This is a genomic window from Streptomyces canus, assembly GCF_030815415.1.
GTDB classification, from domain to species: Bacteria; Actinomycetota; Actinomycetes; order Streptomycetales; family Streptomycetaceae; genus Streptomyces; species Streptomyces canus_F.
The window spans coordinates 5177620-5405737 of sequence record NZ_JAUSWW010000001.1; the positions used below are offsets into that span (position 1 = coordinate 5177620).

General features: G+C 69.7%; 198 protein-coding genes, 15 tRNA genes, 1 other RNA gene, 12 pseudogenes and 1 riboswitch (2 of these 227 running past the window's edge). Of the genes and pseudogenes, 111 read left to right on the forward strand and 115 right to left on the reverse strand.

Going from position 1 to position 228118, the window contains the following annotated elements; translation table 11 throughout:
- The 7 genes and pseudogenes from trxA to QF037_RS24015 form a co-directional block, all read right to left on the reverse strand.
- Positions 1-191 carry the 5' portion of a thioredoxin gene (trxA, locus tag QF037_RS23985; RefSeq protein ID WP_081218330.1) on the reverse strand. It extends 142 nt beyond the left edge of the window, so only the first 191 of its 333 coding nucleotides appear in the window; it begins with the start codon at positions 189-191; its stop codon lies beyond the left edge, outside the window.
- Between the two features lie 45 nt (positions 192-236).
- The gene (trxB, locus tag QF037_RS23990; RefSeq protein WP_307028499.1) at positions 237-1205 is read right to left on the reverse strand and encodes a thioredoxin-disulfide reductase; all 969 of its coding nucleotides are present in this window, start codon (positions 1203-1205) and stop codon (positions 237-239) included.
- A 189-nt stretch (positions 1206-1394) separates the two neighbouring features.
- Positions 1395-2261 carry an anti-sigma factor family protein gene (locus QF037_RS23995; protein WP_307028500.1) on the reverse strand — a complete coding sequence of 289 codons (867 nt, stop codon included), beginning with the start codon at positions 2259-2261 and terminating at the stop codon, positions 1395-1397.
- The gene (sigM, locus tag QF037_RS24000) at positions 2258-2983 is read right to left on the reverse strand and encodes an RNA polymerase sigma factor SigM (RefSeq protein ID WP_307028502.1); all 726 of its coding nucleotides are present in this window, start codon (positions 2981-2983) and stop codon (positions 2258-2260) included. The genes QF037_RS23995 and sigM overlap by 4 nt, the downstream gene beginning before the upstream one ends.
- A gap of 29 nt (positions 2984-3012) precedes the next feature.
- Positions 3013-4732: pseudogene (locus tag QF037_RS24005) on the reverse strand (serine/threonine protein kinase).
- A 138-nt stretch (positions 4733-4870) separates the two neighbouring features.
- A complete protein-coding gene (gene murJ / locus QF037_RS24010; RefSeq protein ID WP_307028503.1) occupies positions 4871-7123 on the reverse strand; it encodes a murein biosynthesis integral membrane protein MurJ in 2253 nt (750 codons plus the stop codon).
- 47 nt (positions 7124-7170) lie between these two features.
- A complete protein-coding gene (locus QF037_RS24015; RefSeq protein WP_307028505.1) occupies positions 7171-9534 on the reverse strand; it encodes a DUF6049 family protein in 2364 nt (787 codons plus the stop codon).
- Positions 9535-9780: 246 nt separating this feature from the next.
- Here QF037_RS24015 and QF037_RS24020 point away from each other — a divergent pair, with 246 nt between their 5' ends.
- Positions 9781-11223 (forward strand): CCA tRNA nucleotidyltransferase, encoded by a 1443-nt coding sequence (locus QF037_RS24020; RefSeq protein ID WP_307028507.1) that lies wholly within the window; start codon positions 9781-9783, stop codon positions 11221-11223.
- 104 nt (positions 11224-11327) lie between these two features.
- Here the strand turns inward: QF037_RS24020 and QF037_RS24025 are convergent, their stop codons facing one another.
- The 4 genes from QF037_RS24025 to QF037_RS24040 all read right to left on the reverse strand — a co-directional run bounded on the left by QF037_RS24025 (position 11328) and on the right by QF037_RS24040 (position 15113).
- Positions 11328-11807, reverse strand: a complete 480-nt coding sequence (locus QF037_RS24025; RefSeq protein ID WP_307028509.1) for a proline-rich domain-containing protein — start codon at positions 11805-11807, stop codon at positions 11328-11330.
- Between the two features lie 123 nt (positions 11808-11930).
- A complete protein-coding gene (locus QF037_RS24030) occupies positions 11931-13193 on the reverse strand; it encodes an MFS transporter (RefSeq protein ID WP_307028511.1) in 1263 nt (420 codons plus the stop codon).
- A gap of 100 nt (positions 13194-13293) precedes the next feature.
- Positions 13294-14376, reverse strand: coding sequence for an inositol-3-phosphate synthase (locus QF037_RS24035; RefSeq protein ID WP_307028513.1), 1083 nt, complete (start codon positions 14374-14376; stop codon positions 13294-13296).
- A gap of 44 nt (positions 14377-14420) precedes the next feature.
- Positions 14421-15113 (reverse strand): PadR family transcriptional regulator, encoded by a 693-nt coding sequence (locus tag QF037_RS24040; RefSeq protein ID WP_307028515.1) that lies wholly within the window; start codon positions 15111-15113, stop codon positions 14421-14423.
- Between the two features lie 362 nt (positions 15114-15475).
- On the opposite strand from QF037_RS24040, the gene QF037_RS24045 reads away from it, so the two are divergent.
- The gene (locus tag QF037_RS24045; protein ID WP_373463808.1) at positions 15476-18103 is read left to right on the forward strand and encodes a transglycosylase domain-containing protein; all 2628 of its coding nucleotides are present in this window, start codon (positions 15476-15478) and stop codon (positions 18101-18103) included.
- 108 nt (positions 18104-18211) lie between these two features.
- A complete protein-coding gene (locus tag QF037_RS24050) occupies positions 18212-19714 on the forward strand; it encodes a glycosyltransferase family 87 protein (protein ID WP_307028517.1) in 1503 nt (500 codons plus the stop codon).
- A gap of 102 nt (positions 19715-19816) precedes the next feature.
- On the opposite strand, the gene QF037_RS24055 is transcribed toward QF037_RS24050, so the two are convergent.
- The 3 genes from QF037_RS24055 to QF037_RS24065 all read right to left on the reverse strand — a co-directional run bounded on the left by QF037_RS24055 (position 19817) and on the right by QF037_RS24065 (position 22556).
- Positions 19817-20848, reverse strand: coding sequence for an alanine racemase (locus QF037_RS24055; RefSeq protein WP_307028519.1), 1032 nt, complete (start codon positions 20846-20848; stop codon positions 19817-19819).
- 92 nt (positions 20849-20940) lie between these two features.
- The gene (femX, locus tag QF037_RS24060; RefSeq protein WP_307028521.1) at positions 20941-22062 is read right to left on the reverse strand and encodes a peptidoglycan bridge formation glycyltransferase FemX; all 1122 of its coding nucleotides are present in this window, start codon (positions 22060-22062) and stop codon (positions 20941-20943) included.
- A 179-nt stretch (positions 22063-22241) separates the two neighbouring features.
- On the reverse strand, positions 22242-22556 hold the full coding sequence (locus QF037_RS24065; RefSeq protein ID WP_307028523.1) for a hypothetical protein: 315 nt from the start codon (positions 22554-22556) through the stop codon (positions 22242-22244).
- Positions 22557-22820: 264 nt separating this feature from the next.
- On the opposite strand from QF037_RS24065, the gene rpsF reads away from it, so the two are divergent.
- From rpsF to rplI, 4 genes are all read left to right on the forward strand, one after another.
- Entirely contained in the window at positions 22821-23111 is a 291-nt protein-coding gene (gene rpsF / locus QF037_RS24070; RefSeq protein ID WP_307028525.1) for a 30S ribosomal protein S6, read from the forward strand.
- A 79-nt stretch (positions 23112-23190) separates the two neighbouring features.
- A complete protein-coding gene (locus tag QF037_RS24075; RefSeq protein WP_307028527.1) occupies positions 23191-23793 on the forward strand; it encodes a single-stranded DNA-binding protein in 603 nt (200 codons plus the stop codon).
- Positions 23794-23850: 57 nt separating this feature from the next.
- A complete protein-coding gene (rpsR, locus tag QF037_RS24080; RefSeq protein ID WP_003949403.1) occupies positions 23851-24087 on the forward strand; it encodes a 30S ribosomal protein S18 in 237 nt (78 codons plus the stop codon).
- An 18-nt stretch (positions 24088-24105) separates the two neighbouring features.
- Positions 24106-24552: a 50S ribosomal protein L9 gene (gene rplI, locus QF037_RS24085; protein WP_307028529.1), complete on the forward strand. Its 447-nt coding sequence runs from the start codon at positions 24106-24108 to the stop codon at positions 24550-24552.
- A 150-nt stretch (positions 24553-24702) separates the two neighbouring features.
- On the opposite strand, the gene QF037_RS24090 is transcribed toward rplI, so the two are convergent.
- A complete protein-coding gene (locus tag QF037_RS24090; RefSeq protein WP_373463809.1) occupies positions 24703-26049 on the reverse strand; it encodes an MATE family efflux transporter in 1347 nt (448 codons plus the stop codon).
- A gap of 451 nt (positions 26050-26500) precedes the next feature.
- Between QF037_RS24090 and dnaB the strand changes: the two genes are divergently transcribed.
- The gene (dnaB, locus tag QF037_RS24095; RefSeq protein ID WP_307028533.1) at positions 26501-27973 is read left to right on the forward strand and encodes a replicative DNA helicase; all 1473 of its coding nucleotides are present in this window, start codon (positions 26501-26503) and stop codon (positions 27971-27973) included.
- 61 nt (positions 27974-28034) lie between these two features.
- A complete protein-coding gene (locus tag QF037_RS24100; protein ID WP_307028535.1) occupies positions 28035-29420 on the forward strand; it encodes a serine hydrolase domain-containing protein in 1386 nt (461 codons plus the stop codon).
- A gap of 61 nt (positions 29421-29481) precedes the next feature.
- Here the strand turns inward: QF037_RS24100 and QF037_RS24105 are convergent, their stop codons facing one another.
- Together QF037_RS24105 and QF037_RS24110 are read right to left on the reverse strand one after the other, a co-directional pair.
- Positions 29482-29934 (reverse strand): GNAT family N-acetyltransferase, encoded by a 453-nt coding sequence (locus QF037_RS24105; protein ID WP_307028536.1) that lies wholly within the window; start codon positions 29932-29934, stop codon positions 29482-29484.
- Between the two features lie 10 nt (positions 29935-29944).
- Positions 29945-30403, reverse strand: a complete 459-nt coding sequence (locus tag QF037_RS24110; RefSeq protein WP_307028537.1) for a MarR family winged helix-turn-helix transcriptional regulator — start codon at positions 30401-30403, stop codon at positions 29945-29947.
- Positions 30404-30544: 141 nt separating this feature from the next.
- Between QF037_RS24110 and QF037_RS24115 the strand changes: the two genes are divergently transcribed.
- The gene (locus QF037_RS24115) at positions 30545-31753 is read left to right on the forward strand and encodes an MFS transporter (protein ID WP_307028539.1); all 1209 of its coding nucleotides are present in this window, start codon (positions 30545-30547) and stop codon (positions 31751-31753) included.
- A 125-nt stretch (positions 31754-31878) separates the two neighbouring features.
- On the opposite strand, the gene QF037_RS24120 is transcribed toward QF037_RS24115, so the two are convergent.
- Positions 31879-32745, reverse strand: a complete 867-nt coding sequence (locus tag QF037_RS24120; RefSeq protein WP_307028542.1) for a GNAT family N-acetyltransferase — start codon at positions 32743-32745, stop codon at positions 31879-31881.
- A gap of 262 nt (positions 32746-33007) precedes the next feature.
- Between QF037_RS24120 and QF037_RS24125 the strand changes: the two genes are divergently transcribed.
- Both QF037_RS24125 and QF037_RS24130 read left to right on the forward strand, forming a co-directional pair.
- Entirely contained in the window at positions 33008-33640 is a 633-nt protein-coding gene (locus QF037_RS24125; protein WP_307028544.1) for an HAD family hydrolase, read from the forward strand.
- Between the two features lie 402 nt (positions 33641-34042).
- Positions 34043-35569, forward strand: coding sequence for a globin domain-containing protein (locus QF037_RS24130; protein WP_373463810.1), 1527 nt, complete (start codon positions 34043-34045; stop codon positions 35567-35569).
- Positions 35570-35571: 2 nt separating this feature from the next.
- Here the strand turns inward: QF037_RS24130 and QF037_RS24135 are convergent, their stop codons facing one another.
- From QF037_RS24135 to QF037_RS24155, 5 genes are all read right to left on the reverse strand, one after another.
- Positions 35572-36054 (reverse strand): NUDIX domain-containing protein, encoded by a 483-nt coding sequence (locus QF037_RS24135; protein WP_307028548.1) that lies wholly within the window; start codon positions 36052-36054, stop codon positions 35572-35574.
- Positions 36055-36142: 88 nt separating this feature from the next.
- Positions 36143-37048: a LysR family transcriptional regulator gene (locus tag QF037_RS24140; RefSeq protein ID WP_307028550.1), complete on the reverse strand. Its 906-nt coding sequence runs from the start codon at positions 37046-37048 to the stop codon at positions 36143-36145.
- 227 nt (positions 37049-37275) lie between these two features.
- Positions 37276-38415, reverse strand: coding sequence for a cystathionine gamma-lyase (locus tag QF037_RS24145; RefSeq protein ID WP_307028552.1), 1140 nt, complete (start codon positions 38413-38415; stop codon positions 37276-37278).
- On the reverse strand, positions 38412-38903 hold the full coding sequence (locus QF037_RS24150; RefSeq protein WP_307028554.1) for a low molecular weight protein-tyrosine-phosphatase: 492 nt from the start codon (positions 38901-38903) through the stop codon (positions 38412-38414). The genes QF037_RS24145 and QF037_RS24150 overlap by 4 nt, the downstream gene beginning before the upstream one ends.
- 7 nt (positions 38904-38910) lie before the next feature.
- Positions 38911-39288, reverse strand: coding sequence for a phage holin family protein (locus QF037_RS24155; protein ID WP_307028556.1), 378 nt, complete (start codon positions 39286-39288; stop codon positions 38911-38913).
- Between the two features lie 60 nt (positions 39289-39348).
- Between QF037_RS24155 and QF037_RS24160 the strand changes: the two genes are divergently transcribed.
- The 4 genes from QF037_RS24160 (at position 39349) to QF037_RS24175 (ending at position 41760) form a co-directional block, all read left to right on the forward strand.
- Positions 39349-39666 carry a cupin domain-containing protein gene (locus tag QF037_RS24160; RefSeq protein ID WP_307028557.1) on the forward strand — a complete coding sequence of 106 codons (318 nt, stop codon included), beginning with the start codon at positions 39349-39351 and terminating at the stop codon, positions 39664-39666.
- Positions 39667-39846: 180 nt separating this feature from the next.
- Positions 39847-40059: a DUF5326 family protein gene (locus tag QF037_RS24165; protein ID WP_046256474.1), complete on the forward strand. Its 213-nt coding sequence runs from the start codon at positions 39847-39849 to the stop codon at positions 40057-40059.
- 429 nt (positions 40060-40488) lie between these two features.
- Entirely contained in the window at positions 40489-41223 is a 735-nt protein-coding gene (locus QF037_RS24170) for an IclR family transcriptional regulator (protein ID WP_307037345.1), read from the forward strand.
- Positions 41224-41322: 99 nt separating this feature from the next.
- Entirely contained in the window at positions 41323-41760 is a 438-nt protein-coding gene (locus QF037_RS24175; RefSeq protein ID WP_307028559.1) for an SsgA family sporulation/cell division regulator, read from the forward strand.
- 147 nt (positions 41761-41907) lie between these two features.
- On the opposite strand, the gene QF037_RS24180 is transcribed toward QF037_RS24175, so the two are convergent.
- Positions 41908-43569, reverse strand: a complete 1662-nt coding sequence (locus QF037_RS24180; RefSeq protein ID WP_307028561.1) for a YibE/F family protein — start codon at positions 43567-43569, stop codon at positions 41908-41910.
- Between the two features lie 253 nt (positions 43570-43822).
- Here QF037_RS24180 and thiC point away from each other — a divergent pair, with 253 nt between their 5' ends.
- The 3 genes and pseudogenes from thiC to QF037_RS24195 form a co-directional block, all read left to right on the forward strand.
- The gene (gene thiC / locus QF037_RS24185) at positions 43823-45646 is read left to right on the forward strand and encodes a phosphomethylpyrimidine synthase ThiC (RefSeq protein WP_307028562.1); all 1824 of its coding nucleotides are present in this window, start codon (positions 43823-43825) and stop codon (positions 45644-45646) included.
- Positions 45647-45742: 96 nt separating this feature from the next.
- The gene (locus QF037_RS24190; protein WP_307028563.1) at positions 45743-47116 is read left to right on the forward strand and encodes a VWA domain-containing protein; all 1374 of its coding nucleotides are present in this window, start codon (positions 45743-45745) and stop codon (positions 47114-47116) included.
- Positions 47117-47148: 32 nt separating this feature from the next.
- Positions 47149-47286, forward strand: a pseudogene (locus tag QF037_RS24195) (thiamine biosynthesis protein ThiC); the annotation flags it as partial.
- 119 nt (positions 47287-47405) lie between these two features.
- Here QF037_RS24195 and QF037_RS24200 read toward each other — a convergent pair.
- From QF037_RS24200 to QF037_RS24210, 3 genes are all read right to left on the reverse strand, one after another.
- The gene (locus QF037_RS24200) at positions 47406-48266 is read right to left on the reverse strand and encodes a hypothetical protein (protein ID WP_307028565.1); all 861 of its coding nucleotides are present in this window, start codon (positions 48264-48266) and stop codon (positions 47406-47408) included.
- Between the two features lie 194 nt (positions 48267-48460).
- Entirely contained in the window at positions 48461-49531 is a 1071-nt protein-coding gene (locus QF037_RS24205; protein WP_307028567.1) for a metallophosphoesterase, read from the reverse strand.
- A gap of 201 nt (positions 49532-49732) precedes the next feature.
- The gene (locus QF037_RS24210) at positions 49733-50845 is read right to left on the reverse strand and encodes a LacI family DNA-binding transcriptional regulator (protein ID WP_266824842.1); all 1113 of its coding nucleotides are present in this window, start codon (positions 50843-50845) and stop codon (positions 49733-49735) included.
- A 400-nt stretch (positions 50846-51245) separates the two neighbouring features.
- On the opposite strand from QF037_RS24210, the gene hisC reads away from it, so the two are divergent.
- The 6 genes and pseudogenes from hisC (at position 51246) to QF037_RS24240 (ending at position 60887) form a co-directional block, all read left to right on the forward strand.
- On the forward strand, positions 51246-52325 hold the full coding sequence (gene hisC / locus QF037_RS24215) for a histidinol-phosphate transaminase (protein WP_307028569.1): 1080 nt from the start codon (positions 51246-51248) through the stop codon (positions 52323-52325).
- A gap of 234 nt (positions 52326-52559) precedes the next feature.
- Entirely contained in the window at positions 52560-54074 is a 1515-nt protein-coding gene (locus QF037_RS24220) for a cytochrome ubiquinol oxidase subunit I (protein WP_307028570.1), read from the forward strand.
- A gap of 18 nt (positions 54075-54092) precedes the next feature.
- Entirely contained in the window at positions 54093-55100 is a 1008-nt protein-coding gene (gene cydB / locus QF037_RS24225; protein ID WP_307028572.1) for a cytochrome d ubiquinol oxidase subunit II, read from the forward strand.
- Between the two features lie 84 nt (positions 55101-55184).
- On the forward strand, positions 55185-58694 hold the full coding sequence (gene cydD, locus QF037_RS24230; RefSeq protein WP_307028574.1) for a thiol reductant ABC exporter subunit CydD: 3510 nt from the start codon (positions 55185-55187) through the stop codon (positions 58692-58694).
- 133 nt (positions 58695-58827) lie between these two features.
- Positions 58828-59462: pseudogene (locus QF037_RS24235) on the forward strand (GAF domain-containing protein); the annotation flags it as partial.
- Positions 59463-59831: 369 nt separating this feature from the next.
- Positions 59832-60887: a murein hydrolase activator EnvC family protein gene (locus QF037_RS24240; protein ID WP_307028576.1), complete on the forward strand. Its 1056-nt coding sequence runs from the start codon at positions 59832-59834 to the stop codon at positions 60885-60887.
- Here the strand turns inward: QF037_RS24240 and QF037_RS24245 are convergent.
- The 7 genes from QF037_RS24245 to QF037_RS24275 form a co-directional block, all read right to left on the reverse strand.
- On the reverse strand, positions 60884-61750 hold the full coding sequence (locus tag QF037_RS24245; RefSeq protein WP_307028578.1) for a Cof-type HAD-IIB family hydrolase: 867 nt from the start codon (positions 61748-61750) through the stop codon (positions 60884-60886). The two genes, QF037_RS24240 and QF037_RS24245, sit on opposite strands and share 4 nt — an antisense overlap.
- A 79-nt stretch (positions 61751-61829) precedes the next feature.
- The gene (locus QF037_RS24250; RefSeq protein WP_307028580.1) at positions 61830-62747 is read right to left on the reverse strand and encodes an LLM class flavin-dependent oxidoreductase; all 918 of its coding nucleotides are present in this window, start codon (positions 62745-62747) and stop codon (positions 61830-61832) included.
- 62 nt (positions 62748-62809) lie between these two features.
- Positions 62810-63277: a hypothetical protein gene (locus QF037_RS24255; RefSeq protein ID WP_373463811.1), complete on the reverse strand. Its 468-nt coding sequence runs from the start codon at positions 63275-63277 to the stop codon at positions 62810-62812.
- Positions 63278-63290: 13 nt separating this feature from the next.
- On the reverse strand, positions 63291-63839 hold the full coding sequence (locus QF037_RS24260) for an RNA 2'-phosphotransferase (RefSeq protein ID WP_307028585.1): 549 nt from the start codon (positions 63837-63839) through the stop codon (positions 63291-63293).
- A 122-nt stretch (positions 63840-63961) separates the two neighbouring features.
- Positions 63962-64900, reverse strand: a complete 939-nt coding sequence (locus QF037_RS24265; RefSeq protein ID WP_307028587.1) for a MerR family transcriptional regulator — start codon at positions 64898-64900, stop codon at positions 63962-63964.
- Positions 64901-64987: 87 nt separating this feature from the next.
- The gene (locus QF037_RS24270; RefSeq protein WP_307028589.1) at positions 64988-66745 is read right to left on the reverse strand and encodes an SDR family oxidoreductase; all 1758 of its coding nucleotides are present in this window, start codon (positions 66743-66745) and stop codon (positions 64988-64990) included.
- Positions 66746-66750: 5 nt separating this feature from the next.
- Positions 66751-67593, reverse strand: a complete 843-nt coding sequence (locus tag QF037_RS24275; protein ID WP_307028591.1) for a M24 family metallopeptidase — start codon at positions 67591-67593, stop codon at positions 66751-66753.
- A 239-nt stretch (positions 67594-67832) separates the two neighbouring features.
- Here QF037_RS24275 and QF037_RS24280 point away from each other — a divergent pair, with 239 nt between their 5' ends.
- The 6 genes from QF037_RS24280 to QF037_RS24305 all read left to right on the forward strand — a co-directional run bounded on the left by QF037_RS24280 (position 67833) and on the right by QF037_RS24305 (position 72015).
- Entirely contained in the window at positions 67833-68807 is a 975-nt protein-coding gene (locus tag QF037_RS24280; protein ID WP_046256587.1) for an ABC transporter ATP-binding protein, read from the forward strand.
- Entirely contained in the window at positions 68797-69714 is a 918-nt protein-coding gene (locus QF037_RS24285; protein WP_307028593.1) for an ABC transporter permease, read from the forward strand. The genes QF037_RS24280 and QF037_RS24285 overlap by 11 nt, the downstream gene beginning before the upstream one ends.
- Positions 69711-70622 (forward strand): ABC transporter ATP-binding protein, encoded by a 912-nt coding sequence (locus tag QF037_RS24290; protein WP_307028595.1) that lies wholly within the window; start codon positions 69711-69713, stop codon positions 70620-70622. The genes QF037_RS24285 and QF037_RS24290 overlap by 4 nt, the downstream gene beginning before the upstream one ends.
- 10 nt (positions 70623-70632) lie before the next feature.
- Positions 70633-71352 carry an ABC transporter permease gene (locus QF037_RS24295; protein ID WP_307028597.1) on the forward strand — a complete coding sequence of 240 codons (720 nt, stop codon included), beginning with the start codon at positions 70633-70635 and terminating at the stop codon, positions 71350-71352.
- A gap of 80 nt (positions 71353-71432) precedes the next feature.
- Positions 71433-71666, forward strand: coding sequence for an SGM_3592 family protein (locus tag QF037_RS24300; RefSeq protein ID WP_046256450.1), 234 nt, complete (start codon positions 71433-71435; stop codon positions 71664-71666).
- 264 nt (positions 71667-71930) lie between these two features.
- Positions 71931-72015 (forward strand) — tRNA-Ser (locus QF037_RS24305).
- Positions 72016-72132: 117 nt separating this feature from the next.
- On the opposite strand, the gene QF037_RS24310 is transcribed toward QF037_RS24305, so the two are convergent.
- The 9 genes from QF037_RS24310 to QF037_RS24350 form a co-directional block, all read right to left on the reverse strand.
- On the reverse strand, positions 72133-72942 hold the full coding sequence (locus QF037_RS24310; RefSeq protein ID WP_307028599.1) for an HAD family hydrolase: 810 nt from the start codon (positions 72940-72942) through the stop codon (positions 72133-72135).
- Positions 72939-74216 carry a serine--tRNA ligase gene (gene serS, locus QF037_RS24315; RefSeq protein WP_046256448.1) on the reverse strand — a complete coding sequence of 426 codons (1278 nt, stop codon included), beginning with the start codon at positions 74214-74216 and terminating at the stop codon, positions 72939-72941. The genes QF037_RS24310 and serS overlap by 4 nt, the downstream gene beginning before the upstream one ends.
- Positions 74217-74779: 563 nt before the next feature.
- The gene (pheA, locus tag QF037_RS24320) at positions 74780-75712 is read right to left on the reverse strand and encodes a prephenate dehydratase (RefSeq protein ID WP_307028601.1); all 933 of its coding nucleotides are present in this window, start codon (positions 75710-75712) and stop codon (positions 74780-74782) included.
- 133 nt (positions 75713-75845) lie between these two features.
- Complete coding sequence (efeB, locus tag QF037_RS24325; RefSeq protein WP_307028603.1) at positions 75846-77144, reverse strand: iron uptake transporter deferrochelatase/peroxidase subunit; 1299 nt, start codon at positions 77142-77144, stop codon at positions 75846-75848.
- A gap of 6 nt (positions 77145-77150) precedes the next feature.
- A complete protein-coding gene (locus tag QF037_RS24330; RefSeq protein WP_307028605.1) occupies positions 77151-79046 on the reverse strand; it encodes a copper resistance CopC/CopD family protein in 1896 nt (631 codons plus the stop codon).
- Between the two features lie 13 nt (positions 79047-79059).
- On the reverse strand, positions 79060-79518 hold the full coding sequence (locus QF037_RS24335) for a copper chaperone PCu(A)C (RefSeq protein WP_307028607.1): 459 nt from the start codon (positions 79516-79518) through the stop codon (positions 79060-79062).
- Positions 79515-80168 (reverse strand): SCO family protein, encoded by a 654-nt coding sequence (locus QF037_RS24340; protein ID WP_307028610.1) that lies wholly within the window; start codon positions 80166-80168, stop codon positions 79515-79517. Before QF037_RS24340 ends, QF037_RS24335 begins: the two co-directional genes overlap by 4 nt.
- Positions 80169-80260: 92 nt before the next feature.
- On the reverse strand, positions 80261-80995 hold the full coding sequence (locus QF037_RS24345; RefSeq protein WP_307028612.1) for a YcnI family copper-binding membrane protein: 735 nt from the start codon (positions 80993-80995) through the stop codon (positions 80261-80263).
- Positions 80996-81139: 144 nt separating this feature from the next.
- Positions 81140-81934 carry a hypothetical protein gene (locus QF037_RS24350; RefSeq protein WP_307028614.1) on the reverse strand — a complete coding sequence of 265 codons (795 nt, stop codon included), beginning with the start codon at positions 81932-81934 and terminating at the stop codon, positions 81140-81142.
- A 237-nt stretch (positions 81935-82171) separates the two neighbouring features.
- Between QF037_RS24350 and QF037_RS24355 the strand changes: the two genes are divergently transcribed.
- The 3 genes and pseudogenes from QF037_RS24355 to QF037_RS24365 all read left to right on the forward strand — a co-directional run bounded on the left by QF037_RS24355 (position 82172) and on the right by QF037_RS24365 (position 84537).
- Positions 82172-82621 carry an ATP-binding protein gene (locus tag QF037_RS24355; protein ID WP_307028616.1) on the forward strand — a complete coding sequence of 150 codons (450 nt, stop codon included), beginning with the start codon at positions 82172-82174 and terminating at the stop codon, positions 82619-82621.
- Between the two features lie 123 nt (positions 82622-82744).
- Positions 82745-83683: an intradiol ring-cleavage dioxygenase gene (locus QF037_RS24360; protein ID WP_307028618.1), complete on the forward strand. Its 939-nt coding sequence runs from the start codon at positions 82745-82747 to the stop codon at positions 83681-83683.
- 9 nt (positions 83684-83692) lie between these two features.
- Positions 83693-84537, forward strand: a pseudogene (locus QF037_RS24365) (triphosphoribosyl-dephospho-CoA synthase).
- Here QF037_RS24365 and QF037_RS24370 read toward each other — a convergent pair.
- The 4 genes from QF037_RS24370 to QF037_RS24385 form a co-directional block, all read right to left on the reverse strand.
- Complete coding sequence (locus tag QF037_RS24370; RefSeq protein ID WP_307028620.1) at positions 84509-85735, reverse strand: MFS transporter; 1227 nt, start codon at positions 85733-85735, stop codon at positions 84509-84511. The pseudogene QF037_RS24365 and the gene QF037_RS24370 sit on opposite strands and share 29 nt — an antisense overlap.
- Before the next feature lie 55 nt (positions 85736-85790).
- Positions 85791-87140 carry a MocR-like pyridoxine biosynthesis transcription factor PdxR gene (pdxR, locus tag QF037_RS24375; RefSeq protein WP_307028622.1) on the reverse strand — a complete coding sequence of 450 codons (1350 nt, stop codon included), beginning with the start codon at positions 87138-87140 and terminating at the stop codon, positions 85791-85793.
- Positions 87141-87245: 105 nt separating this feature from the next.
- The gene (locus QF037_RS24380; protein ID WP_373463812.1) at positions 87246-88703 is read right to left on the reverse strand and encodes an aminopeptidase P family protein; all 1458 of its coding nucleotides are present in this window, start codon (positions 88701-88703) and stop codon (positions 87246-87248) included.
- Between the two features lie 100 nt (positions 88704-88803).
- Complete coding sequence (locus QF037_RS24385; RefSeq protein WP_307028625.1) at positions 88804-90324, reverse strand: PP2C family protein-serine/threonine phosphatase; 1521 nt, start codon at positions 90322-90324, stop codon at positions 88804-88806.
- Between the two features lie 492 nt (positions 90325-90816).
- Between QF037_RS24385 and QF037_RS24390 the strand changes: the two genes are divergently transcribed.
- Entirely contained in the window at positions 90817-91482 is a 666-nt protein-coding gene (locus tag QF037_RS24390) for a bifunctional DNA primase/polymerase (RefSeq protein ID WP_307028627.1), read from the forward strand.
- Between the two features lie 56 nt (positions 91483-91538).
- Positions 91539-92120 carry a hypothetical protein gene (locus QF037_RS24395; RefSeq protein WP_307028629.1) on the forward strand — a complete coding sequence of 194 codons (582 nt, stop codon included), beginning with the start codon at positions 91539-91541 and terminating at the stop codon, positions 92118-92120.
- A gap of 255 nt (positions 92121-92375) precedes the next feature.
- Here the strand turns inward: QF037_RS24395 and QF037_RS24400 are convergent, their stop codons facing one another.
- From QF037_RS24400 to QF037_RS24410, 3 genes are all read right to left on the reverse strand, one after another.
- On the reverse strand, positions 92376-93341 hold the full coding sequence (locus tag QF037_RS24400) for a DUF5926 family protein (protein ID WP_307028631.1): 966 nt from the start codon (positions 93339-93341) through the stop codon (positions 92376-92378).
- 207 nt (positions 93342-93548) lie between these two features.
- Positions 93549-94187, reverse strand: coding sequence for an ATP-binding protein (locus QF037_RS24405; RefSeq protein WP_307028632.1), 639 nt, complete (start codon positions 94185-94187; stop codon positions 93549-93551).
- A 153-nt stretch (positions 94188-94340) separates the two neighbouring features.
- The gene (locus tag QF037_RS24410; RefSeq protein ID WP_307028635.1) at positions 94341-95150 is read right to left on the reverse strand and encodes a glycerophosphodiester phosphodiesterase; all 810 of its coding nucleotides are present in this window, start codon (positions 95148-95150) and stop codon (positions 94341-94343) included.
- A 249-nt stretch (positions 95151-95399) separates the two neighbouring features.
- Here QF037_RS24410 and QF037_RS24415 point away from each other — a divergent pair, with 249 nt between their 5' ends.
- Positions 95400-96884 (forward strand): S1C family serine protease, encoded by a 1485-nt coding sequence (locus QF037_RS24415; RefSeq protein ID WP_307028636.1) that lies wholly within the window; start codon positions 95400-95402, stop codon positions 96882-96884.
- A gap of 63 nt (positions 96885-96947) precedes the next feature.
- A tRNA-Ser gene (locus tag QF037_RS24420) sits at positions 96948-97032 on the forward strand.
- A gap of 144 nt (positions 97033-97176) precedes the next feature.
- On the opposite strand, the gene QF037_RS24425 is transcribed toward QF037_RS24420, so the two are convergent.
- Together QF037_RS24425 and QF037_RS24430 are read right to left on the reverse strand one after the other, a co-directional pair.
- On the reverse strand, positions 97177-97635 hold the full coding sequence (locus QF037_RS24425; protein WP_307028637.1) for a hypothetical protein: 459 nt from the start codon (positions 97633-97635) through the stop codon (positions 97177-97179).
- 44 nt (positions 97636-97679) lie between these two features.
- Positions 97680-98546: a bifunctional DNA primase/polymerase gene (locus tag QF037_RS24430; protein WP_307028639.1), complete on the reverse strand. Its 867-nt coding sequence runs from the start codon at positions 98544-98546 to the stop codon at positions 97680-97682.
- A gap of 347 nt (positions 98547-98893) precedes the next feature.
- On the opposite strand from QF037_RS24430, the gene QF037_RS24435 reads away from it, so the two are divergent.
- The 7 genes and pseudogenes from QF037_RS24435 to QF037_RS24465 all read left to right on the forward strand — a co-directional run bounded on the left by QF037_RS24435 (position 98894) and on the right by QF037_RS24465 (position 105211).
- Positions 98894-99208: a hypothetical protein gene (locus QF037_RS24435; protein ID WP_307028640.1), complete on the forward strand. Its 315-nt coding sequence runs from the start codon at positions 98894-98896 to the stop codon at positions 99206-99208.
- A gap of 389 nt (positions 99209-99597) precedes the next feature.
- A complete protein-coding gene (locus tag QF037_RS24440; protein WP_307037347.1) occupies positions 99598-100548 on the forward strand; it encodes a bifunctional MaoC family dehydratase N-terminal/OB-fold nucleic acid binding domain-containing protein in 951 nt (316 codons plus the stop codon).
- Positions 100535-100978 carry a MaoC/PaaZ C-terminal domain-containing protein gene (locus QF037_RS24445; RefSeq protein WP_307028642.1) on the forward strand — a complete coding sequence of 148 codons (444 nt, stop codon included), beginning with the start codon at positions 100535-100537 and terminating at the stop codon, positions 100976-100978. Before QF037_RS24440 ends, QF037_RS24445 begins: the two co-directional genes overlap by 14 nt.
- On the forward strand, positions 100975-102141 hold the full coding sequence (locus tag QF037_RS24450) for a lipid-transfer protein (RefSeq protein ID WP_307028644.1): 1167 nt from the start codon (positions 100975-100977) through the stop codon (positions 102139-102141). Before QF037_RS24445 ends, QF037_RS24450 begins: the two co-directional genes overlap by 4 nt.
- A 185-nt stretch (positions 102142-102326) precedes the next feature.
- The gene (locus tag QF037_RS24455) at positions 102327-102893 is read left to right on the forward strand and encodes a SigE family RNA polymerase sigma factor (RefSeq protein ID WP_307028646.1); all 567 of its coding nucleotides are present in this window, start codon (positions 102327-102329) and stop codon (positions 102891-102893) included.
- Positions 102894-103099: 206 nt separating this feature from the next.
- Positions 103100-103411, forward strand: a pseudogene (locus QF037_RS24460) (Lrp/AsnC family transcriptional regulator); the annotation flags it as partial.
- Positions 103412-103534: 123 nt separating this feature from the next.
- Entirely contained in the window at positions 103535-105211 is a 1677-nt protein-coding gene (locus tag QF037_RS24465) for a long-chain fatty acid--CoA ligase (protein ID WP_307028648.1), read from the forward strand.
- 110 nt (positions 105212-105321) lie between these two features.
- Here QF037_RS24465 and QF037_RS24470 read toward each other — a convergent pair whose 3' ends face one another.
- A complete protein-coding gene (locus QF037_RS24470; RefSeq protein WP_307028650.1) occupies positions 105322-109611 on the reverse strand; it encodes a PAS domain-containing protein in 4290 nt (1429 codons plus the stop codon).
- A gap of 268 nt (positions 109612-109879) precedes the next feature.
- The gene (locus tag QF037_RS24475) at positions 109880-110341 is read right to left on the reverse strand and encodes an SSI family serine proteinase inhibitor (protein ID WP_307028652.1); all 462 of its coding nucleotides are present in this window, start codon (positions 110339-110341) and stop codon (positions 109880-109882) included.
- A gap of 171 nt (positions 110342-110512) precedes the next feature.
- On the opposite strand from QF037_RS24475, the gene QF037_RS24480 reads away from it, so the two are divergent.
- Together QF037_RS24480 and QF037_RS24485 are read left to right on the forward strand one after the other, a co-directional pair.
- A tRNA-Ser gene (locus QF037_RS24480) sits at positions 110513-110603 on the forward strand.
- A gap of 188 nt (positions 110604-110791) precedes the next feature.
- Positions 110792-110864, forward strand: a tRNA-Arg gene (locus QF037_RS24485).
- Positions 110865-110946: 82 nt separating this feature from the next.
- Here QF037_RS24485 and QF037_RS24490 read toward each other — a convergent pair.
- The 12 genes and pseudogenes from QF037_RS24490 to QF037_RS24545 all read right to left on the reverse strand — a co-directional run bounded on the left by QF037_RS24490 (position 110947) and on the right by QF037_RS24545 (position 117699).
- A complete protein-coding gene (locus tag QF037_RS24490) occupies positions 110947-112179 on the reverse strand; it encodes a site-specific integrase (protein WP_373463813.1) in 1233 nt (410 codons plus the stop codon).
- Positions 112176-112385 (reverse strand): helix-turn-helix domain-containing protein, encoded by a 210-nt coding sequence (locus QF037_RS24495; RefSeq protein ID WP_307028655.1) that lies wholly within the window; start codon positions 112383-112385, stop codon positions 112176-112178. Before QF037_RS24495 ends, QF037_RS24490 begins: the two co-directional genes overlap by 4 nt.
- Entirely contained in the window at positions 112382-113773 is a 1392-nt protein-coding gene (gene repSA / locus QF037_RS24500) for a replication initiator protein RepSA (RefSeq protein ID WP_307028657.1), read from the reverse strand. The genes QF037_RS24495 and repSA overlap by 4 nt, the downstream gene beginning before the upstream one ends.
- The gene (locus QF037_RS24505; RefSeq protein ID WP_307028659.1) at positions 113770-113970 is read right to left on the reverse strand and encodes a hypothetical protein; all 201 of its coding nucleotides are present in this window, start codon (positions 113968-113970) and stop codon (positions 113770-113772) included. Before QF037_RS24505 ends, repSA begins: the two co-directional genes overlap by 4 nt.
- A gap of 88 nt (positions 113971-114058) precedes the next feature.
- The gene (locus QF037_RS24510; protein WP_307028660.1) at positions 114059-114376 is read right to left on the reverse strand and encodes a SpdD-like protein; all 318 of its coding nucleotides are present in this window, start codon (positions 114374-114376) and stop codon (positions 114059-114061) included.
- Between the two features lie 17 nt (positions 114377-114393).
- On the reverse strand, positions 114394-114549 hold the full coding sequence (locus QF037_RS24515) for a hypothetical protein (RefSeq protein ID WP_307028662.1): 156 nt from the start codon (positions 114547-114549) through the stop codon (positions 114394-114396).
- 14 nt (positions 114550-114563) lie between these two features.
- Positions 114564-114758 carry a mobile element transfer protein gene (locus QF037_RS24520; protein ID WP_307028664.1) on the reverse strand — a complete coding sequence of 65 codons (195 nt, stop codon included), beginning with the start codon at positions 114756-114758 and terminating at the stop codon, positions 114564-114566.
- Between the two features lie 19 nt (positions 114759-114777).
- On the reverse strand, positions 114778-115437 hold the full coding sequence (locus QF037_RS24525; RefSeq protein ID WP_307028666.1) for a DUF2637 domain-containing protein: 660 nt from the start codon (positions 115435-115437) through the stop codon (positions 114778-114780).
- A 73-nt stretch (positions 115438-115510) separates the two neighbouring features.
- Positions 115511-115702, reverse strand: a complete 192-nt coding sequence (locus tag QF037_RS24530) for a hypothetical protein (protein ID WP_307028668.1) — start codon at positions 115700-115702, stop codon at positions 115511-115513.
- 5 nt (positions 115703-115707) lie between these two features.
- A complete protein-coding gene (locus QF037_RS24535) occupies positions 115708-115911 on the reverse strand; it encodes a hypothetical protein (RefSeq protein ID WP_307028670.1) in 204 nt (67 codons plus the stop codon).
- An 86-nt stretch (positions 115912-115997) separates the two neighbouring features.
- Positions 115998-117339: pseudogene (locus tag QF037_RS24540) on the reverse strand (FtsK/SpoIIIE domain-containing protein).
- A gap of 3 nt (positions 117340-117342) precedes the next feature.
- Positions 117343-117699 (reverse strand): SCO3933 family regulatory protein, encoded by a 357-nt coding sequence (locus tag QF037_RS24545; protein WP_307028673.1) that lies wholly within the window; start codon positions 117697-117699, stop codon positions 117343-117345.
- A gap of 134 nt (positions 117700-117833) precedes the next feature.
- On the opposite strand from QF037_RS24545, the gene QF037_RS24550 reads away from it, so the two are divergent.
- Together QF037_RS24550 and QF037_RS24555 are read left to right on the forward strand one after the other, a co-directional pair.
- Positions 117834-118607 (forward strand): GntR family transcriptional regulator, encoded by a 774-nt coding sequence (locus QF037_RS24550; RefSeq protein WP_307028675.1) that lies wholly within the window; start codon positions 117834-117836, stop codon positions 118605-118607.
- A gap of 12 nt (positions 118608-118619) precedes the next feature.
- On the forward strand, positions 118620-119132 hold the full coding sequence (locus QF037_RS24555) for a GNAT family N-acetyltransferase (protein ID WP_307028677.1): 513 nt from the start codon (positions 118620-118622) through the stop codon (positions 119130-119132).
- A gap of 1651 nt (positions 119133-120783) precedes the next feature.
- On the opposite strand, the gene QF037_RS24560 is transcribed toward QF037_RS24555, so the two are convergent.
- Positions 120784-120990 carry a hypothetical protein gene (locus QF037_RS24560; RefSeq protein WP_307028679.1) on the reverse strand — a complete coding sequence of 69 codons (207 nt, stop codon included), beginning with the start codon at positions 120988-120990 and terminating at the stop codon, positions 120784-120786.
- A 337-nt stretch (positions 120991-121327) separates the two neighbouring features.
- Between QF037_RS24560 and QF037_RS24565 the strand changes: the two genes are divergently transcribed.
- Positions 121328-122614 (forward strand): hypothetical protein, encoded by a 1287-nt coding sequence (locus tag QF037_RS24565; RefSeq protein WP_307028681.1) that lies wholly within the window; start codon positions 121328-121330, stop codon positions 122612-122614.
- Positions 122615-122662: 48 nt separating this feature from the next.
- Here the strand turns inward: QF037_RS24565 and QF037_RS24570 are convergent, their stop codons facing one another.
- Together QF037_RS24570 and QF037_RS24575 are read right to left on the reverse strand one after the other, a co-directional pair.
- Entirely contained in the window at positions 122663-123157 is a 495-nt protein-coding gene (locus QF037_RS24570; protein ID WP_307028683.1) for a hypothetical protein, read from the reverse strand.
- 191 nt (positions 123158-123348) lie between these two features.
- Positions 123349-123831 carry a MarR family transcriptional regulator gene (locus tag QF037_RS24575; protein ID WP_307028685.1) on the reverse strand — a complete coding sequence of 161 codons (483 nt, stop codon included), beginning with the start codon at positions 123829-123831 and terminating at the stop codon, positions 123349-123351.
- Positions 123832-123919: 88 nt separating this feature from the next.
- On the opposite strand from QF037_RS24575, the gene QF037_RS24580 reads away from it, so the two are divergent.
- From QF037_RS24580 to QF037_RS24620, 9 genes are all read left to right on the forward strand, one after another.
- Positions 123920-124318 carry an HGxxPAAW family protein gene (locus tag QF037_RS24580; RefSeq protein WP_307028687.1) on the forward strand — a complete coding sequence of 133 codons (399 nt, stop codon included), beginning with the start codon at positions 123920-123922 and terminating at the stop codon, positions 124316-124318.
- 57 nt (positions 124319-124375) lie between these two features.
- The gene (locus tag QF037_RS24585) at positions 124376-125248 is read left to right on the forward strand and encodes a DUF2797 domain-containing protein (protein WP_307028689.1); all 873 of its coding nucleotides are present in this window, start codon (positions 124376-124378) and stop codon (positions 125246-125248) included.
- Positions 125249-125393: 145 nt separating this feature from the next.
- Positions 125394-125753 (forward strand): antibiotic biosynthesis monooxygenase family protein, encoded by a 360-nt coding sequence (locus tag QF037_RS24590; protein ID WP_307028691.1) that lies wholly within the window; start codon positions 125394-125396, stop codon positions 125751-125753.
- 124 nt (positions 125754-125877) lie between these two features.
- Positions 125878-126618: a response regulator transcription factor gene (locus tag QF037_RS24595; RefSeq protein ID WP_019054929.1), complete on the forward strand. Its 741-nt coding sequence runs from the start codon at positions 125878-125880 to the stop codon at positions 126616-126618.
- Entirely contained in the window at positions 126615-128216 is a 1602-nt protein-coding gene (locus QF037_RS24600) for a sensor histidine kinase (RefSeq protein ID WP_307028693.1), read from the forward strand. Before QF037_RS24595 ends, QF037_RS24600 begins: the two co-directional genes overlap by 4 nt.
- Positions 128217-128230: 14 nt before the next feature.
- Positions 128231-129709: a bifunctional glycosyltransferase family 2/GtrA family protein gene (locus QF037_RS24605; RefSeq protein WP_307028695.1), complete on the forward strand. Its 1479-nt coding sequence runs from the start codon at positions 128231-128233 to the stop codon at positions 129707-129709.
- Positions 129706-131886 carry an ArnT family glycosyltransferase gene (locus tag QF037_RS24610; RefSeq protein ID WP_307028697.1) on the forward strand — a complete coding sequence of 727 codons (2181 nt, stop codon included), beginning with the start codon at positions 129706-129708 and terminating at the stop codon, positions 131884-131886. The genes QF037_RS24605 and QF037_RS24610 overlap by 4 nt, the downstream gene beginning before the upstream one ends.
- A 96-nt stretch (positions 131887-131982) precedes the next feature.
- Entirely contained in the window at positions 131983-133464 is a 1482-nt protein-coding gene (locus tag QF037_RS24615; protein ID WP_307028699.1) for an MFS transporter, read from the forward strand.
- A gap of 59 nt (positions 133465-133523) precedes the next feature.
- On the forward strand, positions 133524-134288 hold the full coding sequence (locus tag QF037_RS24620) for a TetR/AcrR family transcriptional regulator (protein ID WP_307028701.1): 765 nt from the start codon (positions 133524-133526) through the stop codon (positions 134286-134288).
- An 82-nt stretch (positions 134289-134370) separates the two neighbouring features.
- Here QF037_RS24620 and QF037_RS24625 read toward each other — a convergent pair whose 3' ends face one another.
- From QF037_RS24625 to QF037_RS24640, 4 genes are all read right to left on the reverse strand, one after another.
- On the reverse strand, positions 134371-134844 hold the full coding sequence (locus QF037_RS24625; protein ID WP_307028703.1) for a PPOX class F420-dependent oxidoreductase: 474 nt from the start codon (positions 134842-134844) through the stop codon (positions 134371-134373).
- Between the two features lie 9 nt (positions 134845-134853).
- Positions 134854-135675, reverse strand: coding sequence for a YceI family protein (locus QF037_RS24630; protein ID WP_307028705.1), 822 nt, complete (start codon positions 135673-135675; stop codon positions 134854-134856).
- A gap of 171 nt (positions 135676-135846) precedes the next feature.
- Positions 135847-138348, reverse strand: a complete 2502-nt coding sequence (locus QF037_RS24635) for an MFS transporter (protein WP_307028707.1) — start codon at positions 138346-138348, stop codon at positions 135847-135849.
- A gap of 13 nt (positions 138349-138361) precedes the next feature.
- Positions 138362-138844 (reverse strand): MarR family winged helix-turn-helix transcriptional regulator, encoded by a 483-nt coding sequence (locus QF037_RS24640; protein WP_266890326.1) that lies wholly within the window; start codon positions 138842-138844, stop codon positions 138362-138364.
- 275 nt (positions 138845-139119) lie between these two features.
- Between QF037_RS24640 and QF037_RS24645 the strand changes: the two genes are divergently transcribed.
- Positions 139120-139314, forward strand: coding sequence for a hypothetical protein (locus QF037_RS24645; protein WP_266825009.1), 195 nt, complete (start codon positions 139120-139122; stop codon positions 139312-139314).
- 9 nt (positions 139315-139323) lie between these two features.
- On the opposite strand, the gene QF037_RS24650 is transcribed toward QF037_RS24645, so the two are convergent.
- From QF037_RS24650 to QF037_RS24690, 9 genes and pseudogenes are all read right to left on the reverse strand, one after another.
- Positions 139324-140061, reverse strand: a complete 738-nt coding sequence (locus QF037_RS24650; protein ID WP_307028710.1) for a hypothetical protein — start codon at positions 140059-140061, stop codon at positions 139324-139326.
- Positions 140062-140129: 68 nt separating this feature from the next.
- Positions 140130-141017 (reverse strand): RNA polymerase sigma factor SigF, encoded by an 888-nt coding sequence (locus QF037_RS24655; protein WP_046260673.1) that lies wholly within the window; start codon positions 141015-141017, stop codon positions 140130-140132.
- 302 nt (positions 141018-141319) lie between these two features.
- The gene (locus tag QF037_RS24660; RefSeq protein ID WP_267015472.1) at positions 141320-142168 is read right to left on the reverse strand and encodes an RNA polymerase sigma factor SigF; all 849 of its coding nucleotides are present in this window, start codon (positions 142166-142168) and stop codon (positions 141320-141322) included.
- A 175-nt stretch (positions 142169-142343) separates the two neighbouring features.
- Positions 142344-142637: a Dabb family protein gene (locus QF037_RS24665; protein ID WP_046260675.1), complete on the reverse strand. Its 294-nt coding sequence runs from the start codon at positions 142635-142637 to the stop codon at positions 142344-142346.
- Between the two features lie 26 nt (positions 142638-142663).
- A complete protein-coding gene (locus QF037_RS24670) occupies positions 142664-142840 on the reverse strand; it encodes a hypothetical protein (protein WP_307028713.1) in 177 nt (58 codons plus the stop codon).
- 175 nt (positions 142841-143015) lie between these two features.
- Positions 143016-143100, reverse strand: a tRNA-Ser gene (locus QF037_RS24675).
- A 44-nt stretch (positions 143101-143144) separates the two neighbouring features.
- Positions 143145-143571, reverse strand: a pseudogene (gene tadA / locus QF037_RS24680) (tRNA adenosine(34) deaminase TadA).
- Positions 143572-143627: 56 nt separating this feature from the next.
- Positions 143628-144161, reverse strand: a complete 534-nt coding sequence (locus tag QF037_RS24685; protein WP_307037349.1) for a tRNA adenosine deaminase-associated protein — start codon at positions 144159-144161, stop codon at positions 143628-143630.
- Positions 144162-144405: 244 nt separating this feature from the next.
- Positions 144406-144576 carry a hypothetical protein gene (locus tag QF037_RS24690; RefSeq protein WP_307028715.1) on the reverse strand — a complete coding sequence of 57 codons (171 nt, stop codon included), beginning with the start codon at positions 144574-144576 and terminating at the stop codon, positions 144406-144408.
- A gap of 141 nt (positions 144577-144717) precedes the next feature.
- Here QF037_RS24690 and upp point away from each other — a divergent pair, with 141 nt between their 5' ends.
- A complete protein-coding gene (upp, locus tag QF037_RS24695) occupies positions 144718-145353 on the forward strand; it encodes a uracil phosphoribosyltransferase (RefSeq protein ID WP_307028717.1) in 636 nt (211 codons plus the stop codon).
- Positions 145354-145470: 117 nt separating this feature from the next.
- Here upp and QF037_RS24700 read toward each other — a convergent pair whose 3' ends face one another.
- Positions 145471-146118 (reverse strand): LytR C-terminal domain-containing protein, encoded by a 648-nt coding sequence (locus QF037_RS24700; RefSeq protein WP_307028719.1) that lies wholly within the window; start codon positions 146116-146118, stop codon positions 145471-145473.
- Positions 146119-146217: 99 nt separating this feature from the next.
- Positions 146218-146514 (reverse strand): type II toxin-antitoxin system VapB family antitoxin, encoded by a 297-nt coding sequence (locus QF037_RS24705; RefSeq protein WP_003999914.1) that lies wholly within the window; start codon positions 146512-146514, stop codon positions 146218-146220.
- A 104-nt stretch (positions 146515-146618) separates the two neighbouring features.
- On the opposite strand from QF037_RS24705, the pseudogene QF037_RS24710 reads away from it, so the two are divergent.
- The 4 genes and pseudogenes from QF037_RS24710 to QF037_RS24725 form a co-directional block, all read left to right on the forward strand.
- Positions 146619-147662, forward strand: a pseudogene (locus QF037_RS24710) (helicase HerA-like domain-containing protein); the annotation flags it as partial.
- A gap of 39 nt (positions 147663-147701) precedes the next feature.
- Entirely contained in the window at positions 147702-148277 is a 576-nt protein-coding gene (locus tag QF037_RS24715; RefSeq protein WP_307028721.1) for an IS607 family transposase, read from the forward strand.
- Complete coding sequence (locus tag QF037_RS24720; protein ID WP_307028723.1) at positions 148270-149898, forward strand: transposase; 1629 nt, start codon at positions 148270-148272, stop codon at positions 149896-149898. Before QF037_RS24715 ends, QF037_RS24720 begins: the two co-directional genes overlap by 8 nt.
- A 5-nt stretch (positions 149899-149903) precedes the next feature.
- Positions 149904-150506, forward strand: a pseudogene (locus QF037_RS24725) (helicase HerA-like domain-containing protein); the annotation flags it as partial.
- Positions 150507-150704: 198 nt separating this feature from the next.
- Here the strand turns inward: QF037_RS24725 and QF037_RS24730 are convergent.
- The 4 genes from QF037_RS24730 to QF037_RS24745 all read right to left on the reverse strand — a co-directional run bounded on the left by QF037_RS24730 (position 150705) and on the right by QF037_RS24745 (position 153115).
- Positions 150705-151010, reverse strand: coding sequence for a hypothetical protein (locus QF037_RS24730; RefSeq protein WP_307028725.1), 306 nt, complete (start codon positions 151008-151010; stop codon positions 150705-150707).
- A gap of 69 nt (positions 151011-151079) precedes the next feature.
- The gene (locus tag QF037_RS24735; RefSeq protein WP_307028727.1) at positions 151080-151736 is read right to left on the reverse strand and encodes an HdeD family acid-resistance protein; all 657 of its coding nucleotides are present in this window, start codon (positions 151734-151736) and stop codon (positions 151080-151082) included.
- Between the two features lie 55 nt (positions 151737-151791).
- A complete protein-coding gene (locus tag QF037_RS24740; RefSeq protein WP_307028729.1) occupies positions 151792-152385 on the reverse strand; it encodes an HhH-GPD-type base excision DNA repair protein in 594 nt (197 codons plus the stop codon).
- Between the two features lie 25 nt (positions 152386-152410).
- Positions 152411-153115 (reverse strand): siderophore-interacting protein, encoded by a 705-nt coding sequence (locus QF037_RS24745; RefSeq protein WP_307028731.1) that lies wholly within the window; start codon positions 153113-153115, stop codon positions 152411-152413.
- Positions 153116-153193: 78 nt separating this feature from the next.
- Here QF037_RS24745 and QF037_RS24750 point away from each other — a divergent pair, with 78 nt between their 5' ends.
- From QF037_RS24750 to QF037_RS24805, 12 genes are all read left to right on the forward strand, one after another.
- Positions 153194-155257, forward strand: a complete 2064-nt coding sequence (locus tag QF037_RS24750) for a penicillin acylase family protein (protein ID WP_307028733.1) — start codon at positions 153194-153196, stop codon at positions 155255-155257.
- Entirely contained in the window at positions 155250-155843 is a 594-nt protein-coding gene (locus QF037_RS24755) for a GNAT family N-acetyltransferase (RefSeq protein ID WP_307028735.1), read from the forward strand. The genes QF037_RS24750 and QF037_RS24755 overlap by 8 nt, the downstream gene beginning before the upstream one ends.
- Entirely contained in the window at positions 155840-156307 is a 468-nt protein-coding gene (locus tag QF037_RS24760; protein ID WP_307028736.1) for a cupin domain-containing protein, read from the forward strand. Before QF037_RS24755 ends, QF037_RS24760 begins: the two co-directional genes overlap by 4 nt.
- The gene (locus QF037_RS24765) at positions 156304-157059 is read left to right on the forward strand and encodes an SDR family NAD(P)-dependent oxidoreductase (RefSeq protein WP_307028738.1); all 756 of its coding nucleotides are present in this window, start codon (positions 156304-156306) and stop codon (positions 157057-157059) included. The genes QF037_RS24760 and QF037_RS24765 overlap by 4 nt, the downstream gene beginning before the upstream one ends.
- 101 nt (positions 157060-157160) lie before the next feature.
- Positions 157161-158879 (forward strand): copper resistance CopC/CopD family protein, encoded by a 1719-nt coding sequence (locus tag QF037_RS24770; protein WP_307037351.1) that lies wholly within the window; start codon positions 157161-157163, stop codon positions 158877-158879.
- A gap of 291 nt (positions 158880-159170) precedes the next feature.
- Entirely contained in the window at positions 159171-160469 is a 1299-nt protein-coding gene (locus tag QF037_RS24775; protein ID WP_307028739.1) for an ABC transporter substrate-binding protein, read from the forward strand.
- Positions 160470-160477: 8 nt separating this feature from the next.
- Positions 160478-161452, forward strand: a complete 975-nt coding sequence (locus QF037_RS24780) for a carbohydrate ABC transporter permease (RefSeq protein WP_307028741.1) — start codon at positions 160478-160480, stop codon at positions 161450-161452.
- Entirely contained in the window at positions 161449-162363 is a 915-nt protein-coding gene (locus QF037_RS24785) for a carbohydrate ABC transporter permease (RefSeq protein WP_307028742.1), read from the forward strand. The genes QF037_RS24780 and QF037_RS24785 overlap by 4 nt, the downstream gene beginning before the upstream one ends.
- Before the next feature lie 28 nt (positions 162364-162391).
- The gene (locus QF037_RS24790) at positions 162392-163705 is read left to right on the forward strand and encodes a glycoside hydrolase family 36 protein (RefSeq protein WP_307028744.1); all 1314 of its coding nucleotides are present in this window, start codon (positions 162392-162394) and stop codon (positions 163703-163705) included.
- Positions 163702-165690, forward strand: a complete 1989-nt coding sequence (locus QF037_RS24795) for a beta-galactosidase (RefSeq protein ID WP_307028746.1) — start codon at positions 163702-163704, stop codon at positions 165688-165690. Before QF037_RS24790 ends, QF037_RS24795 begins: the two co-directional genes overlap by 4 nt.
- Before the next feature lie 263 nt (positions 165691-165953).
- Complete coding sequence (locus QF037_RS24800) at positions 165954-167651, forward strand: stealth family protein (protein ID WP_307028747.1); 1698 nt, start codon at positions 165954-165956, stop codon at positions 167649-167651.
- A gap of 30 nt (positions 167652-167681) precedes the next feature.
- Positions 167682-169463 (forward strand): stealth family protein, encoded by a 1782-nt coding sequence (locus QF037_RS24805; protein ID WP_307028750.1) that lies wholly within the window; start codon positions 167682-167684, stop codon positions 169461-169463.
- A gap of 265 nt (positions 169464-169728) precedes the next feature.
- On the opposite strand, the gene QF037_RS24810 is transcribed toward QF037_RS24805, so the two are convergent.
- Together QF037_RS24810 and QF037_RS24815 are read right to left on the reverse strand one after the other, a co-directional pair.
- A complete protein-coding gene (locus QF037_RS24810) occupies positions 169729-170154 on the reverse strand; it encodes a hypothetical protein (protein WP_307028752.1) in 426 nt (141 codons plus the stop codon).
- A complete protein-coding gene (locus QF037_RS24815) occupies positions 170151-170429 on the reverse strand; it encodes a CopG family transcriptional regulator (RefSeq protein WP_307028754.1) in 279 nt (92 codons plus the stop codon). Before QF037_RS24815 ends, QF037_RS24810 begins: the two co-directional genes overlap by 4 nt.
- 234 nt (positions 170430-170663) lie before the next feature.
- Between QF037_RS24815 and QF037_RS24820 the strand changes: the two genes are divergently transcribed.
- The 3 genes and pseudogenes from QF037_RS24820 to QF037_RS24830 form a co-directional block, all read left to right on the forward strand.
- Positions 170664-171383 (forward strand): hypothetical protein, encoded by a 720-nt coding sequence (locus QF037_RS24820; RefSeq protein ID WP_307028756.1) that lies wholly within the window; start codon positions 170664-170666, stop codon positions 171381-171383.
- A complete protein-coding gene (locus QF037_RS24825) occupies positions 171380-171640 on the forward strand; it encodes a DNA-binding protein (protein WP_307028757.1) in 261 nt (86 codons plus the stop codon). The genes QF037_RS24820 and QF037_RS24825 overlap by 4 nt, the downstream gene beginning before the upstream one ends.
- A 979-nt stretch (positions 171641-172619) precedes the next feature.
- Positions 172620-172955, forward strand: a pseudogene (locus QF037_RS24830) (tyrosine-type recombinase/integrase); the annotation flags it as partial.
- 62 nt (positions 172956-173017) lie between these two features.
- Here QF037_RS24830 and QF037_RS24835 read toward each other — a convergent pair.
- A tRNA-Ser gene (locus QF037_RS24835) sits at positions 173018-173105 on the reverse strand.
- 72 nt (positions 173106-173177) lie between these two features.
- Here QF037_RS24835 and ffs point away from each other — a divergent pair.
- From ffs to QF037_RS24865, 6 genes are all read left to right on the forward strand, one after another.
- An RNA gene (ffs, locus tag QF037_RS24840) (signal recognition particle sRNA small type) lies at positions 173178-173276 on the forward strand.
- A gap of 63 nt (positions 173277-173339) precedes the next feature.
- Complete coding sequence (locus QF037_RS24845; protein ID WP_307028759.1) at positions 173340-175754, forward strand: DNA polymerase III subunit gamma and tau; 2415 nt, start codon at positions 173340-173342, stop codon at positions 175752-175754.
- 148 nt (positions 175755-175902) lie between these two features.
- Positions 175903-177156 (forward strand): phosphoribosylamine--glycine ligase, encoded by a 1254-nt coding sequence (purD, locus tag QF037_RS24850; RefSeq protein ID WP_307028761.1) that lies wholly within the window; start codon positions 175903-175905, stop codon positions 177154-177156.
- A 395-nt stretch (positions 177157-177551) separates the two neighbouring features.
- Positions 177552-179414 (forward strand): hypothetical protein, encoded by a 1863-nt coding sequence (locus QF037_RS24855; RefSeq protein WP_307028763.1) that lies wholly within the window; start codon positions 177552-177554, stop codon positions 179412-179414.
- Between the two features lie 215 nt (positions 179415-179629).
- A complete protein-coding gene (locus QF037_RS24860) occupies positions 179630-181135 on the forward strand; it encodes a N,N-dimethylformamidase beta subunit family domain-containing protein (RefSeq protein WP_307028766.1) in 1506 nt (501 codons plus the stop codon).
- 138 nt (positions 181136-181273) lie between these two features.
- Positions 181274-182173, forward strand: a complete 900-nt coding sequence (locus QF037_RS24865) for a phosphoribosylaminoimidazolesuccinocarboxamide synthase (RefSeq protein WP_307028768.1) — start codon at positions 181274-181276, stop codon at positions 182171-182173.
- A gap of 35 nt (positions 182174-182208) precedes the next feature.
- Here QF037_RS24865 and QF037_RS24870 read toward each other — a convergent pair.
- The 8 genes from QF037_RS24870 to QF037_RS24905 all read right to left on the reverse strand — a co-directional run bounded on the left by QF037_RS24870 (position 182209) and on the right by QF037_RS24905 (position 186655).
- A tRNA-Gly gene (locus QF037_RS24870) sits at positions 182209-182284 on the reverse strand.
- A gap of 22 nt (positions 182285-182306) precedes the next feature.
- Positions 182307-182915: a response regulator transcription factor gene (locus QF037_RS24875; protein WP_307028770.1), complete on the reverse strand. Its 609-nt coding sequence runs from the start codon at positions 182913-182915 to the stop codon at positions 182307-182309.
- A complete protein-coding gene (locus tag QF037_RS24880; RefSeq protein ID WP_307028772.1) occupies positions 182912-184123 on the reverse strand; it encodes a sensor histidine kinase in 1212 nt (403 codons plus the stop codon). Before QF037_RS24880 ends, QF037_RS24875 begins: the two co-directional genes overlap by 4 nt.
- 17 nt (positions 184124-184140) lie before the next feature.
- Positions 184141-184917: an ABC transporter permease gene (locus QF037_RS24885; protein ID WP_307028774.1), complete on the reverse strand. Its 777-nt coding sequence runs from the start codon at positions 184915-184917 to the stop codon at positions 184141-184143.
- Positions 184914-185849 (reverse strand): ABC transporter ATP-binding protein, encoded by a 936-nt coding sequence (locus QF037_RS24890; RefSeq protein ID WP_307028776.1) that lies wholly within the window; start codon positions 185847-185849, stop codon positions 184914-184916. Before QF037_RS24890 ends, QF037_RS24885 begins: the two co-directional genes overlap by 4 nt.
- A gap of 130 nt (positions 185850-185979) precedes the next feature.
- Positions 185980-186052: transfer RNA gene (locus tag QF037_RS24895), tRNA-Gly, on the reverse strand.
- Positions 186053-186131: 79 nt separating this feature from the next.
- A tRNA-Gly gene (locus tag QF037_RS24900) sits at positions 186132-186203 on the reverse strand.
- Positions 186204-186337: 134 nt separating this feature from the next.
- Entirely contained in the window at positions 186338-186655 is a 318-nt protein-coding gene (locus QF037_RS24905; protein ID WP_307037353.1) for a histone-like nucleoid-structuring protein Lsr2, read from the reverse strand.
- Positions 186656-186947: 292 nt separating this feature from the next.
- Between QF037_RS24905 and purS the strand changes: the two genes are divergently transcribed.
- The 9 genes from purS to purM all read left to right on the forward strand — a co-directional run bounded on the left by purS (position 186948) and on the right by purM (position 195953).
- On the forward strand, positions 186948-187211 hold the full coding sequence (gene purS, locus QF037_RS24910) for a phosphoribosylformylglycinamidine synthase subunit PurS (RefSeq protein ID WP_015659417.1): 264 nt from the start codon (positions 186948-186950) through the stop codon (positions 187209-187211).
- Entirely contained in the window at positions 187208-187912 is a 705-nt protein-coding gene (purQ, locus tag QF037_RS24915; protein WP_307028779.1) for a phosphoribosylformylglycinamidine synthase subunit PurQ, read from the forward strand. Before purS ends, purQ begins: the two co-directional genes overlap by 4 nt.
- The gene (gene purL, locus QF037_RS24920; protein WP_307028781.1) at positions 187909-190167 is read left to right on the forward strand and encodes a phosphoribosylformylglycinamidine synthase subunit PurL; all 2259 of its coding nucleotides are present in this window, start codon (positions 187909-187911) and stop codon (positions 190165-190167) included. Before purQ ends, purL begins: the two co-directional genes overlap by 4 nt.
- Before the next feature lie 134 nt (positions 190168-190301).
- Positions 190302-190811 carry an ArsR/SmtB family transcription factor gene (locus tag QF037_RS24925; RefSeq protein ID WP_307028783.1) on the forward strand — a complete coding sequence of 170 codons (510 nt, stop codon included), beginning with the start codon at positions 190302-190304 and terminating at the stop codon, positions 190809-190811.
- 82 nt (positions 190812-190893) lie between these two features.
- A complete protein-coding gene (locus QF037_RS24930) occupies positions 190894-191718 on the forward strand; it encodes a M23 family metallopeptidase (RefSeq protein WP_307028785.1) in 825 nt (274 codons plus the stop codon).
- Positions 191719-191838: 120 nt separating this feature from the next.
- Positions 191839-192636 (forward strand): maleylpyruvate isomerase family mycothiol-dependent enzyme, encoded by a 798-nt coding sequence (locus QF037_RS24935; protein ID WP_307028787.1) that lies wholly within the window; start codon positions 191839-191841, stop codon positions 192634-192636.
- 49 nt (positions 192637-192685) lie between these two features.
- Positions 192686-193138, forward strand: a complete 453-nt coding sequence (locus QF037_RS24940; protein ID WP_307028789.1) for an META domain-containing protein — start codon at positions 192686-192688, stop codon at positions 193136-193138.
- Between the two features lie 160 nt (positions 193139-193298).
- Positions 193299-194828: an amidophosphoribosyltransferase gene (gene purF / locus QF037_RS24945; RefSeq protein WP_307028791.1), complete on the forward strand. Its 1530-nt coding sequence runs from the start codon at positions 193299-193301 to the stop codon at positions 194826-194828.
- 57 nt (positions 194829-194885) lie between these two features.
- Complete coding sequence (gene purM, locus QF037_RS24950; RefSeq protein ID WP_307028794.1) at positions 194886-195953, forward strand: phosphoribosylformylglycinamidine cyclo-ligase; 1068 nt, start codon at positions 194886-194888, stop codon at positions 195951-195953.
- 99 nt (positions 195954-196052) lie between these two features.
- Here purM and QF037_RS24955 read toward each other — a convergent pair whose 3' ends face one another.
- Positions 196053-196307 (reverse strand): DUF3073 domain-containing protein, encoded by a 255-nt coding sequence (locus QF037_RS24955; RefSeq protein ID WP_266890415.1) that lies wholly within the window; start codon positions 196305-196307, stop codon positions 196053-196055.
- Between the two features lie 296 nt (positions 196308-196603).
- On the reverse strand, positions 196604-197701 hold the full coding sequence (locus QF037_RS24960) for a Leu/Phe/Val dehydrogenase (RefSeq protein ID WP_307028797.1): 1098 nt from the start codon (positions 197699-197701) through the stop codon (positions 196604-196606).
- Between the two features lie 222 nt (positions 197702-197923).
- Between QF037_RS24960 and QF037_RS24965 the strand changes: the two genes are divergently transcribed.
- Both QF037_RS24965 and bldC read left to right on the forward strand, forming a co-directional pair.
- Positions 197924-198766, forward strand: coding sequence for a hypothetical protein (locus QF037_RS24965; protein WP_307028799.1), 843 nt, complete (start codon positions 197924-197926; stop codon positions 198764-198766).
- Between the two features lie 542 nt (positions 198767-199308).
- Positions 199309-199515: a developmental transcriptional regulator BldC gene (gene bldC, locus QF037_RS24970; protein WP_003949541.1), complete on the forward strand. Its 207-nt coding sequence runs from the start codon at positions 199309-199311 to the stop codon at positions 199513-199515.
- Between the two features lie 482 nt (positions 199516-199997).
- On the opposite strand, the gene QF037_RS24975 is transcribed toward bldC, so the two are convergent.
- From QF037_RS24975 to QF037_RS25015, 9 genes are all read right to left on the reverse strand, one after another.
- A complete protein-coding gene (locus QF037_RS24975; protein ID WP_266890421.1) occupies positions 199998-200195 on the reverse strand; it encodes a DUF6274 family protein in 198 nt (65 codons plus the stop codon).
- A gap of 200 nt (positions 200196-200395) precedes the next feature.
- Positions 200396-200470, reverse strand: a tRNA-Asp gene (locus QF037_RS24980).
- Positions 200471-200564: 94 nt separating this feature from the next.
- Positions 200565-204518 (reverse strand): ATP-dependent RNA helicase HrpA, encoded by a 3954-nt coding sequence (gene hrpA / locus QF037_RS24985; protein WP_307028801.1) that lies wholly within the window; start codon positions 204516-204518, stop codon positions 200565-200567.
- Positions 204461-206227 (reverse strand): hypothetical protein, encoded by a 1767-nt coding sequence (locus QF037_RS24990; protein ID WP_307028803.1) that lies wholly within the window; start codon positions 206225-206227, stop codon positions 204461-204463. The genes hrpA and QF037_RS24990 overlap by 58 nt, the downstream gene beginning before the upstream one ends.
- 69 nt (positions 206228-206296) lie before the next feature.
- Positions 206297-206370, reverse strand: a tRNA-Phe gene (locus tag QF037_RS24995).
- 24 nt (positions 206371-206394) lie between these two features.
- Positions 206395-206469 (reverse strand) — tRNA-Asp (locus QF037_RS25000).
- Between the two features lie 38 nt (positions 206470-206507).
- Positions 206508-206580 (reverse strand) — tRNA-Glu (locus QF037_RS25005).
- Between the two features lie 79 nt (positions 206581-206659).
- Entirely contained in the window at positions 206660-208267 is a 1608-nt protein-coding gene (locus tag QF037_RS25010; RefSeq protein ID WP_307028805.1) for a metallophosphoesterase family protein, read from the reverse strand.
- A gap of 73 nt (positions 208268-208340) precedes the next feature.
- Positions 208341-208691: a metallopeptidase family protein gene (locus tag QF037_RS25015; RefSeq protein WP_307028807.1), complete on the reverse strand. Its 351-nt coding sequence runs from the start codon at positions 208689-208691 to the stop codon at positions 208341-208343.
- A 127-nt stretch (positions 208692-208818) separates the two neighbouring features.
- Here QF037_RS25015 and QF037_RS25020 point away from each other — a divergent pair, with 127 nt between their 5' ends.
- The 6 genes from QF037_RS25020 (at position 208819) to QF037_RS25045 (ending at position 217229) form a co-directional block, all read left to right on the forward strand.
- The gene (locus QF037_RS25020) at positions 208819-209346 is read left to right on the forward strand and encodes a hypothetical protein (RefSeq protein WP_307028809.1); all 528 of its coding nucleotides are present in this window, start codon (positions 208819-208821) and stop codon (positions 209344-209346) included.
- 264 nt (positions 209347-209610) lie between these two features.
- Positions 209611-211776 carry a DEAD/DEAH box helicase gene (locus QF037_RS25025; RefSeq protein ID WP_307028811.1) on the forward strand — a complete coding sequence of 722 codons (2166 nt, stop codon included), beginning with the start codon at positions 209611-209613 and terminating at the stop codon, positions 211774-211776.
- A gap of 130 nt (positions 211777-211906) precedes the next feature.
- A complete protein-coding gene (locus tag QF037_RS25030) occupies positions 211907-213460 on the forward strand; it encodes an amino acid permease (RefSeq protein ID WP_307028813.1) in 1554 nt (517 codons plus the stop codon).
- 109 nt (positions 213461-213569) lie between these two features.
- Positions 213570-213645, forward strand: a tRNA-Lys gene (locus QF037_RS25035).
- Between the two features lie 483 nt (positions 213646-214128).
- Complete coding sequence (locus tag QF037_RS25040) at positions 214129-216366, forward strand: glycoside hydrolase domain-containing protein (protein ID WP_307037355.1); 2238 nt, start codon at positions 214129-214131, stop codon at positions 216364-216366.
- Between the two features lie 38 nt (positions 216367-216404).
- Positions 216405-217229: a hypothetical protein gene (locus QF037_RS25045; protein WP_373463814.1), complete on the forward strand. Its 825-nt coding sequence runs from the start codon at positions 216405-216407 to the stop codon at positions 217227-217229.
- Positions 217230-217469: 240 nt separating this feature from the next.
- On the opposite strand, the gene QF037_RS25050 is transcribed toward QF037_RS25045, so the two are convergent.
- Positions 217470-218096, reverse strand: a complete 627-nt coding sequence (locus QF037_RS25050) for a restriction endonuclease (protein ID WP_307028815.1) — start codon at positions 218094-218096, stop codon at positions 217470-217472.
- Positions 218097-218303: 207 nt separating this feature from the next.
- Here QF037_RS25050 and QF037_RS25055 point away from each other — a divergent pair, with 207 nt between their 5' ends.
- Both QF037_RS25055 and QF037_RS25060 read left to right on the forward strand, forming a co-directional pair.
- Positions 218304-219458, forward strand: coding sequence for a sensor histidine kinase (locus QF037_RS25055; protein WP_307028817.1), 1155 nt, complete (start codon positions 218304-218306; stop codon positions 219456-219458).
- Positions 219446-220099: a response regulator transcription factor gene (locus QF037_RS25060; RefSeq protein ID WP_307028818.1), complete on the forward strand. Its 654-nt coding sequence runs from the start codon at positions 219446-219448 to the stop codon at positions 220097-220099. Before QF037_RS25055 ends, QF037_RS25060 begins: the two co-directional genes overlap by 13 nt.
- A 208-nt stretch (positions 220100-220307) precedes the next feature.
- On the opposite strand, the pseudogene QF037_RS51475 reads toward QF037_RS25060, so the two are convergent.
- The 3 genes and pseudogenes from QF037_RS51475 to QF037_RS25075 all read right to left on the reverse strand — a co-directional run.
- Positions 220308-220670 (reverse strand): annotated as a pseudogene (locus QF037_RS51475) (MMPL family transporter); the annotation flags it as partial.
- On the reverse strand, positions 220667-221308 hold the full coding sequence (locus QF037_RS25070) for a GTP cyclohydrolase II (RefSeq protein ID WP_307028820.1): 642 nt from the start codon (positions 221306-221308) through the stop codon (positions 220667-220669). The pseudogene QF037_RS51475 and the gene QF037_RS25070, both read right to left, overlap by 4 nt.
- Positions 221309-221415: 107 nt before the next feature.
- On the reverse strand, positions 221416-221928 hold the full coding sequence (locus QF037_RS25075) for a MarR family winged helix-turn-helix transcriptional regulator (protein WP_307028822.1): 513 nt from the start codon (positions 221926-221928) through the stop codon (positions 221416-221418).
- Positions 221929-221997: 69 nt separating this feature from the next.
- Here QF037_RS25075 and QF037_RS25080 point away from each other — a divergent pair, with 69 nt between their 5' ends.
- From QF037_RS25080 to QF037_RS25105, 6 genes and pseudogenes are all read left to right on the forward strand, one after another.
- Positions 221998-223113: a dihydrofolate reductase family protein gene (locus QF037_RS25080; RefSeq protein ID WP_307028824.1), complete on the forward strand. Its 1116-nt coding sequence runs from the start codon at positions 221998-222000 to the stop codon at positions 223111-223113.
- A gap of 84 nt (positions 223114-223197) precedes the next feature.
- The gene (locus tag QF037_RS25085; protein WP_307028826.1) at positions 223198-224421 is read left to right on the forward strand and encodes an alginate lyase family protein; all 1224 of its coding nucleotides are present in this window, start codon (positions 223198-223200) and stop codon (positions 224419-224421) included.
- 75 nt (positions 224422-224496) lie between these two features.
- Positions 224497-224570, forward strand: a tRNA-Met gene (locus tag QF037_RS25090).
- 170 nt (positions 224571-224740) lie between these two features.
- A pseudogene (locus QF037_RS25095) lies at positions 224741-225304 on the forward strand (SpoIIE family protein phosphatase); the annotation flags it as partial.
- A gap of 241 nt (positions 225305-225545) precedes the next feature.
- Positions 225546-225703, forward strand: a riboswitch (cyclic di-AMP (ydaO/yuaA leader).
- 11 nt (positions 225704-225714) lie between these two features.
- Complete coding sequence (locus tag QF037_RS25100) at positions 225715-226776, forward strand: M23 family metallopeptidase (protein ID WP_307028828.1); 1062 nt, start codon at positions 225715-225717, stop codon at positions 226774-226776.
- A 157-nt stretch (positions 226777-226933) separates the two neighbouring features.
- Positions 226934-227878, forward strand: coding sequence for an aldo/keto reductase (locus tag QF037_RS25105; RefSeq protein ID WP_307028830.1), 945 nt, complete (start codon positions 226934-226936; stop codon positions 227876-227878).
- Between the two features lie 40 nt (positions 227879-227918).
- On the opposite strand, the gene QF037_RS25110 is transcribed toward QF037_RS25105, so the two are convergent.
- Positions 227919-228118, reverse strand: partial view of a PrsW family intramembrane metalloprotease gene (locus QF037_RS25110; RefSeq protein WP_307028831.1) — the final stretch only. The gene runs 1111 nt beyond the window's last position; the window shows 200 of its 1311 coding nt (coding positions 1112-1311); its start codon lies beyond the right edge, outside the window — the gene reads right to left on this strand; it ends in the stop codon at positions 227919-227921.

The following is a 228118-nucleotide window of genomic DNA, read 5'->3' on the forward strand; positions in this document are numbered from 1 at the left end:
TTCTCGTCGATGTTGAGCTTGACGATCTCGATCTTGTCGCCGTACTCGGCGGCGATCGCCTCGAGGGACGGAGCGATCTGGCGGCACGGACCGCACCAGGCGGCCCAGAAGTCCACCAGTACGGGCTTGTCGTTCTTGAGGACGTCCTGCTCGAAGGAGTCGTCGGTCACGTTCTTCAGGGTGCCGGCCACGGCGGGCTCCTTAACTGGTTGTGCGGGGTGGGGTGGGAGGGAGGGTCAGACAGCGGTCTTCTCGGGCTCCGCCTGCTCTTCGTCCGCGAGGGCGGCGAGGAAGCGCTCGGCGTCGAGGGCGGCGGAGCAGCCGGTGCCGGCCGCGGTGATCGCCTGGCGGTAGGTGTGGTCGACGACGTCGCCGGCGCCGAAGACACCCGTCAGGTTGGTGCGCGTTGAGGGGGCTTCCACCTTCAGGTAGCCCTCCTCGTCCAGCTCCAGCTGGCCCTTGAAGAGCTCGGTGCGCGGGTCGTGGCCGATTGCGATGAACAGGCCGGTCACCGGGAGGTCCGAGAGTTCGCCGGTCTTGAGGTTGCGCAGCTTCAGGCCGGCCAGCTTCGGGTCGCCCTGGATCTCGGCGACCTCGCTGTCCCACACGAACTTGATCTTCGGGTCGGCGAACGCGCGCTCCTGCATCGCCTTGGAGGCGCGCAGGGTGTCCCGTCGGTGGACGATCGTCACGGACTTGGCGAAGCGCGAGAGGAAGGTGGCCTCCTCCATCGCCGTGTCACCGCCGCCGATCACGGCGATGTCGTGGTCCTTGAAGAAGAAGCCGTCGCAGGTCGCACACCAAGAGACGCCACGGCCGGAGAGGGCGTCCTCGTTGGGCAGGCCGAGCTTGCGGTGCTGCGAGCCCGTGGTGACGATGACGGCCTTCGCCTTGTGGACCGTGCCGGCGGTGTCGGTGACGGTCTTGATCTCGCCGGTCAGGTCGACGTTGACGACGTCGTCCGGGATGAGTTCGGCGCCGAAGCGCTCGGCCTGGGCACGCATGTTGTCCATGAGCTCGGGGCCCATGATGCCGTCCTGGAAGCCCGGGAAGTTCTCCACTTCGGTGGTGTTCATCAGCGCACCACCTGCGGTGACGGCGCCCTCGAAGACCAGCGGCTTCAGCGACGCGCGCGCGGTGTAGAGCGCCGCCGTGTAGCCGGCAGGCCCGGAGCCGATGATGATCACGTTACGGACGTCGCTCACGACTGGGTTCCTCGTCTCTGGACTGCGTCAGTACGGCCGGTGGGAGCCCCTCTCAGAACTCTCACCCCACCCAACGGATCCTAAGGGGCGCGCATTCCCGGTGTGTCCGGGCACACGGAGAGGCGACACCGTACGGGATACCACGTCGGCCGGTGGTGAAGGGTCAGCCCGTGAATCGCGCGTGAAGTGTCAGTCTGCGGGCCGTGTGTAGGAGTGCGTCAGCAGAACCTTCGCCGAGGACGAGGAATCCGTTTCGCAGGCGGCGTCGACCACGTAGGCATCGACACGGCTGGTGTCCTTCGCGTGGGGCATCAGCACGAGGTACGCCGGGTCGCCGTCGTAGGTACCCTTCTTGGCGGCCAGCGCTTCGTCCGCGCGACCGATGCCCTGAAGGACGCACGCAGGCACCCGAGGGATGATCTTGTTCTTGAGGTTGTTCTCGGGGACGGTGTTCACACCGAGACTCTGGGGGGCACGAGAGCGTTCCTTGGAGTTCTGCGTCAGAAGCGCGGAGACCTCGGTCTCGACCTTCTTCCCGGAGAACACGTCGGCCTGCGTGGACGGGCCGGACGGCTTGCCGTCGTTGAAGGACGACAACAGCACCGAACCGAGCCCCAGAGCGGCGACCGTGAACACTGTGCCGAGAACGGCGATCCTGCGGCGCCCGTCACGGGAGCGGTCCTTGCGGCCCGGGCCCGTGGTGGAGCTGCGGGGGCGCCCGGCGGGCCGGTCCGTCGGCACCGATGTTTCACGTGAAACATGCGCCTCGGCGAGCGCGGGGACATCCACGGTGTCGGGGACTGTGGCGTTGAGCAGAGCCTCGGCGGCCAGGGCGGCGTCGATGCGGCTCGCGACATCGTCGGGCATACGCGGGGGGCCCGGCATCGTACCGAGCAGACCCCGGATCTCCTCCAAGGACGCGTGGACGTCGGCGCAGAGCTCGCATTCGTCCAGATGCCGTCGTACGTCCGTGGTCCGGGACGGGGGGAGAAGGCCTTCGGTGAGGTCGGAGATCTCCTCGACGTCCGGGTGCCCGGCCGTGTCTGTTGATGTCATGCTCGCCCACCTCCGCCCTTCACAGCAGCTGAATCGCCTGGACCTGTCTCACGGGGGCCTCTGGCACGAGGTTCCGCTGCGGGTGGGACGGATGTCCCCTGCACCTGGTTCCGTCCCCCGCCCGGTTCTCTGCCGGCACCGGTGTTTTCCGGCCGCAGATGGGTGAGGAGGGGGAGGAGTCTGGCTCTGCCGCGGGCGCAGCGGCTCTTCACCGTGCCGGTCGGGATGTCGAGCATGCGGGCGGCCTCGGCCACCGGGTATCCCTGCATGTCCACCAGGACGAGGGCTGCCCGCTGGTCGGGCGGAAGCGTGCCGAGAGCTTCCAGGAGCTGGCGGTGCAGATCATTGCGCTCCGCGGGCGCCGAGGCCGACTCGTGCGGCTCCAGCAGCTGCTCCAGACGTTCGGTGTCGTCGACCGGGGACGTCTTGCGGGAGGCCGCTTTGCGGGCGCGGTCGAGACAGGCGTTCACCGTGATGCGGTGCAGCCACGTCGTGACGGCCGACTGGCCGCGGAAGGTGTGGGCGGCCCGGTAGGCGGAGACCAGGGCGTCCTGGACGGCGTCAGCGGCCTCCTCGCGATCCCCGAGCGTCCGCAGGGCCACCGCCCACAGGCGATCACGGTGACGTCGTACGAGCTCGCCGAAGGCGTCGGGATCGCCGTCCACATGCCAGGCGAGGAGGTCCTGATCGCTTGCGTCGCCGTATGCGGTGCCATCTGCCATCGGACCCCCTCCCCTGGGTTGCGGTGCGCTCAGCCCTTGAACGTCACGTCGGTCACTGCCTGCTTGTAGCCGGCCCCGCTGAACCCGTCCGTCGGCGCGTACGGCACGGCCGTGATCCACAGCAGCACGTACTGCGTCTTGACGGTCTTCGACGCCTTCACTGTAAGAGAGTTGCCCTTGGTGGTTGCGGTTCCGATCTCCGTCATCCCGTCGACGCCCGTCGAGGGTGAGAGAGAGTCCGTGGCGTAGAGCTTCACGGTCGTGTTGTTGCCCGGGTACCGGAGCCCTATCGACGCGGTCGAGATCTCCTGCGACGAGCCGAGGTCATAGACGATGCCCACGCCCGGCTTGTAAGGGGCCAGTGTCGGACCGGCGTTGTAGCGCTTGGTCCGCCAGTACGTGGAACTGTCGCCGTCGTAGGTCAGCTTGACGTCACCGGGCGCCTGGGCGACGCCGCTCGCGACGTATTCCTGGGCTTCCTTGATGCCGAGCGTCTTGGTCGGCCTGGGCTTGTCGCTGCCCTTGTCGTTGTCGTCCGTCGTCTGTGTCTGGTTGGTGTCGTCGGACTTGTTGCCCTGGTCCATGAGGGCGTCCGCGAGCTGCCAGCTGCCCAGGCCCAGCGCGGCGATCAGAAGGGCGGACACGGCCCACTTGAGGGCTCTGCCGGTGCGGCTCTGCAGCGGGGGCGGAGGGGTCGCCATCACCTGCGTGGCGCCCGGGTGCGGCGCAGGGCGGCCGTAGGTGCCCTGCTGGTACGTCGTGCGCTGGTACTCGGGTGGCGCGGTGAACGCCGGCTCCGGCGGACGGATGCGGGGCATCTCGCCGATCGCCTTCACCAGTTCCTCGGGCGTGGCGCACGCGGACTCGTGGCGGGAGGCGGTCGCGCCGTCGTTGACGAGTGCGCGCATCGACAGCTCGGACAGGCCGCGGTGCACGCCGGCCCGTACCTGGTCCGGGGCGATCAGACCGACGTCCTTGGGCAGCCCGGACAGGCCGTAGGCGTCGCTCTCGTACGGCCAGCGCTGGGTGAGCCCCGCGTACAGCAGGGCACCGATCGCCTCCGTGTCGGTGCGCTGCGGGGTGTCGGAGGTGATCCCGCGCAGCGCGGCGTTCACGGCGAGGCCGCGGATGCGCCACTGGCCGCTCGAAGTACGCAGCACCGCGTTCGGGTTCAGGCGCAGATGCGCGAGGCCCTCGCGGTGGGCGGCCGCCATGGCAGCGGCGATCTGGCTGACCATCTGGTAGGCGTCGTGCGGCTCCAGCGGCCCGGGGGCCAGAAGCGTGGTCAGCTCGGTGGCATCGGGCAGCCACTCGTGGACGACATAGACGAGATCGTTCTCCTCGACGGCGTCCAGGACCTGAACGAAGCGAGGGTCACCGAGCAGCGCGGACGAACGGCGCCGCGGCCAGGACGGAACGAGCCCGTGAGTGGTCCGCGGGCAGGATGTGGACGCCGACCGCGCGACGGAGTTTCTCGTCGACCGCACGCCAACTGCTGAAGCCGTCCAGACGGGTGACGCACTCCTCGAGCCGGTAGCGTCTGGCGAGCTTGTGGCCGCTGTGCAGTTCGGGCGGTGAGGCTTTCCCGGGACTCTCGGTCCCGCCACTCCCCTGTGCCTCTTCGTTGTCCGTGTCCCGCTCCCGATTCTGGGCCTCCCCGTCGGCCGTGGACTGGTCCGCTTGTGCGGTCAGCGGCTCGTCGCCGCTGTTGTCTGCCACGTCGACGGCAGCCGTGCTGCGTTCCGCCACCGTCGTTCCTGCCTCCCCATTCGATGCGCGCCGACCGACTTCCGTGCGCGCCGTCCGACGCCGAACCCAATTGTGCCCACAGTCCGACGCTATGCACGACACACGGTGGCGGACGATGGTTGTGCGCGTACCCGTTTATCAGCGCCCCAGCCGTCCGCGCACCATGCCGACCAGGGAGTTCAGCTCCTCGATGCGCATCTTGCGAGCGGCCACGAAGAAGATCCCGAGCAGCACGACCCCGCCGACGACCAGGGCGGCGAACGATCCGACGACACCCTGGCCGAGCGTGTGGCCGATGCCGTAACAGACCGCGCCGCTGAGGACTGCCGCCGGTACCGAGGCGATGCACAGTCTGGCGTACGTCCGCATCACGCGGGCACCGTCCAGGTCCCCGCCGAGCCGCTTGCGCAGACGGCTCCAGGCGACGCCGACGCCGATCATGTAGGCGAGACCGTACGAGGCGGCCATACCGACGACCGCCCAGCGCGCCGGCAGTACGAAGTAACAGGCGGCGGACGCGACGGCGTTGACGGCCGCCACGATGACCGTGTTGTAGAAGGGCGTCCGGGTGTCCTCGTAGGCGTAGAAGGCGCGCAGGACGACGTACTGCACGGAGTACGGGATCAGGCCGAGGCCGAAGGCCATCAGCATGAAGCCCATGTTCGTGGCCTGGTCGGCGCCCGAGGAGCCGAAGATCAGAGTGCACATCGGGATGCCGAGAGCGACGAACCCGAAGGCGAGCGGCACGATGGCCACCGCTGTCGTGCGCAGGCCCTGGGAGATGTCGTCGCGCACGGCACCCGCGTCGTCCTCGGCGGCCGAGCGGGAGATGCGGGGCAGCAGGGCGGCCATCAGGGAGACGGTGATGATGGCCTGCGGCAGGCCCCAGATGAGCTGGGCGTTGGCGTAGGCGCTGAAGCCGGTGCCGGGGACGCCGGAGTCCGTGATGGCCGCGGTGGCCAGCTGGGTGACGACAAGGGCGCCGGCCTGGTTGGCGAGGACGAAGAAGATCGTCCACTTGGCGAGCATCGCGGCCTTGCCGAGGCCGTGACCCTTCCAGTCGAAGCGGAGACGCACCTTGAAGCCGGTCTCACGCAGGTAGGGGATCATCGCGAGGGCCTGCACGACGAGGCCGAGCAGGACGCCGACACCGAGCAGTCGGACGCCCTCGGGCGGGATGCTCTGGACCGTCATCCCGGAGCGCTCGGACGTGCCGTACACCCACAGGAACGCGCCGAGCGTCACGATGATGACGATGTTGTTCAGGACCGGCGTCCACATCATGGCGCCGAACCGGCCGCGGGCGTTGAGGATCTGGCCCATCACCACGTGGATGCCCATGAAGAAGATCGAGGGCAGGAAGTACCGGGTGAAGGTGACGGCGGTCTCATTGGCCGCGGGATTACTGGCCAGCGGGTTCGACAAAGCTCGCACCAGGAGCGGCGCGGCGAACATGACGAGCACGGTGAGCACGCCGAGGATCACCATGACGAGCGTCAGCAGCCGGTTGGCGTACGCCTCGCCGCCGTCCTCGTCGTCCTTCATGGAACGCACCAGCTGAGGGACGAACACGGAGTTGAGGCCGCCGCCGACGGTCAGGATGTAGATCATCGTCGGCAGCTGGTAGGCCACCTGGAAGGACTCACCCAGCAGGCCCAGACCGAGAGCGGAGACGATCATCGCGGAGCGCACGAACCCGGTGATCCGGGACACCATCGTGCCCGCCGCCATCACCGCGCTGGACTTCAGCAGGCCCGTGGCCTTGCCGCCCTTCTTCGCCGGAGCCGGTGCGGCCGGAGGCGGTACGGGGGCGGTGCCGAGGTTCATGGTCCTGTCCGCGGAGGGCGGCATGGGGGGCACGGCGCCCGGGACCGGTGCCGGGGAGGGGCCGGGGACCGACGGGGGCTGGTACGGCGATTGGCCGCCACCCTGCTGCTGGTCACGGAAGAGGTGGGCGAAGGCGTCCGGCTCGTGGCGCTCCTCGGCGGAGTGCGTGACGAGGTCGTCGACGCCGACGTACTGAGTCGTGCGGGGGTTGTCGCCGTACGGCAGGTACTGGGTGGGGCCCTCCGGCTCGGGGGCCGGCGTCTGGGCCCACACGTGCGGGTCCGGTGCGTACGGGGACTGCTGCGGCTGGGCGTACAGCGGCTGCTGCGGCTGGTACGTGCCGGGGGGTGGCGGAGGGTGCGCGGCGCGGTCGTAGAGCGCCTCGGCGACCGGGTCCTGGGCGGAGAGGTCCTGCGCCCGGTAGGGGTCCTGGTCGTAGGCGTCCTGGAGGTACATGTCCGCGGGGGGCTGCGGCGGCACCTGACCATGCTCGGGCGGCGGGCCGTCGGGGTAGCCCGAGCTGTCCGCGGCCTGGCCGCGGTCACCGTCGTACGGCGCGTTCATGGTTACCCCACCTCATCGTCCCGGGCCCACCGGCGGCCACGACATCCTCAACGGTCCACTCTCTCACCCGTGCCGGACGGGTCGGCGCTTTCCGCTGCGGTGTCCGGCGCAGGGTCACTCGGCTGCTCCGGGTCGTCTGCCCCGCGCAGGGTGCCGGACTCGTTCTCGGGACGGTCCTCGGAGTCCGCGGGGTTCTCCGTGGCGTCCACGGCCTCGCTGGTCTCGCCGGGGTCGTCCTCTGCGGCCTCCCGGGCGGCGGCGCGCTTGCGCTGGGTGTACATCCGGAACCCGGCGAGGACCAGCAGCAGGAAACCGCCGCCGATGACCAGCATCACCGTGGCCGTGAACTCGGTGACCTTCACGTCGAACTGGACGGGGTCACCGTAGGCCTGGCCGTCCTCCGTGAAGAGCTGGGCGGTCACCGTGGTTTTGCCGTTGGCCTGGGCGGAGGTGGTGAACTTCACCGACTGGCTGTGCCCGCCGGAGACCGCGACCTGCTTCTCCTGGTACTCGCCGTCGCCGATCTTGAGGCGGGTGGGGCTCGTCGTGCTGAGCCGCAACACCAGGTGCTCGACGCCCTGCACCAGGTTGTTCTGCACGGTCACGGGGATCGTGGCGCTGCGCCCGGAGAGCTTGGTCTCGGACTTGTCGATCAGCTTGACCTGGGAGACCAGGGAGTTGAGGTACAGCTCCACGGCGTTGCGGTAGCGGTTCGCCTCGGCGGCGCGACCGCGCCACGCCGTGGACATCTCGCGGTTCATGGCCCGGCCGAAGGGGGTCACCACCCGGGACGAGTCGGTGAGGATCACCTTGAACCTGGCGAGCTTGTCCTGCGTGGTCGCGATCTGCTCGAACGCCGCCTTCGGCAGCTCCCGCTTGCGCAGCGAGGACGGATAGGCGGACGCCGACGGGACCCTGGTGGTGGCACTCGTGTCCGGCTTGGCGGCGGCCGCCGACGTGAGGCCCTGGGCCTGCGACCAGTTCCCGTCCTGGAGGGCCGACACCGCCTCGGCCATCGCCCGTGCCTGGCTCGCCGTCGCCATGCGCTGCGGAGCGACGACGATGCTGCGCTGCTTGCCGGTCTGGGCGTTGAGCGCCAGGCTCGACGCGAGGAACTTCTGTACGGCGAGCGTCGTGGCGGAGGCCTTCGTCAGATCGCCCTGGAAGGCCGTGGACAGCCGCGCGTCCGCGACCACCGCTGTCGTGCCGCCGCCGATCGGACGGGCCGCCGAGGGCGTGTACGTCAGGCCCCCGGTCTCTTCCAGGCTGTCGCTGCGCGTGATCACCTTGTCGGCGCCGGCGGAGGTGGCGACCTTCACGATCGAGGGGTCGATGGCACCCTCGACCGGCCAGGCGAAGTCGGTGGTCGGCGTCACGTGGAGGATCGGTTCCACCGTGTTGGCGACCGCGTCGGTGGCCTCCTTGAGGTGGTTCAGCGAACCGGTGACGGTCGTGCCGTTGTGCGCGAGGGAGGCCAGGTCGGGGTCGGCGAAGGGGAGGGCGACAACCTCCCTGTCCGTCACCGCCTCCTGCAGCTCGGCAAGCCATGCCATGGCGACCCGCTGGTGCGTGCCCGCCACGGTGGTGCTGCCCGACTCGACGCGATAGGCGCGTGTCATCGCGTCGACGGAGGCCAGCAGGTCCGGGTCGATCACCCAGGTGACGTCCAGTTCCTTACCCAGCGACAGCAGCTGCTCCAGGCGGCCGCCCGGGGAGATCTCCTTGGCGAGGTCGTCGTTGAGGAAGACCGGCGTCTGCTGTTCGTTGGATCCCGTCTCCGCCGTCATGTGGACGGTGGAGACGAGCGGCCACAGGACGGTCGTCTTCGTCTTCGTGTCGGCGTCCTCGGGCTGCCAGGGCAGGAACGTCCGCTGGATGCCGAGCACCTGCTGCCACTGCTGCGCGGACGTCTCACCGGTCAGGGAGACGCCGAGCTGGTAGACGCCGGCCGAGCCGAGATCCAGCTCGTCGACCGGCACGGAGATGCTGAAGTCCTGGGCGACGCCCGGGGTGAGCTTGGTGAACTTCTTGATGTACTTGCCGCCGACGATCCTCCCGTCGAGCCCCGGCTGGAAGTCGGTGCGCTTGTCGACGGTGTCGATCTGCGAGCGGGTGCCGATCGTGGGGCCCACGCGGAGGTCCACCTGGGCGTCGGTGACCGCCTGTTTGCCGTTGTTGGTCACGGTGCCGGACACGGTGAGCGTGTCGCCGTCCGTGGGGGCGCTGGGGGTGAGCGTGTCGAGGGCGACGGCCACCGTGCTCGAGCCGGACGCGGCCGCCGCGGGTGCGGCCGCGGGCAACTGGAGGAGGCCGGCCAGCAGAGGCGCCCCGGCGAGCAGGGCTCCGGTGCGCCGCAGCCAGCGGCGGGCAGGTGAGGGACTCATCCCCTGGAAGTCTGCCGCCTCGGCCACGCGCTCGCCCGTCCCTCGTCGTCGTCAGTGGTCGTCGGAATGTGCGTCCACGCATGGTAACGATGCTCGCTGAGGGGAAGTGCCGCGGACTGCTCCACAAGATCGGAGGAAGAGTCCGGGGCGTCCCGTATGTGCGCGTATAGAGAGGAGCGATTCCGCCCGCCTGAGGGGTGAGCCTCACATACCTGGCTGTGCAGATTTAATGGAGGCGCTCGGCGTCGCCCGGGCCACGTACCCTCTTCTGTTGTGCCGAACGCCAACGAAGACACCCCCAGTGCCCTGAGCCAGGTGCAGCTCCGCGCGGTAAGTGAACTGCTGCGGGTCGCCCCTGTCGCCGATGACCTTGCCCGCCGTTTCCAGGAGGCCGGGTTCTCTCTCGCCCTGGTCGGCGGCTCGGTCCGGGACGCGCTGCTCGGCCGGCTCGGCAACGACCTGGACTTCACGACCGATGCCCGCCCCGAGGACGTACTGAAGATCGTGCGCCCATGGGCGGACTCCGTATGGGAGGTCGGGATCGCCTTCGGCACGGTCGGGGTGCAGAAGGACGGCTACCAGATCGAGGTCACCACGTACCGGTCGGAGGCGTACGACCGGACCTCGCGCAAGCCCGAGGTGTCGTACGGCGACTCCATCGAGGAGGACCTGGTCCGGCGTGACTTCACCGTGAACGCGATGGCGGTCGCGCTGCCGGAGAAGGAGTTCATCGATCCGCACGGCGGGCTCGACGACCTCGCCGCGCGTGTGCTGCGTACGCCCGGCACTCCCGAGGCGTCCTTCTCCGACGACCCGCTGCGGATGATGCGGGCCGCGCGCTTCGCCGCCCAGCTCGACTTCGAGGTGGCTGCCGATGTCGTCACCGCGATGAAGGAGATGTCGGCGCGCGTCGAGATCGTCTCGGCAGAGCGAGTACGGGACGAGCTGAACAAGCTGATCCTCTCCGCGCACCCCCGCAAGGGGCTGACCCTGCTGGTCGACACCGGGCTCGCTGACCACGTCCTGCCCGAGTTGCCGGCGCTGCGTCTGGAGAGCGACGAACACCACCGGCACAAGGATGTCTACGAGCACACGCTGATCGTTCTCGAGCAGGCGATCGCGCTCGAGGAGAACGGACCCGACCTGGTCCTGCGGCTGGCCGCCCTGCTGCACGACATCGGCAAGCCGCGTACGCGCCGCTTCGAGGAGGACGGCCGGGTCTCGTTCCACCACCACGAGGTGGTCGGCGCGAAGATGACCAAGAAGCGGATGACGGTTCTCAAGTACTCCAACGAGCTGGTGAAGGACGTCTCGCGGCTGGTCGAACTCCACCTGCGTTTCCATGGTTACGGCATGGGTGAGTGGACGGACTCCGCGGTCCGCCGCTACGTCCGTGACGCCGGTCCCCTCCTCGACCGCCTCCACAAGCTGACCCGGTCCGACTGCACCACGCGCAACAAGCGCAAGGCGGCCGCGCTGTCCCGTGCGTACGACGGCCTGGAGGAGCGCATCACCCAGCTCCAGGAGCAGGAGGAGCTCGACTCGATCCGCCCGGACCTGGACGGCAACCAGATCATGGAGATCCTCGGCGTGGGGCCCGGCCCGGCCGTGGGCCGCGCCTACAAGCACATGTTGGAACTGCGCCTGGAGAACGGGCCGATGGGTGAAGACGCTGCGGCCAAGGCGCTCAAGGAGTGGTGGGCCGAGCAGAGCTGAGACAGTGAGACGGGGTCATGTTTCACGTGAAACATGACCCCGGGATACGCCGAGGGGCGCTGTTTCACGTGAAACAGCGCCCCTCGGCGTTGCTGCGGGAGTTACTAGACTTCCTTCAGGCAGAGGACCACGTCGTGGCCGTCACCCGTCTGGTAGTAGGAGATCTCGGCCTCCTTGACGGCCTCGCACTTGTCGCTGTCGCTGGTGTCCTCGAACTTCTCGACGACCTTGAACTCGGCGTCGCTGGAGCCGCAGTCGACCGTCTTGAGGTCCGGGCTGACCTGAGTGCCTTCGTTGTGCATGCAGCTGCCCACCGACGTGGTCTCCGCGTCGGTCTGGCCGAAGAACCACTTGCCGCCGGCTATGAGGATCGCGACGACGATGAAGCCGGCGATGCGCAGCAGCTTCTTGTTGAAGCGCCGGGCCGGAGGGGTCGGCGGAACCGGCGCGTACGGGGCGCCGCCCTGCGGGGGAACGCCCGGCTGGCCCTGGGCGAAGGGGTTGCCGCCCTGGGGCGGGTACGGGGCCGGGAGCTGCTGGCCCTGGGCGTACGGGTTCTGGCCCTGGGGCGGCGGAGTAGTCACTTGGGGTTCCCCCTAGAACATGGGCGTGTGGCACGCATAAGGAGCGAGTAAGACGCACGTAAGTTACCGGGCCCCACTGACACTCCTGCAACCCAGGGGGACTCTGTGTCATTGATGTGACACTTACTGGAGTTCAAAGCGGGCCATAGCCACTGCAACTGCCCCGTAGATAACGGCCACCGTGACCACCAGCACCACAGAACGCCCGTCGGGCGGCAGCATCAGGGCCGCCACCGCGGCCGCGCCCACGAACGCGATGTTGAACAGCACGTCGTAGACGGAGAAGATCCGGCCCCGGAACCCGTCGTCGACCGAGGACTGCACGATGGTGTCCGTCGCGATCTTCGCGCCCTGCGTGGTCAGACCCAGGACGAACGCCGCGACGAGCATGGGCGCGACGGCGAAAGGGAGGCCGAGAGCCGGTTCCAGGATCGCGGCGGACGCTGCGCACACGGCGATCCAGCGCCCGGGACCGAGCCGCCCCGCCACCCAGGGCGTCAACACGGCCGCCACGAAGAAGCCCGCACCGGAGATGCCCAACGCCAACCCCAGCAGGGCGAGTCCGTCATCGGTGGTCGAGGAGAACTCGTACCGGCAGAGCATCAGCAGCATCACCAGCAGGGCGCCGTAACAGAACCGCATGAGCGTCATCGCGGCGAGCGCCCGGGCGGCGCGTCGGCGTGGTGGGGAGGCGAGGTGGCGTACGCCGGCCATCAGGTCGTTCGCGGTGCCGGAGAGGGCGGCTGAGAGGCCGGGCCGCACCAACTCCTGATCGGGGCCCAGAAGCTCCTGCGACATGCGCAGCGAGGCAAGCGCCGCGCACAGGTAGAGGGTGGCGCCCAGCAGCACGACCGCGGCGTCGGAGTCCGCGAACACCAGGCGTACGACGAAGGCCAGGCCGCCCCCGGCCGTCGCGGCGAGTGTGCCGGCGGTCGGGGAGAGGGAGTTGGCGAGGACGAGGCGCTCGGAGTCGACCACACGCGGCAGGGCGGCGGACAGGCCCGACAGGACGAAGCGGTTGACGGCGGTGACGCACAGCGCGGAGACGTAGAAGAGCCAGTCCGGCACATGGCTGACCATCAGGACGGCGGTCGCCGTGGCCATCAGGGCGCGCACCAGGTTGCCGTAGAGGAAGACCTGGCGGCGGCGCCAGCGGTCCAGCAGGACGCCGGCGAAGGGGCCCACGAGGGAGTAGGGGAGCAACAGGACGGCCATGGCGGAGGCGATGGCGGTGGCCGAGGTCTGTTTCTCCGGGGAGAAGACGACATAGGCGGCGAGTGCGACCTGGTAGACGCCGTCGGCGCCCTGGGAGAGCAGACGTACGGCGAGCAGGCGTCTGAAGCCTTGGAAACGCAGCAGGACGCGCAGGTCACGTACGACGGCCATGGCGCACAGCCTCACATAAGGACAGGGCCCCCGGGCGGTACAACCCGGGGACCCTCGACACAGCCCTGGCAGGAGCGATTTTCAATGAGCCTCGGCGCCTTTAGCGCTCGACTTCACCCTTGATGAACTTCTCGACGTTGGCGTAGGCCTCGTCGTCGAAGTACTGGACCGGCGGGGACTTCATGAAGTACGAGGACGCCGACAGGATCGGGCCACCGATGCCGCGGTCCTTGGCGATCTTCGCGGCGCGCAGGGCGTCGATGATGACACCCGCGGAGTTCGGGGAGTCCCAGACCTCGAGCTTGTACTCCAGGTTCAGCGGGACGTCGCCGAAGGCACGGCCCTCGAGGCGGACGTAGGCCCACTTGCGGTCGTCGAGCCAGGCCACGTAGTCCGAGGGACCGATGTGGACGTTCTTGGCGCCCATGTCGCGGTCGGGGATCTGCGAGGTGACGGCCTGCGTCTTCGAGATCTTCTTGGACTCGAGGCGGTCGCGCTCCAGCATGTTCTTGAAGTCCATGTTGCCGCCGACGTTGAGCTGCATGGTGCGCTCGAGACGGACACCGCGGTCCTCGAACAGCTTCGCCATCACACGGTGCGTGATGGTGGCGCCGACCTGCGACTTGATGTCGTCGCCGACGATCGGGACGCCCGCCTCGGTGAACTTGTCCGCCCACTCCTTGGTGCCGGCGATGAAGACCGGAAGGGCGTTGACGAAGGCGACCTTGGCGTCGATGGCGCACTGGGCGTAGAACTTCGCCGCGTCCTCGGAACCGACGGGCAGGTAGCAGACGAGAACGTCGACCTGCTTGTCCTTGAGGATCTGGACGACGTCGACCGGGGCCTCGGCGGACTCCTCGATGGTCTCGCGGTAGTACTTGCCGAGACCGTCGAGGGTGTGGCCGCGCTGAACCGTGACGCCCTTGTTCGGGACGTCGCAGATCTTGATGGTGTTGTTCTCGCTGGCACCGATGGCGTCCGAGAGGTCGAGGCCGACCTTCTTCGCGTCGACGTCGAAGGCGGCGACGAACTCGACGTCACCGACGTGGTAGTCGCCGAACTGGACGTGCATGAGGCCGGGGACCTTGGTCGCCGGGTCGGCGTCCTTGTAGTACTCGACTCCCTGGACCAGCGACGCGGCGCAGTTGCCCACGCCAACGATGGCTACGCGGACCGAACCCATTCCGGTTGCTCCCTGTGTGTATGAGTGAGGCCCTGACTGGGCGCTCACGTGGTGGTGTCGTCGGGCGTATCGGGCCGGGGGGTGTCCCCGGACCGTGGCAGGTTGCCCGGCGCTCCAGATGTGTTGTTCTGCTGAGAGGGCTGAGCGGACCCCCCGGAGGCGGACCCCTTGAGGTCCCGTCCGGCCCGCTCGCTCTCGATGAGCTCGTTCAGCCAGCGCACTTCGCGCTCCACGGACTCCATTCCGTGGCGCTGGAGCTCAAGCGTGTAGTCGTCGAGGCGCTCCCGGGTGCGCGCGAAGGAGACGCGCATCTTGTCCAGCCGGTCCTCCAACCGGCTGCGGCGGCCTTCCAGCACGCGTACGCGTACGTCGCGCGACGTCTGGCCGAAGAAGGCGAAACGCGCGGCGAAGTGCTCGTCCTCGTACGAGTCGGGGCCGGTCTGCGAGAGCAGGTCCTCGAAGTGCTCCTTACCTTCCGCCGTCAACCGATAGACGATCTTGGCGCGACGTCCCGCGAGTGATGCGGCGAGAGCGTCTTCAGGAGCGTGTCCCGGCTCTTCGATCAACCAGCCATTGGCGACCAGCGTCTTGAGACACGGGTAGAGCGTGCCGTAGCTGAACGCACGGAACACGCCCAGTGACGTATTGAGTCGTTTGCGCAGCTCATAGCCGTGCATCGGGGACTCGCGGAGCAGGCCGAGTACGGCGAACTCAAGGATCCCTGAGCGTCGGCTCATCCTCTCGCCTCCTCGTCTCTGACTCGCTTATGCCGCTCTGATGTATCGACTCGATACATCACGACGATAGAACGGCCATCCGCACGGGACAAGTGGGGGGATGGTGAACGGGATCACATCACTTATTCATCCGAGGCAAGTTGCCTGATTTGGGGTGAACTTCGGGGCTAGGCGGGTTTTGACGGTGCGTAGTCTGTGCGGCATGCACACCACCGGGAACCGAGTGACGCGTGGGGGCGTCGTCGTCCTCGGTGCAGTACGGGTGAATGCGAAAGCGACCACATCCGTACTTCGGGGGGACCGGAAACCAGCCGCCGTTTCCAGGCGCGCAAAGGTGCGCCTGCCCGAGGAGTAGTCGTTCGATGAGCGAGCACCGTCGCAAACCGCCGCAGCCGCAGGGAGGCGGACGTGCCGCGGCCCGACGCGGCCAGTCCGGCTCGTCCTCCGGCCGCCGTGCGACACCGCGTGGCGCCACCGAGTCGCCTTCCGACTCGTACGGGTCGGGTTCATACGGGTCGGGGGGCGAGGAGCGGCCGTTCGGCGGCCGCGCCGATGCCCGGCGCGCGGCCCAGAGAGGCGGGGGCAGCCGACGCAGAGCGGCCGAACCCGCCGGCCGTGGCGCCCGACGCGGTGGCCCCGGCGGCCCGAGCGGTCCTGGACGGGGCCGAGCCGCCGCCTCGAGCAAGAACCGGTTCATCGACTATCCGCGCGCCGGCAAGTACGGCTGGCAGCGCTGGATGCCGTCCTGGAAGCTCGTCTCCGGACTGTGCCTGGCGTTCTTCGGCGGTCTGGTGGCGATCGCGGGTATCGGGTACGCCATGGTCGGCATCCCCAGCGAGAACGCCGCGGCCAAGTCGGAGAACAACGTCTACTACTGGGAGGACGGCTCCCAGATGGTCGCGACGGGAGCCGGTGCGAACCGGCAGAACGTCACGATCGACAAGATTCCCAAGGCCATGCAGTGGGCCGTGATCTCGGCCGAGAACAAGAGCTTCTACTCCGACTCGGGCGTCGACCCCATGGGTATCGCCCGAGCACTGGCCAACATGGCGCGGGGCGGTGACACGCAGGGTGGTTCGACGATCACCCAGCAGTACGTGAAGAACACCTACCTGAGCCAGGAGCAGACGGTCTCCCGGAAGTTCAAGGAGATGTTCATCTCCATAAAGGTGGGCACGAAGCTCACCAAGGACGAGATCCTCCAGGGCTACCTGAACACCTCGTACTACGGCCGTGACGCGTACGGCATCCAGGCCGCTGCGCAGACCTACTACGGCGTGGACGCGGCAGACCTGTCGCCGAGCCAGTGCGCCTTCCTGGCCGCGCTGCTCAAGGGCCCGACGTACTACGACCCCGTGGACAACACCAGTTACGACCCTGCGGCGACCAAGGCCAAGAACACCGAGCGCTCCAAGTACCGCTGGGGCTGGATCCTCGAGCAGATGCACAACGACAAGCATCTGACGGACGCCGAGTACCAGACGGCCACCAAGAAGTACCCGATGCCCCAGGGGCTCAAGGCGACCAAGAACATGACCGGCCAGATCAGCTACCTGGTCGACACGGCCAAGAAGTACGTGTTGGCCCACTCGGACATCTCGAGGACCGAGTTCGACAAGGGCGGGTATCAGATCTACACGACCTTCGAGAAGGACAAGGTCAACGCCCTCGCCAAGGCCGTGAAGAAGATCGAGGACGCGAAGATCGACCCGGAGAAGCGTGAGCTGGACAAGCACGTTCAGTTCGGCGGGGCGTCGGTCAGGCCCAAGGACGGTGCGATCGTCGCGCTGTACGGCGGTGCGGGGTACGAGAACGACCACTTCAACAACAACGCGGACACCTCGGGTGTGCCGGTCGGTTCGACGTGGAAGCCGTTCGTGATGGCGGCGGCCATGGAGCACGGCACCTACAAGGATCCGGACGTCGGTGTCTCGCCGCTGAGCAAGTACAACGGCAACGACCATCTGAGGGTCACGAACAACGACGGCAGCTACGTCCTGAAGAAGGACAACTCGGTCTTCTACCAGGAGAACGAGAGCGACTATCCCTGGGGCTACATCAGCTTGCGCAAGGCGATGGAGCAATCCATCAACACGCCGTTCGTGCAGCTCGGCATGGACGTGGGGATGGACAAGGTACGGAGCGTGGCCTCGAAGTCCGGCATCCTCGATGGGAGCTTCGCCGACTACAAGGGCAATCCCTCCTTTGCCCTTGGTACTTCGACCCCGAGTGCCATCCGTATGGCGGACGCGTACGCCACCTTCGCCGCATCCGGCAAGCAGGCCGATCCGTACTCGGTGACTGAGGTCAAGAAGGACGGGCAGCCTCTGCCGGGCTTCGACAAGCCGAAGATCAAGCTGGCTATGCCCGAGAACGTGGCGAACAACGTCACGGACCTCCTCGAAAACGTCATCGAGAACGGTACGGGTCAGAACGCGAAGGCGCTGGGTCGTACGGCAGCCGGCAAGACCGGTACCACCGACAGCAACAAGTCGGCCTGGTTCGTCGGCTACACCCAGCAGCTGTCGACATCGATCGCGATGTTCCGAGAGGACCCCAAGAGCAGCAAGCTGCTCTCCATGAACGGCACGGCGGGTGAGGACTCCATCCACGGTGGTGACATCCCCACGTCGATCTGGACCGAGTACATGAAGGTCGCCCTCAAGAACGCCAACGACCCCGGCTTCCCGAACGCCGAGAAGATCGGCGAGGTCCAGGACGAGCAGGGCGCGCCCTCCCCGACCCCGACCGTCACCGCGACCCCGACCCCGACGCCGACCCCGACGCCGACTCCGACGCCGAGCCCGTCCCTCACCGCTCCCTCGCCCTCGGCGACGGAGAGCTGCTTCGGCTTCCAGTGCGAGGACACCGGAGGTACGAATACCGGCGGCACGGACGGCGGCACGAGCTCCACGCCGACGGCCACGGAGTCAACCGGGAACACCAGAGGCAACGGCAATGGAGGCATCTTCGGAGGATCGAGCGGTTAGCCGCCATATCGCCCGCCGAGGGTGTTTCACGTGAAACATGGGCCGCCGCACCCACCAGGTGCGGCGGTCCTCGGCGTATTCCTAGAGACGTACGGCAGGATGTGCCCCATGCCCAGCGCAGAATCGACGCAAGCGAGCGTGCACGAGCCGGACCCGGTGCGGCCGACCAAGGACGACGAGATCGCCGCGAGTGGCAGTGAGCTGATCGGCGGCCCGATCGGGCGGCGTGCGCTGCTAGGGACGTCCTGGTGGACTCCCGTGCGCATCATCGCGCTCGTGGCGATCGGGATGTTCGCCCTCGGCCTGGTCCAGAAGGCGCCCTGTTACAACGGCGGCTGGTTCTTCGGCGCCAGCTCGCAGTACACGCACGCGTGCTACTCGGACATCCCGCACCTCTACGCGGGGCGCGGCTTCGCCGACGGGCTCGTGCCGTACTTCGACAAGCTCAACGGCGACATGGAGTACCTCGAATACCCGGTGCTGACCGGTGTGTTCATGGAGGTCGCCTCCTGGCTCACGCCCGGCAGCGGCAGCATCCAGGACCAGGAGCAGTGGTACTGGATGGTCAACGCCGGGATGCTGATGGCGTGCGCCGCCGTCATCGCCGTGTGCGTGACCCGTACGCACGTCCGGCGGCCCTGGGACGGGCTGCTGGTCGCCCTGGCGCCCGCCTTCGCGCTGACCGCCACCATCAACTGGGACCTGCTGGCGGTCGCCCTGACGGCCGCGGCGATGCTGATGTGGTCGCGGGGCCGCTCTCTCGCCTTCGGCGTTCTGCTGGGTCTCGCCACGGCCGCCAAGCTCTACCCCGTCTTCCTCCTGGGTCCGTTGTTCGTGCTGTGCTGGCGCGCGGGCAAGTGGCGGGACTTCGGAAAGGCACTGGGAGGTGCCGCCGTCTCCTGGCTGGTCGTGAACCTTCCGGTGATGCTCCTCGCCTGGGACGGCTGGTCGAAGTTCTACGAGTTCAGCCAGGAACGGGGCGTCGACTTCGGGTCCTTCTGGCTGATCCTGGCCCAGAACTCGACCGACCCGCTGAGCACCGAAACGGTCAACACGCTCGCCACGCTGCTGGTGCTGCTGTCCTGCGTCGGCATCGCCGCGCTCACCCTGACCGCCCCACGCCGGCCGCGCTTCGCCCAGCTGGCCTTCCTGATCGTCGCGGCGTTCATCCTCACCAACAAGGTCTACTCGCCGCAGTACGTCCTGTGGCTGATCCCCCTCGCCGTACTGGCGCGGCCCAAGTGGCGGGACTTCCTGATCTGGCAGGCCTGCGAGGTGGCGTACTTCCTGGGGATCTGGATGTACCTCGCGTACACGACCAGCGCGGACGCCCACAAGGGCCTGCCCCAGGACGGCTATCACTGGGCCATCGGGCTGCACCTGCTCGGGACGCTGTACCTGTGTGCCGTGGTGGTGCGTGACATCTGGATGCCGGAGCGGGACGTGGTGCGCCGGGCCGGCGACGACGACCCCTCGGGAGGTGTGCTCGACGGTGCGGAGGACGTGTTCGTCCTGGGCCCCGCGGCTCATCCCCCGCGCCACGCCGCCCACTTCGGGGGGCCACAGGTGGAGTGGGGTGATCCGGCCTCTTCCCCAGACCGTTCGCTCTGAGCGAACAAGGCGTGGTCGACTCACGCGAAGGGCCGTACACGGGAGGCCCGTGTACGGCCTTTCGGCTGTCTGTGTACGGCTCTTCAGTCGTCCGTACGACGCTCAGCGGTCCACGATCCGGTCGAACTGCGTGGTGGTGTGCCGCAGATGGGCCACCAGTTCCTCGCCGACCTTCGGCTCCGGGGCGTCGGAGGGGACGAACAGGATCGACACCTGCATGTGCGGTGGCTCGGCGAACCAGCGCTGCTTGCCGCCCCAGACGAACGGAGAAAGGTTCCGGTTGACCGTGGCGAGGCCGGCGCGGGCCACGCCCTTGGCGCGCGGCATGACGCCGTGCAGCGCCTTGGGAGCCTCCAGGCCCACTCCGTGCGACGTACCGCCCGCCACGACGACCAGGAAGCCGTCCGAGGCCGCCTTCTGCTGGCGATAGCCGAACCGGTCGCCCTTGGCCACGTGAGTGACGTCCAGGACCGCCCCGCGGTACTCGGTGGCCTCGTGGTCCCCCAGCCACAGCCGCGTGCCGATGCGGGCACGGAAGCGGGTCTGCGGGAACTGCTGCTGGAGCCGGGCGAGATCCTCGGCCTTGAGGTGGCTGACGAACATCGTGTGCAGCGGCAGGCGCGCCGCACGCAACCGGTCCATCCAGCCGATGACCTCCTCGACGGCGTCCGAGCCGTCCGTGCGGTCCAGCGGCAGGTGGATGGCGAAGCCCTCGAGACGGACGTTCTCTATGGCGGAGTGCAGCTGCGGCAGGTCCTGCTCGCTGATGCCGTGACGCTTCATCGAGGACATCACCTCGATGACCACGCGGGCGCCCACGAGGCCGTAGACCCCGTCGATCGACGACACCGAACGGATGACCCGGTCCGGCAGCGGCACGGGCTCCTCGCCGCGCCGGTACGGCGTCAGCACCAGCAGGTCGCCGCCGAACCAGTCCTTGATGCGCGCGGCCTCGTACGTCGTGCCGACCGCGAGGACGTCCGAGCCCAGCCGCGTGGCCTCCTCCGCCAGCCGCTCGTGCCCGAAGCCGTAGCCGTTGCCCTTGCAGACCGGGACGAGACCCGGGAACTGGTCCTGCACGTGCTTGTGGTGCGCACGCCAGCGCGCGGTGTCGACGTAGAGCGTGAGCGCCATGGCCGGACCTGGAACCTTTCTCGTGGCTGCGGTGTATCAGAGGTATGGAAGCGAACGAACGTGTCGAAGCTATCGAAGCAAACAGCCGGGGTTCAGCGGCGCGACATGTAGATGTCGAGCGCCTTGTGGAGCAGCTTGTTCAGCGGGAAATCCCACTCGCCGAGGTACTCGGCGGCCTGGCCGCCCGTGCCGACCTTGAACTGGATCAGGCCGAAGAGGTGGTCGGTCTCGTCCAGCGAGTCGGAGATGCCGCGCAGGTCGTAGACGGTCGCGCCGAGCGCGTAGGCGTCGCGCAGCATCCGCCACTGCATCGCGTTCGAGGGCCGGACCTCACGGCCGATGTTGTCGGAGGCGCCGTAGGAGTACCAGACGTGTCCGCCGACGATCAGCATCGTCGCCGCCGACAGGTTCACGCCGTTGTGGCGGGCGAAGTACAGCCGCATGCGGTTGGGGTCCTCGTTGTTGAGGGCCGTCCACATGCGCTGGAAGTACGACAGCGGGCGGGGCCGGAAGTGGTCACGCACGGCCGTGATCTCGTAGAGCCGCTGCCATTCCTCGAGGTCCTGGTAACCGCCCTGGACGACCTCGACACCGGCCTTCTCGGCCTTCTTGATGTTGCGGCGCCACAGCTGGTTGAAGTTCTTGTGGACCTCTTCCAGGGACCGGTTTGCCAGCGGCACCTGGTACACGTAGCGGGGCTGGACGTCGCCGAAGCCGGCGCCCCCGTCCTCGCCCTGCTGCCAGCCCATGCGACGGAGCTTGTCGGCGACCTCGAAGGCGCGCGGCTCGATGAAGTCGGCCTCGATGTCGCGCAGCCGCTTCACGTCGGGGTTCTGGATGCCGGCCTTGATGGAGGTGGCCTCCCAGCGCCGGATGATCACCGGCGGGCCCATCTTCACCGAGAAGGCGCCCTGGTGCTTCAGGTGCGCGAGCATCGGTTCCAGCCAGTCGGTCAGATTCGGCGCGAACCAGTTGATGACCGGGCCCTCGGGCAGATAGGCGAGGTAGCGCTTGATCTTGGGGAGCTGCCGATAGAGGACCATGCCCGCACCGACCAACTCGCCGGTCTTGTCGTCGAACCACCCGAGGCTCTCGGAGCGCCACTCCGCCTTGACGTCTGCCCAGGCCGGAACCTGCATGTGGCTAGCCGACGGCAGGCTCTGGATGTATGCCAGATGCTGCTCGCGGCTGATCGTCCTCAGGGTCAGGCTCATTCGGGGCGCTCCTCGGGCTGGTGTGTCCCCATGGGTACAGGGGCTCCGGCTCTCGCGCCGAAGCCTACTGCGCCTGGCGAGCGCCCCGACTGGGCGTACGGAACCTGCGCCCCGGCCGGTGGGCCGCCGAGGCGTTCCGCGGTGCTTTGTGTGCTGTTGAGGGGGCGGTGCCCGAGGCGTCAGCTGAGGAGTCCGCCGAAGAGGCCGCCGTGCGCCATGCCGAGGAAGAAGCCGATCGCCGAGGCGCCGAGACCGAGGATCAGTCCGAAGCGTTCACGGGTCGTCTCCGAGATCCACTGGCCGTACGCGCCGACGAGGATCCCCACCAGTCCGGTCCAGGAGCTGATGAGGTGCAGGCTGTGGAACATCGCCGTGATGAACGACGTGAGCCCCAGGACCAGGGTCACCGCGAGCAGGGTGTCCTGGAGGGGGTGGGGTTTGCCGTCCGTGGCGAAGAGGCCTCCGACGGTGTTGGGTCGCAATGCTTGTGCCATAGGGCACCTCCTGCGAAAGGCGGCGCATCGTAGCGCCATACACACCCGATGTGTACAGATTGTCGTTCTTGGCGGCCGGATTTCAACCGGAAGCCAAGGTGCGGGTACTCTGTACCGTCTGCACTGGTGTCTGCCCATGTCACGACCGGGACTACCGCGAGGAAGCCCCGATTGTCAGTGGCTGCCGATACCTTTGCGTACGCATTACAACCCTCCTGCCACGGAACGACCGTGGCCGTTGAGTCCAAAGGAGGTGGGTTCCACATGCGTCACTACGAGGTGATGGTCATCCTCGACCCCGATCTGGAGGAGCGCGCTGTCGCCCCCCTGATCGAGAACTTCCTCTCCGTCGTCCGTGAGGGCAACGGAAAGGTCGAGAAGGTCGACACCTGGGGCCGTCGTCGGCTCTCGTACGAGATCAAGAAGAAGCCCGAGGGCATCTACTCGGTCATCGACCTGCAGGCCGAGCCTGCGGTCGTCAAGGAGCTCGACCGCCAGATGAACCTGAACGAGTCGGTCCTCCGGACCAAGGTCCTCCGCCCCGAGAACCACTGAGCCTCCCGCTCAGCTGATCTCGGGATTCGAGTAGCAGCAACCAAGCAGCCAGAGCAGCAAACCCGCCGAGAGGTTCCCCATGGCAGGCGAGACCGTCATCACGGTCGTCGGCAATCTTGTCGACGACCCCGAGCTGCGCTTCACCCCCTCCGGTGCGGCGGTCGCGAAGTTCCGTGTCGCGTCCACCCCCCGCACCTTCGACCGGCAGACCAACGAGTGGAAGGACGGCGAGAGCCTGTTCCTGACCTGCTCGGTCTGGCGTCAGGCGGCGGAGAACGTCGCGGAGTCGCTCCAGCGAGGCATGCGCGTCATCGTGCAGGGCCGGCTGAAGCAGCGGTCCTACGAGGACCGTGAGGGCGTCAAGCGCACGGTCTACGAGCTGGACGTCGAGGAAGTCGGCGCCAGCCTGCGCAGTGCCACGGCCAAGGTCACCAAGACTGCCGGCGGCGCCGGCCGCGGTGGTCAGGGTGGTTACAGCGGCGGTGGCGGCGGCCAGGCCGGCGGCAGCTGGGGTGGAAACTCCGGCGGCGGCCAGCAGGGCGGCGGCGCTCCCGCCGACGACCCCTGGGCGACCGGCGCTCCCGCCGGTGGCAACCAGGGCGGCGGCGGTGGCGGCGGCTGGGGTGGAAGCCCCAGCGGCGGCCAGCAGGGCGGCGGCTACTCGGACGAGCCCCCCTTCTAGGCCTTCGGGCCGAGGGTGGGTCGTACCCACACTTCTTGATCACACAGGAGAAACACCATGGCGAAGCCGCCTGTGCGCAAGCCTAAGAAAAAGGTCTGCGCTTTTTGCAAGGACAAGGTCACGTACGTGGACTACAAGGACACGAACATGCTGCGGAAGTTCATTTCCGACCGCGGCAAGATCCGTGCCCGCCGCGTGACCGGCAACTGCACGCAGCACCAGCGTGACGTCGCCACGGCCGTCAAGAACAGCCGTGAGATGGCGCTGCTGCCCTACACCTCCACCGCGCGATAAGGGAAGGGTGACCGACCAATGAAGATCATCCTTACCCACGAGGTCTCCGGCCTCGGTGCCGCGGGCGACGTCGTCGACGTCAAGGACGGCTACGCTCGCAACTACCTGATCCCGCGGAAGTTCGCTATCCGCTGGACCAAGGGTGGCGAGAAGGACGTCGAGCAGATCCGTCGTGCTCGCAAGATCCACGAGATCCAGACCATCGAGCAGGCCAACCAGGTCAAGGGCCGGCTCGAGGCCGTCAAGGTTCGTCTGGCCGTTCGCTCCGGCGACGCCGGTCGTCTCTTCGGTTCCGTCACCCCGGCCGACATCGCCTCGGCGATCAAGGCTTCCGGTGGCCCCGAGGTCGACAAGCGCCGCATCGAGCTCGGTTCGCCGATCAAGACGCTGGGCGCCCACGAGACGTCCGTGCGTCTGCACCCCGAGGTGGCCGCCAAGGTCAACATCGAGGTCGTCGCTGCGTGACGCTGCGCTTGGTTTGAGCAGCTGAGAAGGGCCGCACCTTCGGGTGCGGCCCTTCTTGTGTGCGCCCTGACCGAGGTGTGTTTCACGTGAAACAGAGGGTTTCACGTGAAACAGTCGGCGTGCCACGCGTGATTCAGCGTGGCCCTCTGTTCAGCGCGTGGCTCCGGTGACGATCCAGCGGCCCGAGCGGGACCGCAGCCAGAGGGTCAGCATGCGTACCGCCATCATCAGCGTCATCGCTCCCCAGACCGCGGTGAGGCCACCGCCGAGCGCGGGAATGAGTAGGGCCACAGGTGTGAAGATCGCCAGGGTCAGGACCATGGCCCAGGCGAGGTAGGGTCCGTCGCCCGCTCCCATCAGGACGCCGTCCAGAACGAAGACGATCCCGCAGATGGGCTGGGCGAGCGCCACCACGAGTAGAGCGGGTAGTGCCGCGTCCTTCACCACGGAGTCGCTCGTGAACAGCGGAAGGAATACGGGACGGGCCGCCGCGACGGCGAGGCCGAGTATCACGCCCACCGCGATGCCCCACTGCACCATGCGGCGGCATGCCTCGCGGGCACCCTGGACGTCGCCGGCGCCGAGGTAGCGGCCGATGATGGCCTGTCCTGCGATGGCGATGGCGTCCAGGGCGAAGGCGAGCAGGCTCCACAGCGACAGGATGATCTGGTGCGCCGCGATGTCGGCATCGCCGAGACGGGCGGCCACGGCCGTGGCGATCATCAGGATCGTGCGGAGCGAGAGGGTGCGGACGAGCAGGGGGACGCCGGCCTGCGCCGAAGCCCGGATACCTGCGGCGTCGGGGCGCAGCGAGGCGCCGTGGGCGCGGGCCCCGCGGACGACGACCACGAGGTACACGGCAGCCATACCGAACTGGGCGATGACGGTGCCCCAGGCGGAGCCGGCGATGCCGAGGTCGGCGCCGTAGACGAGCCCCACGTTGAGGGCGGCGTTGGCGACGAAGCCGCCGACGGCGACGTACAGCGGTGTCTTCGTGTCCTGGAGTCCGCGCAGAACGCCGGTCGAGGCGAGGACGACGAGCATGGCCGGGATGCCGAGGGACGAGATCCGCAGATAGGTGGTCGCGTACGGGGCGGCGGTGTCCGAGGCGCCGAAGAGTTCCACCAGGGCCGGTGCGGTGGGCAGGACGACGGCGACGACCACGGCGCCGAGCAGGAGTGCCAGCCAGATACCGTCCATGCCCTGCCGGATGGCGGCCGGCAGGTCGTCGGCTCCGACACGTCGGGCGACGGCTGCGGTCGTGGCGTAGGCGAGGAAGACGAAGATGCTGACGCCTGTCATGAGGAGGGCCGAGGCGACCCCGAGTCCCGCGAGTTGCGCCGTGCCGAGATGGCCCACGATCGCGCTGTCGGCCATGACGAAGAGCGGCTCGGCGACGAGCGCCCCGAAGGCCGGGACGGCCAGAGCGACGATCTCTCGGTCATGCTGTCGCCGTGTGGCGCGCGTGGTCGCCGGAGCATGTGTCATGAGCACCAATCTAATCGTCCACAGGTAAGAGATGCAATGTGTTAATGACCCTTACTTGCCTTGTCGTCGCGTGCGCTTTCGTGTGCCGTTCGATGTGATCTTGGCCCGACTGGGAAAGTTTTTCTTCTGCACAGCCGGTGGATGGGAAGAGTGCTGGTCAGGGCTGGTCCCGGATGAGAACCGCGAGCTTGTTCACAGGCCTGTCCACCGGGTCGTGCACAGGTTTTGGGGAGTTCTCCACAGCATCGGGGCCGTCGTCCACATGGCCTGTGGATAACCAGATTGGCTGACGGTGCCGTCGGGCCTACCGTGGTCCGGCGCCCACTCCGTCTGTCGGCCCGGAAACCATCACAAAACCGACGCGCCAGAACCGGAGTTGGGCCTCTTATTTGTCAGTGCCGTGCCGTAGAAAAAGAGAAGCACGGCGAGGTCCGCTCCGCGGACGGGAGGAGGTGGCTCGGTGAGCATTTCCGAGCCCTTGGACGATCCGTGGGCCGACAGCGGTCCCAGTGATCGCCTGCCTGCCTCGCGCCGCCGCGGCGAGGGTGGCCGAGGTCGCGACGAGCAGCACGACCGCGGCCGGGAGAGCGGTGAATGGGACGGCGGGAGTACGTCCTTCGAACGTGTCCCGCCGCAGGACCTCGACGCCGAGCAGTCCGTCCTCGGCGGCATGCTTCTGTCGAAGGACGCCATCGCCGACGTCGTCGAGGTCATCAAAGGACACGACTTCTACAAGCCGGCGCACGAGACGATCTTCCAGGCGATCCTCGATATCTACGCCAAGGGCGAGCCGGCCGACCCGATCACGATCGCGGCCGAGCTGACCAAGCGCGGTGAGATCAACAAGGTCGGCGGCGCATCGTATCTGCACACCCTTGTCCAGACGGTGCCGACGGCGGCCAACGCCGAGTACTACGCGGAGATCGTGCACGAGCGCGCGGTCCTGCGCCGTCTGGTCGAGGCCGGCACCCGCATCACCCAGATGGGATACGCGGCCGACGACGACGTCGACGAGATCGTCAACCGCGCCCAGGCCGAGATCTACGCGGTCACCGAGCAGCGCACCAGCGAGGACTATCTGCCGCTCGGCGACATCATGGAGGGCGCGCTCGACGAGATCGAGGCGATCGGCTCCCGCACGGGCGAGATGACCGGTGTGCCGACGGGATTCACGGACCTGGACTCGCTCACCAACGGTCTTCACCCGGGCCAGATGATCGTCATCGCGGCCCGCCCCGCCATGGGTAAGTCCACGCTGGCGCTGGACTTCGCGCGGGCGGCGTCGATCAAGAACAACCTGCCGAGCGTCATCTTCTCCCTGGAAATGGGGCGCAACGAGATCGCGATGCGTCTGCTGTCGGCCGAGGCGCGGGTGGCCCTGCACCACATGCGTTCCGGCACCATGACGGACGAGGACTGGACGAGGCTGGCCCGACGGATGCCCGAGGTCTCGGCCGCGCCGCTCTACATCGACGACTCCCCGAACCTGTCGATGATGGAGATCCGCGCGAAATGCCGTCGGCTGAAGCAGCGCAACGACATCAAGCTCGTGATCATCGACTATCTGCAGCTGATGCAGTCCGGCAAGCGCTCCGAGAGCCGTCAGCAGGAGGTCTCGGACATGTCTCGTAACCTCAAGCTCCTGGCCAAGGAGCTCGAGGTCCCGGTGATCGCGCTCTCACAGCTCAACCGTGGCCCCGAGCAGCGCACCGACAAGAAGCCACAGGTGTCCGACCTGCGTGAATCCGGCTCCATCGAGCAGGACGCCGACATGGTGATCCTGCTGCACCGCGAGGACGCCTACGAGAAGGAGTCGCCGCGCGCCGGCGAGGCGGACATCATCGTGGGCAAGCACCGTAACGGCCCGACGGCTACGATCACGGTCGCCTTCCAGGGCCACTACTCGCGCTTCGTGGACATGGCCCAGACCTGAGCCGCCTGTCTCCGGCCCAAAGCGTTCGACGCCGCGGTGTTCCGCGGGGTGGACTGGGCCCATGACGACATCTCAGAAAGAGCTGCTTCCCGGCACGCGCCGGGCGCTGCTGCACCGCATCGCCGTCGCCCAGGCCGAGGGACGTACGCCATCCCTGGTCGCGGCGGTCGTGCGGGACGGCCGGGCCGTCTGGCACGGCTCGCGGACGTCGGTGGACGGGCACGGGCCGGACGAGAACGTGCAGTACCGGATCGGCTCGATCACCAAGACCTTCACCGCCGTACTCGTGCTGCGGCTGCGCGACGAGGGACTGCTCGACCTCGGCGACCCGCTGGAGAAGCATCTGCCCGGCACCGGCGCGGGGGAGGCCACCCTTGCCGAACTCCTCGCTCACACGGCCGGGTTGGCGGCCGAGTCGCCGGGGCCGTGGTGGGAGCGCAGCCCGGGCTCGCTGCGGCCCGAACTGACCGACGTGCTCGGCGAGCAGCCCTTCCTGCACCCGGGCGGCCGTCGCTTCCACTACTCGAACCCCGGCTACACCCTGCTGGGCGCGCTGGTCGAGAAGCTGCGCGGCGCCGCATGGGAGGACGTCCTCCGGCGTGAAGTGCTTGAACCCCTGGGCCTCGACAGCACGAGTGCCCAGCCGCGGGCGCCGCACGCGGGTGGCTGGGCGGTGCATCCCTGGGCCGATGTGATGCTTCCGGAGCCCACCGAGGACCTCGGTCGGATGGCCCCGGCGGGCCAACTCTGGTCCACCACCGGCGACTTGGCGAAGTTCGCGGCCTTCCTGGCGAAAGGCGACGACCGGGTGCTGAGTGCGGAGACGGTGCGGGAGATGCGAACGCCCGCCGCTCCGGCCGAGGCCGCGGATGTCCTGGACGGTGCGACGTACGGTCTGGGGATGCAGGTGCAGAGCCGGGACGGCCGACTGCTCGTCGGGCACTCGGGGTCCCTGCCGGGATTCCTGGCCAACCTCACCATCAGCGTGGCGGACGACGTGGCCGCGGTGGTGCTGGCCAACTGCACCTCCGGGCCACTGCTGGGTTCCGTGGGCGCCGACCTCGTACGAATCGTCGCGGAGGCCGAGCCGCGGATTCCCGAGCCGTGGCGTCCTCTGCCCGAAGTCGACGCAGCTCTGCTGGAGTTGGCGGGGCCGTGGTACTGGGGGACGCATGCGTTCACCCTGCGGCTGACGACCGAGGGTGGTGTCTCGCTGGATCCGCTGAGCGGGATCGGCCGCCGCTCACGTTTTCGCAGGAACGGTGACGGCACGTGGACCGGCCTTGAGGGCTACTTCGCCGGAGAGCTTCTGAGGGCCATACGACGGCCTGACGGCGGTGTGAGCCATCTGGACCTCGGCTCGTTCGTGTTCACGCGTCAGCCGTACGACGAGGGCTCACCTGTGCCGGGTGGGGTGGATCCGGAGGGGTGGCGCGGTATCGGCTGAGCGGTGGGGGCTTGTTTCACGTGAAACAAGCCCCCACGGGCCGGGATGGTGGGCCTGAGTATCAGAGCGGCAGCTTGAAACCCACGTGTGAGGCCTCGAAGCCCAGCCTCTCGTAGAAGCGATGGGCGTCGGTGCGGGTGACGTCGGAGGTCAGCTGCACCAACTGGCATTCCTGGCGCCGTGATTCATCGACCGCCCACTCGATGAGCTGCGTACCCAGACCACTGCCACGCTCGTCGGCGTGGACGCGGACGCCTTCGATGATCGACCGGGTGGAGCCGCGTCGGGACAGCCCGGGAATGATCGTGAGCTGGAGCGTGCCCACGACGCGGTCCTCGCGGACGGCCACGACGAGGTGCTGGTTCGGGTCTGCGACGAGCCGATCCAGGGCGGTCAGGTAGGGGGCGAGGTCGTCCGGTGACTCGCGCTGCGCGCCCAGCGGGTCGTCCGCGAGCATGGCGACGATCGCGGGTACATCGGCGGCGACGGCAGGGCGTATTTCAAGATCTCCCATGCCGGCCAGCCTATGCGGGCACGCTCAGCGACTCCACGACCCGGACCAGGGGGGCCAGTTCGGGGTTCCTGGCCGCTTCGTCGAGGGCCTCGCGCAGGGCGGTGTCATTGGTCGGCCGAGCCTCGTCGAGGAGCTGGAGTCCTGCCTCGGTGACGTTGGTGTAGATGCCTCGGCGGTCGGTGGGGCACAGGTAGCGGGTGAGCAGGTGGCGGTCCTCGAGGCGGGTGACCAGCCGGGTGGTGGCGCTCTGGCTCAGGACGACGGCGTCGGCGACCTGCTTCATCTGGAGATGGCCGCCGTCTCCGTCGTGCTGTCGGCTGAGGACGTCGAGCAGGGAGTACTCGCGCACGCTGAGGTCGTGCTTCGCCTGGAGGGCCCGCTCGATATGGGCCTCGATCCTCCCGTGCAACAGGGAAAGGGCGCACCAGCCCTGTGCGAGGGCGGTGAGTGCGGGGTCCGTCGCTGTCATCGGCGCTTCCTTCGTCCCGGAACGGCTGAAGCCAGGATAGAGCAGGTCCGCAATAGTCGGCGCTTGCAAACATCAGGCGTATGCAAGTATTGTCTTCGACTGTAAAGCGCTCCTGCAATTACCTGGAAGGTGCAGTCCCTCATGCCTCTCGCGCTCCTGGCTCTCGCGATCGGGGCCTTCGGAATCGGAACCACCGAGTTTGTGATCATGGGCTTGCTGCCCGAGGTCGCGGGTGACTTCGGGGTTTCCATCCCTACGGCCGGCTTCCTGGTGACGGGCTATGCGCTCGGCGTCATGTTCGGTGCTCCGCTGATGACGGTGCTCGGCACCAAGGTCTCCCGCAAGCGCATGCTGATGCTGCTCATGGGGCTCTTCATCGTCGGCAACCTACTGTCCGCCCTGGCCCCCGCCTTCAGCGTCATGCTGATCGGCCGGGTGGTCGCCTCGCTCGCCCACGGTGCCTTCTTCGGCATCGGCTCGGTCGTGGCGGCCGAGCTGGTCGCCCCGGACAAGAAGGCCGGAGCCATCGCGATGATGTTCACCGGCCTCACCGTCGCCAACGTGGTGGGCGTCCCACTGGGCACCCTCGTCGGGCAGACCGTCGGCTGGCGCGTCACCTTCGCCCTCGTCGCCGCGCTCGGCGTCCTGGGCCTGCTGGGCATCGCCAAGCTCGTCCCCGACATGCCCAGGCCGGAGGGCGTGCACCTGCGCCACGAACTGGCCGCCTTCAAGAACGCCCAGGTCCTGCTCGCCATGGCGATGACGGTGCTCGGCTTCGGCGGTGTCTTCGCGGCCATCACCTACATCGCGCCGATGATGACCCACGTCGCCGGATTCGCCGACGGCTCCGTCACCTGGCTGCTCGTCCTCTTCGGCCTCGGCATGGTCGGCGGCAACCTCATCGGCGGCAAGTACGCGGACCGCGCCCTGATGCCCTTGCTGTACCTGTCTCTGGGCGCCCTGTCCGTCGTCCTCGCGCTCTTCACGCTCACCGCGCACAACAAGGTCCTCGCGGCCGTCACGATCGCGCTCATCGGCGCCCTGGGATTCGCCACGGTCCCACCGCTGCAGAAGCGCGTCCTCGACCAGGCGCACGGCGCCCCGACACTCGCCGCCGCGGTGAACATCGGTGCCTTCAACCTCGGCAACGCGCTCTCCGCCTGGCTCGGCGGCCTCGTCATCGGCGCCGGTCTCGGCTACACCGCTCCGAATTGGGTGGGCGCCGTCCTGGCCGCTGCCGCCCTGGGGCTCGCGCTGCTCTCGGCCGCCCTGGAGCGCCGAGCCGACACGCCCAGCGAGGTCGTGGCAGGGGCCGTACCGGCTGAGCGGCGGGCAGCCGTCCACCACTGATCCGGACAGGCGACACCGAGCCGCACCAGCCACCTCGAGCCGCGCAGAACGATGCCGGGTCCCGACCGGGACCCGGCATCACCCCTACGGCTGCTCTCAGCAAGCCGTCACCACGAGGTCGTCCCTCACCCTGCCGCCACCGTCACCGGTGCGAACCGCCGGCTCCAGTCACCGGGCAACTCCGAAATCCCGTAGGTCATGACCGAGTTGAAGGCAACGGACGCCAGCCCACGCTCCTTCACCCACGTCAGCAGTTCCTCGTGCCGCACGTCGATGTCGGTACGCAGCTTGAGGTCGGTGTCGGCGGCCAGCGAGGCGATGAGTGCTTTCGCCGTCTCCGTGTCCCGGGCGATGAGCGGTCCCACGACATGGTTGTCCATGTTGGGCCACGCGCCCGCGTACCCGATGATCCGGCCGTTCTCCTCGGCGACCCGCAACTGGTCGGCGAAGGCGGGCAGGCGCGTCACGATGTGCGTGCGATCGGCGCCGAAGACCTCCGCGTCGAGCCGGAGGATGGCCGTGAGGTCCTCTGCGGTCGCCGCACGTGTAGCGACGGCGGGCTCGTATCCGGAGGCCATGAAGTGGCCCCGCACCATCTCCACCCGGCCGGTGACCTTGAAGCCGAGTTCCTCGTAGAGCGGGCGGCCGTTGGGCGTCGCGTGCAGGGTCAGCGGGGTGGTGCTCATCGCCGCGATCACGTGACGCATCAGTCGGCGGCCGATGCCTCGGCGTGCATGCCGTTCGGCGACCAGGACCATGCCGATGGCCCCCAGATCGGGGCGGTCCTGCGGGCCGTACTCGGTGACGACGCAGGCGCTGACGAGGCCGCCGTTGGGGTCGTCGATGCCGTATCCCTTCCCGGAGGTGAGGAGGTAGCCCCACTTGTGCTCCTCGCGCGGCCACCCCCGGTCCTCGGACAAGTCGGCGCAGGCGGCGAGATCGCGCAGCGTCAGTCGGCGGATGGGCAGATCAGCGAGGGAAGGTGTCGACACGCAGGTCAGGCTGTCTGACGGGCGCCCTCGGCGTCCACCTGTTTCCGGTGTGATGTTCGAGGTTTTGGCCATGTCGTGGCCGACTGCACGGCACCTCGGCAGACGGTGCGCGTTTCACGTGAAACATGAGCGAATGCAGGCATCCGCCGACCCTGCGAAGCACCGGCGGCGTCCTCGCCTGGGCGTCGGCGGTGTCGTCGTCACAGCGCTTCAGGGATCCTCGCCGAGGTGCCCTCATCCGACCCGGCTAGCCTCGGGAACCATGTCCAGACTGCATCTCTTCGACCTCGACGGCACATTGCTGTACGGCACTTCCTCGCCCGTGGAGATCTCCCGGCAACTAGGCCTGGAAGCCGAGGCCGTGGCACTCGACCAGGCGATCTCGACGGGGCTGATAGAGCCGCCCGAGTACGCCGCGCGGGTGCGTGAACTGTGGGCGGAGCTCACCGAGGCCCATGTGGCGGCCGCTTTCGAGGGCGCTCCGTGGCTGGCCCGCATACGTGACGTCTGGGAGGAGATCCGGGAGAACGGCGACTATTGCGCCGTCATATCGCTCTCGCCGTCCTTCTTCGTCGAGCGGCTCACCACCTGGGGTGCCCACGCGGCGTACGGATCGCGCTTTCCCGCCGTGCCGTTCACCGAGCCGGTGGATCCGGCCGGAGTGCTCAGCGCCGCGGCCAAGGTCCTGATCGCCGACCGGCTGTGCGAGGAGTTCGGGGTGAGCCGGGCCGATTGCGTTGCCTATGGGGACTCGTCCTCGGACAAGGACCTCTTCGGCACGGTACCGGTCTCCGTCGCGGTCAATGCGGACAGCCATCTGTCCGGTCTCGCGACCCACGCCTACACGGGCAGAGATCTGTGGGATGCCTATGAATTGGTGCGCCACGCCCGGTAATTGAAGCAATTGATGGTTCGCTCCTCGCCTCATTCGTGGGGGAGGGAGGGGGGATTTGTGTGCGGAGCGCTGACCGGTAGGGTCGACTCCGGTTCTCGTCCGGCGTGAGGTGCAGACCCTGCATATCCCCTGCCCGGATCGTGAACAAGGCACGGCAGCCTAATGGGACGGAGAGATCGAAGACCCGCGTTTTCGGTTATGCGGCCGGGCGTCCCCACACAGTGGGAGGCTGCGGTGAGAGGACTGCGGCCAATGTCACACTCTCGCCTTACTTGTCCGTATGGAGCGCGGATACGGGTTGAATGTGGCCGCATTGGCCCAGGCCATGAACAGGGAAAGCAAGCCGTCTACGGGGGAAAGCAGGCACATTCCAACCGAGGAAGTGCGCAGACCGACCGAAAGATGTTCGAGGCGAGGCACACCATGGACGCTCCGACCACCGCGTCGGCCGACAACGGCACTTCCGGCGGCGGGGACGGCTGGTTCACGCCCCACAAGCAGCCGGAGCCGACACCGGGCAGCGAGCAGGAGACGGCCGAGGGCAGCCGCCTGGCGGCGCTGCGCCCGGTCGGCAGGACCCCACAGGGCGCCGACACGGCCCCACCGGCACAGGACGCCCCGCAGCCCGCCCCAGCCCCAACGCCTGCCCCAGCGCCACCGCCCGCTCCCGCCGCGCCACCTGTCTCGGCCGAGCAGGCGCACCCGGCAGAGACCTCTACCCCGCACGCGATACCGAACGAGGGGCCGACGGAACCCCCGCCCCCGGAGCAGCGTGTACCTCCGCAGCGCGCCAACCCGGCGCAGGCCCAACAGGCTTCCCCGGACGCGATCCTCATCCGCCGGACCATGGCGGAGGTCGCCCCCGTGGCCGACAAGGTCACCTCGTACTTCTACGCGCTCCTCTTCGTCCGCCACCCCGACCTGCGCTCGCTCTTCCCCGCCGCGATGGACACCCAGCGGGACCGGCTGCTCAAGGCGCTGCTCACCGCGGCGGAGCACATCGACAACACCCCCGTCCTCGTCGACTATCTGCAGAACCTCGGCCGCGGCCACCGCAAGTACGGCACCCGGGCCGAGCACTACCCGGCCGTCGGCGAGTGCCTCATCGGTGCGCTGAGCAAGTACGCCCAGAACATCTGGGATCCGGAGCTGGAGGCGGCCTGGGTCCGGACGTACACGACGATCTCGCAGGTGATGATCGACGCGGCGGCCACGGACGAACTGCGTGCCCCGGCCTGGTGGTACGCCGAGGTCGTGGCGCACGACCTCAGGACGCCGGACGTCGCGGTCGTCACCGTCCGCCCGGACCAGCCCTATCCGTTCCTCGCCGGCCAGTACACGAGCCTGGAGACGCCGTGGTGGCCGCGGATCTGGCGGCATTACTCCTTCGCCTCGGCGCCCCGCTCCGGCGGTCTGCTGTCGTTCCACGTGAAGGCCGTCCCGGCGGGCTGGGTCTCCAACGCCCTGGTGCACCGTGCCCGGCCAGGCGACATCCTCCGGCTCGGTCCGCCGACCGGTTCGATGACCGTGGACCACACCACCGACAGCGGACTGCTCTGTCTGGGCGGCGGTACCGGCATAGCGCCCATCAAGGCACTGATCGAGGACGTGGCCGAACACGGCGAGCGCCGGCCGGTCGAGGTGTTCTACGGCGCCCGCACCGACCACGACCTGTACGACATCGACACCATGCTCAGGCTCCAGCAGTCCCACCCGTGGCTCTCGGTCCGCGCGGTCATCGACCAACTGGCGCGTGTCCAGCTCCCCGACGCCATCCGCCAGTACGGCCCCTGGAACGAGTTCGACGCCTTCGTCTCGGGCCCGCCCGGGATGATCCGCAGGGGTGTGGACGCCCTGCGGGACATCGGCATTCCGTCGAACCGCATACGTCACGACTCCGTGGAGGAGCTCGTCGTCATCGGGGACTGATCTCAGCCCAGGTCGGGGGCGTGCATGGCACGGACGCCCTCGATGTTCCCGTCCAGGTAGTGCCGCAGGGACAGCGGGACGAGGTGGACGGAGGCGATCCCGATACGGGTGAACGGCACCCGCACGATCTCGTACTCACCGATGGGTTCGTCGATTTCCGGGCCGTGCCGCAGCGAGGTGTCCATGGACTCCAGACGGCAGACGAAGAAGTGCTGGACCTTCACCCCGGTCGCGGCGGCGTCCTCGCCGATGTGCTCGACGGTGTCGACGAAGCAGGGCACCACGTCGGTGATCTTGGCGCCGAGTTCCTCGTACACCTCGCGGTGCAGAGCGTCGACGACGGTCGCGTCGGTCGGCTCGACTCCACCACCGGGCGTGAGCCAGTAGGGATCCATGCCGGGTTTGGTGCGCTTGATCAGGATCAGGTCGTTGCCATGCAGGAGAACGGCACGTGCGGTGCGCTTGACCACGGGTCGGACGGTCATGGGTGAAATGTGGCCCGGTTGGTTCCACGTGAAACATCGCGAACGGTCATCGGCCGAACTCACCCGGTGACCCTAGGAAAAGCGCAGGTCAGCACCAGTCCGTAGCCGCTTGCAGCAGCCAGTCGTGAGCGCGCGCGATGTGCGGCATCGCCAGCGTGCCGGTACGGACCACCAGGAAGTACGTCCGCAGCGGCGGAACCGCCGGATGGTGCAGGGCGACGACGTCGCCGCGTTCCATGGCTGACGCGCACAGATAGCTGGGCAGCACCGCGAGTCCGGCACCCGCCGCCGCGCAGGCGAGCGCCGCGCGCAGATCGGGGACGATGACGGTGCCGGGGGCCGCCGGACGGGAGTCGAAGACGGAAGCCCAGTAGCGCGAGACGAACGGCAGCGACTCGTGCACCTCGATCACCGGGAGGTTCTCCAGGGCGGGCGCTCCCTTGCGGCGCAGGGTCCCGGTACTGATCCGCTTCGCCCAGCGGGGGGAGGCGACCAGGACGTGCACTTCGTCGCAGAGCGCAGTCGCCGTGAGCAGGGAGCCGCGTGGACGGGCCGTGGTGATGGCCAGATCGTGATGCCCGGCGGCCAGCCCTTCCAGGGTTTCCTCGGCGTTCCCGAAGGAGGCCCGCAGAGCGAAGCCCTGGCCGTCCTCGCCGGTCAGCTCGGTGAGCGCGGGCAGGGCCCGTTCAGCGACGAACTCGGGCGGCCCGGCGAGGTGGAGGGTTCGTAAAGAGGACTCGTCGTCGAGGCCGGTCTCGGTGATCTCCACCAGGGCGTCCAGATGCGGCGCGGCCTTGTGGGCGAGCTCGTCGCCGATGGTCGTCGGGGTCACCCCGCGGGCCTGTCGCAGGAACAGAGGGCGGCCCAACTGCCGCTCCAGCGTACGGATCTGCGAGGTCACGGCCGGTTGGGAGAGGCCGAGCAACGCGGCGGCGCGAGTGAAGGAGCCGGCCCGGTGCACGGTCACGAAGGTCCGCAACAAGGCCAGATCCATGCCGCGCCCTCCCGTTCAGTGCCTGCTCCTGGCCCCCCGGCCGCGCCCAACTATAAATATGTCGATAGGTCGCTGTCGCTACTGTGATTGGACACTGACGCAGAGTCAACTAGCCTTGCTTGCGCGGTTCTTCGCGCGCGGAACCGAGGACGGTCCGAGCCACGAGGGGGGAGGCTCGGACCGTCCGTTGTGCGTACCGGACCCCCACGGACGGGCAGAACATGGCGTCAGCGCGCCGACTCGTCCAGCGCGCGCAGCACATCCGCCACCAGATCCTCCGGGTCCTCGGCGCCGACCGAGAAGCGGACGAAGTCGTCCGGCACGGCATCCCCGCCCCAGCGCCCACGCCGCTCGGCCGTGGAACGCACTCCGCCGAAGCTCGTCGCGTCGTCCACGAGCCGCAGCGCGTCGAGGAAACGCTCCGCACGCTCGCGCGAAGGCAGCGTGAAGGAGACCACGCACCCGTAGCGCCGCATCTGCTGCGAGGCGACCTTGTGCGAGGGATCGTCGGGCAGTCCCGGATACCGCAGCCCCGTGACGTCCGGGCGCCCCTTCAGGGCCTCGGCGAGCACGAGCGCGGTCGCGTTCTGTCGGTCGACCCGCAGCTGGAGCGTGGCGATCGAGCGGTGCGCGAGCCAGGCCTCCATGGGGCCCGGGATCGCCCCGACGATCTTGCGCCAGCGTCGTACAGCGGTCATCGCCTCGCCGTCGCGCCCGGTGACGTATCCCAGGAGGACGTCTCCGTGCCCCGTGAGCTGCTTGGTGCCGCTGGCCACCGAGAAGTCGGCGCCGAGCTCCAGGGGGCGCTGTCCGAGCGGCGTCGCGAGGGTGTTGTCGACGGCGACGAGGGCACCACGCGCGTGTGCCGCCTCGACGAGCCGCCGGATGTCGCACACGTCGAGCCCGGGATTCGACGGCGTCTCGATCCACAGCAGCTTCGCGCCGTCCAGCACCTCCAGCTGGGCGTCGCCGCCGGTCGGCGCGGTCCGCACCTCGATGCCGTACGCCTCGAGCTGTGCGCGCACCAGGGGCAACACCTGGTAGCCGTCGTTCGGCAGGACGACCGTGTCCCCGGAGCGCAGCTGGGAGAAGAGCACCGAGGAGATGGCGGCCATGCCCGAGGCGAACACGAGCGTCTGGAGGCCGACCTGCCCGGGTGCCTCCAGCTCGCCGATGGCGCGCTCCAGGAGGGACCAGGTGGGGTTCTCGTCCCGGCCGTAGGTGTACGGACCGCCCACCTCGCCCGGCAGATGGAAGTGGGCGGCGAAGGCCGGGCCCGGCAGGGTGGGTTCGTTCCTGACCGGTTCGGGCAGTCCCGCCCGTACCGCGCGCGTGCCCTCGCCGTTGCCCTCGGTCGACTCGCTCATGCCACCCGTCCTTCCACGTCCTCGCGTACCGCGGTGAGCAGACCCTCGCTCGCCGCCTCCACCATCTCAAGGCACTCCTCGAAGCCGTCCATCCCCCCGTAATAAGGGTCCGGTACGTCGAGGTCGCCGCCCGCGGACGGGTCGTAGGAGCGCAGGAGCCGCACCTTCGCCGCGTCCTGCGGGGTGGGCGCGAGGCGGCGAAGGGCTTTGAGGTGGCCGTGGTCGAGGGCGATGACGAGGTCGAGGCGGGAGAACCACGACGGCTGGAACTGGCGGGCCGTGTGGTCGCCGTCGTAGCCGTGAGCCTCGAGGACCGACACGGTGCGCGGGTCGGCGCCGTCGCCCTCGTGCCAGCCGCCGGTACCGGCGCTGTCGACCTCGACCCGGCCGTCGAGCCCGTCCTCCGCCACGCGGGCACGGAAGACGGACTCGGCCATCGGCGAGCGGCAGATGTTGCCGGTGCAGACGAAGCAGACGCGGTACGTCACGAGGGGCTCAGTCCCCGTCGGGCAGGACGACGTTGAGCGCCCAGGACACGATCGAGATGATCAGGGCGCCGAGCACCGCGGTCCAGAAGCCGTCGACGTGGAAGCTCAGGTCGACCTTGTCGGCCAGCCACGAGGTCAGCATCAGCATCAGCGCGTTGACGACCAGGGTGAACAGACCGAGGGTCAGGATCAGCAGCGGGAGACTAAGGAGCTTGACGACCGGCTTGACCAGGAAGTTCACGATGCCGAAGATCAGCGCGACGAGGATCAGGGTGCCGATCTTCTTGCCCGTGCTGTCACCGGTCAGGGTGATCTTGTCCAGCAGCCAGACGGCGACCGCCAGGGCGCCCGCGTTGGCGATCGTCTTGACTACGAAATTCTTCATGTGTCTGATCGTGGCAGAAGAGATCGGCGATCAGCAGTGTGACGAGGGCGGACAAGGGCGATGAAGGCATTCCGGCTGGACGAACTGGAGGCGGAACGCGCCGCCAACGACGGCGCCTACCTGCAGTTTCTGCGTGAGCGGAGCATGTCGGTCGGGCTGTACGCGCTGGACGCGGGTGAACATGATCCACAGAAGCCGCACAATCAGGACGAGGTCTACTTCGTTGTGAGCGGCCGCGCCGCGATCACCGTGGGCATGGAGACCACCCAGGTCGCGCGCGGCAGCGTGGTCTACGTACCGGCCGGCGTCGCCCACAAGTTCCACCACATCAGCGAGGACCTGCGGGTCCTCGTGGTGTTCTCTCCGCCCGAGAGCTGACCCGGAACCCCGGGATTCCCTAGGGGATCAGTCAGGGGAGGACAAGGGGTGCGAGGCCCCCGCCGGCCCCCTCCCCGCCCTAGCATCGAGTGCAGGACATCAGAAGGATCCGGCATCACGAGCCCGGGTCTTCGACCGGACCCGGCACGAGCGACGGGCAGAGAGACAAGGACGAGAGCAATGGGAGATTTCTTCGCGGGACTGCCCTGGTGGGTGAAGTGGATCGCGGTGCCGGTCATCGCCCTGGTCGTGTTCGGCGGGCTGATAGCCAGCGTCGTCGGATTCGTCATCGGACTGCTCTTCAAGCTGCTGGTCTTCGTGGCCCTGGTCGGCGGACTGATCTACGTGGTGCGCAAGTTCACGTCGAGTTCCTCGTCGCGCGGCGACTGGTGACGCGTACGGCAACCCTCGAGCGGCACCGGTGATCGGCGGCCGGTAACAGGAATCGCCGGTTCCCTCGGGTGGGGGAAGTTTCGGTACAGGTCGAGTGCGAGCGGTGGCGGACGGTTAAAGTCCGGAATTCGACGCGGGGACGATCCCCCGCGAGCGGCGAACACCCCCTCCCGTGTCCCCCACACGGGCGGCCCCCTCGCGCTTCGGGAGTGACCCTTGGCCACGGTTGACACCGCACCCGCGGAACGCCTCGCAGCCCCCGCACCGGTCCGGGCGGCGGACCCTTCGCCGGAACCACGACTCCGGCCGCCGGAGCAGCCCGCAGCCACGAGCCGGTCGCGCCCGGGGACACTCCCGGCACCGGCATCGAACCCGGCACCGAGACCAGTCTCCGCCGACTCCCCTGAGTCACCGCATTCCACGACCCTCATCGGCTCCGTGCAGCGCGCGATGCGCCTGCTGGAATCCGTCGCCGAGCACGAACACGGCGCCCCCGCCAAACAACTGGCCCGCGAGACCGGCCTCGCCCTGCCCACGGCCTACCACCTGCTGCGCACCCTGGTCCACGAGGGTTATCTGCGCCGGGACCAGGGTCTGTTCTTCCTCGGCGAGGCGGCCGAACGGCTGAGCAGCAGCGGAGCACAGGAGAAACGTCGCAGCACGATCGCCGAGACACTGGCCCACTGGCGCGACGCCATCGGCGTACCCGTGTACTACGCGATCTACCGGGACGGCGAGATCGAGGTCATGTGCGTCTCCGAGACCCCGGGCAACCCGGCGGTCGAGGAATGGGCCGACTTCCGCGAGACGGCGCACGCGCACGCGATCGGCCAATGCCTGCTTTCCCAGCTCGGCGAGGACGCCCGCCGCGACCACCTGGACCGCTACCCCGTGCAGGCCATCACTCCGTACACCGTGCGGGACAACCACACGCTGCTGCGGCGTCTGGACCGGACACGGCGGATGGAACCGGTCTTCGAACGGCAGGAGTACGCACTGGGGACGGTCTGCGCGGCGATTCCGATCACTATGGGCACCACCGCCGCGACGGTGGCCATCTCGCTGCCCGCCCACCAGGCCGACCGACTGGCGGCCGCCACCCGTCAGCTGCAGAGCGAGGTCGGACGCCTCCTCGGGTCGCTGGCGATCTCTATCAGTATCTGAAAACTCACTCCTTGTGATCTCCCGTGTACTTTCAGCAAACTTCCACCACAGTCAAAGGGATCATTCCCGGCCAGTCGACGGCAGATGACGGGGTAGACGATGGGTGAGTCGGTACAGGCAGAGGTCATGATGAGCTTTCTCGTGTCCGAGGAGCTCGCCTTCCGCATCCCGGTGGAGCTGCGCTACGAGACCTACGATCCCTACGCCGTGCGGCTCACCTTCCATCTGCCCGGTGACGCGCCGGTGACCTGGGCTTTCGGGCGTGAGCTGCTGATCGACGGCGTGGGGCGGCCGTGCGGGGACGGGGATGTGCGCATCGCGCCCGCCGAGGCGGACACGCTGGGTGAGGTCCTGATCCGTCTTCAGGTCGGTGTCGACCAGGCGCTGTTCCGCTCCTCGGCGGCGCCGCTCATCGCCTTCCTCGACCGCACCGACAAGCTGGTGCCGCTGGGCCAGGAGGGGGCGCTCGCCGACTTCGACGCCCACCTCGAGGAGGCCCTGGACCGGATCCTGGCGGAGGAACAGAGCGCGGGCTGAAGCGTTACGGCCATGAGGGGGGCGTAACGCTTCAGCGCGGGCGTGGGGCTCGCGCAGGAACGCTTCTCCTCTGGGCGGGGCCCGGGGCATGCCACAGCGGCTGTACGCCGCCGTACAGCCCTTCTTACGGCGGCGCGGGCGCCGGCGTCAGCGCTTGCGTCGCCGCCCGCGCCCGCCTCGTGCCGCGGTCGGCTGGGTGCCCGCCGACATCGACTGGGCTCCCGCCGGAGCCGGCCGCCCGCCCACCGGCGCCGTCCCGGAGCCAGGGAGCGGAGGCCGGTCGGCCGCCACCACCAGGGCCGCGAGGGCGGTCGTCACCGGCACAGACGCGACCAGGCCGATCGATCCCACCAGCGTGCGCACGATCTCCTCGGCGACGAGCTCGCTGTTGGCGACGGTCCCCACGCTGCTCTGCGCGATGGAGAAGAGCAGCAGCAGCGGCAGGGCGGCGCCCGCGTAGGCGAGGACGAGCGTGTTGACGACGGACGCGATGTGGTCGCGGCCGATGCGGATGCCCGCGCGGTACAGATCGCGCCAGCCCATCGACGGATTGGCCTCGTGCAGCTCCCAGACCGCCGACGTCTGGGTGACCGTCACATCGTCGAGGACACCGAGCGAACCGATGATGACACCGGCGAGCAGCAGACCGCTCATGTCGATCGACGGGTACAGGCCGTGGATCAGGCCGGTGTTGTCGTCCGTGTTGCCGGTGAGCGCGGCCCAGTCGATGAACAGCGAGCCGAGCACGCCGATCAGCAGCAGCGAGATCAGCGTGCCGAGCACCGCGACGGATGTTCTCGCCGACAGTCCATGGCACAGATACAGGGCGATCAGCATGATGGCGCTCGCCCCGACCACGGCCACGACCAGCGGGTTCGAGCCTTGCAGGATCGCGGGCAGGATGAAGAAGTTCAGGATCATGAAGCTGATGGCCAACGCGACCAGCGCCATGACGCCCCGCAACCGCCCGACGACCACGACGGCGAGCGCGAAGATGCCGGCGAGCAGCGCCATGGGAAGCCTGCGGTTCACGTCGGTGACCGAGTACTGCAGGTCCTTGGGGGCGGAGGGCTCGTAGGCGACCACGACCTTCTCGCCCTGGTCCAACTGCCGTGACTGGTCCGGCTGCACGATCTCGGTGAACGTACGGCCCTTGTCGTCGCCGGTGTCGACGCGGATCGTCGCCTTCTTGCAGTCGCCGTCGGCCTGCTGCTGGGCGGAGGAGCCCTCGGCGGTGGAGGTGTCGCCGGTCGGGGTCTCGCCCGAGGCGTTGACCGACTTGCAGCTCACGCTCACGACCTTGGTGACCGTGGCCTGCTGGGTCTGACGGTCGAAGCCGACGCCGGTGCGCTCATGACCCGGCGCCCCCCCGGGCCACAGCACGACGAGCCCGACGATCACGGCGACGCCGAAGGGGATGAGGATCGCGGCGATGACCTTGCGCAGGTGCTTGGAGACGGGGGCCGCCGGGCCGTGACTGTGGCTGTGACCGTGCCCGCCGCCACCGCCACCGTCACCGCCGGTCCCCCCGCCACCGGAACCGGGGCCGTGCCCATGTCCGTGTCCGCCACCCGCGTCGTGCCCGTGGCCACCGGAACCGGCCCCCTGCTCGAACCGGCCGCCCGATCCGGGCTCCTGTCCGAACCAGTCACCTGTGCCGTTGCCCTGCTCGGGCCAGTCGCCGGAGCCCGGGCCGTACCCGTCGCCCTGCCCGTCCGCGGGCCCGGGTCTGTTGCCGGGCCCGTTTCCGGAACCGGGCCTGCGAGGAGGCTCGGGCGGTGGGAACGGGGACTGATGTGTCGTGGTCACCGACCGATCATCGCAAGAACGACAGGGGCCCTCTGTTCACCGCGCCCGAATTGACGCTAGCGTGGGGGCACCTTTGTACACGCGGGAGCTCGGAGCACCGGGCTGAGAGGGCGCTGACCTCCGTCCCAGCGATGTTTCACGTGGAACATCGTCACCAGCGAGTGACGTTCCACACGAAACGTCGGCAGACGGAAGCCGCTGCGTCGACCGCCGAACCTGTTACCGGGTAATGCCGGCGTAGGGAGTAGGTCTCATGACCATCAAGGACGCGCGCACGCCTGCCTTCAGCCAGGACGAACAGCCCCTTCAGGGCGAACAGTCCGCGGAGATCGGGAAGTCCATCGGCTGGCACAAGGCGTATGTCGAGGGCTCTCGCCCCGATCTGCGGGTGCCGGTCCGTCAGGTGCACCTCACCAACGGGCAGTCGGTCACGCTGTACGACACATCGGGTCCGTACACCGATCCCCTGGTCGACACCGACGTACGGCGGGGTCTGGCCCCGCTCCGGGAGAACTGGATCATCGCCCGCGGCGATACCGAGGAGTACGCGGGCCGTCCCGCCCGTCCCGAGGACGACGGCATCAAGCACACCTCGCCGCGGGGCGGCAACCTCCGCAACCTCGACGCGGTGTTCCCCGGGCGGCCCCGGCTGCCGCGCCGTAGCCGCGACGGTGAAGCGGTCACGCAGCTCGCGTACGCCCGGCGCGGTGAGATCACGCCGGAGATGGAGTACGTGGCCCTGCGGGAGAACGTGGCCCCCGAGGTCGTCCGGGAGGAGATCGCGGCCGGCCGCGCGGTCCTCCCGGCCAACGTCAACCACCCCGAGATCGAGCCGATGATCATCGGCAAGCGGTTCCTGGTGAAGGTCAACGCCAACATCGGCAACTCCGCGGTGACGTCCTCCATCGAGGAGGAGGTCGAGAAGATGACCTGGGCGACCCGCTGGGGCGCCGACACGGTCATGGATCTGTCCACCGGCCGCAACATCCACACCACCCGCGAGTGGGTGCTGCGCAACTCCCCCGTCCCCATCGGCACGGTGCCGCTCTACCAGGCACTGGAGAAGGTGGACGGCAAGGCCGAGGAACTGACCTGGGAGATCTACAAGGACACGGTCATCGAGCAGGCCGAGCAGGGCGTGGACTACATGACCGTCCACGCGGGCGTCCGCCTGCCGTACGTACCGCTGACGGCCAACCGGAAGACGGGCATCGTCTCGCGCGGCGGCTCGATCATGGCGGCCTGGTGCCTCGCGCACCACAAGGAGTCGTTCCTCTACGAGAACTTCGAGGAACTCTGCGAGATCCTCGCCGCCTACGACGTCACGTACTCGCTCGGCGACGGCCTCCGGCCGGGTTCGATCGCGGACGCCAACGACGAGGCGCAGTTCGCGGAGTTGAGGACGCTCGGGGAACTCAACACGATCGCGAAGCGATTCAATGTACAGACCATGATCGAGGGTCCTGGGCACGTCCCGATGCACAAGATCAAGGAGAACATCGACCTTCAGCAGGAGATCTGCGAGGAGGCACCGTTCTATACGCTCGGCCCGCTGACCACGGACGTCGCCCCGGCGTACGACCACATCACCTCAGGCATCGGTGCCGCGATGATCGCGTGGTGGGGCACGGCGATGCTCTGCTACGTCACGCCCAAGGAGCACTTGGGTCTGCCCAATCGTGACGACGTGAAGACAGGCGTCATCACCTACAAGATCGCGGCCCATGCGGCGGACCTCGCCAAGGGACACCCTGGCGCACAGGAGTGGGACGACGCGCTGTCGGACGCCCGCTTCGAGTTCCGGTGGGAGGACCAGTTCAACCTCGCCCTCGACCCTGACACGGCCCGCGAGTTCCACGACGAGACACTCCCGGCCGAGCCGGCCAAGACGGCCCACTTCTGCTCCATGTGCGGACCCAAGTTCTGCTCGATGAAGATTAGCCAAAGCATCACAAAGCAGTTCGGCGGTACGGCGGCTGCGGGGGCGACGGCTGAGGAGGTCGCCGAAGGCATGATGCAGAAGTCGAAGGAGTTCGCGGCCAGCGGGAACAGGGTGTACCTGCCACTCGCGGAGTGAGAACCGGGGTGCGATGCCTCGGCGCTTCGGGGCATCGCTTCCCCCGGGAGCTCGGCAAGTCTGCCCTCCTGCTCTTTCGGCGGGCAGACTGCCCCCATGACGAGAACATTGGGCAAGGGCGCCAACCTTCCTGTCGATTATCGTGCGGTGCGCGTCGAGTTCGTTTGGCACGAAAAGCCTGACGCGCCCGATGTCGACGGGTCGGCCTTGCTGCTCACTGGTGCCGGACGCGTTCGCGACGATGGTGACTTCGTCTTCTACAACCAGCCGCAACATGCGTCGAACGCTGTGACCCACCTGGGAAAGCAGAGTGCTGATGGCGTCCTCACCGACACAGTCGAGGTCAATCTGCGCTTGCTTGACCCCGCCGTCGAGCGAGTTGTGCTGTGCGCTTCGGCCGATGGTGGAACGTTCGGGCAGGTGCCTGGGCTGACCTTGAGGCTCCTGGACGCGGTGAGCGGGACTGAGATCGCACGGTTTCCCATGGAGGCCGAGACGGAGACCGCGTTCATCGGCGGTGAGCTGTACCTACGGGCGGGGCAGTGGAAGTTCCGCGCAGTCGGTCAGGGTTACGCTTCGGGGCTCGCTGGGCTGGCCACCGACTTCGGCATCACCGTTGAGGATGCGTCCTCGGATGCGTCCGTGCTCCCGGCGGCACCTGTTTCGCCATCGCCTGTCCCGGCCCCGGCATCTGCCGGCCCGCGCCTCAGCAAGGGCGAAGAACAACTGCCCGTCGATATGCGCAAGCGTCTGTCCCTGCGTAAGGAACAGGTGGCGGTGAGTCTGAGAAAGCATGGAGCAGTCGGAGTCACCGCGCGCGTCATCCTGGTCCTGGACGCCTCCGGATCGATGTCTTTCCTCTATTCCAAGGGCGTCGTCGCCGATGTTGTGGAGCGCATGGCAGCGGTGGCCGCGCAGTTGGACGATGACGGTGACATGCAAGCCTGGACGTTCGCTTCCAACGCGGCACGCCTCCCTGATCTGCGACTCGGGGACCTTCCCGAATGGCTGCGACTGCACGTCCGGGTGGGACAGATCAGCCTCTTCCGGCGTAGTAAGAAGCCTGGCAGAGGGTTGGAACCCGGTCAGGTCGACATGCGGATGGTGGGTATCCAGAACGAAGAACAGAAGGCGATCGCCCAAGTCCGTACGTATGTCCAGGAAACCCCTGCTGCTGTCCCCACCCTGGTGCTGTTCTTCTCCGACGGTGGCATCCACCGCAACGCCATGATCGAGCGAGAGTTGCGGGAAGCCGTTGAGGAACCGATCTTCTGGCAGTTCGTGGGGCTCGGACAGTCCGACTATGGAGTGTTGGAACGCTTCGACACCCTGCCGGGCCGTCGCGTCGACAACGTCGGATTCTTTGCTGTGGACGACATCAGCACAGTCCCCGACCAGGAGCTGTACGACCGGATCCTGTCCGAGTTCCCGACCTGGATTGCTGCCGCCGGCCAGGCCGGCATCATTTGATCTGATTCTTCCGGTCCCTCTCAGGGCTGAGGCTGTCCTCGATGAAGATCTCCCAGGACATCCGTCGCCGGCACGGCGGGAACCAGGAAGAGATCGAGGAGGGCATGGCCCAGAAGTCGAAGGAGTTCACGGCCGCCGGGAACCGGGTGTATCTGCCGCTCGCCGACTGAGCTGCGGCCGTCGGGGAGTGCGGGAGGCGCAGGTCGTCCGGTGTCCGTGCGGCGCCGGACGACCGGCTTGCGCGCCCCCGGAAGCGGGTTTCCCCGCGGGGAGGGGCGCAAGCCGGGGGCTACTCCGGCTGGTGTTCCGGGCCGCCGAAGTCCGGGCTGGTGTAGTCCGGGCTCGTGAAGCTGGGCCGGGGGCCGGTGGAGCCGTCGTCCGGGCTGCTGAAGCCCGGACGGCCGTAGCCGAGGTTCGGCATACGGCTGGTCGGAGCGGGCGGTGCGGGGCGGTGCAGGGCGGTCGCCGTGCCGGGGTCGGCCAGCGCGTCCCGCATGAAGGGCAGGACACCCCGCTCCAGCAGGGCCTCGCGCCAGGCTTCCCTGGCCCGGGCCACCTCCCCGCTCAGCTCGCCGTACGGCCCCGTGTCCAGCGAGGGCCGGTTGCGCAGGGCGGTGAGCAGGAGGCCGACCGCGGCGACCAGGATCGCGACCGCGGTCACCGCGCCGAACACCCAACCGGTGGTCAGCATCGTCTGGGCGAACGCCGGCTGGGGGTCCAGCATTTTCAGGATGTACCCCACCAGCAGGAAGATCGCCGCGGCGGTTCCGGCAAGAACAGGTGTCAGGACCGCGGCGACGGCGCCCGCGCCGGCGGTCTCGGCGACCTCTCCCATGGTGGCGGCGAGCCCCACCGCGCCCGAGCCCGGCTCCGCGGAGCCGGTTTCACGGACGGACGACGGGGTGGACGGCGCCGGCTGGCGCAGTTCCTCGCGGACCTTCACGTAGTGCTGGTATTCGGTCGCCGCGGCCGCCGTGATGATCGCCGTGGCGTTGAGCGCCATGGTGCGCAGCTGTTCGGGATTGAGCCGCTGTCCCACAGCGGCCAGTTCCGGGCGGTGTGGGGCGGAGCGCAGCACCTCATCGAGGATCCGCTCGTACTCCTGGCGGTCCTCGATCAGCAGGTGCTGCGGAACGCTGTTCATGTGCATCCCCCGATGCTCCGTAGGGCTTGGGGCTCGCATGACTGTGAGCCGTCGGGCAGAAACGGAGGGGAGCCTGCTACGGATAAGCCGATGGTAGAGCGGTGACGGCACACGGTGACAGGGGGTTTCCAGAAATTGGGCCCTGGCCTGCGTCGTTTCTTGCTCAGTCCGTCATGGGGGATCGGCTGCCCCGTGAACGTTCAGATATCCAGCGGCAGTTGCTGGACCAGCAGCTTTCCGGCCATGGTCACACCGCCGTCCATCGCGATGGCCAGCCCCTCGGCGTAGACGTGCGGTCCCTCGACCAGCGGACCCGACGAGTCCTCGCCGTCCTCCGAGCCCACCTCGCCCAGCAGGTAGGGGATCGGGCTGTGCCCGTGGACGATCCGCGTGCCGCCGTAGGTGTCGAGCAGGGACCGCACATGGTCGGCGCCGCCCTCGTCGCGGAAGGAGAAGCGCTTGGTGAACTTGCGGAACAGATCCCACACCTCGTCCGCGTCGTTGCGCGTGATCGTCTCGCGGACGGTGTCGTTGACCGCCTCGATCGAGTCGCCGTAGTCGAGGTAGGCGGTGGTGTCCGAGTGGACGAGCAGGTGCCCGTCGACCTCCTCCATGGCGTCGAGGCGGGCCATCCACTGGAGGTGGTGGTCCTGGAGACGGTCCATGTCGGTCTTCTGCCCGCCGTTGAGCAGCCAGGCCGCCTGGAAGGTGGCGGTGCCGGCACCGGAGTTGACGGGGGTGTCGCCGAACCGCTTGGCGCCGAGCAGCAGCAACTCGTGGTTGCCCATGAGGGCCTTGCAGTAGCCGCCGGCCGCGGCGGCCTCGGCGGACAGGCGCATCACGAGGTCGATGACGCCGATGCCGTCCGGGCCGCGGTCGGTGAAGTCGCCGAGGAACCACAGCCGGGCGGTGCCCGCGCACCAGTTGCCGGCCGCGTCGACGAGGCCCTTCTCCTGGAGCGCCGCCACCAGCTCGTCGAGATAGCCGTGGACGTCACCGACGACGAACAGTGCGCCCGGCCCGACGACGGCCTGCGGGACCGCCGCGGGGTCGACGGCCACCTGAAGCGTGTCACCTCGGTTGACGACCGGCAGGTTGCGCTCGGTGGGCGTGTACCCCTCCGGGTACTCCGCCTCGTGCGCCGGTACGACGTCACCGGGGTGCGCGCTGTGGCCGTACGGGCCGGTCTCGTGGACGTACGCGGGCACCCGGAAGTCGCGCAACGTCGCCGTCCGCTCCGCCTCGGGTCCCTGACCGGCCCCCTGAGTCATCAGACCCCTCCACCATCACGCCGCATCTGCACCGCTTCGGACTGCCTGGTCGCAGCGGCCCGCGGTGTCGTGGGCCCATCATAGGAATGCGGATCGCGCCATGTGATGACCCAGGGGTGGTGAATCGGAGCAAGACTCCTGTTCACCGTGGCTTTCGCCCCGATTGGGCAGGGCCTGTGCCGCCTGCTGACGGCCCTCGTCCTACTTTTCCTCGGGCGACCGGGGCGGACTGACGGTCGTCCGGGGAGGACGGCGCTGGGACGAAGTACGCACGATCAGCTCCGTCGGTATCACCTGCTCGACCGGTTGGTCCGATTCGACCCCCTCGATGGCGTCGATGAGGAGCTGGACCACGGCCGTGCCGATACGCCTCGGCTTCAGCGAGAGCGTGGTGATGGGCGGTTCGGTGCTGGCGTACACGGTGGACTCGCTGCAGCAGACCAGAAGCAGGTCGTCCGGTACCCGCAGCCCGTAGCGACGGGCGGCGGCGAGCAGATCGGTGCCGTTCGGGTCGAACAGCCCGTAGACCGCGTCGGGGCGGTCCGGACGGGCGAGCAGCCGGTCGGCGGCGACGGCGCCCGCGCACGGATCGTGCGCCGGGTAGGACTCGTACACCGGATCCTGGCCGACCCGCTCGCACCAGCGCAGATACGCCGTGGTGGACAGATGGGTGTAGGTGTCCGTCGACGTCCCCGTCAGCAGGCCGATCCGGCGGGCGCCGGCGTCGGCCAGGTGGTCGAGGATGCCGAGTACGGCGGCCTCGTGGTCGTTGTCGACCCACGCGGTGACCGGCAGCGAGCCGGCCGGGCGGCCGTCGGAGACGACCGGCAGCCCCTGCCGGACGAGTTCGCTGACCACCGGGTCCTGGTCGGACGGGTCGATGACGACCGTCCCGTCCAGGGCGACGTTCGACCACACGTCGTGGCGCGAGGTCGCGGGGAGGATGACGAGCGCGTAGCCCCGGGCGAGCGCCGCCGAGGTGGCGGCCCGGGCCATCTCGGCGAAGTACGCGAACTCCGTGAAGGTAAAAGGTTCATCCCCGTACGTCGTCACGGTCAGGCCGATGAGGCCCGACTTTCCGGTACGGAGGGTTCGGGCGGCCGCCGACGGGCGATAACCCAGCCGGTCGGCGACCTCGCGGACATGGCGGCGGGTGGCGTCCGGGAGCCGCCCTTTGCCGTTGAGGGCGTCAGAGACGGTCGTGATGGAGACTCCGGCGGCGGCGGCAACGTCTCTGATGCCCGCACGGCCCGGCCGGCTGCCTCGACGTGAGGTTTCCGCGCGGCTCACCTGGTGCTTCCCTGCTGCTGTCATGGCGAGCCGATAGTAGGGCTCAGGCGGTGGGGTAGGGCGGGCGCATATGCACGCGTTGACAGGCACGTTTCTGCATGGTCATACCCCGTCAATTTCCTTTGAATGAAAGGGAGTTGAACGATCCAATGGCACTACGTGACTTGTCGACGCGCATGGGCCTGCCAAGTCCCCGATGTTTCGAAGAGGTCTCAACTCACCTGCACGGGTGATGCGCGCCACGGCGCGAGCCACCGGCGCATAGATATATGTGAGAGCGCCCTGTGATTCGTCTGTCTTCGTACGGTGATGCCCCTGATGCCAGTGGGGCTGATGGGGTTTGCGTCCGCCTGTACGCAGCGGCGCCGAATCCTCATAAGGTAAGAAGCATTCGAAGCCGGTGGTGGTCACAAGGAGGACTGCGGTGAGCGAGACGAGCCCCAAGCTGCGCGCCGAGCTGGAGGGGATTCCCACCTACAAGCCGGGCAAGCCCGCAGCGGCCGGCGGCCCGGTCGCCTACAAGCTGTCCTCCAACGAGAACCCCTATCCGCCGCTGCCGGGCGTGATGGAGAGCGTCACGGCCGCGGCCTCGTCCTTCAACCGCTACCCGGACATGGCCTGCACAGGCCTGATGAACGAGCTGTCGGAGCGCTTCGGTGTCCCGCTCTCCCACCTGGCCACCGGAACCGGCTCGGTCGGTGTCGCCCAGCAGCTCATCCAGGCGACCTCGGGCCCGGGCGACGAGGTCATCTACGCCTGGCGGTCCTTCGAGGCGTACCCGATCATCGCGCAGATCAGCGGAGCGACCTCGGTGAAGGTCCCGCTGACGCCGGGCGATGTGCACGACCTGGACGCCATGGCCGACGCCATCACCGACCGGACGAGGCTGATCTTCGTCTGCAACCCCAACAACCCGACCGGCACCGTGGTGAAGCGGGCCGAGCTGGAGCGCTTCCTCGACCGGGTGCCGAGTGATGTGCTCGTGGTGCTGGACGAGGCGTACCGCGAGTTCATCCGGGACGCCGAGGTGCCGGACGGCGTCGAGCTGTACCGCGACCGGCCGAACGTCTGCGTCCTGCGGACCTTCTCCAAGGCGTACGGTCTCGCCGGTCTCCGGGTCGGCTTCGCGATCGCCCACGAGCCGGTGGCGGCGGCGCTGCGCAAGACCGCGGTGCCCTTCGGCGTCAGCCAGCTCGCGCAGGACGCGGCGATCGCCTCGCTGCGTGCCGAGGACGAACTGCTCGGCCGGGTGGGCTCGCTGGTGTGTGAGCGCAACCGGGTGGTCGAGGGCTTGCGGGGGCAGGGCTGGACGGTGCCGCAGACCCAGGCCAACTTCGTGTGGCTGCGGTTGGGGGAGCGCACGGCCGACTTCGCCGCGGCGTGCGAGCGCCAGGGTGTGGTGGTCCGGCCGTTCCCGGGCGAGGGTGTGCGGGTGACCGTCGGGGAGACCGAGGCGAACGACATCTTCCTGAAGGCGGCGGAAGGGTTCCGCAAGGAGCTCTGAAGCGCTCTAAAAGACCTGCCGCACGGCGGCCGCTTCAACGAGATGTTGAAGCGGCCGCCGTGTCCGTTCACGTGACGCAGGAGACACGACCCCCCTGCCTTTCGTCGAAAACCAGTACGGCATACTGGGCTTGTGAATGTGAACGCGTTCACAAGCGTGTCCCGGTTGCTCCAATGATGCGTGTGACATAAGGGGCAAACTGCCGTACCACGGTGACCTAAGGAGACTGACGACGTGGACCTGGCTTTGGCGCCGGAGACACTGGCGCGCTGGCAGTTCGGCATCACCACCGTCTACCACTTCCTCTTCGTTCCTCTGACGATCTCGCTGGCCGCCCTCACGGCCGGACTGCAGACCGCCTGGGTGCGCACGGAGAAGGAGAAGTACCTCAGGGCGACGAAGTTCTGGGGCAAGCTCTTCCTGATCAACATCGCGATGGGTGTGGTCACCGGCATCGTGCAGGAGTTCCAGTTCGGCATGAACTGGTCCGACTACTCGCGCTTCGTCGGTGACGTCTTCGGCGCCCCGCTCGCCTTCGAGGCCCTGATCGCCTTCTTCTTCGAATCGACCTTCATCGGTCTGTGGATCTTCGGCTGGGACAAGCTGCCCAAGAAGATCCACCTGGCCTGCATCTGGATGGTCTCGATCGGCACCATCCTGTCGGCGTACTTCATCCTCGCGGCCAACTCGTGGATGCAGCACCCGGTCGGCTACCGGATCAACGAGGCCAAGGGCAGGGCCGAGCTCACCGACTTCTGGCTGGTCCTGACCCAGAACACCGCGCTCGCCCAGGCCTTCCACACCCTCTCGGCGGCGTTCCTCACCGGCGGCGCCTTCATGGTCGGCATCTCCGCCTTCCATCTGCTGCGCAAGAAGCACATCAGCGACATGAAGACCTCGCTGCGGCTCGGCCTGGTCACTGTCGTCATCGGTGGCATGCTCACCGCGGTCAGCGGCGACACCCTCGGCAAGATCATGTACGAGCAGCAGCCGATGAAGATGGCCGCCGCCGAGGCGCTGTGGGACGGCGAGAAGCCGGCCCCCTTCTCGGTCTTCGCCGTCGGCGACGTCGACAAGGGCCACAACAGGGTCGCCATAGAGATCCCGGGTCTGCTGTCCTTCCTGGCCAAGGACGACTTCACCTCGTACGTCCCGGGCATCAACGACATCAACAAGGCCGAGCAGGAGAAGTACGGGCCCGGCGACTACCGGCCCAACATCCCCGTCGCCTACTGGGGCTTCCGCTGGATGATCGGCTTCGGCATGACGTCCTTCGCGATCGGCCTGCTCGGACTCTGGCTGACCCGCAAGGAGTTCCTGCTGCCGCAGGCCCTGAGGGTCGCCGACGACGAGGTGCCGCATCTCGTGCTGCTGCCCCGGGGCAAGAAGGCCCTCGGCCCGAAGCTGACCACGTGGTACTGGCGCATCGCCGTTCTCACCGCGGGCTTCCCGCTGATCGCCAACTCCTGGGGCTGGATCTTCACCGAGATGGGCCGTCAGCCGTGGGTCGTCTACGGCGTCCTGCGGACCCGCGACGCGGTCTCCCCTGGTGTCTCCCAGGGCGAGGTCCTCACCTCGATGATCGTCTTCACCTCGCTGTACGCCATCCTCGCCGTCGTCGAGGTCAAGCTGCTCGCGAAGTACATCAAGGCCGGCCCGCCCGAGCTCACCGAGGCCGACCTCAACCCGCCCACGAAGATCGGCGGCGACACCCGTGACGCCGACAAGCCGATGGCTTTCTCGTACTAGGCCGAGGGGGATCGAGTCATGGAACTTCACGACGTCTGGTTCGTGCTCATCGCCGTCCTGTGGACCGGCTACTTCTTCCTGGAGGGTTTTGACTTCGGGGTCGGCGTCCTCACCAAGCTGCTGGCCCGGAACCGGCCCGAGAAGCGGGTGCTGATCAACACCATCGGCCCCGTGTGGGACGGCAACGAGGTCTGGCTGCTCTCGGCGGGCGGCGCGACCTTCGCCGCCTTCCCCGAGTGGTACGCCACCCTCTTCTCCGGCTTCTACCTGCCCCTGCTGCTCATCCTGGTCTGTCTCATCGTCCGCGGTGTCGCCTTCGAGTACCGGGTCAAGCGACCCGAGGAGAACTGGCAGCGCAACTGGGAGACCGCGATCTTCTGGACCTCGCTGCTCCCGGCGTTCCTGTGGGGCGTCGCCTTCGGCAACATCGTGCACGGCGTGAAGATCGACAAGAACTTCGAGTACGTCGGCACCGTCTGGGACCTGCTCAACCCGTACGCGCTCCTCGGCGGGGTGGTGACGCTGACGCTGTTCACCTTCCACGGGGCGGTGTTCACCGCGCTCAAGACGGTCGGCGAGATTCGGGAGCGGGCGCGGAAGCTGGCGCTTCAGGTCGGGCTCGTGACCGCCGTGTCGGCGCTCGTCTTCCTGCTGTGGACGCAGGTCGAGAGCGGCGACGCCAAGAGCCTGGTCGCCATGGTCGTGGCGGTGGCCGCGCTGGTCGCCGCCCTGGTGGCCAACCAGGCCGGGCGCGAGGGCTGGTCGTTCGCATTCTCGGGCGTCACCATCGCGGCCGCCGTGGCGATGCTCTTCCTGACGCTCTTCCCGAACGTCATGCCGTCCTCGCTCAACGAGGACTGGAGCCTCACGGTCACCAACGCGTCGTCGAGCCCGTACACCCTGAAGATCATGACCTGGTGCGCGGTGATCGCCACGCCGGTCGTGATGGTCTACCAGGGCTGGACCTATTGGGTGTTCCGCAAGCGGATCGGTACGCAGCACATCGCGGCGGACGTCGCGCACTGAGTCCGAGCCAGGGGTGCCCGGGTCGGGGCATGTTTCACGTGAAACATGCCCCGCCATTCCCGCTGAGAAGAGGGTGTGTTTCACGTGAAACCGATCGATCCGCGTCTGCTGCGATACGCCCGCGCCACCCGTCTCTTCATGGTGGCGGTCGTGGGCCTGGGTGCCGTCGGGGCGGCGCTGATCATCGCCCAGGCGATGCTCATCGCCGAGGTGGTCGTCGGTGCCTTCCAGCACGGTCTGTCGGTCGGTGAACTCCGCACTCCCCTGCTCCTGTTGGTGGCGGTAGCGGGGGGACGGGCGCTGGTCTCCTGGCTCACGGAACTCGCCGCGCACCGGGCCAGTGCGGCGGTCAAGTCCGAGCTGCGAGGGCGGCTGCTGGAGCGGGCCGCAGGGCTCGGACCCGGGTGGCTGAGCGGGCAGCGGACAGGATCGCTGGTCGCGCTCGCCACACGAGGAGTCGATGCCCTCGACGACTACTTCTCGCGCTATCTGCCGCAGTTGGGCCTTGCGGTGGTCGTGCCGGTGGCGGTGCTGGCGCGGATCGTCACCGAGGACTGGGTCTCGGCGGCCATCATCGTCGGCACCCTCCCCCTCATCCCGGTCTTCATGGTGCTGATCGGCTGGGCCACACAGTCCCGGATGGACCGTCAGTGGCAGCTGCTGTCCCGGCTGTCCGGGCACTTCCTGGACGTCGTCGCCGGGCTGCCGACGCTGAAGGTGTTCGGACGGGCCAAGGCGCAGGCCGACTCGATCCGGCGTATCACCGGCGAATACCGGCAGGCGACCATGCGGACGCTGCGGATCGCCTTCATCTCCTCCTTCGCCCTGGAACTGCTCTCGACGTTGTCGGTGGCGCTGGTCGCCGTGACGATCGGCATGCGGCTTGTGCACGGCGAGATGGACCTGTACATCGGCCTGGTCATCCTGGTGCTGGCGCCCGAGGCGTACCTGCCGCTGCGGCAGGTGGGGGCGCAGTACCACGCGGCGGCGGAGGGGTTGGCCGCCGCCGAGGAGATCTTCGAGGTATTGGAGACGCCGGTACCGGCGTCGGGCACCCGCGCCGTGTCCGCCGGTGCGCTGTCCTTCGACAAGGTCACCGTCCGCTACCCCGGCCGGTCCGGAGATGTCGTCTCCGATGTGTCCTTCACCGTCGAGCCCGGGGAGACCGTCGCGCTCGTCGGACCGAGCGGCGCGGGCAAGTCGACGCTGCTGAACGTGCTGCTGGGGTTCGTTCCGCCCGCCGAAGGACGGGCACTGGTCGGGGGAGTCGATCTCACCCAGGCCGATCTGGAGGAGTGGCGGTCGCAGATCGCGTGGGTGCCGCAGCGGCCGCATCTGTTCGCCGGGACGATCGCCGAGAACGTACGGCTGGCACGCCCCGACGCGGACGACACCGCCGTACGGCAGGCGCTCGGGGACGCGGGCGCGCTGGAGTTCGTCGACACGCTGCCCCAGGGCGCCGACACCGTGCTCGGGGAGGACGGGGCAGGGCTGTCCGCCGGTCAGCGGCAACGGCTCGCATTGGCCCGGGCGTTCCTCGCGGACCGGCCCGTGCTGCTGCTCGACGAGCCGACGGCGGCGCTCGACGGGGCCACCGAGGCGGAGGTCGTGGCGGCGGTACGGCGGCTGGCCGTGGGGCGGACGGTGCTGCTCGTCGTTCATCGGCCGGCGCTTCTGGGTGTGGCGGATCGGGTGGTGCGGCTGGATGAGGCTGTCGCTCCCAGTCGTACTGAGGCCGTGGCGAAGACGCCCGCGGCTCGAGGGGGCGAAGAGCGGTCCTTCGACACCGATGGGGCGTCCTCCGAGGAGGCCGTGCCCGGCGATCCGGAAGCGGCCGTGCCCACCCGTGGTGTCCTCGTCCGTGTCCGTGCCATGGCCGCCCCCCGGCGCGGGAGCCTCGCGCTCGCCCTGCTTCTCGGGAGCCTGGCTCTCGGCAGTGCCGTCGGGCTCATGGCCACCTCCGGGTGGCTCATCTCGCGGGCCTCGCAGCAGCCGCCGGTGCTGTATCTGATGGTGGCCGTGACGGCGACGCGGGCCTTCGGGATCGGGCGGGCCGTCTTCCGGTACGCGGAGCGGCTCGTGTCGCACGACGCCGTGCTGCGGATGCTCGCCGACACCCGGGTCGCCGTGTACCGGCGCCTAGAGCGGCTGGCGCCCGCCGGACTGCGCCGGACCCGCCGTGGTGATCTGCTGTCGCGCCTCGTCGCCGATGTCGACGCCTTGCAGGACTACTGGCTGCGCTGGCTGTTGCCCGCCGGTGCGGCTCTCGCGGTGTCCGCCGTGTCCGTGGGCTTCACCGTCTGGCTGCTGCCCGAGGCCGGTGCCGTGCTCGCCGTCGGGCTGCTGGCGGCCGGTGTCGGGGTGCCGTCGGTGACCGGTGCGGTGGCCCGGCGGGCGGAGCGGCGGCTGGCCCCCGCACGCGGAGTGCTGGCGACGCGCGTGACCGATCTGCTGACCGGGACCGCCGAACTGGCCGTCGCCGGCGCCCTGTCCGCCCGTACCGCCGACGCGCGGCAGGCCGACGGGGTGCTCGCCCGGATCGCCTCGCGCGCCGCCACCGCCACCGCGCTCGGCGACGGGCTCACCGCGCTGGTCTCCGGCCTGACCGTCGCGGCCACCGCCCTCGTGGGCGCCCAGGGAGTCGCCGACGGACGGCTGAGCGGCGTCACCATGGCCGTCGTCGTCCTCACCCCGCTGGCCGCCTTCGAGGCCGTCCTCGGGCTGCCGCTCGCCGTGCGGTACCGTCAGCGGGTCCGCAAGAGCGCGGAGCGCGTGTACGAGGTGCTGGACGCCCCGGAGCCGGTGCGGGAGCCGGAGCGGCCGCGGGAGGCACCCGCGTCGCCGTTCCCGGTGGCCGTGCGGGGGCTGTCCGCCCGTTACGCCGGGCAGGAGCGGGATGCTCTCGCCGGGCTGGACCTGACTCTCACGGAAGGCCGCCGGATCGCCGTCGTAGGGCCGTCCGGGTCCGGCAAGACGACCCTCGCGCAGGTGCTGCTGCGGTTCCTGGACGCGGAGGCCGGCTCGTACACGCTGGGCGGTGTGGACGCGTACGCGCTGGACGGCGACGACGTACGGCGGTTCGTGGGGCTGTGTGCCCAGGACGCGCACCTCTTCGACAGTTCACTGCGCGAGAACCTGATGCTCGCCAAGAAGGACGCCTCCGAGGCCGATCTGCGTGACGCCCTGGGGCGGGCCCGGCTGCTCAAGTGGGCCGACGGTCTGCCCGACGGCCTGGACACGCTGGTCGGCGAGCACGGGGCGAGGCTGTCCGGGGGCCAGCGGCAGCGGCTGGCGCTGGCCCGCGCGCTGCTGGCCGACTTCCCCGTCCTCGTGCTCGACGAGCCCGCCGAACATCTCGACCTGCCCACCGCCGACGCGCTCACCGCCGACCTCCTGGCCGCCACCGAGGGGCGTACGACGTTGCTCATCACCCACCGGCTGGCTGGGCTGGAAGGAGTGGACGAGGTGATCGTGCTGGACGGGGGGCGCGTGGTGCAGCGGGGTTCGTATGCGGAGCTGGCCGCCGTGGCGGGGCCGTTGCGGGGGATGGTGGAGCGGGAGGCGGAGTCGGAGGTGCTGGCGCTCACCGCGTGAGCCGCTGCCCGGCACTCTCGACCTTCTGTATCAAAGGGGACTAATTACGCTCGGCTCAGCGTCGTCTTCCGGTCCCCCGCCCCCGACTCTCCCGGCCGAACTGGCCGCGCGGGTACCGCAGTTGCTGGAGGCGATGCGGTCCGTCGGCAGCGGCCTCGAGCTGCATTCCACGCTGGAACGGATCTGCGAGACCGCGGCCGTGCTGACGCAGGCCCGGTACGCGACATCGGCGTCGTCGACGAGGACGGCCGGGGGCTGGCCGACTTCGTCTTCCACGGCGTGGACGAGGCGGAGGCGGCCGCCAGGCGTATCGGACGGCCGCCGGACGGGCACCGGGGGCTGCTCGGCGCGCTCATCCGCGACCTGGAGCCGGTCCGACTCACGGACCTCACCCGGGATCCGCGCTCCTGCGGCTTCCCCGAGCACCACCCCTGGATGCGCGGCTTCCTCGGCCTCCCGATCCGGGTCCAGGGCGAGATCTTCGGGAACCTGTATCTGACGGAGAAGCGCGGCGACGGGCCTTTCCACGACGACGACCTCGACATGGTTCGGGTGCTCGCCACGGCGGCCGGCATCGCCATTGGCAACGCCCGGCTGTACGAGGCCGCCCAACAGCGTGAGCGGTGGATCGACGGGTCGGTCGCCGTCACCACCGCCCTGCTGTCGGGCGGGGACGTCGACGACGCCCTCCAGGTCGTCGCGGAGCAGACCCGACGGCTGTCGGGGGCGACAGCGGGGATCGTGCTGCTGCCCGCCGACGAGGGCGGCCAGACGCGACCGTGCCCTTGCCGGGCGGGCGGAACGGCGTATGCCTGACCGTCGCGGACGACGGCGTCGGCGTCCCCGAGGGCGGCCGGCGCAGCGGCCTGAAGAACCTCAAGAGGCGCGCTGAGTCGCTGGGCGGCGACAGCCGGCACGGGCCGGGCATCGGGTAGGACGGTGGCGGCACGACGGTGGTGTGGGAGGCACCGCTCGACTGAAGAGCGGCCCCCTGAGCCGCCTCCCTCGTGACGAGCCGTCAATCACGATTCCGCGGACGCCTGTTCGGTCGTACGACTGCGCCGAACGGGGTGGTGATTTCCCCCGGCTGTACGACCTGACATGCCACTGGCCCGCGCTCGGGCCACGATCGCTGACATGCGACTGCCCTGGCGCCATCCCCTGCTCGTCCCGGTCGTCCTGTGCGCGCTCGCCGTGCTCGCGGCCCGCCCCACCGACGCGGCGGAGAAGAGGCGCGACGGCGCTGACCCCGGGATCAGTGCCCAGGTGGCTCGGTTGTACGAGGACGCGGCCGTGGCGACGCAGCAGTACGAGAAGGGGCGGCAGGAGGCGGAGGCACAGCGCGCCCGGGCACAGCGGCTGGAAGCGCTGCTCGACCGGGAGCGGCGGGACATCGCCGTCCTGCACGAGGACCTGGGCCGGATCGCCCGCACCCAGTACCGCGACGGCGGCGGCCTTCCGCTCACCGCGCAGATCATCCTCGCCGGCAGTCCGGAGGAGCTGATGCGCGGTCAGCAGGTCTTCTCCCAGGCGAATCTGGCCGTGAACAACTCCATCGAGAAGAGCCGGCGTGCCGAGGAGCGCCTCGCGAAGGACGAGGCGAAGGCCGTGGCGGCGTGGCAGTCGCTGGAGAAGCGGAAGGCGGAACTCGCCGCTCTGAAGACGGACATCGAGCAGAAGCTAGAAGAAGCGCGCGGGCAGTTGCAGGGCCAGGCGGACACGTCGGTCGCCGCGGGCGCCTGCCGAGGTGCCGTCCGGCTGGACCAGCCTCCGACGCAGGTTGTGGGCGGCTGGGTGGCGCCGGTGGAGACTTACGCACTGTCCGCGGGCTTCGGCAGCGGCGGCTCGCGGTGGGCGAACCGGCACACCGGGCAGGACTTCGCGGTGCCGATCGGCACGCCCGTACGGTCTGTCGGCGCGGGCCGGGTGGTGAAGGTGTCCTGCGGGGGCCCGTTCGGCATCGAGATCGTGATCGAGCAGGCGGGCGGCTACTACACGCAGTACGCCCACCTCGCCGCCGTCACCGTCGACCAGGGGGACCAGGTGGTGCCTGGACAGTGGATCGGCCAGTCGGGGACCAGCGGCAACTCCACCGGACCCCACCTGCACTTCGAGGTCCGGGTCACGCCCGAGCTGGGCTCGGCGGTGGACCCGGTGCCGTGGCTGGCGGCACGCGGCGTCCCCCTCGGTTAGCGGCGCGCCAGCAGCTGCTCGATCACGACCGCCACCCCGTCCTCGTTGTTCGCCACCGTCCGTCCCGAGGCCGCGGCGATCACGTCGGGGTGGGCGTTGCCCATCGCGTACGACTGTCCTGCCCAGGTCAGCATCTCCACGTCGTTCGGCATGTCCCCGAACGCGACGACCTCCTCGTGGGAGATACCGCGTTCGGCGCAGCACAGGGCGAGCGTGCTGGCCTTGGAGACGCCGGGGCCGCTGATCTCCAGCAGGGCGCTGGGGCTGGAGCGGGTGACGTTGGCGCGCTCGCCGATGGCGAGACGGGCGAGGGTGAGGAAGGCGTCCGGGTCGATCGTGGGGTGGAAGGCGAGGATCTTGAGGACCGGTTCGTCGGCTCCGGGACCGTCCGGCGCGAGCAGCTTCTCGGCCGGCTGGAGTTCGTCGGGGATCTCCATGTGCAGTTTCGGATAGTCCGGCTCCTGATGGAAGCCGTACGTCTGCTCCACCGCGTACACCGTGCCCGGAGCCGCCTCCCGCAGCAGCCGTACGGCGTCCAGCGCGTTGTCCCGCGCCAGCTCCCGCACCTTGACGAACCGGTGGGCGCCGGGGCCGCCGTGCAGGTCGACCACCGCGGCGCCGTTGCCGCAGATCGCCAGGCCGTGCCCGTGGACGTGGTCGCTGACGACGTCCATCCAGCGGGCGGGGCGGCCGGTGACGAAGAAGACCTCGATGCCCGCCTCCTCGGCGGCGGCGAGGGCGGCGACCGTGCGCGGGGAGACGGACTTGTCGTCGCGCAGCAGGGTGCCGTCGAGGTCGGTGGCTATCAGGCGCGGCGGGACCGTGGAGGCCGGGGTCTCGGGCTGTCGAGTCGCTGAGGTCACCCGCTCATCCTCCCGCATATGCGCGCACGGTCGTGCGAGAGCCTGCACATGTGAGTAGTTACCGCCCCCACCGGTCCGATCACGCTCCGTCGCCCCGGTCCAGCTGTGCCGGGGCCTCCATGGCGATCTGCTCGAAGACCTTCTCGTCCGCGGCGAAGTCCGAGTCGGCGATCGGCCAGTGGACGACGATCTCCGTGAAGCCCAACTCCCGGTGTCGTCCCGCGAAGTCGACGAACGCGTCGAGCGACTGCAGCGGCCGGGCGCGGTCCGGGGTGAATCCGGTGAGCAGGATCTTGTCGAGCCCGGTCACATCACGGCCGATCTCCGCACAAGCGTCGGCGAGCTTCTCGACCTGTCCGCGAATGGCTTGAATCGACTGTTCAGGAGTGCCGTTCTCGTACAGCTTCGGGTCGCCGGTGGTCACCCACGCCTGCCCGTGACGGGCGGCGAGCCGCAGCCCGCGCGGACCGGTGGCCGCAACCGCGAAGGGCAGCCGGGGCCGCTGCACACAGCCCGGGATGTTCCGCGCCTCGTGCGCCGAGTAGAAGTCGCCTTCGTAGGACACCGAGTCCTCGGTCAGCAGCCGGTCCAGCAGCGGGACGAACTCCGCGAGCCGGTCGGCACGCTCGCGCGGCGTCCACGGCTCCTGGCCGAGGGCCGTGGCGTCGAAGCCGGTGCCGCCCGCGCCGATGCCGAGGGTGACCCGGCCGCCGGAGATGTCGTCGACGGAGATCAGTTCCTTGGCGAGGGTGACCGGGTGCCGGAAGTTCGGTGAGGTCACCAGGGTGCCCAGCCGCAGATGGTCGGTGACGGCCGCCGCGGCGGTGAGTGTCGGCACGGCACCGAACCACGGGCCGTCCCGGAAGCTGCGCCAGGACAGATGGTCGTAGGTGTACGCGGTGTGGAAGCCGAGCTGCTCCGCGCGCTGCCATGCCTCACGACTCCCCTCGTGCCAGCGGCGGTACGGGAGGATCACGGTGCTCAGACGCAGACTCATGATTCGAGCGTATGCGGACCCGCCCGTTTCACGTGAAACAGTGACTGACAGTCACCGCTCTGTCATCGCCCTCGGTCGCTGAGCCAGGGGCTGAGCCCGACCAGGATGAACTCCTTGTGCACGCGGTCGCCCGGCAGCGGGACCATCAGATAGTTGCCCGGCGGGAAGCGGCGCACCTTGACCCAGGCGTGGCCGTCGTAGAGGGCGCGCAGGAAGGCGGGCACGTCGTCGCGGGCGATGTCGGGGCATTCGACGCCGTCGACGGTGATGAGCGCGTCGTCGTCCGGGAAGAGCCGTACGTCCACCCGGGGCCGGCCACCGAGCTCGACATAGGCCTCGTGAGGCAGGGAGCCGTCCGGGTCGGTGGTGACGCCGACGCCCGCGGCGCTGCGGCGCGAAGTCTGGTCGGCGCCGATGTCGTGGGTCACCTCGATCTCGAGCGCGTACTCGGCGGCGAGGGCGCGCAGGGCGGTGACGGCGGCCTCGGTGGTGGGGAGGTGGGTTCCGCTGTGGTCCATACCACTGATCATGCCGGAGGTCCGGTCAGTGGGGCGCGGGAAATCTGAGGTACTCCGGCGGCACCGCCTTCGTCAGCCACACCCCGTTCGCGCTGACGTGGAAGACGTGGCCGTCGCGGTGCATCGCACCCGTGTCCACGGAGAGCACGACGGGCCGGCCGCGGCGGGCGCCGACCCGGGTCGCCGTCTCACGGTCGGGTGAGAGATGCACGTCGTGGCGATTCATGGGCCGGAGGCCCTCGGCGCGGATCGCGTCCAGGTAGCGGTCCACGGTGCCGTGGTAGAGGTACGGCGGTGGGGTCGCCGGGGGCAGTCCGAGGTCCACCTCGATGCTGTGGCCCTGGCTGGCGCGGATCCGGGCGCCTTCGATCGCGAAGCGCTTCTTGTCGTTGGCGGCGACCACATGGTCCAGTTCCTCGCGGGTGAACCGGAAGCCGTGCGCGGCGGCAGCGGCGATCAGTACGTCGATCTCGACCCATCCGGCCTCGTCGAGCACGAGGCCGATCCGCTCGGGTTGATGGCGCAGGTGTTTCGAGAGGTACTTCGACACCTTCACGGTGCGTCTTTCGTCCATCCGCTCAGCATGACGGGAGAGACGCGCATCACGCATTTTGTTTTGGCGCGGAGGTTTGATCCACAACCAAGTGTAGTTATCCACAGGCTACTTGGCGTTTCTGTGGACAACTCACCGTCATGTCAGCCCTGTTCGCCAAGATCAGCTGGGGGCCGTCTCTTTGACGTGAGCGCGTCCAACCCCCTTGCCCGCACCTCCCGTTCAGCCGCCAGCGCGATGAACTCCGCCACATCCTCCGCGCCAACCAGCCCCTCCACCGCCCGCATTGTCTCCTCGGGCAGAGACACGGAGCGTGACGAGATCCGCTCCGACGGCCCCTTGCCCGTGTCCAGGTGCTGCCGAAGATGCCGTACCGCCAACAGCCCCATCGCACGGGCGAGTTCCGCGTCCACGGTCTGCTGGGCAAGGGGTCGCAGCCGGCGTACGAGCGAGGCCGCCTCGGCCGCGTCGGCGTCGGTCGGACGGTGGGGTCCGTCGAGGTAGCGGGCGAAGACGTGCTCGGTGGTGAACTCCAGGAAACGGGCGGCGATGTGCTCGACCTGACCCCTCAACTCCCTTAGATGGCCGGAGATGGCCGACAGCGGCACCCCCGCCGCGTGCAACTCGACGGCCACAGCCAACTCTTGGGGACTCGGCACGAGGAAGCAGTCCTCGTCGCCGGGCACCGGCTCCAGCACACCGAGCTCCACAGCGTCGGCGATGGCCGCATCGTCGGGAGTGCCGCGGAACCGCTCCTCCAGCTCGGCGCGCGAGATCCGTACCGCCGCCTCGTCGCTCCACGGTCCGTCGACCTCGGCGACCAGCCCGAGCACGCCGCCGAGGCCGCGACCGGTGTCCCAGGCCTCCAGGAGCTCCTTGATGGAGGCCAGGGTGTAGCCGCGGTCGAGGAGATCGGCTATCTGGCGCAGGCGGACGAGGTGGGCGTCGGAGTAGAGGTTGGCGCGGCCGTGGCGCTCGGGGCGGGGGAGCAGACCGCGGTCCTGGTAGGCGCGGATGGTGCGGACGGTGGCGCCGCTGAGGTGGGCGAGGTCCTCGATCCGCAGCGCCGGTATGTCACTCACACGACCCCCCTCTGGACGCCGTTCATGCCGCCTGGCGGAGCAGCGGCCCGAAGGGCGACGCCACGCCGCAGACGCCGTCCAGGGGCCTCACAGCGGTGGCTCCAGCCGTGCGATCGCCCGCAGCGCGCGCGGTGCGATCCGGGACAGTAGACGCGCGCCGCGGGCCTCGGGTGTCACCGGTACCACCGCCTCGTTGCGCACGACCGCCCGCAGGATCGCGTCGGCGACCTTCTCCGGCGGGTAGTTCCGCAGTCCGTACAGCCGCGCGGTCCGCTTCTGGCGCCGCTTCTCCTCATCGGCGTCCACCCCGGCGAAGCGTGCGGTCGAGGTGATGTTGGTGTTGACGAAGCCGGGGCAGATCGCGCTCACCCCGATCCCCTGCCCGGCCAGCTCCGCGCGCAGGCACTCGCTGAGCATCAGCACCGCCGCCTTGGAGGTGCTGTAGGCGGGCAGCGCCTTGGAGGGCTGATAGGCGGCCGCCGACGCGGTGTTGACGATGTGGCCGCCCTGTCCGCGCTCGGCCATCTGCCTGCCGAACAGCCGGCAGCCGTGGATGACGCCCCACAGGTTGACGTCGAGGACCTTCTTCCAGTCCGCGGGGCTGGTGTCGAAAAAGGAGCCGCCCAGGCCGATCCCGGCGTTGTTCACCAGGACGTCCACCACGCCGTACTCGGCGGCGACCTTCGCCGCGAGCTTCTCCATGGCCTGCTCGTCGGAGACGTCGACGGTCTCCGCCCAGGCCTCGGGGGAGCCGATCAGCCGGGACATCTCGGCGGTACGGGTCGCGCTCTCGGCGTCCCGGTCCACGGCGATCACGCGTGCGCCGGATTCCGCGAACGCGTAGGCGGTGGCTCGCCCGATGCCACTGCCCGCCCCCGTGACCAGCACGAGCTGCCCCCCGAAGCGGTTGGCGTACTTGCCGGAGACTGTCACCGCTTCGGGGCGCCCGCCTTCCACGGAGGTCACGAACTCCGCGATCCAGGAGGCCAGTTGGTCGGGCCGCGAGCGTGGTATCCAATGCCGGGCCTGGAGGGTGCGCCGGGTCAACTGCGGGACCCACTGCTCCAGTTGGTCGTAGAGCCGCTCCGACAGGAACGCGTCGCCGAGCGGCGTGATGAGCTGCACGGGCGCGTGGGCGTACGCGTCCGGGCGTGGTCTGCGCAGGCGGGGACGGACGTTGTCCCGGTACAGCCACGCCCCGTGCGCCGCGTCCCTCGGCAGCGAGGAGGTCGGGTACCCGTCGCCGGGGACCCGCTCGACGCGCTCCAGGAGGCGCGGCCAGGCCTTGCCGAGCGGGCCGCGCCAGGCGAGTTCGGGCAGTACGGGCGTGTGCAGCGCGTACACGTACCAGGACTTGGCGCCCTGGCCGAGGAGCTGGCCGACGCGGCGCGGGGTGGGGCGCTTGATCCGGCCGTTGATCCAGTGCCCGAGGTGGTCCAGGGACGGTCCGGACATCGAGGTGAAGGAGGCGATCCGGCCCTCGGTGCGCCGGACCGTGGTGAACTCCCAGCCCTGTACCGAGCCCCAGTCGTGGCCCACCAGATGCACCGGCCGGTCCGGGCTGACCGCGTCCACGACGGCCAGGAAGTCGTCCGTCAGCTTCTCCAGGGTGAAACCGCCGCGCAGCGGCTGCGGCGCCGACGAGCGGCCGTGGCCCCGGACGTCGTAGAGGACGACGTGGAAGCGGTCCGACAGCCGTGCCGCGACCTGTGACCACACCTCCTTGCTGTCCGGATAGCCGTGCACCAGGACGACCGTCGGCCACGACGGGTCCCCCAGCTCGGCGACACACAGCTCGACACCGCCGGTCCGCACCCGGCGCTCGCGCGCACCTTCAAGAGCCACGCCGCTCACTCCCCCTCCGTCCAGCGCCGCACGTGCGGCAGATCGTCGTCCAGCCAGAAAGCGCTCTGTTCCGGGTCCTTGGAGTCGGTGACGACGAGGATCTCCTCGAACTTCGCGCCCGTGCCCCGGAAACCGAGGTGGGGTTCGACCGCCCACAGACCCGGCCGCGGCGGATGGTCGGAGAAGCGGTACGGCGACCACAGCGGCGACCAGCCCTCGCGATGTCCGTGCAGCGCGTCGGCCGCCAGGGCCTTGAGGGACTGGGTGCCGAAGCCGAAGACCTTCGGCGACCAGCGGCGCTCCCGCACCCGGTCCACCTTGTGCGCGATCACCCCGAAGGGATACGCGCGGTGCCGGTTGGCGTAGCCCTGGCGGACCATGAGGCGGTCCACGTCCTGGTAGATCTCGCGCAGCGACCGCCGCTCCCGCACCTCGTCGAGGATCAGCTCGCGATGCGCCCGGAGGTCGTCCATCAGCTTGTCCTGCACCGGGTTGACGCCCAGCGAGCCCGAGTAGCCGATGTCCGCCGTGAAGCCCTCGTGGATGGGTGCCATGTCCAGGATGAACGGCATGCCCGGCTCCAGCCTGCGGTTCGTGGGGAAGAACTGCAGCGGGACGCGGAAGTTCACGAACGCCGTGCGGTCCCCGAACCAGGCGAAGGGCAGATGGAACCAGTCCCGCACCCCGCGCTCGCCCAGCCACTCGCGCTGCATCCGCGCCGCTTCACGCTCGGTCACCCCCGGCTCGAGGCGGGCCGCGACGGCCTCAGCGCACTCGTACGCCAACCGCTGGACCTTTCTGAACCCTCGCAGCTCAGCGGCCCGTTCGTCTGTCACTGCCGTCGTCATGCCACTCCGCCCCACCCAGTCCACGTCGACTGCGCTACGTGTCCGTAACTTGACAGCACCGAATGTGACAGTTGTTAGAGGCAGCGTCAATAGCAGGGTCGCGGCCTGTGGAAAACGCCCCCGCGTAGCTCTCAGGCATGGCATCCCCTACGGGCCCGTACGTCTGGAGGCTGACCCGAAGACAGCTCTGCGGTGTGACGACCGGCGTGGTCCGCGTCACTACCGTCTATCCCGTGACTGTGATCGCGACCGAAAGCCTGAGCAAGCGGTTCCCCCGGGTGACCGCGCTTGACCGGCTCTCCGTCGACGTCGGGCCCGGTGTGACCGGACTCGTCGGAGCAAACGGAGCCGGCAAGTCCACACTGATCAAGATCCTGCTGGGTCTGTCCCCCGCCACGGAGGGCCGTGCCGAAGTGCTCGGGCTCGACGTCGCCACCAAGGGCGGCGCCATTCGTGAGCGCGTGGGGTACATGCCGGAGCACGACTGTCTGCCGCCCGACGTCTCGGCGACCGAGTTCGTCGTCCACATGGCGCGCATGTCGGGCCTGCCGCCCGCCGCCGCGCGCGAACGCACCGCCGACACGCTGCGCCACGTCGGGCTGTACGAGGAGCGGTACCGCCCCATCGGCGGCTACTCCACCGGCATGAAGCAGCGCGTGAAGCTGGCCCAGGCCCTGGTCCACGACCCGCAGCTGGTCTTCCTGGACGAGCCGACCAACGGCCTCGACCCGGTCGGCCGCGACGACATGCTGGGCCTGATCCGGCGTATCTACACCGACTTCGGCATCTCGGTCCTGGTCACCTCGCACCTGCTGGGCGAACTGGAACGCACCTGCGACCACGTCGTCGTCGTGGACGGCGGCAAACTGCTGCGCTCCAGCTCCACCACCGACTTCACCCAGACCACGACCACCCTGGCGATCGAGGTCACCGACACCGACGCGCACCCCGACGGAACCCGCGCGGTACGAGAAGCGCTCCACGCGCGCGGGGTGGAAGTCCTCGACGCGAACAGCGCCCTGCCGGGCGCCGGCCACATCCTGCTGCTGACCGCACAGGGCGAGGAGACGTACGACGTCGTCCGGGACGCGGTCGCCGACCTCGGCCTCGGCCTGGTCCGCATGGAGCAGCGCCGGCATCACATCTCCGAGGTCTTCACCGACGACCAGGACACCAGCGAGCAGCGGAAGGAGGCCGTCGGCCATGGCAGTTGAGCAGCCCCTGTCGACACCGGTCGCGACACCGGGTGACCAGACCCGCATCCACAACATCGGCTACCGCAGCTACGACGGCCCCCGCCTCGGCCGCACCTACGCCACCCGCTCCCTCTACTCGCAGTCCCTGCGCGGCTCCTACGGCCTCGGCCGGTCGGTGAAGTCCAAGGTGCTGCCGATGCTGCTCTTCGTGGTGATGTGCGTGCCCGCGGCCATCATGGTCGCCGTCGCGGTCGCCACCAAGGCCAACGACCTGCCCGTCGACTACACGCGCTACGCGATCGTCATGCAGGCCGTCATCAGCCTCTACATCGCCTCCCAGGCACCCCAGTCCGTCTCGCGGGACCTGCGCTTCAAGACCGTGCCGCTGTACTTCTCGCGGCCGATCGAGACCGCCGACTACGTCCGCGCGAAGTACGCGGCGCTGGCCTCGGCGATGTTCATCCTCACCGCCGCCCCACTGCTCGTGCTCTATGTGGGCGCGCTGCTGGCCAAGCTGGACTTCGCCGACCAGACCAAGGGATTCGCACAGGGACTGGTCTCGGTGGCACTGCTCTCGCTGCTGTTCGCCGGCATCGGCCTGGTCATCGCCTCGGTCACGCCCCGCCGCGGCTTCGGTATCGCGGCCGTGATCGCCGTCATGACCATCTCCTACGGAGCGGTCTCCACGCTCCAGGCCATCGCCGACACTCAGGGCAGCTCGGACGCCGTCCCGTGGATCGGCCTGTTCTCCCCGGTCACCCTCATCGACGGGCTGCAGACCGCGTTCCTCGGCGCGAGCTCGGCGTTCCCCGGCGCGGTAGGTCCTTCGAACGGCGAGGGCGTGGTCTACGTCCTGGCCGTCCTCGGCCTCATCGCCGCATGCTACGGCCTGCTGCTGCGCCGCTACCGAAAGGTCGGACTGTGACCACGCTCAACATCGACCACGTCTCGCGCTGGTTCGGCAACGTGGTCGCCGTCAACGACATCACCATGACGATCGGCCCCGGCGTCACCGGCCTCCTCGGCCCCAACGGCGCCGGAAAGTCCACCCTGATCAACATGATGGGCGGCTTCCTCGCCCCCTCCACCGGCACCGTCACCCTCGACGGCCAGCAGGTGTGGCGCAACGAGAACATCTACAAACACATCGGCATCGTCCCCGAGCGCGAGGCGATGTACGACTTCCTCACCGGCCGTGAATTCGTCGTCGCCAACGCCGAGTTGCACGGTCTGGGAGCCAAGGCCGCCCAGAAGGCGCTGGCCACGGTCGAGATGGAGTACGCGCAGGACCGCAAGATCCAGACGTACTCCAAGGGCATGCGCCAGCGTGTGAAGATGGCCAGTGCCCTCGTCCACGACCCGTCGCTGCTCCTCCTCGACGAGCCCTTCAACGGCATGGACCCCCGTCAGCGCATGCAGCTTATGGACCTGCTGCGACGGATGGGTGACGAGGGCCGCACGGTGCTGTTCTCCTCCCACATCCTCGAAGAGGTGGAGCAACTCGCCTGGCACATCGAGGTCGTGGTGGCCGGACGCCATGCGGCCAGCGGTGACTTCCGCAAGATCCGCCGCCTGATGACCGACCGGCCGCACCGCTATCTGGTGCGCTCCAGCGACGACCGCGCCCTCGCGGCCGCGCTGATCGCCGACCTGTCGACGTCCGGCATCGAAGTCGACCTGGCGGAGGGCGCGTTGCGTATCCAGGCCGTCGACTTCGGCCGTTTCACCGCGCTGCTGCCCAAGGTCGCCCGCGACCACGGCATCCGGCTGCTCACGGTCTCGCCGTCCGACGAGTCCCTCGAGTCCGTGTTCTCGTATCTGGTCGCGGCGTAGGAGGCCCAAGATGTATGACCCCACAGTCGCCCGACTCACCTACCGGGCCCTGCTCGGCCGGCGCCGGGCCCTCATCCTGGGCGCCCTGCCCGCTCTGCTGATCCTGATCTCCGTGATCGTGCGGGCTCTGGTGGGCGCCGACGACCAGACCACGGCCGACCTCCTGGGCGGCCTCGCGCTGGCCACGATGGTGCCGATCATCGGTGTCATCGCCGGCACGGGCGCGATCGGCCCGGAGATCGACGACGGCTCGGTGGTGTATCTGCTGTCCAAGCCGATCAAACGCCCGACGATCATCTTCACCAAGTTGATCGTCGCGGTCGCCGTGACCATGGTGTTCTCGGCGCTGCCGACCCTGATCGCGGGCTTCATCCTCAACGGCAACGGCCAGCAGATCGCCGTCGCCTACACGGTGGCCGCGCTGGTCTCCTCCATCGCCTACGCCGCGCTGTTCCTGCTGCTGGGCACGGTGTCCCGGCACGCGGTGGTCTTCGGTCTCGTCTACGCCCTTGTCTGGGAGGCCCTGTTCGGCTCCCTGGTCGCCGGGGCGCGCACGCTCAGCGTCCAGCAGTGGTCGCTGGCGGTGGCTCAGAAGGTCGCCGGCGGGGACCTGGTCACCTCGGACGTCGGGCTGACGACGGCCACGGTGCTGCTGGTCGCGGTGACCGTGCTCGCCACCTGGTACGCGGGACAGAAGCTGCGGACGCTGACGCTGGCGGGCGAGGAGTAGACGCCGCGCTTATTGACAGGGACTTCACCATTGCCCGGGCAGACTGGGCAGCAGGGGATGGACTGCGAGGAGGAACGGGGATGGCGGACGCGCACTACGACGGGCGGGCCCGATCCGGGGACGACACCTGGGACGGCCTTGTCCTGGACGAGGACTTCATACGCTCGGCGGAGTCCTCCGAGCCGTCCGCCCGGGCCCGCATGCTCGCCGCCCGCTGGCGCGGCGAGAAGCCCGAGCCGCAGCCGTGGCGTTCCGACGAGCCGCCCGCGGGCTGGTTCTTCAGCAAGGCGCGCCGCAAGTGGTGGCGGCGGTAGGCGAACACCCGGCCGTTTTAATCAGTGGCGTCCAACTCGGCACACAGGCACGATGGTTGTGTCCACGCCGGACAGTGACTCCGGCGCCACGTTCTGGGAGAGGAGGTGGGCGATGTCCATGCACGACAGTACGTCCAGCTCCCTTCAGGGCAGTCCGCGGCGGGTTCCGGTGTAGTTACGCCACCGTCGAACCCGCTCGCTCGGGAGCTGCCCGGGGCGGCCGCTTCGAGCACGCGATGTCGCTCTCGCGTGGGCCGCCCACCCGGAGGATTGGCCGAGTGGAAAGGCACCGGCTTGCTAAGCCGCGGTCGGGGGAAACCCCGCGCACGTTCGATCCGTGCATCCTCCGCAACACGTTGAAGCACACGGCACTGGACCCACCCAAAGGGGCGCGGGGCTGTGTCGATTTGCGGCTACCGCCGCGTGGGCGCGACCAGCCACGGACGGCCCGCAGTTCACCACAGCCTCAACCCAGCAGGCGCTCCAGGACCACCGCGATCCCGTCGTCCTCGTTGGACGCGGTCACCTCGTCGGCCACCGCCTTGAGCTCCTCATGCGCATTGCCCATGGCCACACCCCGAGCAGCCCACCCGAACATGGGAACGTCATTGGGCATATCGCCGAAGGCGATCGTGTCCGCGGCCTTCAGACCGAGCCGGCGGGCCGCCAGCGACAGTCCCGTCGCCTTCGACAGCCCCAACGGCAGCAGTTCGACGATCCCCGCGCCGGCCATCGCGACGGACACGAACCCGCCCGCCGCCCGCCGGGACGCCTCCGCCAGCTCGTCGTCCGACAGCTCCGGATGCTGGATGTAGATCTTGTTCAGTGGCGCGGACCACAGATCGGCCGCATCCGTGAACGGTGTCGCGGGCAGGTCCCCGGTGAGTGCGTACCCCTGCCCCACCAGCACCGCACCGTCGAGACCGTCCCGGCTCGCCGCCAGGTACAGCGGCCCGACCTCCGCCTCGATCTTGGCCAGCGCGACGCCTGCCAGCTGCCGGTCGAGCGTCACCGACGTCAGCAGCCGATGCTCCCCGGCGTGGTACACCTGCCCACCCTGCCCGCAGACCGCGAGCCCGTCATAGCCGAGGTCGTCGAGGATGTGCCGCGTCCACGGCACCGCGCGGCCGGTGACGACGATGTGCGCCGCACCGGCCTCGGTCGCCGCCGCGAGGGCGGCACGCGTGCGCTGCGAGACCGACTCGTCGGAGCGCAGGAGCGTTCCGTCGAGGTCGGTCGCGATCAGCTTGAAGGGAAACTCAGCGGCCGTACTCACTTGGCAACGGGCTCCAGCACCTCACGCCCGCCCAGGTACGGACGCAGCACCGGCGGCACGTACACGGAGCCGTCGGCCTGCTGGTGGTTCTCCAGGAGCGCCACGATCGTGCGCGGTACGGCGCACAGCGTGCCGTTGAGGGTCGCGAGCGGCTGTACCTTCTTGCCGTCGCGCTGGCGCACCGACAGTCGGCGGGCCTGGAAGCTGTCGCAGTTGGACGCCGAGGTCAGCTCGCGGTACTTGCCCTGGGTCGGGATCCACGCCTCGCAGTCGAACTTGCGGGACGCCGACGCACCGAGGTCGCCCGAGGCCACGTCGATGACCTGGAAGGGCAGCTCGAGGCCGGTCAGCCACTGCTTCTCCCAGTCCAGGAGCCGCTGGTGCTCGTTCTCGGCGTCCTCGGGGGCGACGTACGAGAACATCTCGACCTTGTCGAACTGGTGCACGCGGAAGATGCCCCGCGTGTCCTTGCCGTAGGTGCCGGCCTCGCGGCGGAAGCACGGCGAGAAGCCGGCGTAGCGCAGCGGCAGCTTGTCGGCGTCGAGGATCTCGTCCATGTGGTACGCGGCGAGCGGGACCTCGGAGGTGCCGACCAGGTAGTAGTCGTCCTTCTCCAGGTGGTACACGTTCTCCGCGGCCTGGCCGAGGAAGCCGGTGCCCTCCATGGCGCGCGGGCGGACCAGCGCGGGGGTGAGCATCGGGATGAAGCCGGCCTCGGTGGCCTGGGCGATCGCCGCGTTGACGAGCGCGAGCTCCAGGAGCGCGCCGACACCCGTCAGGTAGTAGAAGCGCGAGCCGGAGACCTTGGCGCCGCGCTCGACGTCGATGGCGCCCAGCGACTCGCCGAGCTCCAGGTGGTCCTTGGGCTCGAAGCCCTCGGCGCCGAAGTCCCGGATGGTGCCGTGCGTCTCGAGGACGACGAAGTCCTCCTCGCCGCCGACGGGGACGTCGGGGTGGACGAGGTTGCCGAGCTGGAGGGCGAGGCGCTTGGTCTCCTCGTCGGCCTCGTGCTGCTCGGCGTCGGCCGCCTTGACGTCGGCGGCCAGCTGGCCCGCCTTCTTCAGGAGCTCGGCCTTCTCGTCGCCGGAGGCCTTGGGGATGAGCTTGCCGAGGTTCTTCTGCTCGGAACGCAGCTCGTCGAAGCGGACGCCGGACGACCTGCGCCGCTCGTCGGCAGACAGGAGGGCGTCGACGAGTGCGACGTCCTCTCCACGGGCGCGCTGAGAGGCGCGCACTCGGTCGGGGTCCTCACGGAGCAGGCGAAGGTCAATCACGCGGCCAAGGCTACCGGTGCCTGGTGAGAGCCCACGACTCGCTATTCCGAACTACGCCTTACATACCGTTATGGGGTAATTGCGTATCGTGTCAATAAAAGGCGTCTCACTCCCTGGAACGAGGCAGGGGAGAGGTGGCTGGTTGACTCGATTCCCTTGCGGGGGAAGGGACTTGGAGGCTGCTCTGTCCACAGGAATCCACACCCCCGGAAAGTTATCCACAGGGTGTGCGAAAGATCTGTGGACTTCGGAAGTGATCATTCCGAACCGGCCTCGCCGGGCTGAGAATTCCCGATCCAAACCCTGTTCAGACCCACTTTCGGGTGGATATGGGTCGCTCCAAAGGATTGATCGATGGAAACGGGTGGACGAAGGGCGACCTGTGGAGCTGTGGACGAAGTTGCGGGCTGTAGGGCGATTTGTCGACTGAGTGGCGCTTCCGTGTCGACTTGTCCCCAGGTCGAGACGGCAGCCTGTGGATAACTCCTGTGGATAACGAAAATATGCAGGTAGGAGCGGCCGGAAACCCCGTGTACTCCTGCTGGACGCCTGCTGGACGCCTGCTAGAAACGCCCGTCCTGGCAGCGAGCAACCCAGTCCGCCGCCGCGACGAACTCCTCGTCCGACGTCCCGCGCAGCGGCAGCTGCATGTCGGCCGTGGTCATGTCCGCACGGGGGTACGAGCCGAGGTACCGCACATCGAGGCAGATCCGCTTGAGCCCCATCAGGGCCTCGGAGACCCGGCGGTCGGAGATGTGCCCCTCGGCGTCGATGCAGAAGCAGTAGTTGCCGATTCCGGCACCGGTGGGCCGGGACTGCAGCACCGTCAGGTTGATGCCACGGGTGGCGAACTCGCCCAGCAGATCGCGCAGACCACCGGGATGGTCGTCGCGCTGCCACAGCACCACGGACGTCTTGTCGGCACCGGTCGGCGCGGCGGGCCGGGCGGGCCTGCCGACCAGCACGAACCGTGTCTGGGCGTTCTCCGCGTCGTGGATGCCGGTCTCCAGCGCCTCCAGGCCGTACCGGGCAGCCGCGAACTCGCCCGCGAAGGCGGCGTCGTACTGGCCCTCCTGGACCAGGCGCGCGGCGTCCGCGTTGGAGGCGGCGGACTCCCAGAGGGCGTCCGGGAGGTTCTTCTTGAGCCAGTTGCGGACCTGCGGCTGGGCGGCCGGGTGCGCGGAGACCGTCTTGATCCCCGACAGCTCGGTGCCGGGCCTGACCAGCAGCGCGAAGGTGATCGACAGCAGCACCTCGCGGTAGATCATCAGCGGGGCGCCCGCGACCAGCTCGTCGAGGGTGGTGGTGATGCCGCCCTCGACGGAGTTCTCGATCGGCACGAATGCGGCCTCGGCCTCGCCCGCGCGCACCGCGTCCAGCGCGGACTGCACGGACACATACGGGATCAGCTCCCGCGTGGCCGTCTCCGGAAGCGTGCGCAGGGCGACTTCGGTGAAGGTGCCTTCAGGACCGAGATACGCATAGCTCGCTGGCATGACCTCACCCTAATGGCCCTTGCGCAGCCTGGCGCACACGTCTCACGACAGCCCCTCCGCTGAGTGAACCGGCGTGACCGGAAGCCGCCCCGGACGTTCGCGTGACCCTCCCCGGACCGCCCGGACCGCCCGCTCACCCCTCCAGCAGCCGCTGCCCCACGTACTCCCCCTCCGCCGCCCCGCCCGGCACCGCGAACAGCCCGCTCGACTCGTGCCGGATGTACTTCGACAGGGCATCCCCGCGATCGAGCTTGCGCTGCACGGTGACGAAGCCGCGCAGCGGGTCGGCCTGCCAGCAAACGAAGAGCAGCCCCGCGTCCGGCACGCCGTCCGTGCCGATGCCGTCGTGGTAGGAGAACGGGCGCCGCAGCATCGCCGCCCCGCCGTTCTGGTCGGGCCGGGTGATGCGCGCGTGGGCGTTGATCGGGACGACCAGATTGCCCTGGGCGTCCGTCTTCTCCAGGTCCATCTCGGTCGTCTCGGAGCCCCCGGACAGCGCCGCCCCGTTCGCCTTGCGGCGTCCGATGACGTTCTCCTGCTCGGTGACCGAGAGGTTCTCCCAGTCGTCGAGGAGCATGCGGATACGGCGTACGACGGCGTAGGAGCCGTTCGCCATCCAGGACGGGTCGTTCGAACCGGACGACGGCACGAAGATCCGCCGGTCGAAGTCGGGCTCGCTCGGCTTCGGATTGCGGGTGCCGTCGATCTGGCCCATGAGGTTCCGGGCGGTCATGGGGTGGGCGGTGGCACCCGGCGAGCGGTTGAACCCGTTCATCTGCCACCGGACGCGGGCCGCGCTCCCCGCGTCCTTCTGGATCGCGCGCAGGGCGTGGAAGGCGACCAGCGCGTCATTGGCGCCGATCTGCACCCACAGGTCGCCGTTGCTGCGTGCCTTGTCGAGCTGATCGGAGGAGAAGTCGGGCAACGGGTCCAGGGCGACCGGGCGCTGCTTCTCGAGGCCGGTCCTGGCGAAGAAGCTGTACCCGAACCCGAAGGTGATCGTCAGCGCCGACGGACCGGCGTCCCGCGCCACATCCGTGTCGTCCGCGGCCGTTCCTTCGCCCGCCATCAGCCGCCGGGCCGTCTGCGACCAGCGGCGCAGCAACGCGGCCGCGCCCTTGCGGCCGACGCCCGCCGCCAGGTCGAAGGCGACGAGGTGGCCGCAGGCCTGGAGGCCCTGGAGGATGCCGGGCTGATGTTTCCCGTGAAACATCGCCTCGTCGGCGCCGACCGAGGCGAGCGGCGTGGCCTCGGAGGGCCGGGCGGCATACCCGACGGTCCCGCCGGCCGCGCCGAGCACGAGCCCGGTGGCACCGGCGGTCCCGAGCAGCCGGCGCCGCGAAACGCCCTCCTTGATGACGGCGTTGTGCAAAGCGCCGTCATCAAGTGCCTTCTCGGGAGTACGGGCCTCCGGAATGGACTGGTCAGCCATGGTGGTTCAGCCGATCTGCGCGTTCTTCGAGACGGTGGTCTGGTCGATGTCGGAGGTCCGCACGGTCACCGCGATCTTCCAGTCGCCCGCCATGGGGAGCTGGATGCCGTTCGCCGACCAGTGCCCGGTGGTGATGTGGTCGGGGACGACGGGCAGCGGCCCGATGCCTTTGGACTCCAGGGTGAAGGAGACCTTCACCTCGGGTACGTCGAAGCCGCGCCCATTGGGCCGCTCCACGTAGACGTGCATCTCGTTGGCTCCCACGCGCGCGGGGTCGAGATCGATCCGCACGAGGCCCTTGCCGTCCTCGCCGCCCGTGTCGAACGGCATGTCGAGCGTCAGCGCACCCGAGGACGAGGTGGAGGAGGAAGAGGACGACGACGTGGCCGCCTTGGCGTCCTCCTCGGTGCGGCCGGGCTCGGTCTGGGTCAGCACGGTGGTGATGGCGAGCAGCACGACGGCGACGCTCGCCTCGGCGAGCACCGAGCGGCGCAGCCCGAACCGATCCGGGTCGGCGTCCCGCTGCCGCCGCTGCCGCGCCGCGTCGACGGCGGCCCGCTGCCGGGCGAGCTGGGCGTCCCGCTGGGAGTCGCCGCCCTTGGCATGGGCGGCGACGTGTTCCTTCTCCCGCTCCGGAGCCTCCTCCTGTTCCGGAACCTCCACCGAGGGCGCCACCGCGCTGTCCCCCAGCCGCGCGGTCCATCGCCGGGAGATCCACGCGATGCCCACCAGCAGCGTCACGAGCCCGATCTTGACGAGGAGCAGCTGTCCGTACGTCGTGTCGGTGAAGGCCGACCAGGAACCGAGCTGCCGCCACGACTGGTAGATGCCGGTGGCGACGAGGGTCACCACGCTGCTGAAGGCGAGGCGGGAGAAGCGGCGAACGGCGGAGCGCTCGATGGGGGTGTCCGCCCGGTACAGCGTCACCAGGAGCGCGGTCAGCCCGCCCAGCCAGGCCGCGACCGCCAGCAGATGCACCACGTCGACGGGCATCGCGATGCCGGTCTGGAGTCCGGTCGAGGCGTGCTCGGCCATCGCCCAGCTCGCCGCCAGCCCGGCGGCCACGACGGTGCCGCCGGTGGAGAGCCCGAAGGTGAGGTCCCGCTTCTCCTGGTCCTCGCGTTTGTCATACGCCCCGAAGAGCACGGCGATGAACAGTGCCGCCGCGGCGAGCAGCAGCAGCCGGGAGACCATCGACGCGCCGGTCTTGGTCTGCAGGACCTGTCCGAGCAGGCTCAGGTCGAACACGTCGCCGAGCTTGCCGCTGCTGGTGTACGAGCCGCGCAGGAGCAGCAGCAGGAGGGTGGCCGAGGTGAGGGCGAGCCACCCGGAGACGACGAGCCGTTGCAGGGGCCGTACGCCGGAACCGCGCTGCCAGCAGGCCAGCACGAAGGCGGCGCCGCCGACCATGACGATGAACCCGGCGTAGGAGACGTAGCGCCCGAAGCCGTAGAGCCAGCCGACGACTCCGCCGCCGGCGGTCGGGCCGGAGGCCGAGACGGTGGTCTTCGAGGGGGCGCCGACGGAGAAGGTGTAGGCCCCGGCGACGGGATGGCTGTCCTCGGAGACGACCTGGTAGGTGACGGTGTAGGTGCCGTCGGGCAGGCCGCTGTGCAGCTGGACGGCATAGGTCGTGCCGCTGACGTCGGACGGTTTGCCGGTGTCGACGCGCTTGCCCTTGGGGTCGAGGACCCGCAGGGAGTCGTCGGACATCGCGACCTTCTCGGAGAAGGTGAGCGAGACCTGGGTCGGGGCCTTGTCGACCACCACCCCCTGCTGGGGGTCGCTGCCGGTCAGCGCGGCGTGCGCGGAGGCCGGACCGGCACCGGCGAGAAGCAGTCCGGTGGCCGCGAGAAGCAGCAGCACCAGGATCGGGACGCGGGGGGCGATGGTCTGCGTCAAGGTGGTCCCTCCCTCAGTGCCCGGTCTTGGGGCGGTACGTCGCGGACTTCACCGGCATCTCGACGGTGACCGGGCCGGACTGCGCGAAGTGCAGCTCCACGGAGACCGTCTGGCCCTGCTTGGGCTTCCGCTTCAGGTTCTCGAACATCAGATGGTTGCCGCCGCTTTTGAACACGAGTTGACCGTGTGCGGGCACGTCGAGGCTCTTGACCTCCGTCATGGCGGAGTCGACGGTCTTGTGCACGGTGACCTGGCCGACATCGCTGGTGACCGAGGTCAGGTCGTCCTTCGCACCGCCCTGGTTGGTGATCGTGAGGAAACCCGCCGCCATGGAGTCGGAGACCGGCTGGGGCATGTAGGCGGCGCTGACGGACAGTTCGGCCTGTGCGTCGTCGGAGGAGCCGGAGTCGGAGCAGCCGGTCAGCACCAGGGTGCCGATCGCGGCGGCCGCGAGGAGCGGCAACCGGCTCACGGGTTCTCTCCCTTGATGAGCTGGGGGAGGTCCTTGGTGTAGTCGTCGACGGTGGCGTCCTCGCCGTAGAGGACGTACCCGCCGTCGGTCTTCGGCGAGAACGCGACGACCTGTGTGCCGTGCGTCGAGACGATCTTGCCGTTCTTGTCCTTGTGCGGCGGCTCGATGGAGATGCCGAGGGTGCGGGCGCCGGCCTGGATGGTGTCGAAGTCGCCGGTGAGGCCGACGACCTGGGAGTCGATGCCCTTGAGCCACTTGCCGAGCGCCTTCGGGGTGTCCCGGTCGGGGTCGGTGGTGACGAACACGATCCGCAGCTCGTCCTGCTGCGCCTTGGTCAGCTGCTTCTTGGCGACGGCGATGTTGTTCATCGTCAGCGGGCAGACGTCGGGGCAGTGGGTGTAGCCGAAGTAGATCAGCGTCGGCCGGCCCTTGGTCTGCTCGCGGAGGTCGTACTTCTCGCCCTGGGTGTCGGTGAGGACGAGGTCCGGCTTCTCGAACGGCTTGTCGAGGACGGTGGCGGCCTTGTCGGAACCCGCCTCCTCGGAGACCACCGAGACGGGCGAGTCGCTGTCGGCACTGCTGCCGCAGGCGGTCAGCGTCAGGGATGCGGCGGCGAGCAGCGCGGCCGCGGCGAACGTCTTCTTGCGCATATCAAAATGTCCCAGATGTGAAGGGTCCGGGGTGCACCGGGATCGTGCGGACAGGTCGCACGATCCCGGTGCACCGCGCGGAAGGGCGGATCTCAGGCGTCGGTGGTGCGCCGGCGGCCGGCGAGCACGCCGTACCCGACCCCGACCGCGCCGACGGCGATGCCGACCACGCCGAGCACGCGCGCGGTGGTGTCACTGCTGTCGGCGGGGGCGGCCGTCTCGGCGGCGGCGGCGTTCTCGGTCTCGTCGGAGGCCTCCTCGGCCGCCGAGGCGCCGTGGTGGCCCCCCTCGGAGGCCTCGGACAGCGTCAGCACGGGAGCCGGGTTCTCGGGCTCCTCCTGGCCGTCCTCCTGGACCTCGATCCAGCGGACGACCTCGTCGTTGGAGTACGTCTGGACGGCCTTGAAGACCAGTTCGTCGGCGTCCTCGGGCAGGGCGCCGACGGAGATCGGGAACTTCTGGAAGTAGCCGGCCTCGACGCCCTTGCCGGTGGCGGTCCAGGTGACCTTGGAGACGGCCTCGGAGATCTTCCGGCCGTGCAGCTCGATCGGCTTGTCGAGCTTGGTCTTGGTGACCTTGGAGGTCCAGCCGGCGATCGGCTCCGGCATCGCCGAGGCGAGCGGGTGGTCGGTCGGGAAGCTGACCTCGAGCTTGGTGGTCGAGGCCTTGTCGCGCTCGTTGGGGACCCTGAAGTCGACGACCGCGTAACCGCCCTTGGCGGCGGTCCCCTCAGGCTGCACGCTGACGTGCGCGAACGCGGGGGAGGACAGGACGACGACGGCAGAGGCGGCGAGGGCGCCGACGGCCGCCAGACGAGAAACCTTCATGAAAGAGAGCACTCCACTTCGCGTGTGATTCCGGAGTTGAAGAGGGATACGCGCGCGCAGAGGTGCCCGATCACTCGGAACAGGGCACGCGCGTGTGGCCGCACGACGGCGGCCCCCAACCCAGGAAGGGGTGCTCGCGTCGTGTCAGGCGGCGAGGACGAGACCGTCGGCGGCGGGCGGACCGCGCCGGATCACCGCGTGCCGGAGTGCGGTCCTACGAGGCGCGGGAGGCGCGAGCTGATCGGTGCGCGGCAGCCGCGGACCGGCCTCCGGCGCACCCGGCAGCCCGGCCCGCAGGGCGCGCACCAGAGCGAGCGCTCCGCGCAGGGACCGCACGAGCGCCACTTGAGCGACCCCGTGCGCCGACAGTTCGGCCAGCCGCAGCAGCGCCAGGTCGCCGTGGCGCAGCAGCCAGCCGGCGGCGAGGGCCGCGAGGACGTGGCCGAGCAGCATCGGCAGGGAGGGCATCAGCGAGGTGGAGGCGCCGGCGGTGGACATGGTGTCCATCGAGCCGTGCGCGTGCGTGCCCGGGTAGAGGCGTGCCTCGGTGAGGATCCGGACCGCCTGGGTGGGGCTGATCGCCGCCGCGGTGGTCCCGCAGACCAGCCGCGCGGCCTGCTCCACCACAGTGGCGTCCGACGGCATCGGGGGCATCGACTGGGCCGTCGTCCCGTGCTGTCCCAGCCCGAAAAGCGTGTGCAGCACGGTCTGTCCGAGCGCCAGCAGAGCCGCGGTCCCGGCCAGCGAGCGCACCCGCCCGGCGAGCGGTGCCGCGACCGCGAGGACCCCGAGGAATCCCGCGCCCAGCGTCCACAGCGGAACGGCGGCGCAGGCGGCCATGGTGTGCCCGGCGGCGGCCAGCACGACGCAGACCGCGGCGAACACCGCGGCCCGCGGGACCCGGAGACCGTCTCCGGTGCGCTGGTGGGGGGCAGACATGGCGGGCTCATCATCGCACTGGCCCCACGGCGGCCATGCGGCAGGCCCACAAGATGACGAATAGGTGGTGCGACCGGAAGATCACCCTCTGATATGAACTACCACTACCCCACATACCTCATGCGCCGCCCGGTACGCATCGCCCATATGGGCGGCGTCACGTCAACTGTGTGCTTACACCTGGCCACTGGCGGCAATAGGTAACGGTATGTCGAGCCGCGGCCGGGAGGCTGGAGCATGAGCATCTGGTGGTCACTCCATCTGCGCCGCGAAGCCGCGAGCGTTCCGCTCGCGCGACGGCTGCTGCTCGGCACGATGGAGACCGCGGGGGTGGACCCCGATATCTCCTACGACCTCTCCGTGGCCCTCAGCGAGGCCTGCGCGAACGCCGTCGAGCACGGCGGGGACGCCGAGCAGGGCGGCACCTCGGAGGCGTACCGGGTCACCGCCTATCTGGACGGCGAGAAGTGTCGTATCGAGGTCGCGGACTCGGGTCCGGGCTTCGGCCGTCCCGCCCCGGTGGTCCGGCGTGCCTCCAGCGAGGCCGAGCACGGCCGCGGGCTGTGTCTGATCCAGGAGCTCGCCGACCACGTCCACATCGGCAACAAGCCGGGCCGGGGCGGTGCGGTGGTCAGCTTCGACAAGATCCTCAAGTGGAAGAAGGACGCGCCGCTCATGGCGGTCTAGCGCCCGCCGCCCCGAGGACTTCTCCACGCGCGAAGACGCGGAACTTCAGCTTCCTCAGCATTCACAGGCGGCTCTCAGCCTCTCCCCACATCCCTGACGGGCACCGTCCCTACCTTCCCGATCATGACGGGAAACCACAGGGACAAGACGATCACCAGGCGCCGCGCCATCGCCGTGACAGGCGGCACGGTCGCCGCGGGCGGCCTCGCCGTCGCCGGTTACCAGTCGGCCTTCGCCGACGACGCCACCACCGCCGACGCGACGGCCTCAGCGTCCGCCATCAGCACCGGCAGCGAGTGCATGACGCTCATGACGAGCGTCACCGAGGGGCCGTACTACCTCGACGGCGCCCTGGTCAGAAAAGACATCACCGAGGGCAAGAGCGGCGTCCCGCTGACCCTGCGCCTCACCGTCGTCGACGCCACCGACGGCTGCACCCCGGTCCCCGGCGCGGCCGTGGAGATCTGGCACTGCGACGCCTGGGGCTACTACTCCGGCTACACCACCGCCAACCCCGGCGGCTCCGCCCCCGCCGAGAGCGAGGACGGCTCGACCGCCGACGACCGGACCTATCTGCGCGGTTATCAGATCGCCAACGGCAACGGGGTCGTCAAGTTCGAGACGATCTTCCCCGGCTGGTACACCCCGCGCACCTGCCACATCCATGTCAAGGTCCACACCGGCGGCGAGAAGGAGGACGGCACCTACGAGGGCGGCAAGGTCAATTACACCGGCCAGTTCTTCTTCGACGACACCGTCGCCGAGGAGATCTTCACGCTGGAGCCCTACTCCCGGCACTCCGGCAGCTACACCACCCTCGACAACGACATGGTGTACGACGGCGGCGGCGCCTCCAGCGGCCTGCTCACCCTCGAGGCCGTCCACAAGAAGGACCCCTCCAAGGGCTACAAGGGCTTCCTGACCCTCGGCATCGACCCCGACGCCGAGAGCACCGGCGCGGGCAGCGGCGGTGGCACCCCGCCGAGCGACGCGCCGACGGGCACTCCGCCGAGCGACGTCCCGACCGGAAGTGCCTCTCCGTCGGCCTCGGCCTCCTCGTAAGGTACGGCCATGAGCAGCCGCGAGGACGAAGCGCTGGCGCAGGCCGCCGTGACCGCGCTGACCGGGCAGTTGGCCCTGGCTCCCAAGCCGGGACTGCCCGATCCGCGTGACCTCGACGCCCGCGTCACCCGCCGGGACCACTGCTCCCTGCGCTGGTCGGCCAAGGCGCTCGTGCCCGGCCTCGCGGCGATGGCCGCCGCCGCCCGCCGCACCGGAGAACCCACACCCGGACTCCGTACCGAACTCGGCGCGATCGGCCGCTGCACCGAGCACTCGGTGGGCCTCGCGGGCGGCGGCCACCGCGGCGCCACGTGGGCCCTCGGCCTGCTGGTCGCCGCGGCCGCCCTGGACCCCCGAGCCGTGGCCACCAACATCACCGCGACCGCCAAGGGCATCGCCCGGCACACCGACAAGCGTGCCCCGCGCAAGCCCTCACACGGCTCGTCGGTGTCGGCGAAGTACGGCGCCGCCGGGGCGCGGGGCGAGGCCCGGGCCGGATTCCCGCACGTACGGCGGGCGTTGGATGCCCTGGCCGCCGCGCGCGCGGTCGGCGCCACCGAGGCCGAGGCCCGGCTCGACGCCCTGCTCACCGTGATGTCCACCCTCCAGGACACCGAACTCCTGTACGCCGCCGGCCCGCTCGGCCTGCGCCACGTCCAGGCGGGCGCCCGCGGCGTCCTGGAGGCCGGCGGCACGTCCCCACCGAGGCCGGTGCCGCGGCCCTGGCCGCCTTCGACGAGGACCTCCACGCGCGCGCGTGGAGCCCCCGGGGCAGCGCGGGGCTGCTCGCGGGGGCCCTGTTCCTGGACTCGCTCCCGGCGACGGTCAGTTCACGAGCACGGGCCGCTGCCTGACCTCCGGCCGGGGGGCGGTGACCCGGCGCGCCGCCGGACCCATGGCGTACGACGCCAGCAGCGTCACCCCTCCCAGCAGCAGCCAGCCAGCCGTCCCCCAGCCGATCAGCAGCGTGGTCACCACGAGCGGACCGAGCGTCCGCGCCACGGTCACGCCCGTCCCGAAGAACCCCTGGTACTCACCCACCCGGTCGGCCGGGGCCAGATCGAAGGACAGCTGCCATGACCCGGCCGACTGCCCCATCTCCGCGACGACCTGGAGGACCGCTCCGGTCACCAGCACCCCGGCGGCGACCCACGGCGACGCACCGGCCGACAGCGCGAACACCGCGCACGCCGCGAGCATGACCCACCCCGACCGCCGCACCGCGCCGACCGCCGACCCGATCCCCGTGACACCGCGCGCCATCCGCACCTGGAAGGCCATCACAGCCCCGGTGTTGAGCACGAACAGCGCGGACACCAGCCAGGCCGGCGCCTGCGTCCGCTCGGCGATCCACAGCGGCAGCCCGAGGCTGAGCAGCGGCATCCGCAGCAGCAGGACGGTGTTGAGGGCCGTGACGGCGACATAGCGGCGATCCCGTACGACACCGAGGCCGTGACGTTTCCGCACAGCTACCGGCGCCACCGACGCCAGCCGCAGCAGCACCCCCGCACACACCGCGAACGTCACCGCGTCCATCGCGAACACCGCCAGATACGCCTCCCGCGTCCCGGCCTGGATCGCCAGCCCGCCCAGCCCCGCGCCCACCGCGAGCCCGGCGTTGAACGCCGACTGGAGATACGCCAGCGCCCCGGTCCGCTCCCCGGTGGGCACCAGCCCCGCCAGCAGTGTCTGCCGGGCCGCGGCCAGCCCCGACTGCGCGGCGGCGTACGCGCACGCGATCGCGACGAACGGCAGGAACCCGCGGACGAACAGGAACGACGCCACCGCGAGCCCCGCCGCCAGCGCCAGCAGCACCGCCGTACCGCGCGCCCCGCGCCGGTCCGCGAGCCGCCCCAGCGGCACGCCCGCCACCGACCCGACCGCCCACCCGACGGTCAGTCCGAGCCCCACGCGCGCGGGAGAGAGCCCGACGACGTGGGTGAAGTAGAACGCGGAGGTCACGAGGTAGGCGCCGTCACCGACGGCATTGGTCAACTGGGCCAGGGCCAGGACGAGTCGCGGCCCCGCGGGCGGGACGAGGGAGTTCGTCATGTCTACGACGGTAGAACCGAACTGGACCCCACTACAGACCCAATAGCCGCCCCCTTCACTGGCCCAATCCGTCCAGCACTGTCCCCAGCGCCTCCAGCGCCTCCGGATACACACGCTCCCGCGGCGTCCCGTACCCCACCACGAGCCCCTGAGGCCGCCCCTCGGCGTCCGGCGCGTGCCAGTGGTCCCCCAGGCGCCCCACGGCGAGACCCGCCGCCTCCGCCCGCGCCACGGCCTCCTTCTCGTCGGCGACCTCCACCAGCGCGTGCAGCCCCGCCGCGATCCCCCGCACCGGCCGCCGCTCCCCGAGCCGGTGCAGCAACTGGTCCCGGCGCCGCCGGTACCGCAGCCGGCAGGCGCGCACATGACGGTCGTACGCATGACTCCCGATGAGCTCGGCGAGCGCCAACTGCCCGATGGACTCGGTGTGGTGATCGCTGTGCAGCTTGGCGTCGGCGACCGCGTCGACCAGGTGCGGCGGCAGCACCATCCACCCGAGCCGCAGCGCGGGCCCCAGCGTCTTGGAGGCGGTGCCGAGATACACGACATGCCCCGGCGCCATCCCCTGCAGCGCACCGACGGGCTGCCGGTCGTAGCGGAACTCCCCGTCGTAGTCGTCCTCGACGAGCAGCCCGCCACGCGCGCGTGCCCAGTCGCTGAACGCCCGCCGCCGCGCGGGATGCAACGTCACCCCGGTCGGGTACTGATGCGCGGGAGTGAGCACGACGGCTCCGCAGTCCCCCAGCCCGTCGGCACAGGCGCCCCTCTCGTCGACCGGCACGGGCACCACGCTCCCGCCGCCACGCCGTACGACCTCCCGGTGGAAGGGCAGCCCCGGATCCTCCATGGCGATCTCGCCACCGTCGAGCACGCGCGTGAGGAGCGCGAGCCCCTGCACATACCCGGACGTGATCACGATCCGCTCAGGGGGCGCGATGACCCCTCGCGCCCGCCCCAAGTACCCGGACAGCGCGGTCCGCAGCTCGATGCGCCCGCGCGGATCGCCGTAGTCGTACGCCAGTGAGGGCGCCGTCGCGATCGCCCGCCGCAGCGCCCGCAGCCAGGCCGCCGCCGGGAACGTCCCGACGTCCGGACTGCCGGGCCGCAGATCGAAACGGGGCGCACGCGTGCGTGAGGCGGCTTCCGGCGCGTCCTGGCTCACTGCCGGCAGGGCGGCGACCTGGGTTCCCGACCCTTGCCGAGCGGTCAGGTATCCCTCGGCGACGAGCTGGTCGTACGCCGATTTCACGGTCCCGCGCGAGACACCGAGTTCGGCGGCCAGCCGCCGGGTGGCAGGCAACCGAGCCCCAGGCGCAAGCCGCCCATCACGTACGGCATCCCGCAAGGCGCGCTCGAGCCCGGCCCGCCGCCCCTCAACAGACCCCAGCTCGATATGCAGGTCCACATCAACCCCCTAAGGGGCGCGGGAACCTCGCGACAAGCCCCCACAACCCCGCAGACCGCAACGAAAGGCCGGGCACCTCACTGGTACCCGGCCATCACTCCACCATCAGCCCTTCAGCGAAGCCATCCAGCTCTCGACCTCATCCGACCGTCGAGGAAGCCCGGCAGACAGGTTCCGGTTTCCGTCCTCCGTCACGAGGATGTCGTCCTCGATCCGCACACCGATACCCCGGTATTCCTCCGGCACCGTCAGATCGTCGGCCTGGAAGTACAGCCCGGGCTCGACCGTCAGCACCATCCCCGGCTCCAGCGTGCCCTCGACATACGTCTCGGTCCGCGCCGCGGCGCAGTCATGGACGTCCATGCCGAGCATGTGCCCGGTCCCGTGCAGCGTCCAGCGCCGCTGCAACCCGAGCTCCAGCACCCGCTCGACGGGCCCCTCGACCAGGCCCCACGCGACGAGCTTCTCGGCCAGCACGTGCTGCGCGGCGTCGTGGAAGTCGCGGTACTTGCCACCGGGGCGCACCGCCGCGATACCGGCCTCCTGGGCCTCGTAGACGGCGTCGTAGACCTTCTTCTGGATCTCGGTGTACGTGCCGTTGATCGGCAGCGTGCGCGTGACGTCGGCGGTGTACAGCGTGTGCGTCTCGACCCCGGCGTCCAGCAGGAGCAGGTCCCCGGAGCGCACGGGCCCGTCGTTGCGCACCCAGTGCAGGGTGCAGGCGTGCGGACCGGCGGCGCAGATGGAGCCGTAGCCGACGTCGTTGCCCTCGACCCGCGCGCGGAGGAAGAACGTGCCCTCGATGTACCGCTCGGAGGTCGCCTCGGCCTTGTCGAGCACGCGGACGACGTCCTCGAAGCCGCGCACGGTCGAGTCGACCGCCTTCTGCAGCTCGCCGATCTCGAACTCGTCCTTGACCAGCCGTGCCTCGGAGAGGAAGACCCGCAGCTCCTCGTCGCGCTCGGCGGTGACCTTGTCGGTCAGCGCTGCTTCGATCCCGGCGTCGAACCCGCGTACGACCCGGACCGGACCGGTCGCCTCGCGCAGCGCGTCCGCCAGCTCGCGCACATCGGAGGCGGCGATGCCGTACAGCGCCTCGGACTCCGCCAGGGAGTGCCGGCGGCCGACCCACAGCTCGCCCTGCCCGGACAGCCAGAACTCGCCGTTCTCGCGGTCGGAACGCGGCAGCAGGTAGATCGTCGCCTTGTGCCCCTCGGAGGCCGGCTCCAGGACGAGCACGCCGTCCTCGGTCTGGTTGCCGGTGAGGTACGCGTACTCGACGGAGGCCCGGAAGGGGTACTCCGTGTCGTTCGAGCGGGTCTTCAGGTTGCCCGCGGGGATCACCAGACGCTCACCCGGGAAACGCGCGGACAGCGCGGCACGGCGGGCGGCGGTCTCGGCGGCCTGGGGAATGGGCCGCAGGTCGTGCAGCTCGGTGTCGGCCCAGCCGGACTTCATGCTCTCGGCCAGCTCGTCGGACACGCCCGGGTACAGCCCGTTCTTCCGCTGTTTGATCGGCTCTTCGGTCTCTTCCGGGGTCTCCGGGTTGAGCTCCTCGGCCACGGTCATCCTCCTAGATACGGCACTGGACCCCGTCCATCGTACGGTCGTACGGAAGGGGGCCCAGGGCCGTTGGACCTGTTACCGAGAGCTACCCGCGGCACTACTCGAAGTGCGCGGCGAGCAGGACGACGTCCTCCTCGGTGTCCGCCGCGTCGAGCCCGTCCGGCAGGACGGTGCGCAGGACGTGGTCGGCGATCGCGTCCGGGTCGTGCCGCAGCGACTTCGGCACCCCGGCCGCCGCCGAGTGCAGCCGCGCGAAGGCACGGTCGGTGGGGTCGCCGGTCCGGTGCAGCAGCCCGTCGGTGTACAGCAGAACCGTCTCTCCCGGCTCGGCCTCCAGCTCCACGCTGGGCGCCTCCCAGCAGGCGAGCATCCCGAGCGGCGCCGACACGGACGTCTCCACGAACTCCGTGCGTCGCTGGCCGACCAGCAGCGGCGGGCAGTGCCCGGCACCGGCCAGCGTGATCTTGCGCAGCGCGGGCTCGCAGTAGGCGAACAGGGCGGTCGCGGAGCGGGCCGGTTCGGTGAGCCGCAGCAGCAGCTCCAGGTCGGACAGGACGGCGACGGGGTCCTCGCCCTCCATCACGGCGTACGCCCTCAGGCTGGCTCTCAGCCGGCCCATCGCGGCGATCGCGCTCGGGCCGGATCCGGTGACCGAGCCCACCGCGAGACCGAGCGCGGCGTCGGGCAGTGGCAGGGCGTCGTACCAGTCGCCGCCGCCGCGCGGACCGGTGCGGTGCCGGACGGCGAGCCGCACACCGGCGACGCGGGGGAGCCGGGACGGCAGCAGCTCCTCCGCCATCGTCGCCATGCACGCGCGCGTGCGCTCGACTTCGAGCAGGCGTGCCAGGTACTCGGTCGCGTGACGCGCGTACAGGCCGACGAGGTGGCGCCGGCGCTCGTCCGGTTCGGCGGGCTCGTCGTACAGCCACACGGCGGCGCCGAGGCGGCCCGCGGCGTCGGAGGAGAGCGGCAGCGCGTAGCACGCCGCGTAGCCGAGGCGGGCGGCCACCTCGCGGTGCCGGGGGTCGAGGCCGTCCTCGGCGAAGAGGTCCGGCTCGGCGATCTCGCTGTCGGCGCCCGGCAGTCCGTCGAGGATCCTGCCGTACGACATCGCACTGCGCGGCACGGTCTCGATGTGACCGAGATCGGCCCGGGCCAGGCCCAGGCCGATCGTGGTGTCGGGGCCGAGTCCGTCGTCCGGTTCCAGGACGACGAGGCCGCGCCGGGCGCCCACCAGGGCGGCTCCGGCGCGCAGGAGTTCGGTCAGGGCATCCTGCAGTGTGTCCGTGCGGGCCAGACGTTCCGTGAGTTCGTGCAGGGTCGTGAGGTCGGAGACCCAGCCTGCGAGCCGGTCCTGGAGCAGGGCGCTCGGGGCGTTCGGAGCGGTCGGTGGCGGGACCGGAGAGGTGCCCGGGACGACGGGCGCGGGCGCGACAGTGTGTGCGGGCGAGGGAACCGTTGAATCGATTCCGGCCACTTTCGGAGGGTGAGGGGCGTTCATGGCGTCCGGCTTTCCGACCGGTGCGTATTGCTCAAAAGCATCGCAAACCCCCATGTCATTCTGCGCCGCTAGCAGTGTCTCCACATGTACACGCACTCGTGAGGGGATGTCCAGCATTGTCCTGCCGGGATTCCTGGTGTCCGTGAGTCACCGGTGTACCTCTTGCCGAAAAGCAAAGTTGGCTTAAAACTGACTCGGGTAACACGTTATTGCGGTCGACTGGCCTTGCTCCACTGAGCGTCACAGCGGTCGTGATGGGTACGTACTCGGAGAAGACCAGGGGTGGTTGACATCCACCCGGAACCTGGTGACGGACCCGGGCGTCTTAACCACCGACGACCGTGCCCCATCCTCCGTGGCGGAGGCGAGGAGAAACACGCGGGACGGCAAAACGCCAGACTTCGCCACCCCCACGCCACGCCCATGCTTTTGATAGACGCAGTGTGGGTCCGGCTGCCGTGGACGCAGCCAACGCTCGACCCATAGGGGTTCCCCTTGTCTCTGACAGGGGTGTGATGCGCCAACAGATACGCACAGTGCAGTGATCGACACATGGTGTGATGTGGCCCACGGTGTTGCCAGCGGTGCAACGGAAAGGAACGAGCGCTCATGCGCGAGATCCTCGGAAAGGCACGCAGGCTCCTGTCCAAGCGGAACGACGGGGGGCCTGAGTTGATCAGCGCGGCCCTGACCTTCGCGACGGAATGGCAGTGGCCCGTACTCCCGGGCGCGGCACCGGACCCACAGGGTCGGGCCCGTTGCAGCTGCCCCGACCCCGAGTGCACGGTCCCCGGCGCGCACCCCTTCGACCCCGGGCTCCTCGCGGCGACCACCGACGCCCGCATGGTGCGCTGGTGGTGGGCCAACCGGCCCGCCGCGCCGATCGTCCTCGCCACCGGCGGCACGGCACCCTGCGCGGTGTCCCTGCCGGCCCTCGCGGGCTCCCGGGCGCTGGCCGCCCTCGACCGCCAGGGCATGCGCCTGGGGCCGGTGGTCGCCTCGCCCACCCGCTGGGCGATCCTCGTCAAGCCGTACTCCATGGAGCAGTTGGGCGAACTGCTGTACGCCAAGGACTTCGTCCCCGGCTCCCTGCGCTTCCACGGCGAGGGCGGCTATGTCGCGCTGCCCCCGTCCGAGACGGGCCGGGGCGCCATCCACTGGGAGCGTGCTCCGCTGCCCGGCTCGGCCTCCCCGTGGCTGCCCGATGTCGAGGCCGTGGTGGACGCGGCGGTGGACGCCCTCACTCGTACGGGTGTGAGCGCGCCCGAGTTGTAAGGGTGTCGGGCGCGCGTGGAACCAGCCGTCCGCGCGCGCTCGTTATCGTCCCTTTCATGAACCTTCGTCTGCTTGCCCTGACGGGCGTCGTGGTGTGCGCGGTCGCGCTGCCGCTGGCCGTGGCGTCCGCGGGACAGGTGGGCGAGCAGCGCCGCACCGCTGTACGCGACGAGGCCGCCGTACGTGATGAGGCGGCCGTACGTGAAGAAGGCGCCGCACCTGACGGGGCGCACGAGGATCACAAGGTCGCCGCCCCCACCAGCTCGCCGTGGCTGCTCGGGCTGGGCCTGGCCACCGCCGCCCGCTGCGGACCCGAACTCACCTCTCCCGAGGGCATCGAGGCGCAGACCTGTGTCCTGACGCAGGGTGAGGAGACCTGGGCGCGCACGTACTACCGCAACCTCACCGGCGGCGGCCTGGAATCCGTCCTCAGCCTCATGGGTCCCGGCGGCCGCAGCGTGCAGATGCACTGCGCCGTGGGAGCGGGCGACGAGCCGGGAACCTGCGAGACGCCCAGGGAGCGCACCGAGGGCGAGCCGGGCGCGTACACGGCGGTCGCGGAGTTCGCGGGACGGGGCGGCCAGGGGCCGCTCCTGCTGCGGTCCGGAAGCAACTCCGGGGAGTACACGGGCAGTTGACGCCCAGCAGCGTTGCGTAAACGGAACGGCGCAAAGAAAGACCCGGTTGCTGGCGACGGGGGATGCACCAGCAACCGGGCTACTGGAACGGTAACAAGAGATCGGCTGTTCGCAAATTCGATCTCGCTTTTCCATCGGCTTTCCGGACACCGACTCACTTGCTCCGGACGGGAGTTGTGAGTGGCTCCCGGCACCCGGCACGCCACGGGAGCCGCTGACCGACCAGTCAGCAGCTCCCGGTTTCGAACCTGTGTGTCAGCTGAGCGTGACCTGTCGGTTGGTCAGCCCGCCACGCGCGCGACGCTCGTCCGCGGTGAGCGGAGTGTCCGAGGCCAGCGCGCCGGTGAGGCGCTCGGCGAACTCGGCCGCCGGCTTCTCCACGTCCTCCGCGGTGACCCCGCTCGGCAGGTCCCAGACCGGCACGGTGAGCCCGTGCGCGCGGAAGGAACCCACGAGCCGGGTGCCCTCGCCGAGTCCGGCCCGGCCCGCCGCGTGCAGCCGCGCGAGCGCGTCCAGAAGCTGCTCCTCGGGATACGGCATGACCCAGCGCAGGTGGTTCTTGTCCGGCGTCTCGCACCAGTAGGCGGCGTCCACGCCCTGGAGCTTGGCGGTGGGGATGGCCGCGGCGTTGGCGCGCTCCAGGGAGGCGGCCACCTCCGGGCTGGAGTTCTCCGCGTCCGGCACCCAGAACTCGAAGCCCGTGTGCACGACTGGCTCGAACGTGCCTTCGGGGTCGAGCAGATCCTGCAGTCGCGGGCCGTCGGCGGGGGCGCGGCGGCCCTGGACCGGGGTGCCCGGGTCGGCGGTGAGGGCGCGCTGGAGGGTGTCGGCGAGGTCGCGGCTGATGTCGCCCGACGCCGTGTCGTTCTGCAGGCCCAGCAGCACCGAGCCGTCTTCGCGGCGCAGCGCCGGCCAGGCCATCGGCAGCACCGTGGCCAGCGAGACCGACGGGACGCCCTCGGGGAGGCCGCCCTTCAGCGTCAGCTCGACCGTGGCGGCCGGCACCAGCTCGCGCAGGGCAACCCAGTCGCCCTCGCCCGGGAGCCCCTCGAACGGGCGCTGCACCAGCTCGGTCACCGCGTGCGCGGCGGCCCGGCCGTGACAGGCCTTGTAGCGGCGGCCGCTGCCGCAGGGGCAGGGCTCGCGGGCACCGACGACCGGGACCTCCCCGTCGGCGATCTGCGGGCCTTTGGCCTTCGTCTGGGGTCGCTTCTTGGCCATCGTGAGGTCTCCCGGTTACGGCTGGTCTCGTACGGCGGGAGCCTAGCCGTTCATGGGGCGACCGACGGGAACCTGTGGATAACCCCGGCGGTCCGGTAACGCCCCGTAGGGGCGCGGGGAACTGCACGACGGCGCGGGGAACTGCAGGACCAGCCACGACGGAGCCGCAGCCGAGGGCGGACCGTCGCGGCCTTCCCGGCGGAGCGTCTAGTCCAGGTCGGTGAACGCGTCCGCGAAGTCCAGACCGGCCATCGTCGACACCGAGGGCGCCGTGATGCGCGTGGCGAAGTCGTCGCGGCGGTGACAGGCGTCCGGGTCGTGCACGTCGTCGTGGACGACCACCCACACCGTGACCTCGCCGCGGGCGTCGTCCCTGACGCCCCAGTCGTCGGACAGTGCGGTGATGATGTTCAGCCCGCGGCCGCCGTGCGCGGTGACCGAGGGCGTGGCCGGAGCAGGGCGGGTGGGCCCGCCGCCGTCCGTCACCTCGACCGTGAGTCTGCCCCCGGTGTCCACCCGCCAGGCGGCGCGGACATCGCCGTCCCCGGCCAGGGCGTCGCCCAGTGGCCGGCCGTGCTTGCACGCATTGCTCAAGAGTTCGGAAAGAATGAGTACGGCGTCGTCGATGACCGCTTCCGACACGCCACCTCTGCGCAGCTGAGAACGCATCCGGTGTCTTGCTTCCCCCACGCCCGCAGGGCCATGGGGTACGGCCATGCTCGACGACGTGGGCACCTCCTGTGCCACCACCAACGCCACCCCCGAGACCTCCTTTGCCCCACGCCACGGAGTGGATGCCCCATTGGCCTGTACCGGAAACCGGCCAATCAAGGTCCGCTGACGCATTCGTAACGATCGAATACGGTCCGAACGCGCCGGAGCACACCCTGTAATCGACTGGCTGGATTTCGACGTCCTGGCCGGGTTGGGAGAATGCGGGTGCCCGGGTGGTCGGGTCAAGATGTCGTCACAGGTCTTTACCAGTTGTCGGCGTTTTGGTTATCTGCCCAGCTGGCGCAGGACTGCGCGCGGTCGGTTGGTAATGATCGCGTCGATGCCGAGCTCGACACAGAGATCCACGTCCTCGGGCTCGTTCACCGTCCATACGTGCACCTGGTGACCGGCTCGTTTCAGCCGCTCGATGTACGCCGGGTGATTGCGCACGATCCGGATCGAGGGCCCCGCGATGCGGACGCCCGCCGGAAGTCGACCGTCCCTCAGCCGGGGCGAGACGAACTGCATCAGATAGACCGTGGGCAGCGCCGACGAGGCGGCACGCACGCGATGCAGCGAGCGGGCCGAGAAGCTCATGATCCGCACCGGGGAGTCGGCGGCCGAGGCGGGCGCGTCCAGCCCGAACCGTTTCAGCAGGACGAGCAGCCGCTCCTCCACCTGCCCGGCCCAGCGGGTGGGGTGCTTGGTCTCGATGGCCAGCTCCACCCGCCGCCCCGAGTCCGCGACCAGCTCGAGGAGCCGCTCCAGCGTCAGTACGGAGGTGTCCTCACGGTCCTCCGGGCGGTGCTCCCAGTCGGGCTCCTCGTCCCGGTTCCGCCAGGAGCCGAAGTCCAGGGCGGCCAGGTCGGCCAGCTCCAGGGCGGAGACCGCCCCGCGCCCGTTGGACGTACGGTTGACGCGTCGGTCGTGGACGCAGACGAGATGGCCGTCGGCGGTCAGGCGCACATCGCACTCGAGGGCGTCGGCACCGTCCTCGATCGCCTTCTTGTACGCGGCCAGAGTGTGCTCCGGGGCCTCTTCGGAGGCTCCACGGTGAGCGACGACCTGAATGCTTTGCTGCCGTGCGTGGGTCACCGCGTCATGGTGCCACCGCACCGGGGTACGCGTCGCACGAGGAGGGCGCCAAGATGCGTCCGGTTCGCCGGACAGGTCCCATATAAAGGAAAGTCGCGGACCCACAGCCACCGCTTATGGTGCTCTGACGGCCTGTGGGAAAAGCTGACGGCATACAAAAGCACATGCACAGCTGCATCGCGCCGGACCGTCGGCAAGCGTGAACGAGCGTGACATCAGGACAACAGCCGTGGATCGAGGAGAAAAGCTGTGAGCACCGAGAACGAGGGCACTGCGGTACCCCCGGCCCCGTCCGCACCTCCCGTGCCGGTGGATTCCCCCGCAGCCTCCCCGCAGGCGACCGCGCCCGGCAGCGGCGCCCCGACGACCCAGTTCCCCACGACGCCCCCGCACGCCCCCGGCGCACCGGAGCAGGAACTGGTCCACGCGGGCCAGGCACCGGCGTACGCCTCGGCGAGCGCGGGCGGTCCGCAGGGCGGCGCTGCCCCGGGCCAGGCGCCGGACGGCTCGTGGCCGCCCCCGCCCCCGGCCACCCCGTCGTACGCCGACAGCGGCTCGGGCGGTGCGGGTGGCGGTGGCTGGGGCGCCTCCTACCAGCAGCCCGCCCCGAAGTCCCGCCGCGGCCGCGGCGGCCTGATGGCGGCGGTCCTGATCGCCGCGCTGGTCGCGGGCGGCCTGGGCGGCGGCCTCGGCTACACCCTGGCCAGGAACGACGACAACGGCTCGTCGACCACCGTCTCGGCCTCCGACAGCGGCGGCTCCGTCAAGCGTGACGCCGGCACGGTCGCGGGCGTGGCCGCCATGGCCCTGCCGAGCACGGTCACCATCCAGGCCGAGTCCAGCAGCGGCGAGGGCGGCACCGGCACCGGCTTCGTCTTCGACACCGAGGGCCACATCGTCACCAACAACCACGTCGTGGCGGACGCGGTGGACGGCGGCAAGCTGACCGCGACCTTCCCGAGCGGCAAGAAGTACGACGCCGAGGTCGTGGGCCACGCGCAGGGCTACGACGTGGCGGTGATCAAGCTCAAGAACGCGCCGAGCGACTTGAAGCCGCTGACGCTGGGCAACTCGGACAAGGTGGCGGTGGGCGATTCGACGATCGCCATCGGCGCCCCCTTCGGCCTCTCCAACACGGTCACGACGGGCATCATCAGCGCGAAGAACCGCCCGGTCGCGTCGAGCGACGGCAGCGGCTCGAACGCGTCCTACATGAGCGCCCTGCAGACGGATGCCTCGATCAACCCGGGCAATTCGGGCGGCCCCCTCCTGGACGCCCAGGGCAATGTGATCGGCATCAACTCCGCGATCCAGTCCAGCAGCAACGGCGGCCTGGGCGGCACCAGCCAGTCCGGCTCGATCGGCCTCGGCTTCGCCATCCCGATCAACCAGGCCAAGTACGTGGCCCAGCAGCTGATCAAGACCGGCAAGCCGGTGTACGCCAAGATCGGCGCCTCGGTCTCCCTGGAGGACTCCACGGGCGGCGCGAAGATCACCGAGCAGGGCGCCAGCGGCTCCGACGCGGTCGAGGCGGGCGGCCCGGCGGCCAAGGCGGGCCTCAAGCCCGGCGACGTCATCACCAAGCTCGACGACCGGGTCATCGACTCCGGTCCCACCCTCATCGGCGAGATCTGGACCCACCAGCCCGGCGACAAGGTCAAGATCACCTACGAACGCGACGGCAAGACCAACACCGTGGATCTCACCCTGGGTTCCCGGGAGGGCGACAGCTGACCCACGCGCGCGCGTGCTCACCGGTTACTCTGGTCCCCGCGCCACCGATCACGGGTGGCGCGGGGTGGGTTGCCCGAGCGGCCTAAGGGAACGGTCTTGAAAACCGTCGTGGCGCAAGTCACCGTGGGTTCAAATCCCACACCCACCGCATATGAACGGCCCCTGACCAGGTAAATCGGTCAGGGGCCGTCGTGCTGTGCGCGGACTCCAGGGTCGGGAGTCGTTCGCCCGAAGGGATACGGCCGATCCCCGTGCCTCCGTACGCCTTCCCGGTCCGCGACAAGCGGTTCGGCTACAGCTCGTAGTCCCGGGCCAGTTCGTCCCACGCCACGTCCCGCAGCCCGGCCTCCGCGTCGCAGCCCGACGGCACCTGCGTGGTGGGCTGGAACCAGATGACCGTGAGGTCTGACCGGTACAGGACCGGATCGTGGGCCGGGTTCATGGCGTCGGAGCGGAAGCGGCCCACGCACGCCACCGACGGGAGCACCTCCACCGGGCCGAACGCACCCGCGTACTGGTCCGGGTACTCCCGCGGCGGCGGGACCAGGTGGACCGGCGTCCTCGGGAAATCCCGCTCCGCCGACTGCAACAGGCCTTTGATCTTCATCTCGTTGACCGGCTTGCAGGGATAGCCCTCCAGCATTCCGCCGTACGTCGAGGAGAGCCGCAGCTCGGAGAGGTCGATGCTGCGGCCGGAGGTCAGGACGAGGCGGGCCAGTGTCGTGGTCGGCACTCTAGGTCGGTGGTGCATCGAGCTCCCGTGAATTTCATGGCCGACGCCGGTTCGTACGCGCCTTACGGCCGGTGCCCCGTCATGCGTGCCGCCGACGCGATCGTCGCGCGGGCCTCGCGTTCGGTCAGGCCGGTGTTGAGGGCCGCGTCGACCAGGGGGTCGACGAGGGCGGGGCCGATGCCGTCCTCGTAGGCGCGGCAGGCCGCCCAGAACAGGCGGGTGTTGCGCTGTCCCTCGTGCGCGGCGAGGACGAACTGGACCAGACCCTGACCGTGGTCGCCCGCCGACGGGGGCGTGGGGTGGTGGGTGCGGAGCGGGGGCAGCAGGAGGCGCAGCAGGGCGGGCGGACAGGCGGCGGGGGACAGATGGGCCGTACCGGGGGCCGTCGCGTACATGCCATGGTCGGTGCGGGAGCCGGGGCCTACGAGGTAGCCGCCGGCGCCTCGGATGTCGATGCCGGGGGCCAGGCGGCCGGCCGAGTTGGGCACGACGACGTCGGGCGGGCCGCTCAACCAGAGGTGGCGGCCGCCGCTCGGGGTCAGGACGACGACCGTGGCGGGGATCGTGAACAGGTGGCGCAGGGCCAGCTCGCGCAGGGCCGCCGAGGAGTCCGTGTCCGACTTCGTGTCGAGGTCGATGCCGATCAGGTGGTGGGGCGGGAGGCCGCAGGCGATGCCGTAGCCCGTCGCCCAGGGGGCCGCGGAGAACAGTTCGCGGATGCGGTTCGGGTCGGTGGCGGCGTCGTAGACCCCGTGGCCGAAGCGGCCGCACTCGCCGTGGCAGGGCGGGGCCTCGGGGTCGTCGCGGTGCGGGGAGCGCAGGGCCGGGAGTTTCGAACGGGACAGGGGGATGACGGCCAGGCCGCGTTCGGCGGCTGACAGGGCGTGGGCGAGGGCCAGCGTCGTGGCCTGCCGGTCTGTGGTGGCCATGACTCTATTTTCGTACACCTGTTCGAGAAAGGGAAGCGTATTCCAGAGCGACTCGCCGAGCGGGGCGAGTTGGCCGGAAAAGCGCCGGAACGCTTCACCTCTTGCGGCACTTGGGACGGGTATGCCCGTATCGCCCCGACCTGATGCTCAAAGTCGTGAAAGGGGTTTATCGACTTGTCCTCACGCTTCAGGGGGAATGGTCGCTTCCGGACTGGTTTGCCAGGGATCCGGTGGGCGACTCTGATTTCGCGACGTCGTGATCGACTCCGAGGCGGTCGGCCAACTGCCCGGGAAGAAGCCTTACTTGACGTACTTCCGGCTATGAAGCCGGGTTCTGGAGGAAGGACATGGCAAGCATCCGTACCGCCCGCGTCATCGCCGCCGTCTCCGCCCTTCCGCTCGCCGCCGCGCTCTTCACCGGCGTCGCGACGGCGGACAACGGTGGCTTCGCGGACGACGGATCGAACGCGGGTGTCACGAGCATCGTCGGCAGCGGTGTCGGTGGCACCAACAACGGCAACTCGTCCACCACGCAGCAGAACGCGGTGGGCTCCGGTGCCTCGAACCAGAGCAACACCGCGCAGGTCAACGGCTCCGCGTTCACGGCCATCAATCAGGGCAACGACAACACGTCCATCAACTTCACCCCGCTGTGGTGGTGAGCTGAGGAGCCGCCGCCCAGGCGGTGGCCCCGGTCTCGGACCGGGCGTGCTTCATGGGGTGTGACGCGTCTGCGCGGCGGTGCTTCGGCATCGCCGCGCAGGTGTTTGTGCGTACGGCCGCGGATGCCGGGGGCGAGCCTGAGACTCCGGCCGGGAATGCCGACTCTGGCCGGACCTGCCGACTCCGGCCGGGGGCCTGACGACTCCGTCCGGGGGCCTGACGACTCCGTCCGGGCCGGTGAACATCCGCCTTGACAGCGCACGTCATCTGACGGACAGTCAGAAATCTTCGTCGGATTCGTGGGAACCCCGGCGGCGGCAGCGGTGTACCAGAAGTGTCGATACGAAACGGGCGGGACGAACGGGACCACGAGGACGAGGGGGAGGCCATGGCCGACGAACTGGAGCAGCGACTGAAGACGTACGAGGGCCGGCCCGCCGCCGTCTCCGGCGCCGGCAAGGACCCCGTCAACGCGCCCATGATCAGGCACTGGTGCGAGGCCATGGGCGACACCAATCCGGCCTACTCCGGCCCGGACGCCATCGCCCCGCCCACCATGCTCCAGGCATGGACGATGGGCGGCCTCTCCGGACATACGGACCGCTCGTCGGCCTACGACGAACTGCTCACCCTCCTCGACGAGGCGGGCTGCACCTCGGTCGTCGCCACCGACTGCGAGCAGGAGTACATCCGCCCCCTGCGCCCCGGCGACGAGATCACCTTCGACGCGGTGATCGAGTCGGTGTCGCCCCGCAAGACGACGAAGCTCGGCACGGGTCACTTCGTCACGACCCGTATGGACATCCGCGTCGGCCCCGACCTCGCCGGCACCCACCGCTTCCGCATCCTCAAATACGCCCCCGCGTCCGCGCGACAGCGGCAACCGGACCAGGCACCCCGCCGCCCCCGCCCCGTCATCAACCGCGACAACGCCGGTTTCTGGGAAGGCGTCCGCGAACACCGCCTCCTCATCCAGCGCTGCACCGCCTGCGGCACCCTGCGCCACCCCTGGCTGCCCGGCTGCAACACCTGCGGCCACCCGGAGTGGGACACCGTCGAGGCGAGCGGCACCGGCACGGTCCATTCGTACGTCGTCATGCACCACCCGCCCTTCCCGGCCTTCGACCCTCCGTACGCGGTCGGCCTGATAGAGCTCACGGAAGGCGTGCGCATGATCAGCAATGTGACCGGGGTGCCGTACGACAAGGTGCGGATCGGCATGCCCGTGAGGCTCGAATTCAGGGAGTACGACGAGGAGTTGGTGCTCCCGGTCTTCCGGGTCGAGGAAGGCCTGTACGGGAAGGGGTCGCATGAGGAGGGGTCCCATGCACGTCGGTGAGCAGCTCCCCTCGCTGGAGATCCCGGTCACCCGCACGCTGATCGTCGCCGGCGCCGTCGCCTCCCGCGACTACCAGGACGTCCACCACGACGCGGAGTCGGCCCGGCAGAAGGGCTCCCCCGACATCTTCATGAACATCCTGACGACCAACGGCCTCGTCGGCCGCTACATCACGGACCACTTCGGTCCCACGGCCGAGCTCCGCCGTGTCGCGATCCGTCTGGGCGCCCCCAACTACCCGGGAGACACCATGGTGTTGACGGGCACGGTCGAGGAGATCGAAGGCGACACCGCGACCGTCAGGGTGGTCGGGGAGAACGGCGTCGGCAGACATGTCACGGGCACGGTGACCGTCACCGTCCCGCCGGACGCGCCGCCGGTTGTGCCGCCGCAGACGCCCTCGGGGACGGCCCCAGGAGGTGCCCGATGAGCGTCCGCACCCGGGACACCCTCGGCGGACGGTCGGCGATCGTCGGCATCGGCGCCACCGAGTTCTCCAAGGACTCGGGCCGCAGTGAGCTGAAGCTCGCCGTGGAGGCGGTGCGGGCCGCGCTGGACGACGCGGGGCTGACGCCGTCCGACGTGGACGGGATGGTGACGTTCACGATGGACACCAACCCGGAGATCACCGTGGCCCAGGCCTGCGGGATGGGCGAACTGTCCTTCTTCTCCCGCGTCCACTACGGCGGCGGAGCGGCCTGTGCGACGGTCCAGCAGGCGGCGCTGGCGGTGGCGACGGGCGTGGCCGAGGTGGTGGTCTGCTACCGCGCCTTCAACGAGCGGTCGGGGCGTCGCTTCGGCTCGGGGGTGCAGCACCGGGAGCCCTCCGCGGAGGGGGTCGCGCTCGGCTGGTCCCTGCCGTTCGGGCTGCTCACCCCGGCGTCCTGGGTGGCGATGGCGGCCCAGCGTTATCTGCACACCTACGGTCTGACTCCGGAAGCCTTCGCGCAGGTGGCCGTCATCGCCCGCAGACACGCGGCGACCAACCCGGCTGCGTACTTCCACGACCGTCCGATCACCCTCGCCGACCATGCCGCCTCACGCTGGATCGTCGAGCCGCTCCGTCTGCTCGACTGCTGCCAGGAGACGGACGGCGCCCAGGCCCTCGTCGTCACGTCCCTGGAGCGGGCACGTGATCTGCCGAACGCCCCGGCGGTCGTGGCCGCGGCAGCCCAGGGAGCGGGCCGGGCCCAGGAGCAGATGACCAGCTTCTACCGCGACGACCTGACGGGCCTGCCGGAGATGGGGGTCGTGGCCCGCCAGTTGTGGCGCACCTCGGGGCTCACGCCGGCCGACATCGACGTGGGGATCCTGTACGACCACTTCACGCCGTTCGTGCTGATGCAGTTGGAGGAGTTCGGGTTCTGCGGTAAGGGGGAGGCGGCGGACTTCGTGGCCGGGGAGCGGTTGCCGTTGAACACACACGGAGGACAGCTGGGGGAGGCGTATCTGCACGGGATGAACGGGATCGCGGAGGGAGTGCGTCAGATACGGGGGACGGCGGTGAACCGGATATCCGGCGCGGGCCGGGTCCTGGTCACGGCGGGGACGGGGGTGCCCACCTCGGGGCTGGTGCTCTCCGGGGACGGCTGAGCCCTCGGAAGGCGGGCCCGTCTGCGAGGACGGGTGTACCTCTCAGGGGTCGTCCCGCAGTAGTCCCCACCCCCTCGTCCACCCTCAGGAGGTGGAGCCACCCCCACCCCTACAACCTGAGGCGGAGTCGTCTTCGGGACCTGCGGCCGATGAGCGGGAGGCCTCCTCGCTTCTAGCGTGGAGCCATGACCACACCCGTCTGCACCAGCGCATCGGACGTCGCGGTACCGGCGAGGCTGACCCGCCCGCACGCGACGTACCCCTCCTTCTCGTCGTATGTGAAGGCCCGCCAGCCGGTGCTGCTGCGTACCGCCCGGTCGCTGACCGCGAACCCGTGCGACGCGGAGGACCTGCTGCAGACCGCGCTCGCCAAGACCTATGTCGCCTGGGAGCGGATCGAGGACCACCGGGCGCTGGACGGCTATGTGCGTAGGGCGCTGCTCAACACGCGTACATCGCAGTGGCGCAAGCGCAAGGTGGACGAGTTCGCGACCGACGAGATCCCGGAGCCCGAGCTGACGCCCGGCGGGGGCGACCCGGCCGAGCAGCAGGCGCTGCACGACGCGATGTGGCGGGCGATCACGAAGCTGCCGGCCCGGCAGCGGGCGATGGTCGTCCTCAGGTACTACGAGGATCTGAGCGAGGTCCAGACGGCCGAGGTGCTCGGGGTGTCGGTGGGCACGGTGAAGTCGGCGGTGTCCCGGGCGCTCGGCAAGCTGCGGGAGGACCCGGAGCTGGGGATGGTCCGCTAGGGCGGCTGCCCTGTCGCGGGTGCGCGGCGCTGGAGCGGGCGACTGCCTCGCACGGTTCGGGCCTGGCCCCGCCAGGCAGGTGCCCCGGGCACGGCAAGCTGCTTCGACCGCGCCGACCTGGACTGCGGGGTCGGGTCCCCAATGGTCTGTGCCGACCCGGACTGCGAGCGGGTCCAATCGCTCTGAGTCGACCTGGACCGCGGGGCGTGTCACAACCGCTCAGAGCGGGCCCGGGCCGCGGGGGCGGTCACAGCCGTTCAGAGCCGGAAGCGCGTCTGTCCCTGAGCGAACTGGGGTGACGGGTGAACCTCAGCCCGTCGGCCACCACGGAACGGGTGCGGCAGCTGGAGGCGCAGGGCGTCATCACCAGGTACCAGGCGGTGGTGGACCTGGCGAGAGTCGGCTTTCCGGTGCTGGCCCTCGTCCGGCTGAAGCACCCGGGCAATCGTCACCAGCCGTTGCGTCAACTGTTCGCCGAGTGGCGGGAGATCCTCCTCCGGCCCCGAGGCCGGCAGTGCGGTCTCCCCGGTAGCCGCACAGCACTGTGAACGCAAGGTGACGTGATCGATCACCGCTGCCTAGTGACATACCGCGTGGTATGTGAGCAGAATCAGCCCCAGCCCTTTACCACCGCGTAGGCAATGTCGCCCCGGGAGGACGCCGTGCTGAGCACGATGCAGGACGTACCGCTGCTGATCTCGAGGATCCTGGCCCACGGGTCCACGATCCACGGCACATCGCAGGTGACCACCTGGACCGGTGAGGGCGAGCCGGACAGGCGTTCCTTCGCCGACGTCGGCGCCCGTGCGGCCCAGCTGGCGCACGCGCTGCGCGAGGACCTCGGCGTCGCGGACGACGAGCGGGTCGCGACCCTGATGTGGAACAACTCCGAGCACGTCGAGGCCTACTTCGCGATCCCGTCCATGGGCGCGGTCCTGCACACGCTGAACCTCCGGCTCCCGGCCGAGCAGCTGGCGTGGATCGTCAACCACGCGGCCGACCGGGTCGTGATCGCCAACGGTTCGCTGCTGCCGCTCCTCGTCCCGCTGCTGCCGCACCTCAAGACGGTCGAGCACGTGGTGGTGTCGGGCCCGGGCGACCGCTCCGGCCTCGCGGCCGCGGACGTCCAGGTGCACGAGTACGAGGACCTGATCGCCGGGAAGCCGACCGCGTACGACTGGCCCGAGCTGGACGAGCGTCAGGCCGCCGCGATGTGCTACACGTCCGGCACGACGGGCGACCCCAAGGGCGTGGTGTACAGCCACCGTTCGATCTATCTGCACTCCATGCAGGTCAACATGGCGCAGTCGATGGGCCTGACCGACCAGGACACCTCGCTGGTGGTGGTGCCGCAGTTCCACGTCAACGCCTGGGGTCTGCCGCACGCGACGTTCATGACCGGTGTGAACCTGCTGATGCCGGACCGCTTCCTGCAGCCCGCGCCGCTCGCCGAGATGATCGAGAGCGAGAAGCCGACCCACGCGGCCGCCGTCCCCACCATCTGGCAGGGCCTGCTCGCCGAACTGACCGCCAAGCCGCGGGACGTCTCCTCCCTCGGGCAGGTCACCATCGGCGGTTCCGCCTGTCCGCCCTCCCTCATGGAGGCCTTCGACAAGCTGGGCATGCGGGTCTGCCACGCCTGGGGGATGACCGAGACCTCCCCGCTCGGCACCATCGCCCGCCCGCCGGCCCATGTGGTGGGCACCGAGGAGGAGTTCGCCTACCGCCTCACCCAGGGCCGTTTCCCGACCAGCGTCGAGGCCCGCCTCACCGGTCCCGGCGGCGAGCGCCTGCCCTGGGACGGCGAGTCCGCGGGCGAGCTGGAGGTCCGCGGCCCCTGGATCGCCGGCGCCTACTACAACGGCCCGGGCGCCGAATCGCTGCGCCCCGCCGACAAGTTCAGCGAGGACGGCTGGCTGAAGACCGGCGACGTCGGCACCATCTCCGCCGACGGCTTCCTCACTCTCACCGACCGCGCCAAGGACGTCATCAAGTCCGGCGGCGAATGGATCTCCTCGGTGGAGCTGGAGAACGCCCTCATGTCCCACCCCGACGTCACCGAGGCGGCCGTCGTCGCCGTCCCCGACGACAAGTGGGGCGAGCGCCCGCTGGCCACGGTCGTCCTGCGCGAGGGCTCCACCGCCGACTTCGAGTCCCTGCGCACCTTCCTCGCCGAGGAAGGCCACATCGCCAAGTGGCAGCTCCCTGAGCGCTGGACGATCATCGAGTCGGTGCCGAAGACGAGCGTGGGTAAGTTCGACAAGAAGGTGCTCCGCAAGCAGTACGCCGAGGGCGCGCTCGACATCACCAAGCTCTGACACACGCTCGGACACACGAGATGCCGGGCAGGGAGTCGACATCCCTGCCCGGCATCGTCGTACGACCTCCGCGGTCGCCGTCGTAGTCGCTCCCGGACCCCGCCCCCTGGCTAGTTCGTCCCGATCCGTGCCAGCAGGTCCACGATCCGCGCCTGCACCTCACCGCTGGTGGACCGCTCCGCCAGGAACAGCACCGTCTCGCCGGACGCCAGCCGCGGCAGGTCCGCCTGGTCGACGGCGGCGGTGTAGACGACGAGCGGGGTGCGGTTGAGCTGCCCGTTCGCGCGGAGCCAGTCGACGATGCCGGCCTGGCGACGGTGCACCTGGTGCAGATCCATCACGACCAGGTTCGGCCGGAACTGCCCCGCCAGCGCCACCGCGTCCGCGTCGCTAGCGGCCCGCGCCACCTGCATTCCGCGCCGCTCCAGCGTCGCGGTCAGCGCCAGCGCGATCTCCGCGTGCTCCTCGATCAGCAGCACGCGCGGCGGATGCTGCTCGCTGTCGCGCGGGGCCAGGGCCTTCAGGAGTACGGCGGGGTCGGCGCCGTACGCCGCCTCGCGCGTCGCCTGCCCGAGCCCCGCGGTCACCATCACCGGCACCGAGGCGGCCACCGCGGCCTGCCGCAGCGACTGCAGCGCGGTCCGGGTGATCGGCCCGGTCAGCGGGTCCACGAACAGCGCGGCCGGGAACGCGGCGATCTGCGCGTCGACCTCCTCGCGCGAGTGCACGATGACGGGCCGGTAGCCGCTGTCGCTGAGCGCCTGCTGCGTGGTGACGTCCGGCGCGGGCCACACCAGCAGCCGGCGCGGGTTGTCCAGCGGCTCCGGGGGCAGTTCGTCGTCCATGGGCTGCGGCCGCGGAGTGTCCGCGATCTCGACGGCCCCACCCGGGCCGTCCAGCGGCTCGGGACCCTCGGCGGCGTTCTCGTCCGGTGCGCCTATGGCGTACGACCGTCCGGTGCCCTCGGTCATCTGCGCCAGCCGGGACTGCCCGGCCATCGAGGGCTGGGCCTGCGCGGGCGCCTGTCCAGCCATCGAGGGCTGGGGCTGCGCCGGGGTCTGCTCGGCTGTCGGATGCGGGCGACCGGCGGCCGGGTCGGGCGGTGTGCCGAGCTTGCGGCGACGGCCGGAACCGCCGGGCTGATGCGCCGCGGGCGTCGCCGTCGGCTGCTGCACATGGGCCGCCTGCCGGGTGAACGGCACGCCCTGCCCCAGCGTCCGCACGCTGATCGCCCGCCCCTGCGTCGAGTTCGGGTCGACGGGCGCCGCGGCCTCCGCGGGCAGCGGCTGCGCCGGGCGGGCCTGCGCGGCCGCCTCGGGGGGCAGCGTGGGTCCGGGGGCCGGGGTGCCGGCGGACGGCACGGGCTGCGGGGCGTTCGCCGGTACGGCGTTGTCGTCGGCGGGCCACGGCTGGGGAGCCGGGGTGCCCTGGGGCGCCTGGCCGGGAGCGGCTTCGGCGGGGAGCGGCTGACCGGTGAGGGTCTGTCCGGAGGGTGCGTGGGCGGGCAGCGCGGTCTGATCGGTGGCGTTCTGCGCGGGGACGGCGGCGGGCCGGGCGGCCTGGGCGGGGACCGGCTGAGCGGACTGCTGCCCGGCGGTCGTCTGCGGTGCCAGAACCCCCTGCTGCTGGGCCGGAACCCCCTGCGCGGGCGTCCCACCGGCCTCCGCGGGCGTACCCATGGCCCGTCGGCGCCGGCCCGTGGGCGCGGACGAGGGGTGCGGCTGCGGCGGGGTGTGGTCACCGGACTGGTCGTGTGGCACGGCATCGTGCCGACCGTCGTCGACGAGCCCGGCGGGGGGAGCGGCCTGCCCGGGGACATGAACGGCGATCTGAGCGCCCGGCACCTGCGCGGGTACGGCGGCCGCACCGGGCGCCTGCCCGGGAAGACCGGCCTGGACCGGAACCTGTGCGGGTACGGCGATCTGACCCGGCAACTGCCCGGGAACGGCGCCCTGGACGCCAGGTGTCTGCGGGGGCACGCCGCTCTGCGCCTGTCCCGGAACGTGTGCCGGCCCCGGAACCTGCGCCTGTCCGGCCGTGGCCGCCGGCTGTAGCGCGCCGCCCGGCCCGTCCGGGGTGTCCTCGGCCCGGTCCGCGTCCGCGGGCGGCAGGGCGAACACCGCGCGGGGCGCGGCTTCCTGCGCGGCGGCCCGCTCGTTCGCGGCGGCCAGGGCGCGGCGCCGACGTCCGGTCGGCTGGGTCCCGCCCTCCGCGGGCTCGGGGGACGCGACGGCGGGCAGCGCCGGCAGTGCGTGCTGCTCACCGGAGCCGGAGCCCGGGCCCGCTTCCTGCAGAGCACGGCGACCCTCCGCGGGCGCGGGCACACCCTGCGGCGGCACGGTCCCGCCCAGCCCACTCCCCACGGCCGCGGTCCCCGCGGCGTACTCGGCGGCCGTGACGACGGCACCCTCGGACACGCCCGCGTCGACCCCGTCGGCCACGTCCTCACCGGCACCCTCGGCCGGCTTGCCCCGCCGCCGACCGGTACCACCGGACCCGGACTCCACGCCGGAGGCCAGCGCGGGAAGGGCCGGAGCCTGCTCCGTACGCCTTCTGCGGCGCCCGGTGGGCGTGCCCTCGGCCCCGTCGGAGTCGGCGTCCGCGCCGACGCCGGAAGCCTCCGGCGCATCGCTCTCCAGGAACGCGTCGACGGACGACCGCCGCGCCCGGCGCCGCCCGCCGCCATCGGTTCCGGCAGGCGGCTCGATCGCGGCCGGACCGGCGGCCGCGACGGCCCCCGCCCCACCGCCGATGGGCACTTCGAGGACGTAGGCGCTCCCGCTCATGCCCGGCACGTCATGCGTCTGCAGCACACCACCGTGGGCGCGCACGATCCCGCGCACGATCGGCTCGTGCACCGGGTCTCCCCCGGCGTACGGCCCGCGCACCTCGATGCGTACGACCTCGCCGCGCTGTGCCGCCGCCACGACGACGGTGTTGTCCATGTAACCGCCCGCCGACACGGGCGCGTTGCCGGTCGCGTCGACGCCGGCGACGTCCGCGACGAGGTGGGCGAGGGCCCGGGCGAGGAGCTGCGGGTCGACCTCGGCCTCGATGGGCGGGGCATGCACGGCGAACTGCACGCGCCCCGGCCCGATGAGTTCCACGGCCCCGTCGACGCCCGCCGCGACGACGGCGTCGAGCATCACTTTCGTCCGTGTGATGCCGTCGGTGCCGGTGTCGAGGCGCTGGTAGGCGAGGACGTTGTCGATGAGCTGGGTGATCCGCGAGTACCCGGCGGACAGATGGTGCAGCACCTGGTTGGCCTCGGGCCACAGCTGTCCGGCGTCGTCCGCGGCCAGCGCCGCCAGCTCGCGGCGCAGTTCGTCGAGGGGCCCGCGCAGGGAGGCCCCGAGCAGGGTGAGGAGCTGCTCGTGGCGTCCGGCGAGCGCCTCGTACCGGTCCTTCGCCCGCTCCCCGAGGGAGGCGTACCGTTCCTCGCCCGCGGCGAGTTCCTCCTCGTGCTGCTCCTGGAGCTCCTCGATCTCGGTGATGTGCTTCTGGCGCAGCGCGGTCAGCTCGGAGGCGTGCTCCTCGGCGAGCCGCTCCAGCTCCTGCGCGTGCCGCTGCTCGGCGGCGTCCTTCTCCTCGGCGAGCTGGTCGTAGGGCCGCCGGTCGGTGAAGGTCATGACGGCGCCGACGAGCTGGTCACCGTCCCGTACCGGCGCGGTCGTCAGGTCGACGGAGACCTTGTCGCCCTTCTTCGACCACACCACCTGCCCGCGCACCCGGTGCTTGCGCCCGGAGCGCAGGGTGTCGGCGAGCGGGGACTCCTCGTACGGGAACGGGGTGCCGTCCGCGCGGGAGTGCAGCATGAGTTCGTGCAGCTCGCGGCCGCCGAGGTCGCTGGCCCGGTAGCCCAGTATCTGGGCGGCAGCCGGGTTGACGAGCACGATCCGCCCGTCGGTGTCGGTACCGACGACCCCCTCGGACGCGGCCCGCAGGATCATCTCGGTCTGCCGCTGCGAACGCGCGAGCTCGGCCTCGGTGTCGACGGTCCCGGTGAGGTCCCGTACGACGAGCATCAGCAGCTCGTCGCCGCCGTAGCCGTAGTTGTCGTAGGCCTGCTGGCCGTTCTCGAGGTTGGCGCTGGTCACCTCGACCGGGAACTCGGCCCCGTCGGTGCGGCGCGCGATCATCCGCGTCGGCTTGGTCTGCTCCCGCGGATCCATGTGGTCCGGCCGCCGCATCGACCCCGGAATCAGCTTGGAGTCGAACTCGGGCAGCAGATCGAGCAGCCCGCGCCCGACCAGAGCCGTACCCGGCGCCTCGAAGGCCTCGAGGGCGATGGTGTTGGCGTTCACGACGGTCCCGTTGGCGTTGACCAGGACCAACGCGTCGGGCAGTGCGTCGAGTATGGCTGCGAGGCGAGCAGCGCCTCGGGATGGCCTGCTGCTCACGAGACGCTTCCTCCCTGTTACTGCACCTTGCCGACCGTTCGGGCCATCTTGCCAACCGGCCCGCGGCGTGTCACGCGAGGGAGTCTAAGGGCACCGGTTGTGCCGGGGGCGCCGGATGAGAGGGAGGTCGCACGACGAAGTGACGTAGAACGTGTGACCGCACGCGCGACCACCTGCTTCTCCTCCGCGAGACCTCCGTGGGACTTTCGCAGGACTTTTCCGGACGCCCTGTTTCCGCCATGAAATGCCTGTGCGAGGTACTGCCTGCCTACCGGCCCATGTCGGGCAGTACGGGAACGAGCCGGTCCCAGCGTCCGATCTGGCAGCCGTCGCTCCGGTCGTACCGCGCGTCGACGGGCCGCCCGGCCCAGGTCCCGGTCACATGAGCGGTGGCCGGCCCGCCGTACTGCATGGTGCACAGGCTCCGCTCCGGTACGGGGGCGAAGGCGTCCTTGCCCCAGCGCGCACCCCGGTCGAGCGCGGCACACGCGCTGCCGGCGTCGGGGTGGGTGCCGCCGCCGGGATGGCAGTACAGCTCGAAGGTCCCGTCCCTGCCACCGCCCGCGTTCCGCACGGTGACGGTGAGGTGGTCGCCGACACGGTCGTCGTCGCGGGCGGGCGGGGGCATGAGGGTATGGGCGGAGGCGGGTACGGCGGTGACGGAACCGGCGGCGACGAGAGTGGAGGCGCCGAGGACGAGGAGCCGGGCGAGCCGGGCGGACTGGAGCATGACCTGACTAACGCGCCCCCCGCCGACCGGTTGCGCCACGCCTGCCGCACCGTCGGCAGGGCTTTGCCCTGCGGCCCGCCTGCCTAGTACCGTGGGAGGCGATTGGTGACACCACGCTCGACTGTGTCATCATCTGCACGCACCACTCGCGCTCGCGCGGGCGGCTGTGCTGGAGGCGTCGCCTAGTCCGGTCTATGGCGCCGCACTGCTAATGCGGTTTGGGACTTAAATCCCATCGAGGGTTCAAATCCCTCCGCCTCCGCGCTTGATCACGAAGCCCCGGTCTTTCGGCCGGGGCTTCGTCGTTGCCGCCAAGGCCTTCTCGGGTCGTTTCCGCAGCTCACAACGGGTACGGCAAACGGATTTCACATGGCGGCGGCAGTCATGTAATGTTCTTCCTGTCGCCGCGAGCGGCCCGGAAGGGCAAGGAACGGCGGGAAAACAAAACAAGCACTCGTAGCTTAACGGATAGAGCATCTGACTACGGATCAGAAGGTTGCAGGTTCGAATCCTGCCGAGTGCACACAGGTCAAAGGCCCCGGAGAGATCCGGGGCCTTCGGCGTTTCAGGGGCGTACAGCAGCGAAGTACAGCAGCAGGCTTCGACTAGTCGATGCCTGTCCCGCCCATAGCGTCCGACAGCTTGCCGATGGCGGCGCGCACCTCCTCCTCGCTCGCTTCGGCGTAGACCTCCATCGTCATCGCGATCTGCGAGTGCCGGAGGATGCGCTGAGCGACCTTCGGGTGCACCTTCAGTGCGACCAGGAGCGAGCTGCACGTGTGCCGCGTGTTCCGGAGCGGGATGACCCGGAGCCCGGCACGACGAGCCCGAAGGGCGAACATGCGCGTCATGTTGCCCGGTTCGATCGGGGTGCCGTACTTCGTGGTGAAGACCAGATCATGACTGCCCTGCCACAGCTCCCCAGCGGCTTTCCGGTCGCCGATCTGCTGAGCCCGGCGCATCCGGAGCGCCTTGAGGCAAAGTGCCGGCAGGGGAAGGAAGTCGTCGGACTCCTCGGTCTTGGTCTCGCGGTGCAGGATCTGCCGTCCGGCGCGCTGGATCTGGTGGTCGACGTACAGCTCCCCGCGCTCGAAGTCGACGGACTTCCACGTCAGGCCCAGCACCTCACCGCGACGCAGTCCGAGGCAGAGCACCACGACCCAGGCCGCGAAGAGGTGGTCATCCCGGGCGGCGGCATCGGTGAGGAACTGCCCGGCCTCAGCGACGGACCACGGCTTGATCCGGCGACGTCGAGGCTTGGGCACCTTCACCAGGGAGGCGACGTTCTTGCTGATCTCCTCCTCGGTCACCGCGTGGGTCAGGGCAGCCCGCAGAGCATCCCGCGCGGCTTGGATCACGCGGCGGGACGGGTACGACTCGCAGCACTCCCCGACCGCGCAGCACTTCCGGCGAGCGGGCGCCCGCTTCTTGTCCTTGCCCTGAGCGCAGCACTGGCAGACGGTCGCCAGCTTGGTCAACCACTCGCGGACGTCCCGGACCGTGAGCCGGTCGAGTCGCTTCCCGCCGAGGTAGGGAGCGATGTAGAGGCGGACGGAGCCCTCGTAGGAGACGTACGTCAGGGGAGCCAGGTTGGGCTTGACGATCGAGTCGAGCCAGTACGCGAGGAACGCGTCCAACGTCCGGTGCCGGGTCGCGACCGGTCCCTTCTTCGCCTCCGCGTGGAGGTTGAGCCACTTCTCGTGGACCTCTTCGCGACTCTTGCCGTAGGCGTACTTCCGCGCCCGGGTGCCGTCCGGCTTGGTGACCCAGACGTAGGCCGCAAAGCCGTTCTTGTACGGATAGATCGAGCCTTCACCGTTGCCACGCTTGCCGCTCATGCAGAGCACCCCTGTTCGGCTTCCTGCGCGAGGCGTTCGACGTACTCGTCCACGTAGCGGGGGAGGATGCGCCGGTTGCGGCCGTCCTTAATAGAGCGGATCTTGCCGGTGAGGATCAGCATCTTGGTCTTGGAGAGGCTGTAGCCGAGCATGTCAGCGACCTCGGGTGTGGTGTGCCACTTCCTTTCGATCACCGTGGTGGTCATGCTGCGGCTCCTTCCAAGGCGAGTCGGGTGGGTAGTTCCTGGCGGGCGGTGTCGCGGTTGAGTTGGAGGCCGCGGTGGATGGTGGCGGCGAGGGCGGATTCGCCGGGGGTGTGGCCGTGTCCGGTGTATTGCCAGTCGGCCAGCACGAGGACGGTGTCCGGCTCGATGTCGTCGAGGCCGCGTGCTTGGCGGTCTTGGGCGGCGCGGTAGTCGGCGCGGGTCTGGCGGAGGGCGCCGAGGGTGGTGGAGTAGCGGCGGGACTTGGAGCTGAAGTGGCCGCGGAAGCCGAGCATGTGGGCCCAGTCGCGTAGCTTGCGGTCGGGGTAGAGCGCGTGCAGGTCCAGGCACGCGGCGATCAGGCGTCGGGGGTGGTCGGGGATGTCGAGGAGTTCCAGGGCTTCTTTGTTGCCGATCCGGCGGTCAACGGTGTCGGTGCTCTCGGCGGCTTTGGTGGCGTACTTGGCGACGTAGGAGGCGACGGCCCGTTCGGTCAGCTCTGAGCCGTCCCCGAAGGCTTTGACGGGGCGGATGTCGAGCTGTCGGCCCCAGCGGAAGGTGCGGGCGGGCTGGTCACCGGAGGCGGGCACACTGACGCTGGTGTAGGAGTGCCGGACGGCGGCGCGGATCGCGTCGGTGAGCAGATCAGTAGTGGCCCAAGAGGGCGGCGGAGAGTCGGGCCCGTCTGGTCCGTCGAGGCGGATCACGGCGTGGAAGTGGACGGCGCCCCGCTTCTGGAACTCGGCCACCTTGCCGTAGGAGATGCGGCAGACGTCGGCGAGTTCGCGTTGGGTCAGTCCGGCCCGGGCGGCGATCTCGCGGCGCAGCCGGTTGGTGAAGCGCATCCACAATCCACCGGCATGGTTGTTGAAGAGCACGGCGCCCGCGTAGTCGTAGCTGTCCGGGTCGAGGGCGGAGCCGAGGGCCGGATCGTCAGCAGCGTGTCGAGTCCCGCAACGGCAGACGCCGCGGTCGGGCCGGTTGTGGACCGGGCCGAAGGACGGCGCGGTGAGGGTGGCGAAGACCCGGGGGTGATCGCGGACGGTGGCGGGGATGTCCCGGCGGTCATCTCCGGCTAGGCCCGCGCGGATGAGGTGGTAGGTGTCTCCGGCGTAGGTCCAGGCGCAGGCCGGGCAGCGCGAGGCACGCCGGTTGCCGCACGCGATCCGCAGCCGACCGCCGGGTTCATGTTCGGTGCTGTAGCGGTGCAGGACCTCACCGCTGGTCTTGTCCTTGTGCAGGACCCATCCGGTCAGGTGGATCGGGTCCGCGCAGCCTCCGGTCCGCTTGATCTGCTCTTGCCAGCGCTCGAAGCCCGGTTGCCCGGCCACCCGCAGTGTGTCGGCGAGGGTGGCCGGGTCCAGGCCCGCGAGGGTCGCGGTGTCGTTCATGCGCGGCCCCCGGCGAACTGGACGGCACGAGTAGGGATGGTGCCGTGGCCGTGGCAGGCCGGGCAGTCAACGGTGATCGTGGGCAGGTGGCCGTGGTGGTCACGGCCGAGGCCGGAGGTGACGGCGGCGGAGGCGAAGCCGTGGCAGTTCGGGCAGACCCGTGTGAGGGACTGCGGGGCCGGGTTGGGGCCGGTCATGATGGGACTTCCTTCCGGTTCATTGGATCGGTTGGGGAGGCGCCCGGAGCGGCGGAAGTGTGGTGACCGAGGCCGCTCCGGGGGCCGGTTAGCGTCGGGTGTCGGTGGTGAGGATCGAGCGGATCACCAGGGCGCAGATGGCGAGTGAGGCGCCGGTGATGGCGACGGCGAGGAGCATCGAGACGAGCACGGCGCCGATGACGAGCACGACGACCACGCCCATCCCGGCCACGGCGACGACCGAGCCGGGGGTGAGCTGCACGACCGGCCGCGACGGCGCCGGAGCGGTCGGGGCGGGCGGCGCGGCGTACGGGGTGCTGGGGATGACGGCGGTCGGCTCGACGACGGCGGGCGGTGCGGCGTAGCCGGTCGGCATCGGGTTGACCGGGACCTTTGGACGGATCATGGCGGGGTCTCCCTTCTCTACTTGGTTGCGGTGTCGATGGCGGGGGCCAGCAAGCTGTCGGCAAGCAGGTAGCCGCCCATCAGCAGGACCAGCACGAGCCACCAGGGCGGGCGGATGAGCTTGACGCCGACCCAGCCCAGGCAGAAGAGGAAGAACCACAGCGGGACAGACATCGCGCGATCTCCTTTCAGCGGACGGGGCAGACGTGGCCGCGGGCGGCGACGGAGGCGGCCTCGAAGGAGTCGTAGGCGGAGGACCAGCCGCAGTCTTCGGACTCGCAGGCGGCGACGTACTTCATCTCGCCGGTGCGTCGGTCGGGTCCGCCGCCGATGTGGGTGGTGCCGACGCGGTGCAGCTCGTTCCAGATCTGGTAGAGGCCCATGGGTGAACGTCCTTTCAGTTCAGGTGAGTTGGGCGGCGATCGCGTCGGCCATGGGGGCGGGGACGCCGAGGCGGGCGCGCAGGGTGTCGGTGTCGATCCGGCTACCGGTGCGCGCGTGGTGGTCGTCGGCGACCTTGCGGGCGTGGTCCACCAGCGCCGCAGGAACCGGCGGGGCCGGGTCGGCGGCAGGCAGAGCGGGAGTGTCTTCGTCAGCGGCGGGCGCGATGCTCTGCGGTGCCTGTTCTGGCTCGATGTCGGGTTCGGGGGCCGGGGCTGCGGGCGCCGGCAGAACCGGCACCCGGTCCCCGGCCGGGTCAGGCGAGGGTGCGTGGGCGAGGAGCGTGCCGCCGAGGAAGGCGAGCGCGGGCCATCCGGCGATGCCGAAGCGCAGCCAGGCCGGAGGGTGGGCCAGGTCGAGGAATCCGGCGGTGGCGACGTTGGCGCCGAGCGAGGCGACCAGGGCGATCAGGAACCAGGACCAGGCCAGGCGGGACGAGCCACCGGTACGCAGCCTGCGCCAGGCGGCGACGAGCAGCAGGTCGACGGAGACCGGGTAGGCCCAGGCTTTCCAGCCGGATTGCCCGGCCGCGGCGGCGAGGTCGTGCAGGTGGGCGAAGGACAGCGCCCCGGCAATCACGGCCTGGATGAGTACGGCATCGAAGCGGAGTTGGCGGGTCATGTCCTCACCTCCTTCAGGGTGTTGGGCCAGGGGCGGGGCGGGGATCGGTGTCCGGCCGCCCTGCCCCGGCAGTTCAGTCGGTGGTGGCTTCGCCGGAGCCGAAGCAGGCCAGGCACATCCCGGTCTGCTGGCCCACGACGCGCTGCTTGCGGCCGACGCGGACGGCGCGGGAGACCTCCCCGGTACCGCCGCACGGCGTGCACTTGACCGGCTCCGGCTCAGGCTTGGCGGTCCGGCGGCGGGCGGGCTTCCTCGCGGTGGCCACGGCCATCACCCCTGTCCGGGGTACTGGGGGCCGTCGTCCGGGTTGTAGCCGGGCGGGAAGGTGCCGGGCGGCGGCGCGGGCAGGGACGCGACCAGCGACGGGCCCATGGCGTCGATGAAGGCGATGTCCGCGCCGTCAACGTGGGAGTAGAGGGCCAGGGCGGCGAGCATCTCGACGGTGCGGGCGAAGTCCTCACAGTGCGGGCACATGGGAAGCGATCTCCCTTCCATCAGGCATGGATCGGGTAGGGACTTGGCGCGAGGCGGTCACGCCGACCGTGGAACAGGAGGGGATTTCAGGCGGCTTGGGCCACCGCGGGCGCCTCGACGGGCGCGTGATCGAGCAGCGGGCGGAAGCAGGCCAGCTCCGGCAGCTCCGGGGTCAGATCCGCATGCCGGTTGCAGGCAGACACGGCCCGCCGCATCGAGGTGTGCGGAGTGCGGATGCGCACCCATTCGCCGGTCGAGTAGCCGACGATCGCCATGCCGCGCCGGTCGTTGGGGATCTGCGTGGCCGCGAAGACCGCGTGCGGGGAGATGTCCCCGAAGGCCATCTTCGCCGTCGACTCGTCGTTGACGCGGTGCACCATCCGGCCCGTCAACTGGGCGCGGAGCATGGTGATCCCGTCGCCGAGTTCGGAGCCGAAGCGCTGGCCGTAGATGTCCAGGAAGATTCCCGCAGCCCCGGCCGAGCTGGGCCAGGCGGACCAGGGCCTTGACGATCCGGTCGCGGCGCGGGTCGTTCTTCTTTGTGCTCAGGGTCAGTTCGGCGATCTCATCGATCGTGACCACGATCGGCACCGGCCGCAGAGGCTCGGGCAGGTCCCAGATGTTCGCGGCGATCTCCCCATCGGGGGTGTCGGCGCTGATCCGCTGCTCGATGCGGATCACGTCGTAGATGCCCTCCATCCGGGCAACGAGTGCTTCGAGCAGCTCCATCGCGTCATCCGGGTTGTCGGCCAGCGCGGAGAAGCGGCGGGCGAACGGTCCGAGTTCGATCTTCTTGCAGTCGATACCGACCAACGCAACGTGCTGGGCAGCGAGTTCTTTGATCACGGTGCGCTGGGTGACGGACTTCCCGGACATCGTGGCGCCGACCGTGACCGAGTGCGGAACCTCCCGGTAGTCGCGGTAGTGCACCGTGCCGTCCTCGACCAGGGCGAGGGGAATCTTCAGCGTGTCGCGCTCAGGTGTGGCGGGCATCTGCACCCGCTTGAGCACGTCGTAGCCGGTCAGGGTCAGTTCGATGACACCCGGCTTGATCTCACGCGAGGTGACCTGGTGGACGGCGAAGGAGTGGCGCAGCCGGTCGGAAGCGGCGGAGAATTCGAACGCGTCCTGGCCAGGCCACAGCCTGATCCGCAGTCGGACACCGGTCCGGGTCGGCCTGATCCACAGCAGGCGCGGGACCCGCTGCGGTGGGACGGGCTTGCCTGCCCAGCGGGCCAGCGCGCGGCGCATCCGCGAAGCGGGCATGGTCAGGCGGCAGGCCTCCATGGTGGTGGCGTAGCGGAAGCGGACCCGCAGCATGGCGAGGGTGACGCCGAAGGTCAGCCAGTACCAGACCGGACGGCGCCACCGAAGCAGCAGCGCCACTCCGACCAGGACCGCGAGCACGATCCCTAACAGCTCCAGCATGGCTCAGGCCGCCTTCGGCTTCGACGCAGCGGCGGCGAGCGAGGTCACGGCCACCGCACGGAACGCGATCCCGTGCCGCTTCTGGCCGTTGAACTCGTTCTCCCACGGCCGCGCGATCACCCCAGTCAGCGCAACCGGAGTACCCATGGCCAGCTCACCGGTGATGCCCGGCTCCGGGACGGTGAGGGAGAGGATCTCAACCTCGTCGTTGGCCGCGAACATCACGTCCACGGTCATCAGGGTCGCGCCGGTCTCGGCATCGGTGGCGATCTCGCCGGTACGACGGTCCTTGACCTTCGGCTGCGGGGTCTTGGCGACCATCACGATCGCGCCGGTGGTGTCGACGGGAATCTGACGCATGGCACATCACTCCTTGCTCGTGGCACACCACAGGTGGGCCAACTGGCTTGAGCCACTTACTGGCTTAAGCCAGTTGAGCACAGGTCGCCGTCGGGGTCAACAAGGTGGCTTGAGCCAGTTGCTAAACTCCGGGCATGACGTCCGCCCGCCCCTCGACTCCGCAGCCGCCCAGTCGGCGCATCGCCGAAGATCTCCGCCATCAGATCGAGAGCGGAGAGCTGCAAAGCGGCGACAAGCTGCCATCCGAGCGCGCGCTAGCCGAGAGGTACGGTTCGGCACGGAACACCGCCCGCGAGGCCATCCGGATACTTGCCGAACAGGGGCTCGTCACCGCGAAGCACGGAAGTGGCGTCTTCGTACGCGAGCCGCAGAGGCTGTTCCGGTTCGGCAGCGATCGCTACTCGCTCAAGAACCGCGAGACAGGCTTGACGCCATTCCGACTGGAAGCGAAGCGTCAGGGCAAGGTGGCCAGGATCGAGGTCCCGTCCATCGCTCGTGAAAAGCCACCGGCGGACGTGGCAGAACGCCTGAAGGTGCCTGCCGACGAAGAGAGCGTCGTCCACCGGGAAAACCACTACTACGCAGACGACGTGCCGGTGCAAATCGTGTCCACCTACATCAGGTGGGACGAAGCGCAAGGAACACTTCTCATGCAAGCCAAAACGGGGAAAGACGGCATCTACGGCCGCCTAGAGGAGCTCGGGCACGTCATGACGCGCGTCCGCGACGAGATCAGCGCAAGGATGCCCACGCCTGAAGAGGCGGAGATCCTGGGGCTCTTGCCCGGCGTTCCGGTTCTGGAAGTGCTGCATACGAGCCTGGACCAGGAAGGCGTTCCCTTCGAAGTCTCTCGTTACGTGCATCGAGCCGACCAAACCGGCCTGCTCTACGAACTGCCAGTCGAGTGACAGGAGTCGCAGGTGGAGTCTTTGACTGTCCGTCCCTTCGAAGAGGTAGATCTAGGTGAAGCCGCGTCGGCATTGGTCGAGGTGCATTCCACTGACGGATACCCGGTTGAGGGGGTAGAGCAGCCCGAGGCTTGGTTGCGCTCCGATGACGTGATCGCCGCGTGGGTGGCAGAGCTCGATGGGTCCGTCGTCGGGCATGTCGCGATCATGCGCCCGCGGGGTGAAGACGCCGTCTCGCTTTGGATGCAGGAGAGCGGCGACAGTGAGGATCAAATCGCCGTTCTCGCCAGGTTGTTCGTCGTCAAAGCTGCCCGGAAACACGCTGCCGGTGAGCGTCTCATGCGGGCTGCCATGAGCTACGGCAACGAGCATGGAATTCGACTGGTCTTGGACGTGATGACAAAAGACTCCGCTGCCATACGCCTCTACGAGCGGCTTGGTTGGCGCGAGATCGGCCGAGCTCCGCATCACTACGGGGACGGCCAGAGCATCGATGCGGTGTGCTATGTCGCCCCAAGCAGCTGATCCCGGTGCGGTAGGACTTTCCCTACTTCATCAAGGCTCGCTGCGCTCGCGGCCGTCCTGCTCCGGCCGCGAACGCCAACCGCCCTATGACCTGGGGCTCTTGCTCCGGTGACGCGGGGTACGCCCGCGGGGAACCGCCGCCGCGATCCGGCCTAGGGATGGAAGACCCATCAGCACCCGTAGGGACCATAAGGCGCACGAGCACGAGACACCCCATCAAGACCATAAGACCCGAGCCGCCCAACGAAGTCGGGATCGATCCAAGGGGACCGAGGGGCCGCGCACGCGCGGCGGCGCCGGTCGGTCGCCGCCGCGCCGCCTCTATGTCTCCGCCACCGGCCGCGCACCGCCGCCCGCCCGTCGCCACCAGCAGCGGCCAAGAACCAAGCACCGGGTCATCAGGTACAGGGGATTGCCGCACACCAGGTCAACGACGCTTTGGGTTACCGAGAAGGCCGGATCGCGGCGGCGGTTCCCCGCGGGCTACCTCGCTACCGTGGCCGATGCCCCGTGGCTGGGGCGGTCGGCTCCGCGACTTTAGCCAGCCACTTTGGCGCGAGCCTCGAAGATCATGGCCCCAACGTCGTGCTTTAACGGGCAGGTCCACAGACTGCCCGACTCGCCATGAGCTTACGGGGCCATGATCACTCGCGCCAAAGCAGCTCCCGGCCAAAGTCGCTACGCCGACCGCTCGGCAATGTGCACCACACATTTCATTCGCGGGATCTTTGTTCGCGAAAGTTGTCCGGGAATGCTGTTCGCGAATGTCGTCCGCGAAATACGTTCGCGAATGCTGTTCTCGAAAGTTGTCCGCGAACTTTCGCTTGCACAAGTGGTCTGCAATTTCGTATGCGCAAGTGGTATGCGAAAGTAATTAGTGGATAACCGCTCTGACCTGCCCGTTTGCCAGTCCTGGGCGGAGTGCTAAAGAATCCAAGTCTGCGACGCCAGTCGCAGCCCGAGAAGGGGGAGGGATGGCCGCATGCCCGAAAGCGAAGGGTGTTCTTCCGGTCCGCAGTCAACAGATCGCCGGGTTGTAGCGAGCGCGGCCGACCGCTGCAACTTAAGCTGCCCCGCCTCGGGTCCACGAAGCACCCACCCAGTCGCAGGCTGGCAGGCGAGGCGACCGGGTGGGCCCGAACCGTAGGAGGTTCAAGCATGAGTGTGGCCCTTCCCTCGTGGAGGCTGTCAAACCCCGGCCTAAGACCGTGGGTGATCACAGTGGTCGTAGTCGTCGTGATCACGTGGCGTAGAGCGGCTGACGTGGCGAGCGCTTACGCCGATGCCCTCGCCCTGACGACCGTTCTCTTCGCAGGGGCGGTACAGCAGCGAAGTACAGCAACCACAGCAACCAACTGCGCCCGGTAGCCTCCTCGTAGGGCCATGAGGCGACAGGTATGACCGCTACCGACTGATCCACATAGAGCTACGGATCAGAAGGTTGCAGGTTCGAATCCTGCCGAGTGCACATGAAGCGAGAGGCCCCGGAGAGATCCGGGGCCTCTCGCGTTGTCGGGGGCGGCGACAGACTGCGCGCTGAGCGTCGAGTCCGCGTAGGAGAGGGACCGCCGGCATCCGCACACGAAAGAGGCCCCGGCGGGATGTCCGGGGCCTCTGGCGTTCTGGGTCTGGCGGTAAGAAGGGGGCGGGTTCAAGCCGTGGCTCCTGCCAGGCGGTGGAACGCCTCGGTGGTGCGGGGGTGGGCCAGCTCGTCCAGGAGGTGGCGCCACTCGGGGTCGGCCGCGGGCGAGTGGGTCTGGTCCCAGGCGGTGAGGAGCGGGGCGAGTTCGCTCTCGTGCGCGGTCTCGGTCAGGGCGGCCACGGTGGTGTTCGGCTCGGGGGAGGGCAGCGACTGCATGGGATGTCCTTCCGGGGAGGTGTGATGTGCCTCGGGCTGTGCCTCGGGTCTGTGCCTCTCGGATCCTCTGCTTTCCACGATGCCCCCCTCGGCCTTCAGCCGCCATGGAGCGACCTACCGCGTGGGGGGTGTAGTTAGCCGTACCCCAGGGGACGGCTAGCACCCCTCGACCGGGGCTCGAGAACGGCCGCCCGGGAGCCGCGCGGGCGTGCTACGTCGGAGTCGGACGAGGTCCCGCCGGAAAGGGACCCGGAGCAAGTGGCGTGCTGCCCTTGCCTGTTGGTGACGAACGTATGTGCTTGTGCTGCCTGTTCGAATCCGCATACTTTCTCGCGTCATGACCATGACGCGAAGAGCGATCATCAAGGGCATGGCCGCCGCACCGTTCGTCGGTGCCGCCGGCAGCCTGCTCGCCCCCACCGCCGCGCACGCCGCGACCATCGAAGCCGGCCAGTACTCACTGACCAGCCGCTCCTCCAACAGCCACGGCGAATTCGCCGCCCTGGCAGCCGGGTTGGCGGCCAGTCTGACCAAGGTGGACGCGACCACCGTCATAGCCGACACCAACCACAGCGCCGACGCGCTCAGCAGCGCCCCCAGCACGTCCGAGGCCTTCCAGGCCGGTTTCGCCTGGGACCCCGACGACCAGAAGGTCGCCTACTGGATACCCCAGGGCGTCACCACCAGCGCCGACGCCTACGGCAACGGGCTCTACCCCGAGGGCGGCAGCAACAAGGTCATCCTGGTCTCCTGGTACTTCGAGACCGACCCCGACGAAGACGGCGACGACGACTACGCGCTCGACAAGGGCATGCGGCTCACCTTCGTCGACTACAACAACCCCTCCGCACCCACCTATCGGCATGTACTGCTGGTCGAACCGGTGAGGACCGGCACGGGCGCGTACTCCTTCAACCCCGTCCGCAAACACGCCGGCGGCATCATGTGGTACGGCAATCTGCTGTACGTCGTCGACACGTACAAGGGTCTCAGGATCTTCGACCTCAACACCCTCTTCACCGTCCCCACCACGGAGAAGGACGTGTGCGGTCTGCACACCGACGGTCGGTACTACGGCTACGGCTACAAGTACGTCCTCCCGCAGAGCCACGCCTACGACAACGCGGGAACCTGGCTGCGCTACTCGGCGATAGGCCTCGACCGCGCCAGCACGCCCGACAGCCTGGTGATAGGCGAGTACTCGCTCTCCGGCGTCGTCGACTACGACGAGCCGGGCGACCCCTTCCTCGGCTCGACCAAGCCCACCAACACCGTGCCCAAGGTGGTCCGCTGGGAGCTCGACTACACCGACCGGCACCCGGGTTCGCTCACCGCGACCGAGGCCGTCACCGTCGCCCAGCAGAAGATCCAGGGCGTCGTCTCCCGCAAGACCAAGCACTACCTCTCGGTCAGCGCCGGCAAGTCCACCGCGGGCACGCTGCGCACCTTCACCTCCGGCGCGAACAGCGCGAGCACCATCGCCGATCTCGCCATCGGCTCCGAGGACCTCAGCTTCCACAGCAGCGGCGCGTCGGGCTGGTCGTACAGCGAGTCAGTGATCTGGAACGCCAGCGAGTACGTCGACAAGCGGTACGTGTACGCGATCCGGGCCGACGGCTCCTGACCGCATGAACGGGGCCCCGGGAGATCCGGGGCCCCGAAGGCGAGGAGGTCAGCGGGCGAGCAGCAGGTCGCCGTGGTGGACGCGGCCGCCGCGCACGGGACGTACCGCCACAGCCTTCGTCTCCTTGCGGCCGGCGAAGACGAACAGCCGCAGCACCAGGAACCGGCCGATCCCGGCGAGACCGGAGGCGCCGAGGTAGACCGCCTGCTCCCAGGCCAGGCTCGGCGAGGACTGCACCGAGTGCAGGACGAACATCGCGGCGCAGGTCACGACGTAGGCGGCGGTCGCCGAACCGGCCGACTGGAGGTGGCGGCGCAGACCCGCGCGGCCGCCGGTGCCGAAGGTGAACAGGGCGTGCAGTTCGGTGCAGAGGATCGTCGACGCGACCGTGATCACCGCGTTCGCCGCCGCCCAGGGCATCAGCAGCGCCAGCAGCGGAACCGCCGCGCTGGACAGGACCCCGACCCCGCCGCCGCACACCACGAACCGGACGAAGGAAGCGAGCGGGCCCACCGGCTCGGCCCCTGTGCGCTGCGTCTCCATGACGGTTCCTTCCGGGCGGGGCGCGAATCTGACGGACCACAGCTGACCCCGGACCGGCTTCAGTGGAGTTTCACCGCGGCTTCAGCCCGGATCAGCGTGGTTCTACGATCTCGTCGCGCGCCCCTCGGAACGAGGGTGTCCCCTACCGAATCGATGGTGGAGCCAGCCCCACCATCGCCCTGCGCCAGGCCCTACTCGCCGTCCTGGCCCCGGAGTTCCTCGATGTACTCCAGCGCCAGTCCCGTCGTGCGTGTGAACCAGTCGTCCAGTACGGCGATCTCGTCCGCGGAGTAGTCGGCGAAGAGGGTGTTGAGGCGGGCGTAGTAGGGGCCGTAGAGGGCCTCGACGCGGGCGACCGCGGCCGGGACGGCGGCGACGCGGACCCGGCGGCGGTCGTCGGGGTCGGGCCGGCGGGTGATGTAGCCGCCGCGTTCGAGGCGGTTGAGGATGCCGGTCATCGCGCCCGTCGTGACATGGGCGTGCTCCGCGAGGTCACCCGCGGTGAGCAGGTTCTCGCCTGCCTTCAGGACGCAGCCGAAGCAGAGGAGATCGGTGACGTTCAGGCCCAGCCGCTGGGCCATCTCCTGCTGGCCGAGCAGATGCGTCGCGATGAGGGAGTCCATCGAGGACAGCGCCTGGGCCGGGGTGGCGGCGGGGCGGGGCTCGGCTTGCATCTGCTGATTACCTTAGATCGTGAGAGGTTTCGCTGCTAAATTTCTTACGTCGTGAGATGTTCTGTTGCTGTGAGCGGGAGGCGGGTACGTGAGTGCGCACCAGTATGACGAGGGGCACACGGTCGCGGGGTGGACCGGATGCGCCGTGGCCGTCGTCGGATCGGCCGTTCTGGGAATCGGGACGATCATGGTGTCCGCCCCGGTGCTGGCGGGCGGGCTCGCCATCGTCGTGGTGAGCGCCCTCGTCACCTGGGCCCTGCACCTCACCGGCTGGGGCAAGCCGCCGGGACGACGGCCTCGGGAGGAGTGGGGGATGCGGGTGCGGGACAGCTCGGCGCGCGACGGGCATCCGGGGTGCGTGGGGTGCCGGCTGGCGGGACGGGGCCGGGTCAGGAGTACGGCGGTGGAGCCGGTGCCCGAGCCGGGGGCGGGGCCGGTCGTGGTGACGGGGGAGCCGGAGCCCGCGGCGGCGGCGGCCGCTCGCTGACCTCTGTTTCCGCTGCTCACCGCCCGCTGTCAGTGCCGGCCTCTACTCTCGTCTGCGATGGCACATGCATGGAAGTGCTCGGGGCTGCGGTGGGCGGCGGACGGTCCCGAGCTGGCGTGGGAAGGCGGTCGGCGCAGTGCGCTGACCTGGGGGAAACGGGTGGCCTTCGGGGTCGCGGACGGGGGTGTGCGGACATGTGTGGGCGCGCGGGGGCATGCGTGTCCGGTGCGGTCGGCCGTGTCGGGGCGCAGTACGGGGGCGCGGTGCGAGGAGTGCGCGCGGCTGGACCGGGCACACTCCGTCGCCGCCGACACCATCGCGGACGATCCACGGCCGTACCACGTCTATCTGGCCTGGTTCGGACCCGGCATGACCAAGGTCGGGATCACCGCCGAAGAACGGGGCTCCGCGCGGCTGCTCGAACAGGGTGCGGTCTGTTTCACCTGGCTCGGCGTCGGCCCGCTCATGGCGGCCCGGCGGACGGAGGAGCTGCTGCGGGCCGCCCTGCGGGTGCCTGACCGCATTCCCTACGCCGACAAGCGGGCGGTGCGGTCCGGGCTGCCCGGCACCGAGGCGGAGCGGGCCGCCGAGATCCGCGAACTGCACGCACGGGCCGTGGGGCTGGGCGGGTGGCCGGAGTCGCTGCGGGCCGAGCCCTGCCAACCCGTCGACCATGTGCGGGTGTTCGGGCTGGCGGACCTGCCCGCCCCCGCCGGTGTGGTCGCCGAACTCGTCGCCGGGGGTGCGGTGGGAGGACGGCTGGTCGCCGCCGCCGGACCCGATCTGCATCTGGAGACCGGGGGCGGAGTGGTCGTGCTGGACACGCGGTTGATGACGGGGTGGGGGCTGATCCCCGTCGACACCGAGGAACTTTCGGTGCCGGTGCGGGAGTTCAGGAGGGCGACAGGGGTGCAGGACGGATTGTTCTGACAGACCTGACGGACCTGACAGCTCTGCCAGGCCCGACGGTTCGGGCGACCCGCTGGAGGCGGATGGCAAAGACTCGGATCCCTCCCGGATCCCTTTCGGCAAGGTGCCTGGACACGGCGCCCGGCCGGGAACGACCGTGGATGACATGAGCGATCACCGTATTGCACCTGTCGTACCCGTCGCCGCCCACGAACCTCCGTACTACGCCGTCGTCTTCACCTCCCTGCGTACCGAGGAGGACACCGGATACGGCGCCACCGCGGAGCGCATGGGCGAGCTGGTCCAGCACATCCCCGGCTTCCTCGGCGAGGACTCGGCCCGCACACCGGGCGGGCTGTCGATCACCATCGCCTACTTCCGGGACCTGGCCGGCATCGAGCAGTGGCGTCAGAACGCGGAGCACCGGGAGGCCAAGGAGCACGGGCGGGCGCACTGGTACGAGCGGTACTCACTGCACATCGCCCGGGTCGAGCACAGTCACGGCTTCCAGCGGGCCGACCGGTGAGAGGTCCGGCCGCTGAGAAGGCAAGGAGCCTCCAGGGCGTTCCCTGAGAGGTCCCTGTGAGTTTCTCAGGGAAATCACAGGTTCTGGAAAGCGTGCTCTCAGAGGATCCAGACAGTGTGGCCACATGACCACGACCTCGCCCCAGGGGCGCACCGAACTGCTGAGGCCGGACGGGAGCCCCGTCCGAGTGCTTGTGGTGGACGACGAGCTGTCGATCACCGAGCTGCTGTCCATGGCCCTGCGCTATGAGGGATGGCAGATCCGGAGTGCGGGAGATGGCACGGGTGCCATCCAGACGGCTCGGGAGTTCCGGCCCGACGCCGTCGTTCTCGACATGATGCTGCCCGACATGGACGGGCTGACCGTCCTGGGGCGCATGCGCCGTGAGCTGCCGGACGTTCCCGTCCTGTTCCTCACCGCGAAGGACGCCGTCGAGGACCGGATCGCCGGGCTCACCGCCGGTGGCGACGACTACGTCACCAAGCCCTTCAGCCTCGAAGAGGTCGTGGCCCGGCTGCGCGGGCTGATCCGCCGCTCCGGTGCCGCCGACCGGCGCTCGGACTCCGTGCTGGTCGTCGGTGACCTCACCCTCGACGAGGACAGCCACGAGGTGTCGCGGGCCGGCGAGGGCATCCATCTCACCGCCACCGAGTTCGAGCTGCTGCGCTTCCTGATGCGCAACCCGCGGCGCGTGCTCAGCAAGGCGCAGATCCTCGACCGTGTGTGGTCCTACGACTTCGGCGGCCAGGCCAACGTGGTCGAGCTCTACATCTCGTACCTCCGTCGCAAGATCGACGCCGGCCGTGAGCCCATGATCCACACCCGGCGTGGAGCCGGTTACCTGATCAAGCCCGCCGCGTCATGAGCGGACGACGACGGCCGCGTACGCAGAAGAAGCGACTGGGCAAGCCGCGTACCCTGCGGGCGCGGCTCGTCGTCGCGTCCGTGGTGCTGATCGCGGTGGTGTGCGCGGTGATCGGTACGGTGACGACGCTTGCGTTGCGGTCGCATCTGTACGAGCAGTTGGACACCAAGGTCGGAGAGTCCGCGGCGCGGGCCGCCGGCTTGGGCGCCCCGCCCGGCAAGGACGTCAAGGGTGAGGGCGACGCCCTCCCCCAGGGGGCCACGTCCGACCTGAGCAACCTCGTCAAGGGGCCGCAGGAAGGCACCGTCGTGGCCTCGGTCCAGAACAGCAACATCACCGACGCCAAGGTCGGCGTGAAGAACGACTCCTACGAACCGACGGCGAAAGATCTGAGCGATGAGGCGATGGAGGTGCTCAACCAGGTCTCCCAGGACCGGAAGACGCACACCGTCGACATCCCCGGCCTCGGTGAGTACCGCGTCAAGTACGCCTCCGGCACCAAGGGCGACTACTACGTCGCGTTGCCCACCGCCGAAGTCAACAACACCCTCAACACCCTCATTGCCGTAGAAGCCAGCGTCACCGCCGCCGGTCTCATCGCCGCCGGTATCGCCGGTACCGTCATCGTCGGCGTAGCCACCCGCCCCCTCCGCCGCGTCGCCGCGACAGCGACCCGTGTCTCCGAACTCCCCTTGCACACCGGCGAGGTGAACCTCAGCGAACGTGTCCCCGAGTCGGAATGCGACCCGAACACCGAGGTCGGCAAGGTGGGCGCCGCGCTGAACCGGATGCTGGACCACGTCCACGCCGCCCTGCACTCGCGTCAGCAGAGCGAGATGCGCGTACGGCAGTTCGTCGCCGACGCCAGTCACGAGCTCAGAACCCCCCTCTCCTCCATCCGCGGTTACGCCGAGCTGACCAGACGCGGCAGAGAGCAGATCGGCCCCGACACCCGGCACGCCCTCGGCCGTATCGAGTCCGAGGCGGGCCGGATGACGTTGCTGGTCGAGGATCTGCTCCTCCTCGCGCGGCTCGACGCCGGCCGGCCCCTCCAGTTCGAGCAGACCGATCTCATCCCGCTCGTCGTGGACACCATCAGCGACACCCGCGCGGCCGGCATGGACCACAACTGGCGTCTCGACCTGCCCGATGAACCCGCCCTCGTCTCCGGCGACGCCGCACGCCTCCAGCAGGTGCTCATCAACCTGCTCGGCAACGCCCGCAAGCACACGGAGCCCGGTACCACCATCACCGCCCGTATCCAGCGGCGCGGACCCTGGATGTGCGTGGACGTCGAGGACAACGGCCAGGGCATCCCGCCCGATCTGCTGCCGCATGTCTTCGAGCGGTTCGCGCGCGGTGACTCCTCGCGGTCCAGGGCCTCCGGGTCCACCGGGCTCGGGCTCGCCATCGTGCAGGCCGTGGTGACGGCGCACGGCGGTGCCGTGACCGTGGACAGCGTTCCGGGGCGGACCGTGTTCACCGTGCATCTGCCCGCGCTCGCCCCGGTGGCCCCCCGCCCGGCCCCCGAAACGAACTGGCAATCGCACTCACAGGTACAGCACAGTGCCAGCACATGGGTGCAACAGGGCACTTGACCAGAGTCGTTGTCATGCGAACCGACTCTTCTCCCGGCAATCTGCCGGCGCGGGAGCACCTCCCGGCCGGAGCCGCCGGTGCGCCTGTCCTGGACGTAGTGATCCCCGTCTACAACGAGGAGAAGGACCTCCAGCCGTGTGTGCTGAGACTGCACGAGCACCTCAAGCGCACCTTCCCGTACGCGTTCCGCATCACGATCGCGGACAACGCGTCGACGGACACCACCCCACAGGTGGCGTCACGGCTGGAGGCGGAGATCGCCGAGGTCAGCAACTTCCGCCTGGAGCAGAAGGGCCGTGGTCGCGCCCTGCGCACCGTGTGGTCCGCCTCGGACGCCCCGATCCTCGCCTACATGGACGTGGACCTGTCCACCGACCTCAACGCCCTGCTCCCGCTGGTGGCCCCGCTGATCTCGGGCCACTCCGACCTGGCGATCGGCTCCCGGCTCGCCCGCTCCTCCCGTGTGGTGCGCGGCCCCAAGCGGGAGTTCATCAGCCGCTCGTACAACCTGATCCTGCGCGGCTCGCTCCAGGCCCGCTTCTCGGACGCGCAGTGCGGCTTCAAGGCGATCCGGCGTGATGTCGCCCAGGTGCTGCTGCCGATGGTCGAGGACACCGGCTGGTTCTTCGACACCGAGATGCTCGTCATCGCCGAGCGCGCGGGGCTCCGTATCCATGAAGTGCCCGTCGACTGGGTCGACGACCCGGACTCCACCGTCCACATCGTGAAGACGGCGACCGAGGACCTCAAGGGGGTGTGGCGGGTGGGCAAGGCCCTGGCCACCGGCTCCCTGCCGCTGGACCGGATCACCCGGCCGTTCGGCGACGATCCGCGCGACCGTGAGATCCAGGACGTACCGAAGGGGCTGGCCCGCCAGCTCGTCGGGTTCTGTGTGGTCGGTGGGCTTTCGACCCTCTTCTATCTGCTGCTCTACAGCGTCTTCCGGCAGTTCGGAGGCTCGCAGGTCGCCAACGCGCTCGCCCTGCTGGTCTCGGCCGTCGCCAATACTGCGGCCAACCGCCGGCTGACCTTCGGGGTGCGCGGCGGTGGGAGCGCCGTCAAGCACCAGGCCCAAGGGCTGGTCGTCTTCGGCATCGGCCTCGCACTGACCAGTGGTTCCCTCGCCGCTCTCAACGCGGCCAGCAGCGACCCGGCGCACTCCACCGAGCTGGCGGTCCTCGTCGCCGCCAACCTCGCGGCGACCGTGCTGCGCTTCCTGCTCTTCCGCGCCTGGGTCTTCCCCGAGCGCCGCGAGTCGACGGTGGTGGCCTCGCACCAGCCGGCCCCCGCCCCCTCCTCGCCCACCCACTCCACGCAGTACCCCACCCGGCAGCTGCACTACGCGCCGCTGCCGCAGCGCCCGACGGCGCCCCAGTACTCGTACGACACCCAGATCCGCGCCGGTGAAGCCGCGGACCAGACCTGGCGGGACGCCACCGTGCAGCTTCAGCCGGTGCGCCCCTCCGACAACACCCCGGGGGACCCCCGATGACCATCACCGGTACGGCCGTCCAGGAGCCCTCGGCTTCCACGGCCCCGCCCGCCCCCGAGGCCGGCGAACCCAAGCAGCCCTTCGTCAAGAGACTGTGGCGCGGCCGCCCCGAGGACGCCCGCTGGGCACGGCCCGCGTTCTGGGGCCTGCTGCTGGTCACCGCGGCGCTCTACTTCTCCAACCTGAGCTCCTCCGGCTACGCCAACTCCTTCTACTCCGCGGCGGTCCAGGCCGGCAGCCAGTCCTGGAAGGCGTTCTTCTTCGGCTCGCTGGACGCGGGCAACGCCATCACCGTCGACAAGCCCCCGGCCGCGCTGTGGCCGATGGCCCTGTCGGTGCGGGTCTTCGGGCTCAGCTCCTTCGCGATCCTGATGCCCGAGGTCCTCATGGGCATCGGCACGGTCGCCGTCGTGTACGCCTCCGTCCGCCGCCGCTTCAGCCCCGCGGCCGGTCTGATCGCGGGCGCCGTGATGGCGCTCACCCCCGTCGCGGCGCTGATGTTCCGGTTCAACAACCCGGACGCCATGCTGGCCCTGCTGATGGCCGTGGCCTGCTACTTCGTGGTCCGCGCCCTGGAGGACGGCCGGACGAAGTGGCTGCTGTGGGCCGGTGTCGCGATCGGCTTCGCGTTTCTCGCCAAGACCCTCCAGGCCTTCCTGATCCTGCCGCCGCTCGCGATCGTCTACGCGGTCTGCGCGCCGGTGTCGCTGAAGAAGCGCCTCGGACAGCTGGCCGCGGCGACAGCCGCGATCATCGTCTCCGGCGGCTGGTGGGTCGCGATCGTCGAGCTGTGGCCCGCGTCCTCCCGCCCCTACATCGGCGGCTCCCAGAACAACAGCTTCCTCGAGCTGACCTTCGGCTACAACGGCCTCGGACGCCTCAACGGCGAGGAGACCGGCAGCGTCGGCGGCGGTGGCGGCAACACCGGCACCGGCCAGTGGGGCGAGACCGGCTGGGACCGGATGTTCAACTCCGAGATCGGCGGCCAGATCTCCTGGCTGCTCCCGGCCGCGTTGATCCTGCTGGTCGCGGGCCTGGTGGCGACGCGCAAGCTCAAGCGGACGTCCGTCACCCGCGGTTCGTTCCTCGTCTGGGGCGGCTCGCTGCTCATCACCATGGTCGTCTTCAGCTACATGGCCGGCATCTTCCACCAGTACTACACCGTCGCCCTCGCGCCCTACCTGGCCGCCGTGATCGGCATGGGCTCGACCCTGCTGTGGGAGAGGCGCAAGGACATCTGGGCGTCCCTCACCCTCGCGGCCGCGGTCGTGGCCAGCGCCGCCTGGGGTTACGTCCTGCTCAACCGCACCCCGGACTACCTGCCCTGGCTGAAGTGGCTGGTCCTGATCGGCGGCCTGGTCTCCGCGCTCGGCCTGGTCTTCGCGGGCCGGATCAACCGGCAACTCGCCCTCGCGGCGGCGTCGGTGGGCCTGGCGGCCTCGCTGGCCGGTCCGACGGCGTACACCGTCAGCACGCTCCAGGAGGGCCACACCGGCTCCATCGTGACGGCCGGTCCCGCCGGCGCAAGCATGATGGGCGGCCGGGGCGGTCCCGGTGGCGGCGGCGGTATGGGCGGCGGCATGCCGGGCCAGAACCAGCAGAACGGCAACACGCAGGGCCAGGGCCAGCAGGGCGGCAACGGCAACGGCTTCCCCGGTGGCGGCATGCCCGGCCAGAACGGCAACAGCAACGGCAACGGCAACTCCCAGGGCGGCCAGAGCCAGCAGCAGGGCCAGGGCCGGCAGAACGGCGGCATGCCCGGCGGCACCACCGGCGAAGGCGGCGGCATGGGTGGCGGCGTCGGCGGCCTCCTCAACGGCGCGACCGTCTCCGACGAGGCCAAGAAGCTCCTGGAAACCGACTCCGGCGACTACACCTGGGTCGCGGCGGCCATCGGCGCCCAGAACGCGGCGAGTTACCAGCTCTCCACCGGCGAACCGGTCATGGCGATCGGCGGCTTCAACGGCACCGACCCGTCCCCGACGCTGGCGCAGTTCAAGGAGTACGTGGCGGACGGCAAGGTCCACTACTTCATCTCCAGCGGCTCCGGCGGCGGCATGGGCGGCAGCAGCAGCGGCACGTCCTCGCAGATCACCAGCTGGGTCGAGGCCAACTTCAAGAAGGTGACGGTGGGTTCGGCCACCTTCTACGACCTGACGCAGAAGGCGAGCAGCTGATCCGTAGCTGACAGGAGGGCGGTGGCCGAATGTGGCCGCCGCCCTCTCTCATATCTCTGTTGTACGCCGTATAGGAGCTGTTCTACGGTGTACAACATGTCCGCTCCCGCACCCGTCACCGTCTCCCAGGGCCACCCCCAGCGCTGGCTCATCCTCGGCGTCATCTGTCTCGCCCAGCTCACCGTCGTCCTCGACAACACCGTCCTGAACGTCGCGATCCCCTCCCTCACCGAGGAACTGGGCGCGGCCACCTCGGACATCCAGTGGATGATCAACGCGTACTCCCTGGTGCAGTCCGGCCTCCTGCTCAGCGCGGGCAGCGCCGCCGACCGCTACGGCCGCAAGAAGATGCTGATCGCGGGCCTGACCCTGTTCGGCGCGGGCTCGCTGGTAGCCGGACTGGCCGACAGCACGGGCCAGTTGATCGCCGCGCGGGCCGGGATGGGCGTCGGCGGCGCGCTGCTGCTGACCACGACCCTCGCGGTGGTGATGCAGATCTTCGCGCCCGAGGAGCACGCCAAGGCGATCGGTATCTGGGCGGCGGTCAACGCGCTCGGCTTCGCCTGCGGCCCGCTGCTCGGCGGCTTCATGCTGGACCACTTCTGGTGGGGTGCGATCTTCCTGATCAACCTCCCGGTCGCGGCGGTCGGTCTCGTGGCCGCCATCACCCTGGTCCCCGAGTCCAAGAACCCGCGCGGCGACCGCCCCGACCTCCTCGGCGCCCTTTTGTCGACCATCGGCATGGCCTCCCTGGTGTTCGCGATCATCTCCGGTCCCGGGCACGGCTGGACGTCCGGCCGGGTGCTGACGTCGGCGACTGTCGCGGTCGTGGTGCTCGCCGGGTTCGCGTACTGGGAGAGCCGCATCGAATACCCCATGCTCGACCTGCACTTCTTCAGGAACCGCCGCTTCACCGGCGCCATCTCGGGCGCGGTGCTGATCACCTTCGGCATGGGCGGCTCGCTCTTCCTGCTCACCCAGCACATGCAGTTCGTCCTCGGCTACGGCCCATTGGAGGCCGGTCTGCGCACGGCCCCGCTCGCCCTCACGATCGTGGCCCTCAACTTCTCCGGGGTGGCCGCCAAGTGGGCGGCCAGGCTGGGGAATCCGGCCGCGATCGGGCTGGGCATGGTCCTGATGTCGGGCGGCCTGGTGTCCATCGCGACGGTCGCCTCCGGCGGCTACACCGGAACGCTGCTGGGGCTGCTGCTGATCGGTGCGGGCGCCGCGGTCGCCAATCCGGCGATGGCGCACGCGATCATGAGCTCCATTCCGCCGGAGAAGGCGGGGATCGGGGCGGGGATCAACGGGACGGTGGCGGAGTTCGGACAGGGTCTGGGGGTCGCGGTGCTGGGCGCGGTGCTGAGCTCTCGGTTCGCGGCGCTGATTCCGGTGGCGGCGTCTTCGCTGCCGGCGGCGTTGGCGGCGGCGGGGTCGGATGCCGAGAAGGCGCGTATCACGGACGCCTACTCCTCGGGGCTGGAGACCAGCTTGTTGGTGGGAGCGGTGGCCGTGCTGTTGGGTGGGTTGGTCGCGGGGGCGTTGCTGCGGCGGGCTGAGCGGGAAGAGGTCGCCTAAGAGCTCGGGGGCGGGGGCGCCTAAGCTGATCGACAATTGCAAGATCAGGAAGGTGTGCCATGGTGAAGGCAGGCCATCGTGCGGAGCGGACCAGCGTGTGGCTGGCGGACAAGGCTCGGCGTGGCACCCGTGGTGGCGGGCACCCCTCCGGGCTCGACCGTGAGCGCATCACCTCGGTCACCGTCCGGCTCCTGGACGCCGAGGGACTGGCCAAGTTCTCCATGCGGCGGCTCGCGAGCGAGCTCAATGTCACCGCGATGTCCGTCTATTGGTACGTCGACACCAAGGACGACCTCCTCGAACTCGCCCTCGACGCGGTCTGCGGCGAACTGACCCTGCCCGACCCGGAGGCCGACGAGGACTGGCGCGACCAACTGCGCACGCTGGCCCGCGGCTACCGCGCCCTCCTGGTCGGCCACCCCTGGGTCTCCCCGCTGAGTGGGACCTTCCTCAACATCGGCCCCAACTACCTGGCGTTCGCCCGGGTCATCCAGCACGTCATCCGCCGCACCGGCCTGCCCGCCCACGGCCTGGCCGCCGCCATCTCCGCCGTCTTCCAGTTCGTGTACGGCTTCGGCACGATCGAGGGCCACTTCATCGCCCGCTCCACCGACGTCGGCATGACTCCGGACGAGTACTTCCGGCACGCCATGACCACGGTGACCCAGGCCCCGCAGGCCGCCGAGGTCGTCAAAGAGTCCGAGGACATCATGGCGGCCCGAGGCGGCGACACGGTCGAGGAAATGTGGGAACGGGACTTCGACTTCGCCCTGGACCTGTTGGTGGCCGGGATCGAGGCGATGGTGAAAAGAGAGGGTGACTGAGCCGACCTCAGGGGCGCGGGGAACTGCGCGACCAGCCACATCGGACGCGCAGCCGCACACTCGCCGCACCCCCCCCGAGCTGTCACGCGCCCGGCGAAGCCAACCGCGCAGGAAACCCGCCGGTGGCAACCGGTCCCCACTTCACCGGCGTGACCCGAATGATCGACTTCCCCTGCTTCACCATCGCCTCGCGATACTCGTCCCAGTCCGGGTGCTCACCCGAGATGTTCCGGAAGTACTCCACGAGCGGCTCGACGGACTCGGGCGAGTCGATGACCTCCGCCGTCCCATCCACCTGCACCCACGGCCCGTTCCAGTCGTCGCTCAGCACGACGACACTGACCCGCTCGTCCCGCTTGGCGTTCCGCGTCTTGGCCCGCTCGGGGTACGTGGACATCACGATCCGCCCCGAGTCGTCGACCCCGCAGGTCAGCGGCGAGGCCTGCGGGCTCCCGTCGGCCCGGCGGGTCAGCAGCAGGGCCCGGTGCCGGGGCCGTACGAAGTCCAGCAGGTCATCAAGGGAGACGGTGATGTTCGTCGCGATGTTCGGTGCCATGGCGCCAGCCTAGGCCTGCGGCAGTGAATCCCCCTGCACCGCCTGGACATCCAGCTCCACTTTCAGCGTCGTACCGATGGCCGCGATCCCCGCCTGCACCACCTGGTTGTAGTTCATGGCGAAGTCCTCGCGCCGCAGCTGAACCGTGGCCCGGAAGGCCGCCCGGGTACCGCCCCACGGATCGGCACCCGTCCCCAGGTAGGCGAGGTCGAGGTCGACGGGCCGTACGACCCCGTGCAGCGACAGCTCACCGTGCACGGTCCAGCGGTCCGCCCCCGCCACGGAAAGCCCCGAGGACCGGTAGGTGATCTCGGGAAACCGCTCGACGTCCAGGAAGTCCGCCGACTTCAGGTGCCCGTCCCGCATCGCGTTCCCCGTGTCGATGGAGTCGGCCCGGATCACCGCCTCCACCCGGGACTTGGCGACGTCGTCCGGCGCGACCTCGATCGACGCGGCGAACTCGGTGAACCGCCCGCGCACGCTGGAGATCCCCAGATGCTGGGCCACCGCGCCCACCGTGGAGTGCGCCGGGTCCACGGTCCACGGCCCCGGCGGCGGCAGCTCGGTCCCGCCCTGGCGGGCCAGTGTCACCGTGCCGACCTCGGCGCGACCGCTCGCGGTGACGATCGCACTGGCGGCGGCGGGCGCGTATCCGACGGCGGTGACGATGATGGTGTACGCCCCGGGCGGCAGCGGGTTGACATCCCGTACCGTGCCCTCGATGTCGGCCTCGGCCCGCAGCACCTGCGAGCCGGTCATGTCGGTCAGCGTGACGACCGCGTGCGACACGGCCCATCCGTCCCGCGTACGGATCCTCGCGGTCAGTCCCATCTCACGTACTCCTTCGAGAATGCGTCCGGCCCGCGGCGGGGCGCGCACCTCCGCTCGGAGCGCGCGCCCACCCGCCACGGGCCGGGGTTTTCGGTGCCGGGTCGTCCCGGCCTCGGGGGCGCGGGGCCCGGACGCGTGGTCACCGCGTACCGGACCCCGCTCACCTGGGCCCTACTCGCCGGGGTGGGCGAGTTCGATGTCATGGCCGTCGGTTCCACGACCGCCCACCGTCAGGGCCGTCGCCACCGGCGGGTAGCCCGTGGCGATGACCGTGTAGTCGCCGCCGTCCAGGTCGGTGAAGGCGTACGCCCCGTCCGACCCGGTCGTCGCGGTTCCCACGACATTGCCGGCCGCGTCGACGAGCGTGACCCGCGCGTCGGCCAGCGGTCCGTGCGGAGCCCGTACGACGCCCTGGAGCTGGGCCCCGGACTCCAGCTCGACCTCGATCCGGGTGACGCCCGTGCCGCCGACCTCGACGGGCAGCGCGCGCGGCCGGTACCCGGCGGCGTTCACCGCGATGGTCACCGCACCCGGCACCAGCTCGGCGAAGCCGAACTCGCCCTGCTCACCGGTGGTCCCGGTGGCCAGCAGGTCACCGCGGACGTCGGTCACGATGACCATGGCGTCCTTCACGGGCAGCGCGCTGTCCGAGGCCCGCACCACACCGCTCAGCCCGCTCGTGCCGCTGAGCAGGATGTCGTACGCCACCGGCTCACCGTCGACGACGACCGTGGACGCCTGCGGCTGGAACCCGTCGGCGGAGGCGATCAGGACGTACGACCCCACGCCCGGCGCGTCCACGCCGTACGAGCCGTCCGGCTGCGTCACCGACCGGCCCAGCTGCCGTCCCGCGAGGGAGATCAGCGTGACCGCGGCCTGCGGGACGGGTGCGCTCTCGGCGCCGCGGACGTGGCCGCGGACCGGGATGCCGCCGCCCAAGGAGGCCGGGGGAGCTTCCAGGGTGGCGACCGCGGCGAGCTTCTGCGTGCCGTCGGCGGCGGGCTGCGTCTCGGAGGTGGCGGCCCAGCTGGGGACGCGCTCCTCGGCGGCGGCCGGAGCCTCGGCCACCGTCTCCTCGGAAGGAGTGGCCTCCTGTGCCAGCGCGCCCTTCGTCCGCAACGGGACCTCCTTGATGAACAGCGTGATCAGGAAGGCGACCGCCGCCAGGGCCGCCGCGATCAGGAAAACGTCCGCGATGCCGTGGCCGTACGCGCTCTCCATGACGGTGCGCAGCGGCGCGGGCAGCTTGTCCATGTCCGGGATCTCGCCCGTGGAGCTCGAACCGGAGGCGAGGGAGGCGTACTTGGGGCCGAGGTCGGTGATGCCGTCCTTGGCGTAGTCGGTGATCCGGTGGGCCATGACGGCGCCGAGCGCGGAGACGCCCATCGCACCGCCGAGGGACCGGAAGAAGGTGACCGTGGAGCTGGCGGCGCCGAGGTCGGAGGGCTCGACCTGGTTCTGGGTGCACAGGACCAGGTTCTGCATCATCATGCCGATGCCGAGACCCAGCAGGGCCATGAAGACCGCGGCCTTCCAGTACTCCGTGTCGTACCGGATGGTGCCCAGCAGGCCGAGACCGGCGGTGACGAGCACGCCACCGCTGACCAGCCACGCCTTCCACTTGCCGGTGCGGGTGATGAGCTGCCCGGAGACGGTCGAGGAGACGAACAGACCGGCGATCATCGGGATCGTCATGACGCCCGACATCGTGGGGGACTTGTCACGGGCCAGCTGGAAGTACTGGCTGAAGAAGACGGTGCCGGAGAACATCGCGACGCCCACGAACATCGAGGCGATCGACGACAGGGTGATGGTGCGGTTGCGGAACAGCCGCAGCGGGATGATCGGCTCGCTGGCCCTCGACTCGACGAGCACGAAGATCAGGCCGAGCGCGATCGAGCCGCCGACCATCGCGTACGTCTGCCAGGAGATCCAGTCGTACTTGTCACCGGCGAAGGTGACCCAGACCAGCAGCAGCGAGACGGCCGCCGAGATGAAGAACGCGCCGGACCAGTCGACCTTGACGTCCCGCTTCACGACGGGCAGATGCAGGGTCTTCTGAAGCACGATCAGCGCGATGACCGCGAACGGCACGCCGACGTAGAAGCACCAGCGCCAGCCGAGCCACGAGGTGTCGGTGATGACACCGCCGAGCAGCGGACCGCCGACGGTGGCGACGGCGAACGTCGCGCCCAGGTAGCCGGAGTAACGCCCGCGCTCACGCGGGGAGATCATCGCGGCCATCACGATCTGCGCCAGGGCGGACAGACCGCCGACGCCGATGCCCTGGACGACACGGAAGGCGATCAGCGTGCCGGCGTTCTGGGAGAGTCCGGCGGCGGCCGAGCCCAGCACGTAGATGATGAGCGCTATCTGGACGAGCGCCTTCTTGCTGTAGAGGTCCGACAGCTTGCCCCACAGGGGTGTGGCCGCGGTCATGGACAGCAGGGCCGCGGTGACGACCCAGGTGTAGGCGGACTGGCCGCCGCCGAGATCGCCGATGATCTCCGGGAGGGCGTTCGAGACGATCGTGGACGACAGGATCGCCACGAACATCCCGAGCAGCAGCCCGGAGAGGGCCTCCATGATCTGCCGGTGTGTCATGGGGGCGTGCTCAGCGCCTCCCCCGTGCTTGGCGTGAGCCCGCACACCGGCTGGTGTGGTCGTTGCCATGGGCTTCCTTTGCTTATGTGTTTGCGGGTGTACGGGTGATCTCTTCGAATACGCGAGGGGCGGCGGTACGGCAGTCGTCGAAGCTGGCCCTGAGCCGGGCCATGAGGCCGGTCAGCTGGGCCACCTCTTCGTCGCTCCAGTCACCGAGCCGCTCGGCGAGCAGCTCGCAGGTCCGCCGCGACAGCTTTTCGAGCTGGGCCAGACCCGCGGGGGTGAGGTGCAGGATGCGGGAGCGCTTGTCCGCCGGGTCGGGGGACCGGTCGATCCAGCCCCGCTCCGCGAGATGCGCGGCATGCCGACTGGTCACCGACATGTCCACGGCGAGCAGCTCCGAGAGCTTGCTCATGCGCATGTCCCCATGACGGGCGAGCAGCGTCAGCACGGCGGCGGAACCGGCGGGGCAGTCGGACGGCAGGATCCGCCCCATCTCCCGCTTCACGGCTCCGAAGGCACTGAACTGACGCATCAGCTCCTCGTACTGCGCCTGCCCGGCCATCACATCTCCCGTATTCGTTGCTTGGGGCAACCATAGGAGCGGTTGGTTGCTACAGGCAAATAAAAAGGCGTTGGTCCGGCATAAAAACTTGGCAAAGACAAGTATTGCGAAAGTAAATCGGCAGGTGGCGGCCAAGGAAGGCCACCTGAACCCACTCAGGGGCGCGGGGAACTGCGCGACCAGCCACGAAGGCGCCGCACCCGGCAACAACCCCACACCCCACGGCGCGGCCCCGCACTTGGGCAGCCCCCGCGGATTCGCTAGTGTCTCGGGGCATGGCTAACACCCAGGGCCCCCAGGGCAACCACGACCCCGCCGGCAACACCCAGATGTTCCGCGCCTTCGTCGACGAGGCCCCGCAGGGCCCGCAGCAGGCCGCGGCCGCCGCCGGCCCCCGCATCGGCCTGATCATCGGCGTCGTCGTCGCCGTGGCGATCGTCGCGGCGGTGGCCTGGCTGGCGCTCAGCTGACCGGCGGGGCTACTCCCACCGGACGGACACGTCCCGCGTCTCGATGTGCATCCCGAGCGGCACCCGCCACGCGTCGACGCACACCGTCCAGGTCTTCTCCTTGCGCGCCCCGGCCCCGATCGGCGCCGGAAGCGCCACGGCCGACTCGACGGTCCCCCAGTCGACCCCGAGCGCGCCGATGATGTGCGTCCCGAAAGTCACGGTGCCCGAACGCACCGCGCTGCCGCCGGAGTTGCGCAGGACCAGGGTCACCTTCTCGCACCAGCGCTGATCGGTGGTCTCCCGCTCCGGATCGCTCACGGTCAGGGCGGCGGGGGTGGCCGCCGATGCCGTAGGGCTCGGCTCGGCCGGTGAACTCGTGGGCGTACGGCCGGGCGTGGCCCCCTCGGCCGAGGGGGCGGGGCTGCTCGAAGCGCCCGAAGCCTCCGGGACGCCCTGCGCCTCCGGACTTCCCGGCGTGCCCGATACCGAGGACCGGCTCGGAGCACCTGTCTCCGAACTCCCCTCCGTCCCCGGTGAGTCGGACCCGTCGGGCCCGTCGGCCCCGTCCAACGGCACGACCCGCACCCCGCCCGTCGGTTCGGCGGCCACCGTGGGCCTCGTACCGCCGGCGGCCCCGACGGCGACGTACCCGTCCCCGTCACCGCTCCCGCAGCCGGCCAGGACCGTGCCCAGACAGGCGACGGCCGCCGACGCGCCGATCGCGGCGCCCCGACGGCCATGTGTCCATGTCGTCGCCCGGGGCATCGCGCCAGTGTGGCTGACACTCCGTCAGTAAGGAAGTCCCGTGCGCGACTTCCGTCAGTCCCGCACCGTCAGTCCGAGATCAGGCCCTCGCGCAGCTGCGCCAGCGTCCGGGTCAGCAGCCGGGAGACGTGCATCTGGGAGATGCCGACCTCCTCGCCGATCTGCGACTGGGTCATGTTGGCGAAGAAGCGCAGCATGATGATCTGACGCTCGCGGGGCGGGAGTTTGGCGAGCAGCGGCTTGAGGGACTCGCGGTACTCGACGCCCTCGAGGGCCGTGTCCTCGTAGCCGAGCCGGTCGGCCAGGGAGCCCTCGCCGCCGTCGTCCTCCGGGGCCGGGGAGTCCAGCGAGGAGGCCGTGTACGCGTTGCCGACCGCGAGGCCGTCGACGACGTCCTCCTCCGACACGCCCAGCACCACGGCGAGTTCGGCGACGGTCGGGGAGCGGTCCAGCTTCTGCGAGAGCTCGTCGCTGGCCTTGGTGAGGGCCAGGCGCAGCTCCTGCAGCCGGCGCGGGACGCGCACCGACCAGGACGTGTCCCGGAAGAACCGTTTGATCTCGCCCACGACCGTCGGCATCGCGAAGGTCGGGAACTCCACGCCGCGTTCGCAGTCGAAGCGGTCGATCGCCTTGATCAGGCCGATGGTGCCGACCTGGACGATGTCCTCCATCGGCTCGTTGCGCGAGCGGAAGCGGGCCGCCGCGTAGCGCACCAGTGGGAGGTTCAGCTCGATGAGGGTGTCCCGGACGTACACACGCTCGGGGCTGTTCTCGTCGAGGGCGGCGAGCCGCAGGAAGAGGGAGCGGGACAGGGTGCGGGTGTCGAGGGCACCCGAGGTCACCGGCAGGGCCGGAGCCTCTACGGCGGCCTCGACAGCCGGGTTGTCGTCGAGCGCGGGCGCAGCCTCGCTCTTGATGAGCGTGAGCACCTTCGAGCTGCCCTGGTCTGCGGACATGCCACCCCCTTTGGGTCGCGGGACGGTCGCGGCGAACGCTCCATCGAGGAACATCAGCCTTCACCTGAATACCGGAGCCGAAGCCCTGGCAAACGCTCTGCCGGAAGAATGTCACATGTCGGCAACACGCTGTAGTGACATGTCGACACGTGAGACGTGAATCCGCCCTGGATAAAGGGGGTCTGACGGTCTTTCGGCGCAGAAGTGTCGGGAACGGGCCTGGTGAGCGATTCGCTCGTGCCGGTTACGCCTCGATCCTGCTTGCGAACTGGGGTGTTCCGGAACGCGCCCCCGTGCGCCTCTTATGCATCGATCCGATTGGCAGATCGCAGCCGCTGGAAGCTACGCGCGAGTAGCCGCGAGACATGCATCTGGGAGACGCCGAGTTCCGCGCTGATTTGCGACTGGGTGAGATTGCTGTAGTAGCGCAGCAGAAGGATTCGCTGTTCCCGTTCCGGCAGTTGGACCAGCAGATGCCGGACGAGGTCGCGGTGCTCCACGCCGTCCAGCGCCGGGTCCTCGTAGCCGAGCCGGTCCAGCAGTCCGGGGAGGCCGTCGCCCTCCTGGGCGGCCTCCAGGGAGGTCGCGTGGTACGAGCGCCCGGCCTCGATGCAGGACAGCACCTCGTCCTCGCCGATGCGCAGCCGCTCGGCGATCTCGGCGGTGGTCGGGGTGCGCCCGAAGGCGGTCGTCAGGTCCTCGGTGGCGCCGTTGACCTGCACCCAGAGCTCGTGGAGTCGGCGGGGCACGTGGACGGTGCGCACGTTGTCACGGAAGTACCGCTTGATCTCGCCGATGACGGTCGGCATCGCGAACGTCGGGAACTGCACGCCCCGGTCCGGGTCGAAGCGGTCGATCGCGTTGATGAGCCCGATCGTGCCGACCTGGATCACGTCCTCCATCGGCTCGTTGCGGGAGCGGAAGCGGGCGGCGGCATAGCGCACGAGCGGGAGGTTGGCCTCGATGAGCGCTCCGCGTACCCGGTTGTGCTCCGGCGTACCCGGCTGGACCTCCTTGAGCTGGGCGAAGAGCACCTGGGTGAGCGCCCGGGTGTCGGCGCCGCGGCTGCGCTGGGGGGCGGCGGGCGCCGGGGTCTGGGCGGGCGCCTCTTCCTGGGGCGGCGCGGTACTGGCCGACACGGTCAACGCCACCTCTTCATCGGTCTACATCGGTCAACTCATCCGTCAAAAGCGGTCATAGCATCACAAGACATGTGCACTGTGTGCAAGCACCGCATAACACCGTGTTGAGGGAAGAGTTGGGCCACGCGACGCACGAAAGCCCCCCGCCGTTCCGGCGAGGGGCCATACGAGGTGAGGGAGAAGCTCAGTACGCGTAGTCCGCGATCACCCAGGTGGCGAACTCCTTCCAGAGCGCCACCCCCGCCTGGTGCTCCGGGTGCTCCACGTACCGGCGCAGCGCGTCGGCGTCCTCGAACCCCGAGTTGATGGCGAAGTCGTAGGCGATGGGCCGGTCGCTCAGGTTCCAGCCCAGCTCCCAGAAGCGGATGTCCTCGATCTTGCCGTCGAGGGCGCGGAAGGCCTCGACGCCCTTCACGACCCGCGGGTCGTCACGCTCGACGCCCTCGTTGAGCTTGAAGAGGACAAGGTGGCGGATCATGTGCGCTCCCAGCTTCCGATCAGCCGCTACTGCGCCCCGTCGGCGAGCCAGGTGAAGAAGTCACCGATGGCCTTGGCGGCGTCCGATATGCCCTCGAACCCTATCTGGACGTAGTCCGCCGCCTTGGCCGGGTCCGTGATGATCACGTACAGAATGAAGACCACGAGTATGTAGACAGCGGCCCTCTTAGAATTCACCGCCACCGCGGCCTCCCCCGTGACTGTCGTGCCTGTTGGGACTCCTGTGCCGGCCGCGAGTGTAACTTCCGCACATCACATTTAAGGACCAACGACCTGCGGTTCCGGGCTCTTTGTCGAGCCCCTGGCGTCCTGCTGCCACGCACGAAGGGCCCCGTCTCTCGACGGGGCCCTTCAGAAGCGGTAGCGGAGGGATTTGAACCCTCGGTGACTTGCGCCACACTCGCTTTCGAGGCGAGCTCCTTCGGCCGCTCGGACACGCTACCGAGAGAGACCTTACAACACGGTGGGGCGTGCTCTGAAATCGGTATTACCGGGTCCGGAAGAAGTCCGTGAGGAGCCGCGCGCACTCCTCGGCGAGCACGCCCGCGATCACCTCGGGACGGTGGTTGAGCCGCCGGTCCCGTACGACGTCCCAGAGTGAGCCGGCCGCGCCGGCCTTGTCGTCGCGGGCGCCGTAGACGACGCGGTCCACGCGGGACTGCACCAGCGCGCCCGCGCACATCGTGCACGGTTCCAGGGTGACGACCAGCGTGCAGCCGGTCAGCCGCCCACTCCCCGAGTTCCGCGGCCGCCCGGCGGATCGCCAGGACCTCCGCGTGGGCGGTCGGGTCGCCGACCGCCTCGCGTTCGTTGTGCCCCGCCCCGAGCACGGTCGTGCCGTCCGGGGCCACGACGACGGCCCCCACCGGCACGTCCGGACCCACCCGCCCGGCCTCGTCCAGGGCGAGCCGCATCGCGGCTCGCCAGCGGTCGCGTACCGGGTCCGGGGGGCCCTCGATGGTCTCCCCGGTCAGCGGACGGTCTCCAGGACCTCCGAGGCGCCCAGGGACTCGGCGATCTCGGTGAGCGCGTCCGTCGACAGGGTTTTCAGCTCCTTCTCGCTGACACCCAGGTCGTCGAGGACGCCGGGGTCGCCGACCGGACCGTGCGGCACGACCTCGGCGGAGCCGCCGCTCTCGGCGTCGTCCCCGTCCTCGTCCTCACCGTCCTCGGTGCCGTCGAGATCGAGGGCGTCCAGGTCGGGTTCGTCGTCCTCGGGCTCCCTTCCGAGCAGTTCGTCGGTGAGCAGGATCTCGCCGTAACTGCTGCGGGCAGCGGCGGCGGCGTCCGAGACGTAGATACGAGGGTCGTCCTCGCCGTCGATACGGACGACGCCGAACCAGGCGTCCTCCTGTTCGATCAGCACGAGCACCGTGTCGTCCTCGGCCGCGGCTTCCCGGGCGAGGTCGGCCAGATCCGACAGCGTCTCCACATTGTCGAGGAGCTCTGTGTCGCTCGCTTCCCACCCGTCTTCGGTGCGCGCGAGCAGTGCGGCGAAGTACACCGTGACTCTCCCACTGGTCATAGGCGTGCCGGTTGGGGGTCCCCCCGGCGGAGGCTATGGGCGGGGAGGCATTGGCTCCGAGCCCCACCCACTCGGAATCGTGGCAGAAACGGAGCGTTCAGGGGACGTCTTCGGCACCCTGTGTCCGCCCGTTTTGATCGTCCACCAGCGGGATCGTACGCGGCCCGGGCGACAGGGACGTACGTGGGCGCCCCGAAGAGGGCGGATCGGCCTGCCGGTTGGCCTACCAGCGGAAGGTGCGCATGCGCATCGCGTGACGCAGCCGGGCCGCCTTGGCGCGCCGGGGCTGGACACGGTCGCGCAGCTCACGGGCCTCGGCGAGATCGCGCAGGAACTGGGCGCGGCGCCTGCGGCGCTCGGCATCGGTCTCCTGTTGTGACTCCTGGTCCGGCATAGGCTCACCACCCGGTTGCGTCTCTCCCACTTTCCCTCCGACGGGGGGTTTGATGCCAGCGGACGGGTGAAGCGCGGTTTGCCTCGGCCGGGGAAGCCGCACGGGACGCCGGGGACAACGGGCCCGGTTAATGTTGTGGACATGCGTCTCCACGTCGTCGACCACCCTCTGGTCGCTCACAAGCTCACCACCCTGCGCGACCAGCGCACCGACTCCGCGACCTTCCGTCGGCTGGCCGACGAACTGGTCACCCTGCTCGCCTACGAGGCCACGCGAGACGTGCGCACCGAAGCGGTCGACATCACGACCCCGGTCACCACCACCACCGGCGTCAAGCTCTCCTACCCACGCCCCCTGGTCGTGCCGATCCTGCGCGCCGGCCTCGGCATGCTCGACGGCATGGTCCGCCTGCTGCCGAGCGCCGAAGTGGGCTTCATGGGCATGGTGCGCGACGAGGAGACGCTCCAGGCGTCCACCTACGCCACGCGTATGCCGGAGGACCTCTCCGGGCGTCAGGTGTACGTCCTCGACCCGATGCTCGCCACCGGTGGCACGCTGGTCGCGGCGATCCGGGAGCTGATCAAGCGGGGTGCGGACGATGTGACGGCCGTGGTGCTGCTGGCTGCGCCGGAGGGCGTCGAGGTCATGGAGCGGGAGCTCGCGGGTACGCCGGTCACGGTGGTGACGGCGGCGGTCGACGACCACCTGAACGAGCACGGGTACATCGTGCCGGGCCTCGGTGACGCGGGCGATCGTCTTTACGGCGCCGCTGAGTAAGGGCGCCGTTTCGCCGTAGTGGGTGCGTCACGCGGGCGACCGCGGGTCCGATGTGGCTGGTCGCGCCCACGCGGCGGTAGCCGCACATCGATACAGCCCCGCGCCCCTCAGGTTTCTTCAGCAGGACTTCTTCGAAGAAGTGGGCGTCGGCTGGGGTGCGCCCAGCTTGGTCAGGGCCTTGGCCGCCGTCGCCTTTGCTGTCAGCGACTTGAAGCCGGTGCCGATGATCAGGTCCACGTCGGTGCCCTTGCGGGTGTCCGCCCGGGTCTCCGCGCCCGCGAGCTGCGTGCCGAGGACCGGCAACGACGTGCTCACGGCGGACGTGGGGCCGAGCAGCAGCCCCGTGCCCTTGACCTTCTTGTCGAACTCCGCGCTCGCGTTGCCCACGTCGCCGATCTTGAAGCCGCGTTTCTTCAGCTCGTCCGCGGTCTTCTTGGCGAGCCCCGCCCGGGGGGTGGCGTTGAAGACGTTGACGGTGATCTGGGCGGGCTTGGGATACGCCGTGGCGGAGGACGAGGACGAGGCCGACGGGGACGCCTTCGTCGCGCAGTCCGCCTTGGAGCCGGCCGCCGAGGCCTTGTCGCCGCCGCCGGTGAAGACGTCGATGAGCTGCAGGGTGCCCCAGCCGACCAGGCCGAGCGCGGTGACCGAGGCGACCAGGGCGACCACGAGCCTGCCCCGCCGCCGGGGACGGCGCATGCGCGGGTACTTGTCCCCCGTGATCCGGTACTTGCCGCCCATGCCTGGGGGAGTCAGCATGCTCATGGGCGCAGCGTAGTGCGCCCGGGCGGCGATGCCTACTAAATGATCATTGGATTCGGGCCGGAAGAACCCGAAAGGGCCAACCCTTTACAAGTCCGCCGCTTAGTCCAGCTCAAGCACACGCGCGTGCAGCACCTGGCGCTGCTGGAGCGCCGCCCGCACCGCGCGGTGGAGGCCGTCCTCGAGGTACAGGTCGCCCTGCCACTTCACGACGTGCGCGAAGAGGTCGCCGTAGAACGTGGAGTCCTCGGCGAGCAGGGTTTCCAGGTCGAGCTGGCCCTTGGTCGTCACGAGCTGATCGAGGCGGACCGGGCGCGGCGCGACGTCCGCCCACTGCCGGGTGCTTTCCCGGCCATGGTCGGGGTACGGCCGGCCGTTTCCGATGCGCTTGAAGATCACACGGAAAGCCTACCGGTCAAGCCTCACCGGGCGCAGCCATGGCGACGGAGTGTGATGCTGGAAAAGATGCCTTAAACGGGGGCAAACCGGAACAGGTGCCTGAGATGAGTGACAGCGAGACCATGCCGCAGGCCGCCGCTCCCGAGGCCCCGGGCGGTGCGCCGGCCCTTCCGAAGGAGGCCCTGGAGATCGCCTCCGGGTACGCCTTCACCGGCCCCGCCCTCGATCTCGGCGCCCTCCTGTGGGACGGGGTGTGTCTGCCGGACGCGCAGGTCAGGATCCCGTTGCCGATGCTGAACCGGCACGGTCTCGTGGCGGGTGCGACGGGTACCGGCAAGACCAAGACGCTCCAGCTGATCGCCGAGCAGCTCTCGGCGCAGGGTGTGCCGGTGTTCCTCGCGGACATCAAGGGCGACGTGTCCGGGATTTCGGCGCCCGGAGCCCCCAATGACAAGGTGCGGGCCCGCGCCGCGGACGTACACCAGGCGTGGACGGCGACCGGCTTCCCGGCAGAGTTCTACGCCCTCGGCGGCCTCGGCCACGGAATCCCCGTGCGGGCGACGATCACGGACTTCGGCCCGCTGCTGCTGTCCAAGGTGCTCCAGCTCAACCAGACCCAGGAGCAGTCGCTCGGTCTGATCTTCCACTACGCCGACACCAAGGGCCTGGAGCTGGTCGACCTCAAGGATCTCAGGGCGGTGGTCACCTTCCTGACCTCGGACGAGGGCAGGAGCGAGCTGAAGAACATCGGCGGACTGTCCACGGCGACGGCGGGCGTGATCCTGCGCTCCCTCACCGCCTTCGAGGCGCAGGGCATGGCCGGCTTCTTCGGGGAGCCGGAGTTCGACACGCACGAGCTGCTGCGCACGGCGCAGGACGGGCGCGGCATGGTCTCCGTCCTCGAACTGCCCGCCGTGCAGGACAAACCGCAGCTGTTCTCGACGTTCCTGATGTGGCTGCTCGCCGACCTCTTCCACGATCTGCCCGAGGTCGGGGACGCCGACAAGCCGAAGCTGGTCTTCTTCTTCGACGAGGCGCATCTGCTCTTCCATGACGCCTCGAAGGCGTTCCTGGACTCGATCACGCAGACCGTCCGGCTGATTCGCTCGAAAGGGGTCTCTACCTGCTGGCCCTCGAAGTCGGGTAAGTGAGCGTAACCATGTATGAGTGAGTGTCGTTGTCAGAGCGTGAATCTGACGGAATGGGCGAAGACGCAGGGCGTGCATCCGCAGACCGCGTATCGCTGGTTCCGTGAGGGGACGTTGCCGGTACCGGCTCAGCGGGTCGGGCCACGCACGATCTTGGTGAACATCGACGCGAACACCACGCCCGAGGCCATCGGCGGTCTGGGCCTGTATGCCCGCGTCTCCTCGCACGATCAGAAGACCGATCTGGAACGCCAGGTCGCTCGGCTGTCGGCGTGGGCGGCGAAGGCCGGTCACCGAGTCGTTCGTGTTGAGGCGGAGATCGCTTCCGGGATGAACGGCTGCCGTTCCAAGGCCCGGCGTCTGCTGGCCGACTCGCAGGTGACCACCGTGGTGGTGGAGCACAAAGACCGGCTCGGCCGGATGAACGTCGAGCTTGTCGAGGCCGCCTTGTCCGCGGCGGGCCGTCGCCTGCTGGTGCTGGATGACGGCGAGGTTGAGGACGACCTGGTGCGCGACATGGTGGAGGTGCTGACGTCGTTCTGCGCCCGCCTGTATGGCCGCCGCTCGGCGAAGAACCGGGCGAAGGCCGCGCTGGAGGCCGCCGAACGTGGCTGACCTGCGCCCGATTGATCCGCCGTTCGTTGCTCTCGGGCCGTCCGGCGTCGCGGTCCGTACCCGGCTCAAGGCGATCACGGCCGAGGACGAGAAGGTGCTCAGGCTGGTCGGTGACCACTTGGGGACGCTGGCCGGGCGTGACCTCAAGGCCCGCTGTGCGGCCGGTCTGGAGCACGACACCGACCAGTGGGCGGAGCGGAAGCGCATCCTGACGCAAGAGGCGTCGTCCCGCTGGGCCGGGAGCATCACGAAGGCCACCCACGACCAGTGGGCGCTGTCCCGCCGCGCCCAACTCGCCCACATCCAGAACCTGGAGGCCGGTGTCCGTACGATTGCGCACCGGCTGTCCCTCCCGGTCGGGGAGAAGGGCACAAAGCGGGCGCCGGGCGGATACCGCACGAAGCAGGAGTGGTTCGCCAAGTCCCGCCGCCTGCACTTGCTTGAGGACCGGCTGATTGCTGAGCGGGCCGACCGTGGGGCCGGGCGCGTCCGGGTAGCACGCGGCGGTGAACGCCTGCTTGGCACCCGGCACAATCTCACGGCCGCGAACCTGACCGAGGCCCGATGGCGTGAGCGTTGGGAGGCCGAGCGCCGGTTTCTCCAGGCGGACGGCGAGTCGGGGAAGCGGTTCGGGAACGAGACGATCCGCGTCACCCCTGACGGGGAGGTCAGCATCAAGCTGCCCGCCCCGCTGGCTCATCTGGCCAACGCCCCACGCGGCCGGTACGTCTTCACTGGCACCGTGGTGTTCCACCACCGGGGCGACGAATGGGCCGACCGCGTCACCGGCGACCGGGCGGTCGCCTACCGCATCCACGAAGACGTGCAGCGCGGGCGCTGGTACCTGACTGCCTCCTGGTCCATTCCACCGGTCAAGACCGTTCCCCTGGCGCAGGCCCGCGCCGCAGGGCTGATCGGCGTGGACACCAACGCCGACCACCTGGCCGCCTGGCGGCTCGACCAGCATGGCAACCCGTGCGGTGAGCCCCGAAGGTTCTTCTTCACCTTGTCCGGCACCGCCGATCACCGTGACGCGCAGGTCCGGCACGCCCTCATCCGACTCCTGCACTGGGCAGCCCGGCGCCAACTCGCCATCGGCATCGAAGACCTGGACTTCAGCGCGGAGAAGACCCGGGAGAAGCACGGCCGCCGCAAGCGGTTCCGCAAGCTGATCTCCGGCATGCCCGTGAGCAAGCTACGCGCCCGGCTCGTCAGCATGGCCGCCGAACTCGGCTTGACGATCGTCGCCGTGGACCCCGCCTACACCTCGATGTGGGGCGCCAAGCACTGGCAAAAGCCCCTCACCAGCAACACCAGGAAGACCACCCGCCACGACGCGGCAGCCGTGGCGATCGGCAGGCGCGCCCTGGGGCACCCGATCCGGCGACGGACGGCACCGCCCCCGCACGACCAGAGCGATCGTGCGGGGCATCGGACCGTCCAGGCCCGACCGGGCGTCTCAGGGCGTGAGGAAACCCGCCCCTCCGTCCCCGGACAACGGGCACGACCCGTTGCGCCGCACGTGAGAGCGAAAGCGGGGGACCAGTGTGCCCAACACCGTTCGGGGCACGCGGCTGAGCACGGGTTCTGGCAACAGGACTCACTCCCGCTCAGTCTTTAGGAACGGTCGGGGTCTTCTTCGTGACGCAGACTTCGAAGGACGTACCCGCCGACGTCCTCGCCCAGCTCGGCAACCGCGTCCAGCACGCGCTCAGGGCCTTCACACCGGATGACCAGAAGGCCCTGAAGGCCACGGTGAAGACCTTCCCCAACTCGGCGTACGACCTGGAGGAGCTGCTCACCGGCCTGGGGACGGGGGAGGCAGTGGTCACGGTGCTCAGCGAGAAGGGTGCCCCGACACCCGTCGCGGCGACCCGTCTGCGCGCCCCCGAGTCCCTGATGGGCCCCATCGACAGCGCCGCCCTCGACGCGGCGGTGCGGGCGTCGCCGTTGCACGGGCGCTATGCACAGGCTGTGGATCGCGAGTCGGCGTACGAGAAGCTGAATGCGGCGCGGGGTGCGAAGGGGCCGGACGAGATGACGGCCCCTCCCGCGAAGACCCCCGCCAAGAACACCGGGTCCAAGAAGGCTGAGCCCAAGGAAGACCCCTCCATGGTCGAACAGGTCGTCCGCAGCGGGGTGTTCAAGTCCCTCGCCCGCTCCCTGGGGACGCAGATCGGCCGCGAGATCAGCCGCTCGGTCTTCGGTACGGCACGGCGGAGGCGGTGACCCCGTAAGGCCCCGCCTCCGCACCGGATCATCCGCGCTTTGCCTCCTTCACGGGCGGCTTGCCCTCCCGGGGCTGCGGCTTGGGCGTGTTGCGGGAGGCCTCGGCGCGCACGAGGGCGCGCAGGACGGCGTACGGGTCGATGGGCATGGTCGTGCTCCTTGCGTCGCTGCTTGACTGACCTGTGGCGCGAGGGCCGGTCAGCAGCGCAGGACCACCGAGCGCAGGGTGTTCAGGGCGTACGGCGGCCGCGGCGGCGTCGGGAGGGGGCGGCCCGCCGGGACGCCGGGCGTCGGGGCGGGCCGGGGCGCGGGGTGCAGGGGTACGACGGGACGGTGGGCGGCGCGGGCCGGTGGCCGCAGGGCCGTGTCCAGGACGTCGTACTCGGCGACCTCGCCGGCGACCGGGGTGACGGCGGTGGCGGCGTGCGCCCCGGCGTGGCCGCCCGGCACGAGCAGCGCGAGCAGCAGGACAAAGGCACGGAGCCAGGTTCTGGTGCTGCTCATGGTTGCTGGTCTGCCCCGGGGAGTACGAGGTTCATCGCGTCGTCCGTCAGATCCGCTCGCACGGGTTACTCACACCGTGCGCGGCACGTTCCGGGCCTGTCCGCGCATCCGTACGGCCGTGACGATCTCGACGATGCCCACGGCGACCAGCCAGATCCCGCCGACCACGGTGAGGACGGCGACCGACTCGAAGGGGGAGTCGATCAGCACGATCCCGGCGAGGAACGTGAGGATCCCGAGGAAGATCTGCCAGCCGCGAGCGGGCATCGACGGGTCCGAGGCGGCGGCCAGGGTCTGGGTGATCCCGCGGATGAGCCAGCCGACGCCGATCCACAGGGCGAGCAGCAGAAGTGACTGCATGGGGCCGCGGAAGCAGAACAGGCCCAGCAGGATCGACAGGGCGCCGCTGATGAAGGCGAGGACGCGCAGCCCGGTCGTCCTGTGCGTGCCGAAGGCCGAGACCAGCTGGAAGACGCCGCTGACGACGAGGTAGACGCCGAACAGGACGCCGGTGGCGCGGAGCGTGGAGCCCGGCCAGATCAGCACCAGGACACCCAGGACCAGCGAGGCGATGCCGGTGATCAGAACGACCTGCCAGGCCGCCTTGGACAGGGCGTGCAGGGGGCCCTCGACGGGCGGCTCGGGCTCATGGGCGCGCTGCTGTGTGTGGACCTTGCGGTCGTCGAACTCCCGGCCCCAGGAGGAGCCGTGCGGTGCCTCGGTCATGGTCCATGCTTGCACCGCGTACGGTCGCCCCGCGCGGTGGGCTGCGCCGATCGGCTTACTTGCCGGCAGCCTTCGCGGCCTTCGCCGCCGCCTTCATCTCCTGCTTGTGCGCCCGTACCTTGACCAGTGACTCCGGGCCGGTGATGTCGGCGACCGAGCGGAAGGACTCGGCCTCGCCGTACGCCCCCGCCGCCTCCCGCCAGCCCTTGGGCCGTACGCCGAGCTGCTTGCCCAGCAGGGCCAGGAAGATCTGGGCCTTCTGCTTGCCGAAGCCGGGCAGCTCCTCCAGCCGGCGCAGCAGTTCGCGTCCGTCGGCCACGCCCTTCCAGACGAGCTCGGCGTTGCCGTCGTAGTGCTCGACGAGGTACTGGCACAGCTGCTGGATCCGCTTGGCCATGGAGCCCGGGTAGCGGTGGACCGCCGGCTTGTCCGAGAGCAGGGCCGCGAAGGCGTCCGGGTCCTGCGCGGCGATCTCGTGCGCGTCGAGGTCGTCGAGGCCGAGCCGGTCCGCGATCGTCCGGGGCCCCTTGAACGCCCACTCCATCGGAACCTGCTGGTCCAGCAGCATCCCGACCAGCGCGGCGAGCGGGGAACGCCCGAGGAGCTCGTCGGCCTCGGGGTCCTGGGCGAGGTGAAGGGTGACGTCCATGACCCCGATCATGCCGCGTACGGGGTCAGGCCGCCCGCCAGTACCCCAGCGCGTGCATCCGCTCCTTGGGGACGCCGAGGTCCTTGCGGACGTACGAGGACAGGGTGCGGGTCGTCCTCGTGTCGCAGGCGATCCAGACGTACGCGTCCGGGTGGGTCTTGAGGAGGTCGGGCAGGTCCCTCTTCACCTCGTCGACCAGGGATGAGGAGGGGCGGACGTCATGGCGGGCCGGGTCCGTGCGGAAGGGGAGGCCGTCCGTGCCGCCCTCGAACCAGACCGTCGCCGGGGACGGGTCCAGCGCCTCCAGCAGGGAGTTGATGGCGGGCAGGGACGCCGGGTCGCCGATCGCGAAGACGTGGGTCGGTGCCGGGTCGGGGTTCTCGAACGCCGTGCCGTGGACCGTCGCCTCGATGGTGTCGCCGGGCTTCGCGTTCCGTGCCCAGTCGCTCGCCACGCCCTCGTGGAGGGCGAACTCCAGGCCGAAGGTGCCGGCCGCGGGGTCCGGGTCGACGAGGGTGTAGGCCCGCTGGTGCGGCTTGCCCGCGTCGGAGAACCACAGCCGGACCCACATCGTGGGGTGGACGCCGGTCGCGGCGAGCAGGCCGCCGTCGGTGAGGTGGATGCGCCGGTAGTCCGGAGTGACGTCCTCGGCGCCGGTGACGGTGAGGACGTAGTCCTTGGCCCGCAGCAGTTTGAGGACCGCGCCCTCCCAGCCGTGCCCCTGCCCCATCGTCTGTTCACTCCTCGCGTACGATTTCACCACCAGTTACTTAGGTGAGCCTAACCTAAAGCACAGGAGAGCTGCAGAGTGAGCGCCGAGATCTACCGGGATGCCTGGGGTGTCCCGCATCTGCGTGCCGACAGCGTGCGCGAACTCGCCCGTGCCCAGGGCATCGTCACCGCCCGCGACCGGGCCTGGCAGCTGGAGATCGAGCGGCACCGGGCCCGCGGCACCTCGGCGTCCCTCCTCGGCCCCGACGCCCTGCCCTGGGACCGGTTCGTGCGCAGGGCCCGGCTGGAGGACACCGCGAGACGCTGCTTCGAGCAGCTGGAGAGACGGGACCCGGAGACGGCCGACTGGGTACGGGCATACGTCGACGGGGTCAACGAAGGGCTCGCCGACGCGACCCTGCCCCTCGGCGCCCCCGGCCGCTGGGAGCCCTGGACCCCCCTCGGTGTCTGGCTCGGTGCCCACATCCTCTTCGCGGGCTTCCCCGCCAAGCTCTGGCGCGAACAGGCCGTGAAGCACCTCGGCGAGGAGGCCGTCGGGCTCTTCGCCACCGACGGTCCCGGCACCTCCGGCAGCAACGGCTGGCTGGTGAGCGGCGAACGGACCGTGACCGGCCAGGCCGTCATCGCCGGAGACCCGCACCGCTTCATCGAGGATCCCGGCGTCTACCAGCAGATCCACCTCTCCTGCCCGGAGTTCGACGTCGTCGGCCTCGCCGTCCCCGGCGTCCCCGGCATCGCCCACTTCGGTCACACCGGCACGGTTGCCTGGGCCATCACCAACGCCATGGCCGACTACCAGGACCTGTACGAGGAACGGCTGCGGCGGACCGGGGCCGGTGTCGAGGCCCTCGGCCCGGACGGGAGGTGGACGCGCGCGTCCCGGCACACCGAGACCGTCGAGGTGGCCGGCGAGGAGTCCGTCGAGGTCGAGGTCATCGAGACCGAGCGCGGGCCCGTCATCGCCGGCGGCCCGGAAGGGCTCGACGACGGCACGCCGCTCGCCCTCAGCCTCCGCATTCCGCCACGCGTGACCGACGACCTGGGTTTCAGCGCCCTGCTCCCGCTGCTGCGGGCCCGCCGGGTCGCCGACGTGGACCGGGCCTTCGACAGCTGGGCCGAGCCGGTCAACGTCGTCCAGGCCGCCGACACCGAGGGCGGGCTGCTGCACCGGGTCGCGGGCCGGGTGCCGGTGCGGTCCGAGGCCAGCCGCACCCGTGTCGTCCCCGCCTGGGAGCCCGGGCACGCGTGGCAGGGCTGGCACGACATGCCCCGCGCCGGCCTCACGCAGGACGGCGTCGCCGTCATGGCCAACCAGCGGGGTCCGGCGCAACCCCTCGGCGTCGAGTTCGCCCCGCCGCACCGCGCGAACCGCATCGCGGCGATGCTCGCGGGCAAGGGCAAGTGGTCGGCCGGGGACATGCCCGCCCTCCACATGGACACGTATCTGGCCTCCGCCGGGCCCCTGTTGGACCACCTCGCCGCCCTCCGGGATCTGACCCCGCGGGCCGCCGAACTCACGGACACCCTCCTGCGCTGGAACCGCCGCATGGACGCGGACAGCGAGGACGCCGCCCTCTACTCCGCGGTGCGCGGCGCCGTCGTCCACCGGCTCGCCGCCCACCCCGCGTTCGCCGCGCTGACCTCCCCGCCCGCCTACCCCGAGGTCCTCCTCCCCTGGCTCGGCCTGCTTCCGCGCATCGGCTTCGCCCTCGAACACCTGCTGCGCGCCGAGGAGTTGTACGGCATCGACCGTCCCGCCGAGATCCGCGCGGCCGTCGAGGAGGTGGCCGCCGGGAAGCCGCCCGCGGCCTGGGGCGAGACCCACCGGCTGTACCCGTGGCGGGCGTTGCCGGACACGTCGTACGAGAAGCACGATGAACCCGGGCTCTCCGGCGACCACGACTGCGTGCTGTGCACCTCCGCCGTGCCCGGTCTGACCGACCTGGCCGCCCGCGGTCCGGCCGCCCGCTACGTGTGGGATCTGGCCCGGCGCGAGGACAGCCGCTGGGTGGTGCCGTTCGGCGCCTCGGGCGTGCCCGGCTCGCCCCATCACCGCGATCAACTTCCCCTGTGGCTCGCGGGCGACCTCGTCCCGGTCGTCACCGACTTCGAACAGCTCAGCAAGGAGAGCGATGTCTGACACCTACGTCCACGAGCAGGAGGTCGACGGCTTCGGCACCGTCCGCGTGCGCACCCTCGACGCGAAGGCCGACGCCGAGGTGCTGCACGGCTGGGTCAGCGAGGAGCGGGCCGTCTTCTGGGGCATGAACGGACTCACCCGGGACCAAGTGGCCGAGATCTACGCCCACATGGACACCCTCGACACCCACCACGCCTATCTCCTCGAGAAGGACGGCGAGCCGGTCGGACTGCTCCAGACCTATGAGCCGGAGGCCGACCGGGTCAGCGAGTGCTACTCCGTCGAGCCCGGTGACATCGGCGTCCACCTGCTGCTCGCGCCGGCCGGAGCGGACGGCGGACGGCCCGGCTGGTCGTCGGCGCTGCTGGGCGCCGTCGCCTCGTACGTCCTGCTGGGCCTGGACCGCAAGCGGGTCGTGGTCGATCCCGACGTACGTAACGTGAAGGCGGTCGCCCGGTTCCTGCGGCAGGGGTTCGTGGCCGGGGAGCGGGTCGTGCTGCCGGAGATCGACATCCCGGACGTGTATCTGCCCGAGAAGCACGCTCAACTGGCCTTCCTGGCCAGGGAGGTAGCCTTCCCGGCGTGACCCCTGAAGACCTCGTCGCCCACTACGGACTGGAACCGATCCCGCGCGAGGGGGGCCTGTTCCGCCGTACGTGGGCGGGCCCCGAGCGCGCGGACGGCAGACCGGCGGGCTCGGCCATAGTCGCCCTGCTCACCGCCGGCGACTTCTCCGCCCTGCACCGCCTGCCCGGCGACGAGATCTGGCACTTCTACCTCGGCGACCCCCTGGAACTCCTGCTCCTGTCCCCGGACGGCACGTCGAGCGTTCCGGTGCTGGGGCCCGACGTCCTCGCCGGTCAGCACGTCCAGCTGACCGTCCCCGGCGGCACCTGGATGGGGGCGCGGACGCGGGGCGCGTGGACGTTCTTCGGCTGCACGATGGCTCCCGGGTTCACCTACGAGGGCTATGAGCACGGCGACGCCGAGGCACTGAGGGCGCGGTATCCCGCCGAGGCCGACCGGATCGCGCGACTGTGTCGTCCATGAGACTCCTCGAAGGACAGGTCGCCCTCGTCACGGGCGCGGGCGGCGGTATCGGGCGGGGGATCGCGGTGCGGTTCGCCGAACAGGGGGCGGCCGCGGTCGTCGTGCACTGCCGTACGGCGGTGACGGCGGCGGAGGAAGTCGCGGACCGGGTACGGGAGTCGGGCGCGCGGGCCGTCGTCCTGCGGGCGGATCTGACGAGCGAGGACGCCTGCCGGGAACTGGTCCGGGAGGCGCACGCGTGGGGCGGCGGACTGACCGCGCTGGTCAACAGCGCGGGGGCGCAGCCGGTGCGGGAGCTGCCCGGGATGACGGCCGCCGAGTGGCGGGAGGTCGTCGACACCAACCTGACGAGCGCCTTCGCGTGCACACAGGCGGCGGCGGAGGTCATGGGGCACGGCGGCTCGGTGACGCACATCGCCTCGATCGAGGCGCACGGTCCCGCCGCCGGGCACGCCCACTACTGCGCGTCCAAGGCCGCCCTGGTGATGCACGCCCGGTCGGCGGCCCTGGAGTACGGGCCTCGCGGCATCCGGGTCAACAGCGTCTCGCCCGGTCTGATCGACCGGGAGGGGCTGGCCCGGGACTGGCCGGAGGGTGTGGAACGGTGGCATGCGAAGGCGCCCCTGGGCCGGCTCGGCCGCCCCGAGGACATCGGCGACGCCTGTGTGTTCCTCGCCTCGCCGCTGGCCTCCTGGGTCACCGGGCAGGACCTGGTCGTCGACGGGGGAGTGTCGGCCCGGCCCACGTGGTGAGTGTTCCGGCGCCGGTGTCCGTACATAACCCGGAGCCGTGGGGACGGAGTACTGACGTGGAGCGTGACGGTGGACGAGGCCGGCGGCGAGTTCAAGGGCTGGTGCTGCTGGGCACCGTGCTGGTCCTGCTCCTCTTCGGCGGCGCGGGACCGGCTTCGGCCCATGCCGCCCTCCGCTCCACCGACCCCGAGGACGGAACCGTCCTCAAGTCCGCCCCCGCGTACATCACCCTGACCTTCACCGAGTCCGTCGGTCTGCTCGACGACTCCTTCCGCGTGCTGAGCCCCAAGAACGAGCGGGTGCGCACGGGGGAGGCCGAGCATGTGCCGGGAAGTTCGGACACCGCCCGGGTGTCGCTGCCCGCCTCCGGGCTCGGCGAGGGCACCTTCACGGTGGCCTGGCGGGTCGTCTCGGCGGACAGCCATCCGGTGTCGGGGGCCTTCACCTTCTCCGTCGGGAAGCCCTCGGCGACGGCGGTGACCGTGGACCCGGGGCCCGTGGAGAACCCGGCGACGACCGGCCTCTACAACATCGCCCGCTACCTGGCCTATCTCGCGGTGGCGCTGCTCATCGGCACGGCGCTCTTCCTCGCGCTGTGCCGCCCGGCGGACGCCAACATCCTGCCCAGGCTGCTGAGGGTCGGCTGGTGGACGCTGGCGGGGGCCACGGTCGCACTGTTCGTGCTGCGGGCGCCCTACGAGGCCGGCACGGGTCCCGCGAGGGCCTTCGACGCCGCGGCCTTCGGGCGGACGGTGACGAGCCGGCCGGGGCTGGTGCTGCTGGCCCGGCTGGTGCTGCTCGCACTGACGGCGGTCTTCCTTCTACGGCTGTTCCGGCGCCGCCGGTCCTCCTACGCGATCGGCGCCGCCCTCGCCCTCGGCCTCGCCCTCACCTGGGCCGCCGGTGAGCACGCCTCCGCCGGCATCCAGGTGCCCGTGGCGATGGCCTCCTCGGTCCTGCACGTCCTGGCGATGGCGGCCTGGCTGGGCGGACTGACGGCCCTGGTCGTCACGCTGTACCGGGCGGCGGTCGTCGAACCGGCCACGGTCACCCGCTTCTCCCGCCTCGCCTTCGTCTCCGTGACCGTCCTGGTCCTCACCGGCGTCTACCAGTCCTGGCGTGGCCTCGGCTCCTGGAGCGCGCTCACCGACACGACGTACGGCCGGCTCCTGGTCGCCAAGCTGACCGCGGTGGTCGTGCTGCTGACGGCGGCCGGGTTCTCGCGGCTGTGGACGGTACGCCTGGCGACGGCGGACGCGCGGACCGTCGTACCGGAACGGGTGCCGGAGCCGGCGGGCGGGCCGCCGCTGCCGGAGGCGCCCGAGGAGCCGCCGGTCGTTCCGGACCGCCGTGGTCTGCGACGTTCCGTCCTCGCCGAAGTCACCATCGGTGTCGTGGTGCTGGTGCTCACGACCGTGCTCACCGGCACCGTGCCGGGCCGCGCGGAGGCGGAGGCCGCTCAGAGCCCCGCGGCCACCGGGCTGCCCGTCGCGTCCGTCTCCTACGTCCCCTTCGACATCGGCGGCGCCCGGGGCAAGGTGCAGATCACCCTCGACCCGGGCCGGGTCGGCCGGAACTCGGTGGAAGCGGTGGTCCTCGACGCCGAGGGCGGTTTCGCCATCGTCCCCGAGCTCCGGCTCTCCTTCACCCTCCCGTCCCAGGACATCGGCCCGCTGGACGCGAAGCTCACCGACAAGGGCGGCTACTGGGGCACCGACGACCTCGACCTGCCGATCGCCGGCACCTGGGAGATGAAGGTGACGGTCCGGGTCTCCGAGATCGACCAGGTCAGCGAGACGAAGCCGGTCGAGATCCACTAGAACCGAACACGTAGGCGGCCCCACACCCCGGCCGGGGTGTGGGGCCGCCTACGTGTTCGTGGCGCAAAATCATCGGTCTTCGTTCGACAGGTCGAAGGCGATTGGGACATCAGGCTCGATCTTGGACGTGTCGGTCACGTTTCGGGAAAGGTGACCGTCGTCTCTTGACCAATGACAGGACATGCAGCTGTCATTACGCAACCGTGTTCGGTCAAGTTGATTTCTGGTCGGTTACGACGGACTTCGACACACTCCCCTGCCTGGCCGAACCCTGCCCTCTGGAGCGCGTTCATGCCCGACTTCTCCCTCCCCTCCGCCAGCCGCCGTTCCGTCCTGCGCGGCATAGGCGGCGCTGCCGTCCTCGGTGCCGGCATCCCCCTGCTGAGCGCCTGTGGCGGCAGCGGCACCTCGGCCGACCCGAAGACCGTCACCGTCGGGTCGAACGCGTCCGACGCGGTGCCGAAGAAGGCGTTCGCGGACATCTACGCCGCCTACAAGAAGCAGTCCGGGATCACGGTCGACGTGAACACCAAGGACCACAACACGTTCCAGGAGCAGATCAACTCGTATCTGCAGGGCACGCCGGACGACGTGTTCAACTGGTTCGCCGGGTACCGCATGCAGTTCTTCGCGGGCAAGGGACTGGCCACGCCGATCGACGACGTGTGGAAGACCATCGAGGGCAACTTCCCCGACGCGATGAAGGCGCTCAGCAAGGGCGCGGACGGCAAGTACTACTTCGTGCCGCTGTACACCTACCCGTGGGCGCTCTTCTACCGCAAGAGCGTCTTCCAGGAGAAGGGCTACGAGGTTCCCACCACGTGGGACCAGCTGGTCGCCCTGTGCAAGCAGATGAAGAAGGACGGCCTCGTGCCGATCGCCTTCGGCGACAAGGACGCCTGGCCCGCGCTCGGCACCTTCGACCAGATCAACTTCCGTACCAACGGCTACGACTTCCACGTCGAGCTGATGGCCGGCAAGGCCTCCTGGACCGACGCCAAGGTGCGCAAGGCCTTCGACCTGTGGGCCGAGCTGCTCCCCTACCACCAGGACGGCGCCGTCGGCCGCACCTGGCAGGACGCCGCGCAGACCCTGGTGTCGAAGAAGGCCGGCATGTACCTGCTGGGCACCTTCGTGGGCCAGCAGTTCACCAACGAGGCCGACCGCGAGGACCTCGACTTCTTCGCCTTCCCGGAGATCACCTCCGAGTTCGGCCAGGACACCGTCGAGGCGCCCACCGACGGCTTCATGCTCTCCAAGGCCCCGAAGAACAAGGCCGCCGCGGTCAAGCTGCTGCAGTACCTGGGCACCCCGGCCGCCGAGCAGATCTACCTCAAGTCCGACCCGAACGTCGTTGCGGCCGCGTCCAACGCCGACACCTCCTCGTACAGCGCCCTGCAGAAGAAGGCGTACGAGATGATCTCCGGCGCCAAGCACCTGACGCAGTTCATGGACCGCGACAGCCGCCCGGACTTCACCTCCACGGTGATGCAGCCCGCGCTGCAGAAGTTCATTCGCGACCCCAAGGGGATCGACAGTCTGCTCTCGTCGATCGAGCGCCAGAAGAAGACCATCTTCGCGTCCTCGTGAGCAGCGACATGACCATCGACACCACCGAGTCCCCGAAGGCGGCGACCCCCGTGCCGCCTTCGGGCGCTGCCCCGCGCAAGGTGCCCACCGGGCACCGCCGGCTCCTGACCCGTCGCGACCGGCTCACCCTGGGCCTGATGGCGACCCTGCCGACGATCCTGCATGTCGCCCTGGTCTGGGTGACGGCCCTCGCGTCGATCGCGCTGGCCTTCACCACCTGGGACGGCATCGGCTTCGACTCGATCCACTGGGTCGGGTTCGACAACTTCCGTGAACTGTTCACCAACAACCCGCAGTTCTGGCCGGCCGTCGAGCACAACGCCATCTGGTTCGTCGTGCTCATCCTCATCCCGACGCCGCTCGGCCTGTTCCTGGCCGTCCAGCTGGACAAGAACATCCGCTTCAGCCGGGTCTACCAGACCGCCTTCTTCCTGCCCGTCGTGCTGTCGATGGCGGTCATCGGATTCGTCTGGCAGCTCGTCTACAACCCCGACACCGGCCTGATCAACAGCATCATCGGGGCCAACAAGCCCGGCCACTACATCGACTGGATCGGCGACCCGGACCTCAATCTGTGGTCCATCCTCATCGCCGCGTCCTGGCGGCACACCGGCTACATGATGATCCTCTACCTGGCCGGCCTCAAGGGCGTCGACCCCTCGCTGCGCGAGGCCTCGGCCCTGGACGGCGCGGGCGAGTGGCAGACGTTCAAGAACGTCATCTTCCCGACCCTGCGCCCCACCAACACCATCGTCCTGGTCGTCACCATCATCGAGGCCCTGCGCGCCTTCGACCTGGTGTTCGTCTTCAACAAGGGTGCCGAGGGCACCGAGCTGCTGTCGATCCTCGTGACCAACAACATCATCGGCGAGTCCAGCCGCATCGGATACGGCTCCGCGATCGCGGTCGTGCTGCTGCTGATCTCGCTCGTCGTGATCATTCCTTACCTGGTGAGCACCTTCCGGAAGGAGCGACGAGCATGAGCACGGCCCTGCCCTTGAAGAAGCACGCGTCGAAGAAGCACGCGTTGAAGAAGCACGCACCCCTGCGCCCCGGCCGCGTCCTGCTGCACGTCTTCCTCGTGTCCATGTCGCTGGCCTGGCTGGCCCCGCTGCTCTGGGCGATCTACGCGGCCCTGCGCCCGTATGCCGAGACCAGCGAGAAGGGCTATGTGTCCTGGCCGGACAAGCTGACCTTCGACAACTTCACGAACGCGTTCACGCAGTCGGACATGACGCACTACTTCGGCAACACCATGCTGATCGCGGTGCCGGCCGTGCTCGTGACCCTGTTCCTGTCGTCGATGGTCGCCTTCTACGTCAGCCGCTTCGACTTCCGCGTCAACCTCTTCCTGCTGCTCCTCTTCACCGCCGGCAACCTGCTCCCGCAGCAGGTCATCATCACCCCGCTGTACCGCCTCTACCTGCTGATCGACCTGCCCGGCATCACGATGAGCGGCAAGCTGTACGACTCCGCGCTCGGCCTGGTCCTCATCCATGTGGCGTTCCAGTCCGGCTTCTGCGCCTTCGTGCTGGCCAACTACATGAAGATGCTCCCGCACGAGCTGACCGAGGCCGCGCTCGTCGACGGCGCCTCGGTGTGGCGGCTGTACTGGCAGATCGTGCTGCCGCTGTGCAAGCCGGCGATGGCGGCCCTGGGCACGTTGTTGTCCATCTGGATCTACAACGACTTCTTCTGGGCCCTCGTGCTGATTTCCACCGGTGAGAACATGCCGATCACCTCAGCCCTGAACAACCTCTCCGGCCAGTACTTCACCGACCCCAACCTCATCGCCGCCGGCGCCCTGCTGACCGCCGTCCCGACGCTGGTCGTGTACTTCGTGCTCCAGCGGCAGTTCGTCAGCGGTCTGACGCTGGGCGCCAACAAGGGCTGACGCCCTTCCTGTTCGAAAGAGAACCACCGTGCCCCACCCCTTCACCCCCGTCGCCACCGTCCCCGTGGACCGGGCCGGCGCCCGCGTCCACGAGGAGGGCTGGCAGTCCTGGAGCCCCAGCGGCGCCTACGCCCTCGACGAACGGCCGTACCGCCCGACCAACGACAACTGGGCGACCGTCTGCTACCGCCCGGGCGTCACCGTCCCCGAGGGGGCCTTCCAGGGCGAGGGACTGCTGGCCCTCGCACCCGGCGACGGCTCCCCGGTCCGCCTGTGGGCGGCGCCGGAGCCCTCCAAAGAGGTCCCGTCGATCCGCCTGACCGTCGACGGCGACACAGCGGTGGTCACCGCGGACGGACCTGTGAAGGAGTGGACGGGTGCCACCGTCCAGGCGGTGCTGGGCGATTGGGCCGCGGCGTTCGGTGTCCGGGCCCCGCGCCCGGCGCCCACCGTCTGGTGCTCCTGGTACGAGTACTTCACGCAGGTCACCGAGGACGACATCCACGAGAACCTCCGCGCGATGGACACCCTCGACCTGCCCGTCGACGTGGTCCAGATCGACGACGGCTACCAGAAGGCCCTCGGCGACTGGCTCACCCTCTCCGGCCGCTTCCGCTCCCGCCGGGGCATCGCGGACGCGATCCGGGCGCGGGGCAGGAGGGCGGGCATCTGGACGGCACCCTTCCTCGTCGACCCGGCGAGCGACCTGGCCGCCGAACACCCCGACTGGCTGGTCAAGGACCTCGACGGCGGCTTCCTGCACGCCGGCCGCAACTGGGGCCACGACCTGAGCGTCCTGGACACGACCCACCCGGAGGCGGCCGCGTACCTGACGGACGTCTTCCGGACGCTGCGCGCCGAGGGCTACGACTACTTCAAGGTCGACTTCCTGTACGCGGGCGCGCTGGAGGGCGTACGGCATTCCGACGCGGACCCCCTCACGGCGTACCGCCAGGGCATCGAGCTGATCCGGGAGGCGATCGGCGAGGACGCCTACCTCCTGGGCTGCGGCGCCCCGATCCTGCCCTCCATCGGCCTCTTCGACGCCATGCGCGTCAGCCCCGACACGGCCCCGCACCGCCGCCCAGAGGCCGACGACTACAGCCAGCCCGGCCAGGACCCGGCGGAGTTCACGGGTGCCGCCCGCCAGTGGCAGCACGGCCGGTTCTGGGTCAACGACCCCGACTGTCTGATGGCCCGCCCGGCCGTGGAGACCCGCGAACGCTGGGCGGCCCATGTGGAGGCGACCGGCGGTCTGATGGCGTCGAGCGACCGGCTGCTGTCCCTGGACCGGTGGGGTGTGGAGACGACGCGCCGGCTCCTGGGCGGAGACGCCCGATGATCCCGCAGGGCATCGCCTACGGCGGTGACTACAACCCCGAGCAGTGGCCCGAGGAGGTCTGGGCCGAGGACATGCGCCTCATGGCCGAGGCCGGGGTGACCATGGTCAGCGTCGGGATCTTCTCCTGGGCACTCCTGGAGCCGAGGGAGGGCGCGTACGACTTCTCCTTGCTGGACCGCGTCCTCGACATGCTCCACGCCCACGGCATCGCGGCGGACCTGGCGACCCCGACGGCGGCACCGCCGGCGTGGTTCTTCGTCAAGCACCCCGAGGCGCTCCCGGTGGACAAGGACGGCAGGGCACTGTCGTACGGCAGCCGCCAGACGTTCTGCCCGTCGAGCCCCGCCTATCGGGAGGCGGCGCTGCGGATGGCCCGTGCGCTCGGGGAGCGGTACGCCGGCCACCCGGCGGTCGTGATGTGGCACGTCCACAACGAGTACGGCTGCCACAACCCGGAGTGCTTCTGCGAGGAGAGCGCGGCGGCGTTCCGGGGCTGGCTGCGCGAGAAGTACCGCGGTCTGGAGGCGCTCAACGACGCCTGGGGCACCCGCTTCTGGAGCCAGTGGTACTACGACTGGGACGAGATCATCCCGCCCCGCGCCACGGGCGCCGTCCCCAACCCGGCCCACCTGCTGGACTGGCGCCGCTTCTGCAGCGACGCGCTGCTCTCGCTGTGCGAGGCGGAGCGCGAGGTGCTGCGGGAGGCGGCGCCGAAGATCCCCGCGACCACCAACTTCATGGTGATGCACAACTTCGACGCGCTGGACTACTGGCGCTGGGCCCCGAAGCTGGACGTGGTCTCCAACGACCACTACCTCCGCTCCACCGACCCCGAGTCGCACATCGACCTCGCGCTCAGCGGCGACCTGGTCCGCTCGCTGGCCGGCGGGCCCTGGCTGCTGATGGAGCACTCGACGGGCGCGGTGAACTGGCAGCCGGTCAACCGGGCCAAGAATCCCGGGGAGTTGCGCCGCAACGCGCTGGCCCATGTGGCCCGGGGCGCCGACGGCATCGCCTACTTCCAGTGGCGGGCGGCGAAGGCGGGCGCCGAGCAGTGGCACTCGGCGATGCTGCCGCACGCCGGCACCGACAGCCAGATCTGGCACGACGTCGTCCAACTCGGCGCGGACTTGAAGGCGTTGGGGGAGGTGCGCGGCTCGACCGTGCCGGCGCAGGTCGCCATCGTCTGGGACTGGGACGCCCGCTGGGCCCTGGAACTGCCCTCGCAGCCGAGCGCGGAGCTCCGCTTCCAGGAGCTGGTCCGGGCCTGGTACGAGCCGTTGTGGCGGTCGGGCATCGCGGTGGACTTCGTCCACCCGGAGGCGGACCTGTCCTCGTACCGCCTGGTCCTGGCGCCCAGCCTGTACCTGGTCGACGACGAGGGCGCGGCGAATCTGACGGGCTTCGCGGAGCGCGGCGGCACCTTGGCCGTGGGCTTCCACAGCGGGGCGGTCGACCCCAACTGCCATGTGCGGCTCGGGGGTTACCCGGGAGCGTTCCGCGAGGCGCTCGGGGTGCGCACGGACGAGCTGTTCCCGCTGCTGCCGGGTGAGTCGGTGGAGCTGAGCGACGGCGGTACGGCACGGCTGTGGTCGGAGCGGGTGCGTCTGGCGGGCGCGGAGGCGATCACGACGTACACGACCGGCCCGCTGGCGGACGTACCCGCGGTGACCCGCAACTCCTTCGGCACGGGCACCACGTGGTACCTGGCCACCCAGCCGGACCCGGCGACGCTCGCCGCCCTCCTCGACCGCATCCGCACGGAGGCGGGCGTGATGCCGGTCCTCAGCACGCCGGAGGGTGTGGAGGCGGTGCTGCGGCGCGGTACGGAAGCGGACTACCTCTTCCTGATCAACCACACCGAGGCGAGCGCGGAGATCCCCGTGTCCGGCGAGGCCCGCGAACTGCTCACCGGGAAGCCGGTGCCGGGCGCGGTCACCGTCGCGGCGGGCGAAGTGGCGGTGGTGAGGGAGCCGCGCGAGTAGCGATGAGTTTCTCTGCGGGCCTCGGTCACAGTGGCGACACCTACCGGCCACGGCCACGCCAACGCGCTGGTGGCGCACACCCTGGCCGAGGGCAGGTGCCGTTCCGGACCCCGGTCCCATTACCACTCCCGGCTGTGATTCAGCTGTTCTGGAACCTCTAAATCCGTTAATTTCCGGAGAACTCTTCTACAACCTTCCGTCACATGCGTCTGTCTGCCTTACGCAGAGATGTTCGACAGGTTCATGGAAGAGGAGCTCAGAACGTGACCGTGCGTTCCTTTGCCCGGCGGATGCGCCCGCGAGTCGAGCGGAAGGCCGCCGAGAGCGTGTGGCAGCTGCGTACCATGCGGCGCCGCCGTCGGGCCGCGGTCACGGATCCGGTCCTCCGACCGGTGGCGGTGCGCGGCCAGCAGCTCTACGGCCGGGTCGTGACGCGGTTCAGCGCCGCCGAGGCGGCCGCCACCAACCTCGGCCTGGTCGTCGCCGCACTGGAGCAGGAAGAAATCCCGTACTTCCTGGTGCCGACCGCCCGCACCCGGCACACGCTCGGCGTGAACGTCGTCGACCGGGAGCGCCTGCTCACCGCCCTGGAGACGCAGAACGAGGGCAAGGCGGTCTTCATCGGCCGCCCCATGCCCGGCGGAAAGCTCAAGCACCCCGCGCTGTTCATGGACGGCGCCCTGCCGGCCGGGCTGCGCACCGCCCCCATCCTGCGGGTCGGGGAGAACCACCTCGGCCCCGCGGGCCAGCTGCTCGCCGGGCCCGAGCTCGCCTGCGACATCGAGTTCTGGGAGGACGGCGCCGACCTCCTCGCCTCCGCCGACGGCCCCCGGCGCCTGGCCAAGGTGCAGCCGCAGGCGTCCGAGGACATCTTCGCCGACTCCCTCGTCGCGCCCCGCAACAACGGCATCACCGACGTCCTGCCGGCCTCCGAGCAGCAGCCCGCCACCGTCCGGGTCGGCGACCGGGAGCTGCCGAGCTTCGTCCCGCTCACCCTGCCGACCGTCGACGACGTGACCTTCCCCGTCGACGTCGTCTACACCTGGGTCGACGGCGAGGAGCCCGAGATGCGGGCCAAGCGGGCCCGCCACCAGGACCGCGGCACCGCCGAGATCCTGGACAAGGAGACCAACGCCTCCCGCTACACCAGCCATGACGAGCTGAAGTACTCGCTGCGCTCGCTCGCGATGTACGCCGACTTCGTCCGCCACATCTACATCGTGACCGACGGCCAGAAGCCGCACTGGCTCGACGACACCGCCCCCGGGCTCACCGTCGTCGACCACCGCGACATCTTCCCCGCGGACGTCCTGCCGGTCTTCAACTCGCACGCGATCGAGACCCGGCTGCACCACATCCCGGGCCTGTCGGACCACTACCTGTACTTCAACGACGACGTGTTCGTCGGCCGCCGGGTCACCCCGGAGCACTTCTTCCACGGCAGCGGCCTGATGAAGATCCCGGTGTCCCCGCTCAAGATCGGCGTCGGCAAGCCGCACGCCGAGGAGACGGCCACCAACTCCGCCAGCAAGAACGTCCGCCGGCTCCTGCTGGAGAGGTTCGGGCGGATGACGACGAACAACTTCATGCACACCCCGCTGCCCCAGCAGCGCCGAACCCACCAGGTGCTCGAAGAGCTCTTCCCGGAGGACATCCGCCGCACCACGGCCTCCCGCTTCCGCTCCCCGCAGGACATCGCGGTGACGGCCCCGCTGCTCTACCAGTACGCCCTGATGACCGGCCACGGCCTGCCCGGCAAGTACAGCTTCCGGTACGTCAACATCAGCCGCCCGGACGCCGACCGACGCCTGGCCGACCTGCGCCGCAGCCGCCGCTTCGACTTCTTCTGCCTCAACGACGTCGACGTACCGCCCGAGGAACGGGAGCAGGTGAGCGTCCGGATGCACGAGTTCCTGGAGGACTACTTCCCCTTCGCGAGCCCGTACGAGAAGCAGAGCTGACGGGACCGGGGGGACAAGGACATGGGGGGCATGGACATCCGTGACCGCTTCGGAATGCCGGGGGGCATCCGAACGGTCCGGGACTTTCTCGTACGGCTGAGGCTCTGGCTCGCGGCCCGGCTCTGGGCGCTGCGCACCGCCCGGGCCCGCCGGCGCCTGCGGGCCGCCGTCCCTGGGCTCCGCCGGGTCACCTTCGGACCGACGCGGCTGTACGGCCGTATCGTCGCCGGATACACCGCGGCGGACGCCGTCGAGGCCGACCTCGAACGGGTCTGCACCCTGCTGGACGGACTCGGCGTCCCGTACTTCCTGGTCCCCGCCGACCACGGACAGGGGGTGCCGCGCCAGGTCATCGGCGTGGCGGAGACGCACCGCGACACGATCCTCCAGCGGGCCGCCCAGCGCTTCGCCTCCGGTGTGGGATACGCCGGGGCCGTAGGACCGGACGGCGGGGTGACCGCCGCGGCACTGTGGGCCGACGGGAAGCTGCCGCGGGCGCTGCGGCGGGCCGAGGTGCTCCGCACCGGCGTGGTGCGCCTGGGCCCCGAGGGCCAGGTCCTCACCGGTCTCGAAACGGGCTGCGACATCGAGTTCTGGCGGCACGGCCGCGACCTCGCCACGGACCCCTCCTGGCTCACCGTGCCCGGCAGCCGGATGCCGGACGTCTTCGGCCCGGCACTGGTCGCCCCGCGCCACAACCCGGTGTCGGAGGTCCTCCCGGTGTCGGCGCAACGCCCCGCCGTCGTCGCGGGCCGCCGTCGCGGCGTGCCCACCTTCGCCCCGTTCGCCGAGCCCGGCATCGACGCGGTGCGCTTCCCCGTCGACGCCGTCTACACCTGGGTCGACGGCGACGACCCCGCGATGGCGGCCAAGCGCCGCGCCCACCAGGCGCTCTCCCACAACACCATCGCCCCGCGCGAGACCGGCGCCTCCCGCTACACCAGCCACGACGAGCTGAGGTACGCCCTGCGCTCGCTGGAGATGTACGCCGGTTTCGTCCGGCACGTCTACCTGGTGACCGACTCCCAGATCCCGGACTGGCTGGACCCGCAGGCGGAAGGCCTGACCGTGATCGACCACCGGGACATCCTCCCGGCGGACGCGCTCCCCGTCTTCAACTCCCACGCGATAGAGAGCCGCCTGCACCACATCCCGGGCCTGTCGGAGCACTACCTCTACTTCAACGACGACGTCTTCATCAACCGTCCGGTAGGGGCCGAGCACTTCTTCCACGGCAGCGGCATCGCCCGCATCCCCCTCTCCCCGCTGAAGCTGGGCATAGGCGATCCGCACCCCCTGGAACCGGCCCCGAACTCCGCGGGCAAGAACGCCCGCGAGATCATCAGCCGCTTCCACGGCAGACATATCACCCACAAGTCCCTGCACACCCCGCACCCCCAACTGCTGTCGGTCATGCGGGAGATGGAGAGCCTGGGCATCGAGGAGCTGGACCGCACCTCGTACTCCCGCTTCCGCTCGACGTCCGACGTGGCTCCGGTATCGACCCTCCACCACCACTGGGCGATGGCGACCGCCCGCGCCGTCCCGGCCGACTACCGCTTCCGCTACGTCCAGCTCGGCACCCCGGACATGCGCCGCCGCCTGTCCCGCCTGGCGGCCGGCGAGGACGTCGACTTCTTCTGCCTTAACGACGTGGACACGCCCCCCGAGGCCAGATCAGCGGCCCAAGCGGCCATCAGCGCCTTCCTGGAACGCAAGTACCCCTTCCCGAGCCGCTACGAATCAACGCCCCGCCCCCCGGCCCACCCCGTCCCCCACAGAACGGCCCAGCACGCCGGCGACCCCCTCTGACCCGGACAACGAGATCTGAGACCAACGACGAAAGACCCCACCGCGAACGGTGGGGCCCTTCGACATCGTGCCCGGTGAGGCACTGGCGGAGGATACGAGATTCGAACTCGTGAGGGGTTGCCCCCAACACGCTTTCCAAATGTTCGTCTGGGGGGTTCGGGGCGGGACGGGGGCGTTCTGACCTGGGGTGGAGTAGGCCATCGGACGGATGGTGGACGGCGCCGGACGGCGCCGAATGAGACCAGAACTGAGACCAGGGCGCCGGTCATACTCGCTTGACGACGATCGATTCCGGAACCAGCTTCTCCAGGTCGTCCACGTCCGATGTGAAGATGGTGACCTGCCCTTTCTGCTGTCGGGCGATGATGGCGAGCACCGCGTCGATCGCGTACTTGTGGCCGTGAAGCTTGGCGTCGGACAGGAGTCGGCGGGCCTGGCGGGCCTCGTCCTTCCCGATGTCGGCGACTTTGAGCCGGGAGAGCACCCAGTCCCAGCGCTGCTCGGTGGTTCTGCCGTCGTACGCCTCCACCAGCGTCATGGGCGACGTGACTACTTCGGCTTCGCCCCGTGCTGCGAGGTCGAGCCAGGCGATCATCTTCCGGTCGCCACGCACAGCGAGGGACAGGGCTTCGCAGTCGAGTACGAAGGCGCGCAGTGGCCGCTGCCCGTGCTCACTGGCTCGCTTGGTCACGCGGCCTCTCCGGTGTTGTGTCCTCCGGCGGTGAGGCGACGCTCGTGCTCGGCGTCGAGATCTTCCAGCTCAGAGAGTGCTGCCGCGTGCTCGTCCTCGGTGACCGCGCCGTGTTCCTCCTGCAGCCAGTCGACCAGTTCCAGCAGTCGGTCCCGATCGCGCTTGAAGCGCAATGCTTCGGCGACGTACGCCGAAAGTCCCCGCTCAGCCGCCTCGGCGCGGATCTCGTCCAGGAGATCTTCGGGGATCGTCACCGTTACTTTCTTGGTTGCCATATAAGTCACCATACTCTTGGTGTGAATGCCCCTACCAGATTGCCGTGACCCGTGGGGCAAAGAGACCAATGGCCAATCCGTGAGCCCTGCCCATGCGTGATCGCCGACTTGTACCGCTTCACTCGGCCACCGCATGCCGTTCACTCTCATCAGCGCATGCTGCGTCGGATGAGGATGGTTGTCCTTCGCGGTGGTGAGCCTCCTGCCGTTGACGGAACGACAGGAGGAGAGTCCATGTCCCTGCTGCCTTCGGCAGACGTCTTCAGGTCGATCGAGCTAAAGGTTCCGCAGCTGCTCGGTGGACAGTTGGTCTGTCCACATGTACCCGGGGAGAGATGTTCGGTCGGCGAGCACCTCACGCTCTCGGAGGCGAAGGAAGCGGCGGCACGGGATGCCGCTGATGCTGCTGTGCGGGATGCGCTGTGGCGGTGCGTGGGGCGCGATGCCCGAAGCGACGTGCCGAACTTGGCTCAGCGTGGCCAGTTGCTCGCGTTGTACTTCATCATCCCCTACCTGCGGAAGTCGGCCGCGAGAGTCTCAAGGAGGCTCTGCGTCGATGTCGCAGAGGTGAGGTCAGCCATGCTCGTCGGCGCGTTGTACGGGCTGGCACTGGCCGCTGAAGCCGACGACATCCGTGATGAGGTCATCCGGGCTGCCAATGCCGCCGGCTGGGCGGTGGAGCGGTCTGATCCGGCCGAGCGCACGACGGATCCGCACAGCCTTGTCGACCGTGCGAGCCTCCTTGACGACGACTACTCGCCCATCCGCAATGAGTCGGACATCCAGGCCGTCGGTGAGGTGGACTCTTTGCTGGGGGAGCGCATCAGCGGCGAACGCATGGGCGCTACCTTGCACCGCCTCGGGCTCTTGGCCGCGTTCCTCGCCTCGGGTTCGGGGCAGGTGCCCGGGGGTGAGTCCGACGAACTCGACGGACGGCAGAAGGAAGCCGAGTGAACCCGAGCGCAAGGCGACTGTCGCAGTGGCTGGGCGAGCCAATGCCCCTCCGCGAGGTGGCAGATCTCCTCGGGGTCGACGCAGCGAAGGCGTGCGGACTGGTGAGGGCGGGTCGCTTCCCCTGCCGTGTCACGAAGGAGAAGGGGAAGTACGTAGTCCTTCCCGCCGATGTGTTGGTGGCCATGGGGCTGGATGATCCGATCGTGCGGATCGTCGACCTGCTGGCCGGAGCCGAGTTCGCGAGGAGATGGGACTGATGGCTGGCCGCCGCCGGGCCGAGTGCGACATCGGAGGGCAGGCCGCGCGAACGTCCCACCCTCCGGGGTGACGCGGGCATGGAACGGGTTGGTAGGGCGCATGTGGATGGTCGGTGCGCTGCTGATCCGTCGAGCGGCTCCGCGTCGGCGGCTTCGGCCGCACCATAACCCCCGATAGCGCGGATGGTGACGTCCAACAGGAACGTCTGTTGTCCTGGCCTTTGTCACAGTGCATCGCCGGCCGCCACCGTTCACCGTCGTACGTGCCCCCTCTGACCTGTTCCCCGAGTCCCCACGAACGCCCCCGGACGGTCGCGCGGTTGGGTAGCTCAGACAAAAGTCCAAGCCATACCTGGTGATACTGGGTGGCTCCGAACCGCCGGGAGCCGGATGGTTCTGCGGTTCTCTCTCCTCTACAGGGAGGGAACCGCCTGATCCGTTCCCCACTGCACCGAATCGGGGCCTACGAGAAGCGAAGTGGTGGTGCCGGCGCTGCCAGAGCACTGATCAGAAGGAACTGATCAGCTCTCTGGATGACCACGCCCGGGGCGTGCTCAACCGTGACGCCGACGGCGTGCACTGGCCCTACGGCCCGAACATCTACGTCCAGATGCGCGCGGACCTGTTGGACTGGGCGGACCGGCACGACCTCAAGAGGGGCAACACGGGGTGTTCGTCCGGACTCCACTGGCTCGGCAGGGGCCGCTGCGCCAAGAGGGAATGCCAAGGCAGGCCGGGGTTCTACGACCACACGACCACGTGGCTTTCGCGGACCACCGGCAGGCCCGCTCTGGTGTTCAACCAGCCGTACAGGCAGGTGGGCCCGGCCGAGGTTTGGGATGACATCAGCGTCTCTCACGGCCGAGGTAGGGCCGGAGAGTTGGTACGGCGCAGGTACCAGCGGTGTCTACATCTGGAATGACGGCAACCGTTCCGTGGCTGTTCGGCCGCCCCGTTAACCGCGCATCGAAGGGTTCCACCTCGCGGTGGCCCCTTCGGAATCGTGCCGGTGAGGCACTGGCGGAGGAGTGACTATCACTACTGGAAGCGGCTGCTGGAAGAAGCGGGGGTTCGGAAGGCCCGGCTGCACGACGCCCGACACACGGCTGCCACTGTGCTCATGCTGCTCGGTGTCCCGGCCCGGGGCATTGATCAGATCATGGGGTGGGAGCCGGGCACCTCCGCAAGCATGAGGGCCCGGTACCTCCACGTGACGGACGCCATGCTGAAGGACGTGGCCCGGAAGATCGCCGATGCCATCTGGGGATCACTGGACACACCCACTGTGGACAAAAACCAGGACAACGAGGGCTGAGAACCGCCGAAGGGCCCCACCGCGAACGGTGGGGCCCTTCGACATCGTGCCCGGTGAGGCACTGGCGGAGGATACGAGATTCGAACTCGTGAGGGGTTGCCCCCAACACGCTTTCCAAGCGTGCGCCCTAGGCCACTAGGCGAATCCTCCGCGGCAAACAATACAAGACGTTGAGGAGTGCTCGCGAACTCGTTCCCAGCCCCCGACATCGGGTACTGTTTGGGCAGCCCCTCACGTGGCGCTATCTGACTGAACTCCCCCAGGGCCGGAAGGCAGCAAGGGTAGGTTGGCTCTGGCGGGTGCGTGGGGGGCGCTTGCGTTTCCCGGCAAGGGTGGTCTCTTGCGTGGGGCTGGTTGTCAGTGGGCGCCTATAACCTCGTATGCGTGTCGTCTCTCGCGCTGTACCGCCGCTATCGCCCGGAGTCGTTCGCCGAGGTCATCGGGCAGGAGCATGTCACCGACCCGTTGCAGCAGGCGCTGCGGAACAACCGGGTCAATCACGCGTACCTGTTCAGCGGTCCGCGTGGCTGCGGCAAGACGACCAGCGCACGCATCCTGGCCCGCTGTCTCAACTGTGAGCAAGGTCCCACGCCGACCCCGTGCGGAGAGTGCCAGTCCTGCCAGGACCTCGCGCGCAACGGCCCGGGTTCCATCGACGTCATCGAGATCGACGCCGCGTCCCACGGTGGTGTGGACGACGCCCGTGAGCTGCGCGAGAAGGCCTTCTTCGGACCCGCGAGCAGTCGGTACAAGATCTACATCATCGACGAGGCCCACATGGTCACGTCGGCCGGCTTCAACGCGCTGCTCAAGGTCGTCGAGGAACCGCCGGAGCATCTGAAGTTCATCTTCGCGACCACCGAGCCCGAGAAGGTCATCGGGACCATCCGTTCGCGGACCCACCACTACCCCTTCCGGCTCGTGCCGCCCAGCACCCTTCGCGACTACCTCGGCGAGGTCTGCGGACAAGAGAACATCCCCGTCGAGGAGGGCGTGCTGCCGCTCGTCGTGCGGGCGGGGCAGGGCTCCGTGCGTGACTCCATGTCCGTCATGGACCAGCTGCTCGCGGGGGCCAAGGAGGAGGGTGTGACATATGCCATGGCCACCTCTCTCCTCGGTTACACCGACGGCTCGCTCCTTGACTCCGTCGTCGAGGCCTTCGCCACCGGTGACGGCGCCGCCGCCTTCGAGGTCGTCGACCGGATCATCGAGGGCGGCAACGACCCGCGGCGCTTCGTCGCCGACCTGCTGGAGCGCCTGCGGGACCTGGTGATCCTCGCCGCCGTCCCGGACGCCACGGAGACCGGCCTCATCGACGCCCCAGCGGACGTGCTGGAGCGTATGCAGGCCCAGGCCGGCATCTTCGGCGCCGCCGAGCTCAGCCGCGCCGCCGACCTGGTCAACGCGGGCCTCACCGAGATGAGGGGCGCCAATTCCCCTCGCCTCCAGCTGGAGCTGATCTGCGCGCGCGTGCTGCTGCCGGCCGCTTATGGCGACGAGCGGTCCGTGATGGCCCGGCTCGACCGGTTGGAGCGTGGCGTGAACTTCTCCGGGGGCGGGAGTGCGCCCGCGATGGGGTACGTCCCCGGGTCCGAGGCGCACGGGGCAGTGGCTGCCGCACCGGTTCCGCCGGGGGGCGGTGTCGCGGCGGCCCGGGCGGCGGTACGGGCTTCGGGCCCGGTGACCGGACCTGCGCCGACCGGACCTGCGCCGACCGGACCTGCCCACAGCGGACCCGCGGCGAACGGACCCGCGGCGGGGGGCGCCCCGGGCTTCGGCTCCGCACCCGGTCAGCCCGGTCAGTCCGCCCAGGACACCGCCCCGCCCCCGGCCCCGGCTTACGACGCCGCCTCCGCCCAAGCCGCGCCCGCGCCCACTGACCCGGCACCCGGCGACACCGGCATCGCTCAGCCCCAGGCCCCCCAGCCTCCCCAGGCACCCGCCACGCCCCCTCCCGCCCCCGCGGCCCCCACCGCCTCCACCCCCGGCGCCTGGCCCGCCGCGGCACCGGCGGGCGGCGGCCGACGCCCGGGCGGCTGGCCCACGGCGACCCCCGCCGGAGGCGGCCGGCCCCCGGCTGCCCCGAGCCAATCCGCACCCACCACTCCCGCGCCGAGCCAGCCCGCACCCGCCCAGCCCCAGCAGGCCGCCCCCGCTGCCTACGCACCTCCGGCCGGCGGCGTCGACCCCCGCATGCTCTGGCCGAACATCCTGGAGGCCGTCAAGAACCGCCGCCGCTTCACCTGGATCCTGCTCAGCCAGAACGCCCAGGTGGCCGGCTTCGACGGCACCACCCTCCAGATCGGCTTCGTCAACGTCGGAGCACGCGACAACTTCGTGAGCAGCGGCAGCGAGGACGTCCTGAAGCAGGCGCTGGGCGAGCAGTTCAACGTCCAGTGGAAGATCGAGGCGGTCGTCGACCCCTCGGGCGGCTCGGCACCCCCGCAGACCGGCGGCGGTACGCCCGGCTTCAACGGCGGTGGTGGCGGTTACGGCACCCCAGGCGCCCCTGGGACGCCTGGACCCTCCGGCGGCTACGGCGGAGGCGGCGCCCCAGCCCCGGCACAGCGCCCGGCGACCTCTGCTGCCACCTCCACGACTCCCGCACAGTCCTCGGCGACACCGCCCCCGGCCGCTCCCGCCCCCCGGCCGCCCGCCCCGGAACCGCCCCCGGTCTCCCCCGAGGACGACATCCCCGAGGACGACGACCCCGACCTCAACGAATCGGCCCTCTCCGGCCGCGAACTGATCGTGCGGGAGCTGGGAGCGACGGTGGTGGAGGAGTTCACCAACGAATAGGGGCTCCTAGACGAGGCGGGACCCCTGTCGGGAGCCCTGCCGGAACTCTGTCGGGACGCCTGTTTCGGAGAAACCCACAAACCCCGTTCCCCCGCCCCTTCAGCAACCCGCACAATTTCCCGGGCCCCGAGCCGGTTACGCTGACCCCGTGAAGGTCCTCGTCATCGGCAGCGGCGCCCGCGAACATGCCCTGTGCCGCTCCCTGTCCCTCGATCCCGACGTCACCGCGCTGTACTGCGCCCCCGGCAACGCCGGCATCGCCGAGGTCGCCGAGCTGCACCAGGTCGACGCCCTGGACGGCACGGCCGTCGCCGCGCTGGCCACGGAGCTCGGCGCCGAGCTCGTGATCGTGGGCCCGGAGGCACCCCTTGTCGCGGGGGTGTCCGACGCCGTGCGCGAGGCAGGCATCCCGGTCTTCGGTCCCTCCGGGGAGGCCGCGCAGCTCGAGGGCTCCAAGGCCTTCGCGAAGGACGTGATGGCGGGGGCGGGCGTCCCCACCGCGCGTTCCTACGTGTGCACGACCCCCGAGGCGGTCGACGAGGCCCTCGACGCCTTCGGCGCCCCGTACGTCGTCAAGGACGACGGTCTCGCGGCCGGCAAGGGTGTCGTCGTCACGCCGGACCTGGAGGCGGCCAGGGCGCACGCCAACTCCTGTGAGCGCGTCGTCATCGAGGAGTTCCTCGACGGCCCCGAGGTCTCCCTCTTCGCCGTCACCGACGGCGTGACCGTCGTCCCGCTCCAGCCCGCCCAGGACTTCAAGCGCGCCCTGGACGGCGACGAGGGCCCGAACACCGGCGGCATGGGCGCGTACTCCCCGCTGCCCTGGGCCGACCCGAAGCTGGTGGAGGAGGTCCTGCAGACCGTCCTCCAGCCGACCGTCGACGAGATGCGCCGCCGCGGCACCCCCTTCTCCGGGCTCCTGTACGCCGGTCTCGCGATCACCTCGCGCGGAGTCCGCGTCATCGAGTTCAACGCCCGCTTCGGCGACCCCGAGACCCAGGTGGTCCTGGCTCGGCTGAAGACCCCCCTCGCGGGTCTCCTGCTGGCCGCCGCCAAGGGCGACCTCGCCGACCTGGCGCCGCTGCGCTGGAGCGACGAGGCCGCGGTCACCGTGGTCGTCGCCTCGCACAACTACCCCGGCACCCCGCGCACCGGCGACCCGATCACCGGCCTCGACGAGGTGGCCGCCGAGGACGCTCCGCACGCGTACGTCCTGCACGCCGGCACCAAGCACGACGGCGACGCCGTGGTGAGCGCCGGTGGCCGCGTCCTGTCCGTCACGGCGACCGGCAAGGACCTCGACGAGGCCCGCGACCGGGCGTACCGGGCGGTCTCCCGCATCCGTCTCGACGGCTCCCAGCACCGTACGGACATCGCGGCGAAGGCCGCGGCGGGCGAATAGCCGGCACCATCGGAACAGCCGGAAAAACCGGCAGACCGGATGAACCCGACAGGCCCCGAATCCGTCTCAGGATTCGGGGCCTGACGTATGCCCGGCCCCGCCGCCGGCCTTGTCACCAGCCGGGAACCGCACGCCGGACGGGGGCTGAACTTGGGTCAAGAACCAAGGCCTGATCTTCGCTGTCCGTCATCCACCTTTCCCCAAAGCCATTCCATCGAGTGACCGATCCCTTTTCCTGGTGACGTGGACAGGGGCCCCAACTAGGGTGCGGCGCAAGCGTTCCGGCACTTGGCCCACCGGCATTGCGATGTCAGTGGGGGGTGCCACAGTGGGGGAGTGAGCAACACCAGGACAGGCAAACAGCCAGGACAGCACGGAGGGGGTGACACCCGGTCGTGACCGGTATGGGTGGAGAAGCGGGCGCACAAGCCGCGCGCTCCTGGGCGCTCGCCGTGCTGCGCATCCGCAGCCGGGCGCTCGCCGTCGCGCTGCTGCCGGCGGCCGTCGCCGTCGTGCTGTACGCGGGAGGCTCCACCGGCCGCCTCGTCGGCCCGGGCTGGCATGCCGCCCGCTGGGTCGTCACGCCGTTCGCCGTGCTCGTCCTGCTGGCCGCCGCCGGCATCGCCCTGGTCGTCGCCCGTGCCCGCCCCGCCATGAGCCCGACGGTCCCGATCGCCGAGGAGTCGGCGCCGGACCTGTACCGCATGGTGCGCGACCTGGCCGACCGTCTCGATGTGCCGGCCCCCTCCGCGATAGCGCTCACCCCGGACTGCGACAGCTGGCTGGAGGACCGCACCCACCCGTCCCACGGCCCGCCGAAGCACGAGGACCGCGACGAGCTCACGGGCGCCCGTGGCTCGCGGCGCACGACAGCGGCGCCCGTCCTGGTCATCGGCTCCCCGTTCCTGTGGTGGATGCGGGTCGGTGAGCTCCGCGCGGTCCTCGCCCCGGTCGTCGCCGGTACGGGCCCCTCGGCCCACCCGGACATAGCCGCGGCCCGCCGTTTCGTCCGCGGCCTGGACGCCGCGGTGGCCGTGGCCTCGACGACCGACCGCTGCCGGATGATCCGCGTGGTGTGCGCCGGCGTCGGCTGGGTGGCCCGACTGCTGCTGCGCAGCTGCCGGGAGCACGCGTCCAAGATGGAGCGAGGGGTCGCCGCCGCGGCGGCCGAGCGCGCCCAGGGCGTGGACTACGGCCTGCGGATCGTCGCCCAGGAGCAGGTGGGCCTGGCCTACGCCGGCTGGGACCGCCTCCTGACCCGCGTGGCGCTGCCCGCCTGGCGGATGGGCCGCTGGCCGTCCCGCCTGGACGCGGGAGTGGTGGCGGCACTCACGGAACTCTCCCGCCGGGACCGCCTGGCCGAGGGCTTCGCCTCCCGTCTGGGTGAGCGCCCCGCCTGTGACCTCCTGGAAGAACCCGGCACGATCGACGAGGCCACCTCCCTCCTGGCCGCCCGCCTCTTCCACGGCGGCCCGGCGGAGTCCGGTCCCGACTGGTCCCCGGTCGGCTGGCAGGAGTATCCGGAAGAGGTCGTCGACCGCAAGTGGCGCCTCGACGCGGCCCGCCTCCACCGAGTCCTGGACGCACAGGGAGTACGCCGGACCCCCGAGACCAGGGGCCCGGAGACGGACGGCCCGACGTTGTCCAGGGTCCTGGACTACCTCGCGACGCCGACGCCCGACGGTGCGAAGCAGCACACAGAGTCCGGACCGGAGTCCGTACCCCTGGTGACAGCCGAACCCGCAGCCGCCGACGGCGACCCCGCCCCACAGGAGCCACCCGCACCCGACGACGTAACTGTCATGGGTGGCGCGGACGGGCACACACTCGCCGATGGCGAAGGCGAGGCCGATGCGGAGGCCGACGAACAGGAAAGCGAACGCACCGCCACCCTCGCCGCAGGCCTCACCGCCGAACTGGCCCGCGAGGAAGCCACCGCACCCACCCCCCAGGGCCCCGACACCACCCTCTGGGACGACGGCGCGCTTCCCCTCTTCCCGCCCCAACCGCCTCGCACGTCCCGCGAACTCCTCACCGACCACGTCACGGCCATGGTCTGCTGCGCCGCGATGGACACCGCGGGCGCCACCCCCGGCCTCGACTGGCTCGACGGCCCGACCCTCCTCATCAACGGCGACCGCGCGGCCGACCTCAGCCCGGTGGTCCTCAGCCTGATCGTGGACGGCGACCCGGTCCCCCTGCGCACCTGGCTGCTGGAGTCCGGCATACGTGCGGAGAAGCCGGTCCGCCTCGTCTGAGCGAGACCGGCCGACCGGGCCACCGCACAACTCCCTTACCGGAAGACCTCGTTCCGCTTTCGGCCAATTCGCAACGAATAGTGACCGCGTGCGTGCGTAATGTGATGTGCTGGGACCGATCGGGCGTATGGCAAGGGCTTGCGACATAGGACGGGCGTCAGAAGTACGAACGGACGACCGCATTCGCACACGGGGCGCGAGGGAGGGGAGCAGCCATGGGGTCGGAGCAGATCCGCCGCTGGGAGTCGGGAGCGCTGGCGCACGCGGTGACGGACCCCTTCGGCCAGGGCCCCGTGCCCTGGCTCCGCGGCGACGAGACGTACTTCGACGGCACCGGCCAGGTGGTCCCCTGGTACGTGGACGGATCCCCGCAGCCGGCCCCCGCCGGCGCCCGGACCGACGGCGCTCGCATTCCGGCCCCCCGCACCGCCGGCGGCCCCCGTGCCGCGGACGACGTGCGCCGCCAGATCAAGGGCTTCACCTCGGCCGGCGCGGTCGCCCCTGGCGAGGCCATCGACTTCCACATCACGGTCGACCCGCCCCAGGAGTTCGGCGTCGACGTGTACCGCATCGGTCACTACGGCGGTGACGGCGCCGCCAAGATCACCACCAGCCCCCGTCTCTCGGGCATCGTTCAGCCCCCGCCGCTCACCGCGGACCGCACGGTCTCCTGCCACCACTGGTGGCTGAGCTGGCGCCTGCAGATCCCCTCCTTCTGGAGCGTCGGGGCGTACGTGGCCGTCCTGACCACCGCCGACGGCTACCGCTCCCACGTGCCGTTCACCGTCCGCCACGACCACCCGGCGGACCTGCTGCTCCTCCTGCCGGACGTCACCTGGCAGGCGTACAACCTCTACCCGGAGGACGGCCGCACGGGCGCCAGCCTCTACCACGCCTGGGACGAGGAGGGCGGTCTGCTGGGCGAGTCCGACGCCGCCACGACCGTCTCCTTCGACCGCCCGTACGCCGGGGCGGGCCTCCCCCTGCACGTGGGCCACGCCTACGACTTCATCCGCTTCGCCGAGCGCTACGGCTACGACCTGGCCTACGCCGACGCCCGCGACCTGCACTCCGGCCGCGTCGACCCCACGCGCTACCGGGGCCTGGTCTTCCCGGGCCACGACGAGTACTGGTCGGCGAACATGCGCCGCACCGTGGAGCGCGCCCGAGACCACGGCACATCGCTGGTCTTCCTCTCCGCCAACACCATGTACTGGCAGGTGGAGTTGGGCCCGTCCCCGTCCGGTGCCCCCGACCGCCTCCTGACCTGCCGCAAGCGCAGGGGCCCGGGCCGGCCGGTGCTGTGGCGCGAGGTCGACCGCCCCGAGCAGCAGGTGGTCGGCATCCAGTACGCGGGCCGGGTCCCCGACCCCCACCCGCTGATCGTGCGCAATGCCGACCACTGGCTCTGGGAGGCCACCGGCGCCCACGAGGGCGACGAGATCCAGGGACTGGTCGCGGGCGAGGCCGACCGCTACTTCCCGCGCACCCCGCTCCCCGAGCACGACGACCGCATCCTGCTCGCCCACTCCCCGTACGCCGACACCGAGGGCGCTCTCCGCCACCAGGAGACCTCCCTCTACCGCGCCCCCTCGGGCGCCCTGGTCTTCGCGTCCGGCACCTTCGCGTGGTCCCCGTCCCTGGACCGCCCCGGACATGTGGACCCCCGAGTCCAGCGCGCCACCGCCAATCTGCTGGACCACATCTGCAAGCGCGACTGACCCCGTACGCCACAGCCACCGACCCCCTGTCCCTGGCCAGGGTCCCGATACGGGACAATCGAGTGGCCCGCCCGTCTCCCACCACCACCCTGTTCGAGCCCTGCGGGCGCCCCTTTTGTTCAACCACGGGGAGGAACCGTGTCCGGATTCGTAGAAAAGCCCGAGCCGATTCAGGTTCCGGGCCTGGTGCACCTCCACACCGGCAAGGTGCGTGAGCTGTACCAGAACGAGGCGGGCGACCTCGTGATGGTCGCCAGCGACCGCATGTCCGCCTTCGACTGGGTGCTGCCGACCGAGATCCCCGACAAGGGCAGCATCCTCACCCAGCTCTCCCTGTGGTGGTTCGACCAGCTGCGGGACCTGATCCCCAACCACGTCCTGAGCACCGAACTGCCCGAGGGCGCCCCGGCAGACTGGGCGGGCCGCACCCTCGTCTGCAAGTCGCTCCAGATGGTCCCGGTGGAAGCCGTCGCCCGCGGCTACCTCACCGGCTCGGGTCTCCTCGAGTACAACGAGTCCCGCACGGTCTGCGGTCTCGCTCTGCCCGAGGGCCTGGCCGACGGCAGCGAACTCCCCGCCCCGATCTTCACCCCGGCCACCAAGGCCGCGGTCGGCGAGCACGACGAGAACGTCTCCTACGAGGAGGTCGCCCGCCAGGTCGGAGCCGACACCGCCGCCCGGCTGCGCCAGGCCACCCTCGCCGTTTACTCGCGGGGCCGGGACATCGCCCGCGACCGGGGCATCATCCTCGCGGACACCAAGTTCGAGTTCGGCTTCGACGGCGACACCCTCGTCATCGGCGACGAGGTCCTCACCCCGGACTCCTCCCGCTTCTGGCCGGTCGACCAGTGGGAGCCGGGCCGCGCGCAGCCCTCGTACGACAAACAGTTCGTGCGCGACTGGCTGACCTCGGCGGAGTCCGGCTGGGACCGCAAGAGCGAGCAGCCCCCGCCGCCGCTGCCGCAGGAGGTCGTGGACCGGACCCGCGCCAAGTACGTCGAGGCGTACGAGCGACTGACCGGCACCAGCTGGTCGTAACGCGAAAAGCCCCCGGGAAACCGGGGGCTTTCACATGGAGCGAACGACGAGGTTCGAACTCGCGACCTCAACCTTGGCAAGGTTGCGCTCTACCAACTGAGCTACGTTCGCATGCGCCGTGGCGCGAGAACCACTATACCCAACCTCGCTCCCGCGCGAGCCGCACCGCCGCATGGCGGTTCTCCGCCCCGAGCTTCGACACCGCCGAGGACAGATAGTTCCGCACGGTCCCCTGCGACAGCGCGGCCCGCTCGGCGATCTCCGCGACAGGCGCCCCGTCGGCGGCGAGTTCCAGTACCTCGGCCTCGCGCGCGGTCAGCGGTGAGTCCCCGGCGGAGATCGCGTCGGCGGCCAACTCCGGGTCGACGTAGCGGTTTCCGGCATGCACCGTGCGGATGATCTCCGCGAGCCGCTGCGCGCTGACCGTCTTCGGGACGAACCCGCGCACACCGGCCCCAAGGGCCCGCTTGAGATGCCCGGGCCGACCGTGGCTGGTCACGATCAGCACCTTGCAGCCGGGCAGTTCGGTGCGCAGGGATGTGGCGACCTTCACACCGTCGGCGCCAGGCATCTGGAGATCCAGTACGGCGACGTCGGGAGCGTGCGCCTTCGCCATCGCCAGCGCCTCGGGACCGGACGCCGCCTCGGCGACGATCACCAGGTCGTCCTCCAGCGCGAGCAGCGCCGCGAGCGCGCCCCGGATCAGATGCTCGTCGTCGGCGAGCAGCAGTCGCACCGTCATGCCATGACCTCACTCACCCGCAGCGGCACGGAGGCCACCACTCTGAACACACCGTCACCCACGGGCCCCGCCTCCAACGTCCCGTCCACCGCTGCCAGCCGCTCCCGCAGCCCGGCCAGCCCCGAGCCTCCGGGGCCGGACGGCGCGGCCACCCCGTCGTTCTCCACCTTCAGCACCACGCACTCGCGCGTCACCCGCACATCCACCGCGCACCGTCCGGCATCCCCGTGGCGCAGCACATTGGTCGTGGCCTCCCGCACGACCCACCCGAGCGCCGACTGCACGTCCACCGGCAGCCCGGCCGCCTCCCCGGACACCTCGCAGCGAATCCCCGCCGCCTCCAACACGCCCTGCGCACCGGTGAGTTCGACCCCGAGGTCGGCCTCCCGATACCCCCGTACGACATCGCGCACCTCGCGCTGCGACTCCTGCGCGATGCGCTGCACCTCGACCATCTGCTCCTCGGCCTCGGGCCGCCCGCGCCGCGCCAGCTGTACGGCCAGCTCGCTCTTCAGGGCGATCACCGCGAGGTTGCGCCCCATGACGTCGTGCAGATCGCGCCCGAACCGCAGCCGCTCCTCGGCGACGGCGAGCCGGGCCCGGCTCTCGCGGGCCTCGTCGAGTTCGTAGACGGCCTTGAGCAGCCAGACGGAGAAGGCGGCGGCGAAGGCGACGAACCCGCCGCCGAACAGCACCGCGACTCCGCTGACCAGGGCCGCGAGGGCAGGCACACCCAGCGGGAACCCCACGAGCGCCGCGCCCGCCGCGAAGCCCCCGACGGTCGCGAACACGCGCCGCCTGCTGCGCACCCCGAGCGCGATCACGCCCGCCCCGTAGGTCAGTACGACGCCGAAGACCCCTCCCGCCGCGGAGTCGACGTCGTCCCCGCCCGGACCGTGCCCGGAGATGACGAGGGAGGTGACGGCGGTTGCCGCGCTGACGGCGCCGAGCGTCCACAGCAGCCGTACGGGCTGCTCACGGCGGCCCCGCACCCAGTCCAGCGCCCGTGACACGGTCAGGCCGCAGACCACCGCGTGCACGCACACCATGAGCATCAGCCAGACGCCCATCCGGGACCCGACGGTGCCCGCCGTGGGCGCGAGAGCCAGAACCTCGATCACCGCGAAGGAGTGGAACGACCACCGGGTGTACGTCTCGACCTTCGCCGGCGTGCTCTTGCGCCGCCACCAGCCCCCCGCCTTGCGCATGTTGTGCTCCCCCTGTGTCAGCGCCTGGGTTCCCAGCGGAACCACCGTCGTACAGCAAACACGCCGAGGACCGTCCAGGCCAGGGCGGTCAGCACCGGTCCGAGGGTCTCGTACGCCGACAGCTCTCCGGTCCAGCCGCCGCGGACCAGCGTGATCACCGGAGTCAGCGGCAGCAGCTCGCACACCGACGCCATGCGGTCGGGCAGGACCTCCAGCGGGACGGCCATGCCGGAGCCGAGCATCGAGACGAACATCATGGGCAGCGTGGTGACCTGGGCGCTCTCGGTGGTGCGGGTGAACGCCGAGGTCACCGCCGCGAGCAGGGCGCACAGCACGAGCCCCAGGAGCAGTGCCAGCACCGCGAGATGGGGCGCGCGGGGCGCGGGGACGTCGAGCAGGACCGTGCAGCCGACCGCCAGGAGGACGGACTGCGCGAGGCCCGTGACGACGGCCGGGAGGGCGGATCCCGCGAGGATCTCGTTGTCCCGCAGTTCACCGGTGCGCAGCCGCTTGAGGACGAGTTCCTCGCGCCGGGCGGTGAAGACACCGACGAGCGCTCCGTACACCGCGAAGATCAGCGAGAACCCGATGGCGGCGGGCAGGACGACGGTGCCGGGAGTGAGGCCGGACTTCTCGAGGTCCATGTCCTTGGTCGCCGACCACACGCTGAACGGAAGGACCAGCGGTACGAACAGAGCCGCTACGAGTGTTCCCCTGCTGCGTCCGAGCAGTGTCGCCTCGGCGCGGGCCAGCGCTGTCAGCCGGCCCGCCGGGGTGGTGATCGTCCCGCTCATGCCACATTCTCCTTCGTCTGGAACCCCTGCGCGATCCCGAGGAACGCCTCTTCCAGCGAAGCCGACCGCACATCGAGCCCCCGCAGCTCGATCCCCGCCCCCGAAGCCCACACCAGCAGCCCCGTCGCCGCGCGCTGCAACTCCCGCGTCCGCAGCCGTACGACCCGGCCGTCGACCTCGTGGGACAGCACCCCCAGCTCTCCGAGCGGCGGCAGATCGCCCACGAAGTACTCCTCGGGCAGTTCGAAGGAGATCCGCGAGGGCTGTCCGGCCGTCACCTCGGCCGGTGTCCCGGTGACCGCGATCCGCCCCTCGTGCAGGATGGCGAGCCGGTCGGCGAGGCCCTCGGCCTCCTCCAGGTAGTGCGTGGTCAGCAGCACCGTAGTACCGCCGTCGCGCAGCGCCCGGACCAGCTCCCAGGTGTCCCGGCGCCCTTCGGCGTCGAGCCCGGTCGTCGGCTCGTCCAGGAACAGCACCTCCGGGTTCCCGAGCAGTGCGAGCGCCAGGTCCAGGCGCCGCCGCTCACCGCCGGACAGCTGCTTCACCCGTACGTCGGCCCGCCGCGCGAGCCCGACGAGCTCCAGCGCCTCCCGTGCGGGCCGCGCCCCGCTCACGCATCCCGCCCACATCCGGGCGGTCTCGGCGACGGTGAGCTCGGACGGGAATCCGCCCTCCTGGAGCATCACGCCGGTGCGCGGCCTGACGACGGCCCGCTCCTCGTAGGGATCGTGTCCGAGGACCCGTGCCCGGCCGTCGGTCGGCCGGGCGAGCCCCTCCAGGAGTTCCACGGTCGATGTCTTGCCGGCTCCGTTGGTGCCGAGCAGTGCGAAGATCTCGCCCCGGTCCACGGAGAAGCTGATTCCGCGGACCGCTTCGAACCCGCCCCCGTAGACGCGTCGCAGGTCGGTGACCTCAATCACGTTCGTGTTCATGGTTCAAGCATCTCGGTGCCCCGGGCCCGGAAGCAGTGCGCGCTGTCATCGCTCGGCATGACAGATGTCAGGGGTACGCCAACCAACGGAAAAGCCCCCCGACAGAAGCCGGGGGGGCCTTCGCATCAAGAGCGAACGACGAGGTTCGAACTCGCGACCTCAACCTTGGCAAGGTTGCGCTCTACCAACTGAGCTACGTTCGCATTGCCTCCGACCGGCTCTCACCGATCGGCGCGGACACCATCCTACCTGATCCACAACAGTGGCCAGATGGTGGTGCAGAGCGGGTGACAGGAATTGCACACTGCGCCTTCCCCCTGGAAGGGGGATGTTCTGCTACTGAACTACACCCGCATGTACTCCGTGGGCTGGGCTTTTGCGTCCCCGCCCCTCGGCGTGCTCCAGACTCTAGCCGACCAGGTGGGGTGCAACGCAAGTCGGTTGCGCTCAGGGCCCGCTGACGGACCCTGAGCACGCCCTGTGAGCTGTCACTGCGCCGCGGCGAACGCCTCGTAGACCTTCTTGGGGATACGGCCGCGCGCGGGCACGTCCATCTTGTTCGCCTGGGCCCAGGCGCGGACGGCCGCCGGGTCGGGGGCGACCTCCGTCTGCCGGTAGGCCTTGCCGGACTTCGACCGCTTGCGGCCGGCGTCCACGTAGGGCTCGAGCGCCTCACGCAGTTTCTTGGCATTCGCTTGATTCAGGTCGATCTCGTACGACTTGCCATCAAGTCCGAAGGCGATCGTTTCCGCCGCTTCCGAGCCGTCGATGTCGTCAGAGAGAGTGACCACGACCTTCTGCGCCACGAATATCGGTCCCTTCATACGGCACTTGCCAATTCATTTGTACAGTGCCCGACAATGCAATGGGAAGCCCGACTAAATCCTTCCGCGTGTCTGAGCGCAATAGGTATCGGGTGTCGATCGGGGATCTTTCCTGGAAATTTTCGTGAACACAGCCGTTGATACCGGATCGTGACGGCAGTCACGTAGCTTCCTACAAGTCGACGCGCGTAGAAATTTTGTGCGGGTAGTCTGAAGACACTGTTGGACAGAGCCCTTCAGGAACCTTGCTCAGCACCACACACCGGGAGTGCCAGTGGCACGCGTCGTAGTCGACGTCATGCTCAAGCCGGAGATCCTCGACCCCCAGGGCCAGGCGGTGCAGCGCGCACTGCCGCGTCTGGGTTTCGAAGGCATCTCCGACGTACGTCAGGGAAAGCGATTCGAACTGGAAGTTGACGGACCGGTCGACGAGGCCGCGCTCGCCCGCATCCACGATCTTGCGGAATCCTTCCTCGCCAACACCGTGATCGAGGACTTCACCGTGAAGGTGGAAGAAGTCGCGGAGGCCGCGAAGTGACCGCTCGTATTGGCGTCGTCACTTTCCCGGGGAGTCTCGACGACCGGGACACCCAGCGCGCGATCCGCCTCGCGGGTGCCGAACCGGTCGCCCTCTGGCACAAGGACAAGGACCTCCACCAGGTCGACGCCGTGGTGCTGCCCGGCGGTTTCTCCTACGGCGACTATCTGCGGGCCGGCGCCATCTCCCGCTTCTCGCCCGTGATGGAGACGGTCATCGAGCAGGCGAAGGCCGGGCTCCCGGTCCTCGGTATCTGCAACGGGTTCCAGATCCTCACCGAGGCCCACCTCCTCCCGGGCGGGATGCTCGGCAACGACCACCTCCACTTCATCTGCCGCGACCAGAAGCTGCGGGTGGAGAACGCGGAGACCGCCTGGACGGCCGACTACGAGTCCGGCCAGGAGATCCACATCCCGCTGAAGAATATGGACGGCCGGTACGTCGCCGACGAGTACACCCTCGACAAGCTCGAGGCCGAGGGCCGTGTCGCCTTCCGGTACGTCGCCCGCGGCGAAGCCGCTGATGGATACGGAAACCCGAACGGCTCGCTCCGCGACATCGCCGGCATCACCAACGAGGCCGGGAACGTCGTAGGCCTCATGCCGCACCCGGAGCACGCCGTCGAGCCGCTCATCGGCTCCGGCCGCACCGACGGCCTCCCCTTCTTCACCTCGATCCTCAAGAAGCTGGTCAACGCATGAGCCGGACGCCTCTGGACACGGTCGAGCACGCGGCCGCGACCCCCGACGTCGAGCTGCCCTGGGCCGAACTCGGTCTGAAGAAGGACGAGTACGAGCGGGTCGTGGAGATCCTCGGCCGCCGGCCCACCGGTGCCGAGCTCGCCATGTACTCGGTCATGTGGTCCGAGCACTGCTCCTACAAGTCCTCGAAGGTCCACCTCCGCCAGTTCGGCGAGAAGGCCCCCCAGTCCGACGCGCTGCTCGTGGGCATCGGCGAGAACGCGGGCGTCGTGGACGTCGGCCAGGGCTACGCGGTCACCTTCAAGGTCGAGTCGCACAACCACCCGTCCTACGTCGAGCCCTACCAGGGTGCGGCCACCGGTGTCGGAGGCATCGTCCGCGACATCATCGCGATGGGCGCGCGCCCGGTCGCGGTCGTGGACCCGCTGCGGTTCGGCGCGGCCGACCACCCCGACACCAAGCGCGTGCTGCCGGGTGTCGTCGCGGGCATCGGCGGCTACGGCAACTGCCTCGGCCTGCCCAACATCGGCGGCGAGGTCGTCTTCGACTCCTGCTACCAGGGCAACCCGCTGGTCAACGCCGGTGCCATCGGCGTCATGCGGCACGAGGACATCCACCTCGCGAAGGCGTCCGGCTCGGGCAACAAGGTCATCCTGTACGGGGCCCGGACCGGCGGTGACGGTATCGGCGGCGCCTCGATCCTGGCCTCCGAGACCTTCGACGACGCCAAGCCCTCGAAGCGCCCCGCCGTCCAGGTCGGCGACCCCTTCCAGGAGAAGCTCCTCATCGAGTGCACCCTGGAGGCCTTCAAGGAGAAGCTGGTCGTCGGCATCCAGGACCTCGGCGCGGCCGGTCTGTCCTGTGCCACCTCCGAGCTGGCCTCCAACGGCTCCGGCGGCATGCGCGTGACGCTGGACGACGTACCGCTGCGTGACTCCACGCTCTCGCCCGAGGAAATCCTCATGAGCGAGTCGCAGGAACGCATGTGCGCGGTCGTCGAGCCGGAGAAGGTCGACCGGTTCCTGGAGATCTGCGAGAAGTGGGACGTCATCGCCACCGTCATCGGTGAGGTGACCGACGGCGACCGCCTGGAGATCTACTGGCACGGCGGCAAGATCGTCGACGTCGACCCGCGCACGGTCGCACACGACGGCCCGGTCTACGAGCGCCCCTACGCCCGCCCGTCCTGGCAGGACGAGCTCCAGGCGGACGACGCGAACAAGCTGCCGCGGCCCGCTTCGAGCGACGAGCTCAAGCAGCAGGTCCTCCAGCTGGTGAGCTCGCCCAACCAGGCCTCCAAGAAGTGGATCACCTCGCAGTACGACCACTTCGTGCAGGGCAACACGGTGCTGGCCCAGCCCGAGGACTCGGGCATGATCCGCATCGACGAGGAGACCGGCCTCGGCGTCGCCATCGCGACGGACGGCAATGGCCGCTACGCGAAGCTGGACCCCTACGCGGGCGCCCAGCTGGCTCTGTCGGAGGCCTACCGCAACGTCGCCACGACGGGAGCCAAGCCGCTCGCGGTGTCGGACTGCCTGAACTTCGGCTCGCCCGAGGACCCGGCCGTCATGTGGCAGTTCGCCGAGGCCATCCGTGGACTGGCCGACGCCTGCCAGCAGTTGGGCACCCCGGTGACCGGCGGCAATGTCTCCCTCTACAACCAGACGGGCGAGGTGGCCATCCACCCCACCCCGGTGGTCGCGGTCCTGGGCGTCATCGACGACGTGGCGCGCCGCACGCCGGTCGCCTTCCAGGAGGAGGGCCAGCTGCTGTACCTCCTCGGCGACACGCGTGAGGAGTTCGGCGGCTCGGCCTGGTCCCAGGTCGTCCACGACCACCTCGGCGGCCTCCCCCCGAAGGTCGACCTGGAGCGTGAGCGGCTGCTGGCCGAGATCCTGATCTCCGCCTCCCGCGACGGCATGATCGACTCCGCGCACGACCTCTCCGACGGCGGCCTGATCCAGGCGGTCGTGGAGTCGGCGCTGCTCGGCGGCAAGGGCGCGCGTCTGGTCGTACCGGACGGGCTCGACGCCTTCACCCTCCTCTTCTCCGAGTCGGCGGGACGCGCGGTCGTCGCCGTGCCGCGCTCCGAGGAGCTCCGCTTCAACGACATGTGCGGTGCGCGCGGCCTGCCGGTCACCCGCATCGGGGTCGTGGACGGGGACACGGTCGAGCTCCAGGGCGAGTTCGAGCTGTCCCTGGAGGAGCTGCGCACGGCGCACGAGGAGACGATCCCGGCGCTGCTGGCTTAGCGGCTCTACGGCGTCGAAGGCCCCGTCCGTTCCCAACGGCCGGGGCCTTCACGCGTGTTCACGGCTGCCGCTGGTGAACTGCGTCAAGCAACCCAAGGGTTGACGCAATTACGTAGTTCCGTACGATCGGGCGTATGGGACTGGACGAGCGTGTCGCCGAGTTGGAGCGCCGCGTCGCCGCGCTGGAAGGCACCGCAGCAGCGCCCGTGCCCGGACCCCGCCTCGGTGAGGGCGGCTTCTGGGCCCTGGAGACGCTCAAGGAGCAGCTGGCCGCGCTGGGTGCCGAGGCCGGTGGCGTGCTGTTCACCGGCGCCGTCCGGATGATCTCCGGCGAGCGATACGTCTGGCAGCAGGGCGCCCTGACCGACGAGCTGCTGGACGGGGACTGGACGCCGGCCGCCGAGTCGTTCGCGGCGCTCGGCCACCCCGTCCGGCTGCGGCTCCTCAAGGAGATCTTCGGCGGCCGCCGCACCGCCGCCGAACTGGCCGAGCTGGACGACCTCGGCACGACCGGCCAGATCTACCACCACCTGCGCCAGCTCACCGCCGCCGGCTGGCTGCACACCAAGGGACGCGGCCGTTACGAGGTGCCGGGCACCCGCGTCGTACCACTCCTGGTGGCGCTGTCCGCAAGCCTGCCGTGATCCGCAGGCCCGCCCTGATGCCGCTGCCGATCCTGCCCTGACTCCCAAACCCGCCCCGATACCTGTGATCCCTGGGGGAGCGATGTCCGCACGCAAGTTCGCCATGACGACCTTCCGCTTACTGCAGATCGCCTTCGTCGCCCTGGTGATCGCGAGCCTCTGGCCTGGCCTGCCGTACCCGGGCTGGTGGAACTTCCTGGTCCTGGCGGCGGCGTACGTCCTGATCGCCGTGGTGAACCGGCAGAGCCGCAAGGGCATCGGGACCGCCCACGCCCGCGAGGTCGCCCCACCCGTCACCGGCCGCTGGTCCGCGCTGAACAGCCCCGCCGACCGCACCCCGAGTCACGGCACCCACGCCTACGGACAGACGTACGCCATCGACATCGTGGCCGAACCCGAGCCTGGCGCCCGCCCCGGCTTCCACGCCCTGTGGCCCCTCGCCCGCCGCAACGGAGACTTCCCCGGCTTCGGCGCCCCTCTTCTCGCCGTCGCCGACGCCACCGTCGTGCGGGCCGTCGACGAGCACCGCGACCATCTCAGCCGCACGTCCCTGCCCGGCCTGATCTACCTGATGCTCGTCGAGGGATCGGTGCGCGAGATGGGCGGCGTCGGGCGGATCGTCGGCAACCACGTGGTGCTCGACCTCGGCGACGGCACCTTCGCGCTCTACGCCCATCTGCGCCGCGGCTCCCTCACCGTCGCCGAGGGGGAGAAGGTGCGCGCCGGGCAGCCGCTCGCCCAGTGCGGGAACTCCGGCAACTCCTCCGAACCCCACCTGCACTTCCAGCTCATGGACGGCCCCGACCCGGACACCGCCCGCGGCCTCCCCTTCACCTGGCGGGGCCTCGGCGTCCCCCGCAACCGCGAGATCTTCGACGCCCCCGTGCCGAGCAGCCGGCCCGCCTGAGCGGCCTTGGCGAAGTCCAGGGCGGGGCTGTATCGACATGCGGCTCCACCGCGTGGGCGCGAACAGCCCGGCCCGCAGCTTCAGCACCGACCTTCCAACGGAGCGCCTAGGCTTGATCACATGCCACCGGCCAAGAAGCGCGCCCGCACCTACGACTCCGCGAAGATCCGCACCGCGGTACTCACCCAGTTCGGGCACGTACGGCAGGCCGTCGGCACGCTGAGCGAGGAGCAGCTCGCGAGTCCCACCCGCCTCGGTGACTGGACCGTCCGCGAGCTGGCCGCGCACATCACGATGGCCGTCGACGCCATCAGCCGCGGCCTGGAGCGCGACGAGCCGGAGAAGCCCGCACTGACCCTCCTGGAGTGGCCCTCCACCACCGCCCCCCGGGCGGACGACATCGACGACGGCACCCGCGACCTCGCCGCCGCCCACCCCGACCTCGACGCCCTGTACGCCGACACCGAGGACCGCTTCGCGCACAAGCTCGCGCAGACCCCCGGCGACCGCCTCATCGGCAGCCGCACCGGCGCCATGACCCTCGCCGACTACCTGGTCACCCGCACCGTCGAACTCGTCGTCCACACCGACGACCTGAACGTCGCCGTGCCGGGCCTGGACATCCCGTACGACCGCCAGGCCCTGGCCGCCTGCACCCGCCTCCTCGCCGACGCCCTCGCCGCGAAGGCCCCCGGCGGCTCGACCGAGGTGCGGATCCCGCCGTACGCCGTCGTGCAGTGCGTCGAGGGGCTCCGCCACACCCGAGGCACCCCGCCCAACGTCGTCGAGACCGACCCGCTGACCTGGATCCGGCTCGCGACCGGACGGGTGGCGTGGCCGGAGGCGATCGAGGACGCGAAGGTCAGTGCCAGCGGGGAACGGGCGGATCTCGGCGGATTGCTGCCCCTGATGGGGTGAACCGGTCGCCGGCAAGGAACCGGTCTTCCGTCCCTCCCGTCCCATCGGCATGGATAAACAGCGACTGATCCTCGTGGTCCTGACCGTGCTCCCGCTCGCCGCGGCGTGCGGCACCGACAAGGCGGGCAGCGGTTCGGTCGACGCCGAGAAACCCGTCACCGGCGTCCACTGGAGCGTCGACAGCGTCACCGTGGACGGCAAGACCCACAAGGCACCGGACGGGGCGAACGTGGAGTTGGAGGACGGCAAGGCCGCGGGCAACTACGGCTGCAACCACTTCAACGCCAAGGTCACCACCGCCGAGGACGGCACCATCCGGCTCAGCCACGCCACGACCACCAGGATGGCCTGCGAGAAGCCGGTCATGACCTTCGAGCAGACCCTCGCCGACACCCTCGTCGGCGGCGCCCTGAAGACCGCCGTCACCGACGACCACCTCACGCTCACCACCGCGAGCGGAGACACCGTGCGCCTGACCGAGGCCGCCGAGTCCACCGGCTGAGAGGTGTGCGACACCTCACTCATATATCCGGAGGGCCGTCGATCCACCGCGCTGACCAGCCAAAACGAAAAAACCGCCAAAGCGGTCGCCGCCCGGTGGTGCAACAAAGGCACGTATCCCCAATTCGGACCAGTGGTCGACCTCGCCTACACTCGAGAACGTGCCACGTGGTGACGGTCGACTCAATCATGATCTGCTCCCCGGCGAGAAAGGCCCCCAGGACGCTTGCGGCGTCTTCGGGGTCTGGGCTCCGGGTGAAGAGGTCGCCAAGCTCACTTACTTCGGGCTCTACGCCCTCCAGCATCGGGGCCAGGAATCCGCGGGTATCGCGGTCAGCAATGGCTCCCAGATCCTCGTCTTCAAGGACATGGGGCTCGTTTCCCAGGTCTTCGACGAGACTTCTCTCGGTTCGCTCCAGGGTCATATCGCGGTCGGTCACGCCCGCTACTCGACCACCGGCGCCTCTGTCTGGGAGAACGCCCAGCCGACGTTCCGTGCCACCGCGCACGGCTCGATCGCGCTCGGCCACAACGGCAACCTGGTCAACACGGCGCAGCTCGCCGAGATGGTCGCCGACCTCCCCAAGGACACCAACGGCCGCTCGACGCGGGTGGCCGCCACCAACGACACCGACCTGCTCACCGCGCTCCTCGCGGCCCAGGTCGACGACGACGGCAAGCCGCTGACCATCGAGGAAGCCTCCCCGAAGGTCCTCCCCCAGGTCCGCGGCGCGTTCTCCCTCGTCTTCATGAACGAGCACACCCTCTACGCCGCCCGCGACCCGCAGGGCATCCGCCCGCTGGTGCTCGGCCGTCTGGAGCGCGGCTGGGTCGTCGCCTCCGAGGGCGCCGCCCTCGACATCTGCGGCGCGAGCTTCGTCCGTGAGATCGAGCCGGGCGAGTTCATCGCCATCGACGAGAACGGTCTGCGCAGCTCCCGCTTCGCGGAAGCAAAGCCCAAGGGCTGTGTCTTCGAGTACGTGTACCTGGCCCGCCCCGACACCGACATCGCCGGCCGCAACGTCTACCTCTCCCGTGTGGAGATGGGCCGCAAGCTGGCGAAGGAAGCCCCGGTCGAGGCCGATCTGGTCATAGCGACCCCGGAGTCCGGCACCCCGGCGGCGATCGGTTACGCGGAGGCGAGCGGAATCCCGTTCGGCGCGGGTCTGGTGAAGAACGCGTACGTCGGTCGTACGTTCATCCAGCCCTCGCAGACGATCCGGCAGCTCGGCATCCGTCTGAAGCTGAACCCGCTGAAGGAAGTCATCAAGGGCAAGCGCCTGGTCGTCGTCGACGACTCGATCGTGCGCGGCAACACCCAGCGGGCGCTGGTGCGGATGCTCCGCGAGGCCGGGGCGGCCGAGGTCCACATCCGGATCTCCTCCCCGCCCGTGAAGTGGCCCTGCTTCTTCGGCATAGATTTCGCGACCCGTGCCGAGCTCATCGCCAACGGCATGACCATCGACGAGATCGGCGTCTCGCTGGGCGCCGACTCCCTGGCGTACATCTCCCTCGACGGCATGATCGAGGCGACCACCATCGCCAAGCCGAACCTCTGCCGCGCCTGCTTCGACGGCGAGTACCCGATGGAGCTCCCGGACCCGGAGCTGCTCGGCAAGCAGCTCCTGGAGACCGAACTGGCCGCCGGCCCGGCGGCCACGGCGGCGGCCGACGCGATCCGTCGCCCGTAGCCCGTGCCGTGCCTTTTTTGAATACGTCTGCAGTACGACACGAAAGTTCTCACCGTCATGTCTGAGACAACTGGTGCCAGCTACGCAGCCGCGGGCGTCGACATCGAAGCGGGAGACCGCGCCGTAGAACTCATGAAGGAGTGGGTGAAGAAGACCCAGCGCCCCGAGGTCCTCGGCGGCCTCGGCGGTTTCGCCGGCCTCTTCGACGCCTCCGCCCTCAAGAACTACGAGCGGCCCCTCCTCGCCTCCGCGACCGACGGCGTCGGCACAAAGGTCGACATCGCGCGCCAGCTGGGCGTCTACGACACGATCGGCCATGACCTGGTCGCGATGGTCATGGACGACATCGTGGTGTGCGGTGCCGAGCCGCTGTTCATGACCGACTACATCTGCGTCGGCAAGGTCCACCCCGAGCGGGTAGCCGCGATCGTCAAGGGCATCGCCGAGGGCTGTGTCCTCGCCGGCTGCGCCCTGGTGGGCGGCGAGACGGCCGAGCACCCCGGTCTGCTGGGTCCGGACGACTTCGACGTCGCCGGCGCCGGTACGGGCGTCGTGGAGGCCGACCGGCTGCTGGGCCCGGATCGTATCCGTACGGGTGACGCGGTCATCGCCATGGCGTCGTCCGGTCTTCACTCGAACGGGTACTCGCTCGTCCGCCACGTCCTGCTGAACGAGGCGGGCCTGTCCCTGGGCGCCCGGATCGAGGAGCTCGGCCGCACCCTCGGCGAGGAACTCCTGGAGCCCACCAAGATCTACTCACTGGACTGCCTGGCGCTCACCCGCACCACCGACGTGCACGCGTACAGCCACGTCACGGGAGGCGGTCTCGCGGCCAACCTGGCCCGCGTGATCCCGGACGGGCTGCACGCGATCGTCGACCGCTCCACCTGGACCCCGGCCCCGATCTTCGACCTCGTCGGCAGGACGGGTCAGGTCGAGCGCCTGGAGCTGGAGAAGACCCTCAACATGGGCGTCGGCATGATCGCCATCGTCCCCGAGGAGTCGGCCGACGTGGCGCTGAGGACCCTGGCCGACCGTGGGGTCGAGGCGTGGGTGGCCGGCGAGATCACGGACCGCGGCGACCACACCATGGGCGCCGAGCTGGTCAGTACTTATTCGATCTAGAGCACCCGAGAGCATGACGCCGCGGAGATCCTGACGGCAGCGCAAAACCCGGTCCGGTGGTGTGGACCACATCGGACCGGGTGAAGCGCAGCTGGAGCGTCAAGCGCCGCGGCGTTGAGACGTGGGACCGGACTCGTCGTCCTCGTCCTCATCGTCGTCGTTATAGAGATCCGCGTACTGGGAGTACGGGTCGTCTTCGTCCTCGTCGTCCTCGAACGGTTCGCCATTCGGCGGTTGGTTCGAAGTCGAAGCGCCCAGCTCATTGGCCAGACGCGAGAGGTCAGTCCCGCCGCTGCTGTACTTCAGCTGGCGGGCGACCTTCGTCTGCTTGGCCTTTGCCCGGCCGCGCCCCATGGCTCGACCCCCTCGGATACGGGGCTCGGTGGCCCCAGAGTCTTGACACGCGTTCATGATCTGGAACGGGCTCTCCGCAGAGAGACCGGTCCGTAGGGCTTCCACGGTACCTGAGCCCACGCCCGTACGGTACGTCGCCCGCAGTACGTGCCGGGACCCTCGACCCTCAGAGTGCCCTTTCCCTGCTGGTCAACCGCGATTTTAACCACTTCTTGGCGGCCGACCCGCCGACGAACGTGAGAGTTCTCTCTAAGTGCCCGTCGGCGGGTACCGGCCAGAGGGCCGCGGACGCCGGATCAGCGCGCCCTGCGGGCCGCCGCCGCCTCGTGCATCCGCTGCTCGGCGATCCGGTCGGCCGCGGCGGCCGGCGGGATTCCGTCACTCTTCGCACGTGCGAATATGGCGAGTGTGGTGTCGTAGATCCTCGCGGCCTTCGCCTTGCACCGCTCGAAGTCGAAGCCGTGCAGTTCGTCGGCGACCTGGATGACCCCGCCGGCGTTCACCACGTAGTCCGGCGCGTAGAGGATCCCGCGGTCGGCGAGGTCCTTTTCCACGCCGGGGTGGGCGAGCTGGTTGTTGGCGGCGCCGCAGACCACCTTGGCGGTCAGCGCCGGGACGGTGTCGTCGTTGAGGGCGCCGCCGAGCGCGCAGGGGGCGTAGATGTCGAGGCCCTCGGCGCGGATCAGGGTCGCGGTGTCGGCGACGGCCGTCACACCTGTCGGATGCGCGGCGAGGATCCGCCCCACGGCCTCCTCGCGGACGTCCGTGACGACGACCTCGGCGCCCTCCGCCCGCAGGTGCTCCACCAGGTGGTGGCCGACCTTCCCGACACCCGCGATGCCGATCTTCCGCCCGGCCAGCGAGGGGCTGCCCCACAGGTGCTGGGCGGAGGCGCGCATGCCCTGGTAGACGCCGAACGACGTCAGCACGGAGGAGTCGCCGGCGCCGCCGTTCTCGGGGGAACGCCCGGTCGTCCAGCGGCACTCGCGCGCCACGACGTCCATGTCGGCCACATACGTACCGACGTCGCAGGCGGTGACGTAGCGCCCACCGAGCGAGGCCACGAACCGGCCGTAGGCGAGCAGCAGCTCCTCGGTCTTGACGGTGTCCGGGTCGCCGATGATCACGGCTTTGCCACCGCCGTGGTCCAGCCCGGCCATGGCGTTCTTGTACGACATCCCGCGCGCGAGGTTCAGGGCGTCGGCGACGGCCTCCTCCTCGGTCGCGTACGGGTAGAAGCGCGTGCCGCCGAGCGCGGGGCCCAGCGCGGTGGAGTGGATGGCGATGACGGCCTTGAGGCCGCTGGCACGGTCCTGGCAGAGCACGACTTGCTCATGACCGCCCTGGTCCGAGTGGAACAGGGTGTGCAGGACGCCGGCTGATACGTCGGTCACTGTGGTGACTCCTGGGTAAAGAGCGGCGGTTGGGACCAGCTCCCGTAAGGGTGGCGGGCGCTGTGAGCATGAGATTAGAGCCTGGGTGCCGCTGCCTACGGCGCCGTGCTCAGGATCACCTGCCGGCGGAGTACGCCCGTGGGACGATTTGCATAGATTTCCCGCTCGTTTGTGGGCGGGTTCCGCAGGTTTTCCTGGCAGTGGGCGGGGGAGGGAGCAGGCGTGCCCAAGGTGTCCTCGGTGGTCGTCCCGTACGCGACCTATCTGCGCGTGTACGAGCCGCTGGCGGCCTTCCCGGAGCGGGAACGCGGCCACTGGACGCGCTACGCCCGCCGCCCCGACCGCCCCTCGTACCAGGACGAACTGCGCCGCTCCCTGGCCGACTTGCTGCCCACCCCGCCGATCGCGGTGCCGGTGCACGAGAGCGCCGACGCGTTCGTGCTGGACGTGGACGGGGTGGTCTGCGTCTGTCCCTGGCGGACCCGGCTGCGCGGCTGGCTGGCGCTCCAGGAGCTGCCCGAGGAGCTGCCGAAGCCGGTCCTGGACGCGGTGCTGCCGGAGGTCGTACGGCACCAGGCGGCCCAGGACTACGAGCGCTGGCTGGTCCGCAACCCCGACGCCCGGCCCTGGATCCGCACCTCGACCTGGCAGGTGCCGCTGCACTGGTTCGTGCTGGTGGCCGACGAGGAACGGTCCTTCGACAAGGGCTCGGGCGAGATCCCGCCGACGCTGCGCTACCGGACGCCGATGGTGCAGGCCCGGCGACGGGTGGCGCGGGCCCTGCGGACCCTGAAGGACACCGTCGACGAGGGGCCGCTCACCGACGGTCTGGTGGACGTGGGGCGCTGGCTGGAGGAGTTCCACCCGCGCTCGCACGTCGAGCTGGACTACGGCGGTCTGGTGCACACCCTGCCGACCGGCGAGCTCGAGGACGACCACTCGGCGGCCGACGTGGCCGCCGGGATCGAGGCCTTGCGGCTCGGCGACGGGGCGGCCGCGGGAGAGGCGTACGCACGGCTCGTGGAGCGGTGGCGGTCGGTGCGGGACCGGCGGTCCGCGAACTAGGTGTTCCGTGAACTGAGTGTGCCCTGGGTCACTTTGGTCACGAACTGGCGTTTGACCTGACGCCCGTTTTGGGGTTTCGTCCTCGGTCAAGGTGTCACCAAGTTTCCCCTGATGCTCCGCCAACAAGGGACGTAGGTCCCGATCCGGGCGTACGCCTCACTGTGTGTCAAGCGTGACGGACCGCACGTACCCGGCTCTTGCATCTCTTCCCCCTCCTCATGCCAAAATAGGACAAGGGGCCCGGGGGAGGTTCCGCTTTGGGGGGTCTGGTGACTCCTGATCGCTCTGTGACTGATCGTCACAGTGGCGTGACTGTCCGCTATGGCATGGTCCATCGGCCTCTGTCGCCGATGAACACCTGGGGGGCAATTCCATCGGTTTGGCCGACGCGGCTGGACAGATGGTGTAGTTGTAGTGCCGAGGACAAGCCGTTCGTCCTATAACCGACTCGACCCGCACACGCCATTTCGGGCAACGCGGGTCAAGGTGCAGAATTTAGAGGAATGAACCGAGAAGGTTCGGTTCTCCCGAGGAGGCCGCTCATGACCGCTCGCACCCCTGATGCCGAGCCGCTGCTGACCCCGGCTGAGGTCGCCACCATGTTCCGCGTGGACCCGAAGACGGTCACGCGGTGGGCGAAGGCTGGGAAGCTCACGTCCATCCGTACGCTCGGCGGGCACCGCCGCTACCGCGAGGCGGAGGTCCGCGCACTGCTCGCGGGCATCCCCCAGCAGCGCAGCGAGGCCTGAACCAACTGAATAACGGACAAACCGGCAGGTCCCCCAACGTGCCGAGGCGTCCGTAGACCAAGCTCCAAGCGACGCGGGTACTGCCCCAACAGAACCCACGCCCAAGCTCATCCCAGAACGTCACAGGGTGCGTCGTCGATCGCGCTGGACTCCGCCGAGTCCAGCGCGATTTTTTTGTGCGTTTCACGTGCGGGATGTGGGCCGGCGCGCGGCGCTGTGAGCGGGCTTGTCGGAGTCTGGGGAGGGGTGTCGGATCTCCTGTGGACGGCTGCCGACGTACCGACTGGTCGGCCCTGCGGGCTGGTGCAATTGCACATATTAAATTGACCAGTTGTAGGTGAGGTGTAAGTACCGCGATTTCAGAAACTCATGCGGTGACACCCGTCACATGCCAGGGTCCTTGTTGCCCCTGGCGCATGTGCGCTAGAGGAGGCTCGCGTTCCACCGTCCCGCGTCCGTACGGCCGTTGGGGCCGCCGGTGGTCACGCGGGCGAGGGGCTTTCGTCCTCGGCGACCTCTCCACCGGCCTCGTCGGCCCGCGGGGCGGAGTCCATGGCGAGCCGCAGCAGCTGATGGCAGATCGGGCAGTGCCGCGTCAGATGGCGGCGATAGGAGGTAGCGGCCGACGACAGATGCGCACGGAGCAACGCCCGCGTCTCGTGCCTGGCCGAAGCCGCCATACGCCACCTCCAGGGGTCACACAGGGGAACAGGCCCTGGTTTCTGGAGTACCGAGCGAATGTGACGCCGTCAAGACGGCATAGGCGGCAGGGAGCGCGAAAGAGCCCGGATCCGAAGATCCGGGCTCTCTGTTGCGGTGCTGACGGGATGACGAAGAAGGCCCGCACCTTTTGACGGGTGCGGGCCTTCTTGCTTCACTGCGGTCCTGACGGGATTTGAACCCGCGGCCTCCACCTTGACAGGGTGGCGAGCACTCCAAGCTGCTCCACAGGACCAGGTTTCGCGGCGCTTATTGCTGCGTTGCGCTGCGAGAAGGACTGTACAGGAGGGTGAGCCCCGTGCGCGAACTCACCCAGTGTGCGGGGTTGGTTACGGGGCGGCGGCGTCGATCGCCTTCACGATCCGCTTGTCCGAGACGGGGTACGCCGTGCCCAGCGCGTGGGCGAAATAGCTGACCCGGAGCTCCTCGATCATCCAGCGGATGTCCAGCACGGAGGAGGGGACCGGGCGGCCCTGGGGCATCTGCTCCAGGAGCCAGGCGTACTCGTCCTGCATCTCGTGGACCTTCTCCATGCGCGTGGTGTCCCGCTGGACGTTCGTCGGCATCTGCTGGAGGCGCCGGTCCGCCGCGACCAGGTAGCGCATCAGGTCCGCCAGCCGACGCAGACCCGTCTCCGTCACGAAGCCCGGCCTCACGAGGGCGTCCAGCTGCTTGCGTACGTCCTGGAGGTTCGCCAGCAGCGCGGGGCTGCGTACGGCCTTGAGACGGCGCTCACAGGCCTGCCAGGCGGCAAGGACCTGCTGCACCTGGCCGACCGTACGGACCGTCGTGTCGACGATCTCGGCACGCACCTTGTCGTAGAGCTTCCGGTACGACTCCTCGTCCCACGCCGGCCCCCCGAAGTCGGCGATCAGCCGGTCCGCCGCCGCCATCGCGCAGTCGTCGAACAGGCCCTGGATGGAGCCGTGCGGGTTCGCCGAGAGCGCCAGCTTCTGCGGGTTCGTCAGCTTGTCCGACGCGAACTTCGCCGGGTTCACCGGGATGTTGCGCAGGATCAGCCGCCGCGTGCCCTTCCACATCGCCTCCGCCTGCTCCGCCTCCGTGTCGAAGAGGCGTACGGAGACCGTGTCGCCGTCGTCCACCAGCGCCGGGTACGCCTTCACCGGCTGGCCGGCGCGGCGCGTCTCGAAGACGCGGGTGAGGGAGCCGATGGTCCAGTCGGTCAGGCCCTTGCGCTCGAGGGACTCGCCGCCCTGGCGTTCCGCCGTCGCCGCGGCCGCCTGCGAGAGGGCCTGGCGCGCCTTCGGCTTCAGCCGGAGCTTCAGCGCCTCCAGGTCCTTGTCCTCGGCGAGATTGCGGCGCCGCTCGTCGACGATCCGGAAGGTGATGCGCAGGTGGTCCGGGACCTTCGACCAGTCGAAGTCCTCGGCGTCGAAGGGCACCCCGACCATCCGCTTGAGCTCACGGGCCATGGTGAGGGTCAGCGGCTCCTGAAGGGGGACCGCCGTGGCCAGGAAGCGCTGCGCGAAGTTCGGCGCCGGTACATAGTTGCGGCGGATCGGCTTGGGCAGGGAACGGATCAGCTCCGTCACCACCTCTTCCCGCAGCCCCGGGATCTGCCAGTCGAAGCCCTCGTCCGTGACCTGGTTGAGCACCTGGAGCGGGATGTGGACCGTCACACCGTCCGCGTCCGCACCCGGCTCGAACTGGTACGTCACACGGAACTTGAGCGGCCCCTGCCGCCACGAGTCCGGATAGTCGTCCTTGGTGACCGCCTCCGCCGACTCCCGGATGAGCATCTCCCGCTCGAAGTCCAGGAAGTCCGGCTGCTCATGCCGCTTGTGCTTCCACCAGGAGTCGAAGTGGGCACCGGAGACGACGTGTTCGGGCACCCGCTGCTCGTAGAAGTCGAAGAGCGTCTCGTCGTCGACCACGATGTCCCGGCGCCGCGCCCGGTGCTCCAACTCCTCGACCTCGCTGAGGAGTTTGCGGTTGTCGGCGAAGAACTTGTGGTGGGTGCGCCAGTCGCCCTCGACGAGCGCGTTGCGAATGAAAAGCTCGCGGGACGTCTCCGGGTCGATCCGGCCGTAGTTCACCTTCCGCTGGGCGACGATCGGGACGCCGTAGAGCGTGACCTTCTCGTACGCCATCACGGCCGCCTGGTCCTTCTCCCAGTGCGGTTCGGAGTACGTCCGCTTCAGGAGGTGCTCGGCGAGCGGCTCGACCCACTCCGGCTCGATCTTCGCGTTGACGCGGGCCCAGAGACGCGACGTCTCGACCAGTTCGGCCGACATCACGAACCGCGGCTGCTTCTTGAAGAGCGCCGAGCCGGGGAAGATCGCGAACTTGGCGCTGCGGGCGCCCAGGTACTCGTTCTTGTTGCCGTCCTTCACGTCCTTCATACCGACGTGCGAGAGCAGACCGGCGAGGAGGGAGACGTGGACGCTCTGGTCGGGCGCGTCGTCCTCGTTGAGATGGATGCCCATCTGCTTGGCGACCGTGCGCAGCTGGGTGTAGATGTCCTGCCACTCTCGGATGCGCAGGAAGTTCAGATACTCCTGCTTGCACATCCGGCGGAAGGACGAGGAGCCGCGCTCCTTCTGCTGCTCGCGCACGTACCGCCACAGGTTGAGATAGGCGAGGAAGTCGCTGGTCTCGTCCTTGAAGCGGGCGTGCTGCTGGTCGGCCTGGGCCTGTTTGTCGGCGGGGCGCTCGCGCGGGTCCTGGATGGACAGGGCGGCGGCTATGACCATGACCTCGCGGACACAGCCGTTCTTGTCGGCCTCCAGGACCATACGGGCCAGGCGCGGGTCGACGGGCAGCTGGGCGAGCTTGCGGCCGGTCTCGGTGAGCCGCTTGCGCGCGTCCTTCTGCGCCGGGTCAAGGGCGTTGAGCTCCTGCAGCAGCTGCACGCCGTCGCGGATGTTGCGGTGGTCCGGCGGGTCGATGAAGGGGAACTTCTCGATGTCGCCGAGGCCGGCCGCGGTCATCTGGAGGATGACGGAGGCCAGGTTGGTACGGAGGATCTCCGCGTCCGTGAACTCGGGGCGGGCCTCGAAGTCCTCTTCGGTGTAGAGCCGGATACAGATGCCGTCGGACGTACGGCCGCAGCGGCCTTTGCGCTGGTTGGCGCTGGCCTGCGAGATCGCCTCGATGGGGAGCCGCTGAACCTTGGTGCGGTGGCTGTAGCGGCTGATCCGGGCGAAGCCGGGGTCGATGACGTACTTGATGCCCGGGACGGTCAGCGAGGTCTCGGCGACGTTCGTAGCCAGAACGATCCTGCGCCCGGTGTGCTGCTGGAACACGCGATGCTGCTCGGCGTGCGAGAGCCGGGCATACAGGGGAAGGACCTCGGTGAACCGGTAGTTCTTCTTGTTGAGCGCGTCCGCGGTGTCCCGGATCTCCCGCTCACCGGAGAGGAAGACCAGGATGTCGCCCTTGCCCTCGGACTGGAGCTCCTCGACGGCATCGCAGATCGCGGTGATCTGGTCGCGGTCGGAGTCGTCGGAGTCCTCTTCGAGGAGCGGGCGGTAGCGGACCTCGACGGGATAGGTCCGGCCGCTGACCTCGACGATCGGCGCCTCACCGAAGTGCCGGGAGAACCGCTCGGGATCGATGGTCGCCGAGGTGATGACGACCTTGAGGTCGGGCCGCTTCGGCAGCAGCTGGGCGAGGTAGCCCAGCAGGAAGTCGATGTTGAGGGACCGCTCGTGGGCCTCGTCGATGATGATCGTGTCGTAGGCGCGCAGCTCACGGTCGGTCTGGATCTCGGCGAGCAGGATGCCGTCCGTCATCAGCTTGATGAAGGTGCCGCCCGGGTTCACCTGGTCGGTGAACCGCACCTTCCAGCCGACGGCCTCACCGAGCGGGGTGTCCAGCTCCTCGGCGACCCGCTCGGCCACGGTGCGGGCGGCGATACGACGGGGCTGGGTGTGCCCGATCATGCCGCGGACGCCACGGCCCAGCTCCAGACAGATCTTCGGGATCTGGGTCGTCTTGCCCGACCCGGTCTCACCCGCGACGATCACGACCTGGTGATCCCGGATGGCGTCCGCGATCTCGGCCTTCTTCTGGCTGACGGGCAGCTGCTCGGGATAGCTGACGGCGGGCACACGTCCGCGCCGCTTGGCCATCCGCTCCTCGGCACTGGCGACCTCGCCCTCGATCTCGGCGAGCACGGCGGCCCGTGCTTCGGGCTTGCGGATCTTGCGCGCGCCTTCGAGCCTGCGCCCGAGTCGCTGCGCGTCGCGCAGGGAGAGCTCGGTCAGGCGAGGGGCGATTGTGCCGAGGGCCGGGGCACCGGGGGCGGGATGCGTAGACATACGCGATCCAGGATCTCATCCCGCGCAAAGAAGGGGCGAACCCTTTTGGGCCCGCCCCCTCTCGCACTCCCCGTTCGCGTCACCGCACGTCGACGTAGTCCTCCGTGCCGCTGCCCACGAAGTGCTTGCTGTCGGGGTACAGGAAGACGGGCACCCAGGTGCCGTCCTGCTGGGCCTTGAAGCCCTTGCTGAAGGATCCGCTCGTCTTGGTGGTGACGGTGGCCATCAGGTACCAGGTGCTCTTGCCCTTGGGCCGGAAGAGGATCTGGACCTTCTTGTCGCCGTACGCCTTCCAGGTCGACGTGCCGGGCTTGCGCTCCTGGAGCACGCCCTTCACGGTGATCGTCCGGCCCTTGGTGACGGGCTCGGGGGGAGGCGTTGGCGTCCTTGATCCGGGTCAGGGCACGGTTCTTGCGCAGGCTCTTGCTGACGGTGCCCTTGATGTCCTTGGTGCTGGACCCGGCGTAGCGCAGCCGCCAGTAGCCGTCCGTGTAGCCCGGCAGGTTCTCGACGACGAACTGCGAGCCGAAGCTCGTCTTCACCGTCTTCTTGGTGCTCCAGCCGGTGCTGCCGTCGGCCGAGTACTGGATGTCGACGCTGATCCGGTCGTTGGTGTCGCGCCCGATCAGATCGAGGCTGCCGGTGATGTCGAGCTGCGCGTACTTGTCCTGCGCGGCCGTGAACTCCGTGAACTTCGTCGTGGCCGTGACCGTGGCGGTGACCTCGGCGGTCGTGGTGCGCTGGACGAAGGGGTTGTACGGGTAGGACCGGAAGGCGACCTCGTAGACGCTCTTGCTGCCGTACGGGGACTTCGTGAAGGAGAAGCGGCCGTCGGCGTCGGTGGTCGCCTCGGTGGGGCTGCACGTGGTGCAGTCCTTGTAGTCCATCTCCAGCGGGATGCCGGACAGCGGCTTCCACTCCGAGCCGTACTGGTACTGGAGGGTGCCGGTGACGTCGATCCGGTCGCCCGCCGTGACGTGGAAGCTGCTCTTGTCGAGGACGAACCGGGTGGGCGCGGCCTGCGGTCTGACGTCGACCCAGGGGACGGTGGCGAAGCCCAGGTCACCGTTGTACTGGGCGAAGGTCCAGCCGCCCGACGTCGTCTCGTCGGAGGCGGAGAAGTGGCCGGCCTCGTCCGTGACGACGGTCGAGTCCTCGTTCTCGTCGAACGTGAGGTCCACGGGGGCCCCGGGCAGCGGCACCGTCTCACGGGTGGCGGGGTCGCGCAGGACCAGGTCGCCGGTGGCGGTGACCGTCCGGTGCTCGATGTCCGGATCGGTCGGTGTGACGGTGAAACCGCTGATGACAGGCTGCTTCTCGTACCGCAGCGTGCCCGCGTTCCGCTGGAGGGTCGTCTCGCCCGCGGTGTTCGTGGCCTCGATGTCGATCGTGTACTTGCCGAGCGTGTCGAGGTGGACGGGCGGGGAGGACCAGATGCCTTCCCACGAGCTCGTGTAGTACGTCTGCGTGAATTCGGTGACCGTGGCGACCGGTGTGTCGGTCTCGCTGCTGCCGACGGGGCGCAGCGACGCGGTGATCCTGTCGATCGTCCCGCTGTAGTTGAGGCGTACGTCGATGACCGACCAGTCGGCCTGGTCGCTGTACGCCGTCATGACGGTCGGCCCCGCGGCGTGGGCCGTGCCGGGTATCGCGAGTGTGGAGACCAGGACGGCACCGGCCGTCACCAGGCCTCGGACCATGCGTCTCAAGAACCCCCCAGGCTCTCTGTGAGCGACGAAAACCCCCTCCGGTCGCCCGGAGGGGGTTGACGTACTGAGTGGCTGGGGCCGGGGTCGAACCGGCGACCTATCGCTTTTCAGGCGATCGCTCGTACCAACTGAGCTACCCAGCCACGAGGTTTCCGAGGAAACCTCAGCGGTCCTGACGGGATTTGAACCCGCGGCCTCCACCTTGACAGGGTGGCGAGCACTCCAAACTGCTCCACAGGACCTGGCTTTGTGTGCGAACAGTGTCGCACACGGTGTTGCGTGCCCCCAACGGGATTCGAACCCGTGCTACCGCCTTGAAAGGGCGGCGTCCTAGGCCGCTAGACGATGAGGGCTATCGGCCCGCCTTGCGCTTCTCAGCGCGTCGGGGACGTGAGAAGCATATGGGATGCCGGGAGGTATCGCCAAAACGGTTTAGGGAGCGCTGTCGGACGGGCTGGGGGACGGTGTCGGGGCGGGGCTCGGGGTGGGGCTGGGGGTGGCGCTCGGGGTGGGAGCCGCGCCCGGCAGGTTCTCCTCCGGCAGGTGGCGGCTGACCTCGGCCGTCGTCAGGCCGAGCCCGCCGAGTTTGATCTCGTCCCAGGCCTGGAGGTGCCGGGAGTCGCGGTCGAAGTAGAGGATCGAGGCCTCGATCGGGTCCGGGTACTTCCCCTCCACCGCACGCAGCCCGCTGCCGCCGGTGGAGCCCTCGACGCGCAGCCGGGTGCCGTTGCGCAGGACCTCCATCTCCTGGTGGTGCAGATGGCCGGAGAGCACCAGCGGCACCGAGCCGTCGACCTCCCGCGCGGCCGACGGCTCGTGCGCGACGGCGACGTCCACGGGCTTTCCGGCGGTCGTCCAGTCGCGCAGCGCGGCGGCGAGGCGGGCGCCCGCGGCCTCCTGGGTCTCCTCGCCGCCGGGCCCCTCGCTGCGGTCGGGTGTGAACTGCGGGTCGCCGATGCCGGCGAAGCGCAGGCCGGCGACGTTCTGGGCGCGCCCGTCGTCGAGGACGTGCACGTTCTTCAGGCCCTCCATGTAGCGCTGGGTGACGCCGGAGTCGTGGTTGCCCCGCACCCACACGTACGGCGCCCCGAGGTCCTCGATGGGGTCCAGGAAGCCGTTCTCGGCGGCCGTGCCGTGGTCCATGGTGTCGCCGGAGTCGACGATGACGTTCACCTGGTACTGCTCCACCAGGGAGGCGACGATCTTCCAGCTGGCCGGGTTCAGATGGATGTCCGAGATGTGCAGGACACGGATGGTGGTGGGGTCCGGCTGGTAGGCGGGGAGTGTGGAGGTGACGTCGTACAGCTTCGTCACGTTGGTGACGAGTCGCGCCAACTCCTGCTGATAGACGTCGAATTCGGTGACGATGTTGCGTGCGTTGCCCACCAGGGACGGGGCGGAGGAGAGCAGTCCGGAGAACTTCGGCTCCAGGACGGAGTCGGGGTTCCAGGTGGCGTAAGCCGTCCCGCCGGACGCGGCGAGCATGCCGAGGGCGAGGCCGCCGGCGGCGAGGGCGCGGCGGGGGCGGCGGTAGACGGCGAGGCCGAGGGCGGTGGCGCCCACGACGACGGCGACACAGGACCGTACGGCCAGGTCGAGGGTGCCGTGCTCGACGTCCTCGGCGACCTCGTCCTGGAGCCCGGAGAGGCGTTCGGGGTGGTCGACCAGGGCCTGGGAGCGGACCGGGTCGAGCTGGTCGACGTTGACGTCCAGGCGGACGGGGGCGTGGTGGCTGTCCAGTTGCAGGGCGCCCAGCGGGGAGACATTGATCTTCGTGCCGCCGGTGAAGGACGGGCGCAGGGTCATCGTCGTGTTCATGGGGCCGACGGGGGTGCGGACATTGCCGACGATCAGCAGCCCCAGCCATGCCCCGAGCAGCACGACGGCCACCAGCCCGACGGCCCGGGCCCACGGGTGCGGCTGGTGGACGAGTTCCAGTGTCGGCAGGGGGCGGCGGGTGCGGTAGTGGCGGGCGAGGGTGCGTGGCGAGCGGCGTAGGCGGACCAGGACGTTCAGGACTGCGGCGGGGACGCGAGCCATTGGTCCCGTATGCCCAAGTCCGGGGGCGGTTATGCGGCTCCGCTGTGGCGGGCGGCGGGGCCGGGCTCCGCGGTCAGCCCCAGCCCAGCTCGTGGAGCCGCTCGTCGTCGATGCCGAAGTGGTGGGCGATCTCGTGGATCACGGTCACGGCGACTTCGTGCACCACGTCGTCCTGGGTCTCGCAGAAGCGCAGGGTCGGACCCATGTAGATCGAGATGCGGTCGGGGAGCACGCCGGCGTACCACTCGCCGCGGTCGGTGAGCGGGGTGCCCTCGTAGAGGCCCAGCAGTTCGGGGTCGTCGGCGGGGGGTTCGTCCTCGACGAACACGGCGACGTTGTCCATGACCCGGGTCAGCTCGGGCGGGATCCGGTCCAGGGCCTGGCTCACGAGTTCTTCGAAGGCTTCGCGCGTCATCTCCAGCACAGGGCCATTGTCGGGGACGGGGTGCCTGGAGCGGAGGCGGGTGCGGGTGGGTCTCGCGCGTGTCCTCTTGTGGGCGGCGGGAGTTGAACAGGTTGACTCTCTCGACCGCCCTCGGAGGTGGCTGCCCGTGCGCGCCTTGTACGTACCCGTCCGTCTGGCCGCCACGGTGATGGCGGTCGCCGCTGCCGCCGGCTGTATGAGTGTGGGCGACGACGACGGTGGCAAGAGTGCCAAGCCGTCGCACTCCGCCGGACTGCGGGGCGGGGACGCGCCGGACGGCGGATCGGCGGTGTCGGGCGGGGACGGTGGGTATGGGGCCGCCGAGGCCGACGGCAAGCACGGGAAGAAGAAGGGCAAGGCCAAGGCGGGGGAGTCGGCGTCGCCCTCGGCCTCGGAGTCGGCCGGGGAGAGCGCGTCGCCCTCGGCGGACGTCAAGCCCGGAAAGCCGGACAAGCCGGACAAGCCGCAGCCGACCCCGACGAAGCCCCAGCCCGCCCCGACGAGGACGCCCGAGCCGACCCCGACGCCGACTTCGACCCCGGACCCGCCCACCCCGACACCCACGGTCGCCGAGCCGTCCTCCTCCGCCCACCAGGAGGCCGAGCCGCAGCTGGCCCAGCGCGAGCCGGCACCCGCGGCGGGGACGCCGGCGTAGGGCGGCGGGACGGGCACTCCTCCGGGGCGGGAATGCCCGCGGGAGCCGGGTGTGACGTACGTCAATGGGACCCGGTTTGCCTTCCGGGGGGATGGGTGCGTAAGGTGGTAGATCGTTTGATCCCATTTGCCCGGCGCCAACGTAGAGCGCGCCGTGTGGCGCGTTCTCTCCCTTGCCGTGGCTGACCGCATAGAGGCGGTCGTATTGCGAATCACGGAGTTGACGGGCGCGTGCCGACGAGACTCCGGAAGGTTTCGCATACGCATGTCCATTTCCAGTTCTGATCACGCCGTCATGCCCGAGAACGGCGAGAACGAGATCGTCGAGGAGACCCCCGAGGTCACCTTCGCCACTCTCGGTCTCCCCGAGGGCGTCGTGCGCAAGCTCGCGCAGAACGGCGTGACCGCCCCCTTCCCGATCCAGGCCGCGACCATCCCGGACGCCCTGGCCGGCAAGGACATCCTCGGCCGTGGCCGCACCGGCTCCGGCAAGACCCTCTCCTTCGGTCTGCCGCTGCTGACGAAGCTGTCCGGCGGCCACACCGACAAGAAGAAGCCCCGCGGCATCATCCTCACGCCGACCCGTGAGCTCGCGATGCAGGTCGCGGACGCCCTCCAGCCGTACGGCGACGTCCTCGGCCTCAAGATGAAGGTCGTCTGCGGCGGCACGTCGATGAGCAACCAGATGTACGCCCTGGAGCGCGGCGTCGACGTCCTCGTCGCCACCCCGGGCCGGCTGCGCGACCTCATCAACCGCGGCGCCTGCTCCCTGGAGAACGTGCAGATCGCCGTCCTCGACGAGGCCGACCAGATGTCCGACCTGGGCTTCCTGCCCGAGGTCACCGAGCTGCTCGACCAGATCCCCGGCGGCGGCCAGCGCATGCTGTTCTCGGCCACGATGGAGAACGAGATCTCCACGCTGGTCAAGCGCTACCTGACCGACCCGGTCACGCACGAGGTCGACAGCGCCCAGGGCAACGTCACGACGATGTCCCACCACATCCTCATCGTGAAGCCCAAGGACAAGGCGCCGGTCACGGCCGCGATCGCTTCCCGCAAGGGCCGCACGATCATCTTCGTCCGCACCCAGCTGGGCGCCGACCGTATCGCCGAGCAGCTGTGCGACTCCGGTGTGAAGGCCGACGCGCTGCACGGCGGCATGACGCAGGGCGCGCGTACCCGCGTGCTGGAGGACTTCAAGAAGGGCTACGTCAACGCGCTCGTCGCGACCGACGTCGCCGCGCGCGGTATCCACGTCGACGGCATCGACCTGGTGCTCAACGTGGACCCGGCCGGTGACCACAAGGACTACCTGCACCGCGCCGGCCGTACGGCCCGCGCCGGCCGCACCGGCACCGTCGTGTCGCTGTCCCTGCCGCACCAGCGCCGCCAGATCTTCCGCCTCATGGAGGACGCGGGCGTCGACGCCGGGCGACACATCATCCAGGGCGGCGCCGCCTTCGACCCCGAGGTCGCCGAGATCACCGGCGCCCGGTCGATGACCGAGGTCCAGGCCGAGTCCGCGGGCAACGCCGCGCAGCAGGCCGAGCGCGAGGTGACCTCCCTCACCCAGCAGCTGGAGCGGGCGCAGCGCCGCGCGAGCGAGCTGCGCGAGGAGTCCGACCGTCTCGTGGCCCGCGCCGCGCGTGAGCGTGGCGAGGACCCGGAGGCCGCGGTGGCCGAGGCGCAGGCAGCGGTGGCCGCCGAGGCCGAGGCCGCGTCCGTGCCGGAGCAGCCGGTGGCGCAGCAGGCCGAGCGTACGGAGGGTTCCTCCTCGTACGAGCGTCGTGACCGTCGGGACAACGACCGTGGCGGGTTCCGTCGCGACGACCGTCGTGACGACCGTGGTGGTCGTTCCTTCGAGCGTCGTGACAATGACCGTGGCGGCTTCCGTCGGGACGACCGTCCGGCCGACCGTGGTGGTCGTTCCTTCGAGCGTCGTGACGACCGTGGTGGGTCGTTCAACCGTGACCGTGACGACCGTGGTGGTCGTTCCTTCGAGCGTCGGGACAACGACCGTGGCGGCTTCCGTCGGGACGACCGTCCGGCCGACCGCGGTGGGCGTTCCTTCGAGCGTCGTGACGACCGTGGTGGGTCGTTCAACCGTGACCGTGACGACCGTGGTGGTCGTTCCTTCGAGCGTCGGGACAACGACCGTGGCGGCTTCCGTCGCGACGACCGTCCCGCCGACCGCCCGGCCGGCCGTTCCTTCGAGCGTCGCGACGAGCGCGGCGGCCACCGTGGCAGCGACCGCCCCTTCAACCGTGACCGCCGCGACGACCGCCCGGGCTTCCGCTCCGGCGGCCACGACCGCCCCGGCTTCCGCCGCGACGACCACCGCGGCACCGGCACCGGTACCGGTACCGGCTCTGGTTCCGGCTCCTCCTTCGGCCGCCGCGACGACAAGCCGCGCTGGAAGCGCAACGGCTGACGTCGGCTGAACCGACTCTGAAAGGGCCCCTGCGACTTCGGTCGCAGGGGCCCTTTTGCGACCCTTTCGCGAAAGGTTCTAGCCAAGTTGTGACGTGTGTCACGCCCTCGGCAGGGGAATTGCTGGGGGCATGACAGATGACGACATAGCGAGTGGGCAGTCGAAGGTCTCCGGACTCTCCGACGAGGAACGCCTTGCCCAGCTCGGCTACACGCAGGTTCTGGCCCGCCGCATGTCGGCGTTCTCCAACTACGCGGTCTCCTTCACGATCATCTCGGTGCTGTCGGGCTGTCTGACGCTGTACCTGTTCGGGATGAACACCGGCGGCCCCTCGGTGATGATCTGGGGCTGGGTCGCGGTCGGCCTGATGACGCTGTTCGTCGGGTTGTCGATGGCCGAGATCTGTTCGGCGTACCCGACGTCGGCGGGCCTGTACTTCTGGGCGCACAAGCTCGCCCCCAGCCGGACCGCGGCCGCCTGGGCGTGGTTCACGGGCTGGTTCAACGTGCTCGGCCAGGTCGCGGTGACCGCCGGTATCGACTTCGGTGCCGCGTCCTTCCTCGGCGCGTACCTGAACCTGCAGTTCGACTTCGAGGTGACACCGGGCCGGACGATCCTGCTCTTCGCGGGCATCCTCGTCCTGCACGGTCTGCTGAACACCTTCGGCGTACGGATCGTCGCCCTCCTCAACAGCGTCAGCGTGTGGTGGCACGTGGTGGGCGTGGCGGTGATCGTCGGCGCGCTGACCTTCGTACCGGACCACCACCAGTCCGCGTCCTTCGTGTTCACGGAGTTCGTCAACAACACGGGCTGGGGGAGCGGGGTCTACGTCGTCGCGCTGGGCCTGCTGATGGCCCAGTACACCTTCACCGGCTACGACGCCTCCGCCCATATGACCGAGGAGACCCACGACGCCTCGACGGCCGGTCCGAAGGGGATCGTGCAGTCGATCTGGACGTCGTGGATCGCCGGCTTCGTGCTGCTGCTCGGCTTCACCTTCGCGATCCAGTCCTACGACGGCGCGCTGAACTCCTCGACGGGCGCGCCCCCGGCGCAGATCCTCCTGGACGCCCTGGGCGCGACCGCCGGCAAGCTGCTGCTGCTCGTCGTGATCGGGGCGCAGCTGTTCTGCGGGATGGCCTCGGTGACGGCCAACAGCCGCATGATCTACGCCTTTTCGCGTGACGGCGCGCTGCCGTTCTCGCACATCTGGCACACGGTCAGCCCGCGCACCCGGACGCCCGTCGCGGCCGTGTGGCTGGCGGCTACGGGGGCGCTGGTCCTGGGGCTGCCGTATCTGATCAACTACACGGCCTACGCGGCGGTGACGTCGGTGGCGGTGATCGGGCTGTACATCGCGTACGTCATCCCGACGCTGCTGCGGCTGCGCAAGGGCGAGGCCTTCGAGCGCGGGCCGTGGCATCTGGGCCGTTGGTCCCGGGCCATCGGTGTGGTGTCGGTGGTGTGGGTCGGCGTGATCACGGTTCTCTTCATGCTGCCGCAGGTCTCGCCGGTCACCTGGGAGACCTTCAACTACGCGCCGATCGCCGTTCTGGGGGTCCTGGGCTTCGCGGCGGCCTGGTGGCTGGCCTCGGCCCGGCACTGGTTCCTGAACCCCGAGCACGAGCGGACGCGGGCCCGCGAGGCGGCACGCAAGGGGGCGCCGGAACCGGTTGATCCGTGATCTTTGGGGCGACTTCCACTCGCCCGGTCTCTTCCGGCGCGGCCGTGTCACCGATACCCGATCGGAGACTCGGCCGCGTCCGGCTATGCTCGGGGAGGCAACATCGCCTGGGCCCTTAGCTCAATTGGCAGAGCAGTGGACTTTTAATCCATTGGTTGTGGGTTCGAGTCCCACAGGGCCTACCAGTGGTGGTCAGGGGATCTGCCCTCTGACCTGCTGTGCAGCGCTCGGGTCGGCTTCGGTCGGCTCGGGCGCTGTGGCATGTTCGGGGGGTTGCGTGAGCATGCGTGAGCGGATGTCCGGCAGAGCCGCGACGCCGGCGTCGTGAGCCGGTCGGTCGTGCCGGCCGACCGCCTCACCGTGGCGGGGGCCGCGGGTGCCCATCAGGTGGAAGATCACGTACAGGCGGTCGTCGCTGGGCGTGAACGGAGTGCGGCGGTCCCTGCCTGCGGGCGGAGGGCCGTCGCCGTCTGCCGCGGGATGAACCGGCGGTTCTCCAGTGATCACAAGAACCTCCTCGAACCCTCCCAAGTACCGCACAGTTAGCGGTTTAACCGGACATACGATCAACCTCACCACGAGATCGACCATTCGCCCGGCGCCGGGGGGAACCTGGTGACAGGGCTGCGACGGGCGCGGTCACTCCCTCGAAAGTGAGTGAACCCCCCATGCGCGACGCGATGGTGCTCAAGGCCCAGAGATTCGTGAACTCCGTCTACGGCAGCCGTACCGGCACGACCGTGGAGGAGAGCGGCGAAGCCGACTGGGCCACCATGTACGCCCTGACCCGTGCCCTGCAGTACGAGCTGGGCATCACCCCCCTGTCCGACAACTTCGGCCCCGGCACGCTCTCCACGCTGGCCGCCAAGTTCCCGAAACTCGATCAGGACACCGTTCCCTCCCCGGACTTCTGCCGGATCATTCAGGCCGGCCTGTACTGCAAGGGGTACGACGGAAGCGACCTCGACGGTACGTACGGCGCGCGCGTCCAAGCGGCCGTCACCAAACTGAAGACCGACATAGGCGTCGAGAAGGCGTTTCCCGGCAGTGACCTGACGCCCAAGGTGTTCAAAGCTTTGCTGACCATGGACGCGTATGTGATCACCGGTTCCGGCTCCGACCAGGTCCGGGACGTGCAGCGGTGGCTCAACGGCCGGTACGTGGACCGCCAGGACTACTTCGTCGTCGCCTGTGACGGGCAGAGCTCCGCGGCCACCTTCAAAGGGCTGCTCCTCGGCATCCAGTACGAGCTGGGCATGGCGGACGGCACCGCCAACGGCAACTTCGGGCCCGGTACCCAGTCGGGCCTGAAGTCGCACCCCGTGAAGCAGGGCGACCAGAGTGTGTGGGTGTCCCTCTTCTCGGCGGGGATGGTGCTCAACCGGCGGCCCGTCGCTCTTTCCGACTCCTTCGAATCGCCTCTGGCCGCCGCTGTCCGGGCTTTCCAGGCCTTCGTCGCCCTCCCGTCGACCGGTGACGGCGACTTCTCCACGTGGGCGTCCCTGCTTGCGTCGTTCGGCGACCAGTCCCGCCAGGGCCAGGCCTGCGACGGCATCGTGCAGATCACGCCCGCACGCGCCGCGACGCTGAAGGCGGCGGGCATCAAGTACGTCGGGCGCTATCTCACCAACCCGAGCGGCAAGTCCCTGCCGGAGAAGGCGATCCAGCCCGGAGAACTGCAGACGATCACCGAGAACGGTCTGCGGTGCTTCCCCATCTACCAGACCACCGGTGACGACGTCTCCGACTTCGACTACGCGGCCGGGCGGACCGCCGGGTACGCCGCGGTCAACGCCGCTTTGGACCACGGCTTCAAGAACGGGACGCGGATCTTCTTCTCCGTTGATTTCGACGCGGTCGACGACCAGATCACCGAGAGCATTCTGCCCCACTTCAAGGGCATCAACGAAGCGATGGCGGACTCCGGCAACCCCTACGAGATCGGCGTGTACGGCTCCCGCGACGTCTGCGCACGGGTCGGCGGGGCCGGCTACTCGACGGCGAGCTTCCTGGCCGACATGTCCCCGGGCTTCGTGGGGAACGCCGGTCATCAGCTGCCCGACGACTGGGCCTACGACCAGTTCGTCATCCGCACCCTCGGCTCGGACGACGCACAACTGGCTTCGATCGACATCAACATCGCTTCGGGGCGCGACACCGGGCAGGGCTCCTTCAACCGGCCGCGCCCCGCCGTGCCGGACGTCGCCTTGGACCGCAGCTACCTGCCGTCCCTGAGATCCGACCTCTCCCGGTACATGCAGTCGATCGGCTACGCCGACGCGGGCGGCATCGGCACCGACGCGAAGCTCTACTCCAACTCCCAGGCCGTCGACGCGATCCAGGACCAGGACGAGCTGATCACCCAGCTGTCGAACACGTACACCATGCGCAAGGCCCTGATCCAGACAGCGGTCTACTGGGCGATGCGCGACTACAGCCTCGCCGACCAGGCCGTGGACCAGAAGGTCGTCGGCTACCACCTCTCCGGTTCCGGCACCGTCAAGGACTCGCACACCGGCATAGCCGAGATCAGCGGCACCGACGCCATCCAGGCCTGGAACCACTGCATCGGCTGGGGCTACACAACCGGCAAGCACCTCGATGCGGGCAAGGACGCCGACATCTGGTCCGTGTGGCAGCGGCTGAACAAGGACAACGCGTTCACCGTGCGCACCGTCGCCCTGATCCACCTGTGGGACCTACGGGGCCGGCCGGGCGGCTGGCTGCCCCCCGGCGACCGCGTCACCACCCCGCGGACCATGCGCCTCGGCCTCGCCGAGTTCGAGATCACCGAACTCCTGCGCCGCTACCGAGCCTGGGACCCCGACCAGGAGGCGCAGACGCACCAGAGCATGGCCGTCTACCAGCTCTTCGAGAAGTACAACAGCATCGCGCGCAACGCCTGACCCATGCGCGCCCGCCTGAACTCCGGAATGAGACTCCGTTGAAGCTCAACATCCCCCAGATTCCCCGCCGCGACCGCAGCCGGCACTCGTCGGCGTTCTCGCACCGCCGTGGCCTGGGCCGGCGTGCTCTGCTCGGCCGTGCCGCCGCCGTCACCGGCGTCGCCGCCGTCGCCGCCCTGCCCTTCTCCCGCTTCCTCTCCTCCGCACAGGCCGACCAGGACGGCACCATTCCGTCCCGTGTACGGGACGCCGTCAGTAGCGCCCAGGACCGTACCCGGCGCGTGCTGGCCGGCACGCGCTCCCACAACGGCTGGGAGATGGAGACCGTCGCCGACGACGGCGGCACCGTCTACACCCGCCCCGTGCCTGGCACCCCGCTCAAGGGTGTCGCCGTCCGCATGGGCGACGTGGAGACCGTACTCGTCCACCTGGTCCGCCGGTTCCACTACGAGGTTGACCCCCTGCGCCGGGGTGACGTCACCGGCTGGCACGCCCCGTCGAAGGTCCGCAAGGGCCGTGCGGAGTCCAACCTGGCGTCCGGCACGGCGGTGCGCGTCCGGCCGGGCTTCTACCCGGCGGGCGTACGCGGCGGCTTCTTCCCGCAGCAGGAGGTCGTGATCCGCGACATCCTCGCCGAGCTCGACGGCATCGTCCGCTGGGGCGGCGACGACCGTACGCCCGACGAGTCGCTGTTCTCCATCGATGTGCGGCCCGGCGACAAGCGGCTGGCCCAGGTCGCGGCGCGGATCCGCGGCTGGCGACTGGAGCCCGGCGCCGGGGCCGGCGCCCAGGTGAATGTGCTCTCCGGCAGCCGGCGCAAGGCCGCCGAAGCTCTGGCACGGCGCCAGAGCACCACGGCGTAAGCGATAGGAAGCAGGGGCTCGCTGCCGACGGCAGCGAGCCCCTGCTTGGCGTTCGCCAAGGCGCTGCGCGCCCCTCAGACCATCCGTGAGCCGCGCGCCTCCCTGTCTGGCCGAGCGGCGGCGGCGACGCTGAAAGGGCTGTTCAGCCGGCCTTCCTGCGTGAGCGATGCGTGAGCGGACGAACGTGGCAGCGACCGTGGGGGAACGGGGGTTTCGGCGTTCCCGGAGGCCTGCCGGCCGCTAGGGACCCCACGGCGGCGGGCCGGTGCGGGTGGCCCAGGCGGCGAGGGCGGCCTCGTCGAAGAGGCGGATCCCGGTACCGGACGCGTACTGGGCCGCGGGCTTGGTGAACACGGACGTGGTGACGACGGCGGCGACCTGGGCGCCGTGGACGCTGTAGCAAGTGCCGCCGAACCGCTGGAGATCCGGGCTGCCCACCTTGGTGGTCGGGCCGTAGCGCTTGCACTGGATGACGACGCGACGCCCGTCCGGGGCATCGGCGACGACGTCGGCGCCCAGGTCCCCGGCGCCTCCCACGACCCGGACCCCGAGACAGCCGTCGCGCTCGCAGAGGAACGCGACGGCGTGCTCGAACTCCCTTGAGCCCATGGCGTGGTAGCGCGCCACCTCCGTGGACCGCAGGGAGCGGACGCGATGGAGCTCCGCGGCCTGGCGGGCCCGGCGCTTGCCGAGTGCGAGGCCGCCGCCCACGAGGAGCAGGAGGATGAAGAAGGCGCCCGCGCCGTTGCCGTCGGCCCAGGCGAGGAGCGCCGCCGGGAGCAGGACGAGGGCGGCGACCGCGTAGAGGCAGCCCGCGACTCCGATCGGTTCGGACGGCCGGACGAGGTCGCGTGTGGGCGCGCGCATGGATCCCCCCAAGGTGTGCCAGGTGGAGAGATCTACCACTGGGGCGCGGGGTGAGTGACCGTTATGCCGGTGAACAGCCCGTTCCGGTGTTTTCGCATGCCCGGGGCGTGCGCCTCTCCGGCGCCCGGGGAGGGTGGAGCGGGCTCCACCCGAGCAGTGGAGCCCGCACCACCGTGTCCCGGCACCCTGGTCATTTAGCCTGCCCCCATGTGGAAGACCGTGCGGCGGGCCGCGCAGGCCACCGGCCACCTCCTGCTGGCCGCCGCCATGGCGTTCGGCATGTGGATCTTCATCTGCGTGCTGCTGATCACCGCCATCGGCACGCTCGCGGTGGTCGGCGCCTGGCTGCTGCCCGAGACGTTGCTGCTCATACGACGGATCGCCGGGGCCAAGCGGCAGCTGACGGCCTCGTGGACGGGCGTGCGGATCCCCGAGGCGTACCAGCCGCTGACCGGGACCGTCCGGGAACGGTTCCGTACGGCCGTCAGGGACCCCGGCACGCTGACCGACTTCCGGTGGATGGTGGCGTACTACCTCTACGGCGCCCTGCTCTTCGTCGCGCTGCCGCTGTGGCCCGTCGGGCTCGTCGTCGACGGTGTGTGGAGCGGGCTGCTGCGCCGGGAGCCCGTCGTACTGCCGCTCATCGAGAAGGTCGCGGACCTGGAGGCCGACTGGTCGACGGCCCTGCTCAAGCCGTCCCCGAAGGCGCGGCTGACCCGCCGGGTCGAGGAGCTGGCCGCCACCCGCGCCGACGCCATCGCCGCGCACGGCGCCGAACTCCGCCGTATCGAGCGGGACCTGCACGACGGAGCCCAGGCCAACCTCGTCGCGCTGTCCCTGCGCATCGGGCTCGCCAAGCGGGCCTACGACCGTGACCCCGACACGGCCCGCAAGCTGCTGGACGAGGCCCAGGACCAGGCCGAGCAGGCGCTGACGGAGCTGCGCAACGTCGTGCGCGGCATCCACCCTCCGATCCTGACCGACCGGGGGCTCGTGGGCGCCGTGCGCGCGCTGGCCGCCGGCAGCGGGCTCCAGGTCGCCATCGACGACGGCGGGATGGACGAGGGCGTACGGGCGCCCGCCGCAGTCGAGGCCGCCGCCTACTTCGTGGTCGCCGAATCCCTCACCAACGCCGCCAAATACAGTGGCTCCCCCCGGGCCGACGTCAGGCTCGTACGCACGAAGCGCGGACTGCGGGTGCGGGTCAGTGATGTGGCGGGCGGCGGCGGTGCCGACGAGACCTCCGGTTCCGGACTGCTCGGCATGCGGCGCCGGGTCGCCGCGCTCGACGGGACCGTGGACGTGTCGAGCCCCGTCGGGGGGCCGACCGTGATCGAAGTGGAGCTGCCGTGCGTGTGGTGATCGCCGAGGACAACGCCCTGCTGCGGGAGGGCCTCGTCCTGTTGCTGACCTCGGCCGGGCACGAGGTGGTGGCCGTCGTCGGCACCGGGCCCGAGGTCATGCCGGCCCTGCGGGAACAGCGGCCGGACGTGGCCGTCCTGGATGTGCGGATGCCGCCCGGTTTCCGCGACGAGGGGCTGCGGGCCGCGCTGGAGGCCCGCAAGGAGTTCCCCGGGCAGCCGGTGCTGGTGCTCTCGCAGTACGTCGAGGAGTCCTACGCCGCCGAGCTGCTGGGCGGCGGCACCAGCGGGGTCGGCTATCTGCTGAAGGACCGGGTGGGCCGGGTCGACGAGTTCCTCGACGCGCTGGAGCGGGTCGCGGGCGGGGGTACGGCCCTGGACCCCGAGGTCGTCACCGAGCTGCTGACCCGCCGCAAGAACACCCCGCTGGACTCCCTCACGCCGCGCGAGCGCGAGACCCTCGCGCTCATGGCGGAGGGCCACGACAACGCGACCATCGCCAAGACCCTGGTCGTCACCGAGCGCGCCGTCCACAAGCACATCGGCAACGTCTTCCTGAAGCTGGGCCTCCCGCCGAGCGACAGCGGCCACCGCAGGGTGCTGGCCGTGCTGGCGTACCTGGCGCACACACCTCAGGCATAGCGCTCGCTGTACGGCACCAGGCCCTGTGGCCCAGCAGGGCCAGGATCGCCGGGACGATCGCCATGCGGAGCACGAAGGCGTCGAAGAGGACCGCGATCGCCAGCCCGAAGACGATGCCCACCAGGAAGATCGGCATCATGCTCATGATCGGGCCGGTGGACTCCACGCCCAGCATCGCCGGCCGAGGGCTTGGTGGCCAGGGCGTCACGAGGTGGCTCTTGGAGGCGTCGGTCAGATCGTCGGCCGTGGCGCTGAAGGAGACCGTCGCGTACGCCGTCGTGCCGTCCTCGCTGACGGTCTTCGCCTGGAACGGGTCGACGGCGGAGGCCACTTGGGAGCCGTCGGCGGTGGAGGGGACGAGTCTCTCGACGGCCGCCCTGTTGTCGGCGCGATGAACACGATCCGGGCGCCCGCCCCGTCGGCCGCGGCCCCCGGGAAACGCTCCTCCATCAGGTCGAACGCCTTCTGGGACTCGATGCCGGGCATCGTGAAGCCCTCGTCGGCGGGGGTGGTTCGCCTTGGTGGCGGCGAAGCCGACGGCGCCCAGCACCGCCACCCACAACAGGCTCAGCCGACGCTGAGCTCCGTCAACTCGCCCAGCGGCAGCGTGTGCTGGGTCTGGAGGACCTTCGCACGCAGGTAACGGACGTTGTGGGCGGTGGTGAAGACCCCGGTCGGCACCCGGTCGTGGACGTCGATGCCGAGGTCGCGCAACTGGCCCGCCTTGTCGGGGTTGTTGGAGAGGAGGTCCAGCGAGCCGATCCCCAGGGACCGCAGCATCTGCGCGGCCGCCGTGTAGTCGCGGTCGTCCTCGGGCAGGCCCAGCGCGGTGTTGGCGGCGTAGGTGTCCAGACCCTGGTCCTGGAGGGCGTACGCGTCGAGCTTGTTGTAGAGGCCGATGCCGCGGCCCTCCTGGCGCAGGTAGAGCAGGACGCCGCCGCGCTCGGCTATCCGCTCGACCGCCTCGCGCAGTTGCGGGCCGCAGTCGCAGCGGGCGGAGCCGAAGACATCACCGGTGAGGCACTCGGAGTGCAGCCGCACCAGCGGGACGGTGCCGGGAGCCGGGTCGCCGAGGACGACCGCCACGTGCTCCTGGCCGTCGGCCAGCCCGTGGAAGGTGACCAGCTCGGAGTCGACGCTGTAACCGTCCCCGAAGCGGAGCGGCACGCGGACACGGGAGCGCTGGGTTGCGGCGGGGATGTCGGTCATGCGGGTACTCCGGTCCTCAGGCATATCTGCTTCAGATTTGAAGCAGGTCTACGGTTCGAGACCCTACCCCATGTTTTAAATTTGAAGCAACAGGTGTATGGCGCTCGTCACGAACAGGAAGGGGAGGACCGTCGCCGCCACGGGACGTCCTCGGGTGCGGTGCCCTCGTCCCCCTGGAACCCGTCGGCGACGCTCGCGCAGATCTCCTCCAGCTGTCCGACCTGCTCCTCGGTGAGCCGGTCGAACAGGGCGGCGCGTACCGTCTCCACATGCCCCGGCGCCGCCCGCTCCAGCACCGCCAAGCCCTCCGTGGTCAGTACGGCGATGCTGCCGCGCTTGTCCCACCGGCAGCTCTCGCGTCCGACCAGCCCGTCCTTCTCCAGCCGCGTCACGGCGTACGTCAGCCGGGGCCGCGTGATCTTCAATTTTTCGGCGAGGTCGGTCATGCGCATCCGCCGCTCCGGCGCCTCGGAGAGATTGGCGAGGATGGAGTAATAGAGGTGGGGCATGCCGGCGTCCTGCTGGAGCTGCCGGTCGAGCGCGTCCTCGAGGAGGTGCGACGCGGCGAGGTACGCGCGCCATGCGCGCTGCTCCTTGGGAGTGAGCCAGCGAGTCGTCATGCCACCAGTGTAGGTTTGTTTCAAACTTGAACCAAGCCCCGCCCGTCACCGTGAGAGGGACCGCACCCGATGTCTCACCCGTACGTCCTCCTCTCCGCGGCCGTCTCCCTCGACGGCTACCTGGACGACACCGGCCCCGACCGCCTGCTCCTCTCCAGCCCGGCCGACTTCGACCGTGTCGACGAGGTCCGCGCGTCGGTCGACGCGATCCTCGTCGGCGCCGGCACGATCCGCGCCGACAACCCCCGTCTGCTCGTCAACTCCCCCGAGCGGCGCGCGGCCCGTGTGGCGGCGGGCAAGCCGGAGTACCCCCTCAAGGTCACGGTCAGCGGCTCGGGCGACCTGGACCCCGACGCGAAGTTCTGGCACACCGGCGGCGACAAGGTCGTCTATACGACGGACAAGGGCGCGGAGCGGGCCCGTGCGGCGGGTCTGGCGGCCGATGTGGTCTCCCTGGGCGCCGACCTGGACTGGCCCGGCCTCCTGGCGGACCTGTGGGCCCGGGGGGTGCGGCGCCTCATGGTCGAGGGCGGCGGCAAGATCCACACCCAGCTCCTCCAGCAGGGCCTGGCGGACGAGCTCCAACTGGTCCTGGCCCCCCTCTTCGTCGGCGACGCGACCGCCCCCCGCCTCTTCGGCCCCGGCGCCTACCAGGGCGGACGCCTGCGGCTGGTCGAGTCCCGGCAGATCGAGGACGTCGTCCTCATGCGCTACGAGCCCACCGCGCCCGGCGCCCCCGCCGCCGACCGCCACTGGCTCCGCCTCGCCTGCGACCTGGCCGCCCTGTGCCCGCCGTCCCGGACCGCGTTCAGCGTGGGCGCGGTGGTGGTCGCCGCCGACGGCACGGAACTCGCGCGCGGGCACTCCAGGGAGGGGGGCGACCCCGTGGTCCACGCGGAGGAGGCGGCGCTGGCGAAGATCGACGCGGGGGATCCGAGGCTGGCCTCGGCGACGGTGTACTCCAGCCTGGAACCGTGCGCGCAGCGAGCCTCGCGCCCGGCGCCCTGCGCCCGGCTGATCCTGGACGCCGGGGTGCGACGGGTGGTGACGGCCTGGCGGGAGCCCGACACCTTCGTGGAAGGGGCCGACGGGAGTGGGCTCCTGGCGGCGGCCGGGGTGTCCGTCGTGGTGCTGCCGGAGTTCGAGGAGCAGGCCAAGAGGCCGAATCTTCCTCTGCTGGGGTGAGCCTCACCCGCTCGGACGCCGGGTGACGGACCGATCAGCCCAACATCTCCTGCGCGCCGCTCCCCGCAGGGTGACGCTGCCACCATGAGGTCAGCCCGATTCCGTGCCGCCGTCGCGCTTCTGCTCGCCCCCCTTCTCGCCACCGCCTGTGCGACCACCGACGCCGGTACCCGCACCATGGCCCGTGCGCTGCCCCCCGACGCGGCGTTCACGCACCCCGGAGTGCTGGTGAGCGACGCCCAGCTGGACGCCGTACGGGAGAAGGTCACCGCGGGGAAGCAGCCGTGGCTGAAGGCGTACCTCGACATGAGGGACAGCAAGTACGGGGCGTACAAGTACCGGGCCGAGCCGTACGCGAGCGTGGACTGTCCCGGTGGGGAGCGCGCCGACCGGCCCGCGCACGGGTGCGTCGAGGAGCGTGAGGACGCGATCGCCGCCTATACGCAGGCGCTCCTCTTCCGCGTCACCGGCAAGCAGCGGCATGCCGTCAAGGCGCGGGAGATCATGGACGCCTGGTCGGCGAGGATGCGGAAGCACACCGAGGAGGACGCCGGGCTGCAGACCGGGTGGGCCGGGGCGACCTGGGCGCGGGCCGCGGAGATCGTGCGGCACAGCGCGGGCGCGGGGTGGCCGCAGGACCGGGTCGCGCGGTTCCAGGCGATGCTGCGGACCGCGTATCTGCCCGCCGTCACCCGCAAGATCCCCGACTACAACGGCAACTGGGACCTCGTCATGACCGACGCGGCCATCGGCATGGCCGTCTTCCTCGACGACCACCAAGCCTTCGACCACGCGCTCCAGCGGTTCCGGGAGCGTGTCCCCGCCTACTTCTACCTGGAGAAGGACGGGCGGGTGCCGCTCACCCCGGCCGGATCCGGGGTGAACACGCCGACGAAACTGACGACGTACTGGTTCGGGCAGAAGACGTACCAGGACGGCGTCTCCCAGGAGACCTGCCGCAACTTCAAGCACGTCGGCTACTCCATCGCCGCCACCGCCCACATCGCCGAGACCGCCTGGCACCAGGGCGTCGACCTGTACGGCGAGGTCAAGGACCGGCTCAAGTCGGCGCTCGCCTTCCACGCCCGGTACCAGTCCGGTGAGCCAGCGCCCGCGTGGCTGTGTGGCGGGAAGGTGGACCGGAACATGGGCCCCGACCTGGAGGTCGCCCTCAACCACTTGGAGAACCGCCTCGACGTCTCCGTCCCGGCCGCCCACCGGCTCGCCGAGAAGACCCGGCCTGCCGGTACCGACAATCTGTTCGTGTCCTGGGAGACCCTGACCCACGCGGGCAATCCCGGCAGCTGAAAACGCAGGTCAGCGGCGGCGCGAATCAACCGTGGTGCTGAGCGTCCCGCGGATGGCGTATGCTGGTTTCACCGACGCGGGGTGGAGCAGCTCGGTAGCTCGCTGGGCTCATAACCCAGAGGTCGCAGGTTCAAATCCTGTCCCCGCTACTCACGGCTCAGGGCCGGAGTCCAGTTCACTGGACTCCGGCCCTGAGTGTTTCCCCCGGTCGGGCCACACGGCTCGCCGCCGGGCCCGGTCCGGGAAACCGGGGCATGTGGATAAGGCGGCGGTGGCGGGACGGCGTATCTCCGCCTTCTTACGGGTGCTGCCCGTCCTGCTGATCGCCGCCTTCGCCGTCCATATGCGGTTCGGTTTCCGGCTGGACGCCGACACCCTCACCGAGGCGCTCACCGTGGCGGTGGTCGCCGTGCCGGCCGCCGTCCTCACCGGGTCGTGCTCCGCGGCGACCAGCGGCTCGCCTCCCAGCGCCAGATCGCCGAAGCCGCCCAGCGGGCGGTGCTGCCCGAGCCCGACGACCGGATCGGCGGGTTCGACATCGCGGTGCGGTACGAGGCCGCGCAGCAGGACACCTTCATCGGCGGGGACCTGTACGCGGTGCAGGACAGTCCGTACGGGGTGCGGCTGGTGGTGGGGGGACGTGCGCGGGAAGGGCATGGGGGCGGTGGCCGCGGTCGCCGTCGTCATCGGGGCGTTCCGGGAGGCCGCCGAGCCCGCGTTGCCGCTGGGCATGGGCGAACTGGGGAGCCGGCCCGACCGTGCGGAGGAGGCGGTTTTCCCGGGCGGGGCGACGCTGTTGCTGTATACAGACGGGCTGTCCGAGGCGCGGGACCGGTACGGGGAGTTCTACGATCCGGCGGCGCGGCTCGCGGGGCGCGCCTTCCGGGTCGGCTTTATCACCTGGGGTGATCGGGTGAGTGCCCTCCGCATAACAACTGACATACAGTCAATACCTGTGAGTTTACTGGAGGGCGGTCAACTCGCCCGTTTTTCACCGCTCATGGACCCGTACGTCCAGCGGAAAAAGGTTAATGATCAAGCAGAACAGCTTGGAATCCATGGTCCGCGTCTATTAACGTTCGATAACGCAGCGCGGTCGTCCCAGCCGTCACAAGAGACGGCTCCGTGCTCACGCGCTTAATCCCGCAAGGGAGCCGGGGAACCACCACCCTGGGGTGAATCGCGCGGATGCCGCCGTGAACTCACGGCCGGTATACGCGCGTAGGAGACCTTCCTGCTCCGAACCCGTCAGCTAACCCGGTAGGCGAGAAGGAAGGAAAGGAGCACGCCCACGTGGCGTCAAACCGGCCTGCCCCCGAGGCCCCGTACGTGCCGAGCCAGCGCAGCACCACCGATGTCTTCGGCTACGGCAGCTACCACCACGACGAGGGTCCGCGGGAGGAGTGGAATCCCAACGAGGACTCCATCCGACCGGTCCGTGGCAAGCATCGGGTGGCCAAGCAGCGCAGCGGGGGATTCGCCCGCAGCTCCACCGTCCTGGGCGTCGGTGTCATAGCCGCCGTCGGCGGGGCCGGCATGGCCAGCGCCAACACCGGCAAGCCGCCGGTCTCCATCTCGATGCCTGACCTTCCGTTCGTGTCCGGCGAGGAGGAGGCACCGCAGGGCTCGGCCACCGCGCTCAGCGACCTCGCCGCGGCCCCCACGGCCGCCGCCACGGCCGTCACGGACAAGACCCAGATCAGCGTCTCCGACGCCGGCGCCGGCGCCGGTGAGACGCTGCGCAACCGGATCATGGCGCAGGCCGAGAGCCAGCAGACGCAGGTCGAGAACAAGACGCAGCTCGCCACGCAGAGCGCCCTCGCCGACGAGGCCGCCAAGGCCGAGGCCGCCGCGCTGAAAAAGGCTGCGGACGACGCCGCCGAGGCGAAGAAGAAGGCGGAGGCGGAGGCCGAGAAGGCCGCCGAGGCCAAGCGGCTCGCCGCGCTGGCGAAGCAGTTCACGCTGCCGACCTCCTCGTACACGATCACCTCGACCTTTGGTCAGGCCGGCTCCCTGTGGTCCTCCGGGTACCACACGGGTCTCGACTTCGCGGCTCCCACGGGCACGCTCATCAAGGCGATCCACAGCGGCACCATCACGCAGGCCGGCTGGGACGGGTCGTACGGCTACAAGACCGTCCTCACCCTCGACGATGGCACCGAGCTGTGGTTCGCTCACCAGTCGTCGATCAGCGTCAGCGTGGGCCAGAAGGTCAACACCGGTGATGTGATCGGGCGCGTGGGTGCGACCGGCAACGTCACCGGCGCGCATCTGCACCTCGAGGTCCACTCGGGCGGTGCGTCCACCGGGATCGACCCGATGGCGTGGCTGCGGAGCAAGGGGCTCACCCCCTGAGTTTTTCTTGATCCACCGGCGGCCCTGACGCACACCCCCCGACGTCAGGGCCGCCGGTTTTTCCGTCACCGGTTCGGGAACGCCTGCCTCCGCTTGTTTACGGGAACTTTGCGGCCGTTTCGGAAGAGCGGTCTGCGCACCGGCGTTGACCCCGTACATGACTTCTCTTCGCAAGCTGGGCACGTCCGACCTCGAGGTCTTCCCGCTCTGCCTCGGCGGCAACGTCTTCGGCTGGACCGCCGACGAGACACAGTCCTTCGCCGTACTCGACGCCTACGCGGCCGCGGGCGGCAACTTCGTCGACACGGCGGACGCGTACTCCGCGTGGGTCGACGGCAACGTCGGCGGTGAGTCCGAGACCATCATCGGCAAGTGGGTCAAGGCGCGCGGCAACCGCGACGACGTCGTGATCGCCACGAAGGTCAGCCAGCACCCTGACTTCCAGGGCCTGACGGCCGCGAACATCAAGGCGGCGGCGGACGCCTCCCTGCGCCGCCTCGGCACCGACCACATCGACCTGTACTACACCCACTTCGACAAGGTGGAAGTGCCGGTCGAGGAGATCATCGGCGCGCTCGACGAGCTGGTGAAGGCGGGCAAGGTGCGGCACATCGCCGCGTCCAACATCTCCGCCGAGCGCCTGGAGGCGTCCCTCGCCTTCTCCGAGCGCGAGGGACTGGCCCGGTACGTGGCGCTTCAGCCGCACTACAACCTGGTCTCGCGCGAGACGTACGAGGGTGAGCTCCAGGACCTGGCCGAACGGACCGGACTGGCCGCCGTCCCGTACTACGCGCTGGCCTCCGGGTTCCTCACCGGCAAGTACCGCGAAGGCGAGGTGGTGGAGGGCGCCCGTGCCGCCGGTGCCGGCAAGCACCTGGAGACGGAACGCGGCCGCAGGGTCCTCGCCGCCCTCGACGACATCGCCGAGGCCCATCGCGTGCCGGTGGCGACGGTGGCCCTGGCATGGCTGGCGGCCCGGCCGACGGTGGCGGCGCCCATCGCGTCCGCACGGACGGTGGAGCAGCTGCCGGCGCTGGTGAAGGTGGCGGAGGTGCGGCTGACGGAGGACGAGGTGACGCGGCTGACGGAGGCGTCGGCCTAGGGGTGCTGCGCGGCCCAGTGGTGCCGTTCGGCCTTGGCTCTCACGTCCGGTACGGGTTGTAGCCGGGGTACTGCACCGCCGGGTACCCGTGCATGGGCCAGTGCGTCGGCGGGATCACGACCGGGGTCGGCGGTGCCGTCATCCGGGCCGCGTGGTCCAGGGCCGGGCGCGCCGCCTCCCGCCGTACCCACAACTCGTGCAGCAGTTCCCGCTCCCGTACGACGAAGTCGGCGCCGGCCC

Bases quoted from the DNA above. Each gene is read 5' to 3' on its own strand.
- QF037_RS24620 (WP_307028701.1), top strand. From the start codon at position 133,524: ATGGTGAAGGCAGGCCATCGTGCGGAGCGGACCAGCGTGTGGCTGGCG.
- QF037_RS25025 (WP_307028811.1), top strand. From the start codon at position 209,611: ATGTCCATTTCCAGTTCTGATCACGCCGTCATGCCCGAGAACGGCGAG.
- cydB (WP_307028572.1), top strand. From the start codon at position 54,093: ATGGAACTTCACGACGTCTGGTTCGTGCTCATCGCCGTCCTGTGGACC.
- QF037_RS24885 (WP_307028774.1), bottom strand. From the start codon at position 184,917: ATGAGCGGGACGATCACCACCCCGGCGGGCCGGCTGACAGCGCTGGCC.
- upp (WP_307028717.1), top strand. From the start codon at position 144,718: ATGCGTCTCCACGTCGTCGACCACCCTCTGGTCGCTCACAAGCTCACC.
- QF037_RS24390 (WP_307028627.1), top strand. From the start codon at position 90,817: ATGCGCGAGATCCTCGGAAAGGCACGCAGGCTCCTGTCCAAGCGGAAC.
- QF037_RS24115 (WP_307028539.1), top strand. From the start codon at position 30,545: ATGCCTCTCGCGCTCCTGGCTCTCGCGATCGGGGCCTTCGGAATCGGA.
- QF037_RS24370 (WP_307028620.1), bottom strand. From the start codon at position 85,735: ATGACGAACTCCCTCGTCCCGCCCGCGGGGCCGCGACTCGTCCTGGCC.
- QF037_RS24615 (WP_307028699.1), top strand. From the start codon at position 131,983: ATGTCCGCTCCCGCACCCGTCACCGTCTCCCAGGGCCACCCCCAGCGC.
- QF037_RS24175 (WP_307028559.1), top strand. From the start codon at position 41,323: ATGGGTGAGTCGGTACAGGCAGAGGTCATGATGAGCTTTCTCGTGTCC.
- QF037_RS24295 (WP_307028597.1), top strand. From the start codon at position 70,633: ATGTATGACCCCACAGTCGCCCGACTCACCTACCGGGCCCTGCTCGGC.
- pheA (WP_307028601.1), bottom strand. From the start codon at position 75,712: ATGCCAGCGAGCTATGCGTATCTCGGTCCTGAAGGCACCTTCACCGAA.
- QF037_RS24730 (WP_307028725.1), bottom strand. From the start codon at position 151,010: ATGAGCAGCACCAGAACCTGGCTCCGTGCCTTTGTCCTGCTGCTCGCG.
- QF037_RS24575 (WP_307028685.1), bottom strand. From the start codon at position 123,831: ATGCAAGCCGAGCCCCGCCCCGCCGCCACCCCGGCCCAGGCGCTGTCC.
- QF037_RS24435 (WP_307028640.1), top strand. From the start codon at position 98,894: ATGGCAAGCATCCGTACCGCCCGCGTCATCGCCGCCGTCTCCGCCCTT.
- QF037_RS24350 (WP_307028614.1), bottom strand. From the start codon at position 81,934: ATGTCTGCCCCCCACCAGCGCACCGGAGACGGTCTCCGGGTCCCGCGG.
- QF037_RS24395 (WP_307028629.1), top strand. From the start codon at position 91,539: ATGAACCTTCGTCTGCTTGCCCTGACGGGCGTCGTGGTGTGCGCGGTC.
- QF037_RS24135 (WP_307028548.1), bottom strand. From the start codon at position 36,054: ATGACCGTCCGACCCGTGGTCAAGCGCACCGCACGTGCCGTTCTCCTG.
- QF037_RS24465 (WP_307028648.1), top strand. From the start codon at position 103,535: ATGTCGCCCCGGGAGGACGCCGTGCTGAGCACGATGCAGGACGTACCG.
- QF037_RS24210 (WP_266824842.1), bottom strand. From the start codon at position 50,845: ATGACAGCAGCAGGGAAGCACCAGGTGAGCCGCGCGGAAACCTCACGT.
- QF037_RS24040 (WP_307028515.1), bottom strand. From the start codon at position 15,113: ATGAGCCGACGCTCAGGGATCCTTGAGTTCGCCGTACTCGGCCTGCTC.
- QF037_RS24055 (WP_307028519.1), bottom strand. From the start codon at position 20,848: ATGGCGCTCACGCTCTACGTCGACACCGCGCGCTGGCGTGCGCACCAC.
- QF037_RS24665 (WP_046260675.1), bottom strand. From the start codon at position 142,637: ATGATCCGCCACCTTGTCCTCTTCAAGCTCAACGAGGGCGTCGAGCGT.
- QF037_RS25010 (WP_307028805.1), bottom strand. From the start codon at position 208,267: ATGGCTCGCGTCCCCGCCGCAGTCCTGAACGTCCTGGTCCGCCTACGC.
- QF037_RS24605 (WP_307028695.1), top strand. From the start codon at position 128,231: ATGCGAACCGACTCTTCTCCCGGCAATCTGCCGGCGCGGGAGCACCTC.
- QF037_RS24795 (WP_307028746.1), top strand. From the start codon at position 163,702: ATGATCCCGCAGGGCATCGCCTACGGCGGTGACTACAACCCCGAGCAG.
- thiC (WP_307028562.1), top strand. From the start codon at position 43,823: ATGACCATCAAGGACGCGCGCACGCCTGCCTTCAGCCAGGACGAACAG.
- murJ (WP_307028503.1), bottom strand. From the start codon at position 7,123: ATGAACGCGCCGTACGACGGTGACCGCGGCCAGGCCGCGGACAGCTCG.
- QF037_RS24700 (WP_307028719.1), bottom strand. From the start codon at position 146,118: ATGAGCATGCTGACTCCCCCAGGCATGGGCGGCAAGTACCGGATCACG.
- QF037_RS24495 (WP_307028655.1), bottom strand. From the start codon at position 112,385: ATGACCACCACGGTGATCGAAAGGAAGTGGCACACCACACCCGAGGTC.
- QF037_RS24340 (WP_307028610.1), bottom strand. From the start codon at position 80,168: ATGCGCAAGAAGACGTTCGCCGCGGCCGCGCTGCTCGCCGCCGCATCC.
- QF037_RS24875 (WP_307028770.1), bottom strand. From the start codon at position 182,915: ATGACGGTGCGACTGCTGCTCGCCGACGACGAGCATCTGATCCGGGGC.
- QF037_RS24075 (WP_307028527.1), top strand. From the start codon at position 23,191: ATGGCAGGCGAGACCGTCATCACGGTCGTCGGCAATCTTGTCGACGAC.
- QF037_RS24240 (WP_307028576.1), top strand. From the start codon at position 59,832: ATGCGACTGCCCTGGCGCCATCCCCTGCTCGTCCCGGTCGTCCTGTGC.
- QF037_RS24525 (WP_307028666.1), bottom strand. From the start codon at position 115,437: ATGACCCGCCAACTCCGCTTCGATGCCGTACTCATCCAGGCCGTGATT.
- QF037_RS24630 (WP_307028705.1), bottom strand. From the start codon at position 135,675: ATGGGACTGACCGCGAGGATCCGTACGCGGGACGGATGGGCCGTGTCG.
- repSA (WP_307028657.1), bottom strand. From the start codon at position 113,773: ATGAACGACACCGCGACCCTCGCGGGCCTGGACCCGGCCACCCTCGCC.
- QF037_RS25085 (WP_307028826.1), top strand. From the start codon at position 223,198: ATGAGGTCAGCCCGATTCCGTGCCGCCGTCGCGCTTCTGCTCGCCCCC.
- QF037_RS24475 (WP_307028652.1), bottom strand. From the start codon at position 110,341: ATGCTCCAGTCCGCCCGGCTCGCCCGGCTCCTCGTCCTCGGCGCCTCC.
- QF037_RS24570 (WP_307028683.1), bottom strand. From the start codon at position 123,157: ATGGAGACGCAGCGCACAGGGGCCGAGCCGGTGGGCCCGCTCGCTTCC.
- QF037_RS25080 (WP_307028824.1), top strand. From the start codon at position 221,998: ATGTCTCACCCGTACGTCCTCCTCTCCGCGGCCGTCTCCCTCGACGGC.
- efeB (WP_307028603.1), bottom strand. From the start codon at position 77,144: ATGGCTGACCAGTCCATTCCGGAGGCCCGTACTCCCGAGAAGGCACTT.
- QF037_RS24600 (WP_307028693.1), top strand. From the start codon at position 126,615: ATGAGCGGACGACGACGGCCGCGTACGCAGAAGAAGCGACTGGGCAAG.
- QF037_RS24400 (WP_307028631.1), bottom strand. From the start codon at position 93,341: ATGGCCAAGAAGCGACCCCAGACGAAGGCCAAAGGCCCGCAGATCGCC.
- rpsF (WP_307028525.1), top strand. From the start codon at position 22,821: ATGCGTCACTACGAGGTGATGGTCATCCTCGACCCCGATCTGGAGGAG.
- QF037_RS24935 (WP_307028787.1), top strand. From the start codon at position 191,839: ATGCCACCGGCCAAGAAGCGCGCCCGCACCTACGACTCCGCGAAGATC.
- sigM (WP_307028502.1), bottom strand. From the start codon at position 2,983: ATGGCAGATGGCACCGCATACGGCGACGCAAGCGATCAGGACCTCCTC.
- QF037_RS24030 (WP_307028511.1), bottom strand. From the start codon at position 13,193: ATGGCCGTCGTACGTGACCTGCGCGTCCTGCTGCGTTTCCAAGGCTTC.
- QF037_RS24740 (WP_307028729.1), bottom strand. From the start codon at position 152,385: ATGGACGTCACCCTTCACCTCGCCCAGGACCCCGAGGCCGACGAGCTC.
- QF037_RS24535 (WP_307028670.1), bottom strand. From the start codon at position 115,911: ATGTGCCCGCACTGTGAGGACTTCGCCCGCACCGTCGAGATGCTCGCC.
- QF037_RS24130 (WP_373463810.1), top strand. From the start codon at position 34,043: ATGTTCGAGGCGAGGCACACCATGGACGCTCCGACCACCGCGTCGGCC.
- QF037_RS24805 (WP_307028750.1), top strand. From the start codon at position 167,682: ATGGACATCCGTGACCGCTTCGGAATGCCGGGGGGCATCCGAACGGTC.
- bldC (WP_003949541.1), top strand. From the start codon at position 199,309: ATGACCGCTCGCACCCCTGATGCCGAGCCGCTGCTGACCCCGGCTGAG.
- QF037_RS24975 (WP_266890421.1), bottom strand. From the start codon at position 200,195: ATGGCGGCTTCGGCCAGGCACGAGACGCGGGCGTTGCTCCGTGCGCAT.
- QF037_RS24520 (WP_307028664.1), bottom strand. From the start codon at position 114,758: ATGGGCCTCTACCAGATCTGGAACGAGCTGCACCGCGTCGGCACCACC.
- QF037_RS24205 (WP_307028567.1), bottom strand. From the start codon at position 49,531: ATGACTCAGGGGGCCGGTCAGGGACCCGAGGCGGAGCGGACGGCGACG.
- QF037_RS24650 (WP_307028710.1), bottom strand. From the start codon at position 140,061: ATGCCCCGGGCGACGACATGGACACATGGCCGTCGGGGCGCCGCGATC.
- QF037_RS24755 (WP_307028735.1), top strand. From the start codon at position 155,250: ATGTCTGACACCTACGTCCACGAGCAGGAGGTCGACGGCTTCGGCACC.
- hrpA (WP_307028801.1), bottom strand. From the start codon at position 204,518: ATGTCTACGCATCCCGCCCCCGGTGCCCCGGCCCTCGGCACAATCGCC.
- QF037_RS24490 (WP_373463813.1), bottom strand. From the start codon at position 112,179: ATGAGCGGCAAGCGTGGCAACGGTGAAGGCTCGATCTATCCGTACAAG.
- QF037_RS24625 (WP_307028703.1), bottom strand. From the start codon at position 134,844: ATGGCACCGAACATCGCGACGAACATCACCGTCTCCCTTGATGACCTG.
- rpsR (WP_003949403.1), top strand. From the start codon at position 23,851: ATGGCGAAGCCGCCTGTGCGCAAGCCTAAGAAAAAGGTCTGCGCTTTT.
- QF037_RS24820 (WP_307028756.1), top strand. From the start codon at position 170,664: ATGTCCCTGCTGCCTTCGGCAGACGTCTTCAGGTCGATCGAGCTAAAG.
- QF037_RS24450 (WP_307028644.1), top strand. From the start codon at position 100,975: ATGAGCGTCCGCACCCGGGACACCCTCGGCGGACGGTCGGCGATCGTC.
- QF037_RS24405 (WP_307028632.1), bottom strand. From the start codon at position 94,187: ATGCGTCAGCGGACCTTGATTGGCCGGTTTCCGGTACAGGCCAATGGG.
- QF037_RS24430 (WP_307028639.1), bottom strand. From the start codon at position 98,546: ATGGCCACCACAGACCGGCAGGCCACGACGCTGGCCCTCGCCCACGCC.
- QF037_RS24110 (WP_307028537.1), bottom strand. From the start codon at position 30,403: ATGACAGCGACGGACCCCGCACTCACCGCCCTCGCACAGGGCTGGTGC.
- QF037_RS24065 (WP_307028523.1), bottom strand. From the start codon at position 22,556: ATGGCACAAGCATTGCGACCCAACACCGTCGGAGGCCTCTTCGCCACG.
- QF037_RS25055 (WP_307028817.1), top strand. From the start codon at position 218,304: ATGTGGAAGACCGTGCGGCGGGCCGCGCAGGCCACCGGCCACCTCCTG.
- QF037_RS24890 (WP_307028776.1), bottom strand. From the start codon at position 185,849: ATGAACACGAACGTGATTGAGGTCACCGACCTGCGACGCGTCTACGGG.
- QF037_RS24785 (WP_307028742.1), top strand. From the start codon at position 161,449: ATGAGCACGGCCCTGCCCTTGAAGAAGCACGCGTCGAAGAAGCACGCG.
- QF037_RS24250 (WP_307028580.1), bottom strand. From the start codon at position 62,747: ATGAGTCTGCGTCTGAGCACCGTGATCCTCCCGTACCGCCGCTGGCAC.
- QF037_RS24505 (WP_307028659.1), bottom strand. From the start codon at position 113,970: ATGACCGGCCCCAACCCGGCCCCGCAGTCCCTCACACGGGTCTGCCCG.
- QF037_RS24160 (WP_307028557.1), top strand. From the start codon at position 39,349: ATGAAGGCATTCCGGCTGGACGAACTGGAGGCGGAACGCGCCGCCAAC.
- QF037_RS24275 (WP_307028591.1), bottom strand. From the start codon at position 67,593: ATGACGACGGCAGTGACAGACGAACGGGCCGCTGAGCTGCGAGGGTTC.
- QF037_RS24035 (WP_307028513.1), bottom strand. From the start codon at position 14,376: ATGGGTTCGGTCCGCGTAGCCATCGTTGGCGTGGGCAACTGCGCCGCG.
- QF037_RS24260 (WP_307028585.1), bottom strand. From the start codon at position 63,839: ATGGACGAAAGACGCACCGTGAAGGTGTCGAAGTACCTCTCGAAACAC.
- QF037_RS25070 (WP_307028820.1), bottom strand. From the start codon at position 221,308: ATGACCGACATCCCCGCCGCAACCCAGCGCTCCCGTGTCCGCGTGCCG.
- QF037_RS24045 (WP_373463808.1), top strand. From the start codon at position 15,476: ATGAGCGAGCACCGTCGCAAACCGCCGCAGCCGCAGGGAGGCGGACGT.
- purL (WP_307028781.1), top strand. From the start codon at position 187,909: ATGAGCCGGACGCCTCTGGACACGGTCGAGCACGCGGCCGCGACCCCC.
- QF037_RS24445 (WP_307028642.1), top strand. From the start codon at position 100,535: ATGCACGTCGGTGAGCAGCTCCCCTCGCTGGAGATCCCGGTCACCCGC.
- rplI (WP_307028529.1), top strand. From the start codon at position 24,106: ATGAAGATCATCCTTACCCACGAGGTCTCCGGCCTCGGTGCCGCGGGC.
- QF037_RS24940 (WP_307028789.1), top strand. From the start codon at position 192,686: ATGGATAAACAGCGACTGATCCTCGTGGTCCTGACCGTGCTCCCGCTC.
- purM (WP_307028794.1), top strand. From the start codon at position 194,886: ATGTCTGAGACAACTGGTGCCAGCTACGCAGCCGCGGGCGTCGACATC.
- QF037_RS24515 (WP_307028662.1), bottom strand. From the start codon at position 114,549: ATGTCTGTCCCGCTGTGGTTCTTCCTCTTCTGCCTGGGCTGGGTCGGC.
- QF037_RS24955 (WP_266890415.1), bottom strand. From the start codon at position 196,307: ATGGGGCGCGGCCGGGCAAAGGCCAAGCAGACGAAGGTCGCCCGCCAG.
- QF037_RS24255 (WP_373463811.1), bottom strand. From the start codon at position 63,277: ATGATCAGTGGTATGGACCACAGCGGAACCCACCTCCCCACCACCGAG.
- QF037_RS24690 (WP_307028715.1), bottom strand. From the start codon at position 144,576: ATGCCGGACCAGGAGTCACAACAGGAGACCGATGCCGAGCGCCGCAGG.
- QF037_RS24285 (WP_307028593.1), top strand. From the start codon at position 68,797: ATGGCAGTTGAGCAGCCCCTGTCGACACCGGTCGCGACACCGGGTGAC.
- QF037_RS24355 (WP_307028616.1), top strand. From the start codon at position 82,172: ATGAGCATCTGGTGGTCACTCCATCTGCGCCGCGAAGCCGCGAGCGTT.
- QF037_RS24145 (WP_307028552.1), bottom strand. From the start codon at position 38,415: ATGAGCGAGTCGACCGAGGGCAACGGCGAGGGCACGCGCGCGGTACGG.
- QF037_RS25075 (WP_307028822.1), bottom strand. From the start codon at position 221,928: ATGACGACTCGCTGGCTCACTCCCAAGGAGCAGCGCGCATGGCGCGCG.
- QF037_RS24645 (WP_266825009.1), top strand. From the start codon at position 139,120: ATGGCTAACACCCAGGGCCCCCAGGGCAACCACGACCCCGCCGGCAAC.
- QF037_RS24545 (WP_307028673.1), bottom strand. From the start codon at position 117,699: ATGCGTCAGATTCCCGTCGACACCACCGGCGCGATCGTGATGGTCGCC.
- QF037_RS24635 (WP_307028707.1), bottom strand. From the start codon at position 138,348: ATGGCAACGACCACACCAGCCGGTGTGCGGGCTCACGCCAAGCACGGG.
- QF037_RS24930 (WP_307028785.1), top strand. From the start codon at position 190,894: ATGTCCGCACGCAAGTTCGCCATGACGACCTTCCGCTTACTGCAGATC.
- QF037_RS24590 (WP_307028691.1), top strand. From the start codon at position 125,394: ATGAGCGATCACCGTATTGCACCTGTCGTACCCGTCGCCGCCCACGAA.
- QF037_RS24610 (WP_307028697.1), top strand. From the start codon at position 129,706: ATGACCATCACCGGTACGGCCGTCCAGGAGCCCTCGGCTTCCACGGCC.
- QF037_RS24200 (WP_307028565.1), bottom strand. From the start codon at position 48,266: ATGCACATGAACAGCGTTCCGCAGCACCTGCTGATCGAGGACCGCCAG.
- QF037_RS24050 (WP_307028517.1), top strand. From the start codon at position 18,212: ATGCCCAGCGCAGAATCGACGCAAGCGAGCGTGCACGAGCCGGACCCG.
- QF037_RS25030 (WP_307028813.1), top strand. From the start codon at position 211,907: ATGACAGATGACGACATAGCGAGTGGGCAGTCGAAGGTCTCCGGACTC.
- QF037_RS24745 (WP_307028731.1), bottom strand. From the start codon at position 153,115: ATGGGGCAGGGGCACGGCTGGGAGGGCGCGGTCCTCAAACTGCTGCGG.
- QF037_RS24510 (WP_307028660.1), bottom strand. From the start codon at position 114,376: ATGATCCGTCCAAAGGTCCCGGTCAACCCGATGCCGACCGGCTACGCC.
- QF037_RS24125 (WP_307028544.1), top strand. From the start codon at position 33,008: ATGTCCAGACTGCATCTCTTCGACCTCGACGGCACATTGCTGTACGGC.
- QF037_RS24440 (WP_307037347.1), top strand. From the start codon at position 99,598: ATGGCCGACGAACTGGAGCAGCGACTGAAGACGTACGAGGGCCGGCCC.
- QF037_RS24155 (WP_307028556.1), bottom strand. From the start codon at position 39,288: ATGAAGAATTTCGTAGTCAAGACGATCGCCAACGCGGGCGCCCTGGCG.
- QF037_RS24360 (WP_307028618.1), top strand. From the start codon at position 82,745: ATGACGGGAAACCACAGGGACAAGACGATCACCAGGCGCCGCGCCATC.
- QF037_RS24100 (WP_307028535.1), top strand. From the start codon at position 28,035: ATGACGACATCTCAGAAAGAGCTGCTTCCCGGCACGCGCCGGGCGCTG.
- QF037_RS24165 (WP_046256474.1), top strand. From the start codon at position 39,847: ATGGGAGATTTCTTCGCGGGACTGCCCTGGTGGGTGAAGTGGATCGCG.
- QF037_RS24385 (WP_307028625.1), bottom strand. From the start codon at position 90,324: ATGCTGGACATCCCCTCACGAGTGCGTGTACATGTGGAGACACTGCTA.
- QF037_RS24595 (WP_019054929.1), top strand. From the start codon at position 125,878: ATGACCACGACCTCGCCCCAGGGGCGCACCGAACTGCTGAGGCCGGAC.
- QF037_RS23995 (WP_307028500.1), bottom strand. From the start codon at position 2,261: ATGACATCAACAGACACGGCCGGGCACCCGGACGTCGAGGAGATCTCC.
- QF037_RS24585 (WP_307028689.1), top strand. From the start codon at position 124,376: ATGGCACATGCATGGAAGTGCTCGGGGCTGCGGTGGGCGGCGGACGGT.
- QF037_RS24765 (WP_307028738.1), top strand. From the start codon at position 156,304: ATGAGACTCCTCGAAGGACAGGTCGCCCTCGTCACGGGCGCGGGCGGC.
- QF037_RS24780 (WP_307028741.1), top strand. From the start codon at position 160,478: ATGACCATCGACACCACCGAGTCCCCGAAGGCGGCGACCCCCGTGCCG.
- QF037_RS24105 (WP_307028536.1), bottom strand. From the start codon at position 29,934: ATGGGAGATCTTGAAATACGCCCTGCCGTCGCCGCCGATGTACCCGCG.
- QF037_RS24775 (WP_307028739.1), top strand. From the start codon at position 159,171: ATGCCCGACTTCTCCCTCCCCTCCGCCAGCCGCCGTTCCGTCCTGCGC.
- QF037_RS24550 (WP_307028675.1), top strand. From the start codon at position 117,834: ATGACGTCCGCCCGCCCCTCGACTCCGCAGCCGCCCAGTCGGCGCATC.
- QF037_RS24300 (WP_046256450.1), top strand. From the start codon at position 71,433: ATGGCGGACGCGCACTACGACGGGCGGGCCCGATCCGGGGACGACACC.
- QF037_RS24655 (WP_046260673.1), bottom strand. From the start codon at position 141,017: ATGTCCGCAGACCAGGGCAGCTCGAAGGTGCTCACGCTCATCAAGAGC.
- QF037_RS24190 (WP_307028563.1), top strand. From the start codon at position 45,743: ATGACGAGAACATTGGGCAAGGGCGCCAACCTTCCTGTCGATTATCGT.
- QF037_RS24735 (WP_307028727.1), bottom strand. From the start codon at position 151,736: ATGACCGAGGCACCGCACGGCTCCTCCTGGGGCCGGGAGTTCGACGAC.
- QF037_RS24925 (WP_307028783.1), top strand. From the start codon at position 190,302: ATGGGACTGGACGAGCGTGTCGCCGAGTTGGAGCGCCGCGTCGCCGCG.
- QF037_RS25040 (WP_307037355.1), top strand. From the start codon at position 214,129: ATGCGCGACGCGATGGTGCTCAAGGCCCAGAGATTCGTGAACTCCGTC.
- QF037_RS25050 (WP_307028815.1), bottom strand. From the start codon at position 218,096: ATGCGCGCGCCCACACGCGACCTCGTCCGGCCGTCCGAACCGATCGGA.
- QF037_RS24425 (WP_307028637.1), bottom strand. From the start codon at position 97,635: ATGCACCACCGACCTAGAGTGCCGACCACGACACTGGCCCGCCTCGTC.
- QF037_RS24815 (WP_307028754.1), bottom strand. From the start codon at position 170,429: ATGGCAACCAAGAAAGTAACGGTGACGATCCCCGAAGATCTCCTGGAC.
- QF037_RS24880 (WP_307028772.1), bottom strand. From the start codon at position 184,123: ATGCGCAAGGCGGGGGGCTGGTGGCGGCGCAAGAGCACGCCGGCGAAG.
- QF037_RS24345 (WP_307028612.1), bottom strand. From the start codon at position 80,995: ATGAAGGTTTCTCGTCTGGCGGCCGTCGGCGCCCTCGCCGCCTCTGCC.
- QF037_RS24860 (WP_307028766.1), top strand. From the start codon at position 179,630: ATGGGGTCGGAGCAGATCCGCCGCTGGGAGTCGGGAGCGCTGGCGCAC.
- QF037_RS24455 (WP_307028646.1), top strand. From the start codon at position 102,327: ATGACCACACCCGTCTGCACCAGCGCATCGGACGTCGCGGTACCGGCG.
- QF037_RS24140 (WP_307028550.1), bottom strand. From the start codon at position 37,048: ATGGATCTGGCCTTGTTGCGGACCTTCGTGACCGTGCACCGGGCCGGC.
- QF037_RS24560 (WP_307028679.1), bottom strand. From the start codon at position 120,990: ATGCAGTCGCTGCCCTCCCCCGAGCCGAACACCACCGTGGCCGCCCTG.
- QF037_RS24640 (WP_266890326.1), bottom strand. From the start codon at position 138,844: ATGGCCGGGCAGGCGCAGTACGAGGAGCTGATGCGTCAGTTCAGTGCC.
- QF037_RS25105 (WP_307028830.1), top strand. From the start codon at position 226,934: ATGACTTCTCTTCGCAAGCTGGGCACGTCCGACCTCGAGGTCTTCCCG.
- femX (WP_307028521.1), bottom strand. From the start codon at position 22,062: ATGAGCCTGACCCTGAGGACGATCAGCCGCGAGCAGCATCTGGCATAC.
- QF037_RS24565 (WP_307028681.1), top strand. From the start codon at position 121,328: ATGACCATGACGCGAAGAGCGATCATCAAGGGCATGGCCGCCGCACCG.